Origin of the sequence: Polaribacter staleyi (assembly GCF_038024045.1) — a bacterium.
In the GTDB taxonomy this organism is placed as follows: domain Bacteria; phylum Bacteroidota; class Bacteroidia; order Flavobacteriales; family Flavobacteriaceae; genus Polaribacter; species Polaribacter butkevichii.
This window is the reverse complement of the sequence record NZ_CP150665.1, coordinates 3,280,343-3,511,028: the sequence shown is the minus strand read 5'-3', so window position 1 is coordinate 3,511,028 and position 230,686 is coordinate 3,280,343. Positions and strand designations below refer to the sequence as shown.

Sequence of the window (230,686 nt, the reverse complement as noted above, 5' to 3'; positions counted from 1 at the left end):
GATTACCTATTGATGTAAAAATAACAATAGAATTACTAGTGAGTTTGATACTTTTAAAAAAAATAGTCAGTAAAAAGACTATTTGTATAGCTGTTGTTGCTAATTTCGATTTGGTATCCTAAGAAATCTACAAAAACAACACAAACATCAGGTAGGCAACTTTAGCAAAAGGAACAAAGTGGCTTACTTTTCTTAAAAATACAGAATTATCCGTTTTTATGGGTCAAGTCAAAAAGTTGTGGAGTAAATTAAAAAGCATGAACTTTGCTTTCTAATAAACCTCTATTTTGGATACTTCAATTGAACTAACAAAACTATTATTACCAGAAATTCTTGTTGACTATTTTAAATTAACGAAACACGAAGTTAAAAATGGAGAACTTCATTTCTATTTTACAGAATTAAATACAATTCCAGAAGAATTTAAACCCCTTAAATTAAGCTCTAAAGGCTTTTTCCCAGAGGCTACGGTGCAAGATTTTCCAATACGTGGTAAAAACGTTTTTCTACATGTTATTAGACGACGTTGGGTTGAAGAAAATTCTAAAAAAGTAGTTACAAGAAATTGGCAATTAGTAGCAAAAGGCACTAGAATAACTAGTGAATTTGCTGCTTTTTTAAAAGATATCAGTCAGTAATAACGCTACTAGCGCTAGTACTGTAGCTAATTTCTACGGGGTAAATCCCAGAAGTTTACAAAGACAGTATAAGGATTATTTAAGTGATTTTAAAGCTTGGGATCAACAGAAGCACGCAACAGATTGGTTATTGTTTGCAAAGAATTTAGGGACTCACTTATCACTTGATGAAACTGCCTTTTCTAACGGTGATTTATATACCATAATAACAAATAAATTAGCTAAAGGAAAGAAAGGCGCAATAGTAGCCATGATCAAAGGAACTAAAGCTGAAGTTGTCATAAAAATACTTCATAAAATTCCTTTAAAACACAGGAAGAAAGTTATGGAAGTAACCTTGGATATGGCGGGAAATATGGGGCTTATAGTCAAGAAATCCTTTCCAAACGCTGCCTTAGTAATAGACCGTTTTCATGTGCAAAAATTAGCCTTAGATGCACTGCAAGAAATAAGAATTAAACATCGATGGGAAGCGATTGATACTGAGAATGATGCCATTGAAAACGCCAGAAGTAAATCTTTAAAATACAACCCAAAACTATTACCTAATGGAGATACACTCAAACAACTATTAGCTAGAAGCAGATATCTATTATATAAATCAAGTCGTAAATGGACTAAAAATCAATCTATAAGAGCAGAAATACTGTTTGAAAAATATCCGGATTTAGAGAAAGCATACAAGTTATGCCAAAATCTATCTTGGATATTCAATAACACTAAAGATAAAACATCAGCACTTATAAGACTTGCTAAATGGGATGAAAAAGTAAGGCAAGCAGCGTTTAAAAGCTTCAATACTATAGCTAGAACAATGTCCATACATTACAAAAACATCTTAAACTATTTTGATAATCGAAGTACTAATGCTTCTGCAGAATCATTCAACGCTAAAATTAAAGCCTTTAGAGCACAGTTTAGAGGCGTCAGAAATGTGGATTTTTTCTTATTTAGACTTAGCACTATTTTTGCGTAATCCTTAAATCCCACAACTTTTTGACTTGATCCATTATCCGTTTTTATATCAACCAGAATATTTACATAAATACAACTGTTTGGTTCTGATCCTTGAATTGAAGCATACTAAAGTTAAAAAAAAAGAAAAACATGAAGATAAATTACAAAAAAAAAGTCTTATCAATTAAGATAAGACTTTTTTGGCTCCCCCTCTAGGACTCGAACCTAGGACCCTCTGATTAACAGTCAGATGCTCTAACCAACTGAGCTAAGGAGGAGTTTGCTTCGCAAGATTTGCGATTAGCGAGTGCAAATATACATCTTTTTTAAACTTTCGCAACAATTTTGAAAAAAAAATAAAAAAAATATTTTGTAGAATATTTAAGAAAAAAAAATAACCTTTTATTTCAAAAATTGTATTTTTGCTATTACGTATAGCTTATTTTACAAAAGCACAAACTACAATATGGATAAATTTTCGTTTTTAAACGCAGCACACACAGGCTTTATAGCTGATTTATATGATAAATATTTAATAAACCCAGATGCCGTAGAGCCAAGTTGGAGAAGCTTCTTTCAAGGTTATGATTTAGCAAATGAAAATTATTCTTTAAAAGAAGAAACAGTTTCTTCTGAAATACCGAATGAAGTACGTAAAGAATTTTTTGTTTTAGATTTAATCAATGGATACAGAACACGTGGTCATTTATTTACCAAAACAAATCCTGTAAGGGATAGAAGACAGTATCAACCTACATTAGATATCGAAAACTTTGGCTTGTCCGAAAACGATTTAGATACCGAATTTTCTGCAGGAGAAGTATTAGGTTTAGGTAAAACTACACTTAAAGAAATTATAAAAAACTTACAGCGCATTTATTGTGATTCTATTGGTGTAGAATACATGTACATGCGTAATCCTGAGAAATTAAAGTGGTGGCATGATCGTTTTAATAAAAATGACAACCACGCTAATTACTCTATAGAAGCTAAAAAATATATTTTAGGAAAACTAAATCAAGCTGTTACTTTTGAAAGTTTTTTACAAACTAAATATGTAGGTCAAAAACGTTTTTCTTTAGAAGGAGGAGAAACTTTAATTCCGGGTATAAGTGTTATTTTAAGAGATGCCGCAGAAATATACGGAGTTAAAGAATGTGTTTTAGGGATGGCACATAGAGGTCGTTTAAACACCTTAGTAAACATCTTTAAAAAACCTGTTAGAGATTTATTTAGTGAATTTGAAGGGAAAGATTTTGAAGATGAAGATATTGATGGTGATGTAAAATACCATTTAGGTTTAACACTAAGTAAAACCTATAGAGATGGTAACGAAATTAAAATGAATTTAGTTCCAAACCCATCTCACTTAGAAACAGTTGCCGCAGTTGCAGAAGGAATTACCAGAGCAAAAATTGATAGAAAATACGATGGAGACTCTAGTAAAATATTACCAATTATAATTCATGGTGATGCAGCTATTGCTGGCCAAGGTATTGCTTATGAGGTTACTCAAATGGCAAAACTAAATGGTTATAAAACGGGTGGTACCATTCATATTGTGGTAAATAACCAAATTGGTTTTACAACTAACTATTTAGATGCGCGTTCTAGTACATACTGTACAGATGTTGCAAAAGTAACTTTATCGCCTGTTTTACACGTTAATGCAGATGACACAGAAGCTGTTTGTCATGCAATGGAAATGGCTTTAGAGTTTAGAATGAAGTTTAAACAAGATATTTTTATCGATTTATTAGGCTATAGAAAATATGGTCATAATGAAGGTGATGAACCTCGTTTTACGCAACCTAAATTATACAAAGCAATTTCTAAACATAACAACCCTAAAGATATTTATGCTGCGCAATTACTTGCAGAAGGCTCTATAGATGATTCTTATGTAAACGAAATTACTACGGAATTCAAACAAATGCTTGAAAAAGAGTTTGAAGAAGCTAAGAAAGTAGAAAAATCTATTGTTAGAGAGTTTATGCAATCTACTTGGGAAGGATATGAGCGTGAAGATTTAGATGCCATGTTGCTTACCAACGACACAAAATATGATGAGGATAAATTAAAAAATATTGCAAAAGTAGTTTCTACAGTTCCTCAGAATGTAAAATTTGTTAGAAAAGCAGAACGTATTTTAGCGGGAAGAGCTAAAATGGTTTTTGAAACCAATAATTTAGATTGGGGAATGGCAGAAACTCTTGCCTACGGAAGTTTGATGGAAGAAGGATATAATGTTCGTATTTCTGGACAAGATGTAGAAAGAGGAACTTTTTCTCACAGACATGCTATTTTACGTGATGAAATTACAGAAGAACGTATTAACTTACTAAATACAAACCCTCATAACAAGGGACAAATGACGATTTATAACTCGTTATTGTCTGAATACGGTGTATTAGGTTTTGATTATGGTTACGCCATGGCAAACCCAAATACCTTAACTATTTGGGAAGCTCAGTTTGGAGATTTTTCTAACGGAGCTCAAATAATGTTCGACCAATATATTTCTGCAGCAGAAGATAAATGGAAGTTACAAAACGGAATTGTTGTCTTATTACCTCACGGTTATGAAGGTCAAGGATCTGAGCATTCATCTGCAAGAATAGAGCGTTATTTACAATTATGCGCCATAGATAATATGACCGTTGCTAACTGTACTACGCCAGCAAATTTCTATCATTTATTGCGTAGACACATGAAACGTACGTATAGAAAACCATTAATTGTATTTACGCCTAAAAGTTTATTACGTCACCCAAAAGCAGTAAATTCAATTCAAGATTTAGCTACTACTGAATTTCAAGAAGTTATAGACGATACACTAGCGCCTAAAAAAGTAAAGAAACTTGTTTTCTGTATGGGTAAATTCTATTATGATTTATTGGAAGAAAGAGAAAATTTAAAGAGAGATGATATTGCTTTAGTAAGAATAGAGCAATTATTTCCACTACATTTAGAGAAGATTCAGAAAGTAATCGATAGATACCCTAATGTAGAAGAATATATATGGGCACAAGAAGAACCAAGAAACATGGGAGCTTGGAGTTATATGTTAGAGCGTTTTGAGTTGGTTAAACTAACGGTTCGTTCTCGTAAATACTACGCAGTTCCTGCAGCTGGTTCTAGTACAAGATTTAAAAAACGTCATAAAGCTGTTATAGACAGTGTTTTTGACAACGAGTAAGCGCGTTAAGGATTGAAACGGCATCCTTTTTTCTGTCAGTTCGAGTGAATTTACTTTTTTGTAAATTTGTATCGAGAACAGAAGAAAAAAGATATAGTGGAAAGCCTGTTAAAACGCCCAAATAATAAAAGAAAAATTAAAATTAAAAGCTGAAAATAGTTCAGCATAAAGTAAAACAAGAACTGATGATTTTAGAAATGAAAGTTCCTTCTCCGGGAGAATCGATTACAGAAGTAGAAATTGCAACGTGGTTAGTCGAAGATGGAGATTACGTTGAAAAAGATCAACCTATTGCAGAAGTAGATTCTGACAAAGCAACCTTAGAATTGCCTGCTGAAGAAAGTGGAATTATCACTTTAAAAGCCGAAGAGGGTGATGCCGTTGCTGTTGGTGCAGTTGTTTGTTTAATAGACACAAGTGCTGCAAAACCAGAAGGAAGTTCAGCCAGCAGTGAGCAGTCGCAGTCAGCAGTAAAGGAAGAGCCAAAAGCTAAAAGCGAACAGCCTAAAACCGCAACATATGCAACCGGAACAGCATCTCCTGCGGCTAAAAAAGTTTTAGCAGAAAAAGGAATTACTGCATCTGCAGTAACAGGAACAGGTAAAGCGGGTAGAATTACCAAAGATGATGCTGTAAAAGCAGTACCTTCTATGGGAACGCAACCTGCTAGTGGTTCTAGAGGAACAGAACGCAAGAAAATGTCTATGTTACGTAGAAAAGTTGCAGAACGTTTAGTAGCTGTAAAAAGCGAAACGGCTATGTTAACTACTTTTAACGAAGTAAACATGCAACCAATTTTTGACTTACGTACAGAATATAAAGAAGCTTTTAAAGCAAAACACGGTGTAGGATTAGGCTTTATGTCTTTCTTTACGTTAGCGGTTGTTAGAGCTTTAAAATTATTTCCAGATGTAAACTCTATGATTGATGGAGATTACCAAATTAAGAACGATTTTCAGGATATTTCTATCGCCGTTTCTGGACCAAAAGGTTTAATGGTTCCTGTAATTAGAAATGCAGAAAACTTATCTTTTAGAGGTGTAGAATCTGAAGTGAAACGTTTAGCAATTAGAGCTAGAGACGGTCAGATTACTATTGATGAAATGACTGGTGGGACTTTTACAATCACTAACGGTGGTGTATTTGGTTCTATGTTGTCTACGCCTATTTTAAATCCTCCTCAGAGTGGAATTTTAGGGATGCACAACATTGTAAACAGACCAATGGCAGTAAATGGCGGAATTGTAATTCAGCCAATTATGTACGTTGCTTTGTCTTACGATCATAGAATTGTAGATGGTAGAGAATCTGTTGGTTTCTTAGTAGCTGTTAAAGAGGCTTTAGAAAACCCAGTAGAATTATTGATGGACAACAACCCAGCAAAAGCATTAGAAATGTAGTCAAACATTTTGACTTATAAATATTAAAATCCTGAGCTTTTGCTTGGGATTTTTTATTTGTAGCTATTTCCCGCTTTCGCTACTCGCTTTTTTTTCGTCTCTCAAAAAAGAGCTCAAACAAACCGCTCAATCAGGGCTAAAACTGTTTGGCGGCTTTATTTAAAGTACGTAAACGAGTGTTTTACCTACTGCTTATAGTTAAATAATTTTCTTATATTTGATAGAAAACAGAAAGTTATGAAAACAATTTCTTTTGACGAACCTATTAATATTTCTAAAAGTCATTTTAAAACTTTAGAAGATTTTCAGCTATATATTGTTAAAAAACTTCAGAAATCAGAATTAAGTGACGCTCATCAAGAAATTCTAGATGGTCGTATTTTAGAGGCAAATGAAAACCCTGAAAATTATATTTCTTTAAATGATTTAAAATCTAACATTAAAAGAAAATAGTGTTTCAACTTAGAATAAGGGGTTTAGCTCAAAATGATATTCAAGAAATAGTTGATTACTATGAAACTAAAACATCAAAACGAATAACCGACTGTTTTTTAGATAATTTGTATATTGAATTACAATTCATCAAAACCAAACCTACTTCTTTTCAATTAAAACATAAAGATACTCGTGTAAGATATATTAAAAGTTTTCCTTTTGGTATTCATTATAGAATTAAAAATAAAAACATTATTGAAATTTTGGCCGTTTTACACACAAGTAGAAATCCCAATATTTGGAAAAACAGGTAGTTTTTTGTTTTTAAAATTACTTAATTATTTACATTGCGCTAAAAAGTTAAAATGCCAAAAAATCCTGAACTAGAACTTGCCCTACAATTTATTGATAAGACAGATAGAAATATCTTTGTTACCGGAAAAGCAGGTACAGGAAAAACTACTTTTTTACATCAAATTAAAAAAGAATCGTTAAAAAGAATGGTTATTGTGGCACCAACAGGTGTTGCCGCAATTAATGCAAAAGGTGTTACTATACATTCCTTTTTTCAAATGCCATTTGGCCCTATTTTACCCAACCAAATTGCAAACACATCTAACACGCAACGTAAATTTAATAAGACAAAGATTGATATTATAAAATCGTTAGATTTAATAATTATAGATGAAATTTCTATGGTTAGAGCCGATTTATTAGACGGTATAGACCAAGTAATGCGTCGTTATAAAAACCGAAATAAAGTTTTTGGTGGTGCTCAAGTTTTAATGATTGGAGATTTACAACAATTAGCGCCTGTTGTTAGACCAAACGAATGGAGTTTATTACAACAACATTATAATACAGTTTACTTTTTTAGCTCTAAAGCGTATCAAGAAGCCAATGTTGTCTCTATAGAACTGAAACATATTTATCGTCAGAAAAACGAAGATTTTATTACCATTTTAAATGAAATTAGAACAGACACTTTATCAGAAAAATCTGCCGAAATTTTAAATAGAAACTACAACCCTACCTTCTCTCCTACTAAAGATGATGGTTATATTACTTTAACAACACATAATAACAGAGCCAATTTAATTAATAGCTCTGAACTGAATAAACTGAATACCAAAAGCTACTTTTTTAAAGCTGAAATTTCTGGTAAGTTTAATGAGAACTCGTATCCGAATGCAGAAAAGTTAGAATTAAAAATTGGTGCTCAAGTAATGTTTATCAAAAATGATTCTTCTGCCGAAAAAAGATATTACAACGGAAAAATAGGGATTATAACCGATATTTCTCTACAAAATGTAACCGTACAATGTCCTAATGAAATTGATGAGATTGTTACAGAAAAGGAAACTTGGGAAAACATTAATTATTCTATTAACGAAGAAACAAAAGAAATAAAAGAAGATATTTCTGGTTCTTTTTCTCAGATTCCTTTGCGATTGGCTTGGGCAATTACCATTCATAAAAGTCAGGGTTTAACCTTCGAAAAAGCTATTATAGATGCAGAAGCATCTTTTGCACACGGACAAACTTATGTTGCCCTAAGTAGATGTACTTCTTTAGAAGGTTTGGTTTTAAAAACGCCAATTACAAGCAACGCCATTATAAACGATAGAACCGTAAGTGTTTTTAATGAAAGTGTAGAAGAAAATCACCCAGATGAACATGTTTTAAACGAATCTGAGAAAAATTTTCAATTAAACTTAATTGCAGAATTGTTCGATTACCTTCCGTTTTTATACCCTATTTCTAGAATGATTGATATTTTCTATAAAAATCAAACCAGTATAAAAGGTGATGTTATAGATCATTTACAAACCATAAAAGACGATGGTGTTGTAGCTTTAATGAAAGTTTCTAACGGATTTAAAAACCAACTAGCACAATTTTCTGAAGACAACGTTTTACCAGAGAACAGCTCTCAAGTACAGGAACGTTTTACAAAAGCGCTAGCTTATTTTGTGACACAAACAAAAGGAAATATTTTAAAACCTTTAAATGCTATTCAGTTTTCTACCGATAATAAAGCCGTAAAAAAAGACTTTTCTACACAGTTTGATTCTTTACAAGAAAAATTAATGGAAAAACTTTTTGCGCTTCAAAAAATGAACAATGGTTTTAAAGTACAAGATTATTTAAAAATAAGAGCTAATGCTGTTTTACAAAAATCTGCTCCTATTAAAAAGAAAACGGTTGCCTCTAAACGCGACCCAATTTTAGCGTTGAAATTACGAGAGTTAAGAGACGAAATTTCTAAAGATTTAGGAATCCCTCATTTTCAAATTTTTACACAAGAAACGCTTTACGCAATGTGTGATACTTTACCAAGAAACGAAAGTGAATTGCTAAAAATTGTTGGAATGGGTAAAACTCGTGTTAAAAAATATGGAGAACAAATTTTAGAAGCCATCGAATATTATTGCAAAAAAAACGGAATTGACAAACAAAATCATCAAAAGAAAGAAGACAAAAAACCAACCAAACAGATTACTTTCGAGTTATTTAAGTCTGGTCTTTCTATAAAAGAAATCGTTAAAGAGAGAAGTTTAACCACCGGAACCATAGAAAGTCATTTGGCTAGTTATATTCCTTCTGGAGATGTTGATATTTTAGAGCTAATAGATGTTAAAAAGTATAAAAAAATTATAGATGCTATAGAAAATACTAAATTTAAAAGCTTAACAGAATTAAAAGAAAAAGTAGATAAATCATTTACTTTCATGGAGTTAAGAATGGTTTTACTTTCTATGGAAAATTAATTTGTTTTTTTGTAATAAAGTGAAAGTTTTATTAAAAACATACGTCTAAAGATATATGATAAGATACTTTCTTATCATTTTCTTTTTCATAGCAATTTTCCCACTTCTAATTTAGGAGTGGGTTTTTTATTAAAAAAACATTTAGCTTAATTTATTAAAATACAGCATATCATTCCGAACGAAGAATGAGGAAGAGTCTAAAATTGAATACGAGATTCCTCAATAGCCTAAAAAATGGGCATTTCGGAATGACATTTGGTATTTTATTTCAAATCTTTCAGCAACAATTGTATCGATGTATTACCATTCCATTCGTTTACATCTAAAGCGTACACAATATCAAAATCGTTTTGAACAAACTCCATTTTATCGCCTAAACCAAAACCTATTGAATTAAAAGTCTGTTTATTATCGCCTTGAAAAACATTTAATTTTAAATGTGTTTTATCTGCTCCAACTTGTTTTCCGTAACCATTATCTCTTACACAACTTGTTTTAAAAGTAGGTCGCATATTCATTGGTCCAAAAGGTGCCATTTGCTGAATAATTCTAAAAAACTTAGGTGTAATATCTAACAAATCTATTTCTGCATCTATAGAAATTTCTGGGGTTAGCAACTCTTTATCAATAGTTTCCCTAACAACTTCTTCGAACTTATTTTTAAAATTCTCGTAATTTTCTGGCAACAAAGTTAAACCTGCAGCATATTTATGACCACCAAATTGCTCTATAAACTCTTCACATGCATGCAACGCATTGTACACATCAAAACCTTTTACAGAACGCGCAGAAGCAGCTAATTTATCGCCACTCTTGGTAAAGACTAAAGTAGGTCTGTAATATTTTTCTATCAAACGAGAAGCTACGATACCAATAACACCTTTGTGCCAATCTTCTTGATAAACTACAGAAGTAAACCTATTTTCTTCATCATTATCAATAATTTGAATTAATGCTTGGTCTGTAATTTTCTTATCCAAATCTTTTCTATCAGCATTAAAAATTTCTATGGCAGCAGCAAATTCAACCGCAGCATCAAAATCCATTTCAGTTAGTAATTCTACCGCATAATTACCGTGTTTCATTCTACCTGCAGCATTTATTCTTGGTGCAATGGTAAACACAACATCAGTAATTGTTAATTCAGATTTCTTGGTTTGATGAATAATGGCTTTAATTCCGTTTCTAGGACTTTCATTAATTACTTGTAAACCATGATAAGCTAAAACTCTATTTTCTCCATTCATAGGTACAATATCCGCAGCAATTGCGGTAGCAACCAAATCTAAATACGGAATAAAATCTTCTATCGTTTGATTTCTAGAAACGCCCAATGCCTGAATTAATTTAAACCCTACTCCGCAACCACAAAGCTCATCAAAAGGATATGTACAATCCTCTCTTTTTGCATTTAAAACGGCAACTGCTTTAGGTATTTCATCACCAGGCTTATGGTGATCGCAGATAATAAAATCGACATTTTTTTTGGTTGCATACGCCACTTTATCAATTGCTTTTATTCCGCAATCTAGCGCAATAATTAAAGAAAAATCATTGTCGTGTGCAAAATCAATTCCCATATAAGAAACGCCATAACCTTCGGCGTATCGATCTGGAATGTAGGTTGCAATATTGGGGTAAATCGTTTTTAAATAAGACGCAACTAAAGACACAGCCGTGGTACCATCTACATCGTAATCGCCATAAACCAAAATGTTTTCATTACTAGCAATGGCTTTTTCAATTCTTGCAACAGCCAAATCCATATCCTTCATTAAAAAAGGGTCGTGAATTTCATCTAAACTTGGTCTAAAGTAATTTTTAGCATCATCAAATGTTTCAATATTTCTCTGACAAAGAATATCAGCTATGGTTTTATCAACCTGAAGCTCTTCTGCTAATTTTTCAACTTTTTCCTTATCTGGCTTTGGCTTTAACGTCCATCTCATAGCTCTTTTTTAATTAAAGCTCAATTTTATGCAAATGAATTTCAATATCTACCTCAGCAAATTGACGGAACATTTCCATAACACCACAGTATTTTGTAACAGATAAATTTACTGCTTTTTGTATTTTCTTAGGTTGTAATTCTGTATCACTAAAATGATAATCAACTTTTACTTTTTTATAAAACTTAGGATGTTCTTCTGTTAACTCGGCAGTAATATCTATTTTAAAGTCGGCCACTTCCGCATGCATTTTCTTTAACAAAGAAATTACATCTAAACCAGAACAACCTGCCAAAGAAGCCAACATTAAAGCTTTTGGTCTATACCCTTTTCCTTCTCCTCCACTTTCTTCTCCAGCATCCATCGTCAAATTTAACCCACTCGGATTATCAGATTCGAATTGCATAATTTCTTTCCAGGTAGTTGTTACAATATTTGTAGCCATATTAGTTGATATTATTATAGATTTTTAAAATTGAAATAGTAAATTGTGCTTCTTTCTTACAAAAATAAGAAAACACTTATAAGTTAAGTCTAAAATTAAATAAATCTATACAATCTAAAATAAAAATATGCCATTAGTAACTCCACTATCATCAGAACACGATTTAGAAACAAAAGAATTAGCCCTATTTTTTAATGAAACATTAGGCTTTTGCCCAAATTCTGTTTTAACAATGCAACGAAGACCTGCAATTTCTAAAGCTTTTATTAACTTAAACAAAGCTGTAATGGCCAATGAAGGTAAGGTTACCTCCGCTTTAAAAAGAATGATTGCTTGGGTATCTAGTAATGCTACAGGTTGTAGATACTGTCAGGCACACGCTATTAGAGCTGCAGAAAGATATGGAGCAGAACAAGAGCAATTAGATAATATTTGGGAATATAAGACACACCCTTCTTTTTCTGATGCAGAACGAGCTGCATTAGATTTTTCATTAGCTGCTTCTATGGTACCAAATGCTGTAGACTCTAAAATTAAAGACGAGTTATATAAATATTGGGATGAAGGAGAAATTGTAGAAATGTTGGGAGTTATCTCTCTTTTCGGATACTTAAATCGTTGGAATGACTCTATGGGAACCACACTAGAAGAAGATGCTATAGAAAGTGGAAATCAATATTTAGGAAAACACGGTTTTGAAGTTGGTAAACACAAATAAAAAATGTAACTTGTCTTATTATACAAAAAAATACCTTCTCATCTTTTAAAATGAGAAGGCTAAATAAATTATTAAGGTCCCCCAACCTCTTCAAATTTAACAATCAAAAATAATAAAATAAGATTGTTATACTATTGTAAATTATGCAAAATTTCATTTATAATTTTGTATAATTTCAGAACTAAAAAATTTATGATAAAAGTAGAAGAGAAATTATTTAATTTCATAAAACTAAGACTCCCTAAAAATGTGTCACTTATTGATGACATTTCTGATGTTTTAGACTTAAATTATGATGCTGCCTATAGAAGAATTAAAGGAAAAACCCCTTTAAACTTAACAGAAACTTTAAAACTATCTAATCATTACAATATAAATTTAAACACTTTATTAGTTGAAACAAAAGATGATGTTCAAAAAATTATTGTAGAAAAAACACACAATATAATTTCAGATAATTTTTTACATATTTTTTTTAAAAAATCGATAAAAGAAATTGAAAATATTTTAGATTCTAAAGGAGCACAAATTATTAATTCTCTTAAAGATTATCCTCTTTACCATGCTGGTAACGGTTATTTTTCTAAATTTAGAATCTATGCTCTAATGAATATGTCTAGTAGTGATGTTGACATAAAAAAACTTCCATTTTCTTCTTTTAATCCATCTGCAGAAGTACTGAAAAATTATACTACTTTTTTAAGTAAATACGACAAAGTTTCTCTAATAGAAATTTGGAGTGATTCTACCATAGACAATATTTTAAATCAAATTCAGTACTTTTTTGAAATAGGACTTACAACCAAAGACGAATCATTGCGTATTGCAGATAGCTTAATTGAATCTTTAACTTTAATTGAAAAACAAGCAGGAAATCAAAAAAGAAATAATAGCGAAAACAGTTATCATTTATACCATAATAATCTCGTTTCATTACTAAACACAGTACTTATGAAAACAGATACTCACAAAAAGGTATTTGTACCCTACACTAATTTAAGTTATTTTAAAGTAAGTGATGAAAACACTACAAACCAAATTGAACAACATTTAAAAATACAATTAGAGTTTTCTAATAATCTTTCTGGTGATGCAGCAGTTGAAAGAAAAAAATTCTTCAATATTTTATACCAAAAGGTTGAAAACCGAAAAATAAAAATATTAGTCTAATTTTCATTCAATAATTGCAGCAACTCTTTTCTGTAATTCAGGAATAACATTCAGCTCAAACCAAGGATTTTTAGTCAACCAAAAACGATTTCTTGGTGATGGATGCGGAAGTGTAAAATATTTAGGTAAATACACCGGATAATTATCTACTGTTTCTGTAAGCGTCCTTTTTATGGTATCTTTTAAGTAATAGTTCTGCGCATACATTCCTATTAAAATAATCAGTTTTAGTTTTGGCATTTTATCAAATAATTGCTGATGCCATTTTGGTGCACATTCTTTTCTGGGTGGCTTGTCTCCGCTTTTCCCTTTTCCAGGATAACAAAATCCCATAGGTACAATGGCAAAATTTTCTACATCGTAAAAAACCTCATCAGAAACATTTAGCCATTTTCTTAATTGCTTTCCACTTGCATCATCCCAAGGAATTCCAGAGGCATGCACTTTAGTACCTGGTGCTTGCCCAACAATAATAATTTTAGAATTTTGATGAGCACTAACCACAGGATTTGCGCCCAAATCTAAATAAGGTTCACAAATTGTACATTGTTTTATTTCTGATAAAAGGTTTTGCATTTTTTAAAACTTATCTTTCTTTGTTGTTCTGATAAAAATTTCAGCATTTGTGTAAAAAAATTAACATGAGATTTCTCAATCGCGAAAAGCTCTTTTCGAAATGACAAACAGATTCTAAAACAAGTTTATGCTTTCAATTCTAAAGCATCTCCATCAAAAGACAGACCATCAAAACCAAACTTCATAAAGTTTCTAATATTTTGATGGGAATCTCCATTTTCATCTTCTAAAACATTTTTATAATGTTCACCAAAACAAAATAACGTTTCTTCTTTTCTTAATTTTTGATGTTTTGCAAATGCAAATAACTTACAAGAACCAGAATTTTCGCCTTCGTTATTTTTAATATCTCCGTTTGTAAAAGTAGTTGGCGTAAAATTGTAATTATCATCAATTACTTGCATAGTTTCTGCAAAATTAATTGCTGTTGGATTTGATTTTAATTTGGTAAGGAATTGTTGGATTATCATTTTTTTTAGATATAAAGTTGTTTTTCAAAAGGTATTCTAAGTTTTATTTCATAAAACTTACCCTTTATTCACAATAAAAATAAGTAATAAAAACATATTTATTAGATGTGGAATTATGAATTTACATTTCATTTAAAATAAAAAGCATATATATAATATGAAGCTGAATCTCAATAGTCTTTTTCATGTCTTAAAAATTAATATTGAAAAAAATATTTTAGCAAAATAAAATTAAAAATTATGGAAACATATTTAATCATAACTGCCATTTGTAGTCTTTTGGGAGTTTTAAAATTCGGGAAACTTATAAGAATAATTTCTTTAAAGTTATTATTTCCTAAAGCAACAATTAAAGAAATTGAAAGCTTTGAAGAAAATACTAGCCCAAAATATTTTTGGAATCATAAAAAGACTAAAAATTCATAGTTATGAAGTCAATTTATATACTTTCAAATATAAATGGTAAGTACTTTTATAAATCAATTCGTTTGATAATCTTTAAAGTAATTCATCCAATCTTTTTTATTGCTATTTTATTTTTAGTTGTTTTTATTTTATTATTTATTTTCCAAAATGAAAAAACCATTAAATTCTTAGAAATAATCAACTTATGACTTCTTTTCAGGTTCAGGTGGTTTTCATTAAGTTCTCAACTCCCTCTTCCAGAAATCATTACATTTTAAAATTGATAAATTATTACATTAACCTACTTCTTCTCTTCTACAATTACAACAATTCTACCTTTTGGTGGTTCTACTCTATAACTCACTAAAACTTCGATTAAAGTTCCTCTAATTATTTTTAACTTCTTTTATTTACTTTTCGATTGTCATTTAACATCGAAATAAACTACCTTTTTTCGTATCTTGTTTCAAGTAATTTACTTCAAATTTAAAAAAAACGGACATTCTTTGTTATAAAATCATAAGTTTCCACGTTATATAAAAAGAATGAACAAGATAGATTTTAAACATAATGTATTTTCATTATCAGAACGTTTATTTCCAATGGTTGCTCGTATGCTTGGTAGTACTGCAAATGCAGAAGATGCTATTCAGGAAATAATGCTAAAACTTTGGGAAAAACGCAAACAAGTAGAAAAGCATCCTAACATTAATGGCTTTGTATTTTTAACTGCACGCAATTATTGTGTAGATGTTTTAAGGAAAAAACCTTTTGTATTAGATGATGCTACAGATTATTTTAAAATTTTAGAATCTAAAAACGAGCATACCAATATAGAATGGAAAGAGCTAAATACTATTATCAAAGAAATACTTAAAAAACTACCAGCGCAACAAACAGAAGTTTTTATGATGCGAGATATTGATGGCTATGAATTTGATGAAATAGCTGCTGCAGTAGAAATTAAAATAGAACATGTTAGGGTTTTACTTTCTAGAGCAAGAAAACAAATAGGTGTTGAGTTAGAAAAAACATATAGTTATGAAAGAGGAAAATATTAAAGATATAATAGCTAAATATAAATCGGGATCGAGTTCTTTAAAAGAAGAAGAGTTTTTATTTAATTACGTAGATGATTCTGAAACTGCCATTAAAACAGTGGCTACTTATGTAAAAAAGAATAAAAAAATTGCTCCAGATAATTTTAATACAGATTTATGGAACTCTTTTGATAAAAAAACTACTCAACAAAATAGATTTAAAATTGGACTAATTTCTGCCGCAGCATCTATTTTATTAATCTGTACACTTTATATAAATACTATAAGTGATAAAGGTTTGAGTTATGGAGAAAAAGAAGCTTTGCTAAACGAGGCTAAAAATATGTTTACAAAACAAGAAGTACAGCCAATAAGAGTACTTATTGAAAGTGATTTAATAATTGTCTACACTAAAACAAAATAAACCCAGTAAAAATAATTATTAATATTAAATTATAAAAAATGAAAAAAATATTATTTATCGCTATTATAGCGTTGTTATCGTCAACAGTAATTACAGCTCAGGAAGAGCAAAAAGAAGGAAAAGAAAATATTTATGTAAAGTTAAAAGAAGGTGCTAAGCCCACTATTTATATTGATGGTAAAGTATTCGATTTTCCTATGGATTTAATTGATCAAAATAAAATAGCGTCTGTATCTGTTGTAAAAGGAGAACAAGCGCTAAAAAAATACAATGCACCAAATGGTGTTATTTTAATAAAAACAAAAAAGTTAGAAGCAACTGGAATTTCGAACCTTAAAATAGAGAAAAAGAATAATCCTATTAGCGATAAAAACGCACCAATGGTTATTGTTGATGGTAAAGTTACAGATAGAAAAACATTAGATACTATAAGTCCTAATACTATTGAAAAAATGGAAGTTATAAAAGGTGAAAAAGCAGTAAAAAAATACAACTCGCCAAATGGTGTAATTATAATTACAACCAAAAAGATATAATCAATCAGTTGTTTTTGTGTAAAACCCCAATAAATAGAAATTCTATTTATTGGGGTTTTATGTAATCAATAATTTATTTAGAAGACTTCCCTTCTACAATCACAACAATTTCACCTTTTGGGGGTTTTGCTGTGTAATGTGCTAAAACTTCGGTTGCAGTTCCTCTAATAGTTTCTTCAAACATTTTTGTTAATTCTCTAGAAACAGAAACTTGTCTATCTGCTCCAAAATATTCTACAAAATGCCCCAATGTTTTTATTAATTTATGTGGAGATTCGTAAATAATCATCGTTCTTGTTTCTTCCGCTAATAATAAAAACCGAGTTTGTCTTCCTTTTTTTACAGGTAAAAAACCTTCAAAAACAAACTTATCATTAGGTAAACCAGAATTTACCAAGGCTGGGACAAAAGCCGTAGCACCAGGCAAACAATCTACCTCTATATTATTTTCTACACAGGCTCTTGTTAGTAAAAATCCAGGATCTGAAATTGCAGGTGTACCAGCATCTGAAATTAAGGCACAAGTTTCTCCGTTTTGTATTCTTTGCACAATTCCTTTTACAGACTTATGCTCATTGTGCATATGGTGACTGTGCATTTGAGTAGCAATTTCAAAATGTTTTAAGAGTTTACCGCTTGTACGCGTGTCTTCTGCCAAAATAAAATCTACTTCTTTTAGAATTCGTACAGCTCTAAAAGTCATGTCTTCTAAATTACCTATGGGTGTTGGCACTAAATATAATTTACTCATTTTATTTCAGTTATCAGTTATCAATTATCAGCTTGCTGAAATATTGATACTTAATTATTGTTAAATTGATGGATAGGTTTCTACAGTAATATCTGCAATAACATCACCTGTATGTTTTATGCTTAAAGGTTCGAACAATACAATATGAACTTCTTCTTCTGCTATTGGTTTATGCTCTACTCCTTTTGGTACAATGTAAAATTCACCTTCTTTTAAAGTGACTGTTTTGTTGCGTAACTCAATATCTAAAGAGCCTTTTATAACCATAAAAAGTTCATCTTCATAATCATGTTTATGAAAAACAAACTCACCTTTTAGTTTTGCTAATAAAATTTGTTGACCATTTAATTCGCCTACTTTTTTAGGTGACCAATGATCTGAAAATAATGTTAATTTATCTTGAAGATTAATTACGCTCATAAATACAAACTTACAAAAGAATTGTGTAAAACTCTTTTGTAAGTTTAGTAAATGAATTGATAAAAAATAGGATTCTTTTTTAAAAAATACGGTAGCTCCTTTTTGCTGTTATTTTATTTCTTCTAATTCGGTTACCGAATACTTTTTATGATTAAAAATATCTAAATCTTCACGAATTATTTTAGCATACACACCTGGCTTATCAATTACCATCCAAAATTTAAGTTTGCTTTCACCATCAAAGCCTTCCACAACCTTACATTCAAATTCTCCTGCTGGTACTTTAATCGTTTCTTTTTTTACAATTCTAAACGGCCCTGGTTCTTTTTGTGGAAAAAAGTTGTTATGCATATTTAATAAGCCTCCTTTATAACTCTCTGAGTATTGTGTAGTATCTTTACTAGAAACACTAAGGTTAGTAAGATTGATACTCTTCCTTTCTAAATCTACATCTACTTTAGATAATAAAATATTGTCTTGAAAACTTTTTGTATTTGGTATTAATTTACGTTCTCTATATTTTAAATAAGTTACATTTTCTAGTCCTTTTAATAAAGCCTCAAAATCTGTCCAAGGAGAAATATCGCTTTGCCTATTAGGAAAACTGGCAACATTAAAAGTTAAATGCGCCACCTCTGTTGGTCCTTTTTCTTTATTAGCAACAAATTTTACGCCCTCTTTTTCGAAAATAAATTTATCTTCCGAAAGCTCTTTTATCATGCTTTTTCCGTTTAATAATTTTGACCTCCCTATAAATAAAACATGTTTTTCTTTAGCATTATAAACCCAAGTACCTTTAGAAGTTAAGGTTGATCTACCTCCTGAGGAAATTTTGATGAATGTAAAAGCATCCGGAAGTTCTACTTTTAACAATTGCACTTCATCTAACTCATTTTCTATTTTCCACTCTCCCATTAAGTTTGATGCTGCATTTTCTTTGGCTATTCTATCAAAATCTAGTTTTAAGTAGGTTACTTTTACCTCTTCTTTTTCTAACACCAGCTCTTTATCTGTAAGTTTTAAAACTTTATTGACTCCATTAAAATCTTTTTCCATATCAGATTTTAACAAAATTTCATTCTTTTTCTTACTATAAGACCAAGTAGCAAGCTCCTTTCCCTTCATCAATATTTCACCACGTTTAGCAAACTCTATCAACATATATGGATTTTGCATTTTATTTGGTGTTTCTACTTTTGTGATTACCCAACTTCCGATAATTTTAGACTTTTGAGCGTTTATCGAAAAACTATAAACAAAAACTATAAATAAGATTATTATTTTTTTCATAATTAATTTTTTTTTAATGATTAAACTTAGAACTTACTCAGTTTTACACACCAATTTAAATCTATAATATATTTAAAAACAAAACTTTAAAGCTCTTTAAAACCATCTATTTCCATTTCCTTTACAAGGTAGCCTTTTTATCCTAAAACACAAATAACCAGCAGATTAAAAGCAAAAAAAACTATTTAATATATATTTACTTTTCTTGTTGCATTTTTATTACTTTTTGCATCATATTGTAAGTCTGACGGAGTTCTTGATTACTCATTTGTTGTATGTCTTCATTCTCTTTATCTGCCAAAGCCATTTTTTTCCATTCTTCAAAAGACATTTTACTAAGTTGTATCATTTTTGCATCCATATTTTCCACCTCATCTTCATATTCTTCATTATCCATAAACCCCTCTTCTTTTATAATCGGAAAATTTGGCAATTTAAAATGACTATCGTCAATAGTTTAGCCCCTTAATAGTTCGGAGTGATATTTTAAATTTCAAAACTAATATATTTGAGATATGAAATACAAGAAATGGACATTAGAACAGAAGTTAGAAATTCTATCAGTTTCAGAAGAAATAGGTATTGTAGAAGCCTGCCGAAAATACAGTGTAAGCACTGGAACATTTTACAGTTGGCGAAAGAAGTTTGAGCACAAAGGAGAAGCAGGTTTGAAGGTAACTTATGATACCAAGAGTAAAGAACTTAAAGAGGCAGAAGAAGAGAATCGAGTTTTAAGAAAATTATTAAGTGATAGAGAAATTGAGCTTGAAGTACAACGAGAACTTTTAAAAAAAAAGTTTGGAACGTCCGATCCAAGAAAGATTTAGTCAATGCAATTTATAAAAAATATAAGTGTAGCAAAACAAAAATCCTAAAAATGGTAGGTATTGTAGAGAGTAGTTACTACAGAGAACCTAGTGGTGGTAAAAAAGGAAATAAGCCAACTAAAGAAACTTTTCATAAGACCAAAGGCTTTGTATTACAAAACGATGTAGTTGCAGCTATAAAAGAAATTTTACAGCATGAGTTTATAGATTGTGGTTATCGATTAATGACCAGCTATTTAAAAAGAGAGGGGTACACTATAAATCATAAAAAACTATATAGAATTATGAAAGAAGAAGGCTTACTCAAACTAGATAATAGGATAGATAGAAGTGGTTCAGGACGCAAGTTTGTAAAGTTCAGAAAAGTTCACACTTCTAAGCCCTTAGAATGCCTGGAAATGGATATAAAAATGGTTTGGATACCAAGTGTAGGAAAGAATGCTTATTTACTCTCGGTCATAGACGTTCATACTCGTAGAATACTAAAAGACTATTTTTCTTTTACCATTAAACAGCATCACGTTATTACATTACTATCTGAGTTGTTTCAAGATTATGATTACCCCAATAATGTAGTTATTAGAAGTGATAATGGAAGCCAATTTATAGCTAAAAGAGTACGTGAATACTTAGGTTTAATCGGAGTACAACAAGAATTTACACACATTGCAACACCTGAGGAAAATGCACATATAGAAGCGTATCACGGAATATTAAAAAAAGAAGTTTTTAAAAGGTTCGACTATCAATATTTTGGTGAAATAGAGCAAATATTAAAACGATACGTGAAATTTTATAACAATAGAAGACTTCACGGATTGTTGGGACGTATAACCCCAATGGAAAAATGGAATACAGATAAACATCTAATTATGATGAAAAATTTAACAGCTTAATTAATAATCGAAATTTAAAAGATTACTCTTGTTTTATAGGGGTCAAAACAGTCAACACGGGTATTAATTTGAATATTAGTGGCTTCTTTAACCGTTTTAACTCCCATCATGGTCATCTCTAATCTTAATACAACACCTTTATACATCAACTGTTTAGCACCGTGTATATCCCAAGCTTCACAGTCATATCCTAAAAACTTCTCGTTACCTATTAATTTTCCCCCAATGCCTTCTAACATTTTCACTCCAACTTTGTTAACGTCTCCGTTTACAAATTTTTTATGAAGTTCCATGGCCATATCACGTTTTAAAAAAATTTGTTTTCTATTAAAATCTACAGAATAACTCTCGCCATTATTTAATTTAGACATGGTATGTGTTGCCACTATATCTGTATTTTTTTTATGAAAAACAGTTGTATTTGTTGTTCTGGTAGATTCCTCTTCTACAAGCTCTAAATTTCCCCAATCTTTAAAATATAAAGACGCTATTCCGCTTCCCAAAATTTCACTCCCCAAAACACTTCCGTTTATAGTTATTTTGTATTTAATAATTCCCGATTCTACTTCATATCGTTTTAATTTTAGGGCTTGTTGCTCTGTTTTAATTGATAAATTATCAGCAGATTTAGTACTGTTTCTATTGCAAGATATGGTTACAGTTAATAATGCGATTAAAATGCTTAAATTTTTCATAGTAACTATATTTTTGTTTATTAAACTCGCTTAAACATTTTATTTAAGCGAGTTTTAACTTAAAATTACTCTTCAGTTAGCAATATTTTTGACATATTGTTTTTGAATTTTTTATTAACCCTAGCGGCATACGTTTTTCCATTGGTACTGTTCTTAACCTCTACCCATTCACAAACCCACGCATCTTTTTTTTCTGTATGATAAAGCTCTATGTATTTTAATTCTCCCAAGTCCTCGTGTTTATGAATAAGATGTTCATCTGTATGTCCTCTTTCTCTATCATCTTTAACGGTGTCTAAATTTTCCCACATACCAACACGTCTTACTCCTAATCTATCTATACCTGTTAAACGAGCTAAAACTTTTGCATCTGTATCATCGTATTTAGAGTTCCCGGTTTTTATTTTAATAACATAATTAACTAGTTTTTTAGCTCCTAATGGGCTGTATCCATATTTTTTTTCCATTTGTTTTCCATATTCGTAGGCTTTTTGATGAAGAAAAGACCTTCTGTTATAAGAACTAGCTAATTCCCAAATTCCTGTTAAGCCTCGATTATTAGGAAAATCTATAAGCGTAATTTCTTCATCTGTAACCGAGTTTCTCCAATTTAAATATGATTGACGGTTTGAAATACTATCACCTCCAATTAAATTATCACCTCCAACAGTTTCTATTTCAATTTCAGAACTAGATTCGTATTTATTTTGTGTGGTAGAACTAGAAATACTTGCAGATGCACTAACAAATGAAAGATAGCTAGCTTTAATTGCTAAATTCATTTCATCTTTTGAAGCCCACTCATACGTATCAATAGCAGAAGTATAACTAAATCGCCCTCCTAAAATAACGCCATCGGTAAAATAGAGTCCGTATTTTTCAAAAAGTTTAATTGGATCCCAATTGTTTATAGCATTTGCAACATCCGTATAAAGGTATTGTCGTATTCGAGTAGGTGTATCTATGGTTAGTTGCCATTTTTGTATTACTGATAACTTTCTAAACCACTCATGGTAGTAACTTTTAGAAACAGATTTAAAAGTATCTAAATTTACTGAACCTTGAAAACCACAATAAGAGCCAGACAATCCTGCTTTTTTTGTTATTTCTTTACACATACTATCTAAAGTTTTACCGCTAAAAGTTTCAGAAAGCGCTTTAGATTTCTTCATAAATTTTACAAAAGGCCAATGTGCATAAGTAATACTTCCTTGTGGTGTTGTACCCCATTGTTTTACTTTGTTAGGATCAATTAAACGTTCTAAAATTGCGCTTTCATCTGCGTATGAACCAAAAATGTTGTAACCACACCCTAAAAAATGTAGCCCAGGTAGCAAATGAGTATTCTCTGGTTGCGGCTGAGAACTCTCTACCTCATTTAAGAAACTTATTTGTTTTTTAGTTAAATTCCCAAAATTTTTCGTCAATTTTGGAGCAACTTTTGTTTTTAATGACGGTGATTTACTTTTTAATTTTAGTTGTTTTGGTCTCATTTTTGAGACTTTATACATCTTATTTACCGGTTTGTGTTTTATAGTAAGTGCCATAATAATAAAGGTTTTAAATTAATAATTATTTTAGTTTTTGCGTAATAACTTCATAACTCTAGAAGCTGTTTATATCTTTTCATCTGATACTACTTGTTTCATTATTTTTCATTTTTTTATGTATTCTTATTCGTATAAGGATTTTGAATTAACCTCACAATTTCAATTTTAGTTAAATGTTGATTTTTTAGAAGATTTGGAAGTATGATAATTTCCTTTTTTGTATAGTTTTTTTATGTTATTAAGTGCCTAAACAATAGTTTTACTAAAGCGGGTTTGCTATAATATTTAGTTCGGCAATAACTTCTACTTTAAAGTCTGTAACCTTAACACTGCTATAATCTCCTATGAATCTTACGGTTAAGTTTTTATTGTTTTTAGAAGATTTGCTATTTGATTTATTTTAGCTACATCTACAATTTTAAAAGTCCTTTTTTAATTCTCTTCACAAGACTCTGTTAATGTTTCTTTTAAGTCTGCTATCAACTCATTAACACTCTCTTTTTCTGAAGCAGGAATGCATTCTTTTAATTTTTCTAGAAAATTAATAACATTTTGCGCTTCCTTTTTTACATTGTTGCAGTTTACTGTTGATGGATTTTCATATTGCAACTTATAAGCATCACTATACTTTTTTAAAGTAGTTTGAAATTCGGCACTGTATTCTTCACAAATACCATCTACTCCATCATTATTGTCGCTTGAACAAGAAACATTAAACAACAAAACGGTTAACAATAATACGAGTACTCTTTTTACATTTTTCATTTTCATTTAGTTTTAAATTATACCCCAAATTTAGGGGTAGAAATGAAAAAAAAGACCATCAAAAAAGGTGATTTCTATCACCCAAAAGGGTGATTTATGAAAAAAAAAGTAAAAAAATTAGTTAGAAATTTTTTGAATAGCCTGTACTCTATTTTTTACATCTAATTTAGTGTAAATATGAGAGATATGTGTTTTTATGGTATTACTAGAAACATACATTTTTTCAGCAATTTGAGCATTACTTAGTCCGTTTGAAATATGTTTTAGCACCTCCACCTCTCTTTTAGATAATTCAAATTCTTTTAGCTCCTTTTTAGAGAAAGAAGTCTCTTGTTGATGGCTTGTTTTAAGCTTTTTAATTTGAAGTAAATAATTTTTAATCTCTGTATTTTTTTGCTCTAACTCTAATATTTTATTTCTTCTTAATAAAAATAAAACAAGAATACTAATTAGCCCAATAATTGCAGTTGCTATAAAAAGCCAAAAGTTAGAATTTGCTTTATCATCACTTTCGTTTTTTGCTTTTGCTAAAGACTGTATTTTAGTATCTTTCTTAGAAGACTCGTAACTTATTTGAGTACTTATAAAGCTTTTCTGCGATGCTTCATTTAAAATACTATCTCTAACAGCCAATACTTGCTTTTGTGCATTTAACGCTTTTTTAAATTGATTGGTTTTAGAATAATAATCCGTTAATGTTTCATACCCCAATAAAATATTTTCTTTAGAGTTTATTTGTTTTGCTTTAAATAATCCTTTATCAATATATATTTTTGCTTCTTTAAACTCATTTAAATAAAGGTTATTAACTCCAATATTTAAACAACTCTTACTTAAATACCGGGTATTTTTAAACGTGGTTAATTGCGGTATGGATTTAAAATAATATTCGTTAGATTTTTTATAATCTCCTTTTCTTTGATACAATTTTCCGAACAAAGTGTATTTAATAGCAACACCTTCTTTTCTTGGGTATTTAATTGCTAAATCTAAAGCTTTGTCAATATAAAAATAAGCAGAATCGTAGCGTTGTTTTTCTATAAAAATCTCTCCTAAATTGGCATACCCATATTCTTGTCCTTTATTATTATTTCTTTCTTTTTCGAGTTGAATTCCTTTTCTTAAATAATAAAGCGCTTTATCATATTGATGTGTATCAATAAAAACATTTCCTATACCGTTTAAAGCAATTGATTCACTTCTTTTATCTTTAAATTTTTCAGAAAGTTTTAAAGCTTCAAAATAATAATTAAAGGCCTCTTTTTCTAAATTCACTTTTCTGTAAGTAACTCCCAAATTATTTAAACAGATTAATATTAATAATGTATCTGTAGTTTGAGTTAAGTAAGACAACGCTCTTTTGTGATTGGTTATAGAACTGCTATAATCTTGCTCGTAACGAGCATTAATTCCCTTTCTATCATAGCAAACACCTATTCCTTTAATGTAAAATATATTTTTAGAAATAGTTAAAGCATCTTCTAAAATAGTTTTGTTTATTTCTTTTTGACGTATAGATTGTTTGTATAAATCTATTAAATCATCTACTTTTTTAATAGAACTAGGTGTATTTTTTAGTACTTGATAAGCGCTATCAATTTTAATGTTCTTTTTTTGAGAAAACAGTGAGAAAAAAGGCAATAAAACACACAAAAAAACATAGAAGAGTCTCATACTGAGTTGTTTTTTCAAAGATAAAACTAAAAAGCTATATTCTTTTATTTCTTGCACTTTTTTACTTAGGTTTTATAGAAATTTCTTTTGCAAAAGTTGTACTTAGAACTTGAATCTAACAAACATGATAGCTATCCTGTCAAAAAAATACCTTTTTATTTTAGAATCTAGAGCTTGGTTAAGTCTATTAGAAACTTTTTTTAACACCTCAACGTCTGTTTTAGATTACTATTTTTTTTTCAGGGAAAAATTAAAGCCTTCTTTTTTGTAAACTTCTATTTATTTTTCTGAGAACAAATAATAGCTATACTCAAATATTTAAAGGTATTAAACGGATTTTGCGTTACCGATTGTAGCATTTGTTTGAGCTCTTTTTTGTTAAAAAAAAGCGAGTGCGAAAAGCGGGGCATTTCTCTTTAGAAATGAACGCCCAAAAACATCATATTAAATAGAAAATGATTAATTTTGCAGCTTCGATTCCGAAACAAGTTCGGGATAACAATTTTTAAGGATTTCCGCTTTGCGGAAGCAAATTTACAAAGAGAAATGTATAGAAGTCATTCTTGCGGCGAGTTAAGAGCATCGCACATAAACACAGAAGTAACCTTAGCAGGTTGGGTACAAAAATCTCGTGATAAAGGTTTTATGGTTTGGGTAGATTTACGTGATAGATACGGAATTACGCAACTAATTTTTGATGAAGAGCGTACACCAAAAGAAATGATGGAAAAAGCAAAATCTTTAGGTAGAGAGTTTGTAATACAGGTTACAGGTACTGTAATTGACAGAGAAGCTAAAAACTCTAAAATGCCTACTGGAGATGTAGAAGTGTTGGTTTCTAAATTAGAAATCTTAAACGCATCTGTTACGCCTCCTTTTACTATTGAAGACAAAACCGATGGTGGAGAAGATATCCGTATGAAATACAGATATTTAGACATTAGAAGAAATCCGGTTAAAGACAGTTTAATTTTCCGTCATAAAGTGGCAATGGAAGTTAGAAAATATCTTTCTGACCAAGAATTTATAGAAGTAGAAACGCCTTATTTAATTAAATCTACACCAGAAGGCGCAAGAGATTTTGTGGTGCCTAGTAGAATGAATGAAGGTCAGTTTTATGCGTTACCTCAATCTCCACAAACCTTTAAACAACTGTTGATGGTTGGTGGAATGGATAAATATTTTCAGATTGTAAAATGTTTTAGAGATGAAGATTTACGTGCAGACAGACAGCCAGAATTTACACAAATAGACTGTGAAATGGCGTTTGTGGAGCAAGAAGATATTTTAAATGTTTTTGAAGGCTTAACGCGTCACTTACTAAAAGAAGTAAATAATGTTGAAGTGGAGAAATTCCCTAGAATGTTATATGACGATGCCATGCGTTTGTATGGAAATGACAAACCAGATATCCGTTTTGGAATGGAGTTTGGTGAGTTAAACGCAGTGACACAACATAAAGATTTTGGTGTTTTTAATAGCGCAGAATTGGTGGTTGGTATTGCTGTTCCTGGAGGAAACGCTTATACAAGAAAAGAAATAGACAATATTATTAAGTGGGTAAAGCGTCCGCAAGTTGGAGCTTTAGGGATGATTTATGCGCGTGTAAACGAAGATGGAACCTTCAAATCTTCTGTAGATAAATTCTACGATCAAGAAGATTTAGCGAAGTGGGCAGAAATAACAGGTGCAAAACCTGGTGATTTAGTGTGTGTTTTATCTGGAGAAACCAACAAAGTAAGAGCTCAATTATCTGCTTTACGTATGGAATTAGCAGAACGTTTAGGCTTGAGAGATCCTAAAGTTTTTGCACCTCTTTGGGTAATTGATTTCCCATTATTAGAGTTAGATGAAGAAACAGGGCATTATCATGCAATGCATCACCCATTTACTTCGCCTAAACCTGGGCAAATGGAATTGTTAGATACAGATCCTGGTGCTGTAAAAGCAAATGCGTACGATTTGGTTTTAAATGGTAACGAAATTGGTGGTGGTTCTATTCGTATTCACGATAAACAAATGCAAGCAACCATGTTAAAACATTTAGGTTTTTCTGAAGAAGATGCCAAAGCTCAATTTGGTTTCTTAATGGATGCTTTTGAATATGGTGCGCCTCCTCACGGTGGTTTGGCATTTGGGTTAGATAGATTGGTTGCTATTTTAGGCGGACAAGAAACTATTAGAGATTTTATTGCATTCCCTAAAAATAATTCTGGTAGAGATGTAATGATAGATGCACCTGCATTTATAGACGATGATCAATTAAAAGAATTAAGCTTACGCTTAGATATACAAGCATAAAAATTTTAAATCCCGCAAATGCGGGATTTTTTATTAAATTTAGAAAATGAAAAACGCAATGATACTTTTATTGCTTTTGGTTTCTTTTATTTCTTATTCACAGGAACTTACAGGAAATGATTTGTTAGAAAAAGCAATTCAATTTCATGATCCAAACGGAAATTGGGAGAAATTTAAAGGCGAGCTTTTTGTAATAATGGAAACTCCAAAACGATCTCCTAGAAAAAGTAAAATCTATATCAATTTGCCAGAAGAGTACTTTTCTGTAAAAGCAATTAGAGACACCATTACAACCGAATATACTGTAAATAAAGGTATTTCTAGTTTTATTTTTAATGAAGATAAAAATCCGTCAGAAGAAATTAAAAAGAATTTTAATCTGAATACTGAACGTGCAAACATGTATAAAAATTATTATACTTATTTGTACGGTTTGCCTATGAAATTAAAAGATCAAGGAACCATCATTCATCAAAAAGTAGAAAAGAAAAAATTTAAAGGAAAAGAATATTTGGTTTTAAAAGTTACCTATGCTAAAAAAATAGGCAAAGATACTTGGTACTTTTATTTTAATCCAAAAACGTATGCCATGGAAGTATACCAATTTTTTAAAGAGAAAAAAGATAGCGGAGAGTATATTTTGCTTTCTGGTTTAGAAACCATTAATGCTATTAAAATGCCCAAAAATAGAGCTTGGTACTATAATAAAAACAATACATATTTAGGAACCGATATTTTGATTACAAAGTAAAATGCCAACAACAAAAGATATTTACAGAAAAATCCTAAAGTGGAAATATAGAAATATTTCTAACAAACAATTTACCAACATAGCAAGTGCTGTTATTGGATTATTAGCCGGTTTAGGAGCCGTTACACTAAAAAATGCAACCCACTTAATTCAACATTTATTAGAGGGGGAATTTATAGCAGAAATTCATAGTGCTTTTTATTTTATTTTTCCAATCATTGGGCTACTCATAGTTCTCTTTTTAGTAAAGTTTATTATAAAGAAAAGAGTTGGACACGGAATTCCATCTACCTTATATGCCATCTCAAAACAAAAAGGGATTATGCCCAAACATCAAATGTGGGCTTCTATTCTTACCGCACCAATTACGGTTGGTTTTGGTGGTTCTGTTGGTTTAGAGGGACCAACAGTGGCAACAGGTGCCGCATTAGGTTCTAACTTTGCTCAACTTTTTAGATTAAACCAAACAACCAAAACCTTATTAATAGGTGCGGCTGCAGCCGGAGCAATGTCTTCTATTTTTAAAGCGCCAATTGCCGCAATTGTTTTTGCTGTAGAAATTTTTAGCCTAGAGCTAACCTTGGCCTCTATGATTCCGTTATTATTGGCATCTATTACAGCTGTATTAACTTCTTATTTCTTTTTAGGAGATGATGTACTACTACACTTTAACATACAAGACAAGTTTGAGCTTAATGATGTACTATTTTATATTTCTCTAGGTGTTTTTACGGCTTTAATATCAGTTTATTTTAGTAAAGTCTATTTTGCCATTGCAAATATTTTTAAAAAATTAGACAATCCTTATAAAAAACTATTAGTAGGAGGTGTTACTTTAGGTGTACTGGTTTTTTTAATTCCGCCATTATTTGGAGAAGGGTACGAAACCATCAATAATGTATTAAAAGGAAATATCTTGGCAGTAGTAGAAAATAATATTTTTAATTCTATTTCTGATAATATTTACCTAGTTATTTTATTTTTATTAGGGTTAATTCTCTTTAAAATAGTAGCAACCTCTTTAACTTTTGGTGCTGGAGGAATTGGTGGTATTTTTGCACCAACACTATTTACAGGTAGTTTAACTGGTTATGTTTTTGCCCTTTTTGTAAACTATACAAACTTTTTTGGACACAAATTATCGTTAATCAATTTTGCCATGGTTGGTATGGCAGGTCTTATGGCAGGTGTTTTATTGGCACCTTTAACCGCTATCTTTTTAATTGCAGAAATTACTGGTGGTTACGAGTTGTTTATTCCGCTAATGATTGTTAGTTCTATCTCATTTATCATCACTAAACGCTACATACCTCATAATATTTATGCGGCACAATTAGCTAAAAAAGGCGAATTGGTAACCCATAATAAAGATAAAAATGTATTAATGTTTTTAGATATTGATACGCTTATTGAAAAAGATTTTATAGCTACAAAACCTAAAAAAACATTAGGAGAATTACTAAAAGAAAACGTTGCTAAATCTAGCAGAAATATTTACCCTGTTTTAGATGATAAACAACATTTTATGGGAATTGTTTTATTAGATGATGTAAGACCTGTAATGTTTGATCAAACGATGTATGATAAAATGAGAGTTTCTGATATTATGACTAGTGCACCAGAAGTAATATTAAGTGCCGATAGCACTGCTAAAGTTATGCAAAAATTTAAAGAAAGTGGTGCTTGGAACTTGCCTGTTGTTAAAGGCGGAAAATATGTTGGTTTTATATCTAAATCTAAACTATTAACAGCTTATAGAAATAAATTGATAGAAGTTACTGCATAAATTTACTAAAAAAGAATGAGAACAAATAGTTTCACAAAAAATATGTCAAAAAAATCTAACAAAGAGTTAGAGACTATTTTTAATGAAAAAGAAAATTATACCGCAGAAGCTATACAAGCAGTAATATGGGAATTAGAAAACAGAAACTTAATTGAAAAAACAGCGATTTCTGTTGATGAAACTTTAAAAGAAAGTGATGCAGTTAACGCTGTCATTTCTACAGAAAAAAAAGAAAATAACGAAAGCCCTTTTGAAGAATTAGAGCTACCTTTTTTGTATTCTAAAAAAGCCATACAAGGTTTTACCATCTTCTTTTCCACCATTTTCGGGGCATTTCTATTAATGCAGAATTTAAAAGAAATGAACAAACCAAAAGCAAGAATTCAAACTCTTACTTTTGGAATTGTGTACACCATTTTATCTGCTATTATTTTAAACTATCTACCTAAAACCTTTTTTATTACGCTATTGTTCAACCTTATTGGATATGTAATTTTAACAGAGTATTTTTGGAATAAGCATATAGAAAAAGACTTAGCCTTCCAAAAAAAACAAATATGGCAACCATTAGCTACCTCTATATTTATTGTACTTGCTCTTATTCTATTACTGCTTCTACCTCAACTTTTAAGTAAATAATTATTTAATCAGGCAAAAAAGTAGAAGCTCTAACTATTAAATTGGTTTTAATTTCTACCGTTTTACTACTAAGATAATTTTGAGGTTCTTGAATTTCTCTAATTAAATACTCTACAGCAATCTCTCCTATTCTTTTACCCGGTTGGTCTGTAGTAGTTAAATTAGGTTCTATAATGGTAGAATTTAAAGAGTTACTGAAACCTACTACCGCAATTTCCTCAGGTATTTTAATCTTAAATTTATTTAGAGTTTGTATTACTCCTACTGCAGCCGTATCAGTAATAGAAAATATGGCATCTGGTCTTTCTTTTAAACTAATTAATTGACTTGTTAATCGTCTTCCTTTTTTTAACGAAATATCATCAGTACTTAAAATTAGTTTTTCATCAACAGGAATATTGTACGTTTTTAGTGCTCTTAAGTATCCTTGAAATCGTCTTTCTGAATTATAAGAATGCTCAAATTCTTTAATAATTGCAATTCTTTTTTTACCAATATTTATCAAGTGTTCTACAGAGTTAAAAGCAGCTTGTTCTCCATTAATAATTATTTGAGTGCACGGAACTTTATTAGACACTTTATCAAATAACACTAATGGTTTTTGATTTAACGCATATAAAATAGGGTCTACTTCTATCGTATTCTTAGATAAAGACATTAAAATGCCATCCACACCAAACTGTAACATCGTTAATAACATTTCTTTTTCTCGATGTATATCATTATTAGATTCAGAAATAATAACTCTATATCCTTTCATTTCCGATTGCAATAAAATTTCCTTTAAAATTGTAGAAGTAAAATAAGATGTAATATCAGGAACAATAACTCCAATAATATTTGTTTTATGTAATCGAAACCCTTTTGCAAAGATATTAGGCATGTAATTTAACTTTTTTGCCAAATCCTTTACCCTCTTTGTAGTAGTAGGACTAATATCTGGATGATCATTTAAAGCTCTAGAAATAGTTGATGTAGATAAATTCAACATCTGAGCTAGTTGTTTTAGTGTAGTAACCTCTTTTTTCAAAATACATCGTTTTCGTAAAAATAGTAAAAACAAACGTTCCCGCAAACGTTTGCGTGGTATTATCGCAAATAATTGCATTATAAATAGTGTATATATCAATAATTTTGGAATATAATTAACTAATTCTTAAAAATCATGAAACATTTATTACTTACGTTATTATGTGTCTTTAGTTTTTCTGTGATAGCAGCACAGACAACTATAAAAGGAACAATTAAAGATAATACGGGCCAAGGGATTCCTGGAGCTAGTATTATTCTAAAAGGATCTACTTCTGGTGGAACATCTGATTTTGATGGAAACTACAGCTTTACATCTTCTGCAAGTGGAGAACAAACAATTCAGGTATCCTACATTGGGTTTACAACTTTTGAAAAGAAAGTGAATTTAAATGGAACCGCCGTTACAGTAAATGCTGTTTTAGAAGAAAGTTTAGGGCAATTAGATGAAATTCTTTTAACTGCATCTGCAACTTTTAGGTCTAAAAAAGAAACCCCAATGTCTATTAGCTCTATACAGCAAAAAGAAATTACAAAACTTTCTGCAAATAGTCAAGCAGATATTCTTAGAAGTGTGCCTGGTATTACCGCAGAAGGTGGTGGTGGAGAAACAGCAACCAACGTCTTTGTAAGAGGTTTGCCTTCTGGAGGGCAGTATGTATTTAACCCATTACAATATGATGGTATGCCGTTAATGAGTACGTTTGGTTTAAACTCATCTGCACATGATGTATATGCAAGACCAGATATCGGTTTTAAAGGAGTAGAATTTGTAAGAGGTGGAGCAGCTGTTTTATATGGTGCTGGCTCTGTTGCAGGTATCATTAACTATTCTAGTAAAACGGGAGATACAAATGCCGAAAACGTTGTTAATGTAGAATGGGCAGACAAAGGCCGTTTAAAAACAGACTTTTATACTGGAGGTAAATTAGGAGGAGAAGATTCTAATACATATTATGCTCTTACTGGTTTTGTTAGAAAAGATGACGGACCAATAGAAACAGGAATGCCAACTAAAGGGGTTCAGTTTAGAGGAAACATTAAAAAGAAATTCGACAAAGGATCTTTTACATTACACGGTCAGTTTATAAATGATAGAGCACAATTCTTTTTACCACTTCCGTTAGATGGAGACAGAAATAGAATTGATGGAAATGATGGAAAACCAGTTTCTCAATTACTATCAAGCGAATTAGCGCATACTTCATTTTTAACTGCAGGTGGCGCGTACACAAGTCCTATAGAAGATGGTGTTTACACCGCTGGTGGATATTTAATGGGAGATTTTGATTATAAATTTGCAGATGACTTAAGATTTAAATCAAAAATAAAATACGCAAATTACAAGCATAATTTTGCATTATATGTAGGTGGTAGCGGTGATAACGGAAACCCAATTTCTTTAAGTGATTATGTTTCTAATGTAGCACCAGGAAACCAAGGGTATACAGCACAATATCAAGGAAGTGCTGCTGGCTCATCTGTCAACAATTCAGATTTAGTAGTAGATAATTTACATGTAGATAGATTAAGACCTATGACAGATTATTCTGGTGAAGCTTCTTTAACTAAGACAATAGAAACCGATAAAGGAACTCATAATATTACTGCTGGTGTGTATTTAGCATTAACAGAAGCAGAAGATGTAAACTATCAATACAGAGTTTTATCAGAATTTAACAACAACCCACGCTTAGTAAACCTAAGCTATGTAGATGCAAGCGGTAATGATGTTACTTTTTCTGAAGGAGGATTATACAATAGAATTGGTATGACATCAAACAAATTCTTAACTCAAAATAAAACAGCATTTTACTTAACAGATGAAATGGTTTTTGATAAATGGCGTTTTGATGCTGGTATTAGAATAGAAAACACAAATGGTACTTTTAGTAACGGAAATATTGTAAAAAGCAACGTTTATGATGATGCTACTCTAACTGCAGAACTAGCAAATGTAAAGTATGCAGACGGAAGTTTTACAAGAGGAAATATCGACGCTACAGATTGGGCATTATCTTTAGCTGCATTACACAATTTAACAGACGAGGTTAACTTATATGCAAACTTTTCTAAAGGATTTTTCTTTCCACAAATTAGAAGTTTTACTCCGGTACCTGGTATTAAAGACACTAAATATGACTCAGAAAAAATTATTCAATTTGAGGCTGGTGTAAAATTAGGTAAAGAAAAACTATCGGGTTCTTTAGCAGCGTATTATGTTGGTTTAAGCGACCGTATTAAAATAACACAAGGATTTAATGCTGCAGGAACTTTAATTGATAAAACAAGATCAGAGCAAGCTACAAAAACATTAGGTTTAGAAGCAAACTGGACATATAAATTAACTGATTATTTAGACTTTAGAGGTACAGCCACATACCAAGAACACGAAATTACTAAAAACATCGATGAAGATTTAGAAAACGGTGGTTCTGCAGAAATAAATATTGGTAATAAACTAGCAAGACAACCTAACTTTTTAACAAGTTTAAGTTTAAACTATGACAATAATAGCTTTGACGCATTATTCTCTTTAAACCATACAGGAAAAAAGTTTGCAGCAGATAATAACAATGTAGAGTTAGATGCTATAAACATTATTAGATTAGGTGCTGGTTATACTTTTGGTTTAAATGATACAGAAAATAGCAAAGAAAACTTAAGACTAGGAGTTTCTGTCTTTAACTTATTTGACAGTTCTGGTATTACAGAAGGAGATCCAAGAAATGTAAACCAATCCGGTGATGCAGAATTTTTTAATGGAAGACCAATTTTACCAAGAAGAGTTTTTATCACAGCAACATTAAATTTTTAATAAATCAAATTTGAATTAAAGTTTTCTCACTACTCAAAAGAGATTTTGGGTAGTGAGTTTTAAAATTAAGAAATACCAATTCTATAATGAACAAATTACAAGAACAAGCAATCGAAGTACTTAATAATAACTGGACAGGCAGTTTTAGCATACCTTGTGCCAATTTATATCCTTTTCAATGGAAATGGGACTCTGGTTTTATAGCCATTGGTTTTGCTCATTTTGATATGCCTAAGGCAGAAAAAGAAATTGAAACTTTACTAGACGCACAATGGGAAAACGGATTTATTCCTCACATTATATTTCATACAGAAAATGATAGTTATTTTCCTGGTGCTAATTTTCATCGTTCAGATTTACATCCTTTATCATCTAAAAAATACAAATCAACAGGGATGACACAACCGCCCGTTATTGGTTTTGTATTAGAAGAAATGTATAAAATTAGCAATCAAAAAGAGGCTTCTTTAAAATACATTGAATCTGTAATTGATAAAGTATATTTTAATCACGAATATTTTTACGAAAATAGAGACCCACAAAATGAAGGTTTAGTTTATATTTATCATAATTGGGAATCTGGTACAGACAACTCTCCTATTTGGGATGATATTTGGGATACAATGAATCCGCCAGAATATACTTTTGAAAGAAGAGACACTACTCATGTAGATGCAGCACAACGTCCATCTAAAAGAGAATACGATCATTATTTACACATTATAGAAATTGCAAAAGAGCATAATTATAGTGATGAAAAAATAGCAGAATTATCGCCTTTCTTAGTTCAAGATCCTTTATTTAATGCCATGTTAATCAAATCAAACGAAAGTTTAATAGCTTTATACAAATTGATTGGCGGCAATAATGATAAAATTGAGCAATTAAAAAAATGGCAAGAAAAAAGTATCTCATCTTTTAATAATAAATTATTTGATGAAGAAATAGGTGCTTATGTTCATTATGATTTAAGAAATGAAAAACCTTTAAGGTATTTATCTTCATCTTCTTTTTCTCCATTATTTGCAGGTATTCCATCAAAAGAAAGAGCAGAAAGAATGGTAAACATAATGATGGACAAATTTGGGAATGAAAATCAATATTTATGTGCTTCTTTTGACCCAACAAGTGATCGTTTTAACCCAAAGAAATATTGGAGAGGCCCCGTTTGGATTAACCTAAATTGGATGTTATATAGAGGATTAAGAGATTATAAGTTCAATGACATTTCAGAACGTGTAAAACAAGATTCTATAGAAATGATTGAAAAAAATGGCTTTTACGAATATTTCGATTCTAGAAAAGAAGAGCATAAAGAAGGAAAAGCAGGTTACGGAGGAAATCATTTTTCTTGGAGTGCAGCTTTATTAATTGATATGCTTAAAAATTAATTCTACTTAAAACAAACTGACTATGAATTGGCTAGACTATAGTATTGTACTATTTTATATTATTTTCTTTTTAGGAATGGGTTTTTTCTTTAAAGAAAATAAAGACTCAAAAGATTACTTTTTAGGAGGTAAAAGTATGGGGTGGTTTCCACTGAGTTTATCCACCATGGCTACTCAATTATCTGCCATCAGTTTTATTTCTGCACCCGCTTTTGTTGGTTTAAAATTAGGTGGAGGTATGAAATGGTTAACCTTTGAGTTTGCCGTTCCATTAGCAATGATTTTTATTATGATTGTTATCATTCCGCCACTATTTAAATCTGGTGTAGTTAGTATTTACGAGTTTGTAGAAAAACGTTTTAGTACTTCTACTCGATTAATCCTAAGTATTGTTTTTCAAATTAGTCGTGCCTTAGGTACAGGTGTTATGGTGTATACCATTGCCATTATTTTACAAGCAGTTTTAGATATCGATTTTGTGTATACCATTTTAATTATAAGTGTAATTACCATCATTTATTCTTGGCAAGGTGGTATGAAAGCTGTTGTTTGGGGAGATGCTATACAAATGATTATTTTATTTGCAGGTTTAATTATTTGCTTGTATTTCGGTTGGAGTATTTTACAAGAAAATGGTGGTTTGGCAAATGGTTTTGATCCTGAAAGATTAAAAGTAATCGACTATAATTTAGGTATTGGAGAAGGAAACGAATATGGCTTGTTACCAATGATTATTGGAGGTTTCTTTTTATATGCTTCTTATTACGGATGCGATCAAACACAAGCGCAAAGAATGTTATCTGCCAAAGATGAAAAAACGATTAAACAATTATTATTAGCCAACGGACTTTTAAGGTTTCCGGTAGTTTTAATCTATTGCATTATGGGTTTAGTAATTGGTGGTTTAATAACACAAGCTCCTGGTTTTCTAGAAGAAATAGCAATGACTACTCAAAAATATTTTCCAGAAGAATACGCCTCTCATGGTGTAAAAGCAGATTTAATGATTCCAGTTTTTATCATGAAATATTTACCACATGGTTTAATCGGTATTTTAATGGTAGGTATTTTATCGGCAGCAATGTCTTCTTTAAGTTCTACAGTTAATTCATTATCAGCAGTTACGGTTGAAGATTTTTTTAACAGAGGAAAAGTAAAACTAACCAACAAAAAATACATGCTAATTTCTAAAGGTTCAGTTGTATTTTGGGGTGTTATTTGTATTGCAGCAGCCTTTCTTTTTGGAGGAAGTAAAAGCGCAGTAATAGAAATTATAAATGCAATAGGTTCTGTATTTTACGGCCCTGTTTTAGTAACGTTCTTTTTAGCTTTTTTCTCAAAAAAAGTAAATCATATTGGTATGAATGCTGCCATAATTTCTGCAGTACTTATTAACTTAATATTTTCTAAAACAATACAAGAACTATTTCACATAGATCTAGGTTTTAATATTTTCTGGATTTGGTTAAACTTTACCGGAGTTATCATAGCACTGGTAGTTGCCTATACAGTAAGTGCATTTACACGTGGTACCGCTGTAAAACAAATTTCTAACTTTAATGTGAGTATTAAAAAAGAAGACTTTATGATAAAAGAGGTATACATTCTTGTTGGCTTTTTTGTTTTTATAGTTGCATTTAGTTATTTCCTACCAAGTATCCTAAATTAAAAATTAAGCAAATGAAAATAGTACTAGCACCCGACAAGTTTAAAAATTCTTTAACAGGTTTAGAATTTTGTGATATTGTTGAAAAAGGAATTTTAGAAGAGTCCCCTAACACCAAAATTCTTAAATTACCATTAGCAGATGGTGGTGATGGTACTATTGATGTTGTAAAATATTACTTAAAAGGAAGTACAATACACCTAAAAGTAAACAACCCTTTTTTTAAAACTATAGATGCATCCTATATCTATTCAGAAAAAACACATACTGCTTTTATAGAAATGGCAGAGGCTTCTGGTGTTAAGTTACTACAACAAGCACAATTCGACTGTAAAAATGCAACCACCTTAGGAACAGGAGAAATGATTATTGATGCCTTAAAAAAAGGCGCAAAAACTATTATTATAGGTATTGGAGGAAGCGCCACCAACGATTGTGGAATTGGCATGGCAACCGCTTTGGGATATCATTTTTTAGATAAAAACCATAAAATAGTGCAACCCATTGGCGCTAATTTATCTGCTATAAAAGCGATAGATACTAGCAAGGTTCATCCCTTATTAAGCAACGTACGTTTTAAAATTGCTTGTGATGTTACCAATCCTTTATATGGAGAAAATGGTGCTGCTTATGTTTATGGAGCTCAAAAAGGAGCTACTAAAGAAGATATTATAATGCTAGACAAAGGACTTCAAGATTTCTCTAAGGTTTTAAACAATGTTTTTACTATTGATGTCCAATCCGTAAAAGGTGCTGGGGCCGCAGGCGGTATGGGAATTGCGTCTAAACTATTCTTAAACGGAACTTTAGAACCTGGTATTCAAATGATAAAAGACATCGCTAATTTTGATGCTCAAATTGAAGGTGCAGATTGGATTATTACCGGTGAAGGTAAATTAGACACCCAAACCATGTCTGGAAAAACAATTAAAGGTGTATTAACATCCGCAATAGCTAAAAAAATAAAAGTGGCTGCTTTTTGTGGTGCTACAGATTTAAATGATAAACATTTAGAAGAGTTTGGAATTTTATATACAGATACCGTTATCAATTATGCAAAAGATTTAGACGACTCCATGCAAAACAGTAAAAAGTACTTACACTTATTAGCTAAAAAATTCGCCTTAAAATACCTTTAAAATTAGCTCCAAGGTTCCTCATTCGGTTCTAATTGTTTCTGGCTTGTAATTATCGTTTTCGCCTTTTGATCTACTTCACCTATTTTTAAACAGGAAAATAATAAAAAAGAAATTTTTAAATCTTTCTCTTCTAAAAGTTGAAGTTTAATAAAATCATTAAAACCCGTATCTAAAAAAGATTCATCTATCTCTGCTATTTTAGTACCATTTTTATAAATTGATTTTTTCTTATGATGATGTATTTTTAGTTGATACGTAAGATCATTGAAATTAATAGAATATATTGTTTTTTTAGCATTCTCAGAAATTAATTCTGTAACAACTCCATGATCATCTTTTATAGTAAATACCATTTTCCATTTCCAAAATTTAAATTTTTTAGAAATGTAAAAAATGATTTTATCTTGAGAATTAAAAAGCTCAGAACCAAATTTACCAAACTCCATAAACCATTTAGAACTGTATAATTTTTTATCTGCTTTAAAAAGATCTAAAGTATTATTATCGTGTTTTATAGAATAAACTTCTGTGCTCATAAATTATAAATTAAAAAATAAAAATACTGCAACTAAATAGAATTTCAATTTATTTATGCCACTTTTTAATGTAATTTTTACTTTTTTAAGAATGCCGAAACTTTGTCTGGAAAATCTGTAAAAGCGCCATCAATATTTGCATCAATTAAAAGGGTTTTCATCATTTCATCAAAACTAGTAAATTCATCTAAAGCATCTGCTCTAAAAGTGTAAGGATGTACCTTTAAACCAAATTTATGTGCCTCAGAAACTAAACTAGTAAACTGCCATTTACCAGCTACTTTTTTATCCAAAATCTGTTTGTACCAAGGTCCTACTCCATCTGCATAGGTTGCAAAATATTCTAATTGCTTTGCTTCTTCGGGAAATTCTATTAACTGAACTAAAAATAATGCTGATTTTAATTCTTTCCGAATCCTTTCTAATTCTTTGGCGTCAAAACATTGTAAAATACAATTGTCTGCTTTTGTTGTGTAACCATAATCAGAAAGTGTTTTTAAAACAATTGCCGTTAAATTTTTTCCTTCTTTTTGATGAAAAGCAGGATCTTTAATTTCTGGATAAATTCCAATATTTTTTCCTGTCGATTTATTTAACCCTTGTATCAGTGCTATTTCTTCTTGAAAAGAATGCAGTTTAAAATTTCCTTTTCCTTTCGGAAAACGATTTGCATACACTTGCTTACCCGTTTCTGGATTAAAACGTTCCGACACTTTTAAGGTTTGTAACTCATTAAAAGTAAAATCAATTACATAAAAACGATTGTCTTCTCTTTTTTTATCAGGAAACTTTGTAGCAACATCCGTTACATCATCCAAATAAATATCATGAATAACAATAGGAACATCATCTTTACTTAACACCAAATCTTGCTCTATAAAATCTGGATTCATTGCACACGCCATTGCCTTTGCTTCTATGGTATGTTCTGGTAAATAACCTGAAGCACCTCTATGTGCAATCACAATTTTTGTATTCATAGGAGTTTCTGTTTTAGGTGGATTGCAAGAAATGAGTAGCAATCCAATCAAAAATAACAAAATTGATTTCATTTGGTTATAAATTAGAAATTAAAGATATAACTTTTGTAATTTTGCTGCATGAAGTTAACGTTAAAAATAATGTTTGTTGTCTTTTTAATTTGGATGGCAATTGGTATCTATTTGGTAAATACAGAACATGAAAAAGCACAAATTGTTATGGGCTTAGGTGTTTTTTACTTTTCTTTTCTGTTTATGCCTTTCTTTATTTATTACAGATACAGAGATGGTAAGTACAAAAAATACATCTTAAATGATGAAAAACTAAAAAATGCTTTTAAAGATTTTGGTAAAGAGTAATTATTCTTTTTTTCTAAATAATTTTATTCCAATAACATAAACTAAACTGGGTATTCCAATCCATTTTAATTCGCTTATCAGCACATTTACACCTCTTTGAGAGAAAAATTTCGAAATTCCGATAGGCGATACTTTAATCACTTTCCAAGGAAAAAAGTAACGTGTATTATCAAAAGGACTAAATAATGCAACGCCTTTCCCTCCTGTAGTTAATGCATCTAAAAGACTATGAGAAACGGTACATAAAAAGAAACAAAGAATCAATAAAATAACTTTTTTGTAATCCGCCTTAAAAAGCGGATAATAAAAAATTAGTGAAAAGAAAATTCCTAGTAGAAGTGCAAAAACGATGGAGTGAGAAAAACCTCGATGCCCCCAAAAAGAACTGTAAGAAATACCAAAGTTAAAACCTATAACATCTAAATCTGGTACAACTGCACAACCAACACAAATTAACCAAAATTTTATTGATTTAAAAGGTTTTGAAAACGAAGAACCTATTGCTATGGCGGCAACTGCATGACCAAATATAGAAGCCATTACTTAGCTTTTTTAAAAAAAGTATATACAGGAAAATGGTCTGAAAAACCTCCTTGATACCAAGGACCAATATAGGTTCTAAACGGACTTCCTTTTAGTTTTCCTTTAAATATTTTTAGCCATTTTTTGTTAAAAACAGCAGCATGTTTAAAAACCAATTTACCTTCTTTTTTTTCCAAGAAATTTTTAGAAATAATAATTTGATCAAATAAATTCCATTTACGCTCATAAGTTAAAGAACCAACTGCTTCTCTGTCTAAAATACTTGCCATTGGGTTGTAAAAATCTTCTGTTACTAAATATTCTTTTACACTTTTACTGGTTGGATCGTCATTAAAATCGCCCATAATTAAAATCTTCGCATCAAAATTTCTAGCCTGAATAACCTCTACAATAGTACTTGCTAATTTTGCTGCTTCCACACGTTTGTATTCAGATTCTTCTACCCCTTCTCTTCTAGAAGGCCAATGATTTACCAAAATATGAACCAATTCTCCGTTTAAGTTTCCGTACACAACTAAAACATCTCGTGTATAATCCCTTTTCCCCTCATCATCCTCTAAATATAACGGAAAATGCTCTGACCCTAATAATTCAAACAATTGCTTATTGTACAAAAGGGCAACATCAATACCTCTATCATCCGGAGAATCATAGTGTACAAAGCCGTAATGATGTTTTCTTAAATCTTTAGAATTCACCAAATCCCTTACAACCTTGGCATTTTCTACCTCTACCAACCCAACAATTGCTGGTGTATAATAAGATTGCTCTTTACCCAATTGAGAAATTACAGAGCCTAGTTTTTTAATTTTATCTCGATAGCGTTTGTGGTTCCAATTATTTTTTCCGTTTGCTGTAAAATCATCATCAAACGTTTTGGGGTCATTTACAGTGTCAAATAAATTTTCTACGTTATAAAAACCTACCGTAAAAATATCTTTACTTTTTTTTGATGATAAAAAAAATGAACCCATTTATATATTTTTTTGTGAACCGTAAAAATAAGTAAATAAACCATTGCTATTCGTAACTTAAATTATATGTTTTGTTAACATAAACCTGTATTATCTTACCTTTTTCTAATATAAATTTGCCATGATTAAAATCTGAATGAATATTAAACTTAAAAACCAATTGCTATAAGAAAGAAAATTATTGAATTTGAATTTGAATTAATTATTAAAATCCTTAATCTTTATTGAGGATTTTTTTGTGCCTTTACAAATCAAATCTTTGTATTTTTGTAATCTATGATAGACGAACGCGAAGTTATTTCTGAAAAAGCAGTTTTAATTGGTATTATTTCTCAGCAACAAGATGAAATTCAATCTACAGAATATTTAGATGAATTAGAATTTTTAACGTTGACTGCAGGTGGAGTTGCCGTAAAACGTTTTGTTCAAAAAATGGAAAAACCAAACCCTAAAACGTTTTTAGGTATTGGTAAATTAGAAGAAGTTAGCAATTATATAGAAGCCAATAATATTGGTACTGCTATTTTTGATGACGAATTATCTCCTGCTCAAATACGTAATATTGAGAAGGTTTTAGATTGTAAAATTTTAGATAGAACCAATCTTATACTTGATATTTTTGCACAAAGAGCGCAAACAAGTTCTGCTAAAACACAAGTAGAATTGGCACAATGTCAATATTTATTACCACGTTTAACCAGACTTTGGACTCACCTAGACAAGCAAAAAGGGGGTATTGGAATGCGTGGACCTGGTGAAACCGAAATTGAAACGGATAGACGTATTATTCGTGATAAAATAGTACTCTTAAAAAAGAAGCTACAAACCATTGATAAACAAATGGGTGTGCAACGTAAAAACCGTGGTAAAATGGTTAGAGTTGCTTTAGTTGGATACACCAATGTTGGTAAATCTACCTTAATGAACGTAATTAGTAAAAGTGAAGTTTTTGCTGAAAACAAATTATTTGCAACCTTAGATACTACGGTTAGAAAAGTGGTGATTAAAAATATCCCTTTCTTATTAACAGATACTGTTGGTTTTATAAGAAAGCTACCAACGCAATTGGTAGAATCTTTTAAATCTACTTTAGATGAAGTACGTGAAGCAGATTTATTATTACATGTTGTAGATATTTCTCATCCTAATTTTGAAGATCATATTGCCTCTGTAAATACTATTTTGGCAGATATTAAATGCGCAGATAAACCAACTTTAATGGTTTTTAATAAGATTGATGCCTATTCTCATGAAACCATTGATGAAGATGATCTCGTTACAGAAAGAGAGAAAAAACATTATACATTACAAGATTGGGAAAAAACTTGGATGAATGATTATGAAGTAGAATCTATCTTTATTTCGGCTTTAAACAAAGACAATTTAGAAGATTTTAAAGAAAAAGCATACGAAGAAATAAAGAAAATTCATATTCAACGTTTTCCTTATAATGACTTTTTGTATTATGAATACAAAGAAGAAGAGTAAAATTTGAATATAATTTTAGTAAACTTCAAATAAAATGGATGATAAACCTGCTGAATTAGATGAATATTTAGACAATCATTATATACACAGAAGTAATTGGTTAAGAGCAGCTGTACTTGGTGCAAATGACGGAATTTTATCTACCGCAAGTTTAGCGATAGGTGTAGCAGCTGCTTCTGACATAAGAGAGCCCATTATTTTAGCAACTTTAGCAGGTTTGGTTGCCGGTGCTTTATCTATGGCGGCAGGAGAATATGTTTCTGTAAGTTCTCAAACAGATATTGAAACTGCCGATATTGAAAGAGAAAGAATAGAATTAGAAGAAATGCCAGAGTTAGAACTACAAATGCTGGCAGATATATATGAACAAAGAGGGCTTAAAAAAGAAACTGCGTTCATTGTAGCTAAAGAACTAACCGAAAAAGATGCATTAGCAGCACATGTTAGAGACGAGTTAGGTATAAACGAGGTAAGCAAAGCAAATCCTATTCAGGCCGCAATAGCCTCTGGAGCAGCTTTTACAGTTGGCGGATTACTACCTTTTTTAGTAACAATCTTTCTTCCTTTAAAAAGTATGGAGTATGCTATTTATGGCTCTGCAATTATCTTTTTAATAATTTTAGGAGCATTAGCTGCTAAAGCTGGAGGTTCTAATATTACAAAAGCAGTGCTAAGAATTACTTTTTGGGGAACCATCGCCATGGGTATAACTGCTTTGGTTGGGTATTTATTTAATGTAAATATTGCATAGGCGCCACATATCCTGTTACTAATACTCATTTTTAACAAGTCTAATACAACTTATTTTTTAATCTTTATGACAGTTATTATTTACAGAAATCCAACAATTTAGTCAATACACATTTTCTTTACAAACGCTGCTGAAGTGTATAATTTTTTATAGAAAATTGTTCTTCAAATCCCAATTTCAAATACAACCCTTTTCCCATATCAGATGATTGTAAGGTAATATAATCACTATTCATATGAATTGATTTATTTATTAGAAGTTTCATTATTTGTTCTGCATAACCTTTTCTTCTTTGCTCTGGTATAATACCAACGGAGTGAATACCTGTAACATTATTTGTTGTATGCAAAACACCTGTTCCAACAGCTTCATTTTTATGATAAGCAATATAATAATCAGTATTTTTTTGAGGTTTGATTAGCAATACTGGATTGATGTAATATCCAAAAGATTTATAAAATAGCTTAGTCCACAAATTAGCTTCCTTTTCGGTAGACACTATTTTAAAATTTTTAATTCATCAAATAAGTGCTTCACCTTTAAAGACATTCCCGTTTGTTCAAACTTTTTAACAAATCCATTTTGCTCTAATATTTCAAAAGAATTACTATTGTAAATATCCCAATATGGAATAATTAGGTTGGTAGAAGTGGACAACAATCTTTCTTTAGCCAATGCAATTGTGTTTTTACTAATTTCTTGATTAAACCATAATCTATTTGGCCATTCAGAATATTCTATTAAGCTATAATCAAACTTTGGTTCCTTAAAATAGGCATTGATTGATTCGCTTGCTGTTTGCCAAAGAGAAGTTAAGTTCTTTATATTAGCATTTGTTAAGTTTGTAGTTTCTTTCATTTTATATTGATTAAAATAATTCCTGACATCATTATAATAAGGCCTAAGCCTCTTTTAAAAGTTACGGGTTCTATTGGTAGATTTAACCAACCGAAATGACCAGCAATTATAGAGAACCCTATTTGCCCAAATAACCCTAAAGATATCATTGTTGATATTCCTAATTTAGGAATGGTATAATAGTATAAACTAATACCCAATACACTAAATAATCCTCCCGTAAACCATAAATAAAAAGGTATCTGCTTTAAATCCATCCAATTAGGAGCGCTTTTAATGCTAATTAACACAAAAGCTATTGCAAAAACAGTACTACTAAAAAAGGCTACAGCCGAAGCTAACAATGGGTTTTTTAATAGAACACCTAAATTAGAGTTTAACCCACCTTGTACTGCTAAAAAGACTCCTCCTAATATTGCTAATACCGATAATGAAGCTTGATTCATAATAATTCATTTAAAGGCTTTCTTACTTTCGGACGATTTTGGGAGAGGTCTTTATAAGAACGATAACCGATAGTTGCAATTACTGCTGCATTTAGCCCTTGTTCTGTAAGCCCCAATATATCATTATATCTTTCCGATTCAAACCCCTCCATTGGACATGAATCAATTTTTAATTCTGCACACGCACTAAGTAAATTCCCAAGAGCCAAATATGTTTGTCGAGAAGTCCAATTAAATAATTCAGATGTTGACATCTCCTTAATTTTACCTTTTATAAAATTACCATATTCTATAAGGTTTTTCACTTCTATTCCCTGTGATTTAGCAGTCATATATAGAAAATCATCTACATGCTTAGTTTTAACATTCGTAAAATTACAAAAGACGACTAAATGAGATGCTTCCGTTACCTGATTTTGCCCCCAAGAGACAGCTTTTAATTTTTCTCGTAAAAAAGTATTTTCTACAATAATTACTTTATACAATTGCAATCCATAAGATGATACAGATAATTGAATAGCTTCCTTTAATTTTTCTAAATCTTCTGATGAAATCTTTTTTGATGAATCAAATTTTTTAGTTGCGTATCTCCATTTTAAGTTTTCTAGATAGTTCATAATACTCCTGTTTTAAATTTATAAGACAAAAATATTTGAAAGAAAAGCTTCTGACATTTACATATGTTGATTCAATGCTTTTTTTTTAATTCTTTACGAATTCGACTTAACTGAGTTGGAGTGATCCCTAGATGTGATGCAAGATGTAATTGTTGTATTCTCTGGTCAATATTCGGATATTTTAAGAGTAATTCCAAATACCTTTCAGTTGCATTCTCCATAACAAGAGAAACCTCTTTTTGTTCTTTTTCAATAACCCAATTATTTTCCAAATAAGCGATATAGAAATTTTTTAAGTCGATATTCTCCTCAATAAACTGTCTATATTTTTTATAATCAAGACTGATAAGAATAGTGTTTTCAAGAGTTTCCAATGTAAAATTTGAAGGGGTACTTAGAAGATAGGAAACTGTCGAACCCGCAAAATCAGTTTCTAGAAAAATGTTTTTATTATAAATGTTTCCGTTATTATCTGTTACATATGCTCTTAAAGCTCCTTTACAAACAAAATGGATGTTTTTTGCAATCTGTCCATTTCTTAGTAAGATTTCACCTTTTTTTAACTCTTGAAACTTAATTATTGATTCTATTAACAACCAAGAGTCAACAGATATTTTAGAGTAACTCTCTATTTTTTTTTTAAATTCTGAAATGTATTTTTCTCTTTTCAAACGTATTTTTTTATGACTTGAAACTTTGCTATATATTAAAAGTTCTGTTTAAAATGAACTTCTATTATCCGCAAGTAAATAGAAGCTTTCAGAAATGCAACTGATTTTAATTAAGTACTAATTTAAGAATTTTTATTATATGATGTAAGCTGTAGTTATTATTATACAATATATAACACAAAAAAGTTACTGTTATTTTTATCTTAATTGCATAAAAACCTCTCTGTTGTTAAAACAGTTGAATAATAATAGTTTAGCGCACCTAAAAATGCTTTTTGAACCTCTTCCGCTTTAACAATTTCATTATTAATTTCTATGTCTTTTGTAGCACAAGCATCACTAATTACAATACATTCAAATCCAAAGTCCTTTGCAGCTCTCGTTGTAGCATCCACGCACATATGAGTCATCATTCCGCATATTACTAATTTTTTAATTCCAATTTCTCTTAAAGAATACAAAAGTTCAGTTTCTCTAAAGCTATTAGGATAGTTTTTGGTAATTATTTTCTCATTTTTAATAGGTTTAACACTCTCGTGTATTTCATTACCAAAAGTATTAGGTATAAAGAAAGTTGAATTTGGTCTAGTTGAAAAATGTTGTATATGGATTACAGGCATTTTTTTGCTTCTAAAATTTTTCAAAATTAACTGTGCATTTTGTCCTGCTTTTAGAGGTTTATTGAGTTCCATTTTCCCTCCTTTGAAATAATCATTTTGAATATCAATTAATACTAAAGCTGTTTTCATATTTTTTACTTGAGCTTTTAATGTAAATATCCAAACGATGAAGAATACGAATGTTGTTGCCTTTTTCATTCTGTTTAATTTTAATCATTACTATTTAGTTTAGACCAAAATTAATTGATTGCTATACAATAACACGTTGACTTAAATCAAGACTTTTTAATCTTGATAATGTTTCTGGCCTCATCTTAAGATAGGAAGCAATAATGCGTTGAGGGAATAATTGTTCAACAAAGCCACGCTGTTTTATTAAAACTTGATACCTTTTTTTTGCCGAAAAGTTAATTAAAGTAGTTTCTTTTAGGCATTTTCTAACAAAAAGGGCATCACTAAAAGCTTTGAAAAAAATCAACCAATCTAAGTCTTTTTGTAAAATTACGTATTCCTTATAAGTAATTACATATACTTCAGTAACTGCATTGGCTTTAAAGTTTGCTGGTGAAGGTGATTGTGTTAGAAAACTTCTGTATGATGAAATTAAAGATAAGGGAGAATACAATTCATTTACACTTATATCATTATTATCATCTTCAAAAAAAGAAAATAAACTTCCAGATTTAACAATTCCTATATACGAAGAGATATCTCCTTCTTTTACAAAGAAATCGTTTTTCTTTACGGTTATTATTTTAGCCTTTTTCAGAAAATCATCTGCAAATTGAGCTGGGAGTTTTAATTCTTCAAACAGTTGTCTTAATTCTTGAATTGATGTCATTATTTTTTAAATTATGCACAACCTTATATCAGAATAAAACTACTCCTCTTTTTTATCTTCAATAATCCCCATTCTTTTTGCGCGGTCTTTCCATGATTTTCTAGCATGTGCTTGCAAGTCTGCAACAGAATCACTTTCATCTATAATTTCTAAACCAAGTAGGGTTTCAATTACATCTTCTTGAGAAACAAGTCCACTAACAGAACCATATTCATCTACCACTAAGGCAATATGTTCTTTTTCTTTAATTAATTTTTCAAATAAATTAGGAATTGACAAATCTCTATTTGTAACTATAATATCTCTTTTTATAGAAGCCAAAGTAGCATCTCCTTTTCCGTTAATTAGTGCTTCTAGTAAATTGTCTTTTAAAAAATACCCGGTAATTTCATCAGGATTTTCAGCAAAAACAGGAATCCTAGAAAAACGTAAATTTTTATGATCATTATAAAAAGATTGTATGGTCTGACTTTCATCAGCAATTTCTAAAACAGACCTTGGCGTCATTACATCATTTACCTTTATATCATTAAAACCTAATAAATTTCTTATAACCTTACTTTCATTTTCATGAAAAACACCATCTTTTTCAGCCATTTCAGTCATTACCAAAAACCCCTCTCTACTTAACACGCCACCGTGCCCTTTTCCTCCTATTAATTTTGTTGTTAATTGCAAAACCCATAAAAAACCAGTCCATTTTAATGGAAAAATCATAATTTTTAAAGCTTTAGAAGTAAAATTAGCTAACTGTTTCCAATACGTTGCTCCGATTGTTTTAGGTATAATTTCTGAAGCTACTAGAATTAAAATTGTCATTATTGTAGAAACTACACCTACCATAACGTCTTCCGTTAATTTAATTCCAAAAACTGTTTTAACAGAAGTACCATACATTTCTGCATAGGCTACTTTTGCTTGTACACCAACCAAAATTGCTCCAACTGTGTGTGCTATTGTATTAATTGTTAAAATTGCAATTAAAGGTTTGTCTACGTCTTTTTTAAGAATTTCTAATTCAGTAGCAAACGCATGCCCTTCATTTTTTTTAAGGTTGATAAAAGTTGGTGTAATACTAAGCAATACCGCTTCTAAAATAGAACACAAGAATGAAAAGAAAATAGAGATTGTAGCGAAAATTATTAATAATGTCATCAATAAAGGTTTAGAATGTAAAAGTAAGGAAAATAAAAAACCTTAAGAATTTCTTCTTAAGGTTTAATAAAATATATTTTGATGCTAATTAAAAAGCATAGCTCATACCAAATAGCCAGTAAGTTTGTAACTTATTATCTACAGTGTCAAAAGTTGCCGAAGGAATCGGATTTATATCTCTTGTTTGTAAATAGTTTAAAGCTTCTTGTTTATTATCACGTAAACCAACTTCTAAACCTACACCAATTCCTTTCCAGATTGTGTAACCAAAAGAGTTTGTCCAAGTCCAGTTAGATAAATCTGCATCTTCATAGCTTTGAAAGATAGATAAGTTAGATTTTACACTTAATTTACCATATTTTTTAGTGTAATCTGCAACAATTTTTGCACCTAAAGAAGATTCAAAAACACTTTCTCCATTACTAAAAACGAAATTGTAGTTTCCTGGGTGCATTACAACAACTAAGTTGTCTGTAGGCGTCCAAGTAGCACCAACACCAAAGTCTAAATAACCTGGGTCATTAAAGTTTTCTATAATAGTAGTTCTGTATTCTGCTAAACCAGAAAGTGCCCACTTTTTGTTTAATCTTTTACCATATAAAGAGCTAATAGTAAATACATCTGTAGCAGCTTCAAAAGATCCATTATCACTTGGGTCATCTTTATCATCTAACTTTACCCAACCTAAGTTAATAGATCCAGAGTTTCTCCAGAAAAAATCTTCTTCAATTAAATTAGCAAAACCATTTACAGTAATACCAATGTTACCTGCAGATGAGTTTGCAGCAGATTTAGAATACCAGTTATTAAAACCAGAAAGACTACCACCAACGGTACCAAAAGCACCTTTTCTCCATCCTGGAAGTGCATCAATTTTTGCTTGTAAAGCATTTACTTCTCCTTGTAATTTAGCAATTTGTGCTTTTTTAGGAGCTTGTTCTTTTTTTAATTCTTCTGCAGTTTGTCCATTCACAGAAAAACTGACAAATACCAATAAAAGTAAGATTGATAATTTTTTCATTTTTAAATTTTTTAATATTTAATTTTAAGCGTGCAAAAATACGCTTTTATTGTTTAGACAATAAAAAAATTAATAAGTCACTTTTTCATGAAAACTATAGTTTAAACCTAAACCAAATAATTGTCTAAACTGTATTCTGCTAGAAGCATTATCATCCATTACGCCGTGAAAAGTCATGTTCATTTTCATATGTTTATTCACTTTAAAACGAATATTCATTTGGTTTTCAATGTCTATATTTTCTGGCTGGTCTAAATAATCAGAATAAACGGTTAAAACATTTTCTACTTCTACATTTTCCATCACCGAAAATTTAAAATAACTAGCTAAGTTAAAACCTAAACTAAAAGCTGTATTATCTCCTTCATCTACCCCAAATTTTCCTGAAAAAAAATCGCTAACCATTGTTAACCTTGCAGTAGCAGGCGCTATATTTATATTTGAGTTATCCGATTTTTTCCATAACATACCAGGACCTAGACTTAAATAGGCCGGTGATAAAAAATCTGAAACCGGTAATGGCGGTGTTTTTTTGTAATTGTACCCTCTTGTATACTGTGTTTTAAAGTTTAGAAATTGAGAAAGGAACCAATTTTTACCTGATTTAACCCCCAACAAAGAGTTTAATTCAAATCTATCATTTGTTTTTCGATATCCTTTACCATTTAAATGACTTAAACCATAACCTGTTAATATTCTTGTATCCCAGTTAATGTTCTTTTTTTTGTAATTAAAATCATAGTGAATGTTTATATCTCCTGCTACAGTATTTTCTCCACCAGAAACCCAATTAGTAAATGAAGATTGGTTAAAAACAAACGAAAACCTTCCTAAAATTTTCCATTTTGGTATAGGTAACGTGTCTTTTTTCTTTTTTTGTGCATAAAAAGAAGTTGAAAGAATAAGTAGTAAAAGAAGTGATAGTCTTCTCATGGTTATAAGCTATTATAAAAATAATAGTAACTGTAAAAACGTTAAAATTATTTTTTAGTTTTATATAAAGGTACTGTTGAGCAAGCTTCTCCAAACATGATAGACCTTGCTACAGGTTGTAATTTTTCAATTAAAAATATATAAGCAGAATCTGGGATGGGCTTATTTGCACATCCTTTTATAATAACAGGTGCATCTGTAAATTCTTTAAAATCTAAAAAACCTATTAATTCTTGATACAGAACGGTTTCTAACAACTCTAAATCACCTATCACTACTTTGTTTGCAAACGGAATTAATTCTGAAGCAACCAACATAAAGGCCCATGAAGGAATTATAGCATCTGCAGAACAAGAAATAGCAACAAAAGAGTTTTTGTACTGAGACCAATCATGGTTTTTTACAGATTCTCTAAAGTCTTTCTCTTTTAAAATTAACTCTTGAAACAACCAATCTTTTACATCAAATAAAACCCGTTTTCCTTCTGGATAGATTTCTTCTAAATCAAAAGTTTTTAGTTTACTATTTGCAACTCTATTTATAATTTCTTCTGCCATTTTTCAAAGTTTCAAAGTTTTAAAGTTTTAAAGTTTTAAAGTTTGCACTTTTAACTAATCATTCAAAACTTAACATTAATAACTACTTACAACATACCAAGCTCTAGCTTTGCTTCTTCACTCATCATATCTTGTGTCCAAGTAGGATCGAACGTAATTTCCACTTCGCAATTTTCAATTTCTTTTAACGATTTTACTTTTTCCTCTACATCCGCAGGTAAACTCTCTGCAACAGGGCAATTTGGTGAAGTTAAGGTCATTAATATTTTTGCATTGTTTTCTTCAGATACAAAAACATCATAAATTAAACCTAACTCGTATATATCTACTGGTATTTCTGGATCATAAATTGTTTTTAAAACATTTACAATTTTATCACCTATTACTTCTAATTCTTTATCTGTCATTCTTTAAAATCTTAATTTGATAATTTAGTTTGTTGCGCAATTGCATACATTTTTATATACTTAATCATAGAAACTAAACCATTTGCTCTTGTGGGTGATAAATGTTCTTTTAAACCAATTTCATCAATAAAATCTGTATCCGCTGCTAAAATAGCTGCTGGTTTTTGATTTGAATAAACCCTCAATAATAATGCCACAATTCCTTTGGTTAAAATAGCATCACTATCTGCAGAAAACTTAATAGTATCATTCTCTAATTCTGAATATAACCATACTTTAGACTGACAACCTTTTATTAAATTTTCATCTAATTTATGTGCATCATCAATCATTGGTAACGATTTCCCTAACTCTATAATGTACTCATAGCGTTCCATCCAATCATCAAACATAGAAAACTCATCAATAATTTCTTCTTGTATTTCTTTGATAGTCATTTTTAAAACTTATTTTTGCACTTTTAAAAAAGCATTCTTATTAGAATGCAAAATTACGTATAAAATCTAAGAAATGAGTAAATTATTAGCAGTTGGTACAGTAGCTTTTGATGCTATTGAAACTCCTTTTGGGAAAACTGACAAAATATTAGGTGGTTCTGGAACTTATGTAGGTTTAGCTGCAAGTCAATTTGGAGTAAAAACAGGCGTTGTTTCTGTTGTTGGTGGAGATTTCCCTGCCTCATATCTAGAAATGATGAATTCTAAAGGAATTAATACCGATGGAATTGAAGTTGACAAAGAAGGTAAAACTTTTTTCTGGAGTGGTAAATATCATAATGATATGAACTCTAGAGATACTTTAATTACAGAATTAAATGTTTTAGAAACATTTGCCCCTGTGGTTCCAGAAAGTTTTAAAGATGCAGGTATTGTAATGTTAGGTAATTTACACCCTTTAACACAAGCATCTGTTTTAGACCAAATGACAGAAAGACCAAAATTAGTAGTTTTAGATACGATGAACTTTTGGATGGATATTGCTTTGGCAGATTTACATACCGTTTTAAAAAGAGTAGATGTAATTACCATTAATGATGAAGAAGCTCGTCAATTATCCGGAGAATATTCTTTGGTAAATGCGGCTAAAAAGATTCATGAAATGGGACCAAAATATGTGGTCATCAAAAAAGGAGAACATGGTGCTTTGTTATTTAATGAAGGAAATATGTTTTATGCTCCGGCATTACCGTTAGCAGAAGTTTTTGATCCAACGGGAGCAGGAGATACTTTTGCAGGTGGTTTTTGTGGGTTTTTAGCAAAAACAGAAGACATCTCTTTTAACAACATGAAAAATGCTGTTATATATGGTTCTAACTTGGCTTCTTTCTGTGTAGAGAAATTTGGTACCGATAGAATGCAAGAACTTACAGCTGCCGAAGTAAAATCTCGCTTACAAGATTTTAAAGATTTAACACAGTTTGATATAAAAATATCTTAATTTTAATCCGCAGGTTTTGCTGCGGATTTTTTATTTATAACAACCCCTACAAAAACGATAACTACCAATGAGTGACGCTATTAAACACGAATGTGGAATTGCACTTGTTAGATTAAAGAAGCCTTTACAATTTTATAAAGACAAATACGGTTCTGCTTTTTACGGAATCAATAAAATGTATTTATTAATGGAAAAACAGCACAATCGTGGTCAAGATGGTGCAGGTTTTGCTAGCATAAAATTTAATGTAGCCCCAGGCACAAGGTATATTAGTAGAGTGCGCTCTAACCAATCGCAACCTATACAAGATATTTTTGCTCAAATTAACGAACGTTTAAATGGAGTTTTAGAACAAAATCCAGATAAAAAAGACGATGTTGCATGGCAAGAAGAAAACATGCCTTATGTTGGTAATTTGTTTTTAGGACACGTGCGTTATGGTACTTTTGGTAAAAATAGTATAGAAAGTGTACACCCTTTTTTACGCCAAAGTAATTGGAGACACAAAAACTTAATAGTTGCTGGTAACTTTAATATGACAAACTCTAAACAAATGTTAGAGGAGTTAATTGAGTTAGGTCAGCACCCAAAAGAGTCTACCGATACGGTAACTGTAATGGAAAAAATTGGTCATTTTTTAGAAGATGAAGTTGGTAAATTATATCAACAAGCTAAAAAAGAAGGTTTTAATAAAAGAAACGCCTCTCCATTTATCGAAGAAAATTTAAGTCTTAAAAAGGTATTAAAAAGATCTTCTAAAAACTGGGATGGTGGATATGCAATGGCAGGTTTAGTTGGACATGGAGATGCTTTTGTTTTAAGAGATCCAAACGGAATTAGACCTACCTACTTTTATGAAGATGAAGAAGTAGTTGTTGTTGCATCAGAAAGACCTGTTATACAAACTGTTTTTAATGTTAAGATTGATGATGTTCAAGAATTAAAAAGAGGACATGCTTTAATTATTAAAAAGAGCGGAAAAACTTCTATAAAAAAGGTATTAGAACCAAGAGAAAACAAGGCATGTTCTTTTGAACGTATTTATTTTTCTAGAGGAAGTGATGCTTCTATTTACGAAGAACGTAAAAATTTAGGAAAATATGTGTTTCCTAAAGTACTAGACTCTATTAACAGTGATATTTCTAATACGGTATTTTCTTTTATCCCAAATACAGCGGAAACCTCTTTTTACGGAATGACAGAAGCTGCTGAAGATATTTTAAATCAACAAAAAACAGCTAAAATATTAGCAGGTGGCACAAAATTATCTGCGCAAAGAGTTACAGAAATTTTATCTGAAAGACCTCGTTTTGAAAAAATTGCAATTAAAGATGCAAAATTAAGAACTTTTATTGCTGATGATAGCAGTAGAGATGATTTGGTAGAGCATGTATATGATATTACTTACGGTGTTGTAAAACCTACCGACAACCTTGTTATTATTGATGATAGTATTGTTCGTGGAACAACCTTAAAGAAAAGTATTATTAGAATTTTAGACAGATTAAGTCCTAAAAAAATAGTTGTAGTTTCTTCTGCGCCACAAATTCGTTACCCAGATTGTTACGGAATTGACATGGCTAGAATTGATGATTTTATTGCTTTTAAGGCAGCTTTAGAATTGTTAAAAGACACCAATCAATATCATATTGTAGATGATGTTTACAAAAAGTGTAAAGAACAACAAGCCAAAGCAGATACAGAAATTATAAATCACGTTAAAGAAATTTACAATCCTTTTAAACCCGAAGAAATTTCTGCTAAAATTGCAGAAATGTTAAAAACAGAAGATATTAAGGCTGGTGTAGAAGTTATTTATCAATCTATAGAAGGTTTACACAAAGCGTGTCCTGATAATCTTGGTGATTGGTATTTTACAGGCAATTATCCTACTCCGGGAGGGATGAGAGTTGTAAACCAAGCTTATATTAACTTTTACGAAGGAAATGATAAAAGAGCTTATTAAGACAAACTCTTTTTACTATTTATAAAAAGAAAAACTCATATACAATTAATTGTATATGAGTTTTTCTTTTTAATATTTTTAGCTAAAAACTAAAGTTATCACACTTACTTTTAAATAATTTATAGCTTAATATTGTTAGCTAAAGCATCCTTAAACACCTAAAATAATTTAAAAAAAAATTCTTACACTTTAGTCTATTTTTTATTTAAACAAGAGGTTTTCCTTTAACATTTCTTTAAGCTTTCTTTAAGATTCCTTTTTTATAGTTTCCCTAAATTGTGTCTTAATTCAAATATAACTTTAATGATAACAAAAAGACTTTTTACTAAATTACTTTTAGTAGCTTTTGTACTTGGTTTTTCTACAGAAATGGATGCCCAATTTTGGAAGAAAAAAGAAAAAGAGACAGCAAAGAAAACTAAAAAACCAACCCCTAAAAAAGGAGACATTCAACCTTACGGTAAAGTAGTTACCAAAGACTACACAACTGATGAAGGTTTATTTAAAGTACACAAAAAAGATGACGAGTATCTTTTTGAGATTCCAGATTCTCTTATAAAAAGAGAAATGTTAATGGTTACAAGAATTGCTAAAACTGCCAATGGTATTGGTTTTGGTGGCGGAAAAACCAATACACAAGTACTACGTTGGGAAAAGAAAAAGAAACAAATTCTGTTAAGAATTGTTTCTTACGATGTAGTTGCTGATACTATTTTACCCGTACATGAGGCTGTTGTAAACTCTAATTTAGAGCCTATTTTATTTTCTTTTCCAATAAAAGCAATCAGTAAAGATTCTACGGCAACCGTTATAGATGCTACCGCTTTATTTGCTACAGATATAAAACCCTTAGGTTTTCCAGATTTTTATAGAAAAGCTTATGGTGCAACAAGAATGGATAAAGATCGTTCTTATATAGACCGCGTAAGCAGTTACCCACAGAACATAGAAATTAGACATGTAAAAACTTATTTTGCAAGTAAAGCTCCATCAAACAAGGCACTAGGTTCTATTACTTTAGAGATGAGTAACTCTATGATACTACTACCTAAAGTACCTATGAAAAGACGTTATTTTGATGAACGTGTAGGATGGTTTGCACGCGGACAAGTAGATTATGGCTTAGAAGCTCAAAAAAGTAAAACCGTAACTTATTTAGATAGATATCGTTTAGAGGTAAAAGATGAAGATATCGAAAAATTTAAAAGAGGAGAATTAGTAGAACCTAAAAAACAAATTGTTTATTATGTAGATAGAGCTACCCCTAAAGAATGGGTTCCTTATATTATTCAAGGTGTAAACGATTGGCAAGTTGCTTTTGAAGCTGCAGGTTTTAAAAATGCAATTGTTGGTAAAATGGCACCAACTAAAGAAGAAGATCCAGAGTATAGCCCAGAAGATGTTCGTTATTCTGTAATTCGTTATTTAGCTTCTCCTATTCCAAATGCAAACGGTCCTCATGTTAGCGACCCAAGATCAGGAGAAATTTTAGAATCGGATATCAACTGGTATCATAATGTAATGACTTTATTACACAATTGGTACTTTATACAAACTGCAGCAATAAATCCTGATGCAAGAGGTAACAATTTTAAAACAGAAACTATGGGACGTTTAATTCGTTTTGTTTCTTCTCATGAGCTTGGTCACACTTTAGGATTACCTCATAATATGGGGAGTTCTACTGCTTACCCCGTAGATTCTTTACGCTCTGCTTCTTTTACTAAAAAGTACGGAACAGCACCTTCTATTATGGATTATGCTCGTTTTAATTACGTTGCACAACCAGAAGATAAAGGTGTTGCATTAATGCCAAATATTGGTACGTATGATAAATATGCCATTTCTTGGGGATACAGACCTATTTTAGATAAAAGTGCTATTGATGAAAAACCAATTTTAGACTCTTGGATTTTAAAGCATGCAGGAGACCCAATGTACAGGTTTGGACATCAACAAGCAAGTGGAGTTGTAGATCCTAGTTCTCAAACAGAAGATTTAGGAGACAACGCCATGAAAGCTTCTATGTATGGTATTAAAAATTTACAAAGAATTTTACCTAGATTAGAGGAATGGACATCTGAAAAAGGTAAAAATTATGACGAATTATCTACCATGTACGGACAAGTTTTAAGTCAGTTTAATAGATATATGGGGCATGTAACAGCAAATGTTGGTGGGGTTTACGAAAATTATAAAACCACAGACCAAGAAGGTGCTGTTTATACTCCTGTAGATAAAGCTACTCAAAAAGAAGCATTGCAATTTGTTATTGATGAGTTATTTAAAACACCTACTTGGATGTTAGATCAAAACATTTTTAGCAAAACTGAATTTTCTGGTTCTGTAGAAAGAGTTAGAGGTTTACAAGCAAGAACTTTAAATAACATATTAGATGCTGGTAGAATGGCACGTATGATAGAAAATGAAACCTCTAATGGTTCTAAAGCTTACTCTTTAATTAACATGATGAGCGATTTAAGAAAAGGAGTTTGGAGTGAAATTTATACAGGAAAGTCTATTGACACCTACAGAAGAAACTTACAAAGAGCTTATTTAGACAGGTTAGATTATCTATTAAATAAAGCATCAGACCAAAGAGGTAGTAATAGCGGTTATAGAAAAACAACTGGTATTACAATAAATCAATCTGATGTAAAATCTGTAGCAAGAGGCGAGTTAAAACGTTTACAACGTGATGCAAAATCTGCATCTAATAGAGGCAATACGTTAACACGCTATCACCTACAAGATGTTGTAGATAGAATTGATACAATTTTAGATCCTAAATAATAAAAACATTATTTTACAAATATTTAAAACCTCATCTTAATTGATGAGGTTTTTTCTTTTTAGACCATTACAAGCCTTATATTTTTAAAAAATAATTTACTTTTTTTTTAACTAACCAAAAAACCTTAAACAACTACAAAACATTATACCCCTAAATAACAGTTCCTTAGATGAACTGCAACGTTGCTTAAATGAACCTTTACAACTAATTGATTGAATGATATATTTGAACTGTTAATAGGTAAAATATTTTCAACTATTACATTCATAAATTAATTTTTGCTAAAACCATAGACGTATGAAAACGAAACTATTAGTGATTTTAACTTTTATCATTTCTATTAATTCCTTTGCGCAGATTAGAGCTGTAAAAAAGAGTGCTACAATGAAAAAAGTAACCAAGCCCATGGTTTTAGCTAAAGATAAAGGAATTGTAAAAAAAACAATGATTTCTCCAGCAAATGAAGCAATTGTTTATACAAACTCCCCTAGTTTTAAATACACATTAAACAAAGAAGTTCCTCGTTTACAAGCAGCACAAACCAAAAGTGCTAGCTCTAAAACAATTGTACTTACAGTTGTAAAAATTACAAATGATCCTAATTGGGCTGCTCAAAATCATATTGTTTTACAAGAAGAAATACTTTCTAATATAAATACAGGAGTTAGTAAAACCTTTAGCAACCTTTCTCTAGCTTTAAACCATGCTTACGCTTGGAATATTGAATTTAAAGGAGAAACACCCAATGAAGAAGATACAAATTGGAACATATTTTATTATTTTGATAAAGAAACTGTGGTTGACAATACAGATCCGCATGCTTGTAATACCAAATATATTTTTGACCCAAGCTTTAGAGATAAAGTATATTGGAAAACAACAAACACCTCTTTTAATTCTTATACTAATGTAAACACTGTTTCTAACGGACATGATGATCCTGGTGCAGGACTTCTAGCAAGTCCGAATACTATTATTTATCAAAAATTACAAACTCCAATTAGAAAAGATAAAAACTATCAATTAAAATTTTCTATAAAGCATGTAAAAGAAAAATCATCTTTTAAAATAAAAGCAATTGCTTTTAACGGGACTTTAAACACCTTAACACCAAGCTCTAACATTGCTATAATGACTGTAAGCGGTAACATCCCTTATTATGATGATTGGAATAAAATAACCCTTTCTACTTGGAAAGCACATAAAGATTTTGAAAACATTGCTTTGGTTTTTATTCCTGAAAATAACAGAGCAAGATTAAACTTACTGATAGACCGAGTTTGTTTAGACGAAGCAAAATCAACTTGTGAAGAAAACAATTTGACCTATGATGTAGGAAATGCTAGTGGAAATGAAAACATTACCATAACCAATGAAGAATATTTGGTAGGAACAGTACAAGACCTATACCCTAACCAAGATACCTCTACTTTAGACTGGTATGCAAATATAGCCGATGATTGCTTATCTATTGGAGGTGATGATGCAGAGGAAGATGCCATACAGCCCAATGCACATGATGCCATTGAAATAGAAAAAGCTGAAAAAGAATTAGAGGAAATAGAAAACAAATTGATAAAAGAAGCACCCGAATATTTTAAGCCTAAGAATGGAATACAACCTATTGTTTATAATGGTAAAGCAAAATGTTCTGATAAAAAACCTGCTTTAGACCCTACAAAACCATTTGGAGGTAGGGACGTTGTTTATATACATGGTTTGCAATTAAATGCAATTATGGGTAACTTAAAACCTTCGCCAACATTTCAAGGAAAATGGCCAGATGATAAAAACGAATTTTATAAGGGAGGTGAGTTTTATAATGAAGCCAAAGACTATTGGGAAAATCATATAAAAAGAGGTTTAGGAAGTGCTATAGCTCCGTCTAATTCTTATCTTATTGTTTCTTATTCTGCAAACCAAAGATTAGAGGTTGCAATTCATGCCGTATTAACTCAGATTAGAGATGCCATGGCAGGAGAAAATATTGGTGTTGTAAAATCTAACGAACAATATAAAAATAAAAGATGTTTTGGAAGTAATGGTATTGTTGTAGTTACACATTCTACCGGAGGATTGGTAGCAAGTACCATGTTTAGTATTGCAGAAAAGTCTGGTACTAACCAAACTTATAAAGATTATTATGGAGATGTTAGGTTTATAACAAATAAAATAGATGCCCAAATAGGATTTGATGCTGCTTACGGTGGTAGCCCATTAGCTACAACAGGAATTGCCGTTTTAGCAGGACTTACTATAAATCCTGTATTAAAAACTGCTGCTAAGGTGTTTTTTCAGAATAACAACTTACAACAACATGCTAATTTTAATCCTACCAATACTATTTTGTTTGATTTAACACCTATGGTGTCTAAATATAAATGGAGACCTTTAATGAGTAGTAGCATTCCTACCTTAATAATGACAGGAAGTACTACAGGAAAATCTGCCGAAGGACTGTTAACGTTTCCTGGTAATTTATTAATTAGAGGTTTTGATGATGGGGTGTTAAGCAATGGAAGCCAATCTAGTCATATAAAAAGAAGGCCGGGTTTTATGGTAAAAAACAGAGGGAAGTTAGTTGACAAAGGAACCCCTTTGATGAAGCGTAAAGCTATTGTACAAATGAGTAAATCTGGTAAAAACTTTCAAAGAGGAGAAAGAAACTACTATATAAGTCCGTTTTTATCTCCTACCGGAATGTTACAAGGTAATAGCGTAAGAGGTATTGTAGACAGACCAGGACAATTTATACACAACCATTTTACCATACTTCAAACTACAGGAGACCATTTTGACAATGTAGATGAAGTGGCAAGAGGACATGATAATAACTATGGATATACCGATGGAGATGGACTATTAAATCGTACTAATTTAGGAACCCCTTTTAGAGCTCCTAGAAATAAAATAAAAAACAATGAAGAAACACCAGTTGTATCTAGCGCTTCTTTGTATTCTTCTGGATTATTGAATTCTGATTTTGCAAGTCTAAATCAAGAGTGGATAAAAAAAGAAACTTGGGGTTTTCATGCTCCTAAAATTATAATGGTACGCAAATGTATTCGTTTGTTTAGAAAAGAACGATGTATAAAAGTACCAAAAGTTATTTGGCATTATTACGAATTTATTAAATGGCAGCGTAAATATCATCTATTAAAAGACTACGAAACCAAAATGGGAATGGATTATATGTATGAATATATTTTAAGGTAATAATGATTTATACTCACAAAGTAAATTTCATAAAAAAATAGATTCTCTTAAATGTAGATACATTTACCTCAAAAACATTTCTAAAGCAGACCCTTTATTTTGCTATTTTTTTAGATGTTAGTAAGCAAAATTATCAACCTAAAAAGAAAAAAATTACCGTTACAATTTTAATAATAACATTTTCTACACGTAACGGTAATTTTCTAATAATGTTTTTAAAAATATTGATATCTCTTTAAAAACAAACTCAAAAAGAAGTCCTTCTACTTTTAATCAATACTATTCTAATAACTTATTTCTGTTTTTCTCACTTAAAAGATGCTCTAATTAAATAAAAAAAAGCAAAAATAAAGCAAAACTCATTTATTGGGTCTACACTTATTTGGTTGTAAAATACTTTAAAAAGTATCCTATATTTGCACAACATTATTTTTTTATGAGTCAAGCACTTTCTCTTCTCCTTTACAAAAATTTAGAAATGTATTCAATCATTTTTTTGAAGGGATTGATACTATTTAAATAATTACAGACCTTATATGTTGAAACAAAAAACATACTTTTTCACCTTTTTTTTTAACCTATTTATTACCGCATTGTTTGCTCAAGAAAAAATTTCTTGTAAAGTTTTAGATGCATTTTCTAAACAACCTATAACTTATGCTACAGTAATGCTTAAAAAAATAGAAAGAGGCACACACGCAGACTTAAACGGAGGTTTTCAAATACCTGCTAAATATAAAAGTAACGGTGTTATTAAAATATCTTCCATCGGGTATATATCTAAAGAAATACAACTATCTAAACTAAATAACAAGGATATAAATATCATTTATTTAGCTCCCTCAAATAACAAATTAGATGAAGTTATTATCAAAACTACTAAAAAGAAAAAAAGGAAATTATTAGGCATCCAAATTGTTAAAAGGGCCATTGACAACATATTGGATAATTATCCAACAGAAGCACATTCTTATATTGGTTATTATAGAGATTACCAGCAACCCGTTGGAGATTCTTATCAAAAAAACAGGCAATCTAAAATAGCCATTAAATACTTAAATGTACACGAAGCTATTATAGAATCTTTTGATGCTGGTTTTGATAGTGATAAATTAACAGATCCTAAAAATCAATCTCTTTTATATAATTATAAAATCAACCAAGAATTTATTAGAGACTCTACCCTTACAATTCCGTATGATAATAAAAGAAAAAAGTATTCTGAAAGTGTATACATTTCTCCTTTAGGAGGCAATGAATTAAATCTTTTAAACCTTACAAATGCTATTAGAAATTATAATAAAATGTCTTTTTCTTATAGCAATGTTTTTCAAAAAGACTTTGTAAAAAACCATAAATTCAGATTAAAAAACATCGTGTTTGCAGATAGTATCCCTTTATATGAAGTAACTTTTTCTTCTATTTTAGAAAAAACAAGTTTTGAATACTCTGCTTATGGCAGTATTTATATTTCTAAACAAGATTTTTCTATTTATAAATTGAACTACAATCTTTACTACAGAAACAAGAAAAACCCACAATATGCTGTTACCATAGAATACACTCCAAAAAAAGATAAAATGTATTTGAACTACATCACTTTTAATAATTTCTTTGAAGCAACCAATGGAAATTATTTTAAAATTGATAAAACCTTTTTCAATAGCAAACAAAAAACTTTTAAAATCTATTTTAACAGAAGTGTAGCACTTACAAGTATTGATAAAAGAAATTTTAAAATCTATTACAAAAATAAAAGATTAAAAGTAACTGCTATTAGTCCTTTTGAAGGTAGTCTAAGAATTTTTAATGTTTTTATTGATGACAAATCTATTGCCGAAATAGATTTTGAAAACGAAAAAAACACCCCTAGATATACTTCTTTTTTTCAGTTTGATATTACCAAGTTAAAAGATCTAAGTGGTCATAAAATTGATGAAAGAGCGAGTATAAAGATGAATCAATATCGTGAATTCTTTGTACAAGAAACCTTTGAAAATAAAACAGCAACTCAACAAAATAAATTTATAGATAAAAACGCTCCATTATCTAGAGCCAAAATAACCAAGTTACAACTAGAACATGATTACTGGTTAAACACTCCTTTAAAATCTAGTAAAAATTAATTTTTGATTACATACGAGCTTTTAAAAAAAACTAAAACCTCGTCTTAATTGATGAAGCTTTTTTGTACCTAGTAATTTGGGTTGCTTCTAAACCTAAAAAACACTAATTTCGTTATCGTCTGATATATCAAATTAAAATTCACCATATCAATAAAGTTAGTGAGCATATAAATGGAAACAATAAAGACAATAACAGCAATATTAACAGGAGGTGTTTTATGGGAAGGTTTTAAATTTCTATATCCAGATTTAAAAAGAATAATAGAATCAAGAATTAATGCGAAGAATATTCTTAACAAAAACATAGATCCCTTACTTAAATCTGCAAGTGAATTATATGGGAAAATTGAATCATTGGCAAAGGAAGATTTTGCGTCATTCATTAACCCTGAAAAATCTAACTCAGTAAATCCTGAGCATAACAAGAAATACGTAATGTTTCTCTTTTCTCAATTTTGGGGTAATTTAGAATATTTACGTTTAGAAAATCAATATACTTCTTTAGCAAAACTTGATAAAGGTAAAAACCTTCTTAGATTTATAGAAACAATTGAATCTAGAAAATTTAGAATTTTAGATCGTTCAATTCAACGTATAATTGGAGAAGGTATGATTTCCGAACCAAACGCTAAATTTAATATTTTAACACTAAAAGAATTTATTGAAAAAAATAATAGTGATGAGAACTTTTCAATTTGGATAGATAAATTAGATGAAGCACTAACTGAAACTAAAGAAAAGAATCAACGACAAAAAATTCTTGTTTTTGGAATAATAACAGCATTAATAATAGATTATTTTGACCCTGATTACAAGGTTGCTCGAAGAAGAGGTATTTATTCAAATAAACTTTCAAAGAGAAGTAAGAAACTTATTCAAAATGATTTAAGTAAGCATTATCTACCATTTATTAAAACAAAATTGAAATATTTTTAAAAAACGAGAGCCCGCAGATTTTGTTCACTATAAATAGTTACTTAAATCGTTGGACTCTTCCGTTGCCTTAAATATTTTTAACTAAAGAATTTCTAATATTAATATACAAATATACTAAAAAGAACATATAATTTGTAATTAAAAGAATAAAACATGAATAAAACGATTTGCCAGAAATACATATAAAAAAACAACTAATTAATTGTAAATATGATATTTAGAACACTAAAATACATTAATTTTAAACATCTGAAAAGTACCTTTTCAAACACGCCACTAATCATACACAATCACGATAACAAAACCATAACCCTACCTCAACCTAAAACAAGAAACTCGATAAACAATTTGTAAGTATTTATTATAATATCTACAATTATGTTTATCAAACGCATTAAAAAGTATTCTATATTTGCAACAGAATATTTTTTATGAGTCAGACACTTTTATCTTCTCCTTTACAAGGATTTACAGATTACAAATTTAGAAATGCTTTCAATCATTTTTTTGGAGGAATAGACACATTCTATTCACCATATATCCGTTTGAATGGTAAAATGGTGATTAAAAATTCTTACAAAAAAGATATTCTTTTAGAGAATAATACAGAGTTAGAGGTAATTCCGCAAATTATTACCAACGATGTAGAAGAGTTTCTTTTTGTATCTAAATACGTAAGAGAATTAGGTTACAAAGAATTAAACTGGAATTTAGGTTGCCCCTACCCGATGGTTACCAAACGCGGAATGGGTTCTGGACTAATTGCAGATCCTGAAAAAATAAATAGTATTCTTCATAAAATTCATAATGAATCGGATATTCTTGTTTCTATGAAAATGAGAATGGGCTATGAAACTCCCGAAGAAATTCTAGATGTGTTACCTATTTTAGACACTTATCCTTTAAAAAATATTGCTATTCACGCAAGAATTGGAAAACAACTATACAAAGGCGGAACTAATTTAGAGGCATTTCAAAAATGCTTAGACAATAGCAAACATAAAATGTATTATAATGGTGATATCACTTCTGTTGCAGCATTTAAAAAACTACAAGAACGATTTACATCAATAGATCATTGGATGATTGGACGCGGCTTAATTGCAGATCCTTTTTTACCAAGTATGATTAAAAACGATACCACAGAATATCCAAAAAATAGATTTGATATTTTTAATGAATTTCATGATCGTATTTTTACAGAATATGACGCCGCACTTTCTGGGCCAACTCCAATAAAAATGAAAATGCTTGGTTTTTGGGAGTATTTTTCAAAGAGTTTTACAAATCCTCAAAAAACGTATAAAAAAATTAAAAAGGCAAGCAACGTAAAAAACTACCAAATTGCCGTAAAAGAAATTTTTAAAGAAGCAAAAAACGGTTAAATAAGTTCGTCATTGCGATGTACAAAGCAATCTCATTAATCTATAAGCAGATTGCTTTGTAAACTCGCAATGATATTCTATTTTAAATTAAAGTACTTTATGAACTAGTTTCCGAAGGATTCTCTTTATTAAAATCGCTTAAAACCGTTGCAATTACAGTATCAATTCTTTCTTTATCTGTATTATACTTAGGATTTAAGCCTTTTTTATCAGGAAACTGTTCAATAGTAACCGTGGTAGAAGGAAAAGCAAAATCCACACCTAATTCTTTTGCTAATTTTACAATAGCAATATGCAATCTATGTTTTGATGATTGCTCTACACCCCAAGCTAAACTTTTAAAATACACATTTACCATAATCAATAATGCAGAATCACCAAAACCGGTAAACTCTACATTATAAGAATCAGATCGTGTTTCTGGATGCGCAATAATAATTTCTCGTACTCCTTTTACAAAGGCTTCAATTAATTCTGGAGGTGTATCATAACGCAAACCTAAATTGGTATTGTAACGTCTAAATAATCGCAAACCTTTGTTATTAATCACCAATTCAGACAATTTACTATTTGGTATTTGGTAGATTGATGTATCTGCAGCACGAACCTGTGTAGATCTAAAACCAACTCTTTCTACAGTACCTACCACTTCTCCTGCTTCTATCCAATCTTCTATATGGAAAGGTTTGTCAAGAAAAATCATGATAGTACCAATTAAGTTTTTTACTGTGTCTTGAGACGCTAATGCAAAAGCCAAACCTCCAATAGTTGCTCCCGCCAACATGGTAGTGGTATCTACACCAAAAAGGACTAGCAGCTTAAAAATACCCACTACAATTACCAAACCAGTAAGAAAACTGTGCAAAATAGGTACTAATTGATCATCTAACCTGCCATGTGTTCTTTCTGTAAACTCAGCATAAATGCGCATTACAACTTGTACTAGTTTTAAGAAAACGTAAATCCAGAATACTGTTTCTGCAATGTTTAAAATCAAAAACACCCATGTATTTGTTGTTAAACCAAATTGTAATGATGGAAAAACTTTGTCTACAAAAGTTAAAGTAACTAATAAACTTATAGGGTGTGCCAATTTCTTTATTACTTTGTTAACTTCTAAATTGGTGTTTTTGGTAATTTGATGCTGTAGTTTTAATAAAATAAAAAAGGCTAATCTTTTTACAATTAAAAAAATAAGATACCCTAAAGCTAGCATTATTAACAAACCTACAATTTGCCACAATTCTAAATTTAGTATTTTTTTTCTCCCAGAAACTGGTACTAATTTCTGTAACTTTTGCACATACCAAGGATAAACCTCCTTATATAAACTATCTATTTTTGCAATTGTTTCTGTTGAGTAATACCAATTATCCCCTATTTTTTCTACATAAATCTGAGGCATCCTTAAAGGAAACAACACATATCTATAGTAAGAAGAATACCCAATAGTATCTTTATAATTTGGGTTGGTAGGAATCTTATTTACATCGACATACAAACCTTTACCATCTAAAACTTGTTTTATTTTAATGGCCTTTTCAATAGCTTTCTCTTCAGAAAGTCCTAAAATAGTTTTTGCTGCTTTTTTAGGTTCAAAAGAGTCAGATTGTAAAAAATATAAATGTGTATACACAGTAGCATGAGGGTTACTCATATCTACACGAATACTATCTTGAGCAACCGTAAACATTGGCAAGAAAACAAGAAACCACAAAAAATTCTTCATCTGTACTTTATTAAAATGATTTAAATAAAAAGCAAATTTAAACCTTTTCATTTTTTTAGTGTCAAAGATGTGTAATTAATAAATAACAATACAAAAAATGAAAAAAATAGTAACCATATTAGTTGTCATTTTCGCTTTTACATTTACTGCACAAGCGCAAAAAAAAGGAGGTGCACCTTCTGCTGAAAAAATACTTAAAAGAATGACCAAAGATTTAAGTTTAACAGAAGAGCAACAAAGTAAAATTAAACCTTTATTAACGGCACAATTAGCAGAAAGAAAAGCTGCTATGGAAAAAAGAAAAGCAATTAAAGAATCCGGACAAAAACCATCTAAAGAAGAGCGTCAACTAGAAAGAAAAGACAAAATAGCTAAAGAAGCTGCCTTTAACACAGAAATGTCTAATATTCTTAACAAAGAGCAACTTATTAAGTTTGAAGCAATAGCTAAAGAGAGAAAAACTCAAACCAAAAACAAAGGAAATAAGAAAGCACATTAAAAGTATATGTAACTAGTTTTGGGTTGATTAGTTTATTAAAAAACTCGGTTTCTTTTAGAAACCGAGTTTTTGTTTTTACAATATTTACTTTATGTTAAATACTTGTTAAACACAAAACCACATTAAACCTTTCTCTTTTTAAACTGTCAAAGAAGTATACACATTAACATAAAAAACAATATAGATATGAAAAATTTAGTAAGCATTTTAGTATTAGTATTTGCCATTACATTTACTACACAAGCACAGCAAAAAAGAGGAGGAAATAGAGATAAAGGTTCTAGTTTAACAGCAGAGCAACACGCTACTTTAGCTGTTAAAAAAATGACATTGGCTTTAGATTTATCTGACAGACAACAAAATGAAATTAAACCTCTAGTAATGGCACAAATAGCAGAAAGAAAAGCTGCTATGGAACAAAGAAAGGCTAACAAAGCTGATAAAAAAAGACCTACTGCAGATGAAATGTTTGCCATGCAAAACAAACAGTTAGACAATAAGATCTACATGAAAAACAAAATGAAAGACATTTTAAACAAAGATCAGTTTGAAAAGTTTGAAAAAATGCAAAAAGGTAGAAACAAAATGGCCATGCATAAAATGAAAGGAAAAAAAGGTTCTAAAAATAACAAAGGAAGTCAAAGAGGCAGTAGAACTCAACAAGGAAAGTAAACTAGTTTTGGTTGATTAGTTGATTGAAAAAACCCGATTTCTTAATTGAAATCGGGTTTTTGTTTTTATAACGAATTGGTATTTTGCGTTAGATATTGAATCTTTCGACTCCGCTCAAGACAGGCTATCTGTTTGAGCTCCTTTTTTTAGTGTCAGTTCGAGTAGTTTTTCTGACAAGGAAGAAAATTTGTATCGAGAACAAACTAAAAAAAGCGAGTAGTGAAAGCCCGACCTTGTGTAACGCCCAAAACCTACTCTTTAAACCAACTTGAATATTTTACATAATTATTGGCTATTCTATCGATTTCTCCTGAAATTAATTCTTGCGAAATATCTTTTACTTTTTTAGCAGGAACTCCAGCATAAATACTTCCACTTTCTATTCTTGTATTCTTGGTAACTACCGCTCCTGCTGCAATAATAGAATTAGATTCTACCACACAATCGTCCATAATAATAGACCCCATACCTACCAAAACATTATCGTGAATTGTACAACCATGCACCATTGCATTATGTCCAATAGACACATTATTACCAATGGTTGTTGGCGATTTTTGATACGTTGCATGGATAATAGCACCGTCTTGAATATTAACTTTATTACCAATTTTTATATAATGCACATCGCCTCTTAGCACTGCATTAAACCAAATGCTACACTCTTTTCCTAGAGAAACTTCGCCAACAATGGTTGCATTTTCTGCTACGTAACAATCTTCTGGTATTTGCGGATAATTCCCTCTTACTTCTTTTATAATTGCCATAATTTAAGTTCTAAAAATAAACTATAAATTTACTTAAAATATGATAATAAATTCGCTTTTTGAGAAGCAGAAACCAAAATTTCTTTTCCGTTAGAAACAAGTACGCTCCCTCCTTTTCCCTTTTTATATTTGGTTATGGCATTTACATTTACCAAGTACGATTTATGAATTCGGGCAAACGTATATTCGGTTAAAGCTTCTTCAAAATACTTTAAGGTTTTGCTCACTAATTTCTTAGAATTTGCCAAGTGAATTTCGGTATAATTATCATCTGCTTTACAAAAAACAATATCATTTATATCTAAAACTTCAAAACCATCTTGTTGCGGAATGGTAATTTTACCGGTTGCCGAATTTGTTTTTGGCGCTAATATTTGATGCTGTAATTGGGTTTCTTTTTCTTTAATTTCTGTAACAATATTTACAGCCTTTATGAGCTCATCTATAGAAATTGGTTTTAATAAATAATAACTTGCATGACTATTTAAGGCTTCTATTGCATAATGATCGTAGGCAGTTACAAAAACGGTTTCAAAGGTTCTATTTTCTACCTTTTCTAATAAATCGAACGCATTACCAAAAGGCATTTCTACATCTAAAAACACCAAATCTAACTCGTGTTCTTGTATTAATTTGTAGCCATCATCAATATTACTTGCCTCGCCTAACAACAAAACATTAGGGCAATATTTACCAATATAATTTCGCAGAATATCTCTACTAATTTGCTCGTCTTCTACAATGATTGCTTTTAATTTCATCCTTTTTTTTGTTATTCCTCAGAGATACACAAAGCTTCTTCGCAGAGATTCACTGAGTTTTTACTGTTTTATTTGGGTTATTTCGCAGAGGTTTTTTTATTAGAATTTTTCATCAAAGATATCACGGGCTTTCACGAATGGGGATGTTTTTTTTTAATAATCCTCAGTGAAACTCTGCGCCTTCTCTGTGTATCTCTGTGTTACAACTACTTTTTCTTCAACAACAATGCTACTTTTGTTCCTTCACCGTTTTCTGAAACGTTAGAAACTTCAACGAAAATTCGGTCTTTGTACATATTATTTAGAATTGTAATTCTGTTTTTAATTGTACTCATTCCTTTTGATTTCTGCTTTAACTGATTTTTCGTTTTTAATTCTTGAGATTTTTCTCTTCCAATTCCGTCATCAATAATTGAAATTAAAATAGTTTCAGAATCTTTATTTTTGATAGAAATTTCTAAATTCCCTTTGGTTGTTCTGTATCTTAATCCGTGCCAAATAGCGTTTTCTATATAAGGTTGCAACAACATTGGTGGAATAAAAAATTGTTTTAAATCGATGTTTTCATCCACAGAAATTACATAATCAAACTTCTCTTTAAATCTGTTATGCTCTAACTTTACATACAATTCTAGCAATTCAATTTCTTTTGTTAAAGGAATAAAATCTTCATCAGAATTTTCTAAAACAGCGCGCATTAATGCAGAAAATTCAGATAAATATCGGTTGGCATTACGTTCATCATTTACAGCAATAAAGCTGTTTACAGAGTTTAAAGCATTAAAAATAAAATGCGGATTCATTTGAGAACGCATCGATTTTAATGCCAACAAATTATTGGCTAACTTTTGTTGTTTAATGTTTCTAAACATAAAATACGCCAACAAACTCATCAATAGAAACCCACCCACTAAACTATAAATTATTAAGCGTTGTCTTTGATTACTTTCTTCAGATAATTTTTGATCTATGTACGCCAAACTAATTTTACTTTCTGCCAATTCTTTGTCTTTTTCTAAACTAGCAATTCTATTTTGATTGTCTGATATTTTCTTAGAAAACCGTTTTACTTGCTGAATTTCTTGTTCTTTTTGTATGTAAGCTGCATCTACCAACTTTACATAATCTTGGTAACTTTTTAAGGCCTTATCATACTCTCCCACCGTTGCATAAACTTCAGATAATTTTCTGGTAGCATCTTTTTCTATGGTAATGTCTTTCTTTTCGTCAGCATCTTTTTTACTTTTTTCTAAAAACGGAATGGCATTTTTATAGTCTTCTTTTAAAATATAAGCATTACCAATTTTGTAATTTATTTTTTGAGAAGTAATCGAATCTGATTCTAAATTAAATTTCTTTTGAAATGTTTTATTGCTCTCAGCTTTAATTAAACTTTCTTTTCTTAGTTTAATTTCATCATCAAACAGACGATTAGAATTGTAAAAATCAGCTACTTTTTCTTCTTCTTCTAAAGCTCTATTTATATTTTCTTTAGCCGCTAAGTTCAATGAATTTTTAAACTGAATATTTGCTTTGGCAACATTTCCTTCAGAAGCAAAAACAGTTGCCAACTTAGAGTTTAAATCTGTAATTTTAGCAGTAACCAAGCTCTCTTTGGCGAGTTTTAAAGATTCCTTATAATACGTTTTAGCGGTGTTGTATTTTTTTGATGAAAAATCTACATCTCCCAAACCTTCTAAAACAAGAATACGCTCATAATTACTTAGTTTCTGATTTAATAAATTGGTATACGTATGCTTACTTTCTTTTAAATCATTTAATAAAAACTGTGCATTTGCCAAAGCAATTTTTGTGGCTGTATTGTCTTTTATTTGAATAGAAAGTTTATAATTATTTACAGCTAAATCGTACTGTTTCCAATACAAATAAACATCTGCTAAGGTTTTATAGGAAACCGAATTTCGTTGTTTAGACTGGTTATCTTGCAACGCTTTTTCTACAAAAGACAAACTTAAATCGATATCTTTTTTCTTGTAAAAATTTGCCGAATCTAAATATTGATGATAAAGATCTGGTTTGCGAATCGATTTCATTTTTCGAGAGCTTTTACTAACAGTAAACTCTCTTTCTGAAGCAAACCCTTCTACCAAAATTTTTATTTCTTCATCCGATTTTATCGTGTAATACACCGTTTCAAAATCTGGGTGAGAAACCCTTAACTGATCGCCTACTCTTGCCTTTATTAAGTAATAACTATAAATCTCATTATAATCAAAATACTTACCACTTACAAAAACCTCTGCATTTTTTATAGGGACATTGGTATTCTTATTTAAAACCTTCACTTTTACATCAAACATTTTTGTTTGAATATCTGTACTTATTTCTTGAGCAGAAACTGCCACAAATAGACATATAAAAAGGCTGGTTATGTATTTTCTTAAAATCATTTTGCTATTTAATACTGTAAACATACACACAAAAAAGCATCAAAAAAAATGACTTTTCTTTTAATATTTCCATTTTACTTATTAAAATTAAGGTTTACTCATTTTGTATTCCTTTTCACTCAACCAAAAGGAGGTTTTACTCATTGGCTGTTTTTTAAGAATTAAGTTGGTCTTAATATTGACTTATTAAACTCAATAAAATAGACGCAAATGAAATTCTCAAAATTAATTATCCTTTTATTTTTCACCTCAACGGTATTTAGCCAAATAAATTACAGCACAGCAACAAAACCTTTTATAGAAGTTACAGGTACCGCAGAAACAGAAATTATTCCTGATGAAATATATGTAACCATTTCACTAAAAGAACGCTTAGAAAAAGGGAATAAACTAACCATACAAATCTTAGAAGACGAATTAAAAAAGCTTTTAGTAAAAATTAGAATTCCAGAAAAGAACTTATCTATTTCTGATGTAAATGCCGTTTTAGCAAAAACTGGTTGGTGGACAGAAGAAGTTTTTTCTGTTGCAAATTATTCTTTAAAAGTAAATGGTGCCGATAAATTAAAATTACTTTTTGAAGGTTTTAAAAAACTAAAAATTGCTGATGTACATATTACAAAAGCCACACATTCTAACATTCTTGCATTAAGAAAAATGAACCGAATTAAAGCGATAAAAGCAGCTAAAGCAAAAGCAGATTATTTGTTAACTGCTATTGGAGAGCATACAGGGAAACCAATAAAGATTAACGAAATAGCGACTAACAACCAACCTAATTATTCTTATGCAAACCAAGTAAATGTTACCGGATATAGTGTTAGTAAAGTAAGAAGTCTAGAAAAAAATAAAGCTGTTCAGTTCGAAAAAATAAAAATAGCATCTTCCATCTATGTAAAGTTTAGCATCAAATAAAACCAAACTTTTAATCATTTATAAAACCTTAAAACAATCTATCATGAAAAAAGTCTCATTAAAAGTCGTATCCGTATTACTCTTATTTGTCTCCATTAACAACTTTGCAGTAAACGAGCCATCATCAGAAAAAACAAAAAAACAAACTATTAAAGTCGCTTTACTACTAGACACTAGTAGCAGTATGGATGGACTGATAAACCAAGCAAAAGCACAACTTTGGGAAATTGTAAACGAACTTTCGTATGCTAAGTATGGTGTTCAAAAACCCAATTTAGAAATTGCATTATATGAATATGGCAACTCTAGATTATCTTCTAAAGAAGGATATATAAAACAGGTTTTACAGTTTAGTAATGACTTAGATGAAATCTCCGAAAAACTATTTTCTTTAACTACAAGTGGCGGAAATGAGTTTTGCGGACAAGTTATAAAAACATCTTTAAACGAACTTTCTTGGGGAGAAAATAAAAACGATTTAAAACTAATTTTTATTGCTGGTAACGAGCCTTTTACACAAGGTAAAATCAATTATAAAGATGCTATTACAGACGCAAAAGAAAAAGATGTAATTATCAATACGATATTTTGTGGTAACTATTCTACCGGAATTTCTGGAATGTGGAAAGATGGTGCAGATTTGGGTGGTGGCGATTATATGACCATAAATCAAGATAAAAAAATTGTACACGTGGTTACTCCTTATGATGATGACATTATCATTCTAAATAAAAGATTAAACAAGACTTATATTTATTACGGAAATAAAGGATATTCTAAATTTTCTTCTCAGAAAGAACAAGATATAAATGCAGAATCTTTAGATGAAGTAGTTATTGTTAAACGTGCCGTAAGTAAAAGTTCTCGTTTGTACGACAACTCTTCTTGGGATTTGGTAGATGCTGAAAAAAAGCAAAAAGTAGATTACAATAAAATTGAAAAAGAAAAACTACCTAAAGAATTACAAAATAAATCGGAAACTGAAATTAAAAGCTATGTAAAAATAAAAGCCAAAGAACGAACAGAAATTCAGCAAAAAATTAAAGAATTAGATGCAAAAAGAAGAAGTTTTATTGCTAAAAAACAAAAAGAAGGCAGCAAAAAAGACGAATTAAATAACGTCATGCTAAACGCTATTAAAAGACAAGCTAAATTAAAAAACTATGCTTGGTAAAAGGTAATACTATAGCTATTTCACAGAGTTACTTAGAGCATTTCACAGAGATTCACGGAGAAGAAAATTAGACCTTCTCTATGAATCTCTGTTATTTTACTCTGTGAATCTTTGTGTTATAATTACACTAACTTTACACCTCAATTGAGACCACCAAACCTTCGTTACTTCTTACATTAAATACGGTTTCGTCTTCAAAAATTAAATATTGTCCTTTTATTCCAACTAAAGTTCCTGTATAAGTCGGCGTTTTAATTAAATTTAAACTTTTAGGTTTTAAAGGATATTTTACAACCGGAAAATTAAGATGTGTTTCCGAATTATTTTCAATAAAATATTCTAAAGCTTCATCCGGTATGTATTGCTTCAATTTATCTCGCCATGCTACCAAATCTACATCTTCAATATCATTCTTTAGCATTTTTCTCCAATTGGTTTTATCAGCAACATGATCTTTTAAAGCAACTTCGGTAATACCTGCTAAATATCGATTAGGAGTTTCTACTATTTCTATAGCTTCATGCGCTCCTTGATCTATCCAACGTGTAGGCACTTGCTGCTTTCTGGTAACTCCTACTTTTACATTGCTAGAATTTGCTAAATACACAATATGCGGTTTTAATTGCACGGATTGTTCATAGGCTAAATCTCTATCTTCTATCCCTAAATGTGCCTTACTTAATTCTGGATGCATAATCCAATCGCCTGCATTTGGAGTGTCGAAAAAACAAGATTTACAAAAACCTTGTCTATAAATTTTCTTTTCTAAATGACAGTTTAAACATTCATAAGTAACAAAATTGATGGTTAAATCTTTATTTAACAACTGATTCATGTTTATAAAATCAGTTTTCATGTCTAAATAATACTGAATTTGTTCTGCATTTTCAGTCATCATTTTTTTTAAAACTCCTTGGTAAATCATCGCACAAATTTTAGTATTTTTAAACTTCGGTTTTAAAACGATAATTGTTCTAAAATCGTTCAAAACAAACTTACGAATTTCTATGGCTTTTCAAATTATCAATTCTATAATTTCTTGGTTTTTAAAGAAACGAAAACATCAAATAGAGCTGTTTTTAAAATACCCTATTGATGTTCAGAACGAATTACTTTTAAAACTGGTAAACACAGCTAAAAATACAGAAGTTGGTAAAGAATACAACTTTGCTAGCATAAAAAACCATACAGATTTTACAAAAAATGTTCCTATTCAAAAATATGAAACTTTTGAACCTTTAATAGAACGATGTAGAAAAGGTGAACAAAATTTATTTTGGCCAACAGATATTAAATGGTTTGCAAAAAGTAGCGGAACCACTAATGCAAAAAGTAAATTTATACCTGTTTCTGATGAGGCTTTAGAGTATTGCCACATGAAAGCAGGTAAAGATATGTTGTGTTTGTACATTAATAATAATGAAGACACTCAGCTTTTTACAGGTAAAGGATTGCGTTTGGGCGGAAGTTCTGATGTATACCAAGACAACAATTCTTATTTTGGAGATTTATCTGCAATTATTATAGAAAACATGCCTTTTTGGGCAGATTTTAGCTCTGCTCCTAGCCAAGAAGTAGCTTTAATGAGCGATTGGGAAACAAAAATGGATGCCATTATTGATGAAACTATCGATGAAGATATTACAAGTTTAGCAGGTGTACCAAGTTGGATGTTGGTATTGCTTAATCGTATTTTAGAAAGAACCGGAAAAGAACATATTTTAGAAGTTTGGCCTAATTTAGAAGTCTATTTTCATGGAGGCGTAAACTTTAATCCTTATAGAGAACAGTACAAAAAAATTATTCCGAAAAAGAGTTTTAAGTATTACGAAATTTACAATGCTTCAGAAGGTTTCTTTGCCATTCAGGATAGAAACAACTCTAAAGAATTATTGTTGATGTTAGATTACGGAATTTTCTATGAATTTATTCCGATGAGTGAATACAAAGGCGAAAATTCTGAAACGATTACACTTGCTGATGTAAAAAAAGACATCGATTACGCTTTAATTATTACTACAAACGGTGGTTTATGGCGTTATTTAATTGGTGATACCATTCGTTTTACATCATTAGAACCGTACAGAATTAAAATTACAGGACGCACAAAACACTATATAAACGTCTTTGGAGAAGAACTTAACATAGAAAATGTAGAAGATGCTTTAAAATTAGCTTGCGAAAAAACAGCAGCTACCATTTCTGATTATACTGTGGGACCTATTTTTATGGAAGGCAAAGAAAAAGGTGGTCATGAGTGGATTTTAGAGTTTAGCAAAAAACCAGAATGTATCGGTTATTTTTCTGAAGTTTTAGACAATGCTTTAAAATCAATAAATTCAGATTACGAAGCAAAACGCTATTTAAATATGACTTTAATGGCCCCAAAAGTACATCAAGTAGAGCAAGGTCTATTCTACACTTGGTTAAAGAAAAAAAATAAATTAGGGGGGCAACACAAAGTACCAAGACTTTCTAATTCTAGAGATTTTGTAGAAGAATTATTAATCTTAAAAAACTCTTAAAATTATTTTTATTTTCATTGAATAGGCATGATTATTGATAAATAATCTTAGATTTTATCTTTGTAAAAACCTAACTATGATTAAAAAAGTTACTCTAATTTTTTTCCTTTTTTTTTTAAACTTTACTTCGAGCGCTCAAATACTTACCGTAATTAACAAAGAAACAAAAGAGCCTTTAGACCAAGTTACCATCTTTAATTTACAAACCAACGATTACGTTACAACCAACGGAAAAGGGCAAGTAGATATTAGTAGTTTTAAAAAAAATGAACTTTTAAAAATTAGATTTCTTGGTTTTAAAACACAAACTAAAACTTATCAAACTCTAAAACAAAGCAATTTTTTACTGCAACTAACTCCAACTATTTTAAAAATAGATGAGATTGTTATTTCTGCTACCAAATGGAAACAAAAAACGTCTGATTTAGCTTCAAAAATTAGCACTATTTCACCTAAAGCTATTGAATTGATGAATACACAAACAGCAGCTGATTTATTAACGGTTTCTGGCAAAGTATTTATTCAAAAAAGTCAACAAGGAGGCGGAAGCCCAATGATAAGAGGTTTTGCAACCAATAGATTGTTGTATACCATTGATGGTGTTAGAATGAATAATGCCATTTTTAGAGCCGGTAATATTCAGAATGTAATTTCTTTAGATCCTTTTGCCATCGAAGAAACAGAAATTATTTTTGGCCCCGGTTCTGTAATTTACGGAAGTGATGCCATTGGAGCTGTAATGAGTTTTAAAACATTATCTGCAAACTTATCTTTAGATAATGAAACCTTAATAACAGGAAAAGCTTTTACAAGATTCTCTTCTGCAAATGAAGAAAAAACATACCATGCCGATTTTAATTTAGGCTATAAAAAATGGGCATTTGTTACCAGCTTAAGCTACAATGATTATGGCGATTTAAAAATGGGAAGTAACGGACCTGATGAATACCTAAGAAACTTTTATGTAGAAAGACAAAACAACCAAGATGTTGTAATTACCAATAAAAACCCTAAAATACAAACTCCATCTGGCTATACACAAACCAACTTAATGCAAAAAGTTAGGTTTAAACCTAATGAAACTTGGAATTTTGAATATGGATTTCATCTCTCTGAAACTTCTAGCTACTCTAGATACGATAGACACTTAAGAACAAAAAACGGAGACCCTCGTTATGGAGAATGGAGCTATGGTCCACAAAAGTGGATGATGAATAATTTTGAAATCAATAAAAAAGGAACGAGTTCTTTTTATGATGATGTTACTTTAAGAGTAACCTATCAAAAATTTGACGAAAGTAGAATTAGCCGAGATTTTAATGATAACGGAAGAGAAACAAGAACAGAAAATGTAGACGCATACTCTTCTAACTTAGATTTCTCTAAAAGCTTAAGTAGAAAAAGCAAATTATTTTACGGAGCAGAATATGTTTATAATGATGTAAAATCTACAGGTATAAATACAAATATTGACACCAATATTTCTGAAAAAGGAGCCAGTAGATACCCTAATTCTAATTGGTCTTCTTTAGGTATTTATACTTCTAATCAATACGATTTTTCTAAAAAATGGGTATTACAATCTGGTTTACGTTATAATTTTTACAGTTTAAACGCTACGTTTGATACTACATTTTATCCTTTACCATTTACGCAAGCAAAAATAAATGATGGCGCTTTAACTGGTAGTTTGGGCTTAATTTTTAGACCTCAAGAAGATTGGTTATTAAGCACTAACTTTTCTACTGCTTTTAGATCACCTAATGTAGATGATGTTGGTAAAATTTTCGATTCAGAACCTGGTTCTGTAGTGGTTCCTAATCCAGATTTAAAAGCAGAATACGCATACAACACCGATGTTTCTATTGCTAAAACTTTTGGCGATTATTTAAAAATAGAAGTAACTGGTTTTTACACCAATTTAAAAGACGCTATGGTATTAAGAGATTTTACATTAAATGGCGAAACTGAAATGATGTATGACGGAGAATTAAGTACAATACAAGCAATACAAAATGCTGCCGTTGCTAATGTATACGGGTTTCAAACAGGTTTTGAAGCGGAATTAGGAAACGGAATTGGATTTTCATCAACAGTGAGTTATCAAAAAGGAGAAGAAGAGTTAGACAACGGAGATACGAGCCCTTCTAGACACGCAGCTCCTTGGTTTGGTACAACACGCCTTACGTATAATGCAAGTAAATTAAAAGCACAATTGTATGCTAATTACAGCGGTTCTGTTGCTTATGATGATTTACCTGATAGTGAAAAAGCCAAAGATTATATCTACGCAATTGATGATAATGGAAACCCATATTCACCATCTTATGTAACCTTAAATTTAAAAACTTCTTATAGGTTTACAGATAATTTATTAATCTCAACAGGTTTAGAAAACATTACAGACAAACGTTACAGACCTTATAGCTCTGGAATTGTTTCTCCTGGTAGAAATTTTGTAATTTCTTTAAAAGCAAATATTTAAACTAAATTTTACGTTCTACAACGTAATCTATCATTGTTAATAAAGAATCTTTATATGGAGATGTAGGAAAGTCTTCTAATATGGCTAAAGCTTTATTTTTGTAATCATTCATTTTGGTGGTTGTATACTCTATACCTCCTTTTTCTTTTACAAAAGCAATAACTTCTTTAACTCTCTCTTTATTTTTATTGTGTTTCTTAACAGAGTTAATCAACCAAGATTTCTCCTTTTTAGAACAATTATTTAGCGTGTAAATTAATGGCAAGGTCATTTTTTGCTCTTTAATATCAATCCCTGTAGGTTTACCAATATTGGCTTCTGTATAATCAAACAAATCATCTTTAATTTGAAAAGCAATACCAATATACTCACCAAACTTTCGCATTTTACGCACACAATCTTGATTTGCACCAACAGAAGCAGCTCCAATACCACAACAAGCAGCAATTAATGTAGCCGTCTTTTTTCTTATTATATCAAAATAAACGGCTTCTGTAATGTCTAACTTTCTGGCCTTTTCTATTTGCAGTAATTCACCTTCGCTCATTTCTCTTACCGCAATAGAAATTAGTTTTAGCAAATCAAAATCTTCATTATCTATAGATAATAACAATCCTTTAGACAATAAGAAATCACCTACTAAAACCGCTATTTTATTTTTCCAAAGTGCATTTACAGAGAAAAAACCTCTACGTCTGTTACTATCATCTACCACATCATCATGTACCAAAGTGGCAGTATGAATTAATTCTACCACAGAAGCTCCTCGATAGGTTCTTTCATCGAAACCTCCATTAGAAACCATTTTAGCCACCAAAAAAACAAACATTGGTCGCATTTGTTTTCCTTTTCTACGAACAATATAATAGGTAATTCTGTTTAACAGCGGAACTTTAGACAACATAGATTCTTTGAACTTTTCTTCAAAGAGTTCCATTTCGTTTTTAATGGGAAGTTTTATAAGTTCTACTGGTTTCATTAACGACTGTTTATCCTGATAAAAAACCAAAAGTAAAGAAATAAATTAAGATGCTTTTGCTTGAAACCTTAATCTTTTTAAACAGCCATTTATTATTGATTTTTTAACTAAAAAAATTATCTGTGATTTCTAAAAAAAAGTCTCATTCAGAAATAATAAAATGATTAAAATTAGCACCAAATTAAATTTTTCTATTACCTTTCTAACCTTTAAAAAAACAAATTTACAAACTAAATTACTATGCAAGAAATTCATTTTCCCGTTACTTTTCAATTTAAAATATCTACGTTAGCAAACGACTTTACAGCAAAAGATAGTAGCGGAAAACCTATTGCCTATGTGCGTCAGAAAATGTTTAAGTTAAAAGAAGATATTAGTATTTATGAAAATGATACCAAATCTAAATTAAACTATAAAATTAAAGCTGATAAATGGTTAGACTTTTCTACGGCTTATTCTTTTTTTGATGAGAAGGATAAAGAGTTTGGAAAAGTGGCTAGAAAAGGATGGAAATCTCTTTGGAATGCGCATTACGAAATTATTGATCAGTATGAAAAACAACAATATGTAATTAACGAGAAAAACCCTTGGGTAAAAGTTTTAGACTCTTTACTTGGTGAAATTCCTGTTTTAAGTTTCTTTACAGGATATCTTTTTAACCCAACTTACCTAGTTAAAAATAACGAAGGTAAAACGGTTGTTGAACTTAAAAAATTAAAATCTTTTTTTGGTAGAAACTTCGAGGTTTCTAAAATTGGAGAATTAGATAGCGATGATGACGATAGAGTGATGCTTTCTTTAATGATGTTTGTTTTATTAGAAAGAAGAAGAGGTTAAACCAACGTCTTAAAACATAAAAAAAGCGATCAAGAGATTTTAAAATCTATTGAGCGCTTTTTATTTTGTGTATAATTTTCTAAATAGAACTATTAAGATTTATTTGCTAATTGTCCGCAAGCAGCATCAATATCTTTACCTCTACTTCTTCTTACATTTACAGTAATATCATTCATTTCTAAATTAGAAATATAATTATTTATTGCAGAAGAACTTGCTTGCTGAAACTCGCCATCATCAATAGGGTTGTATTCTATTAAGTTGACTTTACAAGGCACTGCTTTACAAAATGCTACTAGCGCCTTTATATCTTCTTTTTTATCGTTAATACCATCCCAAACAATGTATTCGTAGGTAATTTCTCTACCTGTTTTTTCGTACCAATATTCTAAAGATTCTTTTAAATCTTTTAAAGGAAAATTCGTATTAAAAGGCATAATTGTAGTTCTAACCTCATCGATTGCAGAGTGTAAAGAAACTGCTAAATTAAATTTAGCTTCTTCATCTGCCATCATTTTTATCATTTTTGGCACTCCAGATGTAGAAACTGTAATTCTTTTAGACGACATACCTAAACCTTCTGGAGATGTAATCATCTCTATAGATTTCATCATGTTTTTATAGTTCATTAAGGGTTCTCCCATTCCCATAAAAACAATGTTGGTTAATTTTCTATCATAATACAATCTACTTTGTCTGTCTATAACAACAACTTGATCGTAAATTTCATCTGGGTTTAGGTTACGCATTCTTTTTAAACGCGAAGTTGCACAGAACAAACAATCTAAACTACAACCCACTTGACTAGAAACACAAGCTGTTGTTCTTTTTTCTGTAGGTATTAAAACAGACTCTACAATTAAACCATCGTGTAATTTAATTCCGTTTTTTATGGTTCCATCTTTACTTTTTTGCATAGAATCTACTTTGATATGATTAATAACAAAGTTTGCTTCTAACATTTCTCTTGTTTCTTTAGAAATGTTTGTCATTGCATCAAAAGTATGTAAAGACTTGCTCCAAAGCCATTCATACACCTGGTTTCCTCTAAAAGCTTTATCGCCATTTTCTACAAAAAAATCGCGTAATTGTTCTTTAGTTAAGGCTCTTATGTCTTTCTTTTTATCCAAAATAATTATTATTTAAAAAAATCAAAGTTTAATGATTAAAAATTGACCGCTGCAAAAATACGTATATAATTTGAGGTTATACCTTTTGTTAGCAAGTAGGTTGCGTTAGCGATTGAAATGGCATCTTTTTTAAATGTTTTTAGAAATGTGTCATTGCGAGGAACGAAGCAATCTGTTTATCTAAAAGAGATTGCCACATAAAGCAGAAAAGCTTTATTCGCAATGACAAATTTAAAAAGATATAGCCTTTCGACTCTGCTCAAGATAAATTCCAAGCGCGACCTTTTTAGGGAACGCCCAATAAAAAAAAAGGCTGATAATTAAATAATTATCAGCCTTTAAGTTTTAAATTCTTAAAAGAATTATATAATTAACATAGCGTCTCCGTAAGTAGAAAATCTATATTTTTCTTTAATTGCTTCTTTGTATGCTTCCATTACAAAATCGTAACCACCAAAAGCGGCTGCTTGCATTAATAATGTAGATTTTGGTGTGTGAAAGTTTGTAATCATTGCGGTAGCGATACTGAAATCGTGAGGAGGAAAAATGAATTTATTGGTCCAACCTGTAAATCCGTTTAGCTCACCTTTAGATGAAACTGAAGATTCTATCGTTCTCATTACTGTTGTACCTACTGCACAAACTCTTCTTTTTTCTTTTTTAGCTTTATTGATTTTTTCTGCAGTTGCCTCTGAGATATCAATCTGCTCAGAATCCATTTTATGCTTAGATAAATCTTCTACTTCTACTGGGCTAAATGTACCTAAACCAACGTGTAATGTAGTTTCTGCAAATTCTACTCCTTTAATTTCTAAACGTTTCATTAAATGTTTAGAAAAGTGTAAACCTGCTGTTGGCACTGCTACTGCTCCTTCGTGCTTTGCATAAATAGTTTGGTAACGCTCATCATCTATAGGTTCTACATCTCTACCAATTGCTTTTGGTAATGGTGTTTGACCAAGTTCTAATAATTTTGCTCTAAACTCTTCGTAAGAACCATCAAATAAGAAACGTAAAGTTCTTCCTCTAGATGTTGTGTTGTCTATAACCTCTGCTACTAAACTATCATCGTCTCCGAAAAATAATTTATTACCAATTCTAATTTTTCTTGCCGGATCTACTAAAACATCCCACAATCTATTTTCTGAGTTTAATTCTCTTAATAAGAAAACCTCTATTCTTGCGCCTGTTTTTTCTTTGTTACCAAACATTCTTGCAGGAAAAACCTTGGTATTATTCAACATCATAACATCTCCTTCATCGAAGTAATCTATAACATCTTTAAAAACTTTGTGTTCTATGGTACCGTCTTTTCTGTTAAGAACCATTAAACGAGATTCGTCTCTATGTTCTGCAGGATATTGAGCTAAAAGCTCATCTGGTAAATCAAATTCAAAATGCGATAATTTCATATGTCTATTTGCTTATAAAGTGCGCAAATATACGATATCGGAATAGGCGTTGTCAAGTGTTTGACCGTTTATTTATAGTTTATCTATTTTAATACCAATTTGTTGCATGTCGTCCCAAAATTTTTGATACGATTTTGTAACCACTTCTGCATTTAAAATTTTAATAGGAACTCTTAATGCCAAAGGCGCAAATGCCATTGCCATTCTATGATCGTTATAGGTTTTTATAGAAATATTAGAGTTTATGGTAGCAGAAATTTCTAAATGTAAACTTTTGTCTGTTACAGAAATAATGGCTCCTAAATTAGTTAACTCGTCATTTAAAGCAACCAATCTGTCTGTTTCTTTAATTTTTAACGTGTGTAAACCACTTAAATTACAGGCAATATTTTCTGCAAAACAAGTTACTGCAATGGTCTGTGCAATATCTGGCGCATTTTTTAAGTCGATTTCTAAGGTTTCTTTCTTCGTTTCTTTTACTTTTTTAAGGGTGATAAAATTCTCACCAAAAATAGTTTCTACTCCAAAATGCTGATAAATTTCTGCCAAACAAGAATCTCCTTGTAAGCTTTCTTTTTTATATGCTGATAAAGAAATTTCTGACCCAATTTCTGCCAAAGCAATAATTGAATAAAAATAACTAGCAGAAGACCAGTCTGATTCTACAACAACAAGTTGTTTTTCTATTGATTTTTTAGGATTCACTTTTATGAAGTTTCCTTCAAAATTAGTTTCAATCCCTAATTGATTCAGCAAACTCAACGTCATGTTTATATAAGGAACCGAAGTAATTTTACCCAATAACTCTATTTCTAATCCGTTTTCTAATTTAGCTGCAATTAGCAACATCGAAGAAATATACTGGCTACTTACGTTTCCGTTAATCTGAACTTTATCTGTTGTAATTTTAGAACCTTTAATTCTAATTGGCGGATACCCAACTTTATCTTCATAAGAAATCGTTGCTCCTAAATCTTTTAAAGCATTTACTAAAATTTCAATCGGTCTGTTTTGCATTCTTTCAGAACCTGTTAAAACCACTTCTCTACCCTCTTTTACGGCAAAGTATGACGTTAAAAAACGCATTGCAGTACCTGCATGACCAATATCTACCGTTTCTTTATCTGTAGAAAGTGCATGTTGCATGTGCACAGAATCGTCTGAGTCTGATAAGTTTTCTATAGAAATTTCTGGAAATAAATTCTGAAGAATTAACAATCTATTCGATTCACTCTTAGAACCTGAGATTGTTATTTTCTCATTAATCTTTTTATTACCTGCAACATTTAATAATATATCCATTTCCTAAAATTCTATAAATTAGTTTTTCACTAAGCGTCAAAGTTACCATTCAAAAGAAATATAACAAAGTTTATTTCCTTTAAATAAGTGTAAAAATTCACCGTTTTTATTAAGAATTAATAGAGATATCGCTCTTTAAATCCAATTCAATTGCATTTTCTAAATCTAATAAATGCTGTTTTCTAACTTTTAACTTTGTTTCGGCGTGTGCTTTCTTATTTAGTTTGGCAAACATACCCGCTACTTTTATAGCTGTTGGCAATAAGTGAGTATCCGGAACAATCATATCTAAAAAACCTGCTTTTACCGCATCTTTAGGATTATAAATTTCAGCGTTATTTACACTTCTATTTAAATACACTTCAGACAATCTAGATTTTGCAATCGCAATTCCGGCATTGTGCATCGTCATACCAATCATTACTTCATTTAAACCTATTTTAAAATCGCCTTCTGTACCAATTCTATAATCTACAGAAAGTAATAAAAAAGCTCCTTTTGCAATGGCATGCCCAGAACACGCAATAATAATTGGTTGCGAAAAAGACAACATTTTTAATGATAGTTGAGACCCTTTTGTAACCAATTCTTTAGCTGCTTCTGAAGATTTTGTCATCACTTTTAAATCGAATCCGCCAGATAATATTCCTTTTTGACCTGTAAGAATTACTACTTTATTTTCTGCCGCTGCTTTATCTAAACCTGCATTTAAACCCGCTACAACTTCATGCGAAATAGCATTTGCTTTTCCATTATTAATCGTAAGTAAAGCGTAATTTTCTTCTGATGTATACGTAACAAATTCGTTCATTCTATATCTATTTTTTATCGACTTACAATATAATTTAAAAATACAACACCAACAATTCATGGTACATAATTCATTTTATTTGGGCGTTCCTTACAGGTCGGGCTTTGCGCTACAATCTTTTTAAATTTGTCCTTGCCAATAAAGCTTTTTCTGCTTTATGTGGCAATCTCTTTTAGATAAACAGATTGCTTCGTTCCTCGCAATGACGCATTTCTAAAAACATTTAAAAAGGATTTCCACTGCAATCCCTAACGCAACCTACCTGCCAACAAACCTAAATTGAGTACTTATTAGTTATTATTTGTTTATTTTTGCCAGTGAAAGCAAAAAAACATGTGGTTTCGAATACCATAAAATCTAACAATTTCTTTTTTAAGTGGAAGTAACCTCTATGAATACAATTAAAAAATTATTTCTTTCATTTGAACAAAGTTTATCTTTACTATTTTTATTAAAATGGGCTTTTATATGCCTATTTATTGGAGCATTAACGGGTAGTACTTCTGCTGTTTTTTTATGGTCTTTAGAATGGGCAACCAATTACAGAGAAGCAAACCTTTGGATTGTTGCTTTGCTACCAATTGCAGGTCTTATAATTGGTTTGTCTTATCATTATTACGGTGAGAGTGTTGTTAAAGGAAATAATTTATTGCTAGAAGAATTTCATTCTCCAAAAAAAATAATTCCTTTTAAAATGGCTCCCTTAGTTTTTTTAGGAACCGTACTTACGCATTTATTTGGAGGTTCTGCTGGTAGAGAGGGAACTGCCGTACAAGTTGGTGGTGCCATTGCAGATCAATTTACCAAAATTTTTAAGCTTTCTGATGCCGATAGAAAAATTGTTTTAATAACAGGTATTAGTGCAGGTTTTGCTTCCGTTTTTGGAACGCCTTTGGCAGGTGCCATTTTTGCTCTAGAAGTAATGGTTATTGGTCGTATAAAATTTGATGCCATTTTACCTAGTTTTTTAGCCGCTATTTTTGCCAACTATTTTTGTGATGTTTGGCATATTTCTCATCATACACATTACACAATTTCTACAGTTGCAGCACTTACACCTGCAACTATTTTATGGGCTGTATTAGCAGGAATTATTTTTGGTTTGGTAAGTATGCTGTTTTCTAAGTCTACACATTTTTGGGGAATTACATTTAAAAAATTTATTAAATACCCTCCACTTCGTCCTGTAATTGGTGGTATTATTTTAGCAGTTACCTGGTACTTTATTGGAACAACAAAATACATGGGATTAGGTGTACCAACCATTGTAGATGCTTTTAATATCGACTTAAATTCGTACGATTTTATTCTAAAACTATTATTCACCTCTTTTACCTTAGGTGCTGGTTTTAAAGGAGGAGAAGTAACACCTTTATTTTTTATTGGCGCAACATTAGGTAACGTTTTAATTTGGTTTATTCCTTTGCCAATGCCTTTGTTAGCAGGTATGGGGTTTGTGGCTGTTTTTGCAGGTGCAACAAACACACCAATTGCTTGTACTATTATGGGTATTGAATTATTTGGTATTGAATCTGGAATTTTTATCGCCTTGGCGTGTACAACTTCTTATTTATTTTCTGGACATTCTGGTATTTACAGTGCTCAAATTATTGGAAGCCCTAAAAATGTATTTTTTAACAATGAAAAAGGACTAACTCTTACCGACGTAGATAACAAACGTAGTAAAAATTAGTCCCTAAAAACTTTCTAAAAGGTAAATAAGTTACAATTCTAACTCGTAAACATCAATCCAATTTTTCTTTTGCACCACTGTTCCTTTATCTAAGATGATAACTCCAGGATTTGCTCTAATCATTGTTTTTAAAGTTGTTTCATCACAGAATAAAAAATCGAACGGTAAATCATACTTTTCTTTTGTAAGAATTAAATCGTCTGTAAAAGACGCTGAAACTCCGTAAACTGTATACCCTTTTTCTTTCGCTTTAGCAGCAACTCTTTTAATTGCAGGAAATCCGTTTTTATCAACTTTATCTAAATTATAGACGATAACCAACATTACTTTTTCTTTCTTTAATAATTCTGGAGCTAAATCTGCTTGTTCATCTTCTAGCATAAAATCATGTACAGGCGGTATTTCACCATCTTCTTTATATTGCATTCCTTCCGGAATACTTTTACCAACTGCATAGGCTCTAAAATCTATAATTGGCAAATGTGTTAAAACATGCTGTACAATAAATAAGAAAGCTGCTAAAGATAAAAAAGTAATCACTTTTGGAATTTTACCTGTAAAAATGGGTTTAATATGTTTTAATCCTACTACTAAAATAAGAACTAATGCAATTAAAACTACATTCTTGTAAAAAGTTCCCCAAGTAGATAATTTTACTGCATCACCAAAACAACCACAGTCGGTTACCTTATTATAATACGCAGAATACCATGTTAAAAATAGAAAAACAAGCATTAAAGCTAACAAACTAAAAACAGTAAACTTTGGTTTGTAGCCAATTAAAATCATGACACCTAATAATATTTCTGCAACAATTAATAAAATTGCAAAAGGCAATGCATACGGAATTAAAAACTCCATATTTAAAACGTCGGCAGAGAAATATTCTTGAAACTTATATTGAGACCCAATAGGATCTACTAATTTTACAAAGCCAGAAAAAATAAATAAAGCTCCGACTAATATTCTTGAAATTTGGGTAATCAATTTTTGTATCATGATTTTCTATTTATATAATTATGCATTTTATCATTTACTGTTAAATAATAAACGGCAAAAAACATTCTTCTTTTTATTCCTTTAAATTCTTTCATTTTAAAATGATAAAATACTGATGATTGCACACCAAAAGAAATCTCATTAGTCAGACTAAACATCTTATAAAAGTCTCTAAATAAAACATCTTCATTATTTAAACTCTTCAGAAACAAAATATATTTTCCAAATAAATTTAAATCATAAGCTTTATCAACAATTGCTGTTTTACTATCTAATCCCTCATAAAAAGTTTTATGCACCCAAATTTCTTTAAAAAAAGCAGTGTCAATTTTCGAATACACTTCCTCTTGAAGTTTGTAATTTAAAGGAATTTTAAACCCTTTTATTTCTTTAAGGCATTCTTCAATGATATTTTTATTGAATTCAAAATAAGCTTCATCTTTAGACTTACTTTTATCTAAACAAATTTCACTTTCAAAAAAATCAACAATTTTAGCTAAATCTTGTAATTCAGAATCGGTAAAAAATTCTGACAAAGATTCATCAGACTTCATTTCTTTATAAGTTGTAGCTTCTTCCTTAGCACAACCCACAAAAAGCAAAACAGCTATTAAATAAACTAGTTTTTTCATAAATTTATTATAAAAACCTCTCGATACAATTAAACAGATTGCTTCGTTCCTCGCAATGACTAAATCATTTTACTTTGCAACTTACTCAGCCAAATGAATCATTGCAAAAACGGCATAATTAATCATGTCTTGGTAATTGGCATCAATGCCTTCAGACACCAACGTTTTTCCTTTATTATCTTCTATTTGTTTAACACGTAATAATTTCTGCAAAATTAAATCGGTTAAACTAGAAACACGCATATCTCTCCACGCCTCACCATAATCATGATTTTTATTCATCATTAATTCTTTAGTAATTTTAGCATGTTTATCGTATAAAATAGTTGCTTCTTCTATGTTTAAATCGGGGTTTGCTACAACACCATTCTCTAACTGAATTAACGCCATTATAGAATAATTGATGATTCCAATAAACTCAGATTTTTCTCCTTCATCAACCTTTCTAACTTCATTTTCTTGCAACTGACGTATTCTTTGTGCTTTAATAAAAATCTGATCTGTTAATGATGGTAAACGTAAAATTCGCCACGCAGAACCGTAATCACTCATTTTTTTTATAAATAAACTTCTGCATTCTTCTATTACAGCATCGTATTGTTTCGAGGTATCTTGCATTTTCTCTTGTTAAAAAGTATTTGTTCAAAAATACTAAATACTAGATGCTTTTCATTTATTTTTACAAAAGAATTTTAAAACCCCATACTTTGAAAAAAATTGCTGTTTTTTGCGGATCAAGCTTAGGCTTTAACCCTATTTATAAAGAACTTGCCATAACATTAGGAAATCATTTTGCAGCGCATAATATTGGCTTGGTTTATGGTGGCGGAAAAATAGGAATGATGGGCGCGCTTGCCGATGCCGTTTTAGCTCATAATGGCGAAGTTATTGGTGTAATTCCTCAATTATTAGAAAAAGAAGAAGTTGTTCATTCTGAAGTAGAAGAAATGATTGTTTGTAAAAAAATGAGCGAACGCAAAGTAATCATCAGCAAATTAGTAGATGGTTATATTACGCTTCCTGGTGGTTTTGGAACCCTAGATGAACTTTTTGAAGCCCTTACTTTAGAGCAATTACACATAGAACAAAAACCAGTAGGTATTTTAAATATAAATGGATTTTTTGATGCTGTTTTACTTCAATTAGATAAAATGGTTGCAGAAGGTTTCTTAAAACAAACCAATAGAGATATGTTAATTGTTGGTACTTCTGTAGAAGATTTAATGCAAAAAATGAACGCTTACCAAGCGCCAAAAATTAGCCACGTAATTAATAAAGTAGTAAGTTAACATGACTATAAATTGCAAAGGTACTTTAGTAGATTTAGCATCTCCAAAAGTAATGGGAATTTTAAATGTAACACCAGATTCTTTCTTTGACGGTGGTAAGTATAAAAACGAAGCAGACATTCTTTCTCAAGTAGAAAAAATGCTTTTAGATGGCGCCACTTTTATAGATGTTGGCGCGTATTCTTCTAGACCTGGCGCAATACATATTTCCGAAGAAGAAGAATTACAAAGAATTGTACCTGTTATCAATTTATTGGTACAAAATTTCCCTGAAATTATTATTTCTGTAGATACTTTTAGAAGCAAAATAGCACAAGAAACCATAAATGCAGGTGCGGCAATTGTAAACGATATTTCTGGCGGAAAAATGGATGAAAATATGTTTGCAACCGTTGCCAACTTGCAAGTTCCTTATATTTTAATGCACATGTTAGGTACTCCACAAAACATGCAGAAAAACCCTGTTTATAAAGACGTAACCAAAGAAATTATCTCCTTTTTTGCAGCACAAATACACAAATTACATCAACTTAAATTAAATGACATTATTATAGATATTGGTTTCGGATTTGGAAAAACCAACGCTCATAATTTTGAAATCTTAAAGAATTTAGAACTTTTTAAAAGTTTAGACGCACCCATTTTAGCAGGAATTTCTCGTAAATCTATGTTGTACAAAACCTTAGATATTTCTGCCCAAGAAGCCCTAAATGCTACTACTTCTGCAAACACCATTGCGTTGTTAAATGGCGCAAATATTTTACGTGTTCACGATGTAAAAGAAGCTGTAGAAGCTGTAAAAATTGTAAATCAGATTCGTTAATCCTCATTGCGAGAAACTAAAAAATCTTTCATTAAACTAACTCTTAATAATTTTTAGAAGCTATTTCCTGCTTTCCATTATATCTTTTTTCTTCTGTCATTGCGAAGTTTACTTTTTTGTAAACTGTGGCAATCTCATTATTAATTAACAGATTGCTTCGTTCCTCGCAATGACGCAGTTTTAAAAAAAAGGATGCCATTTCAATCAGGGCTAAAACTTGTCAATTAACTTTAATGCTGTCATTTCGAAATGAGCGCTTTTTAGCGATTGAGAAATCTCAGATTCTTCCTCATTCTTCCTTCGCAATGACAACTCTTACTTTTTTATGGCATTCTTTTTGTTAAAGAAATGTTAACACCAAAACTCAACTAGTCAAACTTTAATAAATCAATTCGAAATAATTCGGACTGAAACCCATTTATTAACTTTTAAAAACTAGAAATTATGAGCAGAAAAGAATCGCCAGAAATTAACGCTGGCTCTATGGCAGACATCGCATTTTTATTATTAATCTTTTTCTTAGTAACCACCACAATGAGTGTTGATGCAGGTATATCAAGAAAAATTCCGCAGAAACAAGAAAACCCCACAGATTTAGATATCAATGAAAGGAATATCTTAGAAGTAAACATCAACAAAAACAACCAGTTATTTGTAGACGGAAAAATAATTCAATTAAAAGAATTAAAACAAATTGCCATCAACTTTATAGATAATGGCGGCGGACTAGACATCAACAAAAACAACTGCGATTGGTGTAACGGTAAGAGAGATAAATCATCATCAGACCATCCATCAAAGGCAATTATATCCATAAAAACAGATCGGTTAACAAATTACGAAACTTATATTTCTACCCTAGATATTCTAAATTCTGCATACACACATTTAAGAAATAAATTGGCTGTTAAATTATACAACAGAAATTATGAAAGCTTGTTAAACGACTTAAGCAAATCTAACAACAACGATAAAAATATTCTAGAAAAAATAAAATTGATTCGAGAGAAATATCCACTATTATTATCGGACGCAGAAATTAATATCTGATATTGAATTCTGCTAATTTATTAGTACTTTAGCCTAAAATCAGTCAATATTCATGTTCGATTTTATTGAATTTTCTTTATTAGATGTGTTAGACATTTTATTAGTTGCAACACTACTCTATTACATATATAAATTATTAAAAGGTACCGTTGCCATTAACATTGTTATTGGTATTGCGTTTATTTTCTTAATCTGGAAAATTACGCAAGCCTTAAAAATGGAAATGTTAAGTGGTATTTTAGGCTATTTACTTTCTGGTGGAGTTATTGCCTTAATTATTGTATTTCAACAAGAAATACGTAAATTTTTATTAATGATTGGTACCACAAATTTTACCAATAAACGTAGTTTTTTAAAACAACTAAAATTTTTACAAACAGAAATTAGTTCTGATGTGGATACCGAAATTATATTAGAATCTTGTAAAAATTTATCTAAAACCAAAACAGGTGTTTTAATTGTTATAGAACGCACCAATAGTTTAGATTTTTTAATAAACACCGGAGACAGAATGAATGCTGTTGTAAATGATGCTATTTTACAAAGTATTTTTTACAAGAATAGTCCACTACACGATGGAGCCTTAATTATTAGAGATAATTATATTGTAGCAACCAGAGTTATTTTACCTGTTTCAGACAGTACTAAAATTCCTTCGAGATTTGGTTTAAGACATAGAGCAGCTATAGGTGTTTCTGAAAAAACGGACGCTGTTTGTTTGTTAGTTTCTGAAGAAACAGGAGAAATATCCTATATAAAAGACGGAGGTTTTGTACTCTATGTAGATTATAATGATCTTAATGAAAAACTTAAAAAAGATTTAATGTAGTACTGCATTTTTTTAAATAACATACAAAAAAAAAAGGTTCTCTAAATAGAGAACCTTTTTAATTTTTAAAAACAACTTTCCTTATTTAGAAGGAGCCATTTTAGATTGAATAGCAGATAATACACTTTTGTATTTAGCCATTTCTTTAGCATCTAACTTAGAAGCTAATTCTTTACCTTTTGCTAATAAAGCAGCACCTTTAGGCGCTAATGCAGAAATCTTAGCTAAATTACCATTTGCAGCGATGTAATCTTTTGCATAAGCAGCATATTCAGTTAAGTTTTTTGTTACAGCCTCGTTAGAGAAACTTGGAATTGTAATTCCTGCTAAAGCAGAATCTTTTGCGTCAGAAACAGCATCTTTTACTCCTTCAACAGCGTTTTCAGCACCTTCTACAACTGCATTTGCAGCATCAGTTGCTCCTTCTGCAACAGTACCTGCCGCTTCTTTTGCTCCTTCAGCAACTGCACCAGCAGCTTCCGTTGTTGCGTCTGCAGCTTTACCAGCTGTTTCTACTGTTGCATCTTTTAAGTCAGTTGCTCCTTTTTTTGCTTCTTTACAAGACGTTGCTAATAAAGAACCTGCAACTAATACAGATAATACGATTTTTTTCATTTTTTTTGATTTGTTTGTTTGAACTACAAATGTATATCAAAAAAAATGATTTTAAGAAGCTTTTTCTAAACTAAATTGTTTATCGTACAAATTTTTATAGTATCCTTCTTCCCTGTCTAACAACTCATTATGAGTTCCCTCTTCTACAATAAGGCCTTTATCCATTACAATAATTTTATCTGCTTGTTTTATAGTTGCTAAACGATGCGCAATTACAATAGAAGTTCTTCCTTTTGTGATGGTTTCTGTTGCAAACTGAATCATTTGCTCTGCATGAGAATCTACAGAAGAGGTAGCTTCATCTAAAATTAAAATACTTGGTTTACTTACATAAGCTCTTAAAAAAGCAATTAATTGTCGTTGGCCAGAAGACAACATAGCACCACGTTCTTTCACATTGTATTGATATCCTCTTGGAAGTGTCATTATAAAATCATGAATACCTATTTGTTTTGCAGCTTTTTCTACTTCATCAAAAGAAATATTATTATTCTTTAACGTAATGTTATTTAAAATTGAATCAGAAAACAAGAAAACATCCTGTAAAACCACTGCAACTTGATTTCTTAAACTTTCTAAATTATATTCATCAATAGAAATATCATCAACACAAATAGTACCACTATCAATTTCGTAAAAACGATTTATTAAGTTGATAATTGTAGATTTCCCTGCTCCTGTTGCCCCAACAATGGCTACTGTTTGTCCACTTTTTACATCTAAAGAAATTCCTTTTAAAACCTCTTCTCCCTTAACATAACTAAACCGAACATCCTTTAAATTAATATTCCCTTTTAATTTTGCTGCTTTAATTGTTCCGTTTTTAACAATACTACTTTGGGTATCTAATACTTTAAAAACACGTTCTCCAGATACAATACCCATTTGCAATTGGTTAAATTTATCTGCAATTTGTCTTAAAGGTCTAAATAACATTTGTGCCATTTGTACAAAAGCCATTACGGTTCCAGGACCAGCAACTGCTCCTCCAATAATTTGTTTGCTACCAAACCAAACTATTAAACCAATACCAATTGATGATAATATTTCTGCAATAGGAAAGAAAATTGAAAAATACCAAATGGTTTTTACATAAGCTTCTTTGTGCTTATTATTAATGTTCATAAAATTCTTATACTCAATCTTCTCTCTATTAAAGAGCTGTACAATTTTCATTCCGGTAACTCTTTCTTGTACAAAACCATTTAGGTTTGCAACTTGGTTTCTAACTTCTTGAAACGTAGCTTTTATAGCTTGTTGAAAGACTCTTGTGGCATAAATTAAAATAGGTAAAACGGCTAATGCAATTAAAGCCAACTTCCAGTTTAAGAAAAACATTAAAGCAGCCACCGCAAACATTTGTAAAATATCACTAACAATGGTAAAGACTCCTGAAGCAAAAAAAGCGGCAATGGTTTCTATATCAGAAACTACTCTTGTTACCAATTTACCTACCGAATTGGTATCAAAATAAGACATTTTAAATTGTAAAATATGTCTAAACGTTTTTGCTCTAATATCTCTAATAATATGCTGACCAACCCAATTTGCAAAATAAATAAATGTAAAACGCAATAACACCTCTACAAGTATTACAGCAAACATTAATAAAATATTATTAATAAGACCTTGCGTATCTTTTTCTGTAATATATTTATCTACAGTTTCTTTTATTAAAAAAGGGTTAAGCAGAGCTACAAAGGCTAATAAAATAGTAGAAGAAACTGCTATAAAAAAATTTAATTTATAGCGTTTTGCATAAGACATTAACCTTAAAAAGATTTGTAAATCAAAAGCTTTACCTGTTTTATTTGCCAAAATTTAATATTTTATTTGTGTTAAAAATAATCCTTTTGCAGGAACTGATAAGCCTGCATTACCTCTATTTTTACTCTCTATAATTTTTCTGAAATCGTCTTTTGTTATTTTGCCCAAACCAACATCAACCAAAGTACCTACAATGGCTCTGACCATATTTCTTAAAAAACGGTTTGCAGTAATATAAAAAACCAATTCTTTTCCGTCTTGTTTCCACAAAGCTTCTGTAATATCACAATTGTAAGTATATACATCCGTCTTTACCTTAGAAAACGTTTGAAAATCTGTATATTCTAATAATAATTTTGCGGCTTCATTCATTAAATCTACATTTAAATCTTGAGAATGAATTTGCCAAGAAAAATCTAACAAAAAAGGATTTCTACCCAACCATATTTTATATTCGTAACTTCTGCTAAGTGCTCCAAAACGGGCGTGTTTTTCAACATCAACCTCAAATACATTGTACACGACGATATCTAAAGGCAAAAGTGAGTTTAATTTATGAGGAATATCTCCTTTTAATGATTTTTCTATATCAAAATGTGCAAACATTTGCGATGCATGTACTCCTGTATCTGTTCTTCCTGCTCCAACAACTTCTATTTTTTCTTGAAAAATAGTACTCACTGCCTTGTTTAATTTTTCTTGTACAGAAATAACATCTGGTTGAATTTGCCAACCATGATAATTTTTTCCGTTATAAGAAAGTTCTATAAAATACCTCAAAAAAATATGCTTTTTGTAGTCATCAAAATTACGGAATTTATTTTGTTATGATTACATTTGAAACAAATAGAGACGTTAAACTTTTCTTACTATTTGTTTCCATGAAAAAAATATTATTATTATCCGATACTCATAGTTTTATGGATGCTCAAATTTTAAAGTTTGTAAAACAGGCAGATGAAGTTTGGCATGCAGGTGATATTGGTAATTTGGAGGTTACAGATACTATTAAAAAACTAAAACCATTACGAGCTGTTTTTGGTAATATTGATGGTGCAGATGCAAGATCTGAATTTCCTTTAGACGCTAAATTTGAGGTTGAGAAAGTAACTGTTTGGATGACACATATTGGTGGTTACCCTAATAGATACGACTTAAGAATTCGTGAAGCAATAAAAGAAAATCCGCCTAAAATATTTATTTCGGGGCATTCTCATATTTTAAAAGTACAATATGACAAAAAACTAAACTTACTACACTTAAACCCCGGAGCTGCAGGAAATCATGGTTTCCATAAAGTAAGAACCATGTTGCGTTTTGAGCTAGAAAATGGAGAGATAAAGAATATGGAGATTATAGAGCTTGCTAAACGAGGTTAATTGATTCTTTTTCTAATACAGGCAAAACAACTTTAATAACAGTTCCATTTTTTTTACTAGAATCTATATGAAACTCTCCTTCCATCATTTGTATTCTTGCATCAATTTGATTTAAACCAAGTCCATCTTTATTTATAATCTTGTTTTTATCAAAACCAATTCCGTCATCTGAAATTATTAAATACAATAACCCTCCTTGTTCGTCTAATTTAATCATAGCTTTTTCTGCTTTGCTATGTTTTAAAATATTATTGACAAATTCTTGGACAATATTATGAACTTTTATTTCAAAACTTTGCTCATACCTACCAATTTCACCTATGCTTGTATCAATGTTTATTTGTGAATTAGAATATTTATCTGCCATATCTTTTATGGCATATTTCAATCCAAACTTTAACAAAACAGAAGAAACTAATGTATGAGATAAATCTCTAATAGTCTGAGAAGCTTCTTTTATAATATTTTGAGTTTTATTTATTTCAATTGGTGTTTGCCCATTAAACAAACCTCTTGTAGCTTGTAAATGCAGATTTGCAGACGACAACAGCGCACTTACACTATCATGTAAAGTCTCTGCTATTTGCTTTCTCTCTGACTCTTTACCATCTATAGTTGCATTCAAAATCCTAACCTGAGACTCAGATTTAATTTTCTCTAAATTCTGATTTTGCACCAATTGAGTCTGAGTTAATTGTAGACGAAGGTTCTTTTGACGAAGTTTATAATAATTCAACCCATATAATAAAGTAACAATTACAATAAAACTACCAATACCAAATAACCAAAAAGTCCGTTGATTTTTAAGCTGTTTATTTTCGGCTTCTTTAAGTAATAAATTCTTTTTTACATCAAAATTATATTTTTCTGTTATTTCAGAAATCATAGCTCTAAATTCATTATCACGTAAACTATCTTTAATTTTGTAAGATAATTCTTGGAAATTATAAGCCTCATAATCTTTTAACTTATACAAATTATAAGCTAGATTATAGTATAAATCTTCTTTAACTTTTACAGCTTTCGTAGTTTTTAAATTTCTAATTAAATCTAATGCTTCAAAATAAATTTTCTTAGCTTCATTAAAATTATTTTCTAACAGATAAATACTAGACAAATTACCCAATGCAGCAGCTTCGTTAACTTTATTGTTAAGTTTTTTATGAATAATAATTGATTTATAAGCAAACTCTTTTGCCTTATCATATAAACTATCATTCATATAAATACCAGAAATATTATTATATGCTTTCGATTTAACGTCTAAAACACTGTTTTGAGATGACTTAACTAAGTCCACTTTAAAATAATAATACAGAGCACTGTCTTTAAAACTCTCAACATTTTCTTTAATATTTAACCTAAAAAAACAATTACCGTAATTAAGTAATGTTTCAGAGGTTATATAATCTTTATCAAAATAAATTTTATTTCCTTTATTAAAATCAACTTTTAGAATAGAGTCATTATATTTTTCAAGGCAGATTAAGGTAGCTTTATAATAGTTTAATGCATTTTTGTTGTTATGAGTCGCATAATATATACTAGCTATAAGATAGTTTGTTAATAAATTTTCAATGCTACTATTTAAGTTGTCCTTATTAATTATTTGTAAAGCTAGTTTTAAAGACCTTGCATATTTATGATCATCATATAAAGCTTTAGCTTTTTTATAATTTTCTGAGAAAATTTCATTTTCATCAATAAACAAAGAAGCTATAGGAAATATAGCTTCTTTGTTTGTTTTATTCACACAATAACTTGTTGATAAATAAAATATTATCAGTAAAAATTTTATTTTCAAAATATTAAAAAATTATAGTATTATAACTCTTGGTTTTCTTTCATATGAAGCAGCTTCACTTTTTGCTTGAGAATTAATAATATGATTCACAAAATCAAACTTTAAAGGTTTTCCTTCTTCTTTATCTAAAATTCTAGAAAAACTGGTCTTACCTTCTTTCCCATCTTCCAAATGAATTTCATAAGTTTCAATATCCTCATTAAACACAAAATCTACACTAACATTTTTAAATACAGAAAAATCTAAACTGTATGTACCGTCTTCGTTACTCTTAATACTATATTCTTGTAATTTATCATTAGAACTTTTTGCTAATCTTATATTGGTATCTTTAATGGTTATTTTAGGAGACTTGTCTGAACTTGTATCTACAAAACCTACAATTAATTCTGAATTATCAATAACTAAATTTTGCGTAGTTTTTCTACTTGTTTCACTATCCGACGAATATAAAAAAATATTATTAATACTTTTTTCAACTACCATTTCTGTATTGGCGTTATCATTTAAATCGAAATAAACAGAATATGCTCCACTAGCATCTCTTTTTATGGTGTATGTTTTTAATAAATCTAAAGATTGTTCTTCTGGCAACTGTGTTTCATTATTTGAACAAGAAGAAAAAATAAGTGCTGCTGACGCTAATAATGCAAATAAGTTAAAATTTTTCATAGGTAATTGAGTAATAATTAATTTAATTAGAAATAAGGGCTATTTTAATATTTAAATAGTAAGGCTAGAATGTATGCGCAAATAATATGTCTTAGATAACTATAAAACCTTTTAGGGGACGTTTTATTTATAAAATCAAAGTTTATAAATAGTTATTTTAGGGGGAATAAGAATTATACTATATTGTTTTTTACCGCATACATTGCTAAGCCTACTGCATTTTTTACTTTTAATTTTTTTAACAAACTTTTTCTATAAGTTTCCACTGTATTTGTACTAAGATTTAAAATATCAGCCATTTCAATGGTACTATGTTCTTTTGTAATCAATTTTAAAACATCCAATTCTCTTTCCGTTAAACTGTTTAACAAAAATTGATCTGGTAAATCTCCTTTTGGTACTATTTGACCTGATAAAGATTGTAATAAAATCTTTTGAATATCATTACTAAAATATTGCTCACCTCTAGCAACTGCTTTTATAGCATCTATAATATGCTCACCTGCATTGTTTTTAGAAATGTAACCTTTACAACCAAGTGATAAAACTTCTTGTACTATTTTAAGATCATCATAACTAGACAATATTATTACTTTTTGGTCTATCTTTTTTTTTCTAAAATACTTTAAAACTTGAAAACCATCTAAAACAGGCATGGTAATGTCTAGTATTAAAACATCTGCAGAATTTTCTTTTTGATGAAACCAATCAATAACTTCTTGACCAGTTAAAGAATAACCTTTAATTTCAATATCTTTATCAGTATTTATAACAGCTATGATACCTTCTATTAATATTTTATGATCATCAGCTACGTGAACGTATATCTTTTCTTTCATTATTATATTACAAATTTAGGATACAAAATAGAACTGCACAATACCCATTTTCAGTGAAATATTTACCTCACTGAAAACAGTGAGAAGCCTCACCGAAAACAGTGAGACAACAAACACAACAAACTAACTATCAACCACTTAAATAAAGGTGCTGTTCTATTATTTTTATTGCTTAAAAATACAATTTAAATAATGAAATAACATTTAAACACCATAAGATATAAAAACAAAAAACCGAGAAATAAATTCTCGGTTTTTTTTTCGCACTAAATATACTAATATGTTAGGTTTATCGCAATCTATCTACAGATTTTACAAGATCTTCATCCTTTTTAATAGCTCTATTTGCCAAAACAATAAGCAAAACAACCAAAATTGGTAAGAACATCCCAATACCATTCTCAGAAATCGAAATTTCTCCAGGTAAAGTTAGAGATACATAAATCAATAATCCTAGTAAAAAGAGATTGATCAAAATAACTAAACGCCCAACTACAAATTGTAATTTTCTGTTTTTAAATAAAAAGATATCTAAAAAAGAAACAACAGCAGAAAGCAAAAACAACAAAGGGATAATTTTTAAAAGAACAGTGTCTTTAGAAAACAAATCCAATGCATAGACTTCTTCTTTAAGATTATTCCAAAGATCAAATACAAAAATTAAACCACCAGAAACGGCAGTTGCTATTAATAAATATATACTTTGTATTCTTTGAATCATCTTAAAAACTAACAATACAAAAGTAAGACTTTCTTTTTTAAAAAGAAAACCTAAATCTTAAAAAAAAAGTATATATTTGTAATATAATAACTACTCATTGAATATTGTATAGTACTATATACAATACATAAACTCAAAAAAAATATTATAATCAATCTTACATACATAAGATTTACATTTTAACTTAACACATAACGAATGTTCGAAATCTCAGAACTAAAAGCAAAAACGCTTGCTGATTTACAGGTAATTGCAAAATCTATTGGTCTATCAAAGACGAGTCAACTTAAAAAATTAGATTTAGTATATCAAATTTTAGACACACAAGCTGCAAACCCTGTAGATACTTCAATTTCAACTTCTACAAAAACTGAAGTAAAGCAAAAGACTGAAAAACCTAAAAGAAAACGAGTTTCTAAAGTAACTACCCCTGCCAAAACTACTAACGTAGACGAAATTACAGAAAAAGATTCAAAAATAACGACAGAAACTACTACTGAAAAAATAGTAGAAAAACCAAAACAAGAAAAACTACCTTTACGCAAACCAACTCCTAGAAAAGCTGCACCCAAAAAAGTTCTTGAAAAAACAGAGACTAAAACGGAAGCACCTAAAGAAAGAGTTGTTAAGAAGGTAGAAAAACAGGAACAAAAACCTGCTAACAATCAGAATAAACCACAAGCAAACAAACCACTTCCTAAGAAAAATCCAAACCAAAATAGAGATAAAAATAACTCTAATAGAAGTAATGGAAACAAATCTGGAAATCGTTATAAAGATCCTGATTTTGAATTTGATGGAATTATAGAAAGCGAGGGTGTTTTAGAAATGATGCCAGACGGATATGGTTTTTTACGTTCTTCTGATTATAATTATTTATCATCACCAGATGATATTTATGTTTCTCAATCTCAAATTAAATTATTTGGCTTAAAAACAGGTGATACTGTAAGAGGAAATGTTCGCCCACCAAAAGAAGGTGAAAAATATTTTCCATTAATTAGAGTCTCTAAAATAAACGGATTAAACCCTAACTTAGTTAGAGATCGTGTTTCTTTTGAACATTTAACACCATTGTTTCCACAAGAAAAATTTAATTTAGCAGAAAGAGGTAGCTCTTTATCAACTAGAATTATCGATTTATTTTCTCCTTTAGGAAAAGGACAACGTGGTATGATTGTAGCGCAACCTAAAACTGGTAAAACCATGTTATTAAAGGATGTAGCCAATGCCATTGCAGCCAATCACCCAGAAGTTTATCAAATTGTTTTATTGATTGATGAGCGTCCGGAAGAAGTTACAGACATGAAACGTAATGTTAGAGGAGAAGTTGTTGCTTCTACCTTTGATGAACCAGCAGACAAACATGTAAAAGTAGCAAACATTGTTTTAGAAAAAGCAAAACGTTTGGTAGAATGCGGACACGATGTTGTTATCCTTTTAGATTCAATTACACGTTTGGCAAGAGCATACAATACCGTAGCACCTGCGTCTGGAAAAATACTTTCTGGAGGTATCGATGCTAACGCATTGCACAAACCAAAACGTTTCTTTGGTGCCGCTAGAAACATAGAAAACGGTGGTTCTTTAACCATTATTGCTACAGCACTTACAGAAACAGGTTCTAAAATGGACGAAGTAATCTTCGAAGAATTTAAAGGAACAGGTAATATGGAACTTCAGTTAGATAGAAATATTTCTAACAGAAGAATTTACCCAGCTATCGATTTAATTAAATCTTCTACAAGACGAGATGATTTATTATTAGATGCCAAAACAGTACAAAGAATGTGGGTTTTACGTAAGTATCTTGCAGATATGAACCCTATAGAAGCTATGGAATTCATCAATGATAAAATTAAGTTTTCGAAAAATAATGACGAATTTTTAATCTCAATGAATGGCTAGATGTAACCTTTTTATTTAATATATAAAAAACCTTTTTGAGCAATCAAGAAGGTTTTTTTTTATTAGAAGCTATTTCCTGCTTTCCACTATATCTTTTTATATTATTATTGTAAAGTTCACTTATTGTAAATTAAGGTAATCTCATAATTAGAAACAGATTGCTTCGTGCCTCGCAATAACGCTTATTTATAAACGCTATAAAAAGGATGCCGTTTCAATCAGGGCTACACACACTTGCCTTTTTTAGTTAATATTATATAGCAAGCATTACAATCTTAATAAATAAGTACCAGATACTAAATCTAATGCATAAAAAAACCGTTCAAAAAAATTGAACGGTTTAAATATTTTAGTAAAACTTAACCTAGTTTCCTACGTATAAATTAGATCTATTATCTTCTACGTCAGAAGCTTTTTTAATGGCTTCGTAAATTGCAAAAGTTTTTCTTTTTCTTGCTTCTGCAATACTTTTTCTTGTAGTTTCGTAATTAGGTAACGCAGTTGGTAACTCTTTATTAGTTACAGCAAAAGCATACACACCTCTATTACCTTCTATATTTTTATATACTTTGTTTAATTCTGCATTAAACATTGCACCTACTACTTTAGGCTCAGAACCTGCACCAGACAATGTTGGACTTTTTAAGTTAACACCACTTGCATTTCTAACATTAGTACTATTATCTTTTGCAATATCAGCTAAAGTGCTTCCGTTAAACTTTTCTGCAATTAATTTTGCTTTCTTTTGATTCACTAAAATAGGTTTTACTCTATTTGTAGCTTTAGCAGCAGACATTAATCCTTTTTTAGTTTTAGCCGTTACAAAAGCAACTACATGGCTTCCTTCTAAATCAAAACGTTTAAAATCTCCAGGTTTTGTTTCTTTACCAAAAGCCCAAGTAATAATTTGTCTTTGATTTCCTAAACCAGGTACATTTTCATCTAAAACTTTTAAACCAATAGCAGGTCTAGTTGTATATTTATTTTCTTTAGCAATTTCAAAAAACTTTTTATCTTTTGATGTTGCCAAAGCAAATTGTTCTGACTTTTGAAAAACAGCATTTTCTGTTGCTTCAGAAGCTATTATTTGTCTACCAAATGTAGCTAATTTTAAAGCTGTTTGCTTGTTCTTTTGTCCATCAATTTTAATAACATGGTAACCAAATGGCGTTTCTACAACACCAATATCACCAGTACTTCCATCAAAAACAAAATCTCTAAAAGCAGGTGTCATTCTATTATAAGTAAACCAATCTAAATCTCCTCCTTTTGCTCCAGAACCTTTATCAGAAGAAAGTTCTTTTGCTAAGTCTGCAAATTTATTTTTGTTTCTTTTTACTACTGTTAAAATACTATCGGCTAAAACCTTTGCTTCCTCTTCTGTTCTTGTAACTTCTGGAGATACTCTTTGAGCACCAAGAAAAGGAATTAAAATATGACTAGCTCTGGCTGAATCTGGCATTTGAGTTACGTCAGTAATTTTTGATATTTTAAAATACCCTTGGTCTTTATATGGTCCAAAAACATCTCCTTTAGCTCCTTTAAAAATTTCTGAAGCTACACTAACATTTACTTCTCTTTCAAATTTAAAGCTATCATCGATACTTGTATCAGAATCATTTTCACTTAAAAATTCTCTTTCATTTGTGCTCGTTTTAAAATCTTCAATTAATTCGGCAACACTAGCTTTAATATTATTTTCATCTTCAGGAGTTGCTTTGATATCAAATTTTACATAAGAAATATCTCTAGACGCTTCTACTTTAAAGTCATTCTCATGAGCTTTAATATAAGATTCAATTTCTCCTTTAGAAACCTTAACTAAACTATCTGAAATAGAAGTATAAGGTACAAAAACAAATTGAGTGGTTAACTTTGTATTATCTGTAAAATATTGAGCCTCTCCTTCTTTTAAAGAAGCGCCAAGACCAGCAGTAACAAGGTTGTTATATGTATTTCTCTCACCATTATCTCTAATCTGAGTCATATAATTAGACCAAGCTCTCCACATATCTGGATTGTTCTCTTTTGTGTCTGCTAAAAATTGCTTGAATTTTGCTTCATCAAATAAACCAGCTTCGTTTAGAAACTGAGGATTATCTTTTACTGAAGGTGCATTTATAACTTCATTCCAAACATCTGCTTCACCCACAGTAATTCCTGCTTCTGATAATTGATTTTGGTAGATTTTTTTTCTAACAATATTATCCCATACATTTTTAGATGCTTGCATTTCAGAAACTCCGTTTCCTGCTTGTTGTTTGTAGGCTTCTAATTCTGCAGAAAATTCTTGTCTTGAGATAGACTCACCATTTATTTCACCTACTTGATTTACTTTACTTGAATTGAAAAAATCACCTAATGTAGATGGATCTAATACAAAAGCAAAAAGTGCTAAACCAATTATAATGATTAAGAACATTGAACGTTCTCTAATTTTTGATAAAATTGCCATAAGTAATTTATTTTATTTCAGTTGGCGAATATACGATTTGGCTTTTAATATTGCAACCGATTTTATACTTATTAGTAGCAAGTATATAGGCTGCTAGGTAGTTATAAATAATTTAGATGATTTTAGGCATCTTCATCCACTATTTTTAGGCGGACTTCTTCTATTTTTGCACTACTCATTTTTAAGATTTTAATTTCAAAATCCTCAATATCAACCACTTCATTTTCTTCCGGAATATTTTCTGTATGTTCTATAATAAAACCTCCTAAAGTTTCGTATGCTTCTGCCTTTGGTATGTTTAAATTATACTCTTCATTTAAATAATCTACTTCTAATCTTGCAGAAAAATTAAACTCTGTTTCAGATATTTTCTTTTCTAAAAACTCTTGATTATCGTGTTCATCTTCTATTTCTCCAAATAATTCTTCTACAATATCTTCTACAGTAATCATCCCAGAAGTACCACCATATTCATCAACAACAACAGCAACGCTTTTACGTTTTTTCATTAAACTATTTAAAATATGATTTATCATCATAGATTCTGGTACAATCTCTACTGGTAATAAAATAGATTTTATAGTTTTAGGTTTCTTAAATAATTCGAATGCATTTATATAACCAATTACATCATCTAAAGAAGATTTATAAACCAGTATTTTAGACAAACCAGAGTCTATAAATATATTTTTTAGGTTGGTTACTTTTTCATGAAGTTCTACAGCAACAATTTCGGTTCGAGGAACCATTACTTCTCTAGCCTTTACATTATGAAAATCTAGTGCATTTTGAAATATTTGAATTTCAGAATCTATCTCATCATCATTATTACCTGTTTCTAATTGCTCTGTAATATAGTAGCCTAATTCTTCTTTACTAAACTCTGTTTGTTGTTCCTCTGCATTGGTTTTAAAAAAAACACGCAGAAAAAAATCTGAGATATACGTGATAAATTCAGAAAAGAAATGAAACAAAACATAAAAAACATAAGCAGGTACCGCAAATAATTTTAAAACCTCATTTGCATAAATTCTAAAAATAGCTTTTGGCAAAAACTCTGCAGTAATTAAAATTACTATGGTAGAAACAATGGTTTGTAAAAGAAGAATAGAAAAATCATTAAAAGCATTTATGGGAAGTACCCTTAATAAAAAGCGTCCCATATAATAACTATAAATTACCAAAGCTATGTTGTTACCAACTAACATTGTGGTAATAAATTTTGATGATTTCTGGGTAATTTTATTAAGAATATTAGGAATAAAACCTTCCCTTTTTTTCTCTAATTCTATATGAAGTTTATTTGCCGAAACAAATGCAATTTCCATTCCCGAAAAAAATGCGGAAAGGATAATTGAGATTAGAATAATTATGACTTCAATTTCCATTAAGAAATTTATAATCTATTGATTTTGATTGTTACGTTTTTCAACTTTTTTTCTAAAATGTCTTTTAAAGAAAAACACTAAGGTAATAAAAATAGAAGCTCCAAGAAACATATAGGCCTTTTCTCTCTCTTCACTCCACCTAACAATACCTTCTACTAAACAGATTAAAGCGACTACCAAATAGCCATACTGAAAAAATTTCCAAACTGTATTCATATTATTATTCTTCTGATGTTAGTAACTTTCCTGTTGTTTTCTTTGCTAAATGCTTACTTAAGTCTTCTTTACACTCAAAACCAACACCATAAATAGTATCCTTTAAAGTTGTTAAAGTAAATGGTTTTTCTGAGAAAAAATATTTGGTATTTTGATCCCAAAATAATTGTTCTGTTTCTAACTTAGAGTTTTCTTTAGGATTAACTACAATTACATTTCCTTTAATTTCAGAAATTAGCGTATTAGAATAAGACAATGCATAATTACCTGTAATGGTTACAGAATCTTTTCCATCAAAATTAATAATTTTAATTCCTTTAGGAAACTCATTATAAGGTTGTTGTTTTCTATTGCTAAAATCATACATAACAGGTGCAAATAATTTTGATGTTATTCTACCTGAATCTTTGTATACATGAAAAGCATCTTTAGCAACCGCAATTGGTAAATTTTTAGAAGCCAAAAAATCTCTAACTTCTTTTGTATTGTTAGAGCAAGAAAAAAGCATTACTGTAACAGAAAGTACAGCAATGCTTTTATGTAATATTTTTTTATAGTTATTCACAAAATATTAATTAGGAACACTTACTGTTTCTCCTATCCAACATTTTATAGTATAACTACTACCAGGATTTACACCTGCAGTAAAAACAACTTTTTTACTTGGTACATTTCCTCTATAACTTCTAATATATTTTCCTGCTGCCGAAGAAATACTTGGGTCTACAGCTGCTGCTCTTTGTGCTTGTCTTAAAGCTGCAACATATACCATTCTCTTTTCGAACTCGTTTTCTCCACAATTATTTACACTAGATGCATATAAACTTCCAATAAATAAATAAGCTTTACCAAAGTTAGGGTTATAACTTAATGCCTCTCTTGCTAAACTTCTTGCCTTACTAAATTGACCTCTAACTTTAGCTGTGTGAGCAAATTTTAATTTATATTTTGCTTTCTTTAATGGGTCTGTTTCTAAATCAAAAGATTTTTGTCTCATTGAATTTGCTCCTGCAGTATCTCCATTATCTTCTAAAACACTAGCTAAGAAAGAATATGCTTCTGGTGAAGGAGAAGCCTCTGCATAAGCTCTTACTAATTTTTGATATAAAGGATCTTCTTGACAATCTTTATTAAACATTCTAGAAACTGATCTTTTTAACCAAATTGCATTGTTTTTATTTTCTTCAAAATCTCTTTTGTAAATTGGTATTAATCTTTCACAAGTTGCTATTTCAGAAATAATATTATCTAAACCTCCTTCTACAGTACCTAAAGCTCTAGAGTTTGTAGAATATGCATGTATCAATTTTTTATTAGCTACAGAATCTTTAGAAAGCTCTTTAAGTTTAGCCGCATAGCCTTCTAATTTAGAGCTTACAGACTCTAAAACATCATCATAAGTATCAAAAACTTTTTGAGGATTAGTATCTTTATTTCTATCCGTAACTCCTTGAAAATAAATATATAAGTTTTTTACCCCCATTTTAGTTGGATCTATATTATATCCTTTTTCTAAAATTGAAAAAACTTCATCATCAGAAGCTAATTTATTAGCTAACAAATAAGTAGCGTAATCACTATGTAATTTTGCAGGGTTTTGGTTTGGATAATATTGTAATCTTTGTTCGTAAACTCTTTTTGCTAAAACAGGGTCTTTTCTAACATCTTCTGCTAGTGTAGAACCTAATTTATAAATGTTTACAGATAAATCTTTACAATTGTCCATTAAAAAAATCCAATTTTTATATGCTTCTTCATATTTTTTGGATTGATAATCTCCTTTAAAAAGATTATATTTAATGGTACATTCTCTTTTTGCATCATCTTGCGCATTTGTTTTTGCTGAGGCTAATAATAACATTGCAGCTAGTAAAAACGTAATTTTCTTCATTTTGTTAGTTTTTTTTGTTAATCTATCTTTCTTTTTTGAAACCAATTTGTATCTGTCAAAGATAAACTTAATCTAAAATTAAAATAATTTTCTTTAATTAAATTATTAGAAGTTGTTCCTCTTTTACCAAATTCAAACCCCATATTTACAGAGGATAATTGTTTCAATGGTAAACCTAAACCAAAAGATATGCCAAAGTCGTCTACTGAAGAAAAATTGTTATAAGGAGCAGAACCATCCACTAACAATCCAGTCTTCTCTAAACGAACACCAGCTCTATAAGTAACCCTTTGCCAATAACTAGAAATTGAATTAATTTTAGGAAGATAATACCCTCCTAAAGAAACTCTATTTGATTTACCATATCTATATGCATTATTCGATGTATTTAAAAAGCCAGAAGTTTCTATTGCTTCTTGGTTTTCGTATTCTAAACCGACATACCATTTATCAACTTTTCCTAGACCTGCACCTAAAATTGTTTTTAAAGGTAATTTATATTTTCCATTAATTTCAGATTGAGAAATTGTATCTCTCCCAAACTCCGAACCAGAACTTGTAAAACTAAGAGAATAAAGATAATCATCTCCTGTTACATCTAAATCGTTACCCATCTTTAAAGTAGCTCCACCACTTAAGATAAGTTTATTTTTAAGTGTTTTTTTATACTGAGCTCCAAGTTTTACAGACCCTCCTCTAACAATCGTAGCTTCCTTATACTTTGTTGCTAAAGACACACCTACTCTTTGAGAAGTAATACTATTATCAATAGTACCAAATTTATAATCAGCCTCAATACCTATAGATAATTCTTTATATACTTTTATACCAAAACTACCATAAACTCTACTTACACCTCCATCTCCAGAAAAAAGAGTTAGTTCAGAAACTTCTCCGCTAGTATCTAATCTAGAATTAGACAGTGAGTACCCCACAGATGATACAGGTTGTACCCCAAAGCCCATACCTGCTTTAGAACCTATAGGAAATGCCAACGTAAAATAACTTAAACTAGTAGAGTTAGAAATCTGCTTCTCACCTTCATTGTCTATGGTTAATCTGTTATTTAACATTCCAAAAGAATACGTAGTATACCTTAAGTTAGCATAAGCTGCAGGATTTGTAAAGTTTAAATATTTATAGTGGCTATATGCAACGCCAATACCTCCCATTGCACTTTGTTCTACAGTAACAGGCTTAAATTCATCTCCAATACCAAAAAAAGAGTAAGGTGAAGAATTTGTTCTTTGAGCTGTTAAAGCTAAAGAAGTTATAAGTAGAAAAACTAATAAGATGTTTCTAATCATTTGTCTATATTAAATATCAATATTTCATTTAATCCTTGAAGAAGAAAATTTTGATTGGCAAATATGCTACTTTTTAATTTCTTTGACAAGAAATTTGTGTCTCCACCTGTTAAAACCACTGTTAAATCGATGTATTTTGTTTTATATTGATTGATTACACCATCAATTTCTTGAATTACACCATTTACAACACCAGAATTCATACTTTCTTTTGTGTTTCCTCCAATAAAAGAAGTTACTTCTTCTTTTTCCAATAAGGGTAGGTTTGCTGTAAAGTGATTTAAGGAATTAAACCTCATTTGTATTCCTGGAGATATTGCTCCTCCCAAATACTGGGCCTTGTCATTAACAAAATCGAAAGTAATACAAGTTCCAGCATCAATAACTAATACATTTTTATTCGGAAATTGTTTTACTGCTCCAGTTACTAAAGCAATTCTATCTACTCCTAAAGTTTTTGGAGTTTTATATAAATTGATAAACGGAACTTTAGAAAAGCTAGAAACAACCTGAAAACTAATAATTGCTTTCAACTCTTCTATTATTTTATCTGACACTGATCCTACGTTAGAAATTATCCCATTAGAAATTATATTTTTTTTTAAAATTTTTTTTATTTCTGAAATAATTTTACTCTTATCAAAAATATACAAATCAATCAGTTTATCTCCCTCAAAAACAGCAGATTTAACCCTAGTATTACCTATATCAATTGTTATGTTCATTATTCAAATTTAAATATTTTTTAAAAAAAAATGCATTTTTTTTTGTTTTTTGTTTGGAGAAGTCAAAAAAGGTTGTATATTTGCAGCCGCTAAGGCACGGTACCTTAGCTCAGTTGGTAGAGCAAAGGACTGAAAATCCTTGTGTCCCTGGTTCGATTCCTGGAGGTACCACTTAAAAACCCTTTAAACGTAACGTTTATAGGGTTTTTTCTTTTTGAACGAATAAAATCCCAAATATTAAAACACAGAGGTAATAACAAATAACTTTACTTATAAAATAAACCTGTATTAAATAATATTTTGAGATATAAAAATAAATCTAAAAGACTTTATCCACTAAATTATATTAATTGATGAACCAATAGATTAATTTACAAAAAAGAAGACTAAAGCAGATTTAATCTTCTCATTAGCTCGCTTTTATTAGATCGACTAATAGGAATAACACTTTTTTGAATAAGAACACTATTATCTTCAATATCTACAATCTCAGAAACATTAATCACAAAAGATCTGTGTATCCTAAGAAATAACGAAGAAGGTAACTTATCCTCTATTTTCTTTAATGTAGAATGTACTATATAATTTTTACTTGCAGTTTTTATACTAATATAATCACCTTTTGCTTCAACAAAATAAATATCCGGAATATTAATTTTAACTAATCTTCTATCTACACTTACGTATATAAAATCAGAATTATCATTTAATATATTTGATCTCTCAGAAGCAATTCTAGCTTGTTTTAAACCAGATAATTTAAGTAATGCCTTATCAAATCTTTCTTTTGCAATTGGCTTCACTAGATAATCTACTACACATTCAAACTCAAATGCTTGTAAAGCAAAATCCTTATCCGAAGTAGTTAAAATTACTTTCGGTGGAGATTTTAAGGTTTCCATAAAGTCAAAACCCGAAAATGTAGGCATATGTATATCTAAAAAAATTAAATCTACATTATTAGAGTTAAGATATTTCATTGCCTCTATAGCAGAACTAAACTCCTCAATTACAGAAACTTCATTAGAACTACCACATAATTTTTTAATTATTAGTCTCGCTGCAGAATCATCATCTATCACTATACAAATCATACTATTTCTAAAAATTATTAGACCAATAAATATACATGAATTTTGTTTAAAATCTTTATAAAATCTCCATATAGTTTTGTATCTCCTACTTTTAAATCTTTTTCAAATCTCGAAGCAAATTCTAAGCCTTCTTTTAAACCTAAAATACTAATTTTGTGCTTTATTTTGTGCACATTATTTGCTGCTTCTAAATAATTTCTTTGCTCAAAATTTTTATTAAAAAGTAAATGCTCTTCAGGGAATTCCTTCTTCAAAACTTTCAGCATACTTTCTTCAAATTCTAGATCTCCTCCAGAAAGCTCTTTTACATAATTTAAATTTGGAGTTTCCATATATTAATATCGTTTTATAAAATAGAATTACTAATCAATAAGTTCGTTGCGTTTCCAATAGTTTAACAATGATTTTACTTTTTTAAAATATTTAGTATAATCTACAGGCTTTGTAAAATAACCAGAAACACCAAAATCATAACATTTTTTTAGTTCAGTATCATCTTCTGAATTAGACATGATAATAACAGGAATATGCTTAAACACAATGGTTGTCTTTAGCACCTTTAAAAGCTCTAAACCACACATTTTAGGCATATGTAAATCTAAAATAATAATATTAAATGTGTTTTCTGAACTATTCAAAATATTTAAAGCTTGCTCCCCATTTATTGCCTCTATAATAGAACAAGGAAAATGAATATCTTTACATACTTTTTTAAATTTCATTCTTTCTAATTCATCATCATCAATAAGTAAAATGGAAAGGGATTTCATATATTTTTTTTAATTGACACAAAAGTGGTGTAAAAAAATACTAAAAAAAAAATTGTTAGTTTATCTGTTTCAAAAACTCGTTAAATGGTAAATTTTTAATGTTCGGCTTACTTTCTAAACGTGTACTTGCCTATCTATTTGTTTATTTAAAGATGTAAATGTATCAAACCTAACAACTCCTTTTATTTCTTTTATTTTAGTTTCTAAAACCCTCATTAAATCTTCATTATCTTTACATATTACTTTAATAAAAATTGTAAAATCACCTGTTGTATAATGGCATTCTACTACCTCAGAAACTTCTTTAAGTCTTTTTATTATTGATGATAAAACAGCAGTGTTTTCTAAAAATAAACCTACAAAAGCAATGGTATTATATCCCAATGTTTTGGGGTTTATCATCATTTGATAACCATCTATTAATTCTGATTTCTCTAATTTTCTCAATCTTTGATGAATTGCAGCACCAGAAATACCAACATCTCTTGCAATACTTAAAATAGGGGTTCTAGCATCTCTTATTAAGCTTCTAATAATTTTTTTATCTATTCCGTCTATTTTCATCTTTCAATCTTTAACGATAAAGATAAAAAAAAATAGAGAACACAAATTGCGTTCTCTATTTTTCTATTAAATTTAATCTAAATTTTTATTTTTTATTTCATTTCGAAATCTTCCATAAACTTAGTTGTATAATTTCCTGCAACATAATCTGGATGATCCATTAATTGTCTATGGAAAGGAATTGTTGTTTTAACCCCCTCTATCACAAACTCATCTAATGCACGCTTCATTTTATTAATTGCCTCTTCTCTTGTTTGAGCTGTAGTAATTAATTTAGCAATCATAGAATCGTAATTTGGCGGAATCATATAACCGGCATACACATGGGTATCAATTCTTACTCCGTGACCTCCTGGTGCATGAAAGGTTGAAATCTTTCCTGGTGCAGGTCTAAAATTATTATAAGGATCTTCTGCATTAATTCTACATTCTATAGAGTGCATTTGAGGAAAATAATTTTTTCCTGAAATCGGTACACCTGCAGCCACTAAAATCTGTTCTCTAATTAAATCGTAGTTTACTACTTCCTCAGTAATAGGATGTTCTACTTGTATACGAGTATTCATTTCCATAAAAAAGAAATTTCTATGCTTGTCTACTAAGAACTCTACAGTTCCAGCACCTTCGTACTTTATAAATTCTGCTGCTTTAACAGCTGCAGTTCCCATCTTTTTTCTTAAAGCATCAGTCATAAAAGGAGAAGGAGTTTCCTCCGTTAATTTTTGATGACGACGTTGTACAGAACAATCTCTTTCTGATAAATGACAGGCTTTCCCGTAAGAATCTCCAACAATCTGAATTTCTATATGTCTTGGCTCTTCAATAAGCTTTTCCATATACATATCATCATTACCAAAAGCAGCTTTAGATTCATGTCTAGCAGAATCCCAAGCATCTCTTAAATCTTCTGCTTTCCAAACAGCACGCATTCCTTTACCTCCACCTCCGGCAGAAGCTTTTAACATTACTGGATACCCTGTTTCAATTGCAATTTTTTCACAATCTTCAAAGTCTACAATAACACCTTCGCTTCCTGGTACACAAGGTACACCAGCAGCTATCATAGTAGATTTAGCATTCGCCTTGTCTCCCATTTGATCGATCATATCTCCTGTTGCTCCAATAAATTTAATATTATGCTCTTCACATAATCTTGAAAATTTAGCGTTTTCTGATAAAAATCCATAACCTGGATGAATTGCATCTGCATTGGTAATTTCTGCAGCAGCAATAATGTTAGACATTTTTAAATATGATTCTGAACTTGAAGGAGGACCAATACAAACTGCTTCATCTGCAAATCTAACGTGCAAACTTTCTGCATCTGCAGTAGAATATACTGCAACAGTTTTAATGCCCATTTCTTTACAGGTTCTTATAACACGTAGTGCTATCTCACCTCTATTGGCAATTAATATTTTTTTAAACATAAAGTCTTAAATTTTCAATATTCAAAAAACAAATTCTAAAATATTTTTTTTCTATAGAACCTGTAAATTAAAAATTATGATTTATACTATGATGGATCTACTAAAAATAATGGTTGATCAAATTCTACAGGAGAAGAATCATCAACTAATATTTTAACGATTTTACCTGAAATTTCAGATTCTATCTCATTAAATAATTTCATTGCTTCAATAACACAAACCGTATCACCAACAGAAATTTCAGCTCCTACTTCTACAAAATTAGGTTTATCAGGAGATGGTTTTCTATAAAAGGTACCAATAATAGGAGACTTTACAGTAATATATTTAGAGTTTTCAGTTTCTGCTTGTGGTGCCGCCGCTTCTGTAGATACAACAGGTTGAGCAGCAACAGGAGCTGCAACTTGAGGCACACCAGCCATAGGAGCTGCTTGCACAATTGTTGTTTCTGTTTTACCAGAACCAGTTCTAATTGTAATTTTTACATCTTCCATCTCTAACTTTACCTCGCTAGCGCCAGATTTAGCTACAAATTTTATAAGATTTTGAATTTCTTTAATATCCATACTCATAATTATTTAGTTGTTGTATTTATGAATTATATGCCCATTTTACGTAAGCTGCTCCCCAAGTGAAACCGCCACCAAATGCCGCAAAAATTAAGTTATCTCCTTTTTTTAATTGACTTTCATAATCTGCCAATAAAAGTGGTAAGGTTGCAGATGTAGTGTTTCCGTAATTCTGAATATTCATCATCACTTTTTCTGATGGTACACCTACTCTTTTGGCAGTTGCTTCAATAATTCTTTTATTAGCTTGATGTGCAGCTAACCATTGGATATCTTTTTCTGTAAGATTATTTCTGGTTAACATGCGTTCTGCAACATCTGCCATACTAGAAACTGCATATTTAAAAACCGTTTTTCCTTCTTGATATACAAAATGTTTATTTTGTGCTACCGTTTCTGGGGTTGTTGGCATTAAAGACCCGCCTGCCTCTATTCTTAAAAAGTCTCTACCAATACCATCACTTCTTAAATATTCATCTTGCAAACCTAAGCCTTCATAATTTGGTTCAAATAAAGCAGCACCCGCTCCATCACCAAAAATAATACAAGTTGCTCTGTCATTATAATCTATAATTGAAGACATTTTATCGGCTCCAATTAATAATACTTTTTTATATCTACCAGATTCTATATAAGCTGCTGCCGTAGACATACCAAATAAAAAGCTAGAACACGCTGCTTGTAAATCGTAACCAAAAGCATTGGTTGCTCCTATTTCTGATGCAACATAGGCTGCTGTTGAAGCAATTGGTAAATCTGGTGTGGCTGTACCTACTATTATTAAATCTATTTCTTCAGGGCTAATGTTTGATTTTTGTAACAATTCTTCTGCGGCTTTTATAGCCATATATGAAGTACCTAAACCTTCTCCTTTTAAAACTCTTCTTTCTTTGATGCCTGTTCTAGTGGTTATCCATTCATCATTAGTTTCTACCATGGTTTCTAACTCTTTATTAGTCAGAACATATTCAGGAACATACTTCCCTACTGCTGTAATTGCTGCAGTGATTTTTGTCATATTTTTAGTTGTTTTCCATGTGGTTAGGAAAATCAAAAGTAGTGAAATTTATTTCACTTTTTCAAGTAATAATTGTCAAAAGAGACAATTTCTACTTGAAAAACGCAAAAAAACCCTCAATTAATGAGGGTTTTTAGAAAAACTTTTGATTTTTTTATGCTTCTATTGCAGATGCAGATTCTAATACTACTTGTCCTCTGTAGTATAATTTACCTTCGTGCCAATGAGCTCTGTGATATAAATGCGACTCTCCTGTTGTTGGATCTGTTGCTATTTGCTGAGAAGCTGCTTTATAATGCGTTCTCCTTTTGTCTCTTCTGGTTTTAGATATCTTTCTTTTAGGATGTGCCATTTTATGTCTTTTTTTCTGTTATTAAATTCTTTAATTTATCCCACCTTGGGTCTGTTTCTTCAACAGTCTTTACTTCTTTTATTTCTAATTCTCTTAACTTATCTAATGCTTCAGAATCCATGGTTCCGTCTAACACTTTTGGATGAACTCTTTTATTAGGAACTGATAATACTATTAGTTCATATATATATTGAGCAACATTAAATTCATACGCTTCGTGAGGCAAAATTAAAATCTCCTCATTATCATCATTAAATTCTGGCCCAAAATTTACCACTAAAGGTAAAACAGCTTTAACGTCTTGTTTATAAAGTTCATTAGAAACATCGCAAGGCACCTCTACATATCCATTTGCAGTAAATGTTAACTCGAACAATGTACTTTTCTTTATAAAATTTAATGTTATTTTAACAGACGAACTTTCAAATTCATCATAATTAAAAACTTTAAAGAACGTGTTATCAATTTCGTATTCAAACAAATGAATTCCTTCTTTTAATCCTACAAACGGTATGTTGAATTCCTTTAAGTATTTCATTTCCAAATATCAATTGAGCGTGCAAAGATATAAAAATTTATTATTTTACACTCTTTTCTGTCAAAAGTTTTTTACTTTACTAAAAGAGGGTTTTTTGAAAGCTCTTTATATTCTTTTCTTGTCTTATAAATTTGAATTCCAGTAAACAAAGCTTCTTTAAAAGAAGAAGGGTTTGCTACGTTTTTTCCAGCAATATCAAAGCCTGTACCATGATCGGGAGAAGTTCTAACTTCACTTAATCCTGCAGTAAAATTAACACCATTACCAAAAGACAATGCTTTAAAAGGCGCTAACCCTTGATCGTGATAAGTTGCTAAAACACCATCAAATTGCTTATAAGTTTCAGATCCAAAAAATCCATCGGCAGCATAAGGGCCAAAAACTAACTTACCAGATGCCTTAATTTCATCTATAGTAGGTTTTATTATTTCATCATCTTCTACACCAATAACTCCTTTATCTCCACAATGAGGATTTAAAGACAATACAGCAATTTTAGGTTTATTAATTCCAAAATCTTGCACTAAAGAAGTATACATTGTAGCTACTTTTTCTTTAATTAACGCTGGTGTAACAGCTTCTGCTACTTTTGAAATAGGAATATGACCTGTTATTAAACCAATCCTTAAGGCATCAGTCATTAAAATCATTAAACTTTTACCATCAAGCTTATCTTCTAAATATTCTGTATGTCCAGGAAAATTAAAAGTATCCGATTGTATGGTTTCCTTATTAATAGGTGCAGTTAATAAAACATCTATTGTTTTATCTTTCAAATGAGCAACGGCTATTTCTAATGATTTGGCCGCATATTCACCAGATTCTTTTGTAGCTTTTCCTAATTCTACAGCTACATCCTCTTTCCAAATATTTAAAACATTAATTTTATTATGATTCAACTGACTTAATGAAGTTATTCCGTGAACTGGAGTTTCAGATTTTAAAACTTTTTTATGATAAGAAACTACTTTTGTGCTTCCAAAAAGAACTGGAGTGCAAAAATCTAACATCCTTTTATCTTGAAAAGTTTTTAGAATTACCTCTAAACCTATTCCATTTAAATCCCCTATTGAAATACCAACTATAATTTTATCAGATTTATTCATAGTAACTCTTCTATTATTCCTATTTTTGAATACTACAAAAGTAACTAAATTTTACAAATATGTTTACCGGAATAATAGAAACACTTGGCACAATTACAAACATCACCAAAGAACAAGATAATATTCATTTAACTATAAGTAGTAATTTTACAAATGAATTAAAAATAGATCAAAGCGTTGCGCACAATGGCGTTTGTTTAACCGTTGTTGCAATAGACAACAACACTTACACTGTTACCGCTATTAAAGAAACTTTAAATAAAACTAGTATTGGCAATTTAGTTGAAAAAGATCTAGTGAATTTAGAACGCGGAATGAAATTAGGAGACCGTTTAGATGGTCATATTGTACAAGGTCATGTAGACCAAACAGCTACTTGCACAGCTATTAAAAATGAAAACGGAAGCACGGTTTACACTTTCGAGTATGACTCATCAAACAAAAACATTACAATAGAAAAAGGCTCTATTACTGTAAACGGAGTAAGTTTAACAGTTGTAAATTCTAAGCAAAATGAGTTTAGCGTTGCGATTATTCCGTATACAAAAGAAAACACAAACTTTAAATTTCTTAAACTTAATGATTGTGTTAATTTAGAATTTGATGTTATTGGAAAATACGTTAGTAGATTAACTAATTCTTAATCTTCTTTTTCACCCCGTACAAAACACCAGAAACGATTAAAAAAACTAGACCTCCATCAATAGGAAACCCAGGTGGATACGGCACTGGAGGTTCCGAAGGTGCAGGTGCAGCTCCCTGTCCAACAATTATACCCGTAATTACTAGCATTATAAATAACGCAAAATATCTTTTGTTTTTCATTCTATATCCCCCCAGATTAAAATTTTATTATTAATAGTCTTATCATTTAACAAATATAAAAAACTTTTAATAACAAAAGCAATAAAAAAAACTAAAGTGGTCCCACTTGGGCTCGAACCAAGGACCCTCTGATTATGAGTCAGATGCTCTAACCAACTGAGCTATGGGACCGACTAATTTGGCTGCAAATGTAATACTTATTTTGAATAATTTATATTTTTTTTGAAAAAAATTTACACAGATCTATTCATTAGCCAAAGTCCGAAATTTTTTAGCCCTTTTTTGCTTTCTTCTGAGACATTCATAGCCGCTAAAGTTTTAAAAGATTTCTCTGTATAAACTTTAATTTGTTCCTTTATCAAAGCTGGAATATTACTTTGTTCAAAAATTTGAGTTACTTCACTAATTTTAACCGAATTATCTTTTGATTTTTGATTATAAAGTAGATGCAATTTACCTCTATCTTCTTCCTCCGCAACCTCTAATGATTTTAAATACAAATACGTTTTCTTATTCTCTATAATATCTCCACCTATTTGCTTTCCAAAAGTTTTGGGATCTCCAAAAGTATCTAAATAATCATCTTGTAATTGAAACGCAATCCCTAAATTTAAACCAAATTCATAAATTAAATTTGCATTTTCATCACTAGTTTCTGCCACAATTGCCCCCATCTTTAATGCAGCAGCAACCAATACAGATGTTTTTAACCGAATCATATTAATATATTCATCTATAGTTACATCATTTCTAGTTTCAAAATCTACATCTAATTGCTGCCCATCACAGACCTCTAAAGCCGTTTTACTAAATAACTTTGCCAATTTCTGAAAAACAACAGGTTCGTAGTTTTCAAAATATTGATATGCTAAAATTAACATTGCGTCTCCCGAAAGAATACCCGTATTAATATCCCATTTTTCATGAACAGTAACTTTACCCCTTCTAAGAGGAGCATCATCCATAATATCATCATGAATTAAAGTGAAATTATGAAAAACCTCAACTGCCAAAGCCGCTGGCATTGCTTTCTCGTAAGTTCCAGAAAAAATATCTGCGGCCATAAGTGTTAAAACAGGTCGCATTCTCTTACCCCCTAATTTTATAATATAATCTATAGGTTCGTATAGATTTTTAGGTTCATTAACCCACTTTTTAGATTCTAAATAGTTAATAAAATCTTTCTGATAATGTAAAATGTCCAAATCTGTAATTTTTTGTAAAAATAACGTAAAGAAATTTTACTTTATAATTCCAATGTTAAAAAATAATTAAAACTTTGGAAACTTATTTGGTTTCTAAAGTTTCCGTTCGTACATTTGCACTCGAATTATGAGAGACAAAATATTAGAAAAATCGAACGAACTCTTCTTAAACCTAGGCTTTAAGAGTGTTACTATGGATGAAATTGCCAGTTCTTTAGGTGTATCAAAAAAAACCATTTACAAGTACTTTAAGAATAAAACAGAACTTATAGACGCTGTTGCTTTGCATATATTTAATAGTATTTGTTGTGGTATTGATGGTATTTGCGAGTTAAACCTAAACCCTATTAACGAACTTTTTTCTATAAAAAGATTAATTTTAGAGAATTTAAAGGACGAAAAATCTTCACCTCAGTATCAACTTCAAAAGTATTACCCTAAAATATACGCTTCCTTAAAACAGAAACAGTTTCACGTGATGCAAGATTGCGTAATAGAAAACTTAAAAAAAGGGATTGAAAATAAACTATATAGAGATACTATAGATTTAGAGTTTATTTCTAGAATTTACTTTAACGGAATGATAGGTATAAAAGATAAAGATTTGTTTCCATTAACAAAATACTCTATGAATACATTAATGAACTACTATTTAGAATACCATTTACGAGGAATTTGTACAGAAAAAGGAATACAACAATTAGAAAACCAATTAAAACTGAAATAATAACCACATGAAAAACTTAATTCTAGCATGTATAAGCACTTGCTTTTTCTTGATAACCAACGCTCAAGAAAAAACAATGGAATTATCGCTAAATGAAGCGATAAACTTTGCTCTTAAAAATAGCTACAACACAAAAGCATCTAAAAATGATATTACATCTGCAAGCAAAAAAGTTTGGGAAACAACCGCAACTGGTTTACCTCAAATTAGCGGAACCATCGATTATACCAATTGGTTAAAACAACAAGTTTCTTTGTTGCCGGCAGAATTAGTTGGCGGAACTCCAGGTACTTTTGAACCAGTAACTTTTAGCCCTAAACAAAACACAAGCGCCTCTGTAACATTAAAACAGTTATTATTTGACGGCTCTTATTTAGTTGGGTTACAAGCCTCTAAAACCTATTTAAAAATTTCTAAACAAGCAAATGAAAAAACAGAACTCTTAACCAGAGAAGCTGTTATTAACGCCTACGGAAATGTATTAGTGGCAGAAAATAGTATCTTAATTTTTAATGGAAATATTAAAATTTTAGAAAAGAACCTACACGATGCTAAAAAAATCTATGAAAATGGATTTAACGAAGAGGAAGATGTTGAACAGTTAGAAATTACATTAGGAAATCTAAAAAGTCAACTAAATAGCGTTATAAGAATGAAAGACATTGCTTATAAAATGTTAAATCTTTCTTTGGGTAGCCCTATTGAAACAAAACTTATACTAACAGACAACTTAGATTCTTTAGCGGAGAAAAACATTAACTTAGGCTTAATTGCTGATGAATTTAATGTAAATGACCATATAGACTTTAAAATTGCAGAAAACGACAGAGAGTCTAAACGATTACTTGTAAAGTTAGAAAAAAGCAAAGCGTTACCAACTTTATCCGCTTATGTAAACTACGGAGCACAAGCCTACTCAAGTGATTTTTCATTCTTTAAAAAAGAACAAAACTGGTTTAATTCTTCTTTACTTGGTGTTAGTTTAAACATCCCTATTTTTAGTAGTTTACAAAGAAGTTCTAGAACAGCACAAGCAAAAATAGCTTTAGAAACAGCAGATATTAGATTAGAAGAAACCAAACAACGTTTAAATTTATTGGCTGAAACAGCAAAAAGCGACTACCAATTAACTATAGAAAACTATGCAACAGCAAAGAAAAACGTTGGTTTAGCAGAAAGAATAGAAAAAAAACAACGTATTAAGTTCTTTGAAGGAATTTCTTCTAGTTTCGATTTACTACAAGCTCAGAACCAATTATACACGCAACAACAAAACTACATTCAATCTATGTTAGATGTTATTGCTAAAAAAGCAACATTAGAAAACGCATTAAACCTACCAATTAAATAATAACCAAACGATGAGAAAAATATATTCATTATTAGTAATAACACTTGTTTTAATTTCTTGTGGAGAGGAAAAAACAACTTCCGTGGCAGATTTAGTTGCTACAGGCAATTTAAAAGAATTAACCGCTAAAAAGAAAGAAATTACAGCAGAAATAGAAGCTATAAATACAGATTTAGAAGCTATAAACGAGGCTATTTCTAAAAAAGACACCATAAAAAAACTTCCTTTAATTACTACAATAAAGGTAAAAGAAGAAATTTTTAACCATTATTTAGAAATTCAAGGAAATGTAAAAACAAAACAAAACATTTTAATTTACCCAGAAATGGCAGGTATTTTAAAAACAGTTTATGTTAAAGAAGGACAAAAAGTTTCTAAAGGACAATTATTAGCAACAATAGATGATGGAGGTTTAGGCAATCAAGTAGCACAATTAGAAGCAACTACACAATTGGCAAAAACTACTTTTGAGCGTCAAAAAAGTTTGTGGGAGCAGAAAATAGGTTCAGAAATTCAGTTTCTTCAAGCAAAAACAAATTACGAAGCTCAAAGAAACTCTTTAAAACAACTTAAAAGTCAACAATCTAAATCATCTATTAGAGCGCCATTTTCTGGCGTTATAGATGATGTCATAAAAGAAACAGGAACTGTTATTGCTCCTGGTCAAGGATCTGAAGTTTTTAGAATCGTAAACCTCAACAACATGTATGTAGAGGCAGAAGTACCAGAAAGATACATTACAAGTATTCAAAAAAATAAAGAAGTAAAAATAGAATTCCCAGTACTTGGCACAAGCTTAAATAGCTCTATTAGACAAGTTGGTAGTTTTATCAACCCTAATAATAGATCTTTTAAAATTGAAGTTCCGGTTGCTAATAAAAGCGGAAATGTAAAACCAAATTTAACCGCTAAACTTCAAATTAATGATTATACAGATGCTAAAGCTATTTTAATACCGCAAAGTATTATTTCTGAAAACGCTAATGGAGAACAATTTGTGTATGCAATCAAAGATAAAAATTCTGATAACGAAGCAATCGCAGAAAGAGTAGTTATTAAGACAGGAAAAACACAAGGAAATTTTATTGAAGTATTAGAAAACTTAACCGTTGGTTCAGAAATTATTAAAGAAGGTGCACGTAGTGTAAACAACGGACAGACTGTAAAAGTTATCAATAAATAAAAACACTAGAGATGACAAAACAAAAAAAACAAGTAGATAAAGAATTTAAGTTATCTGCTTGGGCAATTCATAATAAAACAACCATTTACGTATTAATGGCTGTGCTATTTTTCTACGGAATTACAGCTTATTTAAGCATGGCCCGAGAAAATTTTCCGGAGGTTAAGGAAACTAAAATATACATTAGTACTATTTACCCAGGAAACACCGCAGAAGATATAGAAAAATTAATTACAGACCCTCTAGAGGATGAAGTGAAAACTATAAGTAATGTTGTAGAAGTTACTTCAACGTCTCAAGAAGACTACTCGATGGTGGTTGTTGAGTTTGATGAAAACATTTCAGTAGAACTTGCTAAACAAAAAATTAAAGACGAAATAGCTACAGAAACAGCTAGTGAAGATTGGCCTACTTTTAACGGAGCTAAAATAGAACCTAATGTTTTTGATTTAAGTTTATCGGAAGAAATTGCCATTTTAAACATTAATATTTCTGGTGATTATCCTGTGTATAAACTAAAGGAATTTGGTGAATATTTACAAGATGAAATAGAAGATTTAGCCGAAATTAAAAAAGTTGATATTCGTGGTGCTCAAGAAAAAGAAGTTGAAGTTGCCGTAGATATCTATAAAATGATGGCTGCAAAAGTTAGTTTTAATGATATTACTTCTGCCATTAGCAACGGAAACGTAACCATGTCTGCCGGTAATTTTATTACAAGCGGACAAAGAAGAACGGTTAGAATTATTGGTGAAATTGAAAAACCTGCTGCTTTAGAAGATTTTGTAATAAAATCTGAATTTAACAATCCTATTTATTTAAAAGACGTAGCCACTGTTGCTTTTAAAGACAAAGACAAAACTACTTTTGCCAGAGAAAGAGGTAAAGAGGTTGTTATGCTCGATGTTAAAAAAAGAGCGGGTAAAAACATGGTAGCGGCATCAGAACAAATTCAAGTAATTGTTGCCGAAGCTATTGAAAATTATTTTCCAAAAGATTTAAAAGTAACAATTACCAACGATCAATCTTCTAAAACCATTGGACAAGTAGATGATTTAGTAAACAATATTATTTTTGGAGTAATCTTAGTAGTTACTGTCTTAATGTTTTTCTTAGGATTTAAAAACGCTGTATTTGTTGGGTTTGCAATACCAATGTCTATGTTTATGTCTTTAATGATCTTAAACTTATTAGGCTACACCATGAATACCATGATTCTTTTTGGGTTAATTATGGGACTAGGAATGCTGGTAGACAACGGAATTGTAGTGGTAGAAAACGTATATCGTTTAATGGATGAAGAAGGAATGGGCAGAATTGAAGCTGCCAAAAAAGGGATTAGCGAAATTGCATATCCTATTATTATTTCTACCGCAACCACTGTTGCTGCTTTTATTCCGCTTGGTCTTTGGCCTGGGGTTATGGGAGATTTTATGGTGTTATTACCAATTACTTTATCTACCGTTTTAGGTTCATCATTATTAGTAGCAATATTCTTTAACTCTGTATTGGTTTCTCAATTTATGAGTGTAGAAGATGTAGATATGCCAATTAAAAAAATAGCCATTCTTACAGGTATAATGACTTTTGTAGGAATTATAGTTTTACTAATAGGAGGCACATACAGTGCGCTTGGTTCTTTAATGATTTTTACCGCAATTATGCTTTGGGTATATCGTTTATTTTTAAGAGGATGGGCTAATAGTTTTCAAAACAAAGTATTACCAATATTAGAAGGTTGGTACGAAAACAGTTTAAGAAAAGCCTTAACAGGTAAAAGACCTTACTTTTTAGTAATTGGAACCACCATTTTATTATTCGCTTCTTTTATGGCCTTCGGATGGTCTTTAAAAACACAAAGAACCAAAGTAGAATTTTTCCCGGATAATAAACCAAATCAAATTATTGTTTATATAGAATATCCTGAAGGAACAGATATTCAAAAAACAAATGAGATTACCAAACTAATTGAAGCAAAAGTAGAAACCGTTTTATATAGTGATGAATATATGGATGGCGACTATAACTTTATGGTAGAAAGTTTAGTTTCTCAGGTTGGTGAAGGCGCAGGAAACCCTCAAACAGATGGAGGTTCTGCGGCAGAAATGCCACACAAAGGAAAAGTAACGGCTTCTATGAGAGAATACAAATATAGAAGAGGTTTAGATAGTGAATTAATGCGTCAGAAATTACAAACTGCTTTGGTTGGTATTTATCCTGGAGTTTTAATTTCTGTAGAAAAAGATGCAAATGGACCACCTGTTGGATCTCCTATAAATATTGAAATTGAAGGTGATGATTACGCAGAGTTAATTCATACAGCTCAAAGAATGCGAGATTTTATCAACACAAAAAGTATTGCTGGTATAGATGAATTAAAGATTGATGTAAACAGAGACAAACCAGGAATGGAAGTTTTAGTGGATAGAAAAAAAGCCGGTGAGTTAGGCGTTTCTACAGGTCAAGTTGGCTCTCAATTAAGAGCTTCTATTTTTGGAAACAAAGCAGGTGTTTATAAAGAAGATGGAGACGATTATGATATTTATGTTCGTTTTAATAAAGCAGACAGATATAACACAAGCGCATTATTTAATCAGAACATTATCTTTAGAGACATGGCTTCTGGTAAAATAAAAGAAATTCCGGTTTCTACCGTAGCAACACAAAAAAACAATTCTGGATTTAGTGCTATTAAACACAAAGACATTAAAAGAGTAGTTACTGTTTATTCTGCATTAGCTCCAGGAGAAACAGATGCTGCAGCCGTAGTTGGTAAAATTCAAAATGAGATGAAAGATTTTAAGAATTTACCAAAAGGAATTAAAATTGATTATACAGGTCAAATTGAAGAACAAAACAAACAAATGTTATTCTTAGTGGGTGCATTTTTTACAGGTTTGGCATTAATTTTCTTTATTTTAATTTTTCAATTTAATTCGGTTTCTAAACCCGGAATTATAATGATTGCTATTTTCTTAAGCTTTATTGGGGTTTTTGGAGGAATTGTTATTTCTGGAAGTTCTTTTGTGATTATGATGACCATGATGGGAATTATTTCGCTGGCAGGAATTGTGGTAAACAACGGAGTTGTACTTTTAGATTATGCACAATTATTAATTGACAGAAAAAAAGGAGAATTAGGTTTAGATCATGAAGATTATTTAGACAAAGAAACCTTGTTCGAAGCCATAGTAAGAGCTGGTGGAGCACGTTTAAGACCCGTTTTATTAACTGCAATTACCACTATTTTAGGTTTAATTCCGTTAGCTATTGGTTTAAACATAAACTTCTTTAGTTTATTTACAGAATACAACCCTCATATTTATTTTGGAGGAGACAATGTTGCTTTCTGGGGGCCCTTAGCATGGACCGTTATTTACGGTTTATTAATAGCTACCTTTTTAACCTTAATTGTAGTACCTGTTTTATTTTACTTAATTACATTATTTAAAATGTGGCTAAAGAGTAAAATATCTCCTAAAAAACTAATTACAGAAGAGGTGTTTAATAACGATCAAAGAATCGATGAGAAAAACCAAATCTAAGTTTTAAACCTATATTTTTATAATAAAAGAGATGAAATTTATATAATTTCATCTCTTTTTGTATTTTTAAACCAATGATAAAAAAGAAGTCTTTTACGGTTGATGAAATAAAACGTAAGTTAGAAAACTACTGCGTTTACCAAGATAGAAGCCACAAAGAAGTGGAGCAAAAAATGTATGAATACAATTTAATTCCGGAGGCTAAAGAAATGATTCTTTTAAGCTTAATGAAAGATAATTTTTTAAATGAAGAACGTTTTGCTAAAAGTTTTGCCCGTGGAAAATTTAGAATTAAATCTTGGGGAAAACAACGTATTGTTAGAGAATTAAAGTTTAGAGACATTTCTGCATACAACATAAAAACAGCTTTAAAAGAAATTGACGAAGATGAGTATTTAAAAACTATTTATAGAATTACAGAGAATAGAAATGAGGTAATTTCTGAAACTGATAACTACAAGAGAAAGAAAAAGCTAATTGATTTTTTAATGCGAAAAGGATTTGAAAATGAGTTGATTTTTAAAGTAGTTGCCGAAGTAGTTTCTTAATATTCTATTGGTTTAAAGTAATTTCTAAAAGCCAGCAAACAAATCTAGCCCTGATAGAGCGGCATGTTTGAGCTCTTTTTTAGGTTATTTCGAGTGAATTTTGAAGAATGAAAAATTTGTATCGAGAATAAACTAAAAAAAGCGAGTAGCGAAAGCAGGAAATAGCTTCTAATACTACTTATTAAACCTAGTTAAAAATATAGAATCACTTTTTTTCTTTGCTTTAATCACCGCCTGAACATTATTATTAGGTATTTCTACAGATAAAACATAGTGTTTAATTTTCCAAGTATTCTGCTTCTTCTCTAAAACACCAGAACCTCTGCAAGTTCCCATCCAAGTATCTAACAATTCATCAAACCATACAAAATTTCTTTGCTCACTTACGTAAACATTTCTTTCTAGAGGTTTAAAAGACCAAGCTTTACCTTTGTCAAAAAAAGGTTTACTAAAACTTGCAAATTGCATTTTATTCCAATTTTCTGTAGCATCTGTCCCTATAAAAACAGAAACACTATCCATTGCACCAAAATAACCTTTGTAATCTGCATCCGAAGCTGCCTTATGCCAATTATCTAATAAGGTTTTTACATCCGTTTTTATGGCTGATATGCTTTGAGTTGTTGTAATTTGTTTTGTTTGACTACAGCCAAAAAAAGAAATAATCACCACTAAAAGGAAGAAGATATTTTTCATTTCTACTCTCTTGTTATTGGTTTAATTTCATGAAGTAAATCGCTATTTAGTTCACTCTTTTTTAAGTTGTTCTCTTTCCTTTTTAGATTGATAGATTTCTTAGAAATGCTATCTATTTTTGTAGAATCTATTCCAATATAATCGATTTCGATATCTATGGCATCTTCAAAAGACTTTTTAGCTAGTATGCTGTTTATTTTTTCATTTACTGATGAAAAAGCAGCTATTGTTTTATCTATTTGCAAATTAACTTCCTCTGATGTAATAGCAGGTATAAAAGTTAAATCAGCCAAACGAAGTACTTCATTATGTAAAACATTTATTCTTGTTTCAAAAGGCTTATTGTTAAAAAGTGCAGGTTTTACACTATCTTTTAAGCTTACAACCAAATCTCTTAATTCTAAAGCATTACTTAAAGCCTCATTAGGTGAAACTTTTTCGAATTTTTTTATAAACGAGTTTACCGATTTTAATTCTTGCCAATTTTCTACTTCTTTTTTATAAGTAGGTTTTACATTTACCAAAGCAACATGTTGTTTTGCAATACTGAGCTTAGGTATTTCTTGAACTGTTTTAATCGTTTCTTTCTTATCATTTCCGCAAGAAAATAAAAACACAAACAGTAATAAGTATATTAATTGTTTCACGACCATATATAATAAGTTGTAAAAATACACATTTTAAGAGCATCTATTGTCTATTTAAGAAAATTGTAACAACAGGGCTATTTATGGAGTTTAAATTATTAAATAATTATTTTAAGTAATTTATTTTACGAATAACAAAATTAAGTACCTTTGTTATTATTAAAATCACATTTATAGGTATGAGTGAAATAATTTTGGTTTTAGGAGCTAGTGGTCAAATAGGAAATGAATTGACACAGAAACTCCGCCTTTTATATGGCAACAATAATGTAATTGCTTCTGACATTAGAGAAGGCAATAAAAAAATGATGACTTCTGGTCCATTTGAAATTATTGATGCTACTGACAAAGAAACAATACTTGCAACCATAAAACAACACAAAGTTACCCAGGTTTATTTATTAGCTGCCATGTTATCTGCAACTGCAGAACAAAACCCACAAAAAGCATGGGACTTAAATATGAACTCATTATTAGCTGTTTTAGATTTAGCTAAAGAAAAACATATTAAACAAGTATATTGGCCAAGTTCTATTGCCGTTTTTGGACCGAATACACCAAAAATCAACACACCACAAAATACAGTAATGCAGCCTTCTACAGTTTACGGAATTAGTAAAGTTAGTGGCGAATTTTGGTGTAATTATTACCACGAAAAATTTGGTGTAGATGTTAGAAGTTTACGTTATCCGGGTATTATTTCTTGGAACTCTAAACCTGGTGGAGGAACAACAGATTATGCAGTAGACATTTATTTTAACGCTATAGAAAAAGGATCTTACCAATGTTTTTTAGCTAAAAACACACGCCTACCAATGATGTATATGGAGGATGCTGTTAATGCAACCATACAATTAATGCAAACGGATGCTAAAAATATAAAAAATAGAACGGGTTATAATTTAGCGGCTATGAGTTTTACACCAGAAGAAATTGCATCAGAAATAAAAAAACACATTCCTGAATTTAAAATTTCTTATCAACCAGATTTTAGACAGCAAATTGCAGATAGTTGGCCAGCATCTATAGATGATTCTGAAGCAAGAGCCGATTGGAATTGGCAGCACAAATTTAATTTATCTACAATGACAAAAGATATTCTTACCAACTTACAAAAAGAACTACTTTAAAATAATTTGTAAGGTGCCTCTATTTTTTCGTCTATATAAATGATTAAAAAGTCACGTACTTTGTAACAAAGGTTGCAGTATAATTTAATCAATACAAATACCTTTGCATAAAATATTAGGAGATGAAAAATATTATTAAAAAAAGTTTAGAAAACGCATTATCATATCAAGAATTTAGAGCTTTAGTAAGCAATTTATTAGCAGAAGGAAAAGCTACAGGTCATAATCAATCTGAAGATTTAACAAATTATAGTATGTTAAACGACAGAAGAATGAAACGACTAGATAAAACCATAAAAATTTCTGAGAACACAATTGCAGAAATACAAGAAGTAAAAGAACCACAAACATGGTTGGTTATTGCTGAAGGATGGTGTGGAGATGCTGCACAAAACCTACCTGTAATTGCTAAAATTGCAGAAGCAAACAAACTAATTGATTTAAAATTGGTTTTAAGAGATGATAACGAAGATTTAATGAACTTATTTTTAACCAATGGCGGTAAAGCAATTCCTAAATTAATTGCTTTAGATAAAGAGCATAACGTAATTGATACTTGGGGGCCAAGACCAACTGTTGCCACACAAATGGTGGCCGATTACAAAGCAAAACACGGTGCATTAGACGCTGATTTTAAACAAGATCTACAAGTTTGGTATAATAAAAACAAAGGACAAAGCGTACAAGATGACTTTATAAAACTTTTTAAAAAGTCTTTTGCAACAGAACTCTAATTAAAAATCAAAAATAGTTTTAAAACCGCAAATTAATAAATTGATTTGCGGTTTTTCTTTTCTGTATATTTGCATCGAAAATTATATAAAAATGTTTGTAGATTATTCCATAATTACTGAAGATGCTAAAGTTTGGGTGTACCCTTCTAGCAGAAAATTTTATCCTAATGAAATTGAAGGAATAGAAAATAAAGTAAAAACCTTTATTGAAAGCTGGAAATCTGATGACGAAAATTTTAAAGCGTCCTACAAATTTCTATACAACAGATTTATTGTTCTTTTTGCTGATGATGAAAATTCTACTTTATCAAATGCAGATATTGACGCATCTGTTTCTTTTATTTTAGGGCTACAACAAGAATACGAAGTAGAATTATTAGACAAAATGAATGCTTGTTTTAAACAAGGAGAATTTGTACAATATAAAGAACTAAAAGACTTTAAAAAGCTACTTAAAAACAAAGCTGTAACAGCAAAAAGCATCATTTTTGATAATTTAATTACCACAAAAGTAGACTTTGAAAACAATTGGGAAATCCCTATTGAAGAAAGCTGGTACAACAGATACTTATAAAATTTTACTTTTCTAAAATTTCTGCAATATTAGGTTTAAAATAATTAGGTCCCTTTAATACTTTGCCATCTTCTCTGTAAATAGGTTTACCATCTTCACCTAATTTACTCATATTACTGCGTTGTATTTCATTAAAGACTTCTTCTATTTTATCTTGCATACCGTGCTCTATAATAGTACCACATAAAATATACAACATATCACCTAAGGCATCTGCCACCTCCACCAAATCGTTATTTTCTGCAGCTTCTAAATATTCTTCATTTTCTTCTTTCATTAAATCAAAGCGAAGTTTTTTTCTATCTTTTCCAATATTAACAATTGGTTCTTGATTCATGTTTAATTTAAAAGCGGTGTGAAATTCAGTTACTGCTGCTATTTTATTCTTCATTATTTATAGAGGTGTTTGTATTTATTTGTTTTTTAACTAAAGATTTATAATTTACCAATACTAGAAGTTAGTGCAAAAACGATGTTGTTCTTCTTTTAATTTGTAATTTTGTCAAATAAAAATTAAGTTATTTTAGTTAGACAATATATAGAAACTTTCTGATAAAATAAAAGCTTCTTTTCTGCTATTAAATCAAAACTTATAAAAAATTTAAAGGATGTTTTTAGGTGCATATTTTACAACAGGAAGAATTATTTTTATGATTTTCTTTATCATTTCTTTTATTGCTTTAATGGTTTACAGCTACAGAAAAGATATTAAAAATCATGAACGTTATTATAAAGGTGCAGGCAAAAAAGTACTACTTTATGGAGGTCTTATAATTGCTATCTTTATCGCTATTAGAATCTTATTTGGTCAATAAAACACCACCTTACAGTTGTATAATTTAATTGCTTTTTAAAAAAAAATTAACATTTTAAAAAAAATAATCCGAATTTAAAATATTTTTATTTACTTTTATAAATATATAAATAATCATTTAACCCCCACAAGAATGATGTCCCCCAATAAAAGTAAATACAAAACACTTGTATTATATTCCGTATCTCTTCTATTATTATTTCTCCTATTTTATTTATTATTCAATAAATTTGCAATAGCAGATCCAGAAAAACAAAAAGGTAATTCTATTACCCAAAACAACACTCCACACAAAAATCTTGACCTAGATCTACTTGTTTACAACTCAAATTTAGTTGTAAACAATTTTCAGTTTACTAGATTTTCGTGGCAGTGCTCGAACTATTCTATATTACAAACTTCTAATTCACCCAGATATATTTAACATATATTCACGTCTTTTCATATTTTCTTATTAAAATCATTTAGCCCCTAAAAAAATGATAACCCCTAAAAAAAATAAATATAAAATATTTATATTCTTTCTATTATTCTATCAATTTATAGCTGCGCAAACAGCTCCAACGGCAGAACCAGATAGTTACGCTACCAGAACAAACACAGCACTAAAAATTGATTCTCTTGGTGTATTAGCTAATGACAAAGATCTCGATGGAGATTTGCTAAAGGTTACGGGCTTTTCTGCAAACGATAAAACATTTTCCCCAGGAGACACTGCTAATTTATCCGAAGGAACTATTTCTATAAAAGAAAATGGTGGGTTTAACTTTACTCCGGCTACAGATTATAACGACATTACTCTTATCGTTACCTATATTATTTCTGATGGCACATATACTGATTCTGCAGAATTAACCCTTAGTATTATTAATGTAAATACGCCAGAGGCAAAAAATGATAATTACACAACAGAAACAAATGCAGCTCTAAATATTTATGCTCCAGGTTTATTAAATAACGATTCGGATAAAGATGGAAACACTTTATTTATTACAGCATTTAAAATAGATACAGTAAGTTATACTGCTGATGAAAAGGCTGTTTTTCCGGAAGGATCTATTTCTATAAAAGCAGATGGTAGTTTTTATTTTACGCCTGCTACAGATTATAATAATGAGATTCCTACAATTAACTATACCGTTTCAGACGGAACTTTTACGGATTCTGCTAATTTAAATATTAAAATCATTAATTTATATCCGCCAGAGGCGAAAGATGATTATGACACAGCAGAGATAAATACGCCTCTAAAAGTGGATGGACCAGGTGTTTTAATAAATGATACAGACCAAGACAACAACGCTTTATCTGTTATCCAATTTATTGTAAACGGAAAAACATACACCATTGGGCAAACAGCTACCTTTTTAGAAGGAAGCATTACTTTTAAAGCAGATGGTAGTTATACTTTCATTCCTACTAAAGACTATACAGGTAATGTTCCTGTAATTAAATATGTAGTTTCTGATGGAACTTTTACTGATACGGCCAATTTATTTTTAACCGTAGAACACATTACAAATCTAATAGAAATTAAGTCGTTATCTAGTTGCAACCAAGGATATACTGTAGACGGAATGTACAAAATTAAATACAGTACAACCCTAACAAACACAAGTACCGCAAGAGATTACCACGCTACAAACCTTATTAAAAAAATAGATTTAACAAATGATTTAAACGCTATTTATGGAAATGGATGTGTTACTCAAATAGAAGGTGTTACTATTAATACAACAACTGTTAAAGATTACGTTGGCAGCCCGTATCCTTTAGAGTTTAATAATGATGCCATCAATGATGATTTTTTAAACGCTACATCAAATTCTATTTTTAATCAAAATGCCATAAATAATTTTACACTATACCCAAGACAATCTATTAATATTGAGTTTTGTGTTATTGTAAACCCTTTTTGTAATGGTAGACCAACCCCTACTCCTTCTGGTTCTGGCATAGATTTTAACCATGCATTAGAAGTTACATCAACAATAGGAAGTCATTCTATAGATCTTTTACTTAAAGATTTTCATACTACAGAGGCTATTTTGGCAGGTGGGTTATATATACCTGTACCAAAACCAATTGTAAATCCAGACGGAACTTTCGATTACACCAACAGAGTTATTTTAACAAATGAAGGAACTGCTACTGCCCAAAATATTAATTACAACATGGGGTTAGGAAATTTCTTAGATAAAAGAATTGTTTTTAATGAACTTAAAGTTACACAAATTGCAGGACCTCCTGTTACCGTTAACAACGCTTATAACGGAAACACAAATACACAATTATTAATGCCTAATAATTCGCTTGAAGCAGGAGAAACTATCATTTTAGAAATCTTTTATCTAACAGCTCCTTTTTCTTCTTCGCAAATTAATCATTTTAAGCAATTAGAACTTTCTCAAACACAAGGTGGCTTGGATGGATTTGATGAAACAACTTCATCAAATAATAAAAACTACTCTTTTGTAAATTGGTCAGATAGTTTAGGTAAACATTTAGACAGATATTATCCTACTAGTTCTCCTGTAGACCCAGTATCTTCTTCATTACAATGTAGCTGTTCTTCATCTAGTATGGTCTTTTTATTTAGTTCTTTAACAAGCAACCAAAAAACAATTTCTAAGGTAGAGAAAATTCCTAATGGAATTTTAGAACACCAAGAAATTACGTTTCAACTTACCATAAAAAATACTAGTAATATTGTACAATTAGAGAACCTAAAATTACAAGACAACTTAAAGAACATTTGTTCTGGAAACATTGTTTCTGTGAGCACTCCTTTTATAGAAAGTTCTACCGCAACAACAGATCCAATATTAAACCCAGGGTATAACGGTACTTCTGATATTGAATTTTTTAATGGAACATCTGGTATATTAATGAAAGGAGAATCAATTACAGTTCAGTTTTCTGTAATTTTAAATGAAGATTGTTTAGGCACCAATACTTCGGTATTTTCTGCAACAGATCCTTTAAACAGAGTAATAAGTTCTTCTGGTTCTGTTGGTATAAACGCATCTACAGATACTGATAATGACGGAATTACAAATGTTACTGATATTGACGATGATAATGATACCATACGAGATATTGATGAATATAACGGATTAAATCCTTTAGATGATCATGATGGCGATTTAACACCCAACTACAGAGATACCGATTATGGTGTTGATGCCAATAATGATGGTATTGTAGATCTTTTTGATTTTGATAATGATGGTGTCCCAAATCATTTTGATTTAGATAGTGATAATGATGGTATTTTAGATATTGTAGAGGCCGGTAATAAAGCCTCAGACACCAATCGTACTGGTAGAACAAATAAAAGTGTTGGTACAAACGGACTTGACAACACTGTTGAAAATAACGATTCTCTTACAACCTCAACGAATTATACAATTCCGAATACAGACAGAAGCAACACTCCTAATTTTATAGATATTGATGCTGATGGAGACGGAATTGTTGATAATATAGAGGGACAAACAACAACCAACTACAAAGCACCAAACGGAATTATAACCGATTTAGGTATAGACACAGCCTATCCAAACGGAATTACACCAACAGATACAGATCGGGATGCTACACCAGATTATATTGATATCAATTCTGATAACGACATCCGTAATGATGCCATTGAGGGTTGGGATTTTAACAATGATGGAATTGCAGAAACAATAGCTTTAAATTTAGACAGCGATAATGACGGTTTAGATAATGCTTTTGACACAAACAACACCATTTTAAACCCAACAAATGGTCAAGTGCCTACAGATTTTCCAAATATAGACACTCCTGATGGTGATGCCGATGACGTTGACAGAGATTGGAGAGAAATTATAGCCATTGTTGTACGTATTGATAATATTACGGTAAATGAAAGTGAAGATGCTATTTTTACCATTTCGTTGCTTAAAAAAAATGATCCTTCCAAATTAATTCAGAGTGCATCACCAATTCAAATTAGTTTTACAACAGAAGATGGTACAACTACCACAGACAAATACAATATAGCAATTGCCCCTTTTGATTATGATAAGAAAACATCTATTACTTTTACCATCCCTCCTCTTACAGAGATAGATCATTTTACAGTTGCTACTTTACACGATCTTATTAATGAATTAGATGAATTGTTTACTTTAAACGGAAAAATAACCTCTAACAACACCATTAACACAGAAATAAGTGGGTTAGCTACTATTTTAGATGATGATGATGTTCCTTCAATTACAATGAACAACGCAATAAGTAATGAAGGAGAAGATTTAGAACACACCGTTACAATCAGCAATCCATCATCAAGACCAATTTACATAGACATTAACACCACAAATGGATCGGCAATAAGCCCTGATGATTACAATTCTTTTTATACAACCTTAACTATAGAAGAAACTACAAATCCTAGTAATCCAAATACAGAAACCTCATTTAACATTCCTACCAAAATTGATGATTTAAATGAACCAAATGAGTTTTTAAATGTTTTAGGCGTAGCAGCATCAACAAATGTAGGTGCACAAGACTTAACAAAAACAGGAACCATTATAGATATCAACCCAGAACCTAAAGTTGTTATAAACGATGTAACGGTTATAGAAGGTACCACATTAGTTTTTACAATTTCACTTGTAAACCCTAATTCGGAAGAATTGATGAAAAACTCACTCCCTATCAATTTTAAGTTAAAATCAGTTAATGAAACAGCAAGTGATTTGGAAGATTATAAAAACTTAACAACCATTTCTTCAATTCCGGCATACACATCATCTATTACACAACCCATACTAACTATAGATGACATATTAAATGAAGATACAGAAACAATGCTATTACAAGCCACAATAACATCTACAGATATTTCTAACCTTTCACCAGTATTGTATGGTATTGGAACAATACAAGACAATGATTATCCCAACCTATTTTCGCCAAATGGCGACGGAAAAAGTGATGTTTTTGAGATAGACGGAATGTCTAAGTTTCCTAACTTTAAAATTACCATAATGGATCGTTGGGGAAGTAAAGTATATAGTTACAATAATAATGGTAATACAAATCCACAATGGTGGGATGGCACAAATAATGGAACACCAGTTACCGAAGGAGTGTATTATTACACTTTAGATTTTAATGATGGTATTACAAACCCAAAAAGAAGTTTTATTCAATTAATAAGATGATATACAAAAATCCCCTAAGTAATTTAAAAATTGAATACCTGCATAGGCAGCATTTTATTGTTGTACTATTGGTTATTTTATTTAACACAATTACATACGCTCAACAAGCTCCGCATTACACACAATATATGTATAATATGCAGATTTTAAACCCTGCTTTTGTAGGTTCTAGATCAGATTTAAATATCTCTTTTCTATCTCGTCAACAATGGGTAGGTTATGAAGGAGCGCCAGAAACTCAAACTTTTTCTATAAATGCTAGATCTATAGATGGTTTTGGTTTTGGAGCAACAGTTATAAACGACAAATTAGGCTTAACAAATAGCACAAACATAAATATAGATGCTTCTTACACGCTCCCTACTTCTAGATACGGACGCTTGTCTTTTGGATTAAAAGGAGGTTTAACCTTTTTTAATAATAACTTAGCAAATGCAATAACACCAGATAACGAATCTTATGCCTCTACCAAAGGTAGATTTCCAAATATAGGTTTTGGAGGATTGTATTATGATGATACCTTTTTTATAGGATTATCAATACCTAACTTATTAAAATCAACTCAATTTAAAACAGTAGATAATGTTGATAATAATTACGGTATAAATAATCATAATTACTTTTTAGCGACAGGAATGATTTTCGATTTAACTCAAGATTATAAGTTTAAGCCATCAACAATTATAAAATACACACCCAGTTTACCTGTTTCTATAGACATCAATTCTAATTTAATTTATAAAGATAAGTTTGAAGCAGGTGTATCTTATCGTTATGAAAACTCTGTAAGCGCATTATTTGCTATTATCTTCAATAAAAAATATAGAGTTGGTTATTCTTATGATTATAAGTTGGCTAATTACGGTAGTAATTTAAGTTCTCATGAAATTATACTAACCTTTGATTTCGACTTAAAAAGAAACTCACATTGGTTATACCATAATCGTTGTTATTTTTAAAATACAATTTTACAAACCGATATCTTAAACATAAAAAAAACCGACTCTTATTAGAATCGGTTTTTTATTTTTATAGAAAGAATATTTTAAAAATTAATTTTCTGTTCCTAAAAAGTTATAATTTTTAGAGTAAAATAACATTTGCTCTTCAAAACTTTTAGGTTGCGTTACCTTAACATCTATAATCTTTTTATTTTCATCTAATGCAGGCACTAAAACAGGGTTTACAAAACCACTATAAGGTGCAGATGTAAATTGTTTATTTCTTTCAATAACCTCTTTATGTATTTGCTGATCTACTTTTACACCATACCCCTCTACTAAATTTTTGGCTGCTTCAAAATCTCCTTCAGATTTTATACGTTGTGCTTCTTTTAAAAGTCTTCCAAAAATTTCTCTTAATTTACCATAATCATTTATATTAAAATATGTTTTACCATCTCTTACAATCTTCTCTATTACATTGTCTTTTTTACCTTGCTCAAATGCCCAAGCAGAAACCCATTGTCTGTTAACCATGTGGTCTTCTTCAATATCATTTCCTAAATCAATTCTAACCAATTGCGTCATTAATCCGTTTCTAATATAACCATCGTAAGCAGCCATTCCTGTTTCTTTCCAATTATCCGTTAAACCTAATTCTTCAATTTTAGGATCCATTAAATAATACAACCCAACTAAATCTGCACGTCCTTCCTCCATGGTAGAAGCATAATTTTGAAGCGTTTCTTTAGGTTGACCAATGCCTTCGTTTATTTTACCAGAAGCATGACCAACAACTTCATGCAAAGCAGTATGTAATTTATCTGCAATTTGCCCGTATTTTTCTTCTAACTTAATTTCTTCTTCATCATTTGCAAATTCTTTTAAACGTCCTGTTCCGCCCGCATTATTATAAGCTCCAATAATGTTTCCTAAAGAAACAGACTTAGAACCATGTTGTTGACGAATCCAGTTATTATTAGGTAAATTTACTCCAATTGGTGTACTAGGTGATGCATCTCCTGCTTCTCCTGCCACATTTACTGTTTTGTAAGAAACTCCAACCACATTTTCTTTTTTATGCGTTGGATCTAAAGGCGCGTTATCTTCAAACCATTGTGCGTTTTCAGACAAAACTTTCATTTTACGAGACATGTCAAAATCTTTTATTTGAACCACCGTTTCATACGAACCTCTATACCCTTTTGGATCGTTATACACTTCTATAAAACCATTAATCCAATCGATATTTCCTTCTGTTGATGTTGCCCAAGCAATACAATATTGATCCCAAACATCTAAACTACCCGTTTTATAATACTCAATTAACAAACCTAAAGCATTTGCTTGCTTGTTGTTTTCTGCTACAGCTTTTGCTTTTTCTAACCAACCAATAACATGGTCAATGGCAGTACCATACATTCCGCCAGATTTCCATACTTTTTCTACTAATTTTCCGTTTTCACGAACTAATTTAGAATTTAAACCTGCTTCAATTGGCTGACCTTTTGGCCCTTTGTATGCTGTTTTATAAAAATCTGCTACTTCTTTATCTGTAATATCAGATTGATAAAAGTTAATTGCAGAAGATAAAATATTATCAATTCCTGCTTTTTTAGTCACCTTTTTATCATCAACATCATTAAATAAAATAGCAATAATTTCTGATGACAATTCTGTATTTGAGTTTTTTAATAAATCGTTTGTAAAATAGGCTTCTGTAAACTCTGGTTTAATTTTATCATTAGAATAATGATGATGAATTCCATTAGAAAACCAAACTCTTTTTAAATAGGTTTTAAAAGATTTAAAATCTTTACTTTCTCTATCGCCCTTATAGTTTTTATTGATACTTTCTAAAGCCTTTCTAATACTTAAATTGTAGCGGTAGTTTTGATCCCACATTATATCTCTACCAGACAAACCTGCTTGTGTTAAATAATACACAAGTTCTTTTTCTTTTAAGGTAAGTTCTTCGAAACCGGGTATTTTGTAACGTAATACTTTAATATCTGCAAATTGCTCTACAAAATAATTAAATTCACCCGCTACTTTTACGGTTTCACCTTTTGTTTCTTTTTTCGATTCTACCGTACAAGAAACTAGTAGTACAGCTGCCGAAAAAGCATAAATTATCTGTTTTATATTCATTATATTTAATTTGTAATTGAAGTATAAATGTACAAATTTTAAGTGTGAATTTTGCAGATATTTTACAGTACTAACACTAATTATTTCCTTTATTTCGGATACCTAAAACAATCTGTAGTATGATCATTTACCATACCAACTGCTTGCATATATGCATATACTACCGTGGAACCCACAAACTTAAATCCTATCTTTTTTAAATCTTTAGAAATCTTATCGGATAAGTCTGTTGTAGCAGGTACGTCTGCTCTTTTTTCAAACTTATTAAGAATCGGTTTCTCATTAACATACCCCCAAATAAACTTAGAAAATGAACCAAATTCTTTTTGAATCTCCATAAATAATTTGGCATTGTTAATGGCACTTCTTATTTTAAGCTTATTACGTATAATACCAGCATCTAGTAATAAAGACTCGTATTTACTTTCGGAATAAGTTGCAATTTTCTTATAATCGAAATTATCAAAAGCTTTTCTAAAGTTTTCTCTTTTATTTAAAATTGTTATCCAACTTAAACCCGCCTGAAAGGTTTCTAAAATTAAAAACTCAAACAAAGTTTCATCATCGTAAACTGGTGTTCCCCACTCGCAATCGTGGTATTTTTTATACAACTCACTGTCTGTTACCCAAAAGCATCTTTGTTTCATGTTTTTATTTTAAGATTGAAAAATAAGCTTATTCAAATTGATAATCAATACTTATTAAAATAAGTTTGCATGTACCATACTCGTTTACTCAACAAATGATTGCATTCCCTCATTTTAGTTTTTTAAAGTGTGTTAACTAAACTAAATTTGAACAACAGCATTAGCAAATGAATAAATATTCATTTACAAACAAGGAAAACTTATATAAATTTAATACCTTTAAATATTATGAAACTTTTTAAACAAATACTTTTATTATTTTCTCTAGCAATCTTTTTTTGGGCTTGTGGTTCATCAAACTTAAAAAACAACAGTACACAAAAAGAAAAACCTGTAATTATTGCAAATGATAGCTTAGAATACGAGGTAATCATAATTGACCCTGGTTTTAATTTATTCTTAAACACTGTAGCGCAACCAGAAGGATATTATTCTCAGCAATACCTAGAGATTAGAAATAGAGCTTGGGTTATTTCTTGGAACAACAGAGCTAGAAACCCCAATCAATTTAATGCTAGTATTTACGAAAACATTATTGACTACCAACCTACCATAGATTATGGTTACGAAGTAAATTACAAACTATTTAATTACTTTTTATTTGCTCAACAAAAATATAAAATGAATTTAGGTGGTGGATTTAGGTCTGGTAGAATTAGATAGTTTTCTTTTGAAAACTGACAAAACTATAATCAAATTTATTTTTTTCATCGGCCTTAAAATCTTGTCTATTGGTTTCTTGCCAAATATTTACATCTATTTCAGGAAAAAAAGCATCTGCTTCAAAATGATGATGAACTTGAGTTATGTCTAATTGATCTACTAAATTCTTTTTTATAGCCTCTTTATAAATTTGTGCGCCCCCAATTATAAAAATAGAATTATCGTTTTCTACCAAAGCTATTGCTTCTTCTATACTATGCGCTATTAAACATCCCTCTTTAAAATAATTTTTATTTCTAGTGATAATAATAGTGGTTCTATTTGGCAAAGGTTTCCCTATAGATTCAAAAGTATTTCTACCCATTAATATATGGTGACCAGAAGTAACCTTCTTAAATCTTTTTAAATCTGCAGGTAAATGCCAAATTAAATCATTGTCTTTACCTAATGCATTATCCTTTGCAATTGCCGCTATTATTGTAATCATAGAATCCTTTTTATTTTAACAAAAATAAGTAATTCCCTTAAGTTTTTACGTTTTAACAAGATTTTAAGATAATTATAAAAGCTCTCAAATAGGTTATAACCCTAAAACACCTGAAAATCAAGCCTAAAGAAAGCTACCTCGTTTTCAATTAAACTCAATTTAGATTCCCTTTTATTTGGAATTATCAATAATTCATATATTCATTTTACAAAACTCATAATTCTTTAATATTCTTACTATATATTGTTTGTTATAACATTGTACTTATTTACATTTACTTAAAATTTTGAATCAAAGAATTATGGCAATTAAAAAACAATTTTTAAAAAGTAAACCAGTTTGTAAAGTAACTTTTACAGTACCTGCTGCTGAAGCTAATAAAGTAGTAGTTGTAGGAAGCTTTAATGAGTGGAATGAAGAGGCTGCTCCTTTAAAGAAATTGAAAAACGGATCATTTAAAGGTACGTTAGACCTAGAATCTGGAAAATCTTATGAGTTTAAATACTTAATAGATGGAGCTTATTTAAACGAAGAAGAAGCTGACGGATTTGCTTGGAGTGATTTTGCAAATGCAGAAAATAGCTTATTAAACTTATAAAATAATGTAATAAAAAGATAAAAAAAGAGCTTTCTAAATTAATTGAAAGCTCTTTTTTGTTTTTTATTTGCGACATTCTTTAGTTTTTATATCTCTAAATTTATTTTAGGGTATAATCTTATGGATGTAATTGAAGGTAATATTTAAACAGCAACCTTTCCTTTAATATGAGGATGAGGATTGTAGTTTAACAACTCAAAATCTTCGAAAGTAAAATCTTCGATATCTTTAATCGCTGTATTTATTTTCATTTTTGGTAGCGGTCTAATATCTCTAGACAATTGCAACTCTAATTGCTCTTTATGATTGTTATAAATATGAGCATCTCCAAAAGTATGTATAAACTCCCCTGCTTCATAACCACAAACTTGCGCTATCATCATGGTAAACAAGGCATAAGATGCTATATTAAAAGGAACTCCTAAAAAGATATCTGCACTGCGTTGATATAACTGACAAGATAATTTACCGTCTGCAACATAAAATTGAAAAAAAGCATGACAAGGTGGTAACGCTGCTTTTCCGTTGGCTACATTTTCTGAAAATGAAACTGAAGTATCTGGAAGAACCGAAGGATTCCAAGCAGAAACCAACATTCTTCTTGAGTTAGGATTGTTTTTTAAAGAAGTAATCACCTCCTTTAATTGATCTACCTCATCACTATTCCAATTACGCCATTGATGTCCATAAACCGGACCTAAATCTCCATTTTCATCTGCCCAATCATTCCAAATTCTTACGCCATTTTCTTGTAAATACTTAATATTTGTATCTCCCTTTATAAACCATAACAATTCATAAATAATAGATTTTAAGTGCAATTTTTTGGTTGTTACCATTGGGAAACCCTCACTTAAATCAAAACGCATTTGATAGCCAAAAACACTTTTTGTTCCTGTACCTGTTCTGTCTCCTTTTTCGTTTCCGTTTTCTAAAACGTGTTGTACTAAGTCGTGATATTGTTTCATTATAATGTGTAAGCGTTTTATTGTTTATTTGTGTAAGCGTCAATAATAAACTTCTGTAAAAATAGAAAAAGCATCAATAATTTTTCTTGATGCTTTTTAAATATTGTATAAAAGTTATTAACGGATTGAAGATAACATTTTATAATTATCTGTGGTGATTCGCCACTACCCTATAATCATACCTGCAATTGTTGCAGACATTAAAGAAGCAATAGTACCTCCTATTAAAGCTTTTATACCAAATTCTGACAAGACTTTACGTTGCCCAGGAGCTAAAGAACCAATACCTCCAATTTGAATACCTATAGAAGCAAAATTTGCAAAACCACACAACATATAAGTTGCCATAATTACAGATTTATTATAGGTTAAATGCGTTGCACTTGCTACATTTTTTAATTCGGCTAATTGTATATATCCTACAAACTCACTTGCAGCTAATTTAATTCCAAGTAATTGTCCCATTAGTGCCATATCTTCTTTAGCAACTCCAATAAGCCACATTAGAGGAGCAAATATATATCCTAAAATAAACTCTAAAGAAAGCCCATCATAAAGCGTGTTTTCTGCTATTAATTGGTTAACAGAAGTAAAACGCCATTCTAAATTTAAATACTCTATTGTAAAACCATCAAAAGAAGCAACTGCACCTAAAATACCATTTAACATTGCAATAATAGCTACAAAAACTAAAAGCATAGCTCCTACATTTACTGCTAAACGTAAACCCTCTGTAGTACCGTTTGCAATAGCATCTAAAATATTGGCCCCTATTTTTTCTTGAGAAACAGCTACATCTGTATTTACTTCCTCCGTTTGCGGGTATAATATTTTAGAAATCACAATAGCTCCTGGAGCTGCCATTACAGAAGCTGCTAATAAATGTTTAGCAAATACTAACTCTAATGCTTTGTCTCCACCACCTAAAAAACCAATATATGCTGCCAAAACTGCACCTGCAACAGTGGCCATACCACCAATCATTACCAGTAACATTTCTGACTTATTCATTTTTTCTAAATAAGCTTTTATTAAAAGTGGAGCTTCTGTTTGTCCTAAAAAGATATTACCTGCTACAGAAAGGCTTTCCATACCAGAAATACCTAAAAATTTTGATAAAACAATAGCTAAAACTTTTACTACTTTTTGAATAATACCTAAATAGAATAATAAAGATGTTAAGGCAGAAAAGAATATAATTGTTGGTAATACCTGAAAAGCAAATATGTAACCAAACTTATTCATATCTCCTACAATACCTGCAAATAGAAACTCACTACCTGCTTTTGTGTAGGCTAATATTTCTATAAAAATTCCTCCAACAAATTCGAAAATAGATTGAATAAATTCTACTTTTAAAACACCTATAGCTATTAATAATTGTAATGCTAAACCAATAGCAACCTTTTTCCAGTCGATTGCTTTTTTGTTGGCACTAAATAAAAAAGCAATGGTAATTAAGGCAAACATTCCTAAAACTCCTCTCCACAAACTACCTATTGAAAAACCTTGACTGGGTATTATTTCTGTAACAGCAGAAACGGTTTCTGTATTTTGAGAAAACATTGAAATTGAGCACAAACAAAAAACGACAATGAATATTTTTTTCATAATGTATACTTATTATAATATTAAGAGCGTTTGCTAATTTCGTCTCTAATTTTTGCTGCTAATTCGTAATTTTCATCACTAACAGCATTATTTAATTGATTGTGTAGTTCTTCTAAAGATACTCCAGAAAAAGGGGTGTCTTTTTTAACAACCAAATCTTCTAGCTCTAATGAAACTTCATCTGATTCTGAAGTTTCATCTTCTATACCAAATTCTTCTTCTATTTTAAGAAAAATACCTGCTTTTTCTAGGATATTTTCATAGGTATAAATTGGGGCTTGAAAACGAACTGCAATTGCAATTGCGTCTGAAGTTCTAGCATCTATTGTTTCTTCTATCCCATCTCTTTCACAAATTAAACTAGAAAAGAAGACTCCGTCTACTAATTTATGAATAATTACTTCTTTTACCGTGATAGAAAAACGGTCTGAAAATGATTTAAACAAATCGTGTGTAAGTGGTCTTGGTGGCTTAATTTCTGCCTCTAAAGCAATGGCGATAGATTGTGCTTCGAAAGCTCCTATAATAATAGGTAAGGTTCTTGTTCCTTCCATTTCACTTAAAACCAGCGCATAAGCACCGCTTTGAGTTTGACTGTAAGAAATACCTTTTATAGTTAGTTGTATTAAACTCATAAATTTATTTACGTAAATCTAAAAAATGGTTTGTAAAATTTTAGAGTTGATTTCTACAACCTTTTTAGAGGGCACAATTTAATAAAAATAATAGCTTAAAAACTGATATTTCTTTAAAAAGTGAAGATTGCTCTTGCGTGAAGGATTGAAGCAACTGTTTGAGCTCTTTTTATTTTTTTTTCTAAATAAAAAAGCGAGTGCGAAAAGCCTGACGAAATTATTTGATTTAAATCTTATAAATATAGATACATAAAAACCTATCAAATTTTATAGTTGATAGGTTTTTTAAATATGATGTTGTCAAATAATTTGGGCACGCCCAAAAGATCTTAAGAAGCTTTAAATGCTTTTAATTTTTCGATTAATTTTGGCACAACTTCAAAAGCATCGCCAACAATTCCGTAATCTGCCGCCTTAAAGAAAGGTGCTTCTGGATCTGTGTTGATAACTACTTTTACTTTAGAGGCATTGATACCTGCTAAATGCTGAATTGCACCAGAAATTCCGATGGCAATATATAGGTTTGCAGCTACAGGCTTACCTGTTTGCCCTACGTGTTCTGAATGTGGACGCCATCCTAAATCTGAAACGGGTTTAGAACAAGCACTTGCAGCACCTAAAACGTCTGCCAATTCTTCTATCATACCCCAATTTTCTGGTCCTTTTAAACCTCTACCTGCAGAAACTACAATGTCTGCATCTGCAATGGTAACTTTACCGGTAACTCTTTCTACTTTTTCTGATGTTACTCCAGATGCTGCAATGGCAGGTTCAAAAGCTTCTGTAGATCCGGCAACAGGATTCTCATGAACTCCGTAAGAGTTTTTAGCGACTCCGATTACTTTATGATCTGTAGAGATTACAGTGTTAGAAAATGCTTTGTTAGAAAATGTTTTTCTTTTTACTGTAAACGGGCTTGTACTTGATGGTGCAGCTACTACGTTAGATACACAACCTGCTTCTAAATCTACAGCTACTAGTGGTGCTAAATACAAACCATCTATACTAGAGTCTACAACAACAACCGTTGCACTTTGGGCTTTTGCTACTTCTGTAACTATAGCGGCATATTGTTTTGCATTAAAAGTATTTAAAGCATCGTTAGATACTGTTACTACTTTTTCAGCTCCGTATGTATATAATTCTGATGAATCGTTAGCGTTTATTGTTAATGCAACAACATTAGTACCTAATTGTTCTGCAACTTTTTTTCCATATGAAACTACTTCAAAAGCAGTTTTCTTAAATTTTCCTTCCGATGATTCGGCAAAAACTAAAACAGACATAATAAATAAGTTTTTAGTTGTTAGTAGATAGTTTTTAGAATCACTATACTAACATAATTATTTTAAATTTTGAATTGTGTAATCGTGTGTTTGTTTACAACTAAAAAGTTACACTTTTAAACACTTTTAAATTACTTTTGCTTCGTTATGTAATAAGCTAATTAACTCATCTACATTGTCTGCATCTACTAATTTTACGGCTCCTTTTGGTGCTGGTTTTTCAAAAGACTGAACACTGGTAGCCGCTGTTGCACCTACTCCTTCTATAACTTGTAAAGGTTTTTTACGTGCCATCATAATACCACGCATATTTGGTATGCGTAAGTCTTTTTCTTCTACAACTCCTTTTTGCCCTCCAATAACTAAAGGTAGGCTTGATGATAAGGTTTCATTACCTCCATCAATTTCTCTTGTTGCAGAAACGCTTGTACCGTCTATTTCTATGCCCACACAACCATTTATAAAATTAAAATCTGTTAAAGAGGCTAACATTCCAGGAACCATTTGTCCGTTATAATCTGCAGATTCTTTTCCTGCCAATACTAAATCGTATCCACCATTTTTAACAACTGCAGCTAATTCTTTTGCTACTTGTACCCCATCTGTTGGGTTTACATTTACACGAATTGCATCATCTGCACCAATAGCTAAAGCTTTACGTAATGTTGGTTCTGTTTCTGCTCCACCAACATTTACAATGGTTACAGTTGCTCCTTGTTTTTCTTTAAACCACATTGCTCTTGTTAAGCAAAACTCATCGTAAGGATTAATTACAAACTGAACTCCGTTGGTATCAAACTTTGTATCATTTTCTGTAAAATTAATCTTAGACGTGGTATCAGGAACGTGACTAATACAAACTAATATTTTCATAAATTATAATTTTATATTCTTTTCTTGTTGACGAAATTACGTATTTATTTTTAAATTTACTATGCATGCATAGTAAATTTTTTAATTATTTATTATTTTCAAGGAAACTGTTATTTTGATTTTTAAACTTTTCTAAAAAATAAAACACGATAAAAGGCAACACCATAGACAAGTATGAAATATCGAACAAGTTACCGTAAATATTCTCGTAAAACCCTTCTTCTAAGCAATTTAAAACAAACGTAACAAACATTAAACTAGCTAATACATAGATCGTATACAAAAAAACATCACTACTTACTTTTACTTTAAATGAAAATAGAAATGGTAATAATAAGGATACAATTATTAAAATTTTAGGAGCATATCTTGTCTGGTGATTAAAGGGATTGTGTTCTTTTATAAACTCTGTACTTGGTAAATCTATAAAAACAGGCAATGAAACTAACCCTATAAAAAGCAAAAAATAACCTGATAACACTAATTTCTTTTTTAAAGTGATCTTTAGAAAATCTGTGAATAAAAAAATAGTTAACGGAATTACAACAATACCTCTTGTTAATACAAAAAGAGCTAAAAGGAAAGCAAGTAAACTTTCATTCTTAAAAAGATCGTTTTTATATTTTTGCTGCCAAAAAGAAATAAAAATAAGTAATAATATACAATTACTCATTAAATCGCTTTTAGCTATTATTTCCCAAAAATAAGAAGGTGCCATTAAAATTAATAAGAATATAAAAACCTTTTCATCATTTTTAATTTTAGAATATATAACAAATAGGGAGAGAAACAAAAACATAAACGGCTGTAATAGATCAACGCCTCCAAGCAAATAAAAGGGTAAACCAATAAAAAATAACCCTGGTAAATTAGAGGTTGTATTATCTAAATGATCTAAAACGGCATAAGGATACTTACCTTCTAAAATACTTTTTATTAAAACCTCTAAGGCAGACCATCTATCTATATTTAGACTTAATCCATCAATCTTAAAATTAATAAATAGAAACAAACAAAAGAAAATAAGAGAGCCTCCTAAAAGAAATATATTTAGATTTCTAATTGAATTTAAAAAAGACGACAATCTCTTATATAGCATAAAAACCGAGAGTACCATAACATTATATAATAGTACAAACATAAAGCTTGGTAATAGCTTTATTCTTTCTGAATACTTTAAAACAAAAAGTGAATTTATAACTAAATATAACGTTAAAAATACTTTTTGATTACTAACAAAATAAGGAAACTTGCTCAAAATATAAACTTCTTCTATTTTTGAGATAAAAGTACAGTTTTTTTACTCATAAATTCCTTACTTTTGCGTATCGAAAACAAACAATAATTTAGATTCAATGAAAACAGTTCAGTTCAGAGAGGCAATTTGTGAAGCCATGAGTGAAGAAATGCGCAGAGATGAAAGCATTTATTTAATGGGAGAAGAAGTTGCAGAATATAATGGTGCTTATAAAGCATCTAAAGGTATGTTAGATGAGTTTGGTGCTAAACGTGTTATAGACACACCAATTGCTGAACTTGGTTTTGCAGGAGTTGCAGTAGGTTCTGCAATGAATGGTCTTAGGCCAATTGTAGAGTATATGACTTTTAATTTCTCTTTAGTTGGAATTGATCAAATTATAAATAATGCTGCAAAAATTAGACAAATGTCTGGTGGACAATTTAATTGCCCAATTGTTTTTAGAGGACCAACAGGTTCTGCGGGTCAATTAGGTGCAACACACTCACAAGCATTCGAAAACTGGTTTGCAAACACACCAGGTTTAAAGGTTATAGTACCTTCTAACCCATATGATGCAAAAGGGTTGTTAAAAGCGGCAATTAGAGATGATGATCCGGTAATTTTTATGGAGTCTGAACAAATGTATGGAGACAAAATGGAAATCCCAGAAGGAGAATACATTATCCCTATTGGAGTTGCAGACATTAAAAGAGCAGGAACAGATGTAACTATTGTTTCTTTTGGAAAAATTATTAAGGAAGCATACACAGCTGCAGATGAGTTAGCAAAAGAAAATATCTCTGTTGAAATTATTGATTTAAGAACAGTACGTCCTATGGATCATGCTGCCATTATCACATCAGTAAAAAAGACTAATAGATTAGTAATTTTAGAAGAATCTTGGCCATTTGCTAGTATTTCTACAGAAATTACATATAGAGTTCAACAAGAAGCATTTGACTTTTTAGATGCACCTATTAAAAGAATTACAACGGCAGATACTCCTGCTCCTTATTCTCCTGTATTATTAGAGAAATGGATACCAAATTATAAAGATGTAATTGCTGCTGTTAAAGAAGTAATGTATTTAAAATAAATACAACAACATATCTAAAACAAAAAAGGCTTTTAAATCTCAATTTAAAAGCCTTTTTGTTGTTTAAAAGATTTTAAACTTCATTACATTTTTTTCTATTCATTTTTTATCGTGTAATAAAATAAATAAAACTTCGACTTAAGAATAATACATTAACTAATTCGTTATCTAATTCCTTAGAAACATAACAAGGATTATTTTTAATCATGAAAATAAAATTAACTCTAATTAGCATCCTTTTTTGTACCCTCTCTTTAGCAGCACAAACCAAAGTAAAAGGTATTATCACAGACATAGATAACATACCAATACCTTATTGTAGCATACAGTTTAATGGATCTAAAGAAGGAACAACAAGCAATGAAAACGGTGGCTTTTATTTAGAATCTAAAGAAGATTGGAAAGAACTAAAAGTCTCTTTCATTGGTTTTAAAACTTTAATTATTCCTTTAACAGCAAAAATTAACTACAATCTAAAATTTACGTTAGAAGAAGAAACAGATGCGCTAAAAGAAATAATAATAGTAACAGGTAAACAACCTAAAAAAAATAATCCTGCCATTGATATTCTTAGAAAAATTTGGGCACAGAAACGTAAAAATGGATTAAGTCATTTTAATCAATATCAATATAAGAAATATACAAAAGTAGAATTCGATTTAAATACAATCGATAAGAAACTACAACAGAAAAAAATATTTAAAGGATTAGAGTTTGTTTTTAAAGATATTGATACTTCTAGCGTAACAGGAAAAACTTTTTTACCTGTATTTTTAAACGAAGGACTCTCTGAAGTGTATGGTGATAATATTTTAAAAAAAGAAAAAGAAGTTTTAATAGCCAATCAAAACTCTGGTTTTAACAAAGACCAACAACTTATAAATTATATTGATGATTTATATTCTGAATACAATATCTATGATAATTATTTAAAAATTTTTGATAAAAGCTTTGTTAGCCCATTGTCTAAAACTGGTATTAATAATTACAATTATGTTTTAGCAGACAGCACCTATATTGGTAAAAAATGGTGTTATAATATTATTTATTACCCTAGAAGAAAAAACGAACTTACTTTTAAAGGAAACTTTTGGGTAAACGATTCTACCTTTGCCGTAAAAGAAATTAACTTACAAGTAGTAAAAAACGCCAATATAAACTGGGTTAAAGATGTATATATAGAACAAGAGTTTGAGTTACTTAACGACTCTATTTTTGTACTAAAACGAGATTATTTATTATCTGATTTCGCTCTTAGTAAAAAAGACAAATCTAGAGGAGTGTACGGTAAAAAAACAACCATCTATAAAGATTATGTTTTTAATAAACCTTTAAAAGATGAACGTTTTTACGATAAAAAAGTTTTTACGGCCAATGAAGACTCCTACAGCAAACCTAAAGAATTTTGGGAGCAGAACAGATTAGAGGAATTAAATAAAAACGAAAAAGGGATTTATAAACTAATAGACACCTTAAAAACCGTTAAAAAGTTTAAAAACATTAACAAAGCAGTTCAAACAGCCTATTCTGGATATTTTGAAATCGATGCTTTAAATATAGATTATGGCCCCATCTTTTCTACTTTTGGTTTTAACGACGTAGAAGGATTGCGTGTAAGAGTTGGAGGAAGAACTTATAAATCTACAAATGATTTATTTAGATTAGAAGCTTATACCGCTTATGGTTTTAAAGATAAAAACCTAAAATATGGTTTTCAGGCAAAATGGCTTCTAAACAAAAAAAACAGATTTATAATTACGGGCGGTAAAAAGAATGATATAGAACAAATTGGAGCAACTTTAACTGCTAATACAGACGTATTAGGTAGAAGCGACGGATCTTCTTCTTTAATAGGAACTGGTACAAATGATAAACTAACTAAAATTAATATTACCACACTTACAGGAGAAATTGAACCAACACCTAACTTAATATTAAAACTTTCTGCAAATTACAAAACACTTAGTTCTGCTTCAGACACTTTTAGTTTAGATTATAATGATGCTGACGCTACAACAGGTATTTCATCAAAAATAAGACAATTAGAAACTGTTTTTTCTGCAGGCTATTATCCTAAAAGAAAAATGTCTGGTTTTGGAGTTCAAAGAGATGCCGCAAACACAGATTTTACACAATACTTTACACAAATAACTCGAGGTAGTAAAAATATTTTTGATAGCGACTTTAATTATACAAAAGTTCAATTTTCATTTTTTAAATTATGGGAAATTGGAGGGTTAGGCAGATTAAAAACATCCCTAGAAACAGGTAAAACATTTGGTGAAGTACCTTTAGGTTTGTTAAGTGTTGCACCCGGAAACCAAACCTATTTTATATTTAACAACACATTTAACCTGTTAAATTTTTACGAATTTACAACAGATAAATACGCTTCTTTTCATTTAGAGCATAATTTTAATGGAAGAATATTTTCTAGGATACCTTTGTTAAAAAAGACAAAATTAAGAACAGTAATAGGATTTAAGACTTTTATAGGAAATATTTCAGACAAAAATATAGCACTTAATACAACAGGCAATAGTAATGAAATACTTTTAAGAGCTCCTTCTAAAGAACCCTATTATGAATACAGCGTGGGAGTTGCTAACATTTTTAAAATATTACGAGTAGACTTTAATTTTAGAGGGAACTACTTAGATAATCCAGAAGCAAGAAAATTTGGTATAACCGCAGGTTTAAGATTTAATTTTTAAAATAATAAAAGTGATGGTTTTTTTATTCTGATATTTAACCTATTCGAAAACCTTTGCGTAAATTTACGCCCTAAAAGCTAAAATAAAATTTAATTTATAACTATTTTTGTGTAAATCCAAATAATGAAAGAACCAAAACCAATGAGTAAAGAAGAGAAAAAACAAGTAACTTTTGATGTACTTATAGAGATACCTAAAGGAAGTAGAAATAAATATGAATATGATTTTACATTACACAAAATTAGATTCGACAGAATGTTATTTTCATCTATGATGTACCCTGGTGATTACGGGTTTATTCCAGAAACTTTAGCATTAGATGCAGATCCATTAGATGTATTAGTTTTAGGACATCAACCAACCTACCCAATGGTAGTTATGGAAGTTAGACCTATTGGAGTTTTCTATATGACAGATGAAAAAGGTCCGGATGAAAAAATAATTTGTGTACCTGTTTCTGATCCAATTTGGAGTAAAAAAGAAGATATAGCAGATTTAAATCCTCACAGACTAAAAGAAATTGAACACTTTTTTCAAGTTTACAAAGACTTAGAAAAGAAAAAAGTTGATACTGGTGGTTGGGGAGATGCAGCTGCTGCAATTAAAATATATGATGAATGTGTTAAACGTTATGACGATAGCGAACACAAGAAAAAAAGAACGTTTACTATATAATAGCAAACTACAGCGTAAAACAAAAACCATCTTAATTTTAAGATGGTTTTTTTGTTTTATTATCGATTATAGTTATCCGTTATTTGTTTGTAATATCAAAATTCAATTAGATATCTAAACAAAACTGACATAAGTCATAGTATGGATAATATAATTTTCGATACCCTAAAATGCGATATCTTTAATTTACATCGGTTTTTTTTGTGAGATATATTTTCTTACTTTAGCTTATTAAGAAAAAATAAATCAAACTACAAATTAATAAATATGGAAGTAATCGTAAAATTTCTCCCCCTTTTTGGTGTGGTAGCATTAATCTTCGTTTTTCTAAAAAGCGGTTGGGTTTCTAAACAAGCAGTTGGTGACGAAAAAATGTCTCGAATAGCAAAAAACATTGCAGATGGCGCAATGGCTTTCTTAAAAGCAGAATACAAAGTTTTAGCAATTTTTGTAATTGCTGTAGCCATTCTACTATTCTTTAAGGGTACAAATGAAGTAGGCTCTAACGGAATGGTAGCAGTATCTTTTATTATAGGAGCAATTTGCTCTGCACTCGCAGGTTTTATTGGTATGAAGGTTGCAACAAAAGCAAATGTTAGAACTACAGAAGCTGCAAGAACATCATTAGGCCGCGCGTTAGAAGTTGCTTTTGCAGGTGGCGCTGTAATGGGCTTAGGCGTTGTAGGTTTAGGTATCTTAGGTTTAAGTGGCCTCTTTATGCTTTACCAAAATATGTGGCCTGGAGCAGAAAATTTAGCAATGGTATTAAATATTCTTTCTGGTTTCTCATTAGGAGCTTCATCTATAGCTTTATTTGCACGTGTTGGTGGTGGTATTTATACAAAAGCAGCTGATGTTGGTGCCGATTTAGTTGGTAAAGTAGAAGCTGGTATTCCAGAAGATCACCCCTTAAATCCTGCTACAATTGCAGATAATGTAGGTGATAATGTTGGTGATGTTGCTGGTATGGGTGCCGATTTATTTGAATCATATGTAGGTTCTATAATTGGTACCATGGTTTTAGGAGCTTTTATTATAACACCTAGTTTTGATGGCTTAGGTGCCGTTTATTTGCCTTTAGTTTTGGGTGCTGTAGGTATATTAATGTCTATTTTAGGTACTTTCTTTGTAAAAGTAAAAGACGGTGGAAACCCACAAACGGCTTTAAATATTGGTGAATTTGGTTCTGCTGGCTTAATGGTTGTAGCATCTTACTTTATTATTAACGCTTTAATTCCGGAATCTATAGAAGGTTTACCTTCTGGAGCAATGGGTGTGTTTTGGGCAACAATTGCTGGTTTAGTTGCTGGTTTAGGTGTAGGTAAAATAACCGAATATTATACAGCTACAGGTAAAAAACCAGTAATGTCTATTGTAAAACAATCAGAAACAGGAGCCGCTACAAATATTATTGCTGGTTTAGGTGTTGGTATGATGTCTACAATGATTCCTATTCTTTTAATTGCAGCAGCAATTATAGTATCTCATCATTTTGCAGGTTTATACGGTATTGCTATTGCAGCAGTAGGTATGTTAGCAAATACAGGTATTCAATTAGCAGTAGATGCTTACGGACCAATATGCGATAACGCAGGTGGTATTGCTGAAATGGCAGAATTACCAAGTGAAGTTAGAGAACGTACAGATAAGTTAGATGCAGTGGGTAATACAACGGCAGCAGTTGGTAAAGGATTTGCTATTGCCTCTGCAGCTTTAACTGCTTTAGCGTTATTTGCTGCTTTTATGAAAACTGCAAATGTAATTGCTATTGATGTTTCTCAGCCTAAAATTATGGCAGGTTTATTAATTGGTGGTATGTTACCTTTTGTATTTTCTGCATTATCTATGAATGCCGTAGGTAGAGCTGCAATGGCTATGATAGAAGAAGTTAGACGACAGTTTAGAGATATTCCTAAATTAAAAGCTGCCTTAGAAGTAATGCGTAAGTATGATTCTGATATGACAAAAGCTTCTAAAGAAGACAGAGCTATTTTTGACGACGCAGATGGTGTTGCAGATTATGGAAAATGTATTGATATTTCTACAAAAGCATCTATTAGAGAAATGGTATTACCAGGTTTACTAGCAATTGCTGTACCTGTAGCTGTTGGTTTTATTGGTGGCGCAGAAATGTTAGGTGGTGTATTAGCGGGTGTAACTACTTGTGGTGTTTTAATGGCTATTTTTCAATCTAACGCAGGTGGTGCTTGGGATAATGCTAAAAAAACAATTGAAGAGCAAGGTAAAAAAGGAACAGATGCTCACAAAGCTGCTGTTGTAGGCGATACTGTGGGAGACCCTTTTAAAGATACTTCTGGACCTTCTTTAAACATTCTTTTAAAATTAATGTCTGTTGTTGCACTTGTAATTGCACCGAGTATTGCTTTAAATAGTAATGCCGTTTCTGATTACAACAATTCTAAAAAAGATGTTAGAGTAGAAATTACACAAACTACTGGAGATTTAGCAGCAGCAACTATTACAACTACAAAAATTATGAACGGTGTTGTAACTGAAGAGGTTCTAAAAATAGAAGGAACCATAGAAGAAATTGAACAAAAAGCTAAAGAAACAGGAAACATTGTTTCTGTAAATGTGATAAAAAAACAAAAAAAAATCGCTAAAAACATCGAAGTTATTGCAGAAAAAACAAACTAGTACTTTTTTAGCTAATACATAAAAAAGCATCCAAATTTGGATGCTTTTTTTATTTTATGAATTATCTAAAATCTAATCTAAATAAAATTATAGTGTAATTCATTATACTTTTTTTCTACCGGTAATTAGAGATAATAAAAAAAGAATAATAAAGATTATAAAAATTATTTTAGCAATTCCGGCTGCAGCTCCTGCAATTCCCCCAAATCCTAAAACACCTGCAATTAATGCTATTATTATAAAAGTGACTGTCCAACGTAACATATTTTTAAGTTTTAATGGTTAATAAATTAAATAATTTGGTTAATTATTTCCTACACTACAAATGTAAAACACTTATCAACTAGCAGTTAACTCTTATACATTACATTTGAACTCAAACAAAATCATTATAAAAAAAAAGGTTGCCTTTTCAGACAACCTACAACCAATTAACTAAACTAAAACTAATAACTTATATCTTCTAAAGTTTTAATACTATATAACCCATTTTCAATTTTATTTTTTTGTGACACTAATAAAGATTTTGTGCTAGAAGGCAATTGGGTTTCATTAATTACATCTTCGTATTCCTTTACCGCTGTTTTTTCTCCTCTAATTGCTTCTTCTAACATCGATTCTTCATCATCTAAAGAAAAAAGAGTTTTTATATCCATCCAAGCCCTATGAGCAGCACCTGCAACACTACCACCTTTATCTATTTCTTGATTAAAGCTTTTAATTTCTTCTTTTAATTCGTGCCCAAAAATATTTCTTTCTTGAGATTTTGCTTTAAAATAATTTTTTAGCGCCTTGTTTTCTATGTTTTCAGCGGCTTTATTAAATCCTTTTTCAGCATCAAAGGTTTTTTCTAAAATTACATTTAGTTTTTCTCCTACTTGTTCTGTATACGTCATAATGATAAGTATTTTATATGAACGTTTGTTTCCTTTATAGATGTCAAACGATGTACATCTTTAACAAAAAAATTGTAATTAATTATTAGGTAACAACTTTCTGTTACACAAAAATATGGCTGTTTTAAGATTCTAATGAATGCATATAATCTAATGTTTAACTCATTTAAATTTCTTGTTAGACAAAGATTATCAGCACAATAATAAGCCTCCTTTATTTTTATGATTCTATTCGTATAATTATTAACCTATTTATAAAAAATTTAAACTATTTTTAATTTTTTATTCGGAGCGCATATTAACAGTTTGTTTAAATGATTTTATCACTATGATTGAAATAGAAATAATTGCGGATAGTGACAAAGACTTACTTGAGCAGATTGCTGAAAAAATAGGAGGTTCTGTTACAAGTAATTGGAGCGAAAGTATACTTACCATTAATAATGAAAATGGTATTGGAAAAATTAGGTTTATCCCTTTTGATTGGGGCGTAAATTTGTTAGATTTTGATATTAAACTACACAAAGAATTTATTTTTAAAATTCAGGCAGTTCCAGAATTTAATCCGTTACGCTTTATTTATCCATCAATTGGTTCTTTTAAACATCGATTTGGTGTTGATAACAAAGAAAGTAAAATAGAACAATTTCAATCGTTAATTTTCACCAATAAAACAGGGGGTTATAATTACCTCCATTTTCCTAAAAATGAAACTCTAGAAATTAATCTTATAGAAATTGTTAGAAAGAAATTTTTAAAGAAAAGAACCACTAACGTTTCTACTTTAAATGAAAAACTATACGAAGTTTTTGTAGATACAGATCATGATTATCGTTTTGCAAATTATGGAACGCTGAATTTAAAAATGGCAGACATCATATCGCAAATAAAGAATGTAAAAGGAAAAGGAATGTTACGTATTCTTAAAATTGAGGCTCGTGTTTACGAAATCTTATCCTTACACATACAGCAACATAATCGTCTTTTAGAAGGTGTACCATTGCCAACATCTCTTGTTAAAGAGGAATTAAAAATAGTACGTAAATTAGGAAAACAAATTGTAAAAAATCCTGCTAAAAATTATACGCTAGAAGAGCTTTCTTTAGACACTGGATTAACCCAAGCTAAATTACAAGATGGCTTTAAGTTTTTATACAATAGAACTGTTACAGAATATATAAGACATATTCGTTTAGAGTCTGCAAGAGATCTATTAAAAAATACAGATTTAAATATCTCTCAGATTGTGTACACAATTGGGTTTAGTAGCAGAAGCTACTTTTCTAAAATTTTTAGGGAAAAGTATGGCATTACCCCAAACGGATTTAAGAAAAAATTATTAACTGTTGTTTAAATAAAATATTATTTAAACATTTTCTTAATAAACATAAAAGTCCCAAACTTACCAAAAGCACTAAGCGCGTTGCTTACAAGACTCATTGGCTTTAGAATTTCTTGAAAATCGTTTTTAACCATTTTCAGTTCTTCTAAAGCAATTTGTTTTTCTAGGGATAATCTCTTTAAATCCCTATCAATTTCTTCAAAACTTTGATATCTTTTCATTTTGTTTTTTTAAGTTACAATTACTAATCAAAAAATATTTTAGATATTTTATAAATTACTTTTTTATCAAAATATTTTCTAAAAAGATAAATTATTATAGCAATAACTAAAAAAAATAATCCTACAAATAAATAGCCCAATGCTATATTTTCTAGATAGTCTCCCAGTGCAATTGCACTAGAAACTGCCAAAAAAACAAACCCTAAAACAGCCAAACTTCCTATAAAAAAAAGTTTAACAATCATGCTTAGGGTTAAGGCTGTAACCTGAAAAGCTTTTAATTTTGTATGCTCTAAAGTTTTAGAAGCATACTCTTTACCAATGTTGGTGCCTTTATCTGCAGAATTTTGTAAATTATCGAATATGCTCATTTATTAGGCAGATTTTTGTAATTTCTTATTTTGCTCTTTCAACTCTTTTAATTTTTTTTCTAGTGTAGAAATAACATCTTCTGCTTTATGACTAACATTAGAGACTACTTCTTCTATTTGCTCATCTAAGGTTTCTTTTTTTGTAGAAACTGTTGATGAAACTTTTTCTGTTAAATCACTTGCTGTTTCTACTAACTTTTCTTTTGCCGCCAAAGCTTCATCAGATATTCTTTTTCTAGTTTTTTTACCTTTTGCAGGTGCAAATAAAATTCCTAAAGTGGCACCTATTACTGTTCCTGCTAATAAACCTACTACTGTATTGCTACTATTGCTCATGTTTTTATATTTTTTAATGTTAAACTAATTATGTGTGTTTCACTAGTTCAAAATTACACTATTAATAACTCTAACTTTAACTCTATAAGTTCTATTATTAACGCAAACAAAAAAAACACCTCAAAATGAGGTGTTTTCCTAAAAAACAAAAAATCACTAAAGTGCATACCGTTGAGGTCCTCCCCTACGGATATCTTCATTGGCAACTTGTTCAAATTGCTTAAAATTATTTCTAAAAGCATTAGACAATTTAAAAGCGGTTTTGTAATAAGCTTCATCATTGTTCCAAGTTGCTCTAGGGCTTAACAATTCTGTTGGTACTCCTGGGCAAGATCTTGGTTGTGCAACGCCAAAAACAGAATGAATATGATAATCTTCATAAGTATAACTACCTAAATCACCATTTAAAACTGCATTAATCATTGCTCTAGTATATTTTAAAGGCATTCTTCTACCTACTCCATACTGACCACCAGACCAACCGGTATTAATCAACCAAACATTTACTCCTGCATCTTTCATCTTTTTACTTAGTATTTCTGCATATCTTGCTGGATGCAAAGGCATAAACGGAGCACCAAAACAAGCAGAAAAACTTGGTGTTGGCTCTGTAACTCCTGCTTCTGTTCCTGCAACTTTTGCGGTATAACCAGATATAAAATGATAAGCCGCTTGGTTAGGCGTTAATTTAGATATTGGAGGCAAAACACCAAAAGCATCTGCTGTTAAAAAGAAAATATTCTTAGGATTTTTACCTATGGATGGTTTTTGTATATTATCTATATGATAAATAGGATAACTAACTCTTGTATTTTGGGTAATAGAAGTATCTGCAAAATCTACAGCACCTTTATCGTCTAAAACTACATTTTCTAAAATTGCACCTTTTTTAATCGCTGCAAAAATTTCTGGTTCTTGTTCTTTTGATAAATTAATCACTTTTGCATAACAACCGCCTTCAAAATTAAATATGGTATTTTCTGCGGTCCAACCGTGCTCGTCATCACCTATTAAGCTTCTTTCTGGGTCTGTAGATAAGGTTGTCTTACCGGTACCAGATAATCCAAAGAAAATTGCAGTATCGCCATTTTTACCCACATTTGCAGAACAATGCATTGGTAAAGTATTTTTGTACACTGGTAAAATAAAATTTAAGGCAGAGAAAATTCCTTTTTTAATTTCTCCTGTATAACCTGTTCCTCCTATCAATGCTATTTTTTTGCTAAAATTTAAAATAGCAAAATTATGTTGACGTGTACCATCTACTGCTGCATCTGCCATAAAACCAGGCGCATTAATGATGGTCCATTCCGGAGAAAAAGTTTCTAACTCATTTTCTGTAGGACGTAAAAACATATTATATGCAAACATATTAGTCCACGGATGCTCATTAATAACTCTAATATTTAATCTGTAATTTTGGTCGGCACACGCATAACTATCTCTTACAAAAATTTCTTTTTCTGATAAATAATTAACTACTTTATCATACAAAGCATCAAATTTTTCAGATTCAAAAGGAATGTTTATATCACTCCACCAAACCTCATCTTTGGTAACTTCATCTTTTACAATAAATCGATCTTTTGGAGACCTTCCTGTAAACTCGCCTGTATTTACAGCAATTGCTCCTAAAGAAGAGACAATACCTTGTCCTTTTTTAACAGTTAAATCATGTAACTCATCCGAAGTTAATTGATAACGAACTGTTGCATTCTTGATTCCTAGATTATTTAACGAAATCGATTTCGTATTTGTATCTACCATATCAATATTTTTAATTATTTATAGATTAATTAACCACAAAATTACACATTATTTTTAAATGACATTGTTTTTTAAACTAAAATTAGCTATTTGTTATTATTTAAGCTCTTTTTTACGAATATGGTAATCATAGAAATCCAGCCAATAATTAAGGTCAATCCGCCTAAAGGAGTAACAAACCAAATAGATTTTGCAGTAATTGATGTTAAATGAATCGCGTAAATAGAACCTGAAAAAAGTAGAATTCCTAAGAAAAAGAGATAACTAATCTTATTTTTTTGAGAAACACTAAACCCTTCGTAAATATTTACAAATAACAATACAATTACATGAAACATTTGATAGCGTACACCTGTTTCAAAACTAGATAATTCTATAGCTGATAAAATATCTTTTAAAGCATGTGCACCAAAAGCGCCTAAAATAATCGCTAACATTCCTAAAACAGAAGTAATAATTAAATTTTTAAACATATTTATTTGTTTTTGTTAAATTTTAAACAAAATTAGTATCTTCGTAAGAACACAAAAATAGGTTTTATTCATGAAAAACATTCTAATTATTGGTGCAGGAAAATCAAGTTCTTTTCTAATAAAATATTTACTAGAAAAATCTGATGAAGAAAACTTACGAATAATTATTGGAGATATTACTACCAAAAATGCCGAAAAGCTGATTAACAATCATAAAAATGCCAAAAGTGTTGTTTTAGACATCTTTAAGACTAAACAACGCCAAGAACTTATTAAAAAAAATGACCTTGTTATTTCTATGTTACCCGCAAGGTTTCATATAGAAGTTGCAAAAGATTGTATTCTTTTTAGCAAACACCTAGTTACAGCTTCTTACATATCCGAAGAAATAAAAGCTTTAGATGAAGCTGCAAAAGCTAAAAACCTAGTGTTTATGAATGAGATTGGCTTAGACCCAGGAATAGACCACATGAGTGCCATGCAAGTACTAGATAATATAAGAAACAAAGGTGCAAAAATGTTATTATTCGAATCTTTTTGTGGAGGATTGGTGGCTCCTGAAAGTGACAACAACTTATGGAATTATAAGTTTACTTGGAACCCTAGAAACGTGGTTTTATCAGGTCAAGGAGGCGCTGCAATGTTTATTCAAGAACATACTTACAAGTACATTCCGTATCATAAATTATTTAGACGAACAGAATTTTTAAAGATTAATAATTCTAAATACGAAGCCTACGCAAATAGAGATTCTTTAAAATACAGAAGTATTTACGGCTTAGACAATATACCAACTATGTACAGAGGAACCATTAGAAAAGTAGGCTTTTCTAGAGCTTGGAATATTTTTGTGCAATTAGGTATGACAGATGATACGTACACCATTGAAGATTCTGAAAACATGAGTTATAGAGATTTTGTAAACTTATTTTTAGCCTATTCTCCTTCTGATTCTGTAGAATTAAAGTTACGTTCTTATTTAAAAATTGATCAGGATGATGTAATGTGGGAAAAATTAATTGAGTTGGGTATTTTTAACGCCAAGAAAAAAATTGGACTTAAAAACGCTACTCCTGCTCAAATACTTCAAAAAATATTAGAAGATTCTTGGACTTTGAAAGAGCATGATAAAGACATGATAGTAATGCAACATCTTTTTGGGTATGAAATAAACGGAGAAAAACATCAAATAGAAAGTAGTTTAACCGTTACTGGAGAAAACCAAACCTATACAGCAATGGCTAAAACAGTAGGTTTACCGGTAGGTATTGCTGCATTAAAAATTTTAAAAGGAGCAATTAAAACTCCTGGAGTACAACGCCCAATAACCAAAGAAGTGTATAAACCTATTTTAAAAGAATTAGAAAATTACGGAATAAAATTTTTAGAAAAAGAAGTCCCTTATTTAGGGTATAATCCTAATCATGTATTTGGATAAAATAATAGTATCATGAGAGAGAATGACGAAGTAGCTTATTTATTTAAAGGTTGCTTCGTTTCTCTCAATGATATAAAACACATTACATTTTTAAATAAAAATCCTTTGTTAGATTCATATACGCTTCTGTATATTGATGGCGCTTTAGTTCTATAATTAGGCTTTCTTCTTGCACTTCGGTTACATCAAAAGAAAACTCCATTAAACATCTTTTAATTTCTGAAGTTTCATTTCCTTTTACCCTACAAACTCTATGTAAAAACAAATTATTCTCTTCCGCTAAAGCGATAAAAGCTTCCTCCTCTTTAAAAGGGATAACCACAGCAAACTTTCCTTTTTTTGATAAAATTTTAGAAACCCCAACAAGTAATTCTTCAAAAGAAAGTGAAGACGTAAAACGTGCTTTGTTTCTAGCCTTATCATCAGACTCAAACGCATCTGTATAAAATGGTGGATTAGAAACAACTAAATCATAGGTTTCTTCTTCCTCTGCAATTTCATCTGCAAATTCAGTAAAAGTAGCATTGTAACAATACAACCGATCTCCCCAATCAGATTCTTCAAAATTGACAACTGTTTGCTCGTATGCATTTTCATCAACCTCAACAGCATCTATTGTCATGGCGTCAGAACGTTGTGCAATCATTAAAGAAATTACGCCTGTGCCAGCACCAATATCTAAAATTGTATCCGGATAGTCAGCAACAGAACACCAAGCACCTAATAAGACACCATCTGTACCCACTTTCATGGCAGTTTTATCTTGATGGATTGTAAACTCTTTAAATTTAAATGGTTTATTCATTTCTAATATTAAAATTTCTTCAAAATTAGAGAATATAATTTTAATAATCTTTAATATATACTCTATAAAAAAACACTCATAAAATAGTTTTTATGAGTGCTTTAAATAATAGTAGAAATAATTTTATTTTTTAATAAAACTTTTTACAGTTATAAGACCATTTGCATCTCTTAACTTTATAAAATAATTTCCAGCATTAAAATTGCTAACATCAATATTTTTTTCAGATTGATAATCTTTTATCATTTTAACCATTTTACCTGTTGTATCAAAAATTAAAACAGCTTCAGTTTGTTCTGAATTTAGTTTTAGCTTTAATGTTTCGTTTACTGGGTTTGGATAAAGTAATATTGATTTTTTTTCAAAAATATTGTTTTTTGCACCTAAAGTTGAAGTATTTATTTCCTGAGATTTGCTTATCGCAGCATTAAAATTATTATTTCCTAACTGGTTGGCTGTTATTATAGCAACACCATTACCAACTAAAAAAACTAAATCCCCAGAAACAATTGCAACATTTGTATTAGAACTAACATACGTAATTTGTAATCCAGAACTAGAAGAAGCCTCTAAATTAAACTCATTTTTGTCTGATGGAATTATTATTTTATTAAAGGTAATTGTTTGTTCTGCTTTTGAAATTATTAAGTTTGCTTTTAATATTAAATTCTCATAATTAGCGCTAGAAATGATTGCTGTAACTTCATAAGAACCGGCTTCTGTAAAAGCATTATTTGTATAAGAAACGGAAACTCCTGTTGGTAAATCGCCTACAATCTTTAAAGATTTTGGAGCACCATTGTAGACAAAACTTTCATCATTAAAAGTTAAACCACTTAATGTTGCTTTTGCAATTGTTAGTGTTGCCTTTAAAACTTGATCTTCGTAATTAGCTCCAGAAATGGTTGCTTCAACTTCATAAACACCTGCTTCTGTAAATGCATTATTTGTATAAGAAACGGAAACTCCCATTGGTAAATCACCAGAAATTTTCAATGATTTTGGTGTACCATTGTAGACAAAACTTTCATCATTAAAAGTTAAACCGCTTAATGTTGCTTTTGTTATTGTTAAGTTTGCTTTTAATACTAAATCTTCATAATTATCTCCAAAAATGGTTGCTGTAACTTCATAAACACCTGCTTCTGTAAATGCATTATTTGTATAAGAAACGGAAACTCCCATTGGTAAATCACCAGAAATTTTCAATGATTTTGGGGTACCACTATATACAAAACTTTCATCATTAAAAGTTAAACCACTTAATGTTGCTTTTGTTATTGTTAAGTTCGATTTTAATACTAATTCTTCATAATTATCTCCAAAAATGGTTGCTGTAACTTCATAAACACCTGTTTCTGTAAAAGAATTATTTGTATAAGAAACGGAAACCCCTGTTGGTAAATCTCCTACAATCTTCAATGATTTTGGAGCACCATTGTAGACAAAACTTTGGCTTGCCAAACTAAATCCACTTAATGTTGCTTTTGCAATTGTTAGTGTTGCCTTTAAAACTTGATCTTCGTAATTAGCTCCAGAAATGGTTGCTTCAACTTCATAAACACCTGCTTCTGTAAATGCATTATTTGTATAAGAAACGGAAACGCCTGTTGGTAAATCTCCTACAATCTTTAAAGATTTTGGAGTACCATTGTAGACAAAACTGTCATCATTAAAAGTTAAACCACTTAATGTTGCTTTTGCAATTGTTAAGTTTGCTTTTAATACTAAATCTTCATAATTAGCTCCAGAAATGGTTGCTGTAACTTGATAAGAACCTGCTTCTGTAAATGCATTATTTGTATAAGAAACGGAAACTCCCATTGGTAAATCACCTACAATTTTTAAAGATTTTGGAGCACCATTGTAGACAAAACTTTGGCTTGCCAAACTAAATCCACTTAATGTTGCTTTTGCAATTGTTAGTGTTGCCTTTAAAACTTGATCTTCGTAATTAGCTCCAGAAATGGTTGCTTCAACTTCATAAACACCTGCTTCTGTAAATGCATTATTTGTATAAGAAACGGAAACTCCAATTGGTAAATCACCAGAAATTTTCAATGATTTTGGAGTACCATTGTAGACAAAACTTTCATCATTAAAAGTTAAACCGCTTAATGTTGCTTTTGTTATTGTTAAGTTTGCTTTTAATACTAAATCTTCATAATTATCTCCAAAAATGGTTGCTGTAACTTCATAAACACCTGCTTCTGTAAATGCATTATTTGTATAAGAAACGGAAACTCCCGTAGGTAAATCTCCAGAAATTTTCAATGATTTTGGGGTACCACTATATACAAAACTTTCATCATTAAAAGTTAAACCACTTAATGTTGCTTTTGTTATTGTTAAGTTCGATTTTAATACTAATTCTTCATAATTATCTCCAAAAATGGTTGCTGTAACTTCATAAACACCTGTTTCTGTAAAAGAATTATTTGTATAAGAAACGGAAACCCTTGTTGGTAAATCTCCTACAATCTTCAATGATTTTGGAGCACCATTGTAGACAAAACTTTGGCTTGCCAAACTAAATCCACTTAATGTTGCTTTTGCAATTGTTAGTGTTGCCTTTAAAACTTGATCTTCGTAATTAGCTCCAGAAATGGTTGCTTCAACTTCATAAACACCTGCTTCTGTAAATGCATTATTTGTATAAGAAACGGAAACGCCTGTTGGTAAATCTCCTACAATCTTTAAAGATTTTGGAGTACCATTGTAGACAAAACTGTCATCATTAAAAGTTAAACCACTTAATGTTGCTTTTGCAATTGTTAAGTTTGCTTTTAATACTAAATCTTCATAATTAGCTCCAGAAATGGTTGCTGTAACTTGATAAGAACCTGCTTCTGTAAAAGAATTATTTGTATAAGAAACGGAAACGCCTGTTGGTAAATCTCCTACAATCTTTAAAGATTTTGGAGCACCATTGTAGACAAAACTTTGGCTTTCCAAACTAAATCCACTTAATGTTGCTTTTGAAATTGTTAGTGTTGCCTTTAAAACTTGATCTTCGTAATTAGCTCCAGAAATAGTTGCTTCAACTTCGTAAACACCTGCTTCTGTAAATGCATTATTTGTATAAGAAACGGAAACGCCTGTTGGTAAATCTCCTACAATATTTAAAGATTTTGGAGTACCATTGAAGACAAAACTTTCATCATTAAAAGTTAAACCGCTTAATGCTACTTTTGTTATTGTTAAATTTGCTTTTAATACTAAATCTTCATAATTATCTCCAAAAATAGTTGCTGTAACTTGATAAGAACCTGCTTCTGTAAAAGAATTATTTGTATAAGAAACGGAAACTCCTGTTGGTAAATCTCCTACAATCTTTAAAGATTTTGGAGCACCATTGTAGACAAAACTTTCATCATTAAAAGTTAAACCGCTTAATGCTACTTTTGTTATTGTTAAATTTGCTTTTAATACTAAATCTTCATAATTATCTCCAAAAATAGTTGCTGTAACTTGATAAGAACCTGCTTCTGTAAAAGAATTATTTGTATAAGAAACGGAAACGCCTGTTGGTAAATCTCCTACAATCTTTAAAGATTTTGGAGCACCATTGTAGACAAAACTTTGGCTTTCCAAACTAAATCCACTTAATGTTGCTTTTGAAATTGTTAGTGTTGCCTTTAAAACTTGATCTTCGTAATTAGCTCCAGAAATGGTTGCTTCAACTTCATAAACACCCACATTACTTAAATTATTATTTGTGTAAGTAACTGAAGTGCCTGATGGCAAACATTCTGTTATTTTAATTGATTTTGGAACCCCATCATACACAAAATTTTCATCTTTAAAAGTAAAACTTTTTAATGTCGCTTTTGAAATTGTTAGTGTTTCTTTTAAAACTTTACTAATATAATTAGCCCCAGAAATAGTTGCTGTAACTTCATAAGAGCCTACATCTGTATGATTATTATTTGTATATGAAACGGAAACCCCTGTTGGTAAATCACCTACAATCTTTAAAGATTTTATTGTTCCATCATAAACAAAACTTTCATCTTTAAAAGAAAAATCGTTTAATGTTGCTTTGATTATTGTTAGGTTTGCTTTTAATATTAAATCTTCATAATTACCTCCAGAAATGGTTGCTTCAACTTCATAAACACCTGCTTCTGTAAATGCATTATTTGTATAGGAAACGGAAACTTCCGTTGGTAAATTACCTGATATTTTAAGCGATTTTGGCGTTTCATCATACACAAAAACCTCATCTTCAAAAGACAAATTATTAAGCGTTAACTTAGCTATTGTTAAAGTTGCTTTTAAAATTAAATCTTTATAATTCTCTTTTGAAATGGTAGCTACAACTTCATAAACACCTGCGTTGGTTTTATTATTATTTAGATAAGAAACTGAAGTACCAGTTGGTAAAACTTCCGAAATTAAAATAGATTTTGAAACCCCATCATAATCATAGTTTTTATCACTTAGAGTAAACCCGCCAAAGACTGCCTCATTAACGATTAAATTTGCTTTTAAAACTAAATTAACATAATTATCCCCTGTAATTAGCGCAAATGCTTCTTGTTTACCTGCATTTGTTCTTGTATTTAAAACATAATTAATAGACGTTCCATTTGGTACACTACCTACAATTGTTATTTTCTTTTCTGTTCCATCAAATGTGAAAATTGCATCAGAAAAAGAAACACCTGTAATTGTAGCTTGGGTTACTTTTAGATTAGCTGTTAAAACTACATCTTGAAAATTTGGTCCAGAAATAGTTGCTGTAACCTGTTTTGAGCCAACATTTGTTAAACCATTATTTGTATATGAGACACTTGTTCCACTTGGTAAGTTTCCTTCAATTTGCAACGTCTTTTCAGTTCCATCAAAAGTAAAAGTTGCATCAGAAAAAGTAATGTCATTACTCGCAGTATTTACTATTTTTTTAACCTTAACTGTATACTCTACTTTCTGAGATTCATCTTCAGACAAAAGCTCGTAAACTACATCATTAGAAAAATCTAACGTATTATTAGATGAAACTTGCAAAATTTTATCTATATAGATTTTCCCGTTATTTGTGGTTGTAAAAACAGGTGTTAAATTTGTTATATCTACGGTAGATAATACTTCTATATTAATTGTATTATTAGCTATTGAAGTGCTTTCTATAGAAACTCCTTGAAATGAAAAACTACTAATTTCTGCTTGTGAACTAAGTATTGGTGCAGCAATACTATAAGATTGAAATGCGCCTCCAATATTTTTATTTATTTCAAAAATTTCTGTTTTTGGAACATCAATAATTAAATCGTTTGTGCTATCATAAATTTTAAAGTTGATAGTTTCTGCTGCTGTATTTGCTAAAACTGTTAAGTAAGCAACATATTTTTTTGCGTTTGCATTATAAACAACTGTAGCTTCTCCTCTATTTTCTCCATTAACAAATGCCCCTACTTTATCATTTGTATTTGTTAATACCGTTCCATTTACATTTAAAAAGACTGTAAATGTCATGTTATATTGATATGAACTAGCATTTACAGACCAATCTGGTGATTGGCTGTAAACACTAGCTACTAAAAATAAGAATATAAATAATATACTATTTTTCATAAATTATTTATTTTTTAATTAGCTTTTTTACTATTTGCTGACCGTTTTTATCTATAACTTTTACAAAAAACACACCTGTTGATAAATCGCTCGTAGTAATTACTGTCTTTGGTTTAGAAACCTTAACTTCTTTTACTTTTACACCTAAAGTATTATAGAATATTAAATTGGTAACATTTGTATTTCCTATAACATTTAAAATTAATTCTTCGCTAAATGGATTTGGGTATATATTTATGGAGTTACTAAAACTCGCATCAACAGATAAAGATTTTAAACTTAATTCTATTGGCGTTTTTAATGTTCCCAATACCTCATTTGAAACGAAAAACAATTCTTTTGTTAATTCAATATCTTTTTTAGCATTTGATAAAACATAATTTAATTGTTCTGATTCATTACTGAAAATTGAAATAAAACTCATTTGTTTTCCATTAATTTCTTCAATTTTAGAGCTTCCTCTTAACGTTTTATTTTGATCGTATATTTTTACTTCATCAAAACTTTCGTCTGTTGTAATTTCTGCAATTACCCCCATATTAAATTGATATTTAGCAAAGCTATTAATCATGTCTATTGTATGCTCTTGCTCTTTTAACTGCCCTTTTGATGCAAAATTGATACTTGGGTAACTAAAGGACTGCTTTTTATCTGACTTTAACATATACCCTCTATTTGATTGTAAGTAACGTAAAGTTCCAGACCATTCTGCCGAATTTTCATCGTATACAGCAAAACTATATTGGTCTTTAATAACATCTCCATCTGTTGGTTCATAAAATGCTAATGCCTCTAACAAACTAATGTTTCTATGAATAGGAAACGCCAACCAGTTCCATCCTTGTTCTATAGGAATCGATAAATTACTTGGGTTTACCTCATCTCCTTTTAAACTAAGTTTATTTTCTTTAGCTAATTGAATTTTATAGGCTTTGCTATTTTCTATCGTTGTTAAACTACCAGACCAATAACCGTTTTCGTATCTTGTAAATTGAGTGCCGAACTTAACAATGTCTCCATCTGTAAGGTCTAAATCGTTAAAGGTTTCTGTAACATTGTTAAATCTATCATCTTCAACAAAGAAAGAACTCCAAGTCCAACCTTTATTTAAAGAAACCACTTGTTCAGAATATTTTCCTGCATCAAATATTGCAGGATTCGATTTAGTACCAATAATATTGTTTTCTAAGAAAATTGCAGATGCATTTCCATTAATAGTTGCCACTCTAGTTTTACCATTTAAGGCATCCCAAATTTTAAAAGTAACCACTTCGTTTGCGCTTACATTACTATACATTGTTAAAAATGCATAATAAGAATCGTAACCTCTGTCATACGCTAAATAAGCTTCTCCTCTTTTTTCACCATCTACAAAAGCACCAACTTTAGTATAGGTATCTCTAGAGAAATTATTGTAGATTTTTACCTGACTAATAATATTCATACTGTAAGCAAAATCAGCCGGATTTACAGACCAATCTGGAGCATCTTGTATTACTCTTAATTCAAAATCTAATCTATCTGTATATCCATTATCTAAATTTAAATAGACAGTAGCATTGTATGTCCCCATAGCTAATTCATTATCTATATTAAATTTTAATTGCTTTATAGAATTTGGTCCAACAGTACCAGAACTAGCAGAAACTGTCATATAGTTTGGCATCCCAGATATTGTAAAATCTTTATTGTTACCTCCTTTATTAACAACATCCATTACAAAATCATAGGTTTCATCAACTATTTTTTCTGATGCAATTGTTTTTGTACCATCTTGTGTAAACCAATTCACTTCTTGCCTGTTTACAAATGCAGAGAAACTTAAAGGTGACAATTGTTTGTTAAAATGATTATCGTACATATTTGCGACAGAAACGTCTAATATTTGTCCTTCAAACAAGCTCCATTCTTCTTCTGTTAATGTTGGCGAAATAATCATCTCATCACCATTAATAATAGTTGTATATGGTATGTTTGTGTATTTAAGAACTGGCTTAATTGCTGGTGAATCTTCTATAAACTTACGAGCATTACCATTTAATAAACTTACAAAACCTAATGTAGTTCCATCTCCTTTTCTAATATTATAACGAGGTCCTTTGTCTGCAACCGTTGCTTCTTCTTCATTAAAATTCACATACATTAATAAACCAGCAGTTTCTCTGTCTAATTCAAAATAACGATCTCTTTTAATTTGTTCGAAGCTTCTGGCAGAGTTCCAAACTCTAAATTCATCTAAATTACCTGTAAAATAATTTTCGATAGTTTCTGTTGGCAAACCTGTTACAATTCCATCATTATCTACAGGAATATGTCTATTAAAACGTGCGCCTAAATATAATTTAGCGCCCGCAATACCTCCAATATTCTGAGAAGAAACAGTAGTATTTTGTTTCCCATCTACAAAAGTATTTAAACTACCTCCTCTTTTAACAATCAATGCAATGTGATGCCAATTAGAATCTGTAATAGCATTTGTAGTTAATTTATAATCGACACCTTCTGTTTTTAAATTTAAAGTTCCGTTTTCTAGTAAGCTAATATCCCATTTATTTCTAAAACCGTTTGTTAATTTTGGTTCACCAATATTATCTGTTCCTGTTCCGTTTCCAAAAATTGTTCCAACATCACCAGCAGCTGCTTTTACCCAAAAAGAGATGGTAATATCTTCGTAATTTGTGGGTTGAACATAACCTACATTATCAAAAGTTAAGTAACTATTATTGCTAAACTCATATCCTTGTCCTTTTGGTTTAATGGTCCAACTTAAATTAACATTTGCACTTCTTGCACGTACTTTTTCTGTAGCCAAAGCTCCATAACCCTCGTTTAAAGGCCAATATCCTAAAAGCTTTAACTCTTTACCTGTTAATGTAAAATCTTTTTCTGCTGCTGCTTGTGCAGAAGTTGTTGCTTTGTTCCAAATACGAAGGTCATGAACGTTCCCTTTTATACCTGTTCCTCCAAAAAGAATTGGGTTGTTATTATTAAAAGATAATTCTTTCTCTAATGCTACCGTTTTTAAAACTTTTCCGTTTTCTAAAATTTCTAAATAAGGATTTGAACCATCTCCATAAATTAATGAATAGAAATTATATTGCGATGCATCAATTGTAGCTTCAATAGATTTACCATCTAACTCAAACAATAGGCTTGTTCCGTTTAAAGTAACTTTTGGACCTTCTTCTTGGCTTACCAGTACACCATTACTGGTTTCATCGAAATCTAACCAAAACTGAAAACTAAATGCTTTAGACAACAAGTTTTGTTTTGGAAGCTCTATTTGATTTATAGAACCATCTAAAGCAACACTTACACTATGGTCTATTTTTTGTTGATTTTGTAAACCTCTTAAGGTGATATTTGTAGAAATATGATTATTAATTTCTTCGTTAAAACGAACCTTAATATCTTCTCCAATATCTAAAATACCATCACTTGGTGAAGGTGTACCAAAAACAACTGGTGGTGTAAGATTAATTGTTCCTTTTACAATATCAGACTCAAAAGAAACGTCGTCTGTACAAAATGCAATGGCTCTTATTTCGTAAGTTCCATCTGCTATATTTGTACCTACAATATCCCAATCGAAAGTAAATTTAGTTTCAGAATCTATGACAACTCCTTTAGGATCTGAAGCATCATCTTTTAATTCTTGGCTACCATAATAAGTTTTAAACTTTGTCCAACTAGATGCATTTTCATTTCTATACTGTAACGTAATTTTTCTAAAACCAGCAAAATCTGTATTAAAATCTGTAAATGTTATAGGCAAAGCATTTGTGCCTAACAAATTACCTTCTGTATCATAATTAAAGGCTTCTGTTCTGTTATAAATCCAATTAGATTGTGGCGCAGAAAGACTAACATTACTACACGATTTTTTAAACTCTACAGTAACATCTACAAACGCATCCGAATCATTTAAATCATTACAAGGGTTTGCTAAATAAACTCTAATATTTTCATAATTATACACATCTGAAGATGAGTTTTTAGTAACTATAAAAGGTATTTCTACAGTTTCATTATAAGGTAAAAGTACAGAAAAACCATTTTGGTCTATGTTTGTATTTGCACCATTTAATGTCGTTTGATCTACATAAATTATGTGCTCTAAATCTGTACCTGTATCACTTAAATTTTTAAGTTGTAAAGTAAAAACGGCACCTACACTTTCTGCTAAATTTGTAATTAAAGTTTTGTTTACTTTTAATTCTGGTTTAAACACACTTGTTGTTCCTTCAGATAATTTCTCTCCACCTTCTCCAACAGTATTAACATCGTAACCTGCTTTTTTATAATAGTTAGAAAATGTTGGCCCTTCAAAAGGACAAGAAGTTGCCCCACCTTTTGTGATAAAAACGGGTCCAGAACCATCAAATGTACTTACAACATCTACACTTAAAACATTGGCTTGGTCGTTGTCTTTTAAAGTATAAGAAATAGTAGAGGTAAATTCTTTATCAAATTGTTCTGAATTTGTGCTTACACTAGAATGAGAACCAGCTATATTACCAACTGCTCCAGCATTATTTAATAAAAGTCCTAATTGAATTTTATAATCTTCCGAGAAATCAACCGTTTTTTCATAGGTTTTAGAAACAACCGATGATACTGTTACAGAAGAAGTAAACTCACCAACACCTGCATCAAAAGATTTGTTACTTTCAAAATTGGATGAAATTAAGTCCGTTAAACTATTTAAATAGTTGTTAAACTTTTCGGTTCTTATAGCACTTAAAGCTCCTTCAGGAGTAAAAAACGGTGAATTTTCTAATTCTAAATCTTTAATTCTTTGTTGCTCCTTATCTGTTTTAATTTTAGCAAGTATTTCTGTTTTTAAATCCGCTCTAGATTTTAACGCTCTATACTTATCTCTTTCGTTATCTTGAATTATTTTTTGCCATAATTCAATTTGTTTTTGATAAAAATTAGGCGATTGGTATTCTTTATCTGGATCTGGTTTTACACCAGTACTTAAATTATTCACTAAAGATTCTAAATCTGGAATCAACTTCTCTATAATATGTTTTTGAGAATAAGAAAAAAACGTATTTGTAGGCTGTTCTGCAATAAAATAATCTTTTCTAGAACTAATATAGACATTTACAGGAACACCTTCTTTGTCTTTAGCAGCAACAATAATATGAGGCACTATTGCACCATTTGCTAGCTTAGGAATAGTGTTTGTTACAAACATGTTATTAAATAATCCGTAAAATACATTTTTGGCATTACCTATATATAAATCTCCATCTGCACCTACATATTCTGGGTCATCGCTTGTAGAAATAGTTTCATTAAATTCATACGTTTCTGTTGTACTACCGTTTTTATTTATTTCTGTAGATTTAGAAAAATTAGCTTCAACATCTGCAACAACATTAACTTCATTAGCTATAGAAAAAAACGGTGACCCCGCAGAAGTCTCAAATGTTGGTCCAACACTTACATATAAACCACCTCCAAAGGTATTAGCACTAGTATTCCCATTAGAACTTTCAAAAGAAATAGAAGTACCTTTTTCTATACTTGCAAAACTGTTAGATCCTGGAGGATCTCTTAATATAATATCCGGAACTTCTGGTGCCACTGTAGAAAACGTTGTACCTTCTGCAGACCTACCTCCAATAACGATTCCTTCCGCCTTAAAATCTTCTGGATTGATAATTGAAATTGGATTTAATCCAGATACATTATACTCTATATTCATGGTACTTTTAAAGCCATCTGTTTGTGTTATATTTGGTAAACCTGCTCTAAAAGAATAAACATACTGCTCTTTATTCGACTTTTTAATTAACTGAACAGAGTTATCGTCTGGGTTTGTACTTGCTATATTATTCGTAATATTAAAAGCTCCCTCATTAAAGTATTCTTTTACAACAATTGCTTCTACTTCGTCTTTATTTACATAATCTTGTGTAACTTCAAAAGCAAGTCTGTATTCTTCTTTTTGCTTGTATAAAGGCACAGCAAGTTCAGATACATCAATAGTAATTTCACTATCATTCGTTAAAGGAAATTTTTCTTCATATTCTTGCGCTACCAAACGCACATTAATCTTAGAGTTGTATCTAAAACTTTTTTCATATTGATACGGTTCTGATGTAAACTCTGTACCATCTATTGCTGTATAACTAGAGGTTATATTTTCTTTAATTTCAGTTACATCAAACTCATCATCTGCATCTAAAAATTTATTATCTATCTCTGGATTACTTGCAACACTAATTCCTCCATTTGCTTTTACGGTATACTTATAAGGAATTAATTTTATTTTATATTCGCCAGTTGCTGCATTTGTTGTTGCAATATAATCTAGTTCATTCGTATTTAAATCTCCTTTAAAAGTAACAGTTGCTTGCCCAATATTATTTACAGCAGAATACGTTTCTTTATTTTCTGGTTCACCTTCACCAACTTCATTTGCATGTTCTTTAAGACCATTAAAACCAAAACCGATTTCTTTTTCTGATTGTATTCTACCTCCAACAACCTTACCAACAACAGTTACACGAGTTTCATCTAAAAACCAACGCTCTTGTATTTGATCTTCATAAAAATCGAATAAGCTAGCGCCCGTACTTGTTTTTTTCTCTGGAAATCTACCTTCATAGGCAAATTTATGCCCATCTTTAGTAATTTCTACTTTATGATTACCAATAGGAACATTAATAGCAAACTTACCATCTACATCTGTAACAACAGGTTGGTTATCTTCATCAAAAACCACTTGCCCATCAATATATAAGTTAGCACCCTCAATACCAATTACCGGGTATTGTTTTAACTCTCCGTTAATTAAATTACCACTTGCAGCATCTACTTCTCCACCTTCATAAAAATATTGTCCTTTATTAAGTGTAATGGTACCATTTACTAAATACGAATTATAACCTGTTTCTCTAATTTCGTTTATTGTTTCTAACGCTGGGTCAGAAATAGGAATCGTTGCAAATACATCTCGAGTGTCATAAACAATTCTACCATTAAATTTAAATGAAGAAACATCTTCATAATCTACTTTGTTTACTACAGATTCTTCTTTACCTAAAAATAAAGTTTGCGTTGCTGGTTTAAATTTATGAACTCCAAAACTTGGTGTTACTTTAAATTGCTCTCCAGAACCAGCATAAGAAATTGCAGAAATAGCATAATTACCATCCTTATCTGTAATACCAAAAACACCCAATTGCTCTTTAGTTGGTTTTACTGATGAAAAAACCGTGTTTGTAGAATTAATTTTAGATGTTATTAAATCGTTTTTATGAAAATTGAAACCAGATTTAGACAAATCATATGCGAAATTTCCATAAGCTTCATCCATTCTGGTGTACATTTCTAAACCAGTTTCACTACCATCTAAATAACGTTTGTAATCTCTTCTTATTTCTGCTGAAGACAATGCCTTACTCCAAATTCTAAATTCATCTACATAACCAACATATCCAGAACCAACTCTAACAAATCTTAATTCTGTTTCTTCACTATTATATGTGGTCTCTTCAGTATTACTATAACTTGGTACAGCTACTCCTTCTGGAACCGTTGCATTATCAAAATAACTTTGATTAATTTCTCTACCATTTAAGAAAACTGTAGGAACTGTTCCGTCTTTTAAAACAACCGCTAAATGCACAAAAGTTTCACTTGTAATAGTGCTTAAATTAGCAAATACATCTTTACCAGAAGCGTCTACTTCTCCAGTAGGATAAGACCCAGAAAGATTAAATCTACGTAAACTGCCAGAGGCTTCTTTTTCTTTAAAAGAAAAAATTAGTTCTTTATTTTCTCCAAAATAATGATACTCTAACTCCAATTCTCTACCATCTTGTAAAGAAATTGAATACGGTGTTAATAGTAAATTTTCTGCTCTTGGCGCAAACCATCCTTCTATCGTTACATTTTTAGCACTAATCAACTCAAAGTTTTCACTTAAATATAAATGCTCTCCTTCATCTTTAAACTCTATCGATGTTCCTTTACCAACTGCTCCTTCTGCGCCAATTGGTTCTGCTAAAACTTTAACATCTTTAACGGGGCTACCACCTTCAAAACTAATGGTACCAGACACAAATGCTGTTGGGTTTCTATACCCAATACCTTCTATAAAATTTACATATTTTTGCTCTATAGAGTTTATACCTTCTGCAAGTAATTTGTATTGGTATAAAACACCGCCTTCTACCTGAGTATCTTCGAACTCAAATACATCTTTACCCACTGTAGCTATTAAGTTATATTGAGCCTGTCCTTCTAATGGTTTTCTAAAAACTTTTACCTTAGTAATATTCTCTTCATTAGCACCAATAGACCAGCTTAATCTAATTTTATCTGGATAATAGCCTTTAGAAACCTCATACGTTTTATCACTAAAAGTATTTGGCACATATAAAATACCAAAAGGAAAACCTGCCTTGGTTTTAGTTTCTACTACCATTGGATACTGAAAAGTAGCACCAATCTGAAACTGAATTTGTAAATTATTACCTGTATTTTGTACTTTTCCCGCACCAGAAAGGAAAGATCCTTTATGGTCGCTTTGCTCTTGTGCTTGAGTTATACTCACCCAAAACAACAAGAAAATTAGTAATTTTCTCATAATATGTTGTTTATGTTTTAATTAGGGTTTGTATTAGTACTTTATGATATAACGTACACCATAACTATACGGGCGATTTTCTTTCTCAAGATTACCATCTCTTTGAGCATTACCTAAAATACCTCCATGACCTGTTGTTCTTTCAATGTTTACAGTATGGTTATGGTTACCTTTTGTTTCCTGCATTCTTTGAGCGTAATTATTATCATAATACCAAGTTGTGTTTCCCCCCTCATTTCTATCAGAACTCCTAAAAGAATTATGATTATTATTTGCTGGAAAACCTTGTGCACCTGGATCATTACCAGGATTATTTGCAAATCTTAAACCATGTACGTGATCTCCGGTTACATTTGTATCGAAATTACCTAACAATATATGAGTGTGAGTTTGTGTTGCTGGTTGTTGAAATTCACCTAAATTTATACTATGTGAATAGTTTGAATTATTAGGTGCACCAGCACCTTTTAAATACATACCACCAAGATTAGGTACATTTGTCAATCCTCCTAAGGCATTACGTAAGTCTGCAAACTTATCATCTGCAAGGCTTTGTCCATTACATTCTATCCAACCTTCTGGCACATCATTAGACAACGATGTAACAATAGTACCTACTGGCACACCATTATCTGCTGTATTTGCATGTCTTGCATAAGGGACGTATTCAAACTTTTGATCGTAAATTTGTGTATCTGTACCATCATTATTTACTACAATAATTGCTTTTAAGTTTCCTTGGCTAAAATTTACACCTCCAAAAGTTCCTGTAACGGCATTTCCGGTACCAATTACGTGTGAGAAAACACCAAAATTATCGGTTTTAATTTGTTGTGTTTCTTGGTATAAATCAGTTCCATCTTGTTGTGTAATTCTAAAAGTAAAAACCATTGTTTTATCTACAATAGCTGCACTGTTATTGTCTCTGGCAATTCCTTGGAAAACCATTCCAGATTGTGCAAAACTTGCTAAACTTATAAATAATAGAATAAATGTAATTTTTAGTGATTTCATAAGATATGGTTTTAAGATGTAAGTTAGTTTCGTTAAATTTTTGTTAACAAAAATATTACGGAAACATCATATTAAAAAAAAAATGTCGTGAGTGGTTACATATTCGGCGCGAACGGTAATTTTTAACTAAAAAACCCCATTATATTATTTATATAATGAGGTTCTTCAATAAAACAGCGTTAAATACGCCTTATCTTTTTTAAGAAATTTGTTCCATAACTTCTTTAACTATACTTCTAGAAATAGGTATTAATTGTTTATTTATTTCTATTTCTTTTCCATTAAAACCAACAATATGTTTTTTGTTAACAACATAAGAACGATGTACTTGTATAAAGGAGTCACAATCTACCGTTTCTATAAACTCTTTAATACTAGAACGTATTAACTTTGTAGAATCTTTTAAATAAATACCTACATATTTATCTTCTTTTTTAGCATATAAAATATCTTCTACTACTATTTTTACATTTTGTCCTCTATCTTTTATAAGAATTTGTTTCGTATTATTTATTTTACTTATTGCCAACTCTACTGCAATAAATAAATCTTTATCATTAAAAGGTTTTACTAAATAACTAACTGGTTTTGTTATAATTGCTTTTTTTATGGTGTCTATATCATTAAAAGCAGTTAAATATATAAAAGGTATTTCTATTTGATTTCCTAACCAAATACCAGTTTTTACTCCTTCAACTCTAATATCTAAAATAGCAATATCTGGTTTTAGCAAGGCTATTTCTTTTAACGCAGTTTCTGCATTTGTTGCTGTTCCACAAACCTTATATTTAAGCGTACCTAATGTTTCTCTTAGTAGTTCTTGAGTTATTATTTCGTCCTCTAAAATGTAAATTTTTAAATTATTGCTCATTATTAAAAACGTAAAGTTAATTTAAAGCCGTTAAACTCTTCTATTGTCATTTTTCCTTTTAATTGAATATTCATCATATCTACAATCCTCATTCCTAAAGATCCCTTTCTGTTTTTATCATTTTTAAAACTCCCATTATCAGAATATTCAAATAGAGACCCTCCGTTCTTTTTCTTAAAAATGATGTGTATTTCTGGAGTTCTAGTATTATTAAAAGCATGCTTATTAGAATTGTTTATTAATTCGTTTAACAACAGCACAAATGGAGTTGCTTTATCCATAGTTAAAATAGAATCGTCTACCGTTAAATTATAATCTACTTTTACAGAAAACAACTTCTTATAATAACTTATAATTTTTTTAACATGCTCGTTAACAGAAATAGCATCTAACCTTTGTGGCGTATATAAAACATCATGAATACCAGCAATAGATTCTATTCTACTCTGGCTTTCTTGTAGTTTAGATTTTAATTCTGCATTATTACTTTTAAGCATTTGCAAACCTAATAAGCCAGAAATAATTTGAAGATTGTTTTTAATACGATGATGAATTTCTAACATCATTTCACTTTTTACTTTGGCATCATTTAAAGCTATTTTACTTTCTGCAAACAGTTTTTGTTTTGTTATATATTGATATATCATATAACCAACAATTGTTAAAACCAATAAAATAAGTCCAGCTATAAACCACCAAGTTTTATAAAAAAAATTTTCTGAAATAATGTTTAAAACAATCGTTTCACCTATTTTTTCATTGACAATATTTAAACCTTCTATTTCTAGAACATATTTTCCTGCCGCTAAGTTTGCAAACAAAATTTCATTACCAAATTGGTTTAAAAACCATTCAGATCTGTCCTCTTCGTCTATTAAACGATACCTATATTTTACGTCACCTGGATTTACATTACCTGCTAAGGAAACAGTTGCAGAAAATCTTTGATACAAAGACGGCAACATAATTGTATGTACGTTTTCTAAAAAATTAGGCTCGCTATTTATTTTCCATCTACCAGTTTTTTCATTAAAATAAGAAATAGACGTTAGCCTTGGCTGTACCTGCTTATTATTTTTTATTAATTCTTTTGGATTAAAATAACTTAACCCTTTATAGCTTCCAACAAAGATATTACCCTTGCTGTCTTTGTACATGCTAAATCTATTGCCTTCTAGCTCATAAACACCGTCTTTTTGCGTGTACCTATTTACTACTTTTGTTTTTGAATCTATAGATACAATACCTGCATAAGTATTTAACCATAAATTATTGTTGTTATCTATGATCATACCAACAATAGACACCGTTAAATCGTCTTTATAAATAAGCTTTAGCTTTTTAGTGGCGGTATTAAATTCATAAATCTTTCCAAATTTAGTAGAAACTAAAACCCCATAAAACTTACTATAAGTTACAGAAAGTAAATTGTTAGCCTCTTCGTTTTCGAATTTGTAAATTTTATGTTTTCCATTTTTATATTCTAAAAATCCCTTATTAGTTGTGGCATATAACTTATTGCCATCTGTAGCAAATTCTTTAACTAATAAGTCTTTATCTACTTTAATATTTTTGTGTGTTTTTTTAGAATACGAATATTTGTGCATAAACCCATTCCTATACCCATTAAAAATAGTGTCGCCTATTTTTATAATTTCTTCTCTTTGAATCTTAAAACTTTTATCTCTTATAATATTGTAAGTGGAATCTAACGTAAATAAGTTTTCAGAGTCGTTTGTAATTATTGTGCCATTATCTTGCACAATAATATCTCTAGAATAATTGATAGAAATTTCTTTACCATCGTCTAAAATGGCTATTTTATCCTCGGTATTTTTATCAACATTAATTTCATAAAACCCTTCTGCATCCGTTGCTATAATGTATTTATTATTTTTTAACTTACTTATAGTTCTTACACTTTTTTCTTTTAAAAAAGTTTTAATCTTACTATCTGTAATATAATAAAGGTCTAATGTATTTCCGTTTAAAACAACTAAGTTTTCATCAACTTCATTATAAGAATATTTAGAAAAATTTTTAATTTTAATGCCTGCTATTAAATTAGCCTGTTTATCCTTAAAATGATAGATTGAAAGCTTCGTATAATCAGAAATAAGTTCAGTTCTGATACCTCTTTTAAAATCATTTTTAAAATCTAAGGCTTTAATTATTTGATTGCCTTTACTGGTTTTAGCTATTTCTTTAAATTTCTGCTCCTTTTTATCAAACCTAAAAACATTTTTGTAAGAATTAAAATACAAGTAATATTCATTATTATCTTTAAAAACATTATCAATATAATCTGGTAAAAAATGATTACCTTTTAAATCTACAAAGTCTTCTTTATGTAGCTTTTTTATAATTTTTCCATTATGATCTACCAAAAAATAATCTTTTTCTAATTGTAACTTTACAATAGAAAAATCTTCTAAAACGTTTGTAACTGCTAAAAAAGGGGAAGTTGTTTTTTTATTAATAGGAATAGAATCTAACAACTTAAACTTTAAACCATTTAATTCTCCACTGTAAAGTTTATCTGCAGATGTTACCATCAGCCGTGTTGCATCTTTTATATAATAGGGTGCTGCAAGTGTATACTTTTGGGGTAGAGAATTAAATTCTGTTACATTGGTAATTTCTAAAGTTGCTGTATCTATATAAAATAATTCTGCATTGGGGTAATTACTATAAAGTAACCTTAAATAAAACCCTTCTTTTTGGTGTTTAAAAAGGCTTCCTTCTTTTATTATTTTATCGCCAGTTTCTGGCATTTTTACCGAAAAGAAATGTATGCCATCAAAACGCTGCATAATTACTTTTTTATCTCCGAAGACATATTCGTTAGACAGCAAATCTTTACCTAAAACCCAAAGCCATCCATTACTATCGTAGGAAGAACTAAAGGGTTCAGAAATTAAATAACCTTCTCTAGATGAGAATGTTTTTTTAGTAATTGAAGAAGTCTCCTGCTGTGACCATAATATACTATGGGAAAGAAAAAAAATAAAAAGGAGTTTTTTCAAAACTTTACTACAATTTGGGGGCAATCAAATGTAGAAAAGTATTTTTATTTTTCCACCTTTTTATAAAAATTAATGATAAAAAAAACAATTCCATCAATAGAAAGCAATATTTTATAGTTTAATATCTATTGTTATCCAAATAAAAACACCCAATTCTATTAGAATTGGGTGTAATATTTATACTTAAATACTTTCTCGTAGAAAGGAAGGGATTCGAACCCTCGGTACCGTTGCCAGTACACTACCTTTCCAAGGTAGCTCTTTCGACCACTCAGACACCTTTCTATATGTCAAATTTTATAAAATATCTATTGATATTTAAATTCAACATGCCTTTTATTACAAGTACAATTCTATCAATCCTTCTGGAGTATCAACTTCTATTGTATTGTTTTCTCTATCTACTTTCTTAATAAAATCATCTACCATCGGAATAAAGATTTCTTTTCCGTCTCTATCAATTTCAAAAAGAGGTTGTGCTGCTTTGTCATTAATATGAACAATTTGCCCAACTTCTCCAAAATTAGCATCCACAACAGTAAAACCGATTACTTCATGATAGTAGAATTTATCGCCAGTTAATTCTGGCAACATCGTTGTTGGTAAATAAACACCACATTTTAAAATAGAATCTGCTTCTTCTTCAGAATACACGTCTTCAAACTGAACACGCAACTGATTTCCTTTATGTAGTGAACTTTTATCAATAAAAAATGGAACCAAGTTTGTGCCAAATTCGACATAAACTGATTCCATTTCTGTGTACAACTCAGGTTCGTCAGTATCTAATTTGATAATAACTTCACCTTTAAAACTATATTTTGTAACGATTTTGCCTAAATAAAAACAATCTTCTTTACGCATCTTCGTATAAATTTATAATTTATTCAGCTGCTTTTGCTTGTGCATCATCAATAGTTTCTGGAGCTTCTTCAGCCTCAGCTACTACTTCTTCTGCTACCTCTTCAACAACTGGTTTAGCTGCTTCAATTCTAGCTTCATTTACTGCTTTTTCTGCTGCAAATGCTGCTGCTTTAGCTTCAGATTCTGCTTTAGATAAACCAGCTTGTTTGTCAGAAATTTTAGCTTCTTTAGCTTCTACCCAAGCTGCAAATTTAGCATCTGCTTGTTCTTGTGTTAAAGCACCTTTTCTAACACCACCAAGTAAATGGTTTTTTAACATTGCACCTTTGTAAGATAAAATGTTTTTTGCAGTGTCAGTTGGTTGTGCACCATTTTGTAACCATTTTACTGCTCCATCAACATTTAAGTCAATAACTGCAGGGTTAACGTTTGGATTGTAAGTACCTATTTTTTCTAAGTATTTACCATCTCTTTTTGCACGAGCATCAGCGGCAACGATCCAATAGAATGGTTTCCCTTTTTTACCGTGTCTTTGTAATCTAATCTTTACAGACATAATTTGTTAATTTGTTAAGGTTCTCGACCTTGATTATTAAAAATCTTACCATCTCGTAGTAAGTGGGCGCAAAAATACAAAACCTTTTTTAAACTAAACCGCTAAATATCAATATTTTTTAGGGCGTTCGAGCGGGCTTTCACTACTCGCTTTTTTTCGTACCTCAAAAAGAGCTCAAACAAACCGTTTAATCCCTAACGCAAATAACGTTAGTAAGTAACCAAAACGATAAAAAAAACGAAGAAAAAAGTTTTAAAATCAAATGAGTTAAAATCAAAATCTTATGAACTAATAACAAAGCCTCTTCTTTTATAATTTTGTATCAGATGTGAAACAATACACATCTTAAAACAAGCTATTGGAATTTTAAAATGAAAATGACAACATGAAGTACACAGAAAAAATTTCGAACAAATTAAACGAATTATTAGAGAAAAATTATGATGCCGAAAAAGGGTATTTAAACGCTGCAGAAAATGTAGAGAGTCCAAAATTAAAAATCTTCTTTAAAAATAGAGCATCAGAAAGAAGTCAATTTGCAAAAGAACTTAGAACAGAGATTTTGTCTCACGGACAAATACCAGAAGATGATGGTACTTTTAAAGGAACAGTGCACAGAAATTGGATGACACTAAAATCTTTATTTAGCGCAAATGATGAAGAGGCTATTTTAGAAGAAGCGCTTAGAGGTGAAAAAACAAGTTTAGACGAATATGCCGAAATTCTAGAAAAAGATGATGAATTTGCTCCATCAACTAGAAAAATGATAGAAATGCAACATCAGAAAATTCAATCTGCCATTAATTTATTAATGGTAAAAGAAGAGTTAGCCTAATCATAAAATAGAAGTAGTCTTACATCTAATTACAGATCACAAAACACTTAAAAAAGTCAATCCTTAACAGGGTTGACTTTTTTTGTTGATTTTATTAAAGTCTAGAAACAACAAAAAACATTTTTAAACTTAACAAACAGTAAAACATCATAATTAAAAAAATGAGCTCAATTAAATTGTTAAATAATGATTGCTTAACATCAAACCTATTTCAATCAGCTACTTTTACTTATTAACCCCTTTCATCATGAAGAATACAATTCGACCTGTTAATAAAGACTTTGAAGAATTCGATCTTTTCTCACAGCTAAAGAGTTTAGGTATACAGTACGACAAAGAACATATTCTAGAAATAGATGTAAAAAAGAATGGATATATTTATTTACCACCAAATAAAGACAATTACATTTATGAAGTATTAACTGGAGCGGTAAAACTAGGTGGATATTCTGAGAATGGAGATAGTTATGTTTACGAAATTTTACCATCTACCGAATTTTTTGGTAACTTAAAATACCTAAATGGACAGTTTCAAGAATATGCAAAAGCCTTAGTAGATAGTAAAATTAGATTGTACAATTTAGATTTTTTTAAAACAATTATAGTAACAAACCCAATTATTACCAATTGGTTTATTTCTTACCTTGTAAAAAGGTGGTGTTCTGCAGAATTAAAGTTAAAAAACATTAAAGAAAAGCAAATTGAAGAAAGAATAACCGCTCTTCAAAAACAATTGAATATCGAAATCATAGATACAAAAGGAACTCCTTATCTTCTTTTTAATGTATTATCTAAAAAAGATATGGGCGACCTTATTGGGGTCACCCGTCAAACTGTTGCTTCTATACTAGAAAAACAATTAGTCTTTTAAAATCCCTGAACATAAAACCCTTTCTTTAGCCTTAAAATTAAGTTTAAGTAACACAATATATTTCGTGTTCTACATAAAAAAACTCTAATTTTAAGAGTTGTATGCAAAGGGCATATTACTTGTGAAACCTTTATAAATTATTATAAAGGATAAATTTGTTCTATTTTTTGTTGTAACGTGTCGTCTCCACGCATTTCCATCACAACCTTTTTTTTATCAAAATTAATTTTTAACACCCCAAAACTTTTTGTAGAAACAACGCTACCTACTCTTGCCGGATTATATTCTTTAGTAAAGTTCTCACTTGCATGTGTCATCCCACTCGATGTAAAATCAATTAAAGGGTAGCTTAAGCCATTTACTTCTTCTTTAGAAAACTCCGATATATGACGATCTCCAGACAATAAAATAACATTATTAGCTTTTGAAGATACAATTACATCAAGTAGTTTTTTACGTTCTAACGGAAAGTTTGCCCACTTTTCATAAGGATGTTTTTCTGCAATTACCTGTACACTACTTAAAATGATATTAAATTTTGCAGATGAATTAACCAACTCACTTTCTAACCAAGCCCATTGTTGTTCACCTAAAATAGTACGATTATCTTGAACACCATTTATACTCTTTTTGTTTATACTTGTTCTAAAATAACGAGTATCTAACAAAATAATTTTTACAGATCCTTTAGCTGTTTCTATAACTTCAGAATGATATACCCCTTCTCTTTTTCTTCTCGGAGAATTTTTATCAACTCCCAAAAAATTCAACAATAGTTCCTGACTTTTTTCTTTTTTAGGATATTCTATTCCTGCATCATTGGCTCCAAAATCATGATCATCCCAAGTTCCCAAAACCTTCGTTTCTTTTAAAAGGTTTGCATATCCTTTTTGCTTTTTTTGAAGATTATAATCTGCTTCCATTTTATCCATATCCTCTGTGTCCGCATAAATAATATCTCCTCCCCACAACCATACATCTGGATTTAATCCAACAATATCATCCCATAACAGATTTGTTTGATCAGGTTTATTACAAGAACCAAAAGCAAGTACAAAATCTGCTGTCATTTCTTTTGTTGACTGCTTCAAATAAGCTTTATTTTTACTTGATTTAGAAGTTGTTTTACAAGACAAAACTGTAAAAACAACAAGTACTATAATAATTTTTTTCATGTATTCTATTTTTTATTTAATGATAAATGTTGAAGTAACTGGTAAGTGGTCGCTAATTTCTCTCATTTTTTGTGGTGTAAAAAGTTGGGGAACATTCGCAGAATTCTCTTTATATTCTTTGTACATATTGGTATTTATCAACATATAATCTAATCTACGTTTAGGATCATCAGAAGTATGTGTCATTACCGTTTCTGGTAATGGATCTATAAATTTTTCTCTCTTTACTTTTTCATTTAGAAATAGATTAATTTCTTCACTACCTTGTACACTATTAAAATCTCCAACTACTAAAATATTCTTGTTTTTATCCTCTTTTAAAAAGCGCTTAAATTGTTGTTTTAAAAAATTAATCTGCCCCTTTCTCATAGCTATATTTCTTTCTCCTCTACCCGCTTTTAAATGGACGCCGGTAAGTAAAAAATTATAATCCGGATTAGGATACACCTCAACAGACCACATTCTAGTATTTAACGTATTTTGTGTTTCTGGTGCTCCTTCATCATTTCTATATTCAAGAACTGGCGTCGTTACATTTCCATAACCATAAATAATGCCTAAAGGAAATTTACTCATTACAACCACATTCATATACCAACCATGACTGGGTACATCTGCAAAGTATGTATACCCCATGTTTTGCAAATTATCATTGGCAATACTTCTTAAAAATTTGGCACTCTCAAATTCTTGTAAAACAACAACATCTGCATCTATTTCCTTTAAAGAGGCAACTAAATAAGCAACCTTATTTGCCATTAAAGAATCTGGTTTATTTTCTCTATTAGAATCTATATACGGATCATCAAAAGAATCTACAAAATGCTCTACATTCCAAGAAAGCACTTTAAAACTATCTTTTTTAGGATATTGATATCCAACAGGAATTACTTCTCCATGATGCTTGGCAATGTAATTTTCTTTAGAAAAAAAGGAATCTTTTTCTATTAAATTTTTAGACCCAACGCATCCTGTTAAAATTAAAAATACAATACTATAAATACTATTTTTCATAAGCTATAAATAAAAAGGGGCCTGATAGAGAAATACCAAACCCCATAAAAATGAAACAATTCTTATTTTAATTAAAGGAATATCTTACACCAAGTTGCAATCTCCAAGGAGTACCATTAATAGGCTCTATACCTGCACCCGTTTGCACATTATACTGATAACTACTTGTTGCTTGATCAAAACCATTGATATTCATAAAATCTCTATTTCCAAAATTATGACTACGCCCCCATTCTTTATTTAATAAATTCATAAAATTAAAAACATCTGCAGAAAGCTCTAAAGAATGTTTATCATTAGATAAATTAAACTTTTTTTGAAGTCGAAGGTCTACGGTTGCACTAAAAGGATTTTTCCCTCCATTTCTTTCTGCAAAACCACCAAAACTTTCTTTTAAATACTCTTTAAAACTTTCTGATGTTTCTGGATCGTTTAAAACCTCGTTATAACTATCTTTAATATAATCTGGTGTATTTGCATCACTTGGATCAAAAATATATGCAATTTCATTACTCAAATTAAAATCTCCGTTTGCGCTTCTACCTCCTCCAGATTTTAAAGAATACCTTGTACCACCAGTACCTACAATTGTTGCTCCTAAGGTAAACCCTTTCCAAGTTGGACTCGCACCATTTACTACAATTTTAGTATCAAAATGATTGTCTGAATATCCATAATTTAAATCTCTTGGATCTCCTGAAACAGGAAGAAATGTAGACGTATTTGCAACACAACAATTGTATGATGAGTTGTCTTTTGATTGATTTACCGTAAAACTTGCGTTTACATAACCATCTTCACCTATTTTAGCAGAACCCTCTATAACCAAGGCAAGGTTATCTAAAATACCATCAGAATTTAAAACCAACGTTCTACCCACTAAATCAGAAACTCTAGATTTTGTCCAATCTGCACGACCATTTTCTGCAATAGTATTTGCTGGTACAAAAACCTCTCTACCTTGTGGCGTTACAAAATAAGGTTCTGCCACTAAATTGGTTTCTTGATACACGTAGTTATTTTTAGTATGACTAAAAACAGCATTAACCCCCAAACTATATCTATCTCCAAAAAAGTGCGTGTAATTAATATTTGCTTTGTAGATGGTAGGCACTTCAAAATCTGGGCTCACAGCATTTATTGTAGAAAAAGGAGTAACTCCCGCTGGCACACCTGGTACAGTACTTGGATCATTTCTATAACCAATAAAATCTGGAGTAGGAACATTTGCCCCTGTAACATCAATAGCACCTATTAAAGTTCCGCTATTTTGAATGTTATTTACTTGTGCATAATAATGTGGTTGTGATGTAAATACACCTCCACCAATTTTTAAAATATCAGTATCATTTCCTTTGATATTCCACGTTAATTGAAATCTAGGTTGAATATTATCAAAATCTTCTGGTTTTTCATCTGTACGAATTCCTAATTCTTGATACACCAAAGGATTAAATTCTGCTGCATCTACAAATGCAGTTGCATCATAACGTATACCACCTACAAAGTTTAAATTTGGATTTATATCAAACTCTACCTGACCGAAAACTGATAAATCTAAAACAGTTTGTTTTACTAAAGTAGATCCCTGTAAAGGCACTTCACGAGCATATCTAGATGGGTTTAAATTATCAAAATCATCTAAAGAATCAAAGAAAAAACGACCATTTTGTTCATTAGACAATTGTGTTTCTAAAGAAGTTATTAAGTTATCTGTACCAAAAGTAAAATTAAACTTACCTGAACTAACATAGGTAGTATTAGAAATTTGTACCTGATTTTCTAAATTGGTTTCTGGTGTAAAACGCTGCCCTCCTAACTGTACACTTCTAGTACTATTATTACCATTTGGTAATACAGAGGTTACTTGTACAATTGCTCTTGGAATATTTTGTGACGGCAATTCTGAATTTGGACTAAAAATACGTTCTGCTCTTTGATATTGCACTTTAAGCTCATTAGTTACGCTAGATGAAAAATTAGAACGTAAAGAAAGAAACATACTATTTTCATGAGACACAAAATCTGAATAAGATTCTGCTACTTCTATATTAGAATTATCACTTACACTAAAAGGGTTGTCCCATTTATTATAAAGATTTCTAAATGTTAACCTATGTTTGTCATTAATTTGCCAATCTAATCTTAAAAACAAATTATTAGCCTCAGTAACTCTATCAAATTGACCTACTTGCTTAGAATTGCTTAAACCATATTTGTCTCTACCAATTTGTAAAAAACGATTTAAACTATTTTCTGAAATTCGTAAACGATTGGCATCATCATCATTTTGAATATTTGCAATAAACTGTGGATCTCCTGCATCTTGTCTTTCGTACACTAAGAAAAAATGTAATTTATCTTTAATTAAAGGTCCTCCAATACTTAATCCTGATTGAGAGTTATAAAAATCTGCATCTCTTTCTTGACCTTGAATAGTATATTGACTCTGAAGATTGTCTGCTCTATGATAAAAAAAAGCACTTCCTTCAAATTCATTTGTTCCAGATTTTGTTACCGAAGTAATAGATCCCCCTCCTTGGCGTCCTTGTGTTACATCATAATCATTTGTAGACACCTCAAACTCTCTAATCGCTTCTTGAGAAATTGTGTAAGGACCTCTACCAATTTCTCCTGCTGTAAGTGTATTTCTAAAATTAACACCATCAATAGTTACATTTGTAGAAGTTCTTCTTTGTCCTCCTAAATTAAGACTTCCGGCTCCTTGTAAGGGCGATAAACTTGTAAGTCTGGTAAAATTTCTTCCTTCTGATGGTAAATTTTTAATTTGTCCAGCACCTATTTTTGTAGAAGCCCCCATTTGTTGAATACGTTTTACAATACTATTAGAAGAAACAACAATTTCATCTAAAGAAGTAGCAGATTCTTGTAACAAAAAATCTATTGTAATTACATCACTTAAGTTTAAAGTAAAGCCTTTTTTAACCACATCTTGAAACCCAAGGTATTTGGCTGTTACATTATAAGGCCCACCTAAAGGTAATTGCTGAATTTTATAACTTCCAGATTCATTTGTTATTGTACCTGAGCTAAACCCTGTTGAAATATTTTTAACAATAATAGTAGCCCCCATTAGTGGCTCTCCGCTACTATCTTTTATAATACCTCTTATTGAAGCATTGGTTGCTTGCCCAAAAGACTCATGAGCATTTAAAAAAAATAAACCAAAAGCCATCATTAAACAAATGGTTGTACGAATTTTTACTACTGATAATTTCATAAGATATGTTAGTTTTAATAAGTACCAAAACTAGACTTGGAGACTCAGCTACCTATGTTAAATATTAACATTGATACAGATTTAATCTTAATTTAAACCTTTGTTAATATTCAAAAAGGCAATCCTCATCACTTTTATTTAAATTGTAAAACCCTTAAAACAAAGAATAACAACAACTAACAATCTAATTCCTTTCTATTCAATTAATTTTATATGTTGATAAAAAGATCTCCGTATTTCATTATTTTTAAATAACAAACCTTTAATTTTACAGTCCGTAAATCACCAATAACTCATTATACAAAAAATCATTTATGTACTTAATTTTTGATACAGAAACCACCGGTTTACCTAAAAGTTGGAATGCTCCAATTACCGATACAGACAACTGGCCAAGGTGTATTCAAATTGCATGGCAATTGCATGATGAAATGGGTAATGTTTTAGAACACAACGATTTTCTAATAAAACCAGACAACTTTAACATTCCTTACGATGCCGAAAGAATTCACGGTATTTCTACAGAATTAGCTGCAGAACAAGGTATTTCTTTAAGCGAAGGTTTGGCTTTATTTAATGAAGCTCTAGAAAAAACAAAATTTATTGTTGGTCAGAATGTAAATTTCGACCTTAATATTATGGGTTGTGAATTCCATAGATTAGGTGTAGAAAACAAAATGCTTTCCCTACCTGTTTTAGATACTTGTACAGAAAAAACAGCTACCATGTGTCAAATCCCTGGTGGTCGTGGAGGAAAATTTAAATTACCAACCTTAACCGAATTACACAATCATTTATTTGGTGTTGGTTTTGGTGAAGCACACAACGCAACTGCCGATGTTGAGGCAACCACACGTTGTTTTTTAGAGTTAATTCGTTTAAGAGAATATACTAAAGAACAATTAGATGTTGATGATGATTATTTTACCAATTTCTCTGAAGCAAACCCAAAACCTATTCAGGTAATTGGTTTAAAACACATCAACCTTAAAAAAGAAAGCGATCTAATTCGCCAACGTTTAGATAAATTAAAAAATACTGCCGAAACAAAATCTACTTCAGATGGTTTAGCAGAATTAGAAAATGTTCAATTTTCGCATTTACACAATCATACACAATATTCTGTTTTACAATCTACCATGCAATTGGGTAATATTGTAAAAGCTGCCGCAAAAGACAATATGCCGGCAGTTGCCATGACAGATACTGCAAATATGATGGGGGCCTTTCACTTTGTAAACGCCGTTTTAAGTCATAATAAAACAGCAGAAACTCCTATGAAACCAATTATTGGTTGTGAGTTTAATATCTGTGAAGATCATAAAAATAAATCGCAAAAAGACAATGGGTATCAGGTTGTTTTATTAGCAAAAAATAAAAATGGATACCACAACTTAGCAAAAATGTCTTCTGCTGCCTTTGTAGATGGTTTTTACTATGTACCAAGAATAGATAGAGCACTTGTAGAAAAATACAAAGAAGACATTATAGTTTTAACCGGTAACTTATACGGAGAAGTACCGAGTAAAATTTTAAACCTTGGTGAAAAACAAGCTGAGGAAGCCTTAATTTGGTGGAAAGAGCAATTTAAAGACGATTTATATATTGAGTTGATGCGTCACAATCAACAAGATGAAAATATTGTAAATGAAACTTTATTAAAGTTTTCTAAAAAGCACGATGTTAAAATTGTTGCCACCAACAACACCTTTTATTTAGAAAAAAAAGACGCCAACGCACATGATATTTTATTATGTGTAAAAGATGGTGAAAAACAAGCTACCCCAATTGGTAAAGGTCGTGGTTACAGATATGGCTTACCAAACGACGAGTATTATTTTAAGTCTACAGACGAAATGAAAACGTTGTTTGCAGACATTCCAGAAGCCATAAGTAACATACAAGAAATTGTAGATAAGGTAGAAATATTTACCCTTGCAAGAGATGTACTTTTGCCCGCTTTTAATATTGGTGATGAATTTAAAGATCCGGAAGATGAAAAAGATAACGGAAAACGTGGAGAGAATAACTTTCTAAAACACTTAACTTTTGAAGGTGCTAAAAAACGATATGGAGAAATTACAGAATCGATTAAAGAACGTTTAGATTTTGAATTAGAAGTTATTGAAAAAACAGGATATCCTGGGTATTTCTTAATTGTAGAAGATTTTATTAGAGCTGCAAGAAAAATGGACGTTGCCGTAGGTCCTGGGCGTGGTTCTGCTGCAGGTTCTGTAGTTGCCTATTGTCTTTGGATTACGAATATAGACCCCATTAAATACGATTTACTTTTTGAGCGTTTCTTAAATCCAGAACGTGTATCCATGCCCGATATTGATATTGATTTTGATGATGAAGGTCGTGGTCGTGTTATGGATTATGTAATTGATAAATATGGTGCAAACCAAGTAGCACAAATTATTACTTATGGTACCATGGCAGCTAAATCTTCGATTAGAGATACTGCCAGAGTTTTAGACTTACCACTTTTTGAGGCCGATAGAATTGCAAAATTAATTCCAGGAATTAAACTAAAAAATATTTTTGGTGATGATGCTAAAAGTAAAGGTAAAGTTGATGGTTTACGTGCAGAAGAAAAACAACTAGTAGAAGAACTAAAACAAATGTCTTACGGAAACGATTTGGTTTCCGAAACAATAAACAAAGCCACTATTTTAGAAGGCTCTGTTAGAAATACCGGTATTCATGCCTGTGGGGTTATTATTACGCCTGGTGATATTACCAATTATGTACCTGTGGCTCTAGCTAAAGATTCTGACATGTATGTTACCCAATTTGATAACTCTGTTGTAGAAACTGCAGGTTTATTAAAAATGGACTTCTTAGGTTTAAAAACGCTGACTTTAATTAAAGACACCGTTAAAATTGTAAAAGCAAGACATGGTATCACTTTAGATCCAGAAAATTTTTCTTTAGAAGATGAAAAAACATACGAACTTTTCCAAAAAGGAGAAACCGTAGGTGTTTTTCAATATGAATCTCCAGGAATGCAAAAACACATGCGTTCTTTAAAACCAACGGTTTTTGCAGATTTAATTGCCATGAATGCCTTGTACAGACCTGGACCAATGGAATATATTCCGTCTTTTATTAATAGAAAACACGGTACGGAAGATATTGAGTACGATTTACCTGCCATGGAAGAGTATTTGGCAGAAACCTACGGAATTACAGTATACCAAGAGCAAGTAATGCTTTTATCGCAAAAGTTAGCAGACTTTACCAAAGGTGAAGCCGATGTTTTACGTAAAGCAATGGGTAAAAAACAAATTGCGGTACTAGATAAAATGAAGCCGAAATTTGTAGAACAAGCAGCTGCAAAAGGTCATGATCCAGAAAAATTAGAAAAAATATGGAAAGACTGGGAGGCCTTTGCTAGTTACGCCTTTAACAAATCTCACTCTACTTGTTATGCGTGGATCGCCTATCAAACAGCCTACTTAAAAGCGCATTATCCGGCAGAATATATGGCGTCTGTTCTTTCTAATAATATGAATGATATTAAATCGGTTTCGTTCTTTATGGAAGAATGTAAACGAATGGAATTACAAGTTCTTGGACCAGATTTAAATGAATCGTATTTAAAATTCTCTGTAAATAATGAAGGTGCTGTTCGTTTTGGTATGGCTGCTGTTAAAGGTGTAGGTGCCAGTGCAGTTAGAGCCATTATTAAAGAAAGAGAAGAAAACGGAAATTACAGTTCTATTTTTGACCTTGCCAAACGTGTAGATTTAAGAGCTGCCAACAAAAAATCTTTTGACAGTTTAATTAAAGCGGGCGCTTTCGATTCTTTTACAGACACGCACAGAGCGCAATACTTTGATACCGATGAAAAAGGAATGACCTTTTTAGAACGCGCCATGAAATTTGGTAGTAAATATCAAGAAAACGAAAATTCTGCACAAGTTTCTATGTTTGGAGAAGCTTCTAACGTTCAGTTTCCGGAGCCAGACATTCCGCAATGTGAAACTTGGGGAACTATGGAGTTACTACAACAAGAAAAAGAGGTTATCGGAATTTATATTTCTGCGCATCCACTAGATGATTTTAAAAATGAATTAAAATTTTGTAACGCTGCTTTAAAACACTTTAAAGGCGATTTAGCAAGATTTGTAAATATGAATTTAGCCTTTGCAGGTATCGTTACAGATGTACAGCACCGAGTTTCTAAAGCGGGAAAAGGTTGGGCTATGTTTACAGTAGAAGATTATGGAGATAGCCATGAATTTAGAATTTTTGGGGAAGATTACCTAAGAATGCAACACTTCTTGGTGCCTAATCAATTTCTATTTATAAGATCTACGGTTCAGCCAGGTTGGACTAATAAAGAAACAGGTGTTGCTGGAGAACCAAGACTAAAGTTTACAGAAATGAAATTGTTGCATGATATTATGGATGAACTCTGTAAAAAAGTAACCATTCAAATTCCTTTAAACGAAATTAAAGAAGATACAATCTTAAATTTAGAATCTATTTTAAAAAACACTCCAGGTAAACAAGGTTTAAATTTTACAATCTGGGATGAAAAAGAAAAATTAGAAATTAGTTTACCAAGTAGAAATACCAAGGTTCATATTAGCAATGAATTATTGGCAACTTTAGATAAGCAACAAATTGCTTATAAGTTAAATTAATTCTAATTAACAGAATAAAACAAAAAAGAGGCGTCATAAAGAAATATTATTGCTTAATTTTGTTTAATCTTTTTGAAAATAAATGAAACAAAATAAAAACGGAGTCTGGGTAAGCTGGAACGAAAACATAAGTTATAACTACAAATCTCTTTATAAAATTTCTTCCGAAGAGGAATTACAAGAAGTTGTAAAAAAATCTGAAAAAATAAGAATTTTTGGTAATAAACAATCTTCGTCTAATATTGCTTCTGGTACAGAAACTTTAATTGATATTAAAGAGTATAACAAAATTTTATCTTACAATGATTCAGAGCAAACAATTACGGTTCAGTCTGGTATTATTTTAGGAGATTTAATAGAAGCGGTAGAAGCAAAAGGCTGGTGTATACCTTGTTTGCCAGATATCAACACCATTACTATTGGTGGCGCTTTAGCAACAGGAACACACGGTACAAGCGGAAAATTATTATCAGAGTACATTACAAAATGTAATCTTATTTTAGCCGATGGTTCCGTTAAAGTAATAACAGAAAAAGACGATTTAATTGATGCCGTAAGAGTTTCTTTGGGTGTTCTTGGTGTTTTTTCTGAAATTACGTTTAAATGTGAACCTATTTATACTTTACATGTAAAAGAAGGTCCTGAAGACGATAGCGTTTGGTTACCTAAAATTAAAGAACGTTTACAAAAACACGATTTTCTAAGAATTTTATGGCTTCCTCATACAGATAAAGGCTATGTAATTACGGGAGATAAAATAGATCCCAATACAGAAATCACTGAAGATTTAGGCCCAAAATATTTAAAACATAGAAGAACTGCTTCTAAAATATTGTATAAATACTCTCATGTTTTCCCTTGGATAACGGCCATTGCTAACAAACTTTTATACCGAGGTTTTTTTAGCTCTACCAAAGAACACAAAGGGTCTTTGTACCAAGCAACCGTTACAAAATCTAGAGGTTCTACTTTAGAATTAGCAGAATGGACGATTGGTTTAGATGTGTTTCCAACAGTTTTTGAAGAATTAAAAGCAGAAATAAATAAATGGAGCAACAAATCGTTTATTCATATTCCTATGGATGTTCGCTTTGTGTATAAAGATAAAACTTGGTTAAGCTATGCTTATGGTAAAGATACCGTAACCATGGGATGCGTTTCTAGAAATGCCGCTACTGCAGATACCTATGAAGCTTTTAAAAGTATTGAAAAAATATTTTTAAAATACGGAGGAAAACCTCATTGGGCAAAACGCTTTATAGCAAAAGATGAAGCGCTTTCTAAGGTCTATACTAAATGGGAAGATTTTAAATTTTTAAGAAGAGAATTAGATCCTACCAATAAATTTTTAAATCCGTATTTAACGGAAATATTCAACGAAAAAACAACCAAATAATGGTAAACCCTAAAGGATTTTTATTTGATTTTGATGGTGTAATTGTAAATAGTTTTGAAAGTCATTACTCTGCTTGGACCTCTGCATTTAAAGAATTGTTTAATGAAGAAATAGCTCCTTTCCCAAAATTTAATGCCGGAAAATCTCCCATGATTATTGCCGAATATTTCTGCAGTGTTATTGGCAAAGAAAAACAAACCGAAGAGCTATACTTCTTAAAAGATGAACATATAAAAACACAATTTAAGGTTCCAAAATTATTACCAGGAGTTAGAGAGTTTACAGCTCTTTTAACCAAAGAAAAAATACCCTACGGAATTGCAAGTAACGCTACAAAACAGTTTTTAAAAAATAGCATTCATCACTTAAACTTAGATTTTACCACTGTTTTTGGAGTGCAAGATTACGTGAAACCAAAACCAGCACCTGAAGCCTATATTTTATTAGCTGAAACTCTAGGTTTTAAAGAAATTGATTTTAAAGATATTTGGGTTTTTGAAGATAGTTTAACAGGAACAAAAGCAGCAAAAGCAGCAGGTATGGTTCCGATTGGAATTACCACACAATATACTGATGAAGAACTAAAGGAAGCAGGAAGCATTTTAGTTTTTCCAACTTTGTTGGAAGCTTATGAGTATTTAACAAAATACTCTTTTTAGAATTAGGTAACTTTCAAAAAAGCAACAAGTTTAAAAGTTCTAAGTACAGTTTGTCATTTTGACCGGAGAGAGAAATCTCATAAAACACTAAGTTTTGTACGATTACTGTTATGTGACTCCTCATAACTTCGAAGTGACAAATTTTATACTTTATCAATATATAGCACTTAAAAACCTAAGCCGTTACCTCTCTAAAAAGCGTTTCTAAATTTTTATTCTGTGTATTTAAGCTTAAGATTTTTAGACCATTTTCTTGCGCAAAATCAAAAACTTTAGGGCGCATATCTTCTTCACTTTCAAAAGTGATGAACCAAGTATTGTCGTAATTATTTTTATAAGAAACTACCTTTTCTAATCGTTTAATAAACTGCTCTTCAATCTTATAATCAAAAGTAACTTCTATTACTTGTTGATTGTTTTCTTTTAGATCTGCTAGTTTTTTATCAATTAGAATTTCTCCTTTTTTAATGATAATTACACGATCGCAGACCGCTTCTACCTCCTGCATAATATGTGTAGAAAACAGCACCGTTTTTTCTTTTCCTAATTCTTTAATGAGCTCTCTAATTTCTACCAATTGATTAGGATCTAAACCTGTTGTAGGTTCATCTAAAATTAACACTTTTGGATTGTGTAAAATAGCTGCTGCCAAACCAACTCTTTGCTGATATCCTTTAGATAATTGATTGATTTTTTTATGTGCCTCAGAAGTTAAGCCTACTTTTTCTATGCAATTTTCTATTTGGCTTTTATCAACCTTAAAAATTGCTGCTTGAAACTGTAAATATTCTAGCACATACATTTCTGTATACAGAGGGTTGTGTTCTGGCAAATAACCAATAATTTTTTGTGCTTCTATTGCATTTTGTAACACATCTATTTCATCCACTAAAACCGCACCTTCATTTGGCTGAATAAAACCGGTTAAGATTTTCATCATCGTAGATTTCCCTGCTCCATTTGGACCTAAAAACCCAATTATTTGGCCTTTATCCGCAGAAAAAGAAACATTGTTTAATGCTTTTTGCGTTTTATAAATTTTAGAAACGGATGTTACTTTTATAGACATCTTACAAATGTAATTTGATTTAAGTTAAAAACGAAAAAATTCGTTTTTTAGTTTGCTACAACACCTTTAATTTGTCTAATTTTCCTAACATTTTTCATTCGAGACCATGCTATTTTATGTCGCTTTTTATAAAAATACAAACAACCTAAATCTAAGCCAAAATAGAAAAAACTAATGCCACTTGGCGGATTTGCACTTGGTAAAAATGATATTTTATTCCAAGCTGTTGTTGGCCACCACCAACATTCATAACTAGTACCTATAATTTCTAAATAAGCAACAGCTAAAAACATGGTCAAATAAAACAACCGTTCTCTTGGTCTTTTTCTTAAAAAATATAACATTAAAGCAGATAGTACAAAACCAAAAACATCATTTTTTAAAATTAAAAAGGCAGTTGTATATACAATTACAAGAACAGTAAAAACCTTTTCTAATAATTTTACATTATTTTTTGCATACGCTGTTTTTGTAAAATACAATACCCCAGCATACACTAGAGCATGTCCCATAGGAATATAATGTGGTATGTTTTCTAAGCGATACGTGTACATGCCCATCCCTAAAGAAAAACCGTACTCGCCGGCAATAGCTATAAGTACCGCATATACCATTTGCTCCCTAATTCTTGGGTTTACTTTAAAAAGTGTAATTGAAAAAATGACAAGCATAATTAAATTAGCCAACCATTGTAAGTCTTGATAGCTTTCTGCTACATTAACACTATCTAAAAATAATCCTAGAAAGATATAGAGAAATAAAATTCCTAAAGTTTTTAAAAATGCAGGCAAAAAAGTTTTTGTAGTTGATACACTCATACTTCTATGAAAAAATAGCGTTTTTTAGTTTCCTTTTTATCGTTTTCATAATATCAGTTGGATAGGTACTTTCTCCCATCATAATCTGAATCATTTTTTCACAGATTCTTTCTCCATATTTTTTAATCAAAAGGTTTCTCATGGTACCGTTTTCATAAAACAACTTAGATAATTTAAAGGCAGATCTTAGTGCTGGCAAAAGATGCTCTTCTAACTTTTCATTGTATAAATTTTTGGCTAATTCACCTTTCAATTTACTTTCAATGATTGATTCTGCTGCCATATTACCAGAAAGAATAGCATTTGTAATTCCTTCTGCTGATAACGGGTCTGCAAAACCAGCAGCATCTCCCACTAAAAAAACATTATTTCTTACAAAACCATCTTTTCTTAAAGAAACTGGTACTTGAAAACCATGCATTTCTTCACTAATGATTTCCGTTACCTTTAGAGTATTCACTAAATAATCTCTGTAACACTGTTTAAAATCTACTTTTACTTTTCGTAAAGCCCCAACTCCTATAGATAAGTGGTTTTTCTTTGGAAAACACCAACCATATCCCATAGGAATGGCATCAAAATCTAAACGAACGGTTTTTGATAATCTTTTAAAATCATCCTCATTTACCTCAACTTCATATTCTAATGCAGGTATTAACAAACGTGTTTCTTTCCATCCTGCAAATTTTGCAGTTTTACCTAAAGCACCATCGGCAGCAATTACAAATTTGGTTTTTATTTCTCCTTTAGAAGTATGTAAAATGATATCATCTTTAAAAGTAATATCTGTAAGTTTATGATTTTCTAATAATGTAACTCCTAATTCTTGTGCTTTTTTAACAATAAAATTATCGAAATCTGCTCGCATCACCATAGTAATGATAGGCTCGTCTTTTTGAATGGTAAATTTTTTATCAATTTTATCAAAAAAAACATCAATATTAAAACATTCTTTTTCTACAACTTCTGTAATATCAAAAGGCATTATTTTTCTTCCGGCCAAACCAAAAGCACCTCCACAAGTTTTGTATCTTGGTAGGGTTTCTTTTTCTATTATAACGGTTGAAATTCCTTTTTCTGCTAATTTAAAAGCTGCTGAAGCCCCTGCTGGCCCTGAACCTATTATAGCTACATCAAAAATCATAGAATGTTATTTTTTTACAAATATATTGTTTCTTATTTTAAATTTAGAACATAAAAAAAGGCGCAATGAATTGCACCTTTTTTTTAATGAAAATGTCTCTAAATTTATAGTTGATATTTTACCCTAAGACTTATAAACCTTGGCAAAATAAACGTTTCATTTACTGTAAATGCAATATTACTTGTTCTTACTGTAGATCTAGAACCAGAAGCTAAAAGATTGCTACCTACTAATTCATATTCCCATTTTGCGTCTTTATCCTTTCTGTAAGAAAAAGAAGCGTCTAAAATTTTAAAAGAATTCGCTACAACTCCGTCTTGTTTTACCTCGCTATAAGAAAAATCAGAACGTACTGTTAATGAGTTCCAAATATAAGCATCAAACCCTAAAGAAGGTGCGTTGGTAACTCCTTTTACAACTGCATCTCTAGAGCTGTTATCTTGATCTGATAAACTTAAATTATATCCTAATGTTACATTGGGTGCTTTTGTAAAATTAGTACTTACACTCGCTCTATAACTTTGAGCAAATAATTTATTTGTGTTTTCATCATCACCCAAAAATTGATATGTTTTGCTATAATTATAATTAGCACTTAAAGAAGTTTTAATTTTATTAAATGTTTTACCAACTCTACCAGAAGCAGTAAAACTTTCATTATCATAAGGTGAGTTTAAAGATGTACTACTAGAAACTACAGAATTGTTTTCGAAATTTACAATAGAGTTAATTTGATCTATTGTTTTCTTATAATTAATTCTGGCAAACACATTGGTATAATTAAATAAATTAAAACTAGAATAATTTAAATTTACATTGTGTAAATGTGCATTATTTAATTCTTCATAACCATAATAAAAAGAGTTATAACTATTAGCTACAATACCTCTTGCAAGCTTATTAACATCGGTAAAATTAACTTCTTGTTTGTAAGAAAATCGTAAAGATTCGCTTTGTTTAAATTGTGCAATGATAGAAAGTTCTGGAAATATCTTTTGAAATTGATCTTTAAATATTTCTGTTTGATATTGCGTGTTTTTTACATTGTAAGCATGTAAAGTAACACCTGGAGTAAAGGTAAAAATACCCGCTTTTAACCGATATCTTAATCCTGCATAAATGTCAGAAAAACCATATTCTGTATCATTTGTTGTTTGCGGATCTAAGTTTCCTGGGATTGTAGGTGTTGGGGTAAATGCAGTACCATTGTCTAGTATCTGAAAAAACTTAGAATCAAAATTTTGTACACTTTGTATGGTTCCCACCACAAAGTTTAAATTACTTTTATCATTTAAAATATTGTAATAATCTAATTTTACATCTAACTGGTTAGATTTTACGCGTCTGTCTTGCTCTAATGTATAAAATAGATTACTGGTATCTAAGCCTAATGTTTTTGCTGCATCATCAAAACCATCATTATTTACATCGTTATTGTTAGAAGGATCATTTTCTAAAGAAGCTACATAAAAAGGATCTTCATCTTGTATTAAATGTTGTGCTTCTAATGCAAAAATATTTTTTTCATCTGCCGTATAAAAATAACTGAAATTTTGGTTAATTTTATAAGGTGTAGATCTTTCGTTTTCTGAAATATCGCTTAAAACCAACGAGTTTACATCATCTGTTCTAAACTCGTTAGAAAAACGACCAATAACATCATAATTAAATTGTTTTCTTTCGTTTTGCTTGTAGTTACCGCTAAACTTAAACAACCCTGTGTTACTTGTTTGGTCTGTTAAACTTTGGGTATAATCATCTGGTGTTGCAGGATCTACATAATCGCTTGTTACATTATTTTGTTGTCCGTTGCTATTACTAGAAAAGATTAAAAACCCACTTAAATCTAATTTCTTATTCGGTGAATAACTAAAATTTAAGGCCGTAAGTTTTGTTTCTATTCTGTTGGCATTTCTTGCATTTGCTGTTAAAAAACCTATACCAGCACTTGCCAAACTTAAGTTGGTTCCGTTAGATGGACTTTGACTTCTAAAACCTCCACTAAAGTTTCTAATATCTCCTCTATCTAAAACAACCTCTCCCATATTATTTACATCACCAATAACGTTAATGGTATATTTTGGTGAGTAATAGAAGAGTTTAGGTTGTAAAAGGTAAAGCGTTTCATCTGGGGCATCTCCACCACCAGCAGTAATGTCTCCAAACCAAAAATTCTTTTTTCCTTCTTTTAGTTTAATATTTATGGCAACTCTATCTTGGTTGTTTTGCACACCACTTAATTGACTAACATCTGCATAATTTCTTAAAACCTCTATTTTATCTAAAGCATTAGAAGGTATATTTTTGGTAGCAAGTTTTGTATCTCCATCAAAAAAATCTTTACCATCAACCATTATTTTTTCTACCGTTTTTCCTTCAACTTCAATTTCTCCATCATCATTAATTTCTACACCGGGTAATTTTTTTAAAACATCTTCTAGTTTTCTTTCCGATCCATTTTGAAAAGAATCTGCATTATATACAATGGTATCTCCTTTTACAGTAACAGGCATTTTAGACACAATATTAATTCCGTCTAAAGCATTATCATAAGCAAGCAGCACATTTGTTACAATATCCGCAGTTTTTGTTTCTATTGTAAAGTCGGCAGATTTCATACCAACATAACTTATTTTTAGTAAAATAGTGGTGTTTTTTTCTACATTTAACTTATAATAACCTGTAGGATCTGTAAAACCGTAAGATGCTATTTTATTAGTAACCTTATCTATAGCTAACACATTTGCCATTTCTAAAGGTTCACCAATACTGTCTTTAACAACACCCGTTAATTTTACTTGAGCATTTACACAAAGTGTAACCATAAAAATGGCGAGTAGTACTATTTTTTTCATTTGTTATAATTAAGATACAGTTAGTTTTTTATTTAGAAACGTCCTCCTCCACGATTACCACCTCTACCTCTATTTTGAAAATTCTGTCTTAATTCTTCCATTTTCTTAGTTACGGTTTTAGTATATTTTTCTCTCGTAATTTTTTTACCTTTAGACGGCGCTTCTATAGCTGCTTTTTCTGAAGGATTTAATACAATTTCTGTACATAAAACAGTAGTAGTTCCTTCATTTATTTCTAAAATTAAGCCAGGTAACCCCCAATATTCTCCAGGTCCGTTACTAACAGGTATTTGTGGTGTATACCAAGCAGTTACTAAAACTTGTTTTACTTCTTTTTTCTTTTCTGTATCTTCTTGCTCTTTTTTATCGTCCTCTTTTCTAGGTCTTCTAAAGTTAGAAAAGTCTAAAGGATTTGCATCTTTAAGTAAGGTTGCTTTATAACAAAGGTAATTACCAATTTGCTTTGTTTCTGCAGCCAATTCCCATTGTGGTTGTTCCATCTCATCAGATACTAAAAACTTTTTTCCAAAAAACTCAGTAGCTTCTAAAGCAACTTTATCTTTTGTGTTTTTATATTTTGTTCCTCCGCTAGAAAAACCACCAAACCTTGGTCCTCTATCACCTCCGGTAGTTGGTGCTGCTAATTTTGCATCTTCTTTGTAAAGAGATGAACTTTTATCAAAACTTAAAATAAATGTTTTCTCTAGCTGAGATTTCATTCTGTCTTGAATCTGTTTTTTTCGTGCTTCAGTAAGTTGTTGTCCACCTCTAGCAAAGTTGTTTAAATCTATAGATGTTTTAGACATATAAATTGCTTTTCCTTGAAAATCTTGCTGCCCAAAAGTAATTATTGAAACAAGTGTTAGAATAAATGTAAATAGTGTTTTCATGTATTTATGTTTAGTTTTCTGTAAATAAATCTGTTTTATACCTATTTATGACTAAAAAAAAACCTGAAAGTTTAATTTCGAAAAAAAATAAAAAATATTTACAGACAATATAAAGTGTTAAGATGCTTTTTTTTGATTTTAAATTAGAGTCTTAGATACATTCTATTTATTATTTTCACTATTTTAGCACCACTTTTAATCTTATTAGAATTTAATTTATGCACGTTGCAATTGCAGGAAACATTGGTGCTGGTAAAACCACACTAACCAAATTATTAGCCAAACATTTTAAATGGAAACCTCACTTTGAGTCTGTTGATGAAAATCCGTATTTAGATGATTTTTACACAGAAATGGAACGTTGGTCTTTTAATTTACAAGTCTATTTTTTAAATAGTCGTTTTCGTCAGATTTTAGAACTGAGAGAATCTGGTAAAAATATTATTCAGGATAGAACGATTTATGAAGACGCCCATATTTTTGCTCCGAATTTGCACGCCATGGGATTAATGACCAATAGAGACTATGGCAATTATAGTTCTTTATTTGAATTAATGGAAAATTTGGTAACACCACCAGACTTATTAATTTACTTACGTGCAGACATTTCTACCTTGGTAGGTCAAATTCATAAACGCGGTAGAGATTATGAAAACTCTATTAGCATCGATTATTTAAGTAGATTAAATGAGCGTTATGAAGCTTGGATATCTACATATACAAAAGGTAAATTATTAGTAATTGATGTTGATAATCTTGATTTTGTAGACAATCAAGAAGACTTAGGATACATTATAGATAGAATAGATGCTCAAATAAATGGGTTATTTTAAAAGTATCATTTTTTATAAAAAATAAAAGAGACCGTTTTCACGGTCTCTTTCTTTTTGTGATAAATCACAGATGATAGATTGTCCCCCAACATTCTATCAAGGTTTTAAAAAAATCAATTAACAATCTCTATTTGATTGTCAACTATATCTTTTATTGGTAATATTACTTTTCCTTTTTTTGTAATTAGTATAACACAAATATTGTCTATTACCGCAACAACACCTTCTATACCATTTACAATAACCTTATCTCCTTCTTGTATATTTTTTCTTGTATAATAACCAAATAATAATCTTTTTATAACATCTCTAGACCCTAGACCAAAAGCAATAGTAAACGATGCTAAAATGGCTCCCAAAATTATAGATAAATTACTTGTAATTAAATCTGTATTAACACCAGCTTGGTTTAAAGCCGTTACAGTAACTACAATTGCAATTAGATAAAAGGCAATATTACCCACCAAATTTCCTCCTGTTAACTCTAACGATTTAAACATAGAAAATAGGGCTTTCTTTACCAAGTTAGCAACATAAATACCTATTGCAAAAATGATAAGTGCACTAATTAGTTTTGGTAAATATGCTATTAAACCACTTAATTGTTCAGAAACCATTCTTAAACCTAATAACTCTGATCCAACAATTATAAAAACGAGGATTAAAACCCACTTAATAGCAGTTATAATTATTTTTGTAGGTTGAATTTTTAATGAAGATTCTCCAAAAATTTCATCAACATTTAATTTTTCTGGTAAGCTATCTATTTTAGTAAAACCTAATGCTTTTTTAATAATATACAGTAGAAATTTTATCAATAACCAACCAATTATTAAAAAACCAATTCCTTTTAATAATTGTGGTAAAAAATCTAAAAAGTTATTCCAAAGTTTTTCTAAAAAACTAAGATCTATGTCAGATTGCAGTGCTAGTAGTAGTTTATTTGTCATTTATTTTAGCTTTTATTATTCGAGTTATTGTTACCGTTGTTCAACAAGTCTCCAATTGTATTCGGATATTTGACTAAAAATAAATCTGCAATATCTAAGGTAAGTTTAATCATACCAATATCACTTAAAACTTTTTCTTTAAGAACTTCAGGCACACTATGGTGGTGTATAATTCTTTTAAAAGGATTGTTCATAACTATAACTCTTCATAGGTTCTTACAAGTTTTTGTTTCGCTCTTTTAATTCTCATTTTAACAGCGCTTTCACCAATATTTAAAGATTCTTTAATTTCTTTAATGGTCATATCATCTTGATATTTCATTAAAAGAATCATCTTTTCTGTTGGATCAATTAAAGCCAATGCTTTTGCCAATTTTTCTGATTTTAACTCAAATAGAGTTGCATCATCAATTTCTTGCAAACCATCATCTTCTTTTATATTATCTGTAACAACCGTAACTTTTTCTTTCTTCTTAAAATCGTTTCTTTGTACATAATTTACACAGAAATTATACGTAAAAGAATACAACCAAGTAGAAAACTTAGAGTTACCTTTAAAGGTCTTTATTTTTACAAATAACCTGATAAAAACGTCATGTGTTAAATCTTCTGCTTCTTCCTTATTTTTAGAAAAACCATAACACTTATTATAAACAACTTTAGAAAACCTATCATATAAAACAGCAAACAAATGTGTATTGTTTGTTTCTACTATTTTAAAGACTAGCTCCTCGTCACTTAAATTTTTTACATCTATCGTTTTCAACTCAGTTATTTTTATGACACAAAGAAACCCGATAAGTCACAATTAAAATAAATAAAAAGTTGACCCGCTCTTTTATATCGGTGAACGGTAAGAAACCTTCTTTAAAAAAAATAGCCCTAATTAGAGTTATCCTCAGACTATAAAACAGGTGTAAAACTTAGTCTGCCTATGTAAGTAAATACTTATTAAAGAAGGAAACTAATCGTTTTTAAAATTTATAATTCCAAATTCTCTCTTATCTATTTACCTTTTAACGAGACTAATAATTATAGATTTAAAATTTATAAACACTAAAAAAATTAAAATGATAAAAAAAACAATTCTTTTTGTAACATTTTATAATGTTCTTACGTATAATAAATTGTAGCAATACATTAATCCTTTAAAAAGTCATAGAGAATTAGATGAGACAACTTAAAATTACCAAGCAGGTTACTAATAGAGAAACTGCATCATTAGATAAATATTTACAAGAAATAGGTAAGGTAGATTTAATTACCGCTGATGAAGAAGTAGAATTGGCACAACTTATTAAAGCTGGAGACCAAAGAGCTTTAGAAAAATTAACAAAAGCCAATTTAAGATTTGTTGTATCTGTTGCAAAACAATACCAAAATCAAGGATTAACATTACCAGATTTAATAAACGAAGGAAACTTAGGTTTAATTAAAGCTGCAAAACGTTTTGATGAAACTCGTGGTTTTAAATTTATCTCTTATGCCGTTTGGTGGATTCGTCAATCAATCTTACAAGCCTTAGCAGAACAATCTAGAATTGTACGTTTACCGTTAAATAAAATTGGTTCTATCAATAAAATTAACAAAATGTACGCTTTCTTAGAGCAAGAAAATGAGCGCCCACCAAGTGCCGAAGAAATTGCTAAGAAATTAGACATGACTGTTAATGACGTAAAAGAATCTATGAAAAATTCTGGACGTCACGTATCTATGGACGCTCCTTTAATTGAAGGTGAAGATTCTAACTTATACGATGTATTAAACTCAGGAGAATCTCCAAACCCAGATAGAAAATTATTACACGAATCTTTACGTATCGAGATAAACAGAGCCTTAGAAACGCTAACGCCACGTGAAGCAGATGTTGTAAAATTATACTTTGGTTTAGGTGAACACCAACCAATGACTTTAGAAGAAATTGGTGAAACTTTCGATTTAACTCGTGAGCGTGTTCGTCAAATTAAAGAAAAAGCAATTAGAAGATTAAAACACACTTCTAGATCTAAAATTTTAATGACATACTTAGGTTAATGGTCACAAACCATTTTAAGTATCTTACTCAGGCTGAATTCAAAGCCTAAATATTTTCACAAAAACTCTCAAATTTATTTTTGGGAGTTTTTTTATACACGTCATTACAAGGCACAATCTTGTCTTTTCGACGAAGGAGAAATCACATAAAGCTTCTTCATTTTTTTTGAAGCTATTTCCCGCTTTCCGTTATATCTTTTTATAGCTGTCATTGCAAAGTTTACTTTTTTGTAAACTGTGGCAATAAAAAGGATGCCACTTCAATCGGGGCTAACCTTGTTTGCCTAATTTATGACTTTAAATAAGTCTAGATTTTTATTGAAGCTTGTACTGAACTAGATTCAGTATTCATCAATGGAAAAGAAAAAGAGATAAAACAAACAGACAGATTATTTTATCCTCAATAATTTATACAAATCAACTACTAGAAAAATATCAAATATCACTATCGACCTACTTTTAATTTTTTGTAGAAATTCAAATTGTAAGGAACGGCAAGCATCCAAAGAACGCAGTGGTCTGGATGCGATAGTGGAATACAATGTAGAATTCTAAAAAATTAAAATCAGTCTAGATTTTTGTTGAAGCTTGTGCTGAACTTGATTCAGTATTCATCAATGGAAAAGAAAATGAGATAAAACAGACAGAAAGATTATTTTATTTATCGTAATCATCAATTAAATTTAACACAAAAAAGGATGCCGTTTAATAAGGGCTAAACCTATTTATATGCTTTTCTTTTTACCACAAATTCTATATTTTCTATGTAACTATGTGGTCGAATTTTATAATAAATTATTGTTATATTTTTAAGAGATTGCTTCGTTCGTCGCAATGACAATTTAATTACCTTTGCAAAATTAAATAACAACACAACAACAAATAAATGAGTAATTTACTTGCACCTTCAATTTTAGCAGCAGATTTTGCTAACTTACAAAGAGACGTAGAAATGGTAAACAATAGTGAAGCAGATTGGTTTCATATTGATATTATGGACGGCGTTTTTGTACCTAACATTTCTTTTGGAATGCCTGTTTTAAAAGCGATTACTAAACACGCTAAAAAAACGATTGATGTACATTTAATGATTGTAAACCCAGACCAATACATACAAACATTTGCAGATTTAGGCGCAGATATTTTAACTGTACATTATGAAGCTTGTACACACTTACACAGAACAATTCAAGCAATTAAAGCAGCAGGAATGAAGGCCGGAGTTGCTTTAAACCCACATACACCAATTGCTGTTTTAGAAGATATTATAGAAGATTTAGACGTAGTATGTATCATGAGTGTAAACCCTGGTTTTGGCGGGCAATCTTTTATAGAAAATACGTACAAAAAAGTAAGTCAATTAAAACATTTAATAGAGTTTACAGAATCTGAATGTCTAATTGAAATTGACGGAGGAGTTACTTCTTACAATGCAAATGCATTAATAGAAGCCGGAGCAAATGTTTTAGTGGCAGGTAGCTTTGTTTTTGGAGCTGATAATCCTACACAAACTATTGCGGACTTAAAAAAGACGATTGAATAATTGTTATATACAGTTGTAGACATAGAAACCACAGGAAATGGATATAAAGGTTCTAAAATAACCGAAATATCCATTTTTCTTTTTGATGGAAAAGTAATTGTAGATGAGTTTACTACTTTGGTAAACCCAGAACAAAATATTCCTGCATTTATAACCAATCTTACAGGTATTACAAATGCCATGGTAAGAAACGCACCTAAGTTTTACGAAATTGCAAAAAAAGTAGCAGAAATAACCAAAGACACTATTTTTGTTGCGCATAATGTAAACTTCGATTACAACATTATTCAAGAAGAATTTAAAAACTTAGGATTCAATTTTAAAAGAAAAAAGCTCTGTACCGTACGTTTATCAAGAAAAATTATTCCCGGTTTAAGTTCTTATAGCTTAGGAAACATTTGTACCATAGAAAACATACCTATAAACGGAAGACACCGAGCTAAAGGTGATGCAGAAGCTACCACAGAATTGTTTAGAAGATTAATAGAAAGAGATGATAATTTTACCATCAATTCTTTTTTAAATCCGAAATCTAGACAAGCAACCTTACCGCCTCTTTTAGACAAAAAAACAGTAGATAATTTACCCGAAACTTTTGGCGTTTATTATTTTAAAAACATAGAAAAAGAAATTATCTATGTGGGTAAAGCTAATAATATAAAGCAACGTGTCATCAGTCATTTTTATGACAAAAAGAAAAAAGAGCAAACCATGTGTATGGAAACTTCCGACATTTCTTTTACAAAAACCGGCAGCGAATTGCTAGCTCTTTTACATGAATCGGCAGAAATAAAACATCTATATCCAAAATTTAATAGAGCACAAAGACGATCTAGCGAAGCAATTGGCTTGTTTTCTTACGAAGATCAAAAAGGAATAATACATCTGGCTTATAATCGTTTAAAATTGGCACCAAACCCAATAATGAAATATTATTCTGTTGCAGAAGTAAGAAATCACTTAGAAATTCTTTGTAAAGAGTTTGAATTATGCCCTAAATATTGTCATTTACAAACCAACGTTTCTAGTTGTTTTCATTATCAATTAAAAGAATGTAAAGGTGTTTGTTCTGGCAAAGAAGCGGTACAAGATTATAATGTTCGTGTAAAAGAAGCTATTAAATCTGTAGGAATTGGTGCAGAAAATTTAGTTATCAAAGAAAAAGGAAGAACTAAAGATGAAATTGGTTTTGCGCTAATTTTAGATGGTATTTATCAAGGTTTTGGGTATGTAGACTTTCATCAATCTAAACAATTAGAAAACCCAGAAGATTACCAATTTTTTGTAGCTCCTAAAAAAGATAATCGAGATATTCAACGGATAATATCTAGTTACTTAAATAAAAAAGAGGCCTAAAAAAAAGCCTCTTTCTTACTAACCAACCAATATAAAAACCACTATAATTTCGCTACCAAATACTTTACTAAATCCCTTGTAGTAACTATTCCTACTAACTCAGAATCTTCAACTACTGGTAATGCGTGAAATCCTTTATTTGTAAGCAATTCTGCGGCATCTTTTATAGATGTATATGGCGGAATTGCTGTAATATTTTTATCCATAACCTGATTGATCGTAAATGTATTATGTACAAAACTATCAACAGACGTTTTATCTTCGTTTAAACTAGAATCACTAACCTTTTGTATATCAGAATAGCTTAGCATTCCTATAATTTCTCTACCACGAACTACAGGAATATGTTTTATTTTATTTTCAATAAACATTTTTTCCGCAGTTACTAAATCACCATCAACACTTAAAGTTACTAAATTAGTTGCCATAATTGTTGATATCGGTTCGTCTCTTCTCATAATATGGAGTTTTATAATCGTAGTACAAATTTCTAAATAAAACACACTCTAAAAGATGACTTATGTCAGTTTTACAAAAATTTAACTTATCTTTAAGGAAAAGCAAAAAAATATGCGAAATACAAAAATAAAAACAGCTAATGGTTTGGTATATCTACCAAACAGAAAGTAAACTTAATTTATTGATTAACATTAAATAAATCTCTTTCAAATTAAATTGTACTATTTTTGTATCTTAAAAGACTAGCGTACAACACTAATATTCTTAGCATACTATTATAAATTTATAAACAATATTAATGAAGACACTTATTAGATAAAAATAAATATCAGTAAATTATGAAACCCCTTACCCCCTTATTTAAATTAAAATTATTTTTTAGTTTATCATGCTCTGCTATCTCAAAAAAAAACAAACCTCGTTTTAAATTTACCTCTTTTGTTTTAATTGCTTTTTTTTCATTGTCAATATCTACTTTTGGGCAAGCAACAGAATCGATAACCAACTCTAGTTCTCAATCAATTATTGATAATACAAATTTTGACAAAACCTTTGTTTTATCAAACAGTGGTTCTATAGAAAAGGTAACAATAACTTTAAGACTAGACCATAGCTATAGAGGTGATTTAGAAATTACGTTAACCTCTCCTAGCGGAACAACAATCAATTTAACTTTTGATAATGGGGGCACAAGAAACAACCTCTACGCAACTTTTGATGATGCAGCAACTAACACCATTGGAAATGACAATACTAATCATATAAGTTCTAGTATTGTGCTACGTAAACCAGATCAAGCCTTAAGTGCTTTTATTGGAGAAAATGCTGCAGGTACTTGGACTTTAAATATTGCAGATGATGCAGGCGTAGACGAAGGTACTTTTAATTCAGCCACTATAAATGTAACTACAGTAGATACAGATAATGATGGTATTGCTGATCTTATTGATTTAGATGATGATAATGATGGTATTTTAGATGCAGAAGAAAACATAGAATGTACCGGTAGTTTAAATTACGAATTTTATAATGCTGCTCCTAGCGGTAATACTGTAGATAACATTCCTACAACAGGAGCTACTGGCGTGGGTACAGTTTCAAATTTTAATGTAACAGCCCTACAGACAATTGTTACACCAAGTGATGCCAATACCTACAGTATAAGATATACAGGTTTTATAAAAATTCCCACAACAGACACCTACACTTTTTACTTAAATTCAGACGATGGGGCTAAAGTATATATTGATGGAAATGAAGCCGTAAGTTACGATGGTTTACACGCTGCAAGCGGCCCTAAAGTAGGGACTCCTATTTTACTAAATGCCGGAGGTCATACCATTGAAGTACTCTTTTTTGAATATTATGGACAACACTCATTAAATGTTGAATACGCAAGCACTTCTTCACCAACAAGTGTACCCATTCCGTTTAGCAATTTATCTCCAGGTAATTGCGATAGTGACGGAGATAGCATACCTAACTCATTAGATTTAGACTCAGACAACGACGGAATCCCTGATAACATTGAAGGACAAACTACAAGAGATTACAAAGAACCTTCTGGAAACGATGCTGATAATGATGGTTTAGATGATGCTTACGACGCTAATTTAAGCGGCAGTGCAAATTCTTTTGGAATAACACCTGTAAATACAGATGCTACTGCAACAACCGGAGCGGATACTGTACCAGATTATTTAGATTTAGATTCGGATGGTGACACTATTTTTGACATTGCAGAATCTGGTTCTGGTCTTACAAACACCGCAGGTAGAACAAATGGAATTGTAGGCACAAACGGACTAGACAATACTTTAGATACTGCCGATGACTACACCGATATAAATGGTAGTTTTGACAACACACAAACAGACAATTTTACAGATGTAGATACAGATGTATTAACTTTTGGAGATGTAGATTATAGAGATATTACAGAAGACTGAATCGCAATGATTACTCAAGTATATCAATCTGGTTCAGATAAATGGATAGAAATAACCAATATCCATAACACAAATAATATCGCTGCAAACAGCATAAAAGTACAATTATACAATTCAAAATCAGGAGATCAAACGGGAACAAATCCAGATGCAACTTATACTGTTAATACTATTTTAACCCCAGGACAATCTGTTTTACTAGGTAATTTAAATAATGTAATTACAAACATCAACAGTAGTGCACTTCGTTTAAATGATACAAACATCACCAATTTTGCTGGTGCAGACGATATTATTACATTATCATCTAGCAATGATGCTAATTCATATAAACATAGATATGACATTATTGAAGCATTTACAGACAACACTTCTTATGTTAGAATTGATGAAACAACAGCACCCAATACCACTTACACCACTAATGAATGGGTTGCATTTATAGACGATAACATCGATGCTTATCAAGCTGGATATGGAGGAGATATTTCTAGCACTAAAAGACACCCTCAAGACCCGTTAATTTCTGAAATAGAAGATTCAAATACGCAAGCAAATACTTTGTTAGGTTTACATCAAATTGAAGAAACAACTACAAATGCAAATAATACTTGGGACAATGGTTTCCCAGACAGATCGCGTTACGTTGTAATTGATGAAAACTACAATCATGCTACCAGCGTGTTAAGCGCTCGAAAATTAGCGGTAAATACGGGTACCGAATTAACAATAACAGATACATTATTAGTAGTTACAAATGATATTGTATTAAACGGAGACATTCGTTTATCGGGAGCTAGTGCTCAATTAGTACAAACACATGCTAATTCGAGTACAGTAACAGGAAGAGGTAAATTATTTATAGACCAAGATTCTAAAGTAACAAGTTTTTATCGCTACAACTATATGAGCTCACCAGTTACTAATACTCCTGATGCTACAACTCCTATTATTTACAACGACTATTACACGCTAGAAGAAGTACTTAAAGATGGTACTACGATTAACGATCCTAAAGAAATTACTTTTGTTTCTGGATATGATGGTTCATATGTTGGCGGAGTTCTTAAACTAGCAGATTACTGGGTGTACACCTACGCTACAGCTAGTAACGGAAGATCTAATTGGGAACATAAATACAAGAACGGAACCATCAAAAGAGGAGATGGTTTTATCTTTAAAGGTCCCGGACAAGAGCAAAACTATACTTTTGTTGGTACACCTAACGATGGTCTTTTCCAATCAGAAAATCAAATTGACACAGGAGAAGCTTATTTAATAGGAAATCCTTTTCCGTCTGCAATAAATGCTAGAAAATTTATAGACGATAATATAAACGCAACCACCGGAACGCTATACTTTTGGCAACATGTAGGTGAAGATAACGGAACGGGAACAACCGGACATAACTTTGGGGGCTATATTGGGGGCTACGCTTCTCTAAATAAAGCCGCAGCCACTAATGCATATATTGCAAACCCAACAGGTGCTGTATTATATACACTTCAAGCAGAAGATGCAGCATACACAGGAACCTCTATTACAAATGGACCTACAACCGGAATCTCATTAAATGAAACGGATTATCTTAATTTTTCTAATATCTCTAGCGGTGTAGATACCTTAAAAATAACCTACGCCTCTGTAGCTACTAAAAATTTAAAAATCAAAGTTAATAATGTAGAAAAAGGTGAAATTACCTTTACAGGCACTAGTAATAATTATACCGAAAAAGAAATTGCATTATGTATAGAAGCTGGTAGCTCACTTACACTAACATCTACCAATGATGGAAATAGTATTAAAATAGACCAAATAGTATTTAAAGATAATGATGGCCAATTAGCATGTATCCCTAACACCGGAGGCAGCACATATGAAAACGATTATAAAGATCCAGAACCTTATATTGCTGTTGGTCAAGGATTCTTTGTTGTAGGCGGAACCACTAAAAAAGAAATTGTATTTAACAACAGCCAAAGGGCATACGTTACAGAAAAGTCTGGACAATCTGTCTTTTTTAAGAGTAAAAAGAAAACACTTAAAAAATCGCCAACGAATGAATTGCCTATTTTAAAACTAGGTATGAACTACGCCAATGCCGTTGGAAGTAATTTTCATCGTCAAATTGCCATCTCTTTTGATAAAGCAAACTCGTTTGCATACGAAAATGGATTTGATTCTAAAATGTACGATGTTAATGCTACGGACTTCTATTGGAAATTTAATGGCGATACTAACAAATACGTAATTGCCGGAGTACAAGAAATTTCTGATGCTTTAGAAGTACCATTAGAAGTTGTAGTAAGTAAAAACAGTGTTATTACCATGGTTATTGATGATGTAACAAACATTAGCCGAAACATATACATCAAAGACAAGCTTACAGGTAAAACGCAGCAAATAAACAACAACAGTGCTAGTTATCAATTAAAAACAGGTACCTACACAGACAGATTTGTATTAGCTTTTACACCCTCAGACACTTCTCTTAGCTTAGAAAATGATATTTTAGCGAGACAAACAACTATATTTGCCGACAATAAAAATCATAACATTGTAATTTCTAAAAATCAAGAAATACACATCAACAAAGTAATGTTATTTGATCTGCTTGGTAAAGAAATAAGTATTTGGAATCTTAAAGAACAAAAAGAAACCTACCAATTAAACATCAAAAAACAAATACCAACGGGTATTTACATTGTAAAAATGAAGACCGACAAAGGAACTATCAATAAAAAAGTTGTTATCGAATAATACACACCTGCGTTATTGCAAACGCTCAGGCTACTAAATTAAAAACAATTTTAAACCCCAATTAAAAGAAATAAACCTCTTTTAACTGGGGTTTTACTTTGCTGCAATACTTAAAACCTGTTTATTTTTAGTTTCTAAAAAAAAACGACAACGTAAATGATAACATAAAATTGTTGTTGTTCTTTTCTAAAGACAGCAATCCTTAAAAATTTACAAAACGCAAACCCAGTACTTTTTATATTTTTTTCAAAAGAAGAAACAACAAACCAAATACAAAAACCACCCAAAAACACTAACTACCAACACATTAACAAATCCAAAAAGCAAACTAAAACCATTACTTACAAAAATAATTTCGAGAAGTATAGAAACATCAAAAAAGTATGAAAAATCATTTTTTTTTTGTAAATTAGTCAAAAAAAAGCTATATTATTCATTTACAAGCATCTAACTATTAGTGTTTTGTAAATAATAATTACTACTTTTGCATTCTTAAAAATTTCTTACATGATGAAACATCTAAAAGAAACGAAATTATTTGGGGAAATAATTCGTTTCAAATTAGTAGGCCTTGGCTTTTACTTGCTATTTTGTAAAATAGCATCAATATTAAAATTAAAAAAAGTTTCGCGCCTTTTACTACCCATTCTCTTACTTCTAGCATTTCAAAATGCGCTAGGACAACAATCATCTTCTGTAACCTATACTAGTGGAGATATACCAACGTCTCGTTTAAGCGTTACAGATTGTGCTAGTTATAGTTATCTACAGTTATTTATACCTGCAGGAGCAACTGTAACAAGTACAAATGTTTCCTACAACATGACATCTCTAAATGGAAGTACTAAAGCGCAACAGTATTCTTATATCTATCATCAAGAAACAAACACATCAGAACCTTTTTACGCATTAGGACAAGGCATTACAGGAGGTACTCAAAACTACAACAGAACAATAAATATTGCTAACGGAGTGAGCAGTACAGGAGTATTAACCTTTTTAATTGTTCCTCGTAGAAATTCTAACATTGGTGGGTGTGATACTACATATGCTAAAGTAGATAACAACACATGGAAAATAACTGTTAATTATATAGAAGCTTTTGATCAGTGTGATGCACCAAACTCTGGAAATGTAGATACAGATGAAGATAACATTTCAGATATATGTGATGAAGATGATGATAACGATGGTATTTCTGATGAAGAAGAACGCAATCAAGTAGATTGTACTACTAAAGTTTCACCTTCATTTGGAGTAATTAATGGACCATTTTCTTACAACGGATCTAATGTTGCGACTCCAACAGTTGGAGATCAATTTATATATAATGATGTTTATACTGGAGTAGATGCTATTGTAACAATTGTTTCATCTACAGATACATCAATAGTAATGTTAGATGTACCAGGAACTACAGCAGGTGTAGATAATAATTTTCAACCACAAATTCAGCATGCTAGTCCCACTAGCTTTACAGAGTTTAAAATAGATTTTGTTGTTGCAGACACTAATATTCCTGCACCCGAAACAACATATATAGTAACAACTATAGATAATGATTTAAATGAATTTGTAACCTATAAAGATGGCTATTCTGATAATTTACAAACAGACACACCAAATAAACTAAATACTTATACTGGTCAACCAGCTAATGTAGGAGGTTTTAGTAAAGGATATATAAGTGATGGTACTCTTGGAGCAGATATAGCAGCAGATAAACCAGAATATCAAATAACAAGTATCTATGCACTTAGTTCATCTGTAAGCATCAGATTTGGAGACGCTAGATCTAACACCTCTTACCATTCAGTATCGATGAGCCCATGTTTACCTACTATTAATTGGTCTACAACTCCTCTATTCTACGAAAACATAGATACAGATAGAGACGGCATCCCTAATCACCTAGATTCAGACTCAGATAACGATGGTTGTTCTGATGCAGATGAAGCATATTATGAACCACTTAATAACCCTGGCGCAGACACAGACAACAACGGATATTACGGATCAGGAACACCTGCTGTAGACCCTTCTACTGGTAGAGTAAGTGCAGCTGCTTACGGCACACCAAATGCATATTACATAAATAATAGAGTTAATACCTGTGAAGACAATGACAATGATGGCGTTACAGATTATGACGATTTAGACGATGATAATGACGGTATTTTAGATACCGATGAAGGTTATTCAATAACTCCCGGACAACCAGTTTGTACAGATTCAACTCAATTAAATTTTAATCAAGCATTTACAGAAGAATCTGGAGACGGAAACATTGCTACTTTTTTACAAGGAGAAGTATTTAGATTTCCAAATGTAACTACAGGTATCGATGCTTTAGTAACTATTATAGAGTTAAATAATACAACGATACCTATATTAGATGACAATAGTGTTGGAAACAACCTTGCTTTTCAACCAAAATCATCATTTAGCTTAACCAATACAGGAGACCAAGCATGGACAGAATATAAGTTTGAATTTGTAAATACCGGAACAACAACACCTACAAATGTTACTAAGTTTTTTGCTAATTTTAACGATGTAGATGGTGGTGCTAATTACGGAGAACAAAACTGGTCTCAATTACCTGTAGACTATTCTGTAAATAACCCAACAGAATTAACCATAACACATCCAGGTTCTTGGATTGTAGCTACATCAGGTTATACAGAATACCCATCTGTAACCCACGATTACCCACAAGTAAACTATTCTACAGAACATAGCGGCTCTTCTTATATTATAAGATTAGGTGCTGTAGCTAGAGTAGACGGGGCCACAGCAACAGGCAGACAACATCAGGTAGAATTTAAATGTACTAGCAATTACGTAAATCCAGACACAATTACAATTCTAGATACAGATGGAGACGGTATACCAAACCACTATGATTTAGATAGTGATAATGATGGTTGTCCGGATGCTATAGAAGGTGCAGGAAGTTATGATTATGACGATATTGATGCTCGTTACACTCGTTTAAAAGCAGGTGTAAATGTACAAGGTATTCCTAATAACGGAACTTCACAAACCGTAGGAACTTCTACAAATAAAGATGTACAATCAGATATTTGTAGCCCTTGTAATTCAGGAAATCCTAAATTTCAAGATTTTGACGGAGATGGTATTGGTAATATTTGCGATAATGATGATGATAACGACGGGATTCCTGATGGTGGAAAAGACTTTGAATATGAAAAAACAATTATTATTCCGGGTGAGTGTACAGAAACGCAAGTAGAATGGTTGCATAATAATGATACCAATGACACAGGTTATGACAAACAAAGTGATTATGCTACTTTTGATAATACAGGAAGTTGGAGACCAGGGTATTCACTATTAAGCAGCCCTAACTTCACAAATGCAGATGATATTGTTTTTGGAGGTGGATTAGATGAGGCGTCTTATAATACCTCTTCTACTTACATAATAGGAGGAGTTGATAAAACTACTTTCGAGGAAGCAAAAACAAATAATGATTATGTACAATTGGCTTACACACCTGCTGTAGATATGAACTTAGGTTTTGTACGTCTTGGTTTTTCAACACCAGATAATGGTAATTCTTTATTAAACTTAGGCAAATTCTTTGTTACTTTAGAAATGTCTACAGACGCTAACTTTGCCACTTCTGATGTTTTGTATTATGATGGTCATGTAGGTAAAATAGAACTTGACCAATACCTAACTTTAGGTCATCAATATGATATCGACTTAGAGGCAGGTACAAAATACTATTATCGTTTTTACATCTATAACGAAAACAACACTTATAAAGATAACAACGTTGTTCGTTTTGATGATGTTAAATTTCAACACCGTATTAATTGTCAATCAGATAATGATACAATGCCTAATTATCGTGATGTAGATTCTGATAACGATGGTTGTCCGGATGCATTAGAAGGAAGCGGAACTTATAGTCATACAGATATTGATACAGACCCAAGTAGCGCAACTTTTGGAATGCTTAAAACAACTGTAGATACAACAGATAAAGAAAGTGATACTTACGGAGTTCCAGGTGGAATAACACAAACTATAGGTACTTCTCAAAACGCAGCAATACAAAGTCCTGCATGTTATATAGCAGCTTATAATGATATCAATCAAACGCCACAAGACATTCCTGTTAATGGAGCCTTATTAACGAATGATGAAAATATAGCAAGTGTAACAACTGTAAAAATAGGTACCACTGATTATACAGTTCCTCCAGAAACAGGTGGAACCCCAGGAAGTGTAACTATTACAAATGTACCTGGTGTAGATAAAGACAATAATACTGTTGCAAATGCAGGTACAATTATTATAAGATCAGACGGAACGTACACCTTTACCCCTGCTGCAGGTTTTACAGGAATTATTAACCCAATTACCTATACAGGAGAAGGTACAAATGGTGCTACAGACACCGCCTCTTTAACTATTAAAGTAATACCTACATTGCTACCAGGTAATAATCCGCCAACGGCGCAAAACGATGTAAGTACAACAGAGGTAAACACCACTATAAATTCTACAATTCTTACTAACGATTCTGACCCTGATGGAGACACCCTTACAGTTACAGAAGGAACTATTGGTGGTACTACATTATCAATAGGAACAGCTACTCCTGTTTCTGGTAAAGATAAAGATGGTAATACCGTTACAAATGCGGGTACTGTTACATTAAATGCTAATGGAACTTATATTTTTGTTCCTACTACTGACTTTACTGGAACTGTTGACGATATAACGTACACAATAACAGATCCTGACGGAGCAACAGATACTGCTATTCTTAGTATAGATGTTATTAACAACTACGGTACTAGTGCCAATGAGGTTAATACTACAGAGAAAGATACAACTTTAAGCTCTTCAGTTACTCTTAGCTCTGATCCTGATGAAATTACAGAAGCGACTATTGGTGGTAGTTCTTTTACTTTAGGAACTCCTAAACAAGTTTCTGGTACAGATAAAGATGGTAATACCGTTACAAATGCGGGTACCGTTACAATAAATGAAGATGGAACTTATGTTTTTGATCCTGAACCAACTTTTGTAGGTACAATAGATGATATTACGTACACCTATTCTGATCCAGCTTTTGACAATCCAAGTAACACTGATTATGACCCAGATGTAAATGCTATTCTTAGCTTAAAAGTTATAGACAAAGTAGGTAACAATACCTTTGCAAATGATGATGCCAATGCTGCTCCGCAAGCAACATCTATGACAGGAAACATCATCACCAATGATTTTGATCCTGAATTAGATACTCAAACATTTTCTTCTGCTTCGGTTTCTATTATAATTGGTGGTACGCCAACAACAATTACAATTAATCCTGGTACTTCAACAACCATTCCAGGTGTGGGAGAATTGACAATAAATGCAGACGGTTCTTATACTTTCAATCCACTATCTAACTTTGTAGGAACACTACCTGTTACTTACATAATTAATGATAACGGAACAACAGTTGCTAGTGATGAGGCTACCTTGTACTTAACAACTTTAGACAGTAATAATATAGAGACAGAAAACGACATTAATCAAACACCTATAGACACTCCAGCAATTGGTAATGTTTTAACAAATGACAGTGATCCTGATGGTGGAGATATTGATGTTTCTCAAATAGATACAGATGGAGATGGTACACCTGATACAACACCAGTAGCAGGTACTCCAATCAATACTCCAAATGGTAGTATAACAATAGACCCAGAAACTGGTGCATATACCTTTACACCAACTACAGGTTTTACTGGCACAGAAACAATTACCTACCAAGTCTGTGATGATGATACTCCACAGGTTTGTGGAACTGCCGTATTAACAATTGTTGTTATTCCAACTATAATCGTTGATGGTACTAACAATCCACCAATTGCTCAGAATGACACCAATGGTGTTGAAGCAGGGGAAACAGTTACTTCAACTATTTTAAGCAATGATTCAGATACTGATGGTGATACCTTAACCGTAAGCGGAGCAACAGGTTTAACGGCAACGGCTACCACTGTTACATTAACAACAACTCCACAAGATGTTTATGATGCTAATGGAAATTTAACTGGACAAGCAAGTTTAGTTGCCGGACAAGTTGTATTTACTGCAAACAGTACTTTTATAGGGCAAGTTCCTATAGAATACACAATTAGTGATGGTAATAGTGGTACAGATACTGCTACATTAATAATTACAGTAGACCCTGCCAGTGCAACAGACAATGATGTATATGCAAATGATGACGCTAGTACAGGCGTGCAAAACATAGTACAAACAGATAATGTATTAACAAATGATACCAACCCAGACGCAATTGGAACACCAGTAGTTACTGCTGCTGCAACTACCACTGGTCCATTAACTGTAGATGGTACTACTCTAAATACACTTACAAGTGGAGGAACATTGGTGATTGCTAATGATGGTACCTATACTTATACTCCTGCAAATGGGTTTGTGGGTACAGAAGTAGTTACTTACCAAGTTTGTGATAATGGAACGCCTCAAGCTTGTGATGACGCTACCTTGTACTTAACAACTTTAGACAGTAACAATATAGAGACAGAAAACGACATTAATCAAACACCTATAGACACTCCAGCAATTGGTAATGTTTTAACAAATGATAGTGATCCTGATGGTGGAGATATTGATGTTTCTCAAATAGATACAAATGGAGATGGTATACCAGATGCAACACCAGTAGCAGGTAATCCAATCAATACTCCAAATGGTAGTATTACAATAGACCCAGAAACTGGTGCATATACCTTTACGCCAACTACAGGTTTTACAGGGACAGAAACAATTACTTATATAGCTTGTGATGACGATACTCCTAACACTTGTGAAACAGCAACATTAACAATTGTTGTTATTCCAACTCCATTAGTAAGTAGTAACAATCCACCAATTGCTCAGAATGACACCAATGGTGTTGAAGCAGGGGAAACAGTTACTTCAACTATTTTAAGCAATGATTCAGATACTGATGGTGATACCTTAACCGTAAGCGGAGCAACAGGTTTAACGGCAACGGCTACCACTGTTACATTAACAACAACTCCACAAGATGTTTATGATGCTAATGGAAATTTAACTGGACAAGCAAGTTTAGTTGCCGGACAAGTTGTATTTACTGCAAACAGTACTTTTATAGGGCAAGTTCCTATAGAATACACAATTAGTGATGGTAATAGTGGTACAGATACTGCTACATTAATAATTACAGTAGACCCTGCCAGTGCAACAGACAATGATGTATATGCAAATGATGACGCTAGTACAGGCGTGCAAAACATAGTACAAACAGATAATGTATTAACAAATGATACCAACCCAGACGCAATTGGAACACCAGTAGTTACTGCTGCTGCAACTACCACTGGTCCATTAACTGTAGATGGTACTACTCTAAATACACTTACAAGTGGAGGAACATTGGTGATTGCTAATGATGGTACCTATACTTATACTCCTGCAAATGGGTTTGTGGGTACAGAAGTAGTTACTTACCAAGTTTGTGATAATGGAACGCCTCAAGCTTGTGATGACGCTACCTTGTACTTAACAACTTTAGACAGTAACAATATAGAGACAGAAAACGACATTAATCAAACACCTATAGACACTCCAGCAATTGGTAATGTTTTAACAAATGATAGTGATCCTGATGGTGGAGATATTGATGTTTCTCAAATAGATACAAATGGAGATGGTATACCAGATGCAACACCAGTAGCAGGTAATCCAATCAATACTCCAAATGGTAGTATTACAATAGACCCAGAAACTGGTGCATATACCTTTACGCCAACTACAGGTTTTACAGGGACAGAAACAATTACTTATATAGCTTGTGATGACGATACTCCTAACACTTGTGAAACAGCAACATTAACAATTGTTGTTATTCCAACTCCATTAGTAAGTAGTAACAATCCACCAATTGCTCAGAATGACACCAATGGTGTTGAAGCAGGGGAAACAGTTACTTCAACTATTTTAAGCAATGATTCAGATACTGATGGTGATACCTTAACCGTAAGCGGAGCAACAGGTTTAACGGCAACGGCTACCACTGTTACATTAACAACAACTCCACAAGATGTTTATGATGCTAATGGAAATTTAACTGGACAAGCAAGTTTAGTTGCCGGACAAGTTGTATTTACTGCAAACAGTACTTTTATAGGGCAAGTTCCTATAGAATACACAATTAGTGATGGTAATAGTGGTACAGATACTGCTACATTAATAATTACAGTAGACCCTGCCAGTGCAACAGACAATGATGTATATGCAAATGATGACGCTAGTACAGGCGTGCAAAACATAGTACAAACAGATAATGTATTAACAAATGATACCAACCCAGACGCAATTGGAACACCAGTAGTTACTGCTGCTGCAACTACCACTGGTCCATTAACTGTAGATGGTACTACTCTAAATACACTTACAAGTGGAGGAACATTAGTGATTGCTAATGATGGTACCTATACTTATACTCCTGCAAATGGGTTTGTGGGTACAGAAGTAGTTACTTACCAAGTTTGTGATAATGGAACGCCTCAAGCTTGTGACAATGCAACACTGTACTTAACAACTATTCCTAATATTATTCCGGCAGACGCTATGATTACCCAAGTATATCTGTTCGGTGATGAAAAATGGATAGAAATTACCAATATTGGAACAACAATTATACCTGCCAATACAATTTTAGTACAGTTGTACAAAAATAAAACAGGAAGTCAAACTGGTATCGTACCAGATGTTAATAGTATGGTAGAAACATCATTGAATGCAGGTGAATCTGTGTTGTTTAAAACTACTTCAATTTCCACTATAACAAATCTAGGAACTACAAATATTCAAGAAGATGATGCACTAACAGATATTAAGGATGGTAATGATATTATTACCCTTTCTAATACCACTGGACTTTCTTCTTGGGCTAATAGATACGATGTAGCTTCTAATATAGTTGATAATACTTCAGTGGTAAGAATTGATGAAAGGCTAACACCTAATAAAGATTATACAGCCTCTGAATGGGTTGTTTTTATAGATGATGCTATAGCACCTTATCAATCTGGAACAGGAGGAGATGTTGGCGGTATTGAAAGACACCCTCAAGACCCATTAATTTCTGAAATAAAGAATTCTGACCAACAAGCCAATACGCTATTAGGTTTACATCGAATTAATAAAACAATTAGAGAAAATGATGATTGGAATAATGGTTTTCCAGACAGGTCTCGTTATGTTGTTATAGACCAATACTACAATCATACAGGCAGCAGACTAAGCGCTAGAAAATTAGAAGTTAACTCAGGTAAAGAATTAAGAGTAACAGATAATTTATTAGTGGTTACAAATAGCATTGTCTTAGACGGAAACATTCGATTATCAGGACCTACTAGTCAATTAGTACAAACACATACTAATTCGACTACAGTTACAGGTGGAGGAAAATTATTTATAGACCAAAAACCTCATGTAAACAGTAAATATCGTTACAATTATATGAGCTCACCGGTTACTAACACCCTTGACACACCACCAACTCCTACGTCTAGTACTCTCGACTACTACACGCTAGAAAAAGTACTTAAAGACGGTACTACCCCTAACGATCCCAAAGAAATTACTTTTGCTCCTGGATATGATGGTTCTTACATTGGTGGAGTTCTTAAACTAGCAGATTACTGGGTGTATACCTATGCTCCAGGTAGTAATGGAAGATCTAATTGGGAACACAAATATAAAGCTGGAGAAATAGATAGAGGTGATGGTTTTATTTTTAAAGGACCTGATAAGATACAAAACTACACATTTGCAGGTACGCCTAATGATGGTCTTTTTTATTCAAAAAACGAAATTGATAATGAAGAATCCTATTTAATTGGTAATCCTTTTCCTTCTGCAATGAATGCTAGAAAGTTTATAAACGATAATATAAGCACAACCTCTGGAACCCTATATTTTTGGCAACATGTTGGAGAAAATAATGGAAATGGAACAGCCGGACATAATTATGGTGGCTATATTGGTGGCTACGCTTCTCTAAATAAAACAACATCTGTAAGTGCATATAGTGCAGGTACTACAGGCCCTGTAACCATCACCTTACAAGCTGAAGATGCTGAATACACAGGAGAGCTAACCTCTATTACCCCAACAACGGGAGTCTCATTAGATGCAACAGATTATCTTAAATTTTCTAATATTTCTAGTGGAATTGATATCTTAGAAATAACTTATGCTGCTGTTGCTGATAAAACCTTAAAAATTAAGGTGAATGGTGCAGATAGAGGAGAAATAAACTTTACATCTAATAGCAATAGTTATACTATAAAAACAATTGATTTATGCCTAGAAGCAGGTAGTGACATAACACTAACATCTACCAATGATGGCAATAGTATTAAAATTGACCAAATAGTATTTAAAGATGAAGATGGACAATTATCATGTAGTCCTAATACTGGAGGCAGCGCTTATGAAGAAGATTACAAAGATCCACAACCTTATATTGCAGTTGGTCAAGGGTTCTTTGTTGTAGGAGAAGGTATTAAAAAGGAAATTAAATTCAATAACAGCCAAAGAGCATACGTTACAGAAGAGTCTGGGCAATCTTACCTTTTCAAAAGTAAAAAGAAGACACTTAAGAAATCGCCTTCTAACGACTTACCTATTTTAAAACTAGGTATGAATTATGCCAATTCTGTAGGGAGCAATTTTCATCGTCAAATTGCCATCTCTTTTGACAAAGCAAACTCTTTTGCTTACGAGAATGGATTTGATTCTAAAATGTACGACGTAAATCCTACGGACTTTTATTGGAAATTTGCTAACGACGTTAACAAATACGTAATTGCAGGAGTACAAGAAATCTCTGATGATTTAGAGGTACCATTAGAAGTTGTGGTAAGTAAAAATAGTGTTATTACCATTGTTATTGATGATATTACAAATATCAGCCAAGATATATACATCAAAGACAAGTATACAGGTAAAACGCAGCAGATAAACAACACTAGTGCTAGTTATCAATTAAAAACAGGTACCTACACAGATAGGTTTGTATTAGCTTTTGTACCATCAGACACTTCTCTTAGCTTAGAAGATGATATTTTAGCTAAACAAACAAGTATATTTGCTGACAATAAAAATCATAATATTGTGATTTCTAAAAATCAAGAAATACACATTAATAATGTAACGTTATTTGATTTACTAGGTAAAGAAATAAGTCTTTGGAATATTAAAGAACAAAAAGAAACTTACCAGTTAAACATCAAAAAACAAATACCAACAGGTATTTACATTGTAAAAATGAAAACTGACAAAGGAACCATCAATAAAAAAATTGTTATTGAATAAATAGCACTTTTTATTTTGGTTGATTCAAAATAGAAAAATAATTATTAGATTAAAACCAGTGAATTAATTTTCACTGGTTTTTTTTATGAATTTAAACGAACAATCTGTTGGAGGAATTCGCTTTAGTAAAACAGACAGTATTCAATATTACACTTCTTTCTCCTCTTAACGTATAAGATTAGAAAC

The 230,686-nt window shown here is 30.7% G+C and carries 187 protein-coding genes and 4 tRNA genes; 80 read left to right on the top strand and 111 right to left on the bottom strand.

Annotation, left to right across the window (positions count from 1 at the left end; all coding sequences use genetic code 11):
* The first annotated feature begins 287 nt into the window (after nucleotides 1–287).
* Together WHD07_RS14610 and WHD07_RS14605 are read left to right on the top strand one after the other, a co-directional pair.
* Entirely contained in the window at nucleotides 288–638 is a 351-nt protein-coding gene (locus WHD07_RS14610) for an ISAon1 family transposase N-terminal region protein (RefSeq protein WP_343329009.1), read from the top strand.
* A complete protein-coding gene (locus WHD07_RS14605; RefSeq protein WP_422897657.1) occupies nucleotides 625–1,614 on the top strand; it encodes an ISAon1 family transposase in 990 nt (329 codons plus the stop codon). Before WHD07_RS14610 ends, WHD07_RS14605 begins: the two co-directional genes overlap by 14 nt.
* A gap of 182 nt (nucleotides 1,615–1,796) precedes the next feature.
* On the opposite strand, the gene WHD07_RS14600 is transcribed toward WHD07_RS14605, so the two are convergent.
* Nucleotides 1,797–1,873 (bottom strand) — tRNA-Asn (locus WHD07_RS14600).
* 188 nt (nucleotides 1,874–2,061) lie between these two features.
* Between WHD07_RS14600 and WHD07_RS14595 the strand changes: the two genes are divergently transcribed.
* The 5 genes from WHD07_RS14595 to WHD07_RS14575 all read left to right on the top strand — a co-directional run bounded on the left by WHD07_RS14595 (nucleotide 2,062) and on the right by WHD07_RS14575 (nucleotide 9,400).
* On the top strand, nucleotides 2,062–4,794 hold the full coding sequence (locus WHD07_RS14595; protein WP_343329007.1) for a 2-oxoglutarate dehydrogenase E1 component: 2,733 nt from the start codon (nucleotides 2,062–2,064) through the stop codon (nucleotides 4,792–4,794).
* A 185-nt stretch (nucleotides 4,795–4,979) separates the two neighbouring features.
* Entirely contained in the window at nucleotides 4,980–6,194 is a 1,215-nt protein-coding gene (gene odhB / locus WHD07_RS14590; protein WP_343329006.1) for a 2-oxoglutarate dehydrogenase complex dihydrolipoyllysine-residue succinyltransferase, read from the top strand.
* 237 nt (nucleotides 6,195–6,431) lie between these two features.
* Nucleotides 6,432–6,647, top strand: a complete 216-nt coding sequence (locus tag WHD07_RS14585) for a hypothetical protein (RefSeq protein WP_343329005.1) — start codon at nucleotides 6,432–6,434, stop codon at nucleotides 6,645–6,647.
* Nucleotides 6,647–6,943, top strand: coding sequence for a type II toxin-antitoxin system RelE/ParE family toxin (locus WHD07_RS14580; RefSeq protein WP_343329004.1), 297 nt, complete (start codon nucleotides 6,647–6,649; stop codon nucleotides 6,941–6,943). The genes WHD07_RS14585 and WHD07_RS14580 overlap by 1 nt, the downstream gene beginning before the upstream one ends.
* Before the next feature lie 51 nt (nucleotides 6,944–6,994).
* Complete coding sequence (locus WHD07_RS14575) at nucleotides 6,995–9,400, top strand: helix-turn-helix domain-containing protein (protein WP_343329003.1); 2,406 nt, start codon at nucleotides 6,995–6,997, stop codon at nucleotides 9,398–9,400.
* Nucleotides 9,401–9,663: 263 nt separating this feature from the next.
* Here the strand turns inward: WHD07_RS14575 and recJ are convergent, their stop codons facing one another.
* Complete coding sequence (recJ, locus tag WHD07_RS14570; RefSeq protein ID WP_343329002.1) at nucleotides 9,664–11,349, bottom strand: single-stranded-DNA-specific exonuclease RecJ; 1,686 nt, start codon at nucleotides 11,347–11,349, stop codon at nucleotides 9,664–9,666.
* A 13-nt stretch (nucleotides 11,350–11,362) separates the two neighbouring features.
* Nucleotides 11,363–11,794, bottom strand: coding sequence for an OsmC family protein (locus WHD07_RS14565; protein WP_343329001.1), 432 nt, complete (start codon nucleotides 11,792–11,794; stop codon nucleotides 11,363–11,365).
* A 127-nt stretch (nucleotides 11,795–11,921) separates the two neighbouring features.
* Here WHD07_RS14565 and WHD07_RS14560 point away from each other — a divergent pair, with 127 nt between their 5' ends.
* Nucleotides 11,922–12,512: a carboxymuconolactone decarboxylase family protein gene (locus WHD07_RS14560; protein ID WP_343329000.1), complete on the top strand. Its 591-nt coding sequence runs from the start codon at nucleotides 11,922–11,924 to the stop codon at nucleotides 12,510–12,512.
* Between the two features lie 192 nt (nucleotides 12,513–12,704).
* Nucleotides 12,705–13,682: a helix-turn-helix domain-containing protein gene (locus WHD07_RS14555; protein ID WP_343328999.1), complete on the top strand. Its 978-nt coding sequence runs from the start codon at nucleotides 12,705–12,707 to the stop codon at nucleotides 13,680–13,682.
* A gap of 3 nt (nucleotides 13,683–13,685) precedes the next feature.
* On the opposite strand, the gene WHD07_RS14550 is transcribed toward WHD07_RS14555, so the two are convergent.
* Nucleotides 13,686–14,258: a uracil-DNA glycosylase family protein gene (locus tag WHD07_RS14550; protein ID WP_343328998.1), complete on the bottom strand. Its 573-nt coding sequence runs from the start codon at nucleotides 14,256–14,258 to the stop codon at nucleotides 13,686–13,688.
* Between the two features lie 125 nt (nucleotides 14,259–14,383).
* The gene (locus WHD07_RS14545) at nucleotides 14,384–14,728 is read right to left on the bottom strand and encodes a HopJ type III effector protein (protein ID WP_343328997.1); all 345 of its coding nucleotides are present in this window, start codon (nucleotides 14,726–14,728) and stop codon (nucleotides 14,384–14,386) included.
* Nucleotides 14,729–14,968: 240 nt separating this feature from the next.
* Here WHD07_RS14545 and WHD07_RS14540 point away from each other — a divergent pair, with 240 nt between their 5' ends.
* The 4 genes from WHD07_RS14540 (at nucleotide 14,969) to WHD07_RS14525 (ending at nucleotide 17,133) form a co-directional block, all read left to right on the top strand.
* Nucleotides 14,969–15,154, top strand: a complete 186-nt coding sequence (locus WHD07_RS14540) for a hypothetical protein (RefSeq protein ID WP_343328996.1) — start codon at nucleotides 14,969–14,971, stop codon at nucleotides 15,152–15,154.
* A gap of 524 nt (nucleotides 15,155–15,678) precedes the next feature.
* Nucleotides 15,679–16,194, top strand: coding sequence for an RNA polymerase sigma factor (locus tag WHD07_RS14535; RefSeq protein WP_343328995.1), 516 nt, complete (start codon nucleotides 15,679–15,681; stop codon nucleotides 16,192–16,194).
* Nucleotides 16,175–16,597: a hypothetical protein gene (locus WHD07_RS14530; protein WP_343328994.1), complete on the top strand. Its 423-nt coding sequence runs from the start codon at nucleotides 16,175–16,177 to the stop codon at nucleotides 16,595–16,597. The genes WHD07_RS14535 and WHD07_RS14530 overlap by 20 nt, the downstream gene beginning before the upstream one ends.
* Nucleotides 16,598–16,635: 38 nt before the next feature.
* Nucleotides 16,636–17,133, top strand: a complete 498-nt coding sequence (locus WHD07_RS14525) for a hypothetical protein (protein ID WP_343328993.1) — start codon at nucleotides 16,636–16,638, stop codon at nucleotides 17,131–17,133.
* Between the two features lie 73 nt (nucleotides 17,134–17,206).
* On the opposite strand, the gene rsmI is transcribed toward WHD07_RS14525, so the two are convergent.
* The 4 genes from rsmI to WHD07_RS14505 all read right to left on the bottom strand — a co-directional run bounded on the left by rsmI (nucleotide 17,207) and on the right by WHD07_RS14505 (nucleotide 20,027).
* Nucleotides 17,207–17,884, bottom strand: coding sequence for a 16S rRNA (cytidine(1402)-2'-O)-methyltransferase (gene rsmI, locus WHD07_RS14520; RefSeq protein ID WP_343328992.1), 678 nt, complete (start codon nucleotides 17,882–17,884; stop codon nucleotides 17,207–17,209).
* A gap of 60 nt (nucleotides 17,885–17,944) precedes the next feature.
* The gene (locus tag WHD07_RS14515; protein ID WP_343328991.1) at nucleotides 17,945–18,304 is read right to left on the bottom strand and encodes a cupin domain-containing protein; all 360 of its coding nucleotides are present in this window, start codon (nucleotides 18,302–18,304) and stop codon (nucleotides 17,945–17,947) included.
* A gap of 108 nt (nucleotides 18,305–18,412) precedes the next feature.
* Entirely contained in the window at nucleotides 18,413–19,594 is a 1,182-nt protein-coding gene (locus WHD07_RS14510) for a hypothetical protein (RefSeq protein ID WP_343328990.1), read from the bottom strand.
* Nucleotides 19,595–19,790: 196 nt separating this feature from the next.
* Nucleotides 19,791–20,027: a hypothetical protein gene (locus WHD07_RS14505; RefSeq protein ID WP_343328989.1), complete on the bottom strand. Its 237-nt coding sequence runs from the start codon at nucleotides 20,025–20,027 to the stop codon at nucleotides 19,791–19,793.
* Nucleotides 20,028–20,109: 82 nt separating this feature from the next.
* Here WHD07_RS14505 and WHD07_RS14500 point away from each other — a divergent pair, with 82 nt between their 5' ends.
* Both WHD07_RS14500 and WHD07_RS14495 read left to right on the top strand, forming a co-directional pair.
* Nucleotides 20,110–20,421: a transposase gene (locus WHD07_RS14500; RefSeq protein WP_343328339.1), complete on the top strand. Its 312-nt coding sequence runs from the start codon at nucleotides 20,110–20,112 to the stop codon at nucleotides 20,419–20,421.
* An 8-nt stretch (nucleotides 20,422–20,429) separates the two neighbouring features.
* Nucleotides 20,430–21,317, top strand: a complete 888-nt coding sequence (locus tag WHD07_RS14495; protein WP_343330977.1) for an IS3 family transposase — start codon at nucleotides 20,430–20,432, stop codon at nucleotides 21,315–21,317.
* 14 nt (nucleotides 21,318–21,331) lie between these two features.
* On the opposite strand, the gene WHD07_RS14490 is transcribed toward WHD07_RS14495, so the two are convergent.
* The 4 genes from WHD07_RS14490 to WHD07_RS14475 form a co-directional block, all read right to left on the bottom strand.
* Nucleotides 21,332–22,012, bottom strand: coding sequence for a hypothetical protein (locus WHD07_RS14490; RefSeq protein ID WP_343328988.1), 681 nt, complete (start codon nucleotides 22,010–22,012; stop codon nucleotides 21,332–21,334).
* A 65-nt stretch (nucleotides 22,013–22,077) separates the two neighbouring features.
* Nucleotides 22,078–23,505, bottom strand: coding sequence for a PLAT/LH2 domain-containing protein (locus tag WHD07_RS14485; RefSeq protein ID WP_343328987.1), 1,428 nt, complete (start codon nucleotides 23,503–23,505; stop codon nucleotides 22,078–22,080).
* A gap of 489 nt (nucleotides 23,506–23,994) precedes the next feature.
* Nucleotides 23,995–24,327, bottom strand: a complete 333-nt coding sequence (locus WHD07_RS14480) for a hypothetical protein (protein WP_146105235.1) — start codon at nucleotides 24,325–24,327, stop codon at nucleotides 23,995–23,997.
* 117 nt (nucleotides 24,328–24,444) lie between these two features.
* A complete protein-coding gene (locus WHD07_RS14475) occupies nucleotides 24,445–26,001 on the bottom strand; it encodes a LuxR C-terminal-related transcriptional regulator (protein WP_343328986.1) in 1,557 nt (518 codons plus the stop codon).
* Between the two features lie 546 nt (nucleotides 26,002–26,547).
* Between WHD07_RS14475 and aspS the strand changes: the two genes are divergently transcribed.
* From aspS to WHD07_RS14455, 4 genes are read left to right on the top strand one after another with little or no spacing between them, the layout of a single operon-like run.
* The gene (gene aspS, locus WHD07_RS14470) at nucleotides 26,548–28,302 is read left to right on the top strand and encodes an aspartate--tRNA ligase (protein WP_343328985.1); all 1,755 of its coding nucleotides are present in this window, start codon (nucleotides 26,548–26,550) and stop codon (nucleotides 28,300–28,302) included.
* Nucleotides 28,303–28,348: 46 nt separating this feature from the next.
* Nucleotides 28,349–29,053: a DUF6503 family protein gene (locus WHD07_RS14465; RefSeq protein WP_343328984.1), complete on the top strand. Its 705-nt coding sequence runs from the start codon at nucleotides 28,349–28,351 to the stop codon at nucleotides 29,051–29,053.
* 1 nt (nucleotide 29,054) lies between these two features.
* Nucleotides 29,055–30,839 (top strand): chloride channel protein, encoded by a 1,785-nt coding sequence (locus WHD07_RS14460; protein ID WP_343328983.1) that lies wholly within the window; start codon nucleotides 29,055–29,057, stop codon nucleotides 30,837–30,839.
* Between the two features lie 42 nt (nucleotides 30,840–30,881).
* Nucleotides 30,882–31,478 (top strand): hypothetical protein, encoded by a 597-nt coding sequence (locus tag WHD07_RS14455; RefSeq protein WP_343328982.1) that lies wholly within the window; start codon nucleotides 30,882–30,884, stop codon nucleotides 31,476–31,478.
* 4 nt (nucleotides 31,479–31,482) lie between these two features.
* Here the strand turns inward: WHD07_RS14455 and WHD07_RS14450 are convergent, their stop codons facing one another.
* Complete coding sequence (locus WHD07_RS14450; RefSeq protein WP_343328981.1) at nucleotides 31,483–32,508, bottom strand: LacI family DNA-binding transcriptional regulator; 1,026 nt, start codon at nucleotides 32,506–32,508, stop codon at nucleotides 31,483–31,485.
* Between the two features lie 135 nt (nucleotides 32,509–32,643).
* Here WHD07_RS14450 and WHD07_RS14445 point away from each other — a divergent pair, with 135 nt between their 5' ends.
* The 4 genes from WHD07_RS14445 to WHD07_RS14430 all read left to right on the top strand — a co-directional run bounded on the left by WHD07_RS14445 (nucleotide 32,644) and on the right by WHD07_RS14430 (nucleotide 39,521).
* Nucleotides 32,644–35,325: a TonB-dependent receptor domain-containing protein gene (locus WHD07_RS14445; protein ID WP_343328980.1), complete on the top strand. Its 2,682-nt coding sequence runs from the start codon at nucleotides 32,644–32,646 to the stop codon at nucleotides 35,323–35,325.
* A gap of 86 nt (nucleotides 35,326–35,411) precedes the next feature.
* A complete protein-coding gene (locus WHD07_RS14440) occupies nucleotides 35,412–36,716 on the top strand; it encodes an MGH1-like glycoside hydrolase domain-containing protein (protein ID WP_343328979.1) in 1,305 nt (434 codons plus the stop codon).
* A 22-nt stretch (nucleotides 36,717–36,738) separates the two neighbouring features.
* Nucleotides 36,739–38,385: a sodium:solute symporter family transporter gene (locus tag WHD07_RS14435; protein WP_343328978.1), complete on the top strand. Its 1,647-nt coding sequence runs from the start codon at nucleotides 36,739–36,741 to the stop codon at nucleotides 38,383–38,385.
* An 11-nt stretch (nucleotides 38,386–38,396) separates the two neighbouring features.
* Entirely contained in the window at nucleotides 38,397–39,521 is a 1,125-nt protein-coding gene (locus WHD07_RS14430) for a glycerate kinase (protein ID WP_343328977.1), read from the top strand.
* A 2-nt stretch (nucleotides 39,522–39,523) separates the two neighbouring features.
* On the opposite strand, the gene WHD07_RS14425 is transcribed toward WHD07_RS14430, so the two are convergent.
* Complete coding sequence (locus WHD07_RS14425) at nucleotides 39,524–40,057, bottom strand: hypothetical protein (protein ID WP_343328976.1); 534 nt, start codon at nucleotides 40,055–40,057, stop codon at nucleotides 39,524–39,526.
* Between the two features lie 77 nt (nucleotides 40,058–40,134).
* A complete protein-coding gene (glpQ, locus tag WHD07_RS14420) occupies nucleotides 40,135–41,109 on the bottom strand; it encodes a glycerophosphodiester phosphodiesterase (RefSeq protein ID WP_343328975.1) in 975 nt (324 codons plus the stop codon).
* 48 nt (nucleotides 41,110–41,157) lie between these two features.
* Between glpQ and WHD07_RS14415 the strand changes: the two genes are divergently transcribed.
* Nucleotides 41,158–41,397 carry a hypothetical protein gene (locus tag WHD07_RS14415; RefSeq protein WP_105047578.1) on the top strand — a complete coding sequence of 80 codons (240 nt, stop codon included), beginning with the start codon at nucleotides 41,158–41,160 and terminating at the stop codon, nucleotides 41,395–41,397.
* Here WHD07_RS14415 and WHD07_RS14410 read toward each other — a convergent pair whose 3' ends face one another.
* Together WHD07_RS14410 and WHD07_RS14405 are read right to left on the bottom strand one after the other, a co-directional pair.
* On the bottom strand, nucleotides 41,398–41,937 hold the full coding sequence (locus WHD07_RS14410; protein ID WP_343328974.1) for a metal-dependent hydrolase: 540 nt from the start codon (nucleotides 41,935–41,937) through the stop codon (nucleotides 41,398–41,400).
* The gene (locus tag WHD07_RS14405) at nucleotides 41,937–42,914 is read right to left on the bottom strand and encodes an endonuclease/exonuclease/phosphatase family protein (protein ID WP_105047576.1); all 978 of its coding nucleotides are present in this window, start codon (nucleotides 42,912–42,914) and stop codon (nucleotides 41,937–41,939) included. The genes WHD07_RS14410 and WHD07_RS14405 overlap by 1 nt, the downstream gene beginning before the upstream one ends.
* Nucleotides 42,915–43,190: 276 nt before the next feature.
* Between WHD07_RS14405 and hflX the strand changes: the two genes are divergently transcribed.
* Both hflX and WHD07_RS14395 read left to right on the top strand, forming a co-directional pair.
* A complete protein-coding gene (gene hflX, locus WHD07_RS14400) occupies nucleotides 43,191–44,402 on the top strand; it encodes a GTPase HflX (protein ID WP_105047575.1) in 1,212 nt (403 codons plus the stop codon).
* A 34-nt stretch (nucleotides 44,403–44,436) separates the two neighbouring features.
* Nucleotides 44,437–45,153, top strand: coding sequence for a VIT family protein (locus WHD07_RS14395; RefSeq protein WP_343328973.1), 717 nt, complete (start codon nucleotides 44,437–44,439; stop codon nucleotides 45,151–45,153).
* 118 nt (nucleotides 45,154–45,271) lie between these two features.
* On the opposite strand, the gene WHD07_RS14390 is transcribed toward WHD07_RS14395, so the two are convergent.
* From WHD07_RS14390 to WHD07_RS14330, 13 genes are all read right to left on the bottom strand, one after another.
* Complete coding sequence (locus WHD07_RS14390) at nucleotides 45,272–45,652, bottom strand: GNAT family N-acetyltransferase (RefSeq protein WP_343328972.1); 381 nt, start codon at nucleotides 45,650–45,652, stop codon at nucleotides 45,272–45,274.
* Entirely contained in the window at nucleotides 45,652–46,011 is a 360-nt protein-coding gene (locus WHD07_RS14385; RefSeq protein WP_343328971.1) for a hypothetical protein, read from the bottom strand. The genes WHD07_RS14390 and WHD07_RS14385 overlap by 1 nt, the downstream gene beginning before the upstream one ends.
* The gene (locus WHD07_RS14380) at nucleotides 46,008–46,457 is read right to left on the bottom strand and encodes a DMT family transporter (protein WP_343328970.1); all 450 of its coding nucleotides are present in this window, start codon (nucleotides 46,455–46,457) and stop codon (nucleotides 46,008–46,010) included. Before WHD07_RS14380 ends, WHD07_RS14385 begins: the two co-directional genes overlap by 4 nt.
* On the bottom strand, nucleotides 46,454–47,074 hold the full coding sequence (locus WHD07_RS14375; protein ID WP_343328969.1) for an NAD(P)H-dependent oxidoreductase: 621 nt from the start codon (nucleotides 47,072–47,074) through the stop codon (nucleotides 46,454–46,456). The genes WHD07_RS14380 and WHD07_RS14375 overlap by 4 nt, the downstream gene beginning before the upstream one ends.
* A 71-nt stretch (nucleotides 47,075–47,145) precedes the next feature.
* Nucleotides 47,146–47,745: a Crp/Fnr family transcriptional regulator gene (locus tag WHD07_RS14370; protein ID WP_343328968.1), complete on the bottom strand. Its 600-nt coding sequence runs from the start codon at nucleotides 47,743–47,745 to the stop codon at nucleotides 47,146–47,148.
* Between the two features lie 203 nt (nucleotides 47,746–47,948).
* Nucleotides 47,949–48,563 (bottom strand): cysteine hydrolase family protein, encoded by a 615-nt coding sequence (locus tag WHD07_RS14365; protein WP_343328967.1) that lies wholly within the window; start codon nucleotides 48,561–48,563, stop codon nucleotides 47,949–47,951.
* 52 nt (nucleotides 48,564–48,615) lie between these two features.
* Nucleotides 48,616–49,206 (bottom strand): hypothetical protein, encoded by a 591-nt coding sequence (locus tag WHD07_RS14360; protein ID WP_343328966.1) that lies wholly within the window; start codon nucleotides 49,204–49,206, stop codon nucleotides 48,616–48,618.
* A gap of 39 nt (nucleotides 49,207–49,245) precedes the next feature.
* Nucleotides 49,246–50,361: a CNNM domain-containing protein gene (locus WHD07_RS14355; RefSeq protein ID WP_343328965.1), complete on the bottom strand. Its 1,116-nt coding sequence runs from the start codon at nucleotides 50,359–50,361 to the stop codon at nucleotides 49,246–49,248.
* Nucleotides 50,362–50,449: 88 nt separating this feature from the next.
* Nucleotides 50,450–51,382 (bottom strand): DUF3078 domain-containing protein, encoded by a 933-nt coding sequence (locus tag WHD07_RS14350; protein WP_343328964.1) that lies wholly within the window; start codon nucleotides 51,380–51,382, stop codon nucleotides 50,450–50,452.
* Between the two features lie 69 nt (nucleotides 51,383–51,451).
* On the bottom strand, nucleotides 51,452–52,315 hold the full coding sequence (locus WHD07_RS14345; RefSeq protein ID WP_343328963.1) for a DUF3078 domain-containing protein: 864 nt from the start codon (nucleotides 52,313–52,315) through the stop codon (nucleotides 51,452–51,454).
* A gap of 47 nt (nucleotides 52,316–52,362) precedes the next feature.
* Nucleotides 52,363–52,872 carry a DUF2480 family protein gene (locus tag WHD07_RS14340; RefSeq protein WP_343328962.1) on the bottom strand — a complete coding sequence of 170 codons (510 nt, stop codon included), beginning with the start codon at nucleotides 52,870–52,872 and terminating at the stop codon, nucleotides 52,363–52,365.
* A gap of 86 nt (nucleotides 52,873–52,958) precedes the next feature.
* Nucleotides 52,959–53,279, bottom strand: coding sequence for a DUF59 domain-containing protein (locus WHD07_RS14335; protein ID WP_343328961.1), 321 nt, complete (start codon nucleotides 53,277–53,279; stop codon nucleotides 52,959–52,961).
* Between the two features lie 11 nt (nucleotides 53,280–53,290).
* Nucleotides 53,291–53,716 carry a SufE family protein gene (locus WHD07_RS14330; RefSeq protein WP_105047567.1) on the bottom strand — a complete coding sequence of 142 codons (426 nt, stop codon included), beginning with the start codon at nucleotides 53,714–53,716 and terminating at the stop codon, nucleotides 53,291–53,293.
* A 73-nt stretch (nucleotides 53,717–53,789) separates the two neighbouring features.
* Between WHD07_RS14330 and WHD07_RS14325 the strand changes: the two genes are divergently transcribed.
* From WHD07_RS14325 to WHD07_RS14295, 7 genes are all read left to right on the top strand, one after another.
* Nucleotides 53,790–54,716 (top strand): PfkB family carbohydrate kinase, encoded by a 927-nt coding sequence (locus tag WHD07_RS14325; protein ID WP_343328960.1) that lies wholly within the window; start codon nucleotides 53,790–53,792, stop codon nucleotides 54,714–54,716.
* Between the two features lie 67 nt (nucleotides 54,717–54,783).
* Entirely contained in the window at nucleotides 54,784–56,682 is a 1,899-nt protein-coding gene (locus WHD07_RS14320) for an amidophosphoribosyltransferase (RefSeq protein WP_343328959.1), read from the top strand.
* A gap of 303 nt (nucleotides 56,683–56,985) precedes the next feature.
* Nucleotides 56,986–59,475 carry a zinc-dependent metalloprotease gene (locus tag WHD07_RS14315; RefSeq protein WP_343328958.1) on the top strand — a complete coding sequence of 830 codons (2,490 nt, stop codon included), beginning with the start codon at nucleotides 56,986–56,988 and terminating at the stop codon, nucleotides 59,473–59,475.
* A gap of 298 nt (nucleotides 59,476–59,773) precedes the next feature.
* Nucleotides 59,774–62,692 (top strand): hypothetical protein, encoded by a 2,919-nt coding sequence (locus tag WHD07_RS14310; RefSeq protein ID WP_343328957.1) that lies wholly within the window; start codon nucleotides 59,774–59,776, stop codon nucleotides 62,690–62,692.
* Nucleotides 62,693–63,228: 536 nt separating this feature from the next.
* On the top strand, nucleotides 63,229–64,818 hold the full coding sequence (locus WHD07_RS14305) for a carboxypeptidase-like regulatory domain-containing protein (RefSeq protein ID WP_343328956.1): 1,590 nt from the start codon (nucleotides 63,229–63,231) through the stop codon (nucleotides 64,816–64,818).
* 171 nt (nucleotides 64,819–64,989) lie between these two features.
* Entirely contained in the window at nucleotides 64,990–65,754 is a 765-nt protein-coding gene (locus WHD07_RS14300) for a hypothetical protein (RefSeq protein ID WP_343328955.1), read from the top strand.
* A gap of 431 nt (nucleotides 65,755–66,185) precedes the next feature.
* Nucleotides 66,186–67,139: a tRNA-dihydrouridine synthase family protein gene (locus WHD07_RS14295; protein ID WP_343328954.1), complete on the top strand. Its 954-nt coding sequence runs from the start codon at nucleotides 66,186–66,188 to the stop codon at nucleotides 67,137–67,139.
* 97 nt (nucleotides 67,140–67,236) lie between these two features.
* Here the strand turns inward: WHD07_RS14295 and WHD07_RS14290 are convergent, their stop codons facing one another.
* Nucleotides 67,237–68,919: a mechanosensitive ion channel family protein gene (locus WHD07_RS14290; RefSeq protein WP_343328953.1), complete on the bottom strand. Its 1,683-nt coding sequence runs from the start codon at nucleotides 68,917–68,919 to the stop codon at nucleotides 67,237–67,239.
* A gap of 46 nt (nucleotides 68,920–68,965) precedes the next feature.
* Here WHD07_RS14290 and WHD07_RS14285 point away from each other — a divergent pair, with 46 nt between their 5' ends.
* Both WHD07_RS14285 and WHD07_RS14280 read left to right on the top strand, forming a co-directional pair.
* Entirely contained in the window at nucleotides 68,966–69,367 is a 402-nt protein-coding gene (locus tag WHD07_RS14285; RefSeq protein ID WP_343328952.1) for a hypothetical protein, read from the top strand.
* Nucleotides 69,368–69,553: 186 nt separating this feature from the next.
* Nucleotides 69,554–70,039 (top strand): hypothetical protein, encoded by a 486-nt coding sequence (locus WHD07_RS14280; protein ID WP_343328951.1) that lies wholly within the window; start codon nucleotides 69,554–69,556, stop codon nucleotides 70,037–70,039.
* 251 nt (nucleotides 70,040–70,290) lie between these two features.
* Here the strand turns inward: WHD07_RS14280 and WHD07_RS14275 are convergent, their stop codons facing one another.
* From WHD07_RS14275 to WHD07_RS14265, 3 genes are all read right to left on the bottom strand, one after another.
* A complete protein-coding gene (locus WHD07_RS14275) occupies nucleotides 70,291–70,806 on the bottom strand; it encodes a gamma carbonic anhydrase family protein (RefSeq protein WP_343328950.1) in 516 nt (171 codons plus the stop codon).
* Between the two features lie 29 nt (nucleotides 70,807–70,835).
* A complete protein-coding gene (locus WHD07_RS14270) occupies nucleotides 70,836–71,567 on the bottom strand; it encodes a LytTR family DNA-binding domain-containing protein (RefSeq protein ID WP_343328949.1) in 732 nt (243 codons plus the stop codon).
* Nucleotides 71,568–71,773: 206 nt separating this feature from the next.
* Entirely contained in the window at nucleotides 71,774–73,978 is a 2,205-nt protein-coding gene (locus WHD07_RS14265) for a tetratricopeptide repeat-containing sensor histidine kinase (RefSeq protein ID WP_343328948.1), read from the bottom strand.
* A gap of 210 nt (nucleotides 73,979–74,188) precedes the next feature.
* Between WHD07_RS14265 and WHD07_RS14260 the strand changes: the two genes are divergently transcribed.
* A complete protein-coding gene (locus tag WHD07_RS14260) occupies nucleotides 74,189–74,893 on the top strand; it encodes an SIMPL domain-containing protein (protein ID WP_343328947.1) in 705 nt (234 codons plus the stop codon).
* 43 nt (nucleotides 74,894–74,936) lie between these two features.
* Nucleotides 74,937–76,067 carry a vWA domain-containing protein gene (locus tag WHD07_RS14255; protein ID WP_343328946.1) on the top strand — a complete coding sequence of 377 codons (1,131 nt, stop codon included), beginning with the start codon at nucleotides 74,937–74,939 and terminating at the stop codon, nucleotides 76,065–76,067.
* 133 nt (nucleotides 76,068–76,200) lie between these two features.
* Here the strand turns inward: WHD07_RS14255 and WHD07_RS14250 are convergent, their stop codons facing one another.
* Entirely contained in the window at nucleotides 76,201–76,992 is a 792-nt protein-coding gene (locus WHD07_RS14250; protein WP_343328945.1) for a DUF2797 domain-containing protein, read from the bottom strand.
* An 82-nt stretch (nucleotides 76,993–77,074) separates the two neighbouring features.
* Between WHD07_RS14250 and WHD07_RS14245 the strand changes: the two genes are divergently transcribed.
* Nucleotides 77,075–78,592: a GH3 auxin-responsive promoter family protein gene (locus WHD07_RS14245; RefSeq protein WP_343328944.1), complete on the top strand. Its 1,518-nt coding sequence runs from the start codon at nucleotides 77,075–77,077 to the stop codon at nucleotides 78,590–78,592.
* A gap of 76 nt (nucleotides 78,593–78,668) precedes the next feature.
* Nucleotides 78,669–81,077, top strand: coding sequence for a TonB-dependent receptor (locus WHD07_RS14240; RefSeq protein WP_343328943.1), 2,409 nt, complete (start codon nucleotides 78,669–78,671; stop codon nucleotides 81,075–81,077).
* Nucleotide 81,078: 1 nt separating this feature from the next.
* Here WHD07_RS14240 and WHD07_RS14235 read toward each other — a convergent pair whose 3' ends face one another.
* The gene (locus WHD07_RS14235; RefSeq protein WP_343328942.1) at nucleotides 81,079–82,056 is read right to left on the bottom strand and encodes a polyprenyl synthetase family protein; all 978 of its coding nucleotides are present in this window, start codon (nucleotides 82,054–82,056) and stop codon (nucleotides 81,079–81,081) included.
* Nucleotides 82,057–82,296: 240 nt separating this feature from the next.
* On the opposite strand from WHD07_RS14235, the gene WHD07_RS14230 reads away from it, so the two are divergent.
* The gene (locus WHD07_RS14230; protein ID WP_105047550.1) at nucleotides 82,297–82,893 is read left to right on the top strand and encodes a hypothetical protein; all 597 of its coding nucleotides are present in this window, start codon (nucleotides 82,297–82,299) and stop codon (nucleotides 82,891–82,893) included.
* Nucleotides 82,894–82,985: 92 nt separating this feature from the next.
* Here WHD07_RS14230 and rlmN read toward each other — a convergent pair whose 3' ends face one another.
* From rlmN to WHD07_RS14210, 4 genes are all read right to left on the bottom strand, one after another.
* Nucleotides 82,986–84,023 carry a 23S rRNA (adenine(2503)-C(2))-methyltransferase RlmN gene (rlmN, locus tag WHD07_RS14225; protein ID WP_422897642.1) on the bottom strand — a complete coding sequence of 346 codons (1,038 nt, stop codon included), beginning with the start codon at nucleotides 84,021–84,023 and terminating at the stop codon, nucleotides 82,986–82,988.
* Between the two features lie 362 nt (nucleotides 84,024–84,385).
* Entirely contained in the window at nucleotides 84,386–85,435 is a 1,050-nt protein-coding gene (queA, locus tag WHD07_RS14220; protein WP_343328941.1) for a tRNA preQ1(34) S-adenosylmethionine ribosyltransferase-isomerase QueA, read from the bottom strand.
* Between the two features lie 72 nt (nucleotides 85,436–85,507).
* Nucleotides 85,508–86,737, bottom strand: a complete 1,230-nt coding sequence (locus WHD07_RS14215; RefSeq protein WP_343328940.1) for a 3-phosphoshikimate 1-carboxyvinyltransferase — start codon at nucleotides 86,735–86,737, stop codon at nucleotides 85,508–85,510.
* Nucleotides 86,738–86,846: 109 nt separating this feature from the next.
* Nucleotides 86,847–87,548: a crotonase/enoyl-CoA hydratase family protein gene (locus tag WHD07_RS14210; protein ID WP_343328939.1), complete on the bottom strand. Its 702-nt coding sequence runs from the start codon at nucleotides 87,546–87,548 to the stop codon at nucleotides 86,847–86,849.
* A gap of 391 nt (nucleotides 87,549–87,939) precedes the next feature.
* Between WHD07_RS14210 and WHD07_RS14205 the strand changes: the two genes are divergently transcribed.
* Nucleotides 87,940–89,241: a voltage-gated chloride channel family protein gene (locus tag WHD07_RS14205; RefSeq protein WP_343328938.1), complete on the top strand. Its 1,302-nt coding sequence runs from the start codon at nucleotides 87,940–87,942 to the stop codon at nucleotides 89,239–89,241.
* A 30-nt stretch (nucleotides 89,242–89,271) separates the two neighbouring features.
* On the opposite strand, the gene WHD07_RS14200 is transcribed toward WHD07_RS14205, so the two are convergent.
* From WHD07_RS14200 to WHD07_RS14190, 3 genes are all read right to left on the bottom strand, one after another.
* Nucleotides 89,272–90,240, bottom strand: a complete 969-nt coding sequence (locus WHD07_RS14200) for a BT_3928 family protein (protein WP_343328937.1) — start codon at nucleotides 90,238–90,240, stop codon at nucleotides 89,272–89,274.
* Nucleotides 90,237–90,872, bottom strand: coding sequence for a hypothetical protein (locus WHD07_RS14195; RefSeq protein WP_343328936.1), 636 nt, complete (start codon nucleotides 90,870–90,872; stop codon nucleotides 90,237–90,239). Before WHD07_RS14195 ends, WHD07_RS14200 begins: the two co-directional genes overlap by 4 nt.
* 81 nt (nucleotides 90,873–90,953) lie before the next feature.
* The gene (locus WHD07_RS14190; RefSeq protein ID WP_343328935.1) at nucleotides 90,954–91,490 is read right to left on the bottom strand and encodes a DUF1599 domain-containing protein; all 537 of its coding nucleotides are present in this window, start codon (nucleotides 91,488–91,490) and stop codon (nucleotides 90,954–90,956) included.
* Nucleotides 91,491–91,579: 89 nt separating this feature from the next.
* Here WHD07_RS14190 and WHD07_RS14185 point away from each other — a divergent pair, with 89 nt between their 5' ends.
* The 4 genes from WHD07_RS14185 (at nucleotide 91,580) to cdaA (ending at nucleotide 94,863) form a co-directional block, all read left to right on the top strand.
* A complete protein-coding gene (locus tag WHD07_RS14185) occupies nucleotides 91,580–92,161 on the top strand; it encodes a TIGR00730 family Rossman fold protein (RefSeq protein WP_343328934.1) in 582 nt (193 codons plus the stop codon).
* 1 nt (nucleotide 92,162) lies between these two features.
* On the top strand, nucleotides 92,163–92,984 hold the full coding sequence (gene folP / locus WHD07_RS14180) for a dihydropteroate synthase (protein WP_343328933.1): 822 nt from the start codon (nucleotides 92,163–92,165) through the stop codon (nucleotides 92,982–92,984).
* A 444-nt stretch (nucleotides 92,985–93,428) separates the two neighbouring features.
* Nucleotides 93,429–94,034 carry a biopolymer transporter ExbD gene (locus WHD07_RS14175; protein ID WP_343328932.1) on the top strand — a complete coding sequence of 202 codons (606 nt, stop codon included), beginning with the start codon at nucleotides 93,429–93,431 and terminating at the stop codon, nucleotides 94,032–94,034.
* A 52-nt stretch (nucleotides 94,035–94,086) separates the two neighbouring features.
* Entirely contained in the window at nucleotides 94,087–94,863 is a 777-nt protein-coding gene (cdaA, locus tag WHD07_RS14170) for a diadenylate cyclase CdaA (protein WP_105047539.1), read from the top strand.
* Between the two features lie 81 nt (nucleotides 94,864–94,944).
* On the opposite strand, the gene WHD07_RS14165 is transcribed toward cdaA, so the two are convergent.
* Genes WHD07_RS14165 through truA form a run of 3 tightly spaced genes read right to left on the bottom strand, consistent with a single transcriptional unit; the run spans nucleotide 94,945 to nucleotide 98,025 of the window.
* Entirely contained in the window at nucleotides 94,945–95,478 is a 534-nt protein-coding gene (locus tag WHD07_RS14165; RefSeq protein WP_343328931.1) for a hypothetical protein, read from the bottom strand.
* Nucleotides 95,479–95,529: 51 nt separating this feature from the next.
* Complete coding sequence (locus WHD07_RS14160; RefSeq protein ID WP_343328930.1) at nucleotides 95,530–97,296, bottom strand: ABC transporter ATP-binding protein; 1,767 nt, start codon at nucleotides 97,294–97,296, stop codon at nucleotides 95,530–95,532.
* Between the two features lie 3 nt (nucleotides 97,297–97,299).
* On the bottom strand, nucleotides 97,300–98,025 hold the full coding sequence (gene truA, locus WHD07_RS14155; protein WP_343328929.1) for a tRNA pseudouridine(38-40) synthase TruA: 726 nt from the start codon (nucleotides 98,023–98,025) through the stop codon (nucleotides 97,300–97,302).
* Between the two features lie 101 nt (nucleotides 98,026–98,126).
* Here truA and WHD07_RS14150 point away from each other — a divergent pair, with 101 nt between their 5' ends.
* Nucleotides 98,127–98,624, top strand: coding sequence for a metallophosphoesterase family protein (locus tag WHD07_RS14150; RefSeq protein WP_343328928.1), 498 nt, complete (start codon nucleotides 98,127–98,129; stop codon nucleotides 98,622–98,624).
* Here WHD07_RS14150 and WHD07_RS14145 read toward each other — a convergent pair.
* The 4 genes from WHD07_RS14145 to WHD07_RS14130 form a co-directional block, all read right to left on the bottom strand.
* Nucleotides 98,611–100,377, bottom strand: a complete 1,767-nt coding sequence (locus tag WHD07_RS14145; RefSeq protein WP_343328927.1) for a sensor histidine kinase — start codon at nucleotides 100,375–100,377, stop codon at nucleotides 98,611–98,613. The two genes, WHD07_RS14150 and WHD07_RS14145, sit on opposite strands and share 14 nt — an antisense overlap.
* Before the next feature lie 63 nt (nucleotides 100,378–100,440).
* Entirely contained in the window at nucleotides 100,441–101,100 is a 660-nt protein-coding gene (locus WHD07_RS14140; protein ID WP_343328926.1) for a hypothetical protein, read from the bottom strand.
* 173 nt (nucleotides 101,101–101,273) lie between these two features.
* Nucleotides 101,274–101,939, bottom strand: a complete 666-nt coding sequence (locus WHD07_RS14135; protein ID WP_343328925.1) for a response regulator transcription factor — start codon at nucleotides 101,937–101,939, stop codon at nucleotides 101,274–101,276.
* Between the two features lie 289 nt (nucleotides 101,940–102,228).
* Nucleotides 102,229–102,660 carry a DUF4293 domain-containing protein gene (locus WHD07_RS14130; RefSeq protein ID WP_105047533.1) on the bottom strand — a complete coding sequence of 144 codons (432 nt, stop codon included), beginning with the start codon at nucleotides 102,658–102,660 and terminating at the stop codon, nucleotides 102,229–102,231.
* Nucleotides 102,661–102,858: 198 nt separating this feature from the next.
* Between WHD07_RS14130 and rho the strand changes: the two genes are divergently transcribed.
* Nucleotides 102,859–104,568, top strand: a complete 1,710-nt coding sequence (gene rho, locus WHD07_RS14125; protein WP_343328924.1) for a transcription termination factor Rho — start codon at nucleotides 102,859–102,861, stop codon at nucleotides 104,566–104,568.
* A 364-nt stretch (nucleotides 104,569–104,932) separates the two neighbouring features.
* Here rho and WHD07_RS14120 read toward each other — a convergent pair whose 3' ends face one another.
* The 7 genes from WHD07_RS14120 to WHD07_RS14090 form a co-directional block, all read right to left on the bottom strand.
* Complete coding sequence (locus WHD07_RS14120; protein WP_343328923.1) at nucleotides 104,933–107,023, bottom strand: peptidylprolyl isomerase; 2,091 nt, start codon at nucleotides 107,021–107,023, stop codon at nucleotides 104,933–104,935.
* A 122-nt stretch (nucleotides 107,024–107,145) separates the two neighbouring features.
* A complete protein-coding gene (locus WHD07_RS14115) occupies nucleotides 107,146–108,411 on the bottom strand; it encodes a hemolysin family protein (RefSeq protein WP_343328922.1) in 1,266 nt (421 codons plus the stop codon).
* Nucleotides 108,412–108,426: 15 nt separating this feature from the next.
* Entirely contained in the window at nucleotides 108,427–108,627 is a 201-nt protein-coding gene (locus WHD07_RS14110; protein ID WP_105047529.1) for a hypothetical protein, read from the bottom strand.
* A gap of 4 nt (nucleotides 108,628–108,631) precedes the next feature.
* Nucleotides 108,632–109,192, bottom strand: coding sequence for an LPS export ABC transporter periplasmic protein LptC (gene lptC / locus WHD07_RS14105; RefSeq protein WP_343328921.1), 561 nt, complete (start codon nucleotides 109,190–109,192; stop codon nucleotides 108,632–108,634).
* A 6-nt stretch (nucleotides 109,193–109,198) separates the two neighbouring features.
* Nucleotides 109,199–110,518, bottom strand: coding sequence for a hypothetical protein (locus tag WHD07_RS14100; RefSeq protein WP_343328920.1), 1,320 nt, complete (start codon nucleotides 110,516–110,518; stop codon nucleotides 109,199–109,201).
* Nucleotides 110,519–110,535: 17 nt separating this feature from the next.
* Nucleotides 110,536–111,825 (bottom strand): hypothetical protein, encoded by a 1,290-nt coding sequence (locus tag WHD07_RS14095; RefSeq protein WP_343328919.1) that lies wholly within the window; start codon nucleotides 111,823–111,825, stop codon nucleotides 110,536–110,538.
* Nucleotides 111,822–112,550 carry a type III pantothenate kinase gene (locus tag WHD07_RS14090; protein WP_343328918.1) on the bottom strand — a complete coding sequence of 243 codons (729 nt, stop codon included), beginning with the start codon at nucleotides 112,548–112,550 and terminating at the stop codon, nucleotides 111,822–111,824. The genes WHD07_RS14095 and WHD07_RS14090 overlap by 4 nt, the downstream gene beginning before the upstream one ends.
* Before the next feature lie 98 nt (nucleotides 112,551–112,648).
* Here WHD07_RS14090 and WHD07_RS14085 point away from each other — a divergent pair.
* Nucleotides 112,649–112,721 (top strand) — tRNA-Phe (locus WHD07_RS14085).
* 215 nt (nucleotides 112,722–112,936) lie between these two features.
* On the opposite strand, the gene WHD07_RS14080 is transcribed toward WHD07_RS14085, so the two are convergent.
* The 10 genes from WHD07_RS14080 to pdxA form a co-directional block, all read right to left on the bottom strand.
* Complete coding sequence (locus tag WHD07_RS14080) at nucleotides 112,937–113,644, bottom strand: LytTR family DNA-binding domain-containing protein (protein ID WP_343328917.1); 708 nt, start codon at nucleotides 113,642–113,644, stop codon at nucleotides 112,937–112,939.
* Between the two features lie 17 nt (nucleotides 113,645–113,661).
* Nucleotides 113,662–113,976 (bottom strand): Hpt domain-containing protein, encoded by a 315-nt coding sequence (locus WHD07_RS14075; RefSeq protein WP_343328916.1) that lies wholly within the window; start codon nucleotides 113,974–113,976, stop codon nucleotides 113,662–113,664.
* Nucleotides 113,977–114,006: 30 nt separating this feature from the next.
* Nucleotides 114,007–114,414: a response regulator gene (locus tag WHD07_RS14070; protein ID WP_343328915.1), complete on the bottom strand. Its 408-nt coding sequence runs from the start codon at nucleotides 114,412–114,414 to the stop codon at nucleotides 114,007–114,009.
* 114 nt (nucleotides 114,415–114,528) lie between these two features.
* Entirely contained in the window at nucleotides 114,529–114,978 is a 450-nt protein-coding gene (locus WHD07_RS14065) for an Lrp/AsnC family transcriptional regulator (protein ID WP_343328914.1), read from the bottom strand.
* Between the two features lie 92 nt (nucleotides 114,979–115,070).
* Nucleotides 115,071–116,408 (bottom strand): acetyl-CoA carboxylase biotin carboxylase subunit, encoded by a 1,338-nt coding sequence (gene accC / locus WHD07_RS14060; RefSeq protein ID WP_343328913.1) that lies wholly within the window; start codon nucleotides 116,406–116,408, stop codon nucleotides 115,071–115,073.
* An 86-nt stretch (nucleotides 116,409–116,494) separates the two neighbouring features.
* Complete coding sequence (gene accB, locus WHD07_RS14055) at nucleotides 116,495–116,974, bottom strand: acetyl-CoA carboxylase biotin carboxyl carrier protein (protein ID WP_343328912.1); 480 nt, start codon at nucleotides 116,972–116,974, stop codon at nucleotides 116,495–116,497.
* Nucleotides 116,975–116,999: 25 nt separating this feature from the next.
* On the bottom strand, nucleotides 117,000–117,995 hold the full coding sequence (locus WHD07_RS14050; protein WP_343328911.1) for a beta-ketoacyl-ACP synthase III: 996 nt from the start codon (nucleotides 117,993–117,995) through the stop codon (nucleotides 117,000–117,002).
* Between the two features lie 154 nt (nucleotides 117,996–118,149).
* Nucleotides 118,150–118,347, bottom strand: coding sequence for a 50S ribosomal protein L32 (gene rpmF, locus WHD07_RS14045; RefSeq protein ID WP_068448735.1), 198 nt, complete (start codon nucleotides 118,345–118,347; stop codon nucleotides 118,150–118,152).
* Between the two features lies 1 nt (nucleotide 118,348).
* Complete coding sequence (locus tag WHD07_RS14040) at nucleotides 118,349–118,885, bottom strand: DUF177 domain-containing protein (protein WP_343328910.1); 537 nt, start codon at nucleotides 118,883–118,885, stop codon at nucleotides 118,349–118,351.
* A 71-nt stretch (nucleotides 118,886–118,956) separates the two neighbouring features.
* Nucleotides 118,957–119,991, bottom strand: coding sequence for a 4-hydroxythreonine-4-phosphate dehydrogenase PdxA (gene pdxA, locus WHD07_RS14035; protein ID WP_343328909.1), 1,035 nt, complete (start codon nucleotides 119,989–119,991; stop codon nucleotides 118,957–118,959).
* Between the two features lie 59 nt (nucleotides 119,992–120,050).
* On the opposite strand from pdxA, the gene WHD07_RS14030 reads away from it, so the two are divergent.
* Nucleotides 120,051–120,635, top strand: coding sequence for a riboflavin synthase (locus WHD07_RS14030; protein ID WP_343328908.1), 585 nt, complete (start codon nucleotides 120,051–120,053; stop codon nucleotides 120,633–120,635).
* Here WHD07_RS14030 and WHD07_RS14025 read toward each other — a convergent pair.
* The 3 genes from WHD07_RS14025 to WHD07_RS14015 all read right to left on the bottom strand — a co-directional run bounded on the left by WHD07_RS14025 (nucleotide 120,625) and on the right by WHD07_RS14015 (nucleotide 122,021).
* A complete protein-coding gene (locus tag WHD07_RS14025) occupies nucleotides 120,625–120,816 on the bottom strand; it encodes a PID-CTERM protein-sorting domain-containing protein (protein WP_343328907.1) in 192 nt (63 codons plus the stop codon). The genes WHD07_RS14030 and WHD07_RS14025 overlap by 11 nt on opposite strands.
* A gap of 97 nt (nucleotides 120,817–120,913) precedes the next feature.
* Nucleotides 120,914–120,987: transfer RNA gene (locus WHD07_RS14020), tRNA-Ile, on the bottom strand.
* A gap of 62 nt (nucleotides 120,988–121,049) precedes the next feature.
* Nucleotides 121,050–122,021, bottom strand: a complete 972-nt coding sequence (locus WHD07_RS14015; RefSeq protein ID WP_343328906.1) for a polyprenyl synthetase family protein — start codon at nucleotides 122,019–122,021, stop codon at nucleotides 121,050–121,052.
* A 127-nt stretch (nucleotides 122,022–122,148) separates the two neighbouring features.
* Between WHD07_RS14015 and WHD07_RS14010 the strand changes: the two genes are divergently transcribed.
* From WHD07_RS14010 to WHD07_RS13990, 5 genes are all read left to right on the top strand, one after another.
* Nucleotides 122,149–122,748 (top strand): TetR/AcrR family transcriptional regulator, encoded by a 600-nt coding sequence (locus WHD07_RS14010; RefSeq protein WP_105047512.1) that lies wholly within the window; start codon nucleotides 122,149–122,151, stop codon nucleotides 122,746–122,748.
* Nucleotides 122,749–122,755: 7 nt separating this feature from the next.
* Complete coding sequence (locus WHD07_RS14005; RefSeq protein ID WP_422897641.1) at nucleotides 122,756–124,099, top strand: TolC family protein; 1,344 nt, start codon at nucleotides 122,756–122,758, stop codon at nucleotides 124,097–124,099.
* Between the two features lie 10 nt (nucleotides 124,100–124,109).
* Nucleotides 124,110–125,282 (top strand): efflux RND transporter periplasmic adaptor subunit, encoded by a 1,173-nt coding sequence (locus WHD07_RS14000; RefSeq protein ID WP_343328904.1) that lies wholly within the window; start codon nucleotides 124,110–124,112, stop codon nucleotides 125,280–125,282.
* Nucleotides 125,283–125,293: 11 nt separating this feature from the next.
* Nucleotides 125,294–128,827 carry an efflux RND transporter permease subunit gene (locus tag WHD07_RS13995; protein WP_343328903.1) on the top strand — a complete coding sequence of 1,178 codons (3,534 nt, stop codon included), beginning with the start codon at nucleotides 125,294–125,296 and terminating at the stop codon, nucleotides 128,825–128,827.
* Between the two features lie 74 nt (nucleotides 128,828–128,901).
* Nucleotides 128,902–129,375, top strand: coding sequence for a regulatory protein RecX (locus WHD07_RS13990; protein ID WP_245893450.1), 474 nt, complete (start codon nucleotides 128,902–128,904; stop codon nucleotides 129,373–129,375).
* Between the two features lie 174 nt (nucleotides 129,376–129,549).
* On the opposite strand, the gene WHD07_RS13985 is transcribed toward WHD07_RS13990, so the two are convergent.
* Together WHD07_RS13985 and WHD07_RS13980 are read right to left on the bottom strand one after the other, a co-directional pair.
* Entirely contained in the window at nucleotides 129,550–130,071 is a 522-nt protein-coding gene (locus WHD07_RS13985; protein WP_343328902.1) for a nuclear transport factor 2 family protein, read from the bottom strand.
* A 2-nt stretch (nucleotides 130,072–130,073) separates the two neighbouring features.
* Nucleotides 130,074–130,718: a hypothetical protein gene (locus tag WHD07_RS13980; protein WP_343328901.1), complete on the bottom strand. Its 645-nt coding sequence runs from the start codon at nucleotides 130,716–130,718 to the stop codon at nucleotides 130,074–130,076.
* 179 nt (nucleotides 130,719–130,897) lie between these two features.
* On the opposite strand from WHD07_RS13980, the gene WHD07_RS13975 reads away from it, so the two are divergent.
* The 3 genes from WHD07_RS13975 (at nucleotide 130,898) to WHD07_RS13965 (ending at nucleotide 133,156) form a co-directional block, all read left to right on the top strand.
* Nucleotides 130,898–131,848: an NAD-dependent epimerase/dehydratase family protein gene (locus WHD07_RS13975; protein WP_343328900.1), complete on the top strand. Its 951-nt coding sequence runs from the start codon at nucleotides 130,898–130,900 to the stop codon at nucleotides 131,846–131,848.
* 122 nt (nucleotides 131,849–131,970) lie between these two features.
* Nucleotides 131,971–132,582 carry a thioredoxin family protein gene (locus tag WHD07_RS13970; RefSeq protein WP_343328899.1) on the top strand — a complete coding sequence of 204 codons (612 nt, stop codon included), beginning with the start codon at nucleotides 131,971–131,973 and terminating at the stop codon, nucleotides 132,580–132,582.
* A 91-nt stretch (nucleotides 132,583–132,673) separates the two neighbouring features.
* Nucleotides 132,674–133,156, top strand: a complete 483-nt coding sequence (locus tag WHD07_RS13965; protein ID WP_105047503.1) for an ABC transporter ATPase — start codon at nucleotides 132,674–132,676, stop codon at nucleotides 133,154–133,156.
* Between the two features lie 4 nt (nucleotides 133,157–133,160).
* Here WHD07_RS13965 and WHD07_RS13960 read toward each other — a convergent pair whose 3' ends face one another.
* On the bottom strand, nucleotides 133,161–133,547 hold the full coding sequence (locus WHD07_RS13960; RefSeq protein ID WP_343328898.1) for a nucleoside triphosphate pyrophosphohydrolase family protein: 387 nt from the start codon (nucleotides 133,545–133,547) through the stop codon (nucleotides 133,161–133,163).
* Nucleotides 133,548–133,764: 217 nt separating this feature from the next.
* Between WHD07_RS13960 and WHD07_RS13955 the strand changes: the two genes are divergently transcribed.
* From WHD07_RS13955 to WHD07_RS13945, 3 genes are all read left to right on the top strand, one after another.
* Complete coding sequence (locus WHD07_RS13955) at nucleotides 133,765–133,971, top strand: hypothetical protein (protein WP_343328897.1); 207 nt, start codon at nucleotides 133,765–133,767, stop codon at nucleotides 133,969–133,971.
* Nucleotides 133,972–134,449: 478 nt separating this feature from the next.
* A complete protein-coding gene (locus WHD07_RS13950) occupies nucleotides 134,450–139,171 on the top strand; it encodes a cadherin-like domain-containing protein (RefSeq protein WP_343328896.1) in 4,722 nt (1,573 codons plus the stop codon).
* Nucleotides 139,168–140,130 (top strand): type IX secretion system membrane protein PorP/SprF, encoded by a 963-nt coding sequence (locus WHD07_RS13945; RefSeq protein ID WP_343328895.1) that lies wholly within the window; start codon nucleotides 139,168–139,170, stop codon nucleotides 140,128–140,130. The genes WHD07_RS13950 and WHD07_RS13945 overlap by 4 nt, the downstream gene beginning before the upstream one ends.
* 93 nt (nucleotides 140,131–140,223) lie before the next feature.
* Here WHD07_RS13945 and WHD07_RS13940 read toward each other — a convergent pair whose 3' ends face one another.
* Complete coding sequence (locus WHD07_RS13940) at nucleotides 140,224–142,263, bottom strand: dipeptidyl-peptidase 3 family protein (protein WP_343328894.1); 2,040 nt, start codon at nucleotides 142,261–142,263, stop codon at nucleotides 140,224–140,226.
* A gap of 89 nt (nucleotides 142,264–142,352) precedes the next feature.
* The gene (locus WHD07_RS13935) at nucleotides 142,353–142,910 is read right to left on the bottom strand and encodes a DNA-3-methyladenine glycosylase I (RefSeq protein WP_343328893.1); all 558 of its coding nucleotides are present in this window, start codon (nucleotides 142,908–142,910) and stop codon (nucleotides 142,353–142,355) included.
* 228 nt (nucleotides 142,911–143,138) lie between these two features.
* Here WHD07_RS13935 and WHD07_RS13930 point away from each other — a divergent pair, with 228 nt between their 5' ends.
* Nucleotides 143,139–143,573, top strand: a complete 435-nt coding sequence (locus WHD07_RS13930) for a DUF6146 family protein (RefSeq protein WP_343328892.1) — start codon at nucleotides 143,139–143,141, stop codon at nucleotides 143,571–143,573.
* Here WHD07_RS13930 and WHD07_RS13925 read toward each other — a convergent pair.
* Nucleotides 143,566–144,060, bottom strand: a complete 495-nt coding sequence (locus tag WHD07_RS13925; protein ID WP_343328891.1) for a dihydrofolate reductase — start codon at nucleotides 144,058–144,060, stop codon at nucleotides 143,566–143,568. The genes WHD07_RS13930 and WHD07_RS13925 overlap by 8 nt on opposite strands.
* 301 nt (nucleotides 144,061–144,361) lie before the next feature.
* Between WHD07_RS13925 and WHD07_RS13920 the strand changes: the two genes are divergently transcribed.
* Nucleotides 144,362–144,658: an isoamylase early set domain-containing protein gene (locus WHD07_RS13920; protein WP_343328890.1), complete on the top strand. Its 297-nt coding sequence runs from the start codon at nucleotides 144,362–144,364 to the stop codon at nucleotides 144,656–144,658.
* 143 nt (nucleotides 144,659–144,801) lie between these two features.
* Here the strand turns inward: WHD07_RS13920 and WHD07_RS13915 are convergent, their stop codons facing one another.
* From WHD07_RS13915 to WHD07_RS13890, 6 genes are all read right to left on the bottom strand, one after another.
* A complete protein-coding gene (locus WHD07_RS13915; RefSeq protein WP_105047493.1) occupies nucleotides 144,802–145,626 on the bottom strand; it encodes a thymidylate synthase in 825 nt (274 codons plus the stop codon).
* Between the two features lie 165 nt (nucleotides 145,627–145,791).
* The gene (locus WHD07_RS13910) at nucleotides 145,792–147,237 is read right to left on the bottom strand and encodes a NupC/NupG family nucleoside CNT transporter (protein ID WP_105047492.1); all 1,446 of its coding nucleotides are present in this window, start codon (nucleotides 147,235–147,237) and stop codon (nucleotides 145,792–145,794) included.
* Between the two features lie 20 nt (nucleotides 147,238–147,257).
* Nucleotides 147,258–147,872 carry a bifunctional nuclease family protein gene (locus WHD07_RS13905; protein WP_343328889.1) on the bottom strand — a complete coding sequence of 205 codons (615 nt, stop codon included), beginning with the start codon at nucleotides 147,870–147,872 and terminating at the stop codon, nucleotides 147,258–147,260.
* 329 nt (nucleotides 147,873–148,201) lie between these two features.
* Nucleotides 148,202–149,158 (bottom strand): electron transfer flavoprotein subunit alpha/FixB family protein, encoded by a 957-nt coding sequence (locus WHD07_RS13900; RefSeq protein WP_343328888.1) that lies wholly within the window; start codon nucleotides 149,156–149,158, stop codon nucleotides 148,202–148,204.
* A 126-nt stretch (nucleotides 149,159–149,284) separates the two neighbouring features.
* Complete coding sequence (locus WHD07_RS13895; protein ID WP_343328887.1) at nucleotides 149,285–150,031, bottom strand: electron transfer flavoprotein subunit beta/FixA family protein; 747 nt, start codon at nucleotides 150,029–150,031, stop codon at nucleotides 149,285–149,287.
* A gap of 85 nt (nucleotides 150,032–150,116) precedes the next feature.
* Complete coding sequence (locus tag WHD07_RS13890; protein WP_343328886.1) at nucleotides 150,117–151,172, bottom strand: hypothetical protein; 1,056 nt, start codon at nucleotides 151,170–151,172, stop codon at nucleotides 150,117–150,119.
* A 214-nt stretch (nucleotides 151,173–151,386) separates the two neighbouring features.
* Here WHD07_RS13890 and WHD07_RS13885 point away from each other — a divergent pair, with 214 nt between their 5' ends.
* The 4 genes from WHD07_RS13885 (at nucleotide 151,387) to WHD07_RS13870 (ending at nucleotide 158,414) form a co-directional block, all read left to right on the top strand.
* The gene (locus tag WHD07_RS13885; RefSeq protein WP_105047487.1) at nucleotides 151,387–152,367 is read left to right on the top strand and encodes a pyruvate dehydrogenase complex E1 component subunit beta; all 981 of its coding nucleotides are present in this window, start codon (nucleotides 151,387–151,389) and stop codon (nucleotides 152,365–152,367) included.
* 206 nt (nucleotides 152,368–152,573) lie between these two features.
* Nucleotides 152,574–155,081: a DUF5686 family protein gene (locus tag WHD07_RS13880; RefSeq protein ID WP_343328885.1), complete on the top strand. Its 2,508-nt coding sequence runs from the start codon at nucleotides 152,574–152,576 to the stop codon at nucleotides 155,079–155,081.
* Nucleotides 155,082–155,204: 123 nt separating this feature from the next.
* A complete protein-coding gene (locus WHD07_RS13875; RefSeq protein ID WP_394365374.1) occupies nucleotides 155,205–155,756 on the top strand; it encodes an inorganic diphosphatase in 552 nt (183 codons plus the stop codon).
* A 267-nt stretch (nucleotides 155,757–156,023) separates the two neighbouring features.
* The gene (locus WHD07_RS13870) at nucleotides 156,024–158,414 is read left to right on the top strand and encodes a sodium-translocating pyrophosphatase (RefSeq protein WP_343328884.1); all 2,391 of its coding nucleotides are present in this window, start codon (nucleotides 156,024–156,026) and stop codon (nucleotides 158,412–158,414) included.
* Nucleotides 158,415–158,516: 102 nt separating this feature from the next.
* Here WHD07_RS13870 and WHD07_RS13865 read toward each other — a convergent pair whose 3' ends face one another.
* Together WHD07_RS13865 and WHD07_RS13860 are read right to left on the bottom strand one after the other, a co-directional pair.
* Nucleotides 158,517–158,678, bottom strand: a complete 162-nt coding sequence (locus tag WHD07_RS13865) for a DUF1328 family protein (protein ID WP_105047484.1) — start codon at nucleotides 158,676–158,678, stop codon at nucleotides 158,517–158,519.
* Nucleotides 158,679–158,860: 182 nt separating this feature from the next.
* Complete coding sequence (locus tag WHD07_RS13860) at nucleotides 158,861–159,310, bottom strand: ferritin-like domain-containing protein (RefSeq protein WP_422897640.1); 450 nt, start codon at nucleotides 159,308–159,310, stop codon at nucleotides 158,861–158,863.
* 328 nt (nucleotides 159,311–159,638) lie between these two features.
* On the opposite strand from WHD07_RS13860, the gene WHD07_RS13855 reads away from it, so the two are divergent.
* Nucleotides 159,639–160,664 carry an AraC family transcriptional regulator gene (locus tag WHD07_RS13855; protein WP_343328883.1) on the top strand — a complete coding sequence of 342 codons (1,026 nt, stop codon included), beginning with the start codon at nucleotides 159,639–159,641 and terminating at the stop codon, nucleotides 160,662–160,664.
* Between the two features lie 8 nt (nucleotides 160,665–160,672).
* Here WHD07_RS13855 and WHD07_RS13850 read toward each other — a convergent pair whose 3' ends face one another.
* The 5 genes from WHD07_RS13850 to WHD07_RS13830 form a co-directional block, all read right to left on the bottom strand.
* A complete protein-coding gene (locus WHD07_RS13850; protein WP_105047481.1) occupies nucleotides 160,673–160,873 on the bottom strand; it encodes a DUF6327 family protein in 201 nt (66 codons plus the stop codon).
* 23 nt (nucleotides 160,874–160,896) lie between these two features.
* Nucleotides 160,897–161,244 carry a hypothetical protein gene (locus tag WHD07_RS13845; protein ID WP_343328882.1) on the bottom strand — a complete coding sequence of 116 codons (348 nt, stop codon included), beginning with the start codon at nucleotides 161,242–161,244 and terminating at the stop codon, nucleotides 160,897–160,899.
* A 3-nt stretch (nucleotides 161,245–161,247) separates the two neighbouring features.
* Nucleotides 161,248–161,580: a YtxH domain-containing protein gene (locus tag WHD07_RS13840; protein ID WP_105047479.1), complete on the bottom strand. Its 333-nt coding sequence runs from the start codon at nucleotides 161,578–161,580 to the stop codon at nucleotides 161,248–161,250.
* 156 nt (nucleotides 161,581–161,736) lie between these two features.
* Nucleotides 161,737–163,347, bottom strand: a complete 1,611-nt coding sequence (pckA, locus tag WHD07_RS13835) for a phosphoenolpyruvate carboxykinase (ATP) (protein ID WP_343328881.1) — start codon at nucleotides 163,345–163,347, stop codon at nucleotides 161,737–161,739.
* 86 nt (nucleotides 163,348–163,433) lie between these two features.
* The gene (locus WHD07_RS13830; protein ID WP_343328880.1) at nucleotides 163,434–163,820 is read right to left on the bottom strand and encodes a DUF423 domain-containing protein; all 387 of its coding nucleotides are present in this window, start codon (nucleotides 163,818–163,820) and stop codon (nucleotides 163,434–163,436) included.
* A gap of 70 nt (nucleotides 163,821–163,890) precedes the next feature.
* On the opposite strand from WHD07_RS13830, the gene WHD07_RS13825 reads away from it, so the two are divergent.
* A complete protein-coding gene (locus tag WHD07_RS13825) occupies nucleotides 163,891–165,258 on the top strand; it encodes a saccharopine dehydrogenase family protein (RefSeq protein WP_343328879.1) in 1,368 nt (455 codons plus the stop codon).
* 82 nt (nucleotides 165,259–165,340) lie between these two features.
* Here the strand turns inward: WHD07_RS13825 and WHD07_RS13820 are convergent, their stop codons facing one another.
* The 9 genes from WHD07_RS13820 to WHD07_RS13780 form a co-directional block, all read right to left on the bottom strand.
* Complete coding sequence (locus WHD07_RS13820; protein WP_343328878.1) at nucleotides 165,341–166,063, bottom strand: tRNA1(Val) (adenine(37)-N6)-methyltransferase; 723 nt, start codon at nucleotides 166,061–166,063, stop codon at nucleotides 165,341–165,343.
* A 123-nt stretch (nucleotides 166,064–166,186) separates the two neighbouring features.
* Nucleotides 166,187–171,640 carry an MBG domain-containing protein gene (locus WHD07_RS13815; protein ID WP_343328877.1) on the bottom strand — a complete coding sequence of 1,818 codons (5,454 nt, stop codon included), beginning with the start codon at nucleotides 171,638–171,640 and terminating at the stop codon, nucleotides 166,187–166,189.
* 7 nt (nucleotides 171,641–171,647) lie between these two features.
* Nucleotides 171,648–180,248, bottom strand: coding sequence for a LamG-like jellyroll fold domain-containing protein (locus WHD07_RS13810; protein WP_343328876.1), 8,601 nt, complete (start codon nucleotides 180,246–180,248; stop codon nucleotides 171,648–171,650).
* 33 nt (nucleotides 180,249–180,281) lie between these two features.
* Nucleotides 180,282–181,262, bottom strand: coding sequence for a tail fiber protein (locus tag WHD07_RS13805; protein WP_343328875.1), 981 nt, complete (start codon nucleotides 181,260–181,262; stop codon nucleotides 180,282–180,284).
* A gap of 199 nt (nucleotides 181,263–181,461) precedes the next feature.
* The gene (locus WHD07_RS13800) at nucleotides 181,462–182,133 is read right to left on the bottom strand and encodes a response regulator transcription factor (RefSeq protein ID WP_343328874.1); all 672 of its coding nucleotides are present in this window, start codon (nucleotides 182,131–182,133) and stop codon (nucleotides 181,462–181,464) included.
* 2 nt (nucleotides 182,134–182,135) lie between these two features.
* A complete protein-coding gene (locus WHD07_RS13795) occupies nucleotides 182,136–185,159 on the bottom strand; it encodes a histidine kinase dimerization/phosphoacceptor domain -containing protein (protein WP_343328873.1) in 3,024 nt (1,007 codons plus the stop codon).
* 198 nt (nucleotides 185,160–185,357) lie between these two features.
* Nucleotides 185,358–185,444 (bottom strand) — tRNA-Ser (locus WHD07_RS13790).
* 54 nt (nucleotides 185,445–185,498) lie between these two features.
* Nucleotides 185,499–186,023, bottom strand: a complete 525-nt coding sequence (gene rimM, locus WHD07_RS13785; protein WP_105047475.1) for a ribosome maturation factor RimM — start codon at nucleotides 186,021–186,023, stop codon at nucleotides 185,499–185,501.
* A gap of 19 nt (nucleotides 186,024–186,042) precedes the next feature.
* The gene (locus WHD07_RS13780; RefSeq protein WP_105047474.1) at nucleotides 186,043–186,579 is read right to left on the bottom strand and encodes a 30S ribosomal protein S16; all 537 of its coding nucleotides are present in this window, start codon (nucleotides 186,577–186,579) and stop codon (nucleotides 186,043–186,045) included.
* A gap of 385 nt (nucleotides 186,580–186,964) precedes the next feature.
* Here WHD07_RS13780 and WHD07_RS13775 point away from each other — a divergent pair, with 385 nt between their 5' ends.
* Nucleotides 186,965–187,414: a ferritin-like domain-containing protein gene (locus tag WHD07_RS13775; protein ID WP_068448781.1), complete on the top strand. Its 450-nt coding sequence runs from the start codon at nucleotides 186,965–186,967 to the stop codon at nucleotides 187,412–187,414.
* Nucleotides 187,415–187,661: 247 nt separating this feature from the next.
* Nucleotides 187,662–188,285, top strand: coding sequence for a Crp/Fnr family transcriptional regulator (locus WHD07_RS13770; protein ID WP_343328872.1), 624 nt, complete (start codon nucleotides 187,662–187,664; stop codon nucleotides 188,283–188,285).
* Nucleotides 188,286–188,425: 140 nt separating this feature from the next.
* Here WHD07_RS13770 and WHD07_RS13765 read toward each other — a convergent pair whose 3' ends face one another.
* The 3 genes from WHD07_RS13765 to WHD07_RS13755 form a co-directional block, all read right to left on the bottom strand.
* A complete protein-coding gene (locus WHD07_RS13765; protein WP_343328871.1) occupies nucleotides 188,426–189,460 on the bottom strand; it encodes an alkaline phosphatase D family protein in 1,035 nt (344 codons plus the stop codon).
* A gap of 12 nt (nucleotides 189,461–189,472) precedes the next feature.
* The gene (locus WHD07_RS13760) at nucleotides 189,473–190,474 is read right to left on the bottom strand and encodes an endonuclease/exonuclease/phosphatase family protein (RefSeq protein ID WP_343328870.1); all 1,002 of its coding nucleotides are present in this window, start codon (nucleotides 190,472–190,474) and stop codon (nucleotides 189,473–189,475) included.
* A gap of 67 nt (nucleotides 190,475–190,541) precedes the next feature.
* Complete coding sequence (locus WHD07_RS13755) at nucleotides 190,542–193,715, bottom strand: TonB-dependent receptor (RefSeq protein WP_343328869.1); 3,174 nt, start codon at nucleotides 193,713–193,715, stop codon at nucleotides 190,542–190,544.
* Between the two features lie 314 nt (nucleotides 193,716–194,029).
* Here WHD07_RS13755 and dnaE point away from each other — a divergent pair, with 314 nt between their 5' ends.
* From dnaE to WHD07_RS13740, 3 genes are all read left to right on the top strand, one after another.
* Nucleotides 194,030–198,370, top strand: a complete 4,341-nt coding sequence (gene dnaE / locus WHD07_RS13750) for a DNA polymerase III subunit alpha (protein WP_343328868.1) — start codon at nucleotides 194,030–194,032, stop codon at nucleotides 198,368–198,370.
* Between the two features lie 82 nt (nucleotides 198,371–198,452).
* Nucleotides 198,453–199,766, top strand: coding sequence for a D-arabinono-1,4-lactone oxidase (locus WHD07_RS13745; protein WP_343328867.1), 1,314 nt, complete (start codon nucleotides 198,453–198,455; stop codon nucleotides 199,764–199,766).
* Nucleotides 199,766–200,425, top strand: a complete 660-nt coding sequence (locus WHD07_RS13740) for an HAD family phosphatase (RefSeq protein ID WP_343328866.1) — start codon at nucleotides 199,766–199,768, stop codon at nucleotides 200,423–200,425. The genes WHD07_RS13745 and WHD07_RS13740 overlap by 1 nt, the downstream gene beginning before the upstream one ends.
* Before the next feature lie 175 nt (nucleotides 200,426–200,600).
* On the opposite strand, the gene gldA is transcribed toward WHD07_RS13740, so the two are convergent.
* The 5 genes from gldA to WHD07_RS13715 all read right to left on the bottom strand — a co-directional run bounded on the left by gldA (nucleotide 200,601) and on the right by WHD07_RS13715 (nucleotide 207,201).
* Nucleotides 200,601–201,494 (bottom strand): gliding motility-associated ABC transporter ATP-binding subunit GldA, encoded by an 894-nt coding sequence (gldA, locus tag WHD07_RS13735; protein WP_343328865.1) that lies wholly within the window; start codon nucleotides 201,492–201,494, stop codon nucleotides 200,601–200,603.
* Nucleotides 201,495–201,541: 47 nt separating this feature from the next.
* On the bottom strand, nucleotides 201,542–202,312 hold the full coding sequence (locus WHD07_RS13730; protein ID WP_343328864.1) for a hypothetical protein: 771 nt from the start codon (nucleotides 202,310–202,312) through the stop codon (nucleotides 201,542–201,544).
* 4 nt (nucleotides 202,313–202,316) lie between these two features.
* The gene (locus tag WHD07_RS13725; protein WP_343328863.1) at nucleotides 202,317–203,456 is read right to left on the bottom strand and encodes a geranylgeranyl reductase family protein; all 1,140 of its coding nucleotides are present in this window, start codon (nucleotides 203,454–203,456) and stop codon (nucleotides 202,317–202,319) included.
* Nucleotides 203,457–203,560: 104 nt separating this feature from the next.
* Nucleotides 203,561–206,311, bottom strand: a complete 2,751-nt coding sequence (locus tag WHD07_RS13720) for a carboxypeptidase-like regulatory domain-containing protein (RefSeq protein WP_343328862.1) — start codon at nucleotides 206,309–206,311, stop codon at nucleotides 203,561–203,563.
* Between the two features lie 32 nt (nucleotides 206,312–206,343).
* Nucleotides 206,344–207,201 (bottom strand): GLPGLI family protein, encoded by an 858-nt coding sequence (locus WHD07_RS13715; protein WP_343328861.1) that lies wholly within the window; start codon nucleotides 207,199–207,201, stop codon nucleotides 206,344–206,346.
* Between the two features lie 218 nt (nucleotides 207,202–207,419).
* Between WHD07_RS13715 and WHD07_RS13710 the strand changes: the two genes are divergently transcribed.
* Nucleotides 207,420–208,034 (top strand): deoxynucleoside kinase, encoded by a 615-nt coding sequence (locus WHD07_RS13710; RefSeq protein ID WP_343328860.1) that lies wholly within the window; start codon nucleotides 207,420–207,422, stop codon nucleotides 208,032–208,034.
* Nucleotides 208,035–208,147: 113 nt separating this feature from the next.
* On the opposite strand, the gene WHD07_RS13705 is transcribed toward WHD07_RS13710, so the two are convergent.
* From WHD07_RS13705 to WHD07_RS13695, 3 genes are read right to left on the bottom strand one after another with little or no spacing between them, the layout of a single operon-like run.
* Nucleotides 208,148–208,984 carry a mechanosensitive ion channel family protein gene (locus WHD07_RS13705; protein WP_343328859.1) on the bottom strand — a complete coding sequence of 279 codons (837 nt, stop codon included), beginning with the start codon at nucleotides 208,982–208,984 and terminating at the stop codon, nucleotides 208,148–208,150.
* Nucleotides 208,985–208,989: 5 nt separating this feature from the next.
* The gene (locus WHD07_RS13700) at nucleotides 208,990–209,178 is read right to left on the bottom strand and encodes a hypothetical protein (RefSeq protein WP_343328858.1); all 189 of its coding nucleotides are present in this window, start codon (nucleotides 209,176–209,178) and stop codon (nucleotides 208,990–208,992) included.
* A 2-nt stretch (nucleotides 209,179–209,180) separates the two neighbouring features.
* Nucleotides 209,181–209,750, bottom strand: a complete 570-nt coding sequence (locus WHD07_RS13695; RefSeq protein ID WP_343328857.1) for a sigma-70 family RNA polymerase sigma factor — start codon at nucleotides 209,748–209,750, stop codon at nucleotides 209,181–209,183.
* A gap of 404 nt (nucleotides 209,751–210,154) precedes the next feature.
* Here WHD07_RS13695 and WHD07_RS13690 point away from each other — a divergent pair, with 404 nt between their 5' ends.
* The 3 genes from WHD07_RS13690 to WHD07_RS13680 all read left to right on the top strand — a co-directional run bounded on the left by WHD07_RS13690 (nucleotide 210,155) and on the right by WHD07_RS13680 (nucleotide 213,917).
* Nucleotides 210,155–211,018 (top strand): sigma-70 family RNA polymerase sigma factor, encoded by an 864-nt coding sequence (locus tag WHD07_RS13690; protein ID WP_036827110.1) that lies wholly within the window; start codon nucleotides 210,155–210,157, stop codon nucleotides 211,016–211,018.
* A gap of 886 nt (nucleotides 211,019–211,904) precedes the next feature.
* Nucleotides 211,905–212,561: a ribulose-phosphate 3-epimerase gene (gene rpe / locus WHD07_RS13685; protein ID WP_343328856.1), complete on the top strand. Its 657-nt coding sequence runs from the start codon at nucleotides 211,905–211,907 to the stop codon at nucleotides 212,559–212,561.
* Nucleotides 212,562–213,917 carry an exonuclease domain-containing protein gene (locus tag WHD07_RS13680; RefSeq protein WP_343328855.1) on the top strand — a complete coding sequence of 452 codons (1,356 nt, stop codon included), beginning with the start codon at nucleotides 212,562–212,564 and terminating at the stop codon, nucleotides 213,915–213,917.
* Nucleotides 213,918–213,958: 41 nt separating this feature from the next.
* On the opposite strand, the gene WHD07_RS13675 is transcribed toward WHD07_RS13680, so the two are convergent.
* Nucleotides 213,959–214,375, bottom strand: coding sequence for a CBS domain-containing protein (locus WHD07_RS13675; RefSeq protein WP_343328854.1), 417 nt, complete (start codon nucleotides 214,373–214,375; stop codon nucleotides 213,959–213,961).
* A gap of 462 nt (nucleotides 214,376–214,837) precedes the next feature.
* On the opposite strand from WHD07_RS13675, the gene WHD07_RS13670 reads away from it, so the two are divergent.
* From WHD07_RS13670 to WHD07_RS13660, 3 genes are all read left to right on the top strand, one after another.
* Nucleotides 214,838–216,325, top strand: coding sequence for a proprotein convertase P-domain-containing protein (locus WHD07_RS13670; RefSeq protein ID WP_343328853.1), 1,488 nt, complete (start codon nucleotides 214,838–214,840; stop codon nucleotides 216,323–216,325).
* A gap of 6 nt (nucleotides 216,326–216,331) precedes the next feature.
* Nucleotides 216,332–219,085: a T9SS type A sorting domain-containing protein gene (locus WHD07_RS13665; RefSeq protein ID WP_343328852.1), complete on the top strand. Its 2,754-nt coding sequence runs from the start codon at nucleotides 216,332–216,334 to the stop codon at nucleotides 219,083–219,085.
* A gap of 507 nt (nucleotides 219,086–219,592) precedes the next feature.
* Complete coding sequence (locus tag WHD07_RS13660; RefSeq protein ID WP_343328851.1) at nucleotides 219,593–230,500, top strand: Ig-like domain-containing protein; 10,908 nt, start codon at nucleotides 219,593–219,595, stop codon at nucleotides 230,498–230,500.
* Nucleotides 230,501–230,686: the final 186 nt, after the last annotated feature.

What these genes read in the sequence shown, in the direction of transcription:
- WHD07_RS14595 (WP_343329007.1), top strand. Translation starts at nt 2,062, where the DNA reads ATGGATAAATTTTCGTTTTTAAACGCAGCACACACAGGCTTTATAGCT.
- odhB (WP_343329006.1), top strand. Translation starts at nt 4,980, where the DNA reads ATGATTTTAGAAATGAAAGTTCCTTCTCCGGGAGAATCGATTACAGAA.
- WHD07_RS14585 (WP_343329005.1), top strand. Translation starts at nt 6,432, where the DNA reads ATGAAAACAATTTCTTTTGACGAACCTATTAATATTTCTAAAAGTCAT.
- WHD07_RS14575 (WP_343329003.1), top strand. Translation starts at nt 6,995, where the DNA reads ATGCCAAAAAATCCTGAACTAGAACTTGCCCTACAATTTATTGATAAG.
- recJ (WP_343329002.1), bottom strand. Translation starts at nt 11,349, where the DNA reads ATGAGATGGACGTTAAAGCCAAAGCCAGATAAGGAAAAAGTTGAAAAA.
- WHD07_RS14565 (WP_343329001.1), bottom strand. Translation starts at nt 11,794, where the DNA reads ATGGCTACAAATATTGTAACAACTACCTGGAAAGAAATTATGCAATTC.
- WHD07_RS14560 (WP_343329000.1), top strand. Translation starts at nt 11,922, where the DNA reads ATGCCATTAGTAACTCCACTATCATCAGAACACGATTTAGAAACAAAA.
- WHD07_RS14555 (WP_343328999.1), top strand. Translation starts at nt 12,705, where the DNA reads ATGATAAAAGTAGAAGAGAAATTATTTAATTTCATAAAACTAAGACTC.
- WHD07_RS14550 (WP_343328998.1), bottom strand. Translation starts at nt 14,258, where the DNA reads ATGCAAAACCTTTTATCAGAAATAAAACAATGTACAATTTGTGAACCT.
- WHD07_RS14545 (WP_343328997.1), bottom strand. Translation starts at nt 14,728, where the DNA reads ATGATAATCCAACAATTCCTTACCAAATTAAAATCAAATCCAACAGCA.
- WHD07_RS14540 (WP_343328996.1), top strand. Translation starts at nt 14,969, where the DNA reads ATGGAAACATATTTAATCATAACTGCCATTTGTAGTCTTTTGGGAGTT.
- WHD07_RS14535 (WP_343328995.1), top strand. Translation starts at nt 15,679, where the DNA reads ATGAACAAGATAGATTTTAAACATAATGTATTTTCATTATCAGAACGT.
- WHD07_RS14530 (WP_343328994.1), top strand. Translation starts at nt 16,175, where the DNA reads ATGAAAGAGGAAAATATTAAAGATATAATAGCTAAATATAAATCGGGA.
- WHD07_RS14525 (WP_343328993.1), top strand. Translation starts at nt 16,636, where the DNA reads ATGAAAAAAATATTATTTATCGCTATTATAGCGTTGTTATCGTCAACA.
- rsmI (WP_343328992.1), bottom strand. Translation starts at nt 17,884, where the DNA reads ATGAGTAAATTATATTTAGTGCCAACACCCATAGGTAATTTAGAAGAC.
- WHD07_RS14515 (WP_343328991.1), bottom strand. Translation starts at nt 18,304, where the DNA reads ATGAGCGTAATTAATCTTCAAGATAAATTAACATTATTTTCAGATCAT.
- WHD07_RS14510 (WP_343328990.1), bottom strand. Translation starts at nt 19,594, where the DNA reads ATGAAAAAAATAATAATCTTATTTATAGTTTTTGTTTATAGTTTTTCG.
- WHD07_RS14500 (WP_343328339.1), top strand. Translation starts at nt 20,110, where the DNA reads ATGAAATACAAGAAATGGACATTAGAACAGAAGTTAGAAATTCTATCA.
- WHD07_RS14490 (WP_343328988.1), bottom strand. Translation starts at nt 22,012, where the DNA reads ATGAAAAATTTAAGCATTTTAATCGCATTATTAACTGTAACCATATCT.
- WHD07_RS14485 (WP_343328987.1), bottom strand. Translation starts at nt 23,505, where the DNA reads ATGAGACCAAAACAACTAAAATTAAAAAGTAAATCACCGTCATTAAAA.
- WHD07_RS14480 (WP_146105235.1), bottom strand. Translation starts at nt 24,327, where the DNA reads ATGAAAAATGTAAAAAGAGTACTCGTATTATTGTTAACCGTTTTGTTG.
- WHD07_RS14475 (WP_343328986.1), bottom strand. Translation starts at nt 26,001, where the DNA reads ATGAGACTCTTCTATGTTTTTTTGTGTGTTTTATTGCCTTTTTTCTCA.
- aspS (WP_343328985.1), top strand. Translation starts at nt 26,548, where the DNA reads ATGTATAGAAGTCATTCTTGCGGCGAGTTAAGAGCATCGCACATAAAC.
- WHD07_RS14465 (WP_343328984.1), top strand. Translation starts at nt 28,349, where the DNA reads ATGAAAAACGCAATGATACTTTTATTGCTTTTGGTTTCTTTTATTTCT.
- WHD07_RS14460 (WP_343328983.1), top strand. Translation starts at nt 29,055, where the DNA reads ATGCCAACAACAAAAGATATTTACAGAAAAATCCTAAAGTGGAAATAT.
- WHD07_RS14455 (WP_343328982.1), top strand. Translation starts at nt 30,882, where the DNA reads ATGTCAAAAAAATCTAACAAAGAGTTAGAGACTATTTTTAATGAAAAA.
- WHD07_RS14445 (WP_343328980.1), top strand. Translation starts at nt 32,644, where the DNA reads ATGAAACATTTATTACTTACGTTATTATGTGTCTTTAGTTTTTCTGTG.
- WHD07_RS14440 (WP_343328979.1), top strand. Translation starts at nt 35,412, where the DNA reads ATGAACAAATTACAAGAACAAGCAATCGAAGTACTTAATAATAACTGG.
- WHD07_RS14435 (WP_343328978.1), top strand. Translation starts at nt 36,739, where the DNA reads ATGAATTGGCTAGACTATAGTATTGTACTATTTTATATTATTTTCTTT.
- WHD07_RS14430 (WP_343328977.1), top strand. Translation starts at nt 38,397, where the DNA reads ATGAAAATAGTACTAGCACCCGACAAGTTTAAAAATTCTTTAACAGGT.
- WHD07_RS14425 (WP_343328976.1), bottom strand. Translation starts at nt 40,057, where the DNA reads ATGAGCACAGAAGTTTATTCTATAAAACACGATAATAATACTTTAGAT.
- glpQ (WP_343328975.1), bottom strand. Translation starts at nt 41,109, where the DNA reads ATGAAATCAATTTTGTTATTTTTGATTGGATTGCTACTCATTTCTTGC.
- WHD07_RS14415 (WP_105047578.1), top strand. Translation starts at nt 41,158, where the DNA reads ATGAAGTTAACGTTAAAAATAATGTTTGTTGTCTTTTTAATTTGGATG.
- WHD07_RS14410 (WP_343328974.1), bottom strand. Translation starts at nt 41,937, where the DNA reads ATGGCTTCTATATTTGGTCATGCAGTTGCCGCCATAGCAATAGGTTCT.
- WHD07_RS14405 (WP_105047576.1), bottom strand. Translation starts at nt 42,914, where the DNA reads ATGGGTTCATTTTTTTTATCATCAAAAAAAAGTAAAGATATTTTTACG.
- hflX (WP_105047575.1), top strand. Translation starts at nt 43,191, where the DNA reads ATGATAGACGAACGCGAAGTTATTTCTGAAAAAGCAGTTTTAATTGGT.
- WHD07_RS14395 (WP_343328973.1), top strand. Translation starts at nt 44,437, where the DNA reads ATGGATGATAAACCTGCTGAATTAGATGAATATTTAGACAATCATTAT.
- WHD07_RS14385 (WP_343328971.1), bottom strand. Translation starts at nt 46,011, where the DNA reads ATGAAAGAAACTACAAACTTAACAAATGCTAATATAAAGAACTTAACT.
- WHD07_RS14380 (WP_343328970.1), bottom strand. Translation starts at nt 46,457, where the DNA reads ATGAATCAAGCTTCATTATCGGTATTAGCAATATTAGGAGGAGTCTTT.
- WHD07_RS14375 (WP_343328969.1), bottom strand. Translation starts at nt 47,074, where the DNA reads ATGAACTATCTAGAAAACTTAAAATGGAGATACGCAACTAAAAAATTT.
- WHD07_RS14365 (WP_343328967.1), bottom strand. Translation starts at nt 48,563, where the DNA reads ATGAAAAAGGCAACAACATTCGTATTCTTCATCGTTTGGATATTTACA.
- WHD07_RS14360 (WP_343328966.1), bottom strand. Translation starts at nt 49,206, where the DNA reads ATGACATCAATTCAAGAATTAAGACAACTGTTTGAAGAATTAAAACTC.
- WHD07_RS14355 (WP_343328965.1), bottom strand. Translation starts at nt 50,361, where the DNA reads ATGACATTATTAATAATTTTCGCTACAATCTCTATTTTCTTTTCATTC.
- WHD07_RS14350 (WP_343328964.1), bottom strand. Translation starts at nt 51,382, where the DNA reads ATGAAAAAATTATCAATCTTACTTTTATTGGTATTTGTCAGTTTTTCT.
- WHD07_RS14345 (WP_343328963.1), bottom strand. Translation starts at nt 52,315, where the DNA reads ATGAGAAGACTATCACTTCTTTTACTACTTATTCTTTCAACTTCTTTT.
- WHD07_RS14340 (WP_343328962.1), bottom strand. Translation starts at nt 52,872, where the DNA reads ATGGCAGAAGAAATTATAAATAGAGTTGCAAATAGTAAACTAAAAACT.
- WHD07_RS14335 (WP_343328961.1), bottom strand. Translation starts at nt 53,279, where the DNA reads ATGACAGATAAAGAATTAGAAGTAATAGGTGATAAAATTGTAAATGTT.
- WHD07_RS14330 (WP_105047567.1), bottom strand. Translation starts at nt 53,716, where the DNA reads ATGACTATCAAAGAAATACAAGAAGAAATTATTGATGAGTTTTCTATG.
- WHD07_RS14325 (WP_343328960.1), top strand. Translation starts at nt 53,790, where the DNA reads ATGAGTAAATTATTAGCAGTTGGTACAGTAGCTTTTGATGCTATTGAA.
- WHD07_RS14320 (WP_343328959.1), top strand. Translation starts at nt 54,784, where the DNA reads ATGAGTGACGCTATTAAACACGAATGTGGAATTGCACTTGTTAGATTA.
- WHD07_RS14315 (WP_343328958.1), top strand. Translation starts at nt 56,986, where the DNA reads ATGATAACAAAAAGACTTTTTACTAAATTACTTTTAGTAGCTTTTGTA.
- WHD07_RS14310 (WP_343328957.1), top strand. Translation starts at nt 59,774, where the DNA reads ATGAAAACGAAACTATTAGTGATTTTAACTTTTATCATTTCTATTAAT.
- WHD07_RS14305 (WP_343328956.1), top strand. Translation starts at nt 63,229, where the DNA reads ATGTTGAAACAAAAAACATACTTTTTCACCTTTTTTTTTAACCTATTT.
- WHD07_RS14300 (WP_343328955.1), top strand. Translation starts at nt 64,990, where the DNA reads ATGGAAACAATAAAGACAATAACAGCAATATTAACAGGAGGTGTTTTA.
- WHD07_RS14295 (WP_343328954.1), top strand. Translation starts at nt 66,186, where the DNA reads ATGAGTCAGACACTTTTATCTTCTCCTTTACAAGGATTTACAGATTAC.
- WHD07_RS14290 (WP_343328953.1), bottom strand. Translation starts at nt 68,919, where the DNA reads ATGAAAAGGTTTAAATTTGCTTTTTATTTAAATCATTTTAATAAAGTA.
- WHD07_RS14285 (WP_343328952.1), top strand. Translation starts at nt 68,966, where the DNA reads ATGAAAAAAATAGTAACCATATTAGTTGTCATTTTCGCTTTTACATTT.
- WHD07_RS14280 (WP_343328951.1), top strand. Translation starts at nt 69,554, where the DNA reads ATGAAAAATTTAGTAAGCATTTTAGTATTAGTATTTGCCATTACATTT.
- WHD07_RS14275 (WP_343328950.1), bottom strand. Translation starts at nt 70,806, where the DNA reads ATGGCAATTATAAAAGAAGTAAGAGGGAATTATCCGCAAATACCAGAA.
- WHD07_RS14270 (WP_343328949.1), bottom strand. Translation starts at nt 71,567, where the DNA reads ATGAAATTAAAAGCAATCATTGTAGAAGACGAGCAAATTAGTAGAGAT.
- WHD07_RS14265 (WP_343328948.1), bottom strand. Translation starts at nt 73,978, where the DNA reads ATGATTTTAAGAAAATACATAACCAGCCTTTTTATATGTCTATTTGTG.
- WHD07_RS14260 (WP_343328947.1), top strand. Translation starts at nt 74,189, where the DNA reads ATGAAATTCTCAAAATTAATTATCCTTTTATTTTTCACCTCAACGGTA.
- WHD07_RS14255 (WP_343328946.1), top strand. Translation starts at nt 74,937, where the DNA reads ATGAAAAAAGTCTCATTAAAAGTCGTATCCGTATTACTCTTATTTGTC.
- WHD07_RS14250 (WP_343328945.1), bottom strand. Translation starts at nt 76,992, where the DNA reads ATGATTTACCAAGGAGTTTTAAAAAAAATGATGACTGAAAATGCAGAA.
- WHD07_RS14245 (WP_343328944.1), top strand. Translation starts at nt 77,075, where the DNA reads ATGGCTTTTCAAATTATCAATTCTATAATTTCTTGGTTTTTAAAGAAA.
- WHD07_RS14240 (WP_343328943.1), top strand. Translation starts at nt 78,669, where the DNA reads ATGATTAAAAAAGTTACTCTAATTTTTTTCCTTTTTTTTTTAAACTTT.
- WHD07_RS14235 (WP_343328942.1), bottom strand. Translation starts at nt 82,056, where the DNA reads ATGAAACCAGTAGAACTTATAAAACTTCCCATTAAAAACGAAATGGAA.
- WHD07_RS14230 (WP_105047550.1), top strand. Translation starts at nt 82,297, where the DNA reads ATGCAAGAAATTCATTTTCCCGTTACTTTTCAATTTAAAATATCTACG.
- queA (WP_343328941.1), bottom strand. Translation starts at nt 85,435, where the DNA reads ATGAAATTATCGCATTTTGAATTTGATTTACCAGATGAGCTTTTAGCT.
- WHD07_RS14215 (WP_343328940.1), bottom strand. Translation starts at nt 86,737, where the DNA reads ATGGATATATTATTAAATGTTGCAGGTAATAAAAAGATTAATGAGAAA.
- WHD07_RS14210 (WP_343328939.1), bottom strand. Translation starts at nt 87,548, where the DNA reads ATGAACGAATTTGTTACGTATACATCAGAAGAAAATTACGCTTTACTT.
- WHD07_RS14205 (WP_343328938.1), top strand. Translation starts at nt 87,940, where the DNA reads ATGAATACAATTAAAAAATTATTTCTTTCATTTGAACAAAGTTTATCT.
- WHD07_RS14200 (WP_343328937.1), bottom strand. Translation starts at nt 90,240, where the DNA reads ATGATACAAAAATTGATTACCCAAATTTCAAGAATATTAGTCGGAGCT.
- WHD07_RS14195 (WP_343328936.1), bottom strand. Translation starts at nt 90,872, where the DNA reads ATGAAAAAACTAGTTTATTTAATAGCTGTTTTGCTTTTTGTGGGTTGT.
- WHD07_RS14190 (WP_343328935.1), bottom strand. Translation starts at nt 91,490, where the DNA reads ATGCAAGATACCTCGAAACAATACGATGCTGTAATAGAAGAATGCAGA.
- folP (WP_343328933.1), top strand. Translation starts at nt 92,163, where the DNA reads ATGACTATAAATTGCAAAGGTACTTTAGTAGATTTAGCATCTCCAAAA.
- WHD07_RS14175 (WP_343328932.1), top strand. Translation starts at nt 93,429, where the DNA reads ATGAGCAGAAAAGAATCGCCAGAAATTAACGCTGGCTCTATGGCAGAC.
- cdaA (WP_105047539.1), top strand. Translation starts at nt 94,087, where the DNA reads ATGTTCGATTTTATTGAATTTTCTTTATTAGATGTGTTAGACATTTTA.
- WHD07_RS14165 (WP_343328931.1), bottom strand. Translation starts at nt 95,478, where the DNA reads ATGAAAAAAATCGTATTATCTGTATTAGTTGCAGGTTCTTTATTAGCA.
- WHD07_RS14150 (WP_343328928.1), top strand. Translation starts at nt 98,127, where the DNA reads ATGAAAAAAATATTATTATTATCCGATACTCATAGTTTTATGGATGCT.
- WHD07_RS14140 (WP_343328926.1), bottom strand. Translation starts at nt 101,100, where the DNA reads ATGAAAAATTTTAACTTATTTGCATTATTAGCGTCAGCAGCACTTATT.
- WHD07_RS14135 (WP_343328925.1), bottom strand. Translation starts at nt 101,939, where the DNA reads ATGAAAGAAAAGATATACGTTCACGTAGCTGATGATCATAAAATATTA.
- WHD07_RS14130 (WP_105047533.1), bottom strand. Translation starts at nt 102,660, where the DNA reads ATGATTCAAAGAATACAAAGTATATATTTATTAATAGCAACTGCCGTT.
- rho (WP_343328924.1), top strand. Translation starts at nt 102,859, where the DNA reads ATGTTCGAAATCTCAGAACTAAAAGCAAAAACGCTTGCTGATTTACAG.
- WHD07_RS14120 (WP_343328923.1), bottom strand. Translation starts at nt 107,023, where the DNA reads ATGGCAATTTTATCAAAAATTAGAGAACGTTCAATGTTCTTAATCATT.
- WHD07_RS14115 (WP_343328922.1), bottom strand. Translation starts at nt 108,411, where the DNA reads ATGGAAATTGAAGTCATAATTATTCTAATCTCAATTATCCTTTCCGCA.
- WHD07_RS14110 (WP_105047529.1), bottom strand. Translation starts at nt 108,627, where the DNA reads ATGAATACAGTTTGGAAATTTTTTCAGTATGGCTATTTGGTAGTCGCT.
- WHD07_RS14100 (WP_343328920.1), bottom strand. Translation starts at nt 110,518, where the DNA reads ATGAAGAAAATTACGTTTTTACTAGCTGCAATGTTATTATTAGCCTCA.
- WHD07_RS14095 (WP_343328919.1), bottom strand. Translation starts at nt 111,825, where the DNA reads ATGATTAGAAACATCTTATTAGTTTTTCTACTTATAACTTCTTTAGCT.
- WHD07_RS14090 (WP_343328918.1), bottom strand. Translation starts at nt 112,550, where the DNA reads ATGAACATAACAATTGATATAGGTAATACTAGGGTTAAATCTGCTGTT.
- WHD07_RS14080 (WP_343328917.1), bottom strand. Translation starts at nt 113,644, where the DNA reads ATGATTTGTATAGTGATAGATGATGATTCTGCAGCGAGACTAATAATT.
- WHD07_RS14075 (WP_343328916.1), bottom strand. Translation starts at nt 113,976, where the DNA reads ATGGAAACTCCAAATTTAAATTATGTAAAAGAGCTTTCTGGAGGAGAT.
- WHD07_RS14070 (WP_343328915.1), bottom strand. Translation starts at nt 114,414, where the DNA reads ATGAAATCCCTTTCCATTTTACTTATTGATGATGATGAATTAGAAAGA.
- WHD07_RS14065 (WP_343328914.1), bottom strand. Translation starts at nt 114,978, where the DNA reads ATGAAAATAGACGGAATAGATAAAAAAATTATTAGAAGCTTAATAAGA.
- accC (WP_343328913.1), bottom strand. Translation starts at nt 116,408, where the DNA reads ATGTTTAAAAAAATATTAATTGCCAATAGAGGTGAGATAGCACTACGT.
- accB (WP_343328912.1), bottom strand. Translation starts at nt 116,974, where the DNA reads ATGGATATTAAAGAAATTCAAAATCTTATAAAATTTGTAGCTAAATCT.
- WHD07_RS14050 (WP_343328911.1), bottom strand. Translation starts at nt 117,995, where the DNA reads ATGACAAAAATCACTGCAGCAATTACAGCAGTAGGGAAGTATGTTCCT.
- rpmF (WP_068448735.1), bottom strand. Translation starts at nt 118,347, where the DNA reads ATGGCACATCCTAAAAGAAAGATATCTAAAACCAGAAGAGACAAAAGG.
- WHD07_RS14040 (WP_343328910.1), bottom strand. Translation starts at nt 118,885, where the DNA reads ATGAAATACTTAAAGGAATTCAACATACCGTTTGTAGGATTAAAAGAA.
- pdxA (WP_343328909.1), bottom strand. Translation starts at nt 119,991, where the DNA reads ATGAATAAATCTGATAAAATTATAGTTGGTATTTCAATAGGGGATTTA.
- WHD07_RS14030 (WP_343328908.1), top strand. Translation starts at nt 120,051, where the DNA reads ATGTTTACCGGAATAATAGAAACACTTGGCACAATTACAAACATCACC.
- WHD07_RS14025 (WP_343328907.1), bottom strand. Translation starts at nt 120,816, where the DNA reads ATGAAAAACAAAAGATATTTTGCGTTATTTATAATGCTAGTAATTACG.
- WHD07_RS14010 (WP_105047512.1), top strand. Translation starts at nt 122,149, where the DNA reads ATGAGAGACAAAATATTAGAAAAATCGAACGAACTCTTCTTAAACCTA.
- WHD07_RS14005 (WP_422897641.1), top strand. Translation starts at nt 122,756, where the DNA reads ATGAAAAACTTAATTCTAGCATGTATAAGCACTTGCTTTTTCTTGATA.
- WHD07_RS14000 (WP_343328904.1), top strand. Translation starts at nt 124,110, where the DNA reads ATGAGAAAAATATATTCATTATTAGTAATAACACTTGTTTTAATTTCT.
- WHD07_RS13995 (WP_343328903.1), top strand. Translation starts at nt 125,294, where the DNA reads ATGACAAAACAAAAAAAACAAGTAGATAAAGAATTTAAGTTATCTGCT.
- WHD07_RS13990 (WP_245893450.1), top strand. Translation starts at nt 128,902, where the DNA reads ATGATAAAAAAGAAGTCTTTTACGGTTGATGAAATAAAACGTAAGTTA.
- WHD07_RS13985 (WP_343328902.1), bottom strand. Translation starts at nt 130,071, where the DNA reads ATGAAAAATATCTTCTTCCTTTTAGTGGTGATTATTTCTTTTTTTGGC.
- WHD07_RS13975 (WP_343328900.1), top strand. Translation starts at nt 130,898, where the DNA reads ATGAGTGAAATAATTTTGGTTTTAGGAGCTAGTGGTCAAATAGGAAAT.
- WHD07_RS13970 (WP_343328899.1), top strand. Translation starts at nt 131,971, where the DNA reads ATGAAAAATATTATTAAAAAAAGTTTAGAAAACGCATTATCATATCAA.
- WHD07_RS13965 (WP_105047503.1), top strand. Translation starts at nt 132,674, where the DNA reads ATGTTTGTAGATTATTCCATAATTACTGAAGATGCTAAAGTTTGGGTG.
- WHD07_RS13960 (WP_343328898.1), bottom strand. Translation starts at nt 133,547, where the DNA reads ATGAAGAATAAAATAGCAGCAGTAACTGAATTTCACACCGCTTTTAAA.
- WHD07_RS13955 (WP_343328897.1), top strand. Translation starts at nt 133,765, where the DNA reads ATGTTTTTAGGTGCATATTTTACAACAGGAAGAATTATTTTTATGATT.
- WHD07_RS13950 (WP_343328896.1), top strand. Translation starts at nt 134,450, where the DNA reads ATGATAACCCCTAAAAAAAATAAATATAAAATATTTATATTCTTTCTA.
- WHD07_RS13945 (WP_343328895.1), top strand. Translation starts at nt 139,168, where the DNA reads ATGATATACAAAAATCCCCTAAGTAATTTAAAAATTGAATACCTGCAT.
- WHD07_RS13940 (WP_343328894.1), bottom strand. Translation starts at nt 142,263, where the DNA reads ATGAATATAAAACAGATAATTTATGCTTTTTCGGCAGCTGTACTACTA.
- WHD07_RS13935 (WP_343328893.1), bottom strand. Translation starts at nt 142,910, where the DNA reads ATGAAACAAAGATGCTTTTGGGTAACAGACAGTGAGTTGTATAAAAAA.
- WHD07_RS13930 (WP_343328892.1), top strand. Translation starts at nt 143,139, where the DNA reads ATGAAACTTTTTAAACAAATACTTTTATTATTTTCTCTAGCAATCTTT.
- WHD07_RS13925 (WP_343328891.1), bottom strand. Translation starts at nt 144,060, where the DNA reads ATGATTACAATAATAGCGGCAATTGCAAAGGATAATGCATTAGGTAAA.
- WHD07_RS13920 (WP_343328890.1), top strand. Translation starts at nt 144,362, where the DNA reads ATGGCAATTAAAAAACAATTTTTAAAAAGTAAACCAGTTTGTAAAGTA.
- WHD07_RS13915 (WP_105047493.1), bottom strand. Translation starts at nt 145,626, where the DNA reads ATGAAACAATATCACGACTTAGTACAACACGTTTTAGAAAACGGAAAC.
- WHD07_RS13910 (WP_105047492.1), bottom strand. Translation starts at nt 147,237, where the DNA reads ATGAAAAAAATATTCATTGTCGTTTTTTGTTTGTGCTCAATTTCAATG.
- WHD07_RS13905 (WP_343328889.1), bottom strand. Translation starts at nt 147,872, where the DNA reads ATGAGTTTAATACAACTAACTATAAAAGGTATTTCTTACAGTCAAACT.
- WHD07_RS13900 (WP_343328888.1), bottom strand. Translation starts at nt 149,158, where the DNA reads ATGTCTGTTTTAGTTTTTGCCGAATCATCGGAAGGAAAATTTAAGAAA.
- WHD07_RS13895 (WP_343328887.1), bottom strand. Translation starts at nt 150,031, where the DNA reads ATGAAAATATTAGTTTGTATTAGTCACGTTCCTGATACCACGTCTAAG.
- WHD07_RS13890 (WP_343328886.1), bottom strand. Translation starts at nt 151,172, where the DNA reads ATGTTTGTACTATTATATAATGTTATGGTACTCTCGGTTTTTATGCTA.
- WHD07_RS13885 (WP_105047487.1), top strand. Translation starts at nt 151,387, where the DNA reads ATGAAAACAGTTCAGTTCAGAGAGGCAATTTGTGAAGCCATGAGTGAA.
- WHD07_RS13880 (WP_343328885.1), top strand. Translation starts at nt 152,574, where the DNA reads ATGAAAATAAAATTAACTCTAATTAGCATCCTTTTTTGTACCCTCTCT.
- WHD07_RS13875 (WP_394365374.1), top strand. Translation starts at nt 155,205, where the DNA reads ATGAAAGAACCAAAACCAATGAGTAAAGAAGAGAAAAAACAAGTAACT.
- WHD07_RS13870 (WP_343328884.1), top strand. Translation starts at nt 156,024, where the DNA reads ATGGAAGTAATCGTAAAATTTCTCCCCCTTTTTGGTGTGGTAGCATTA.
- WHD07_RS13865 (WP_105047484.1), bottom strand. Translation starts at nt 158,678, where the DNA reads ATGTTACGTTGGACAGTCACTTTTATAATAATAGCATTAATTGCAGGT.
- WHD07_RS13860 (WP_422897640.1), bottom strand. Translation starts at nt 159,310, where the DNA reads ATGACGTATACAGAACAAGTAGGAGAAAAACTAAATGTAATTTTAGAA.
- WHD07_RS13855 (WP_343328883.1), top strand. Translation starts at nt 159,639, where the DNA reads ATGATTGAAATAGAAATAATTGCGGATAGTGACAAAGACTTACTTGAG.
- WHD07_RS13850 (WP_105047481.1), bottom strand. Translation starts at nt 160,873, where the DNA reads ATGAAAAGATATCAAAGTTTTGAAGAAATTGATAGGGATTTAAAGAGA.
- WHD07_RS13845 (WP_343328882.1), bottom strand. Translation starts at nt 161,244, where the DNA reads ATGAGCATATTCGATAATTTACAAAATTCTGCAGATAAAGGCACCAAC.
- WHD07_RS13840 (WP_105047479.1), bottom strand. Translation starts at nt 161,580, where the DNA reads ATGAGCAATAGTAGCAATACAGTAGTAGGTTTATTAGCAGGAACAGTA.
- pckA (WP_343328881.1), bottom strand. Translation starts at nt 163,347, where the DNA reads ATGGTAGATACAAATACGAAATCGATTTCGTTAAATAATCTAGGAATC.
- WHD07_RS13830 (WP_343328880.1), bottom strand. Translation starts at nt 163,820, where the DNA reads ATGTTTAAAAATTTAATTATTACTTCTGTTTTAGGAATGTTAGCGATT.
- WHD07_RS13825 (WP_343328879.1), top strand. Translation starts at nt 163,891, where the DNA reads ATGAAAAACATTCTAATTATTGGTGCAGGAAAATCAAGTTCTTTTCTA.
- WHD07_RS13820 (WP_343328878.1), bottom strand. Translation starts at nt 166,063, where the DNA reads ATGAATAAACCATTTAAATTTAAAGAGTTTACAATCCATCAAGATAAA.
- WHD07_RS13815 (WP_343328877.1), bottom strand. Translation starts at nt 171,640, where the DNA reads ATGAAAAATAGTATATTATTTATATTCTTATTTTTAGTAGCTAGTGTT.
- WHD07_RS13810 (WP_343328876.1), bottom strand. Translation starts at nt 180,248, where the DNA reads ATGAGAAAATTACTAATTTTCTTGTTGTTTTGGGTGAGTATAACTCAA.
- WHD07_RS13805 (WP_343328875.1), bottom strand. Translation starts at nt 181,262, where the DNA reads ATGAAATCACTAAAAATTACATTTATTCTATTATTTATAAGTTTAGCA.
- WHD07_RS13800 (WP_343328874.1), bottom strand. Translation starts at nt 182,133, where the DNA reads ATGAGCAATAATTTAAAAATTTACATTTTAGAGGACGAAATAATAACT.
- rimM (WP_105047475.1), bottom strand. Translation starts at nt 186,023, where the DNA reads ATGCGTAAAGAAGATTGTTTTTATTTAGGCAAAATCGTTACAAAATAT.
- WHD07_RS13780 (WP_105047474.1), bottom strand. Translation starts at nt 186,579, where the DNA reads ATGTCTGTAAAGATTAGATTACAAAGACACGGTAAAAAAGGGAAACCA.
- WHD07_RS13775 (WP_068448781.1), top strand. Translation starts at nt 186,965, where the DNA reads ATGAAGTACACAGAAAAAATTTCGAACAAATTAAACGAATTATTAGAG.
- WHD07_RS13770 (WP_343328872.1), top strand. Translation starts at nt 187,662, where the DNA reads ATGAAGAATACAATTCGACCTGTTAATAAAGACTTTGAAGAATTCGAT.
- WHD07_RS13765 (WP_343328871.1), bottom strand. Translation starts at nt 189,460, where the DNA reads ATGAAAAAAATTATTATAGTACTTGTTGTTTTTACAGTTTTGTCTTGT.
- WHD07_RS13760 (WP_343328870.1), bottom strand. Translation starts at nt 190,474, where the DNA reads ATGAAAAATAGTATTTATAGTATTGTATTTTTAATTTTAACAGGATGC.
- WHD07_RS13755 (WP_343328869.1), bottom strand. Translation starts at nt 193,715, where the DNA reads ATGAAATTATCAGTAGTAAAAATTCGTACAACCATTTGTTTAATGATG.
- dnaE (WP_343328868.1), top strand. Translation starts at nt 194,030, where the DNA reads ATGTACTTAATTTTTGATACAGAAACCACCGGTTTACCTAAAAGTTGG.
- WHD07_RS13745 (WP_343328867.1), top strand. Translation starts at nt 198,453, where the DNA reads ATGAAACAAAATAAAAACGGAGTCTGGGTAAGCTGGAACGAAAACATA.
- WHD07_RS13740 (WP_343328866.1), top strand. Translation starts at nt 199,766, where the DNA reads ATGGTAAACCCTAAAGGATTTTTATTTGATTTTGATGGTGTAATTGTA.
- gldA (WP_343328865.1), bottom strand. Translation starts at nt 201,494, where the DNA reads ATGTCTATAAAAGTAACATCCGTTTCTAAAATTTATAAAACGCAAAAA.
- WHD07_RS13730 (WP_343328864.1), bottom strand. Translation starts at nt 202,312, where the DNA reads ATGAGTGTATCAACTACAAAAACTTTTTTGCCTGCATTTTTAAAAACT.
- WHD07_RS13725 (WP_343328863.1), bottom strand. Translation starts at nt 203,456, where the DNA reads ATGATTTTTGATGTAGCTATAATAGGTTCAGGGCCAGCAGGGGCTTCA.
- WHD07_RS13720 (WP_343328862.1), bottom strand. Translation starts at nt 206,311, where the DNA reads ATGAAAAAAATAGTACTACTCGCCATTTTTATGGTTACACTTTGTGTA.
- WHD07_RS13715 (WP_343328861.1), bottom strand. Translation starts at nt 207,201, where the DNA reads ATGAAAACACTATTTACATTTATTCTAACACTTGTTTCAATAATTACT.
- WHD07_RS13710 (WP_343328860.1), top strand. Translation starts at nt 207,420, where the DNA reads ATGCACGTTGCAATTGCAGGAAACATTGGTGCTGGTAAAACCACACTA.
- WHD07_RS13705 (WP_343328859.1), bottom strand. Translation starts at nt 208,984, where the DNA reads ATGACAAATAAACTACTACTAGCACTGCAATCTGACATAGATCTTAGT.
- WHD07_RS13700 (WP_343328858.1), bottom strand. Translation starts at nt 209,178, where the DNA reads ATGAACAATCCTTTTAAAAGAATTATACACCACCATAGTGTGCCTGAA.
- WHD07_RS13690 (WP_036827110.1), top strand. Translation starts at nt 210,155, where the DNA reads ATGAGACAACTTAAAATTACCAAGCAGGTTACTAATAGAGAAACTGCA.
- rpe (WP_343328856.1), top strand. Translation starts at nt 211,905, where the DNA reads ATGAGTAATTTACTTGCACCTTCAATTTTAGCAGCAGATTTTGCTAAC.
- WHD07_RS13675 (WP_343328854.1), bottom strand. Translation starts at nt 214,375, where the DNA reads ATGAGAAGAGACGAACCGATATCAACAATTATGGCAACTAATTTAGTA.
- WHD07_RS13665 (WP_343328852.1), top strand. Translation starts at nt 216,332, where the DNA reads ATGATTACTCAAGTATATCAATCTGGTTCAGATAAATGGATAGAAATA.
- WHD07_RS13660 (WP_343328851.1), top strand. Translation starts at nt 219,593, where the DNA reads ATGATGAAACATCTAAAAGAAACGAAATTATTTGGGGAAATAATTCGT.